The organism is Thermomonospora cellulosilytica (genome assembly GCF_014138835.1).
GTDB lineage: Bacteria > Actinomycetota > Actinomycetes > Streptosporangiales > Streptosporangiaceae > Thermomonospora > Thermomonospora amylolytica.
Genome location: NZ_JACJII010000001.1, coordinates 3,849,146 through 4,075,973, shown reverse-complemented (window position 1 = coordinate 4,075,973; position 226,828 = coordinate 3,849,146). Strand labels below are relative to the sequence as shown.

The following is a 226,828-nucleotide window of genomic DNA, read 5'->3' as shown; positions in this document are numbered from 1 at the left end:
GCGGGCGCGCGGCACGCTCCCGGCGGGCTGGCGGCGGTGGGCCGAGCAGGTGCTGGAGCCGGTGGTGGACTGGCGGCAGGTGCTGCGCGGCGCGATCCGTGAGGCGGTGGCGTGGGCGGGCGGCGCGGTGGACTACACCTACCGCCGCCCGTCGCGGCGGACCGCGGCGATGCGCGGGGTGGTGCTGCCCAGCCTGCGCCGCCCGCTGCCCCGGGTCGGCGTGGTGATCGACACCTCCGGGTCGATGGGCGACGCGCAACTGGCCGCGGCGCTGGCCGAGGTGACCGGGGTGCTGCGGGAGGTCGGCGTCCGCGGCAACCGGGTCGCGGTGCTGGCCTGCGACGCCGACGTGCAGGCGGTGACCCGGATCTGCTCGGCCGGGCAGGTCGGGCAGGTGGAGCTGGGCGGCGGCGGGGGCACCGACATGCGGGTGGCGATCACGGCGGCGCTGGCGATGCCGGAACGCCCGCAGATCCTGGTCGTGCTGACCGACGGGTACACGCCGTGGCCGGCCGAGTCACCGTCCTGCCGGATCGTCGCGGCGCTGATCGGGCAGGATCCGCCGGACCCGCCGTCCTGGATGGAGACGGTCCGCATCCCCACCGCGGACCTGTGACCGCGTTCAGACCACCAGCAGGGTCTTGCCGACGGTGGCGCGGGACTCGATCGCGGCGTGCGCGTCGGCGGCGCGTTCCAGCGGGAACCGCTGCCCGATCACCGGGCGCAGCCGGCCCGCCGCCGCCTCGGCCAGCGCGTGCTCGGTGCAGTCCCGCAGTTCCCGCGGGCCGGGCCGGGGCCGCAGCAGGGCGACGCCGCGTCCGGCGGCCTCGTCCTCGGGGATCTCGGCCCAGCCGCCGCCGGCCAGGCCGTAGCTGATCATCCGCCCGCCGCGGGCGAGGAGGCCGAACGCGGCCCGCGCGATGTCGCCGCCGACCCCGTCGAAGACGACGTCCACCTCCCCCGCCCGCCGCGTCCAGTCCGGCTCCCGGTAGTCCACCGTCACGTCGGCGCCCAGCTCGCGGGCCAGCGCGGTCTTGCGCGGGCCGCCCGCCGCGGCGACGACGTGCGCGCCCTCGGCCCGCGCGAGCTGCACCAGCAGGGTGCCGACCCCGCCCGCGGCGGCCTCGACCAGCACCCGGTCGCCGGGCCTGACCGCGGCGTGCCGCACCAGCATGGTCGCGGTGCGCCCGTCGGCCAGCAGCGCCACCGCCTCGTCCAGCGCCAGCCCCTCGGGCACCAGGAAGATCCCGGCGGCGTCCACGGCGACCCGCTGCGCGTATGCGCCGGAGCCCCCGGTGCCGGTGACGACCCGCGCGCCGACCAGCCCCGGGTCGACGCCGTCCCCCACCGCGGTGACCACGCCGCCGACGCCGTTGCCGGGGATCAGCGGCGGCTCCACCCGCCCGAACGGGCCGTTCCCGGAACGGATCTGGGTCTCCACGAACGTGATGTTCGCGAACACCACCTCGACCAGCACCTGTCCCGGCCCCGCCACCGGGTCGGGCGCGTCCCCGGCCACCAGCACCTCCGGGCCGCCGACCCCCGTCATCCACACCGCGCGCATCCGCGTTCCCCTCCGTCTCGGTCCGGGCACCAGCCTGCGACCTCGAGCATGGTCGAGGTCAACCGCGGCGCACGGCGGTAACCTCGCCGCGTGCGGACACTGACCACCCGCCGCCTGCTGCTGGAGCCGTGGCAGGAGCGGCACGCCCCCGACCTGCTCCGGCTGGCCACCGACATCCGGGTGATGCGCCACATCGGCACCGGCGTGTGGACCCCCGGCTACGCCGCCCGCCGCCACGTGCGGGCGCTGCGGCACTGGGCCGACCACGGGTTCGGGTGGCGCGCCGTCCACGACCGGGCGGACCGGTCGTTCCTCGGGCTGGTGTCGCTGATCCGCCCCGCCGGCCCGGTCGCCGGGGTCCCCGAGCCCGCGCTGGAGATCGGCTGGTGGGTGGCGCCGCACGCGTGGGGCCGCGGGATCGCCACCGAGGCGGCCTCCGCGGTGCTCGCCGAGGCGTTCGGCCGGCTGGGCGCCGCGGCCGTGGTGGCCCGCTTCCAGGTCGCCAACACCGGGTCCGCCCGGGTCACCGCCAAGCTCGGGCTGGTGCCGGTCGCCGAGGCCGCCGGGCCGGACGGCGAGCCGATGCGGATCTGCGCCTTGACCGGTGCCGAATACCGGCGTCATCGCCCGGCCGGGGACGATCCGGAAAATCCGGAATGATACGGCGGCATTTCAATGGAGTCACGAACATCGCCGGACTGTGACCGGTGATACATGGACGCGCCGCGATCGTCCTATGCTCGCACCCGGGGACGTGCTGCCCGGTGACCACCGGGAGGGCCGGAACGGCTGCGGACCGGGAGCCTGATGGATCAGACGATCTTCATCGTTGACGTCCAGGGGTTCAGTTCGCCCGAGCGCACCGCCGACGACCAGGAGGAGATCCGCCGGGGCCTGGAACGGGCGCTGCGGACGGCGTTCGCCGACTCCGGCCTGGACTGGGACGCCTGCCATTACGAGGACCGCGGCGACGGCTGCCTCATGGTGCTCCCGCACGAACACCGCGAGCGCCTGATCTCGCCCCTGCCCGGCCACCTGGCCAGGGAACTGCGCGAGCACAACGCCCGTCACCGGCCCGAGGCGCAGATCCGGTTGCGCGCGGCGGTGCACTTCGGCGACGTCCGCAGGGACGACCGGGGATACAGCGGCCAGGCCATCATCACCACCCGCCGGATGGTCGACGCCGAGGAACTGAAAACGGCGCTGGACGGCTCCTCCTCGCCGCTGGCGGTGATCGTGTCGGACTGGACGTTCGAGAACGTCGTCCGCAAGAGCCCGGACCACCATCACCACGACTACCGCTGGGTGACGGTCAGCCCCAAGAGCGGCGAGCCCATCGGCGCCTGGATCAGGCTGCCCGCGCCGCTGCGGCGCAGCGCCCCGCCGTCCACCCGGACGTTCGCCCGGATGCCCTCCGTCGGGACGTTCGCCCGGATGCCGTCCGCCCGGTCCGCCGCCGCCCTGGGCGCCGTGCTGTTCCTCGTCCTGACGCTCACCGCCGGGGGCGACGCGCTGCCCGGCGGCTGCCCGCGCCCGCCCGCCGAGATCCGGGTGCTGGCCTCGGCGGAGAAGGAACGCGTGATCCGCACGGTGGCCCGGGACTTCGAGCAGGTCTCCCGGGACGCCGGCGGCTGCCCGACCGTGCACGTGCGGGTGGCCTCGGTGCCGTTCGCCGGTGCGGTGGACGCCTCCCTCGACCAGGGCTGGCTGGACGGGGAGCAGGGCGAGGTGTCCGCCGAGGCCGACGTGTGGCTGCCCGACTCCGGCCTGGAGGTGGCCCGGCTGCGGCGGCTGCTGGAGGACGGCCGGGCACCGGGGATCTCGGTGCACTCCCTCGGCTCCGTCGCCCAGTCGGTGGTGGTGGCGGCGGTGCCCCGGCAGATGGCCGACGCGCTGGGCCTGGACGGCGGCGCCTACCGCTGGGAGGACATGCCGGACTGGCCGCAGCGGCATCCCGGCGGCGCGTTCTTCGCCCGCCCCTCACCCCGGTCCTCCAGCGTGGGACTGGCCGCCACGGTGGCCCTGTACCGCGCGACGCTCCACGTGGGAGCGCTGACCGCCGAGACGCTGGGCGAGGCGGGCGCGCCGGAGCGGCTGCACGCCGTCGAGCACATCATGACCCAGGGCGACGAGGACCCGATGCGGCTGCTGTGCGCGCTGCGGAACGCCCCGCCCGACAGCGAGCTGCGCCGCACCGCGTTCCTGATCTCCGAGAAGACGGTCCTGGACTACCGCAGCCAGGAGTCGCTGGCCGACCGGTGCGGGCCGTCGTCGATCGCCCCGGAGCTGGTGCCGCTGTACGCCGAGGGCGGGGCGCCGCTGCTGGACCACCCGTTCGTGGTGATCGACCGGACGGAGCTGCCGCGCAGCCCGGCGCGCAGCGTGGCCGTCGAGGAGTTCTACCGGTACCTGCTGGGCGACCAGGCGCAGCAGCGGCTGCGGCAGGCCGGATACCGCGACACGGCCGGCGTGGGCTCCGGCCAGGACCCGCTGGTGCCCTACCGGCCCGCCGTGCGCGAGCAGTACGGGCTGTTCGACGACCCGGCGCTGCTGGACGCCTGGGACCGGGTGCGCCGCTCGGCCCGGGTGCTGCTGGCGATCGACCAGTCCCGCACGATGTCCGAGCCGTTCCCCTACCACAAGGGGACCCGGCTGGCGGCGGCGGTGGACGCGCTGGGGCTGTCGCTGCGGCTGGTCGGCGCCCGCGACGAGATCGGGCTGCTGGGCTTCGCCGCCGGCCTGGACGGCGGCCGCGACCACCGGCTGCTGCTGCCGCTCGGCCGGCCGGCCGCCGGGCACCGCGGGGACATGGACCGCGCCCTGCGCGGGCTGCGCGTCCTGGACGCCGCCCCGGCGCTGCACGACGCGATCGGCGCCGCCGTGGACCGGCTGCGCGCCGACGACGGCGACCCCGACACCACGGACGCGGTCATCGCGATCGCCGACGGCACCGACCCGGACGGCCCCAGCACCGCCGCGCTGGCCGACCGGCTGGCCGCCGGGGACCCGGTGCGGGTGTTCGTGATCGCGTTCCGCGCGGGCGGCTGCACGGCCGGGCTGGACGAGGTGACCCGCGACAGCGGCGGCGAGTGCTACGAGGTCGACGGGATGACCGGGATGCGCCGCGCGCTGGACGGCATCGCGGCGGGACTGTGGGGGGTCCCGCGCCCATGACGATCCCGAGCAGGCCCGAGGAGGCAGGCGTGCGCGCCCTGCTCTGCGCGATCGCGGCGGTGGTGCTGGCGGCGGCCGGGTGCGCCCCGGCGGGCGGGGACGACCGGGGGATGATCGTGTTCGCCGACGGCCGGGACACCAGCCAGGGCGCGCAGATCAAGGCGCTGGTCAACCGGTGGAACGCCGACCATCCCGGCCAGTACGTGCGGATGGTGGAGCTGCCGGAGTCCACCGACGACCACCGCGCCCAGCTGGCCGCCCGCGCCCAGGACGCGATGGCCGCGCCGTCCGCCACGGGCGGCTGCGCCGACGTGATCACCCTGGACGTGGTGCGGACCGCCGAGTTCGCCCACTGGGGGTACATCGAGCCGCTGGACCCGGACGACTTCGACGGGGACGCGTTCCTGCCGACCACGCTGGAGACCGGCCGGTACCGGGGCCGGCAGTACGGCATCCCGCTGCGCGCCGACGTGGGGCTGCTGTACTACCGCAAGGACGTCCTGGACGCCGAGGGGATGCGGCCCCCGCGGACCTGGGAGGAGCTGCGCCACCAGGCGGTGACGGTGGCGCCCCGGCACGGGCTCGCCGGTTACGTCACCCAGCTCGACCGGTACGAGGGCTTCACCGTCAACGCCCTGGAGGCGATCTGGGCCGCCGGGGGCGCCGTGGTGGACGGCGAGGGCGACGCGGTCCTGGACCCCGCCGAGGCCGGCCGGGGCTTCCAGCGGATCCCGCAGGGACTGCGCGACCGGTGGATCCTGCCGGATTCGGTCGACTACAACGAGGAGGGGGCGCGGATCGCGTTCCAGGGCGGCCGGGCCCTGTTCATGCGGAACTGGACGTACGCGTACCGGCTGCTGGGCGCGCAGGGCTCGCCGCTGCTGGGCAGGTTCGGCGTGGCGCCGCTGCCGTGGTCCTCGGCGCTCGGCGGGTGGAACCTGGCGCTGTCGCGGTGCTCGCGCAACCGGGACACCGCGCGGGCCTTCATCCGCTATCTGACCAGCGAGTCCAGTGAGCGGACGCTGTTCACCGGGGCGGGGTTCGCGCCGGCGCGGCGCGCCCTGTACGAGGATCCGATCCTGACGCGGGCCTACCCGCACCTGCAGGAGATCCGCCGGACGGTGGAACGCGCCCGGTCCCGGCCGGTCACCCCGGACTACGACCGGCTGTCGGACACCCTGCAGGAGCACCTGCACCCCACCCTGACCGATCCGCCGGCGGTGGCGCACCGGATGTCGGACCTGGCCGAGGACCTGCGCGCCCTCACCGCCGCCGGATAGCCGGGGCACCGGCCGGGAGCCGGTCGGGAGCCGGTCAGGACTTGCGCGCCTTGGCGGTGCGCCTGCGGTTCTCCTTCTTGATCGCTTCCACCAGTTCGTCCTTGGACATCCGGGAGCGCCCCTGGATGCCCAGGCTCTTGGCCACCTCGTACAGGTGCTGCTTGCTGGCGTTGGCGTCGACGCCCTCGGCGCTGGGCTCCTTGCGGGACTGCGGGCGGGGCGTGGCCGACTGCTTGTCGGAGGGGCCCTTGGCCTTGCCCTCCTTGCCGCCCTTGGGCAGCCAGCGGTCGCCGATCTTCTCGAACGCGTGCTTCAGCGCGCCGAACGCGGTGCGGTGCGCGCGCTCGCCCTCGCCGTACTCCTCGACGGCCGAGTCGTGGGCCTTGATCCAGGTCCGCTGGGCCTTCTCCGGGGAGCGCCGCAACGTCGACGGAAGCTCCTCACGGCCGGGCATCTGCTTCTCCTTCCCTGCGATGACGCGCAGGGTCTACCCGGCCGCGGCCCCCTCATGCGCCGGTCGGCGCGACGCGTCGTAGGCGCGGACCTGTTCCAGCAGGTCGGCGGCCAGGACGGGGCTGCGGGCGGCGACGAACGACACCGGCCGCTCGTGCATGGACCGGCGCACCGCCAGCGGCCCGCCGTCCAGGCCGACCACATGGCCGCCGGACTCGGCGACCAGGAACATCCCGGCGCACACGTCGAGCAGGGCGGCGTCCCGGCACACCATCGCGTCCAGCGCCCCGCCCGCGACCAGCGCCAGGTCCAGCGCGGGCGCCCACATGTTGACCACCCGCTTGCAGCGCTCGCTCATCCACCCGGCGAACCCGTGGCCCCACGCGCGGCCGTCCTCGGCGTACCCGGTGACCAGGGACACCGTCGCCCGGTGCAGCGGCGTCCCGGCGTCGGGGACGGGCCGGGGGGTCAGCGGGCCGCCCCGCACGCAGTGCGCGGTCCGGCCGGTCAGCGGGTCGGCGACGACCGCCAGCACCACGTCCTCGTCATGGAACAGGGAGATCGCCAGGGCGCAGTGCGCGATGCCGTAGCCGAAGTTGTTGGTGCCGTCCAGCGGGTCGACCGCCCACAGGAACTCCTCGCCGCCCCACCGGTCGAACTCGTCCTCCTCGGCCACGATCCCGTAACCGGGGCAGGCCTCCCGGAGGGCGTCCACGATCACCTTCTGGGCGATGACGTCGGCGGTCAGCTGGACGTCGTGCGGCCCCTTGTAGGCGTTGACGAACCGCTGCCCGAACTGGTCGCGGATGGCGTCGGCCGCCGCCTCGGCGGCCTGCCGGGCGACCTGCAGCCGCGACGTCCAGGTGGTGACGGGATCCTTGACGGTCACGTTCATGGGGGGATCTCCCTGTCCCGGCCGGCCTGCCCCCGGCTGCGCCTGATCCGATATTCCTCCGCCAGGACGGCCGGCGCCAGCGCTCCGAGCACTGTGACCAGAACCGTGGTCGCTCCGGCGAGTATCTTGTCGCGTCCGGATGAGGACTGCAGTTGTTCCAATACCCCGAACTGGCCGAGAACCAGCAGCAGCACCGTCACCGTCAGCAGCGCCAGCCACACCGTCGTCATCCGGTTCCGCCAGGTGCGCCGCGGCTCGGGCGGCCGGGCGTGCCGGTCGACCAGCCCGCCCGACAGCCGGGCCAGGGCGCGCCGTTCGGCCTCGTGGTGGCGGCCCAGCACCAGCGGGGCCAGGTCGCGGACGCTGGAGTCCAGCACCGTGCGCAGCGCGAACACCGCGCCGTGCACCGCCCAGATGGGGGTCACGTCGGGGGCGGTGAGGGTGGACCGCCAGCCGCCGCCGGGCCGTTCCAGGTCCAGCAGTTGCAGCGTGGCCGACAGCACCACCGGATGGCTCAGGTCGTACCCGCACTCGCACAGCGCGGCCAGCGCCCACGGGGTGGCGAAGTGCCGGAAGTCCATGTGGACCGGCCGCTGCGGATCGACCGGCGTGGTGAACGAGGTCGGCTCCCACGGCTCGGGCTGGTCGGGCCGGAACGTCCGCAGCAGGTACTCGCATCCGGACTCGACGACGCGGTCGGTGGGCGGGAGCCCGGCCTGGCGCAGCGCCAGCAGGGCGGCGGCGGTGTAGGCGGGCGAGGACGACACGGTCTCGTCGCCGACCGCGCTGGTGGCGCCCCATCCGCCGTCCGGGCACTGGGCGGCCCGCAGCCACTGCACGCTCTGCCGCACCGCGTCGGCGCGGCCGTGACAGGCCAGCATCCGCACCGCCCACGCGGTCGGGAACACCAGCGGCCGCCCGCCGTCCAGGGCCGCCGACGCCCAGCCGCCGCCCTGGCGCTGCTGCCGTTCCAGCCACTTGAGCCCGCGGTCGACGGCCTCCTCGACGCCCGGGTCGCGGCGGGCCTCGCGGAACGCCCACAGGCAGGCGCAGGTGCTCTCGGTGATCGACACGTCCGCGGTGCCGCCCACCAGCGACCACTTGATCTGCCAGCCGCCGTCGTCGTTCTGCATCCCGCGCAGCGTGTCCAGGCCCCGCTCGACCTGCTCGCCGGTGCGGTCCCGGGCCCCGTGCAGGCTGATCAGCACGCCGTGCGCGGTGGACATGGTGCCGATCGAGCCGCGCCGCTGCATGTACTGCTCCCAGCCCCAGTGGCCGGACTCGGTGGTGCGGCGGCGCTCGGTGAACGCCACCGCCCGGTGCAGCGCGTCCTCGATCCGGCCGGCCAGCCCCGGCGCGCACCGGGCGGCGCGGTGCCAGTTCCGGGCGGCCTCGAAGTGCTCGGGACGCCGCAGGTCGCGGCGGCGCGACCGCAGGTCGGCGACCGGCAGCAGGCGCAGCCCCGCGGCCTCGGGCGGGGCGCCCCGCAGCACCGCGGCGACCGCCAGGTGCATCGCGTCGCCGGGCTGGTCGGGCCGCACGGCGACGTCCAGCAGCCCCAGCGGCTCGACGTCCAGGTCGAGCTGCCGGGCGGCCAGGCCGCGCACCAGCTCGCCCAGCTCGCGGTGGTCGTGCCCGGTCGGGTCGCCGGTCACCGTGAGGTGCGGGCAGCTCAGCCGGCCGCCGGAGTCGTGCACCAGCACGTGCTCGCCGGCGGCGTCCAGCAGGACCAGCTCGACCCGGACGGGGCGGGCGCCGGACCGCCCGGCGGGCGGGACGGGCCGCCGGGGCTCGGGAACGCTCATCGGCCGCCCGGTTCGTCGGCCGCGGCCCCGGCGGGCGCGGGCACCGGCAGGTCGTACAGGCCGTCGCGGGCCAGGAACTTCTCCCGGCTGATCCGCACCTGGGAAATGGCGCGGTGCACCCCGACCTTCAGGATCGGCTCGCTGTAGGTGTACCCGCGCGGGTCCACCGAGTCGAAGAACCGCCCGGCCGGGTCGACCGCGGCGTAACTGCCGGGCATCACGTCGTTGTCCTCGGGGATCAATCGTATTCCCACCGACTCCACACGGAGATTGCGGGAGACGAAGTCGGTGAACTGTCGGGGGGTGACCAACAACGATTCGACTTTACCCGAGTTCTGCCCGGCCACGGGCAGCACCTGGAACACCTTCCAGCGTTCCGGACGGGCCGCGATGACGAAGCCGGTCATGTCCTCGCGCCAATTGCGGGCGGTCACCACGGTGTTCACCTTGAGCCGGAAGCCCAGGCCCCGTACGCGGCGGCACAGCGCCAGGTACTCGTCGGGCTCCATGACGCGGCCGGCCGTGGCGCGGCCCAGCAGCCGCAGCGTTTCGGGGCGGGCGCTGTCGACGCTGACGGTGATCCAGTCCAGCACCCCGCGCAGCCGCTGCAGCATGGCCTCGTCGAGCAGGCTGCCGTTGGTCACCACGGAGGTGACCATGCCGAGCCGGTGCGCCAGCGCCACCAGGTCGGGGAGCCAGGGGCACAGCAGCGGCTCCCCGCCGGCGAAGGTGAGCTTGCGGAACCCGGCCTCGGCCAGCCGGGCCACGACCCGTTCGGCGTCGTGCCGCGGCAGATGGCCCTCGGGCAGCACGGTGCGCCGGACGTCCCGGAACGTGGCGAAGCAGAACCGGCAGCTCATGTTGCACGGCTGCCAGAGATGGAAGTTGACGGTCTCGACCGGTACCTGCGGGGAGTTGGTCACGAGCACCGGTGCGAGCCCCCTGGCTGGTGGCGGATTCGTCGCCGTCCGGCGACCGCGGCCTTGGCCACATGGTAAACACGCCGAACGCCCGGGAGCGAGACTTTATCCACGGAATGTCGGGTTGTGCGTAATGTTACCGGTTGGCCGGGCGGCGTTCCGGATTGGCCGCCACGCTCCGGCCGGAAAACCGCGTCACATGCCACCGAGTGCGTTTACCTGCGCCGCCCCGCCGGAGCCGGTGAATGGGAGCGGCGCACCCGGGAATGCCTCCCCGCATGATCGGTGCGCATGTGCTGGTCGGATACGTCCCCGACCAGCAGGCCGACGAGGCGCTGGCGCTGGCCCGCGCCATCGTCGCGCTGACCGGCGGCCGGCTCACCGTCGCCGCCGTCCACCCGCCCGGCCGGGCCGGCGCGGCCAGCGAGGCGGGCGACACGCTGCGCCGGGCCGCGGAGGTCCTCGGCGACGAGCCCGCCGACTTCGTCGCCCAGGAGAGCCGGGGCGTCGGCCGCGGGCTGAGCGTGCTGGCCGGGAAGGTGGGCGCGGACCTGATCGTCATCGGCTCGGCCGCCGGGGGCGCCCGCGGGCAGATCGCCGTCGGCGGCGCCGCCGACCACCTGCTGCACGCCTCCTCGGAGGCGGTGCTGCTCACCCCCTCCGGCTACCGGCCCCCGGAACGGGTGGAGCGCATCACCGTCGGCTACGTGCGCCGGCCGCAGTGCGACGAGGCGGTGGGCCGGGCCGCGGTCGCCGCCGAACGGCTGGACGTCCCGCTGCGGCTGCTGACCCTGGCGCTGGACGAGGCCGACGAGGGCGCGCTGCGCGACGACCTGGCGCTGGCGGTCCCGCTGGCCACCGGTGCCGCCGGGCTGGACCCCGGCGCGGTGCAGACCGAGCTGGCGGCGGGTCACGACGTGGCCGCCGCGCTGGCCGCCACCGACTGGCTGGACGGCGAGCTGCTGGTGTGCGCGAGCAGCGAGGACGCCGCCGTGCACCGGGTGTTCCTGGGCGAGATGGCGCTGAAGGTGCTGCGCGCCGCCCCCTGCCCCGTCGCCGTGCTGCCCCGCGGCCGCGACTAGGCCGCCTCCCGGGGCGGGCTAGCAGGAGCCGATGCCGGTCAGGGAGCGGACCGACAGCTCCGTGTGCCGGCCGGGGTCGGCCTTCTCCCGGCCGAGCAGCGTGCCCAGGACCGCGCACAGGAAGCCGAACGGGATCGACACCAGTCCCGGGTTCTCCAGCGGGAACCAGTGGAAGTCCACGCCCGCCGGGAACAGCGACAGGCTCTCGCCGGTGACCGGATCGGTCCTGCCGGAGACCACCGGGGAGAACGCCACCAGCAGCAGCGCCCCCGCCAGCCCGCCGTAGATCCCGCACACCGCGCCGGTGGTGGTGAACCGCCGCCAGCACAGCGCCAGCACCAGGGCGGGCAGGTGCGCCGAGGCCGCGATCGCGAACGCCAGCGCCACCAGGAACGCCACGTTCAGGTTCCGGGCGAACACGGCCGCCGCGACCGCCAGCGCCCCGATCAGCAGCGTCGCCGCCCGGGCCACCGCGACCTGCTGGGACTCGCGGGGACGGCCGTACATCAGCACGTGCCCGAAGAAGTCGTGCGCCAGCGACGTGGCCGAGGCGATCACCAGCCCGGACACCACCGCCAGGATGGTGGCGAACGCGACCGCCGAGACGAACGCCAGCAGCAGGTCCCCGCCGACCGGGCCGCCCACGTGCTCGCCCAGCGCCCGCGCCAACTGCGGCACCGCGGTGTTGCCCGACGGGTCCTCGGCGGCGATGGCCCGCGGGCCCACCAGGGCGGTCGCGCCGAACCCCAGCACCAGCGTCATCAGGTAGAACACGCCGACCAGGACGATCGTCCAGTGCACCGACCGGCGGGCGGCGCGGCCGTCGGGGACGGTGAAGAAGCGGGTGACGATGTGCGGGAGCCCGGCGGTGCCGAGCACCAGGGCCAGCGCCAGGCTGATGAAGTCCAGCTTGCTCAGCAGGGTGGCGACCGGGTCCCCGGCGACCTCCCGGCCGTACCGCAGGCCGGGGGCCAGGAAGTCGTCGCCGTGCCCGCTGGCCTCGGCCGCCGCGCTGAGCATCGCCCCGGGGGCGAAGCCGAACCGGGCCAGCACCAGTACCGTCAGCACCGCCGCGCCCGCCATCAGCAGGGCCGCCTTGACGATCTGCACCCAGGTGGTGCCCTTCATCCCGCCGTACATGACGAAGCAGATCATCAGCAGCCCGACCACGACGATGGTGGCCACGTGCGCGGTCTCGGCGGACACGCCGCCGAAGGTGCCGCCGGAGCGCACGCCGAGCACCAGGGACACCAGCGCGCCCGCCCCGACCATCTGCGCCAGCAGGTAGAACACCGACACGGTGACGGTGGAGACGGCGGCGGCGGTGCGGACCGGGGGCTGGCGCATCCGGTACGCCACCACGTCGGCCAGGGTGAACCGGCCGCTGTTGCGGATCGGCTGGACCAGCAGCAGGGTCAGCACCCAGGCCACCAGGAACCCGATCGAGTACAGGAACCCGTCGTAGCCGGACAGGGCGATGATCCCGGCGATGCCCAGGAACGAGGCGGCGGACATGTAGTCCCCGGCCAGCGCCAGCCCGTTCTGCGGCCCGGTGAAGGACCGGCCGCCGGCGAAGAAGTCCTCCGCGCCCCGGGTGTTCAGCCGGGCCCAGACGGTGATGCCCAGGGTGATCAGCACGAACGCCAGGAAGAGGCCGAAGGTCAGCACCCGCCCGCCGTCATCGGCGGCGGCCAGGGGGCTCATCGCGCCGTCCCCTTCACCCCGGGGCGGGCGGGGCTTCGGCCGAGGTCGGTCCACTCCCCCGAGACCTGGTCGCGGCGCAGGCCGGACACGGGCGAGGGCGGGCGGTGCCGCCGCGGGGCGGCGGGCGCGGGCACGGGGACCGGCTCGCGCACGGGCACGGGCACCGGCGGCACGGCCGGCAGGCGGGTGGTCGCGCCGCGCCCGGCGTCCGCGCGGAGCTCCTCCGCCAGAGGATCGAGGGCCAGCCGCGCGTACACCGCGTACAGCGCCGCCAGCAGCCAGGTGACGGCGAACTGCAGCAGCCCCAGCGTCAGCCCCGCGTTGAGATCCCCGAGCACCGGGCGTTCCAGCAGGTCCCTGGCGAACGCCGACAGCAGCACGTACGCCAGGTACCAGCCCAGGAACAGCACCGCCGTCACCAGTACGAGCGTCCGGTGCCGCACCCGCAGCGCCCGGAACCTGCCGTCTCGCGCGATGGCCGCGTAGTCGACCGGACGGTCGCCGCGGCCGCTGCCGCTCGCCATACGTCTTCCCCCCTCATGGCCTGCCCCCGGACCTGTCACTCCCCTATGAGATCAGACGATCACGGAGAGTACGACCGGTTCGCGGAAATGACCGGAAATCCCCAGGGGGGACGGCCGGGCCGAGGGGATCAGGACCAGGCGGGATGCCCGACTCCGGGCGGGCCGAGCGGCCGTGCGCCGGACTCCCCCTCCCGCACCGGCATCGCGTAGATCTGCGGGGTGGCGACCGGGCCGCGCACGAACGCCAGCCACTCGCCGTCCGGCGACCAGGTCGGGTCCATGTCGTGCGCCTGGTCGGTGGTGAGCTGCCGGAACCCCGAGCCGTCGTCCTTGACCACGGCGATGTCGTTGGTCCTGCCCTCGCCGTTCATGAGGGTGAAGGCCAGCTCGTCGCCGTCGGGGGACCACACCGGGTCGTTGGCCCCGTTGGGGGCGCTGGTCAGCTTGGTCCAGCCCTTGTCGGGCTCCTCGGGGTCCAGGCAGTAGATCTGCTGGGTGCCGTCCCGCCTGCTCCAGAACGCGATCTTGCCGTCCTCGGACCAGGTGGGGTCGTCCTTGGCGGCCTCGTCATGGGTGAGCTGGACGGTGTGCCCGGTGGCCACCTCGCCCACGTGGAGCTGCGCGACGCCGTCGACCTTCACCATCGCCGCCAGGTACCGGCCGTCCGGCGACCAGGCCACCCGGCTGCGGGGCACGATCCCCTGCCCGATCCGGCGAAGCCCGCTCCCGTCGGCGTTCATCACCCAGATCTCCGAGGTCTCGGCGCCCGCCCGCCACCGGGTGAAGGCGATCTGGTCCTTCTTCGGGGACCACTGCGGCAGCACGTCGCATCCCTCGCCCTGGAGGATCTGCCGGGCCTGGGCGACCTCCCGCCCCGGCACCAGGCGGCCCACCCGGGCGTGGCACTCCCTGGCCCAGCCGGGCTCGAAGTCGATCCGCACCAGCATCGGGTCGTCCGGCGGCCCCGAGGGGGCGGCGGTCCCGCCGGTCCCGGTCCGGTCGCCGTCCGGCAGCAGGTTGATCGCCGCCACCAGCCCGGCCGCCACGATCAGCACACCGGCGACGGCGCCCAGCACCGGGGCCCTGCGGCGCGGCGGCCGTCCCGCAGGGCCCATCCGCTCGGTGGGCGCGACGACCGGCGGCAGGGTGTCGGGAACCGGACGCGGCTCGGGGGCGGGCGACGGGGGCGGCGGCTGCGGGGTGCGGGCGGGCCGGGTGTCGGCGGCGGTCGCCGCGGGGTGCGGGTCGGTCGCGGTCTGCAGGGGCCCGGGGTCGGCGGTGGTCTCGTCCGCGTCCGCGGCGGGCGCGGGCTGCTCCTCCAGGGACAGGTCGTCGCCCCATGCCTCGGTCAGGGTGGTGGCCACCGCGGACTCGCCGCCTCCGCCGACCAGCGACAGCAGCAGTTCCTGCGCGGTGGGCCGGGCGGCCGGGTCCTTGTCCAGGGCGCGGCGCACCAGCGAGGCCAGCGGCTCGGGCAGCGGGCCCAGGTCGGGCTCGGCGTGCACCACGCGCGCCGCCATCACCTGGAACGTGCCGTGCCCGAACGGGTTGCGGCCGTTCCCGGCGAACGCCACCAGGCAGCCCCAGGCGAACACGTCCACCGCCGGGGTGACCGGCCGGTTGAGGATCATCTCCGGGGCGATCCACCCGGGGCTCCCGATCACCTGCCCGGTCTGGGTGTGGGCGCCGGCCACGTCCAGCGCCCGCGCGATGCCGAAGTCGATCACCCGGGGCCCGGAGATGGACAGCAGCACGTTGCTGGGCTTGAGGTCGCGGTGCACCAGGCCCGCCGAGTGGATCGCCAGCAGCGCCGCCGCCACCCCCACGGCGACGCCGTTCAGCAGGCCGGGCGACAGCGCCCCGTGCTCGGAGACGTGCTCCAGCAGCGACGGCCCCTGGATGTACTCGGTGACCATGTAGAGGCGGCCGCCGTCCTCGCCGTGGTCGAGCACCTGCGCGGTGCAGAACGACGCCACCCGCTTGGCGCTGCGCACCTCGTCGCGGAACCGCGCCAGGAACGCCCGGTCCCCGGCCAGCTCGGGCCGCACCACCTTGACCGCCACCGGCGGCCCGCCCTCGCGGCGGCCGAGGTACACCGCCCCCATGCCGCCCTCGCCGAGCTTGGCCTCCAGCGCGTACGCCCCGATGCGCCGCGGGTCGTCCGGGCCGAGCGCGCGCCCGGACGCCTCCGCTGACCCAGCCTGCCGCCCGCTGTCCATGGTCGACCCGCCTCTCCCGACCTCGGCCCCGAAACTACCCCTCGCCCGCCCGGAGCACAGCAGGCCGGACGGCCGATATCGGCAATGTCATCGAATCGGTAGATGTGCCGGGCCGGCCGTTGGTTCGCCTTTCGGCGATCTGGAGCCCCGGCGAACGACGGTCTCAGCGGTCGGCGGGGAACTCGGCGGGGATGGTGTCCAGGCGGCGCAGGATGACGCCCTCGCGCAGCGCCCACGGGCACAGTTCCAGTTCGGGGACGCCGAACAGGTCCATGGCGGCGTCGGCGACGACCGCACCGGCCGGCAGCAGCGGGGCGCGGCGCTCGGAGACCCCGGGCAGTTCGGAACGTTCCCGTACGGTCATCCGGGCCAGCTTCTCGCTCCACTCGATCAGGTCGGCGTGCCGCAGCACCCGCTTGACCAGGGGGCCCTCGGTGGAGGGGGCGGCGCCGGCGATCCGGGCGAGCTGCTTGAAGGTCTTGGAGGTGGCGACCGCGTGGTCGGGCGGGCCGTACCGGGCGACCTCGCCGACCCGGCGGGCGATCTCGGCGCGCACGTAGCGGCGCAGCTCGCGCAGCCGCTCGGGGTCCGGCGGGTCCCCGGCCAGCCGGTCGCGGGTCAGCCGGCCGGCCCCCAGCGGCAGCGAGATCGCCACGTCGGGGGCCTCGTCGATGCCGGAGGCGATCTCCAGCGAGCCGCCGCCGATGTCGATCACCAGCAGCCGGCCCGACGACCAGCCGAACCAGCGGCGCACCGCCAGGAACGTCAGCCGCGCCTCCTCCTCGCCGGGCAGCACCTGCAGCCCGGCCCCGGTGGCGGCGTTGACCTCGGCGAGCACCTCCTCGCCGTTGGCGGCCTCGCGCACCGCGGAGGTGGCGAACGCCAGCAGGTCCTCCACGCCCTTGTCCTCGGCGACCCGCAGCGCGTCGCGGACGAAGGCCAGCAGCCGCTGCCGGCCCTCCTTGCTGATCCGGTCGCCGTCCAGCAGGTCGGCCAGCCGCATCTCCTCCTTGTGGGAGTAGGCGGGCAGCGGCCGGGCGCCCCGGTGCGCGTCCACGACCAGAAGGTGCACGGTGTTCGAGCCCACGTCCAGCACGCCGAGTCGCATGACCTCGACGGTATCGGACCAGCACAGCCCGGTGATCCGCCGGAAGGTCGCAAAGCGGGCGCCCCGGGGTCACACGGTGGTGCCCAGGCCCCCGTCCACCGGGATCACCGCCCCGGTCACGTACGCGCCGGCGCGGCCGGACAGGTAGATCGCCACCCCGGCCATGTCGTCGGGCCGGCCGATGCGCCGCATCGGCGCCGCCGCGGCGATCTGCTCCCCGAAGGCGTCCAGCGTGGCGGCCATCATCTTGGACTCGAACGGGCCGGGCGCGACGGCGTTCACGGTGATGCGGCGGGGCCCCAGCTCGCGGGCCAGCACCCGGGTCATGTGGTGCAGGGCGGCCTTGCTGGCCGAGTACGAGTAGGTCGGCAGCGCCGGGACGTGCAGCCCGTCGATGCTGCCCACGTTGATCACGCGGGCCGGGTCGTCGGCGGTGGCGGCGGCCTCCAGCATCGGCAGGAACGCCCGGGTCAGGAAGAACGGGGACTTGAGGTTGAGGTTCAGCACCTTGTCCCACGCCGAGGCGGGGAACTCCTCCAGTGGCGCGCCCCAGGTCGCGCCCGCGTTGTTGACCAGGATGTGCAGGGCCTGCTCGCGCTCGCCGACCTCGCGGGCCAGCCGCAGGCACTCCTCCTCGGTGGACAGGTCCGCGGGGATGGCGTTGACCTCGCCGTACTGCGACAGCTCCTTGGCGGCCTCGGCGCAGGCGTCCGGCTTGCGGGAGCTGATGTGCACCCGGGCCCCGGCCTGCAGCAGTCCCCGGGCCATCATCATCCCGATCCCCCGGGTCCCCCCGGTGACGACGGCGACCTTCCCGGTCAGATCGAACAGGTCCACGGTTCCTCCCCTGGTCACGGACGGCACGTCCCCGGCATTGTGGACCACCGTCCCCCCGGCCGGGCATCTGGGGTCGTCCCCCGGCCGGCGGGTCAGGGCAGCTCGGCGGCCGTGGGGAACGAGGGCTGGGCGCCCTCGCGGCGGACGGCGGCGGCGCCGGCGCGGACGGCGAAGCGGGCGGCGGCGGCCAGGTCGTCGCCGCGGGCCAGCCGCAGGCACAGCGCGGCGGTGAACGCGTCCCCGGCGCCGGTGGTGTCGACGGCCCGGACCCGCGGGGCGGGGATCCGGGCGGTGCCGGTGGCGTCGGCGGTCACGGCCCCCGCCGCACCGAGGGTGATCACCGCCGAACGGGGGCCGAGGGCGCGCAGCGCGGCGGCGCCGGCGGCCGGGTCGCCGACCGCCCCGTCCAGCAGGTACGCCGCCTCGTGCTCGTTCACCACCAGCGGGTCGCACAGCGCCAGCACGGCGAGCGGCACCGGACCGGCCGGGGACGGGTTGAGCACCACCCGGGCCCCGGCCGCGGCGGCGGTCTCGGCGGCGCGCCGCACGGCGGGCATCGGGATCTCCAGTTGCAGCGAGACCACCCGCGCCGCGCCGACCACCCCGGCGGCCCGGTCGATGTCGTCCGGTGTCACCCGTCCGTTGGCGCCGGGCGAGACGATGATGGAGCTCTCCCCCTCCGGCCCGACGGTGATCAGCGCGGTGCCGCTCGGACCCGGCGTCGTCACGAGGGCGTCCAGGGCGACCCCGGCGCGTTCCAGCGAGCCGCGCAGCAGCGTCCCGTAGGGGTCGTCGCCGACCCGGCCGACGAACGCGACCCGCCCGCCGAGGCGGGCGGCGGCCACCGCCTGGTTGGCGCCCTTGCCGCCGGGGACGACCGCCAGGTCCGACCCCGGCACCGTGTGCCCGGGGGCGGGCCACCGCTCGACGCGGACCACCAGGTCGGCGTTGGCGGAGCCCACCACCACGACGTCGTGCTGTTCGGTCACACCCGCAGCCTAGGAGGCGACGGTGCTCGGCTCCTTCTCGTCCACGGCGTCCTGCGCGTGGCTGGTGGCCGGGACGCCGCGCAGCAGCACGGCGGTCAGCACGGCGGCGACCGCCACCAGCACCGCGGCGGCCGCGGCGGCCAGGTGCAGGCCGCCGGTGAACGCCTCGCGGGCGGTGGCCAGCAGCGCGTCGCCGAGGCCGCCGGGCAGCCGGCTCGCGGCCTCGGCCGCGCCGCCCAGGGTGTCGCGGGCCGCCTGCTCGGCCTCGGCCGGGACCCCGGCGGGGGCGTCCATCCCGGCGCGGTAGACGGCGGCGGCGATGCTGCCGAACACCGCCAGCCCCAGCGCGCCGCCGAACTCCTGGGCGGTCTCCGACAGCGCCGAGGCCGCGCCCGCCCGTTCCGGCGGGGCCGCCGCGATGATCATGTCGGTGCCCAGCACGATCATCGGGGAGGCGCCGACGAAGAACAGGGTCTGCCCGGCGATCAGCGGCAGCAGCCCGGAGTCGGCACCCGCCCGGGTCAGCAGGGCGACGCCGACGGCGGCGATCCCCAGTCCGACCGCGGCCACCGTGGCGGGACGGAACCGCTGGGCCAGCGCCGGGGCCGCCAGGAGCGCCACGACGATCGCCGCCGACTGCGGCAGCGCCCACAGCCCGGCCTCCAGCGGGCTCAGGCCCAGCACCAGCTGCAGGTACTGGGCGGTGAGCATGCCCATGCCCGGGCCGACCAGGATGACCAGGATGAGCACGCCCAGCGAGACGCTGAACCGGCGCTGGGCGAACAGCCGCAGGTCCAGCATCGGGTCGGCGATCCGGCGCTGCCGCCGCACGAACACCGCCAGGATCACCGCGCCCGCCGCCAGGGCGGCCAGCGGGCCGGCGCCGGCCCCGTAGGCGGCGATCTCCTTGAACCCGTAGATCACCGCGATCACGCCGGTCAGCGAGAGCAGCACGCTCGCCGGGTCGACGCGGCCCGGGGCGGGGTCGCGGGACTCCGGCAGCAGCAGCGGGCCGAGCACGGCCAGCACCGCCATCACCGGCACCGCGACCAGGAACACCGAGCCCCACCAGAAGTACTCCAGCAGGACCCCGCCCACCAGCGGGCCGAGGACCATGCCGCCGCTGAAGCCGATCATCCACAGGCTGATGGCCCGGGTGCGCTGGGCCGGATCCAGGAACATGTTGCGGATCAGCGACAACGTGGACGGCATCAGCGTGGCCCCGGCCACCCCCAGCAGCGCCCGCGCCAGGATCAGCAGCTCGGCGCTGGGCGCGTAGGCGGCCAGCACCGAGGCGATCCCGAACGCGGTGCCGCCGATCAGCAGCAGCCGGCGCCGCCCGATCCGGTCGCCGAGCGATCCCATGGTGATCAGGAACCCGGCGATCAGGAAGCCGTACACGTCGTTGATCCACAGCAGTTGCGAGCTGCTGGGCCGCAGGTCGGCGCTGAGCTCCGGCTGGGCCAGGTGCAGCACGCTCATGTCGATGGAGATGAGCAGGGTCGGCAGCACCAGGACGGCCAGGCCCGCCCACTCCCGGCGGCCCGCGCGGGCGGGGATCTCGGAGGTCATGCCCGCAACGCTAGGACCTCGACCATGGTTGAGATCAACTGGTTTTCCGCGGTGACGCCGGTCACCCCCGGGGATCCTGACGAAGTCGGGACCGGATCGTCATGGTCCGCCCCCTTGCCGTCCATGATCACCGACGATAGGACCGAAGGGACATTCCTGGAGGTCCCTGGTGAGAAGACATCTCGCATATCCCCTTGTCGGGGGCGCGCTGGCCGCGATCCTGGCCGTCCCCGCGGCGGTCCCCGCGGCGGCCGAGCCCGGGCCGCGCCGCTCCCCGGCGGTACGCGAGTTCGGCAACGGGCCGGAGCGCAACAACACCGCAGGCCCCGTGCTGAAGCAGCGGCTCGGCGCCGACCTGGACCGCTACCCGTGGGACCTGCAGCGCGGCTACCCGCGGCGGACCACGCTGGCCGAGCCGCCGGAGAACCCCTCCGACGCCTCCATCAGGCTCGGGCTGACCCCGTACCACGCCATCGCCCCGAAGCTGAACGAGCTGCAGCGGCGCAGCGACCGGATCAGCGTGGAGGTCATCGGCCGCAGCCACCAGGGCCGTGAGCTGTACCTGGTCACGGTGACCGCGCCGGAGAGCGGCGCGCAGGCCCGGGCGCAGGCCGCGATGCGCGCCGAGATCGAGAACGACCCGGCCAGGGCCGCCAGGGACCCGCGGATCAGGCGCGCCTACAAGGCCCCGGTCTTCATCAACAACAACATCCACGGCAACGAGTGGGAGGGCACCGACGCGGCGCTGCGCACCATCGAGCGGCTGGCCACCGCGAACGACGCGCAGACCCGCGACCTGCTGTCGCGGACCCGGCTGTACTTCAACGTCACCGCCAACCCCGACGGCCGGGTCGGCAACACCCGCGCCAACGGAGCCGGGTTCGACATGAACCGCGACTTCATCACCGCCTCGCAGCCCGAGGTGCGGTCGATGCGGCAGGTCATGATCGACACCCAGCCGGTGGTGATGCTGGACCTGCACGGCTACGTCAACGGCACGCTGGTGGAGCCGACCACCCCGCCGCACGGGCAGAACTACGAGTACGACCTGTTCATCAAGAACGCCTACGCCAACGGCCTCGGCATGGAGGCGGCGATCAAGGCGCTCGGGTACACGCCCGACAAGGACGGGGTCGACCCGCCGCAGATCCCGTTCCGGGACTGGCAGGAGGGCTGGGACGACTGGCCCCCGATCTTCACCCCGCAGTACGCCCCGTTCCACGGCGCGGTGGCCTCGCACACCATCGAGATCCCGCTGCGGGTCAACAACGCCGACTACACCGGCCTGCCGGTGGAGGAGCTGCGCCGCCGGTCGAGGATCAACACCGACATCGCGGCGGCGGCGATGGCCGCGACGCTGTCGTTCGTGCGCGAGCGGGGCCCGCAGCTGGTGGCCGACCAGATCGAGATGTTCCGCCGGGGCGCGGCCGGTGAGCCGTCCAAGCAGGTGCCGGAGGGCATCGTGCCGGGCTTCGGGCCCGAGGACGTCTACAACACCACGTTCCCGCGCGCGTACGTGATCCCCGCCGGGACCGGGCAGCGGTCGGCGCCGGCGGCGGCCCGGCTGGTGGACCACCTGATCGCCAACGACGTGCGGGTGCAGCGGGCGACGAAGGCGTTCCGGCTGGGCGGCAGGACCTATCCGGCCGGCTCGTACGTGGTGGACATGCACCAGCCCAAGCGCGGCATGGCCAACGTGCTGCTGGAGGCGGGCGCGGACATCAGCCCGCGGGTCGACTCGATGTACGACATCTCCGGGTGGAGCCTGTCGCACCTGTGGGGCGCGACGGTCGACCCGATCCAGAACGGTGACCTGAAGGGCGTGAAGGCCCGGCAGGTGTCGGCCGCCGGGCCGGCCGGGGCGGTGCCGTCGTCGGGCGACCTGGCGCTGCGGCTGGACGACCCCAAGGAGGTCAGCGCCCTCAACGACCTGCTCGGGCAGGGCGTCGAGGCGACGTGGTCGGGCGACGGCTCGGTGCGGATCCCGGCGTCGGCGCGGGCGGCCGCCGAGACGGTCGCCGACCGGTACGGCGTGCGGTTCGCCAGGGCCGCCGGCGCGGGCGGCGGCGAGCCGCTGCGGAAGCTGCGGGTCGCCGCGGCGGGCAGCGCCGACGACGTGTTCAGCCTGCAGGAGATGGGCTTCACGGTGACGCCGGTGTCGACGGCGACGCTGAACGCCGGGTTCGACTGGAGCGAGGTGGACGTGCTCTACGTCTCCAGCGGCCTGAACCACGGCCAGCTCAACGCGCAGGCCCGCCGGGCGCTGGACGCCTTCCTGGCCGAGGGCGGCGTGGTCGCCCGCGGCGCCACGGGCGCGTCGTTCAACGCGGCGGCCGGGCTGCTGACGGCGACGGCGGTCGCCGGGCGGAGCGACGCCAACGGCACGGTGTCGGTGGTGAACGGCAACGGGCCGATCACCGGCGGGTCGGCACCGTACTCGTTCGTCTACTCGCCGCGCTGGTTCACCGGCCTGGGCTCGGAGGTGACGGTCGAGCAGCGGTTCGCCGGGCAGGGCCCGCTGATCGCCGGGCACTGGCGGGCGAACGCCGACGGCACCGGCGGCCCGGAGGCCGCGCGCAACCAGGCGACGGTGGTGCGCGGGGTGGACGAGCGGGGCGCGGCGGTGGTGCTGTTCGGCACCGAGCCGCTGTTCCGCAACCACCCCAAGGGCCTGTTCCCGCAGGTGGCGCGGTCGCTGTTCTGGACGGCGACGACGGCGGACGACGACTGAGCTGTTTCGCCTGCTGCGGCCCGGTCCCCCGGCGGGGGCCGGGCCGCGGCCTTTCGCGTCAGAGCCCGGCCTCGGCGCGGTAGGTCTCCAGCCGTTCGACCAGTTCCTCGGGGTGGGCGAGGGCGGGCAGGTGGCCGCCGGGCATCTCGTCGGGCGTGATCCCCAGCCGTTCCCGTACCACCCGCCGCTGGAAGCCGGCCGGGAACATCCGGTCGTCGCGGCACAGCAGGAACCGGGTGGGCACGTCGGGCCAGCCGTCCAGCGGCCAGGGGTCCTGGAACGGCCTGGCGGACTGGTCCCGTCCGCCCTTCATGGCCTCGGCGGCGACGTCGGGCGGAACGTCGTGGAAGAACACCTCCATCGGGTCGAAGCCGTCGCCGAGCACGCGGCCCTGGCGTTCGGCCAGTTCCCGCATGGCCTGCTCCTGCCCGGTGCCGGCCCACCACTCGCCGGCGGACTCCCCCGGCCTGGGCGTCATCGCCGCCACCAGCACCACCAGGTCCACCGGCACCCGCCGGCACACCATCGGCGCGACGAACCCGCCCATCGACTGGGCCACCACGACCAGGTCGCGCCGGTCCCCGATCGCCTGCACCACCACGTCGGTGTACTCGGCGAACCCGGCCGTGTCGTCGTCGGCGGGCAGGTCGGGCGCCACCACGTCGTGGCCGCGTTCCCGCAGCAGCGGCATGACCCGGTGCCAGTACCAGGACTCGCCCCCCGCGCCGGGGATCAGCGCGTACGTCGCCATGGTCAGCTCCCCTGCACGGTCAGCGGCCTGGGCAGCCGGGTCCGGAAGTCCAGCACGCCCACCCAGGAGGGACGGACTGCGATCCGGGCCATCCGCAGGCCGGGCCGGTCGATCTCGGCGAGGACGGCGGCGGCCTGCTCCTCGCCCATGTAGTGGCGCTGTATCAGCGCGTACTCGGGGACGACGCCGTCCACGTCGGCGACCTCGGCGCGGCCCCGGATCAGCAGCACGTCCGGCGGCGGGCCGTAGGTGTCGATGGTGAGCGCCACGTCGGGCCTGGCCCGCAGCGCGGCGATCTTGGCGGCGCCGCCGAACGTGGCCATCACGATCTCCGCGCCGTTCCAGTGGAACATCATCGGGAACACCCGCGGGGTCCCGTCGGCGGCCACGTACGCCAGCCGGGCCAGCTCGGTGGAGGCCAGCAGCCGGCGGGCCAGGTCGGTCTCCAGCAGCCGTACGTCGCCCTGGGGCAGGTCCATCGGATTCATACTCCTAAACTAGGAGTGTCTGCTCCTGGAACACAAGTGCGAACGGGTAAACTGCCGGGCATGGCGGTGAGTCGCAGCTACGGCGATCCGTGCGGGATCGCCCGCGCGCTGGACGTGGTCGGGGAGCGCTGGGCGCTGCTGGTCGTGCGGGAACTGCTGCTCGGTCCCAAACGGTTCTCCGACCTGCACCGGGGCCTTCCGGGAGCCAGCCAGAACGTGCTGTCGCACCGGCTGCGGGAGCTGACCGACAAGGGCGTGATCCGCAGGCACCGGCTCGGCCCGCCCACCGGTGCGTGGGTGTACGAGCTGACCGAGTGGGGCCGCGGCCTGGAGCCGGTGCTGCTGGGCCTGGCCGCCTGGGGCGCCCGCGCACCGCTGGGGGCCGGGGGTGAGCTCAGCGTGGACTCCCTGGTCATCGCGCTGAAGACGGTGTTCGACGCCCGCGCCGCGCAGGACCTGGAGGCCGAGGTGGCGCTGCGGCTGGACGGCGACGCGTTCCGGATCCGCATCGCGCGGGGAGAGCTGGAGGTCGCCCGGGGCGTCCCCGACCGTCCCGACGCGGTGATCGGCACCGACGCCGCCACGCTGCGCTCGCTGGTGTTCATGGGCCGCCCGCTCGCCGAGGCGATCCGGACCGGCTCGATGCACGTCGAGGGCGACCGCCGGCTGGTGGAACGGTTCGTCACCCTGTTCCCCCGCCCCGAGCCCGCCCCCCGCTAGCGGCGGCCCCGCACGGCGGGGTGGCCCGTGGTCGGCTGATCGCCTGCATCCGACCGTTCCGCTCCCCCATACTTGGTACCGATCGGGCGCCGGGCGGGGCGTGCGCCGAGGCGGGGAACGGCGGGGGCGATGAGCACGACCTTGTTCCTGGTGCGGCACGGGGAGACCGTCTGGCACGCCGAGAACCGGTACGCCGGGGTCAGCGACGTGGCGCTCACCGAGCGGGGGCACCACCAGGCGGCCCGGCTGGCGGCGTGGGCGCAGAAGGCCGAGCTGGACGCGGTGTGGGCGTCGCCGCTGAGCCGGGCGCGGGCGACCGCCGCCCCGGCCGCGCAGGCCCTGGGCCTGCCGGTCGAGGTGGACCCCGGCCTGGCCGAGCTCGACTTCGGCTCCGCCGAGGGCCGCACGCTCGCCGAGCTGCCGCCCGGGCAGGCCGCCGCGTTCCGCGCCGACCCGGTGGGTGGAGCGTTCCCGGGCGCGGAGGACCCCCGGGCCGCCGCCGCCCGCGGATCCGCCGCGCTGCGCCGCATCGCCGACCGCCACCCCGGCGGCCGGGTCCTGGTCGTCGCCCACAACACGCTGCTCCGCCTGGTCCTGTGCGACCTGCTGGGCATCCCGCTGGCCCGCTACCGCACGGCGTTCCCGCTGCTGCGCAACTGCTCCCCGGCCGAGCTGGTGATGAACGAGGCCGGTCCCGGCCTGGTCGCGCTCAACGCTCCCCTGCCCTGACGCGCACGGCCGCATAGCCGCCCCGATCACGGGCAGGGGCAACAACATGACCGAGAAGAGCGAACAGCGCATCGACGACACCCCGGGCGCCGCCGGATCGGTGACCGAGTCCTCCGACGCCGCCGCCGAGGCCAACCCCGCCGAGCAGGCCGGCGGCGTGGCCGAGTCCCTGCCGGGGACGGACCCCGACCGCGCCCAGCGTTCGTCGTCCGCCGACGACCGGCCGCCACGGCACAGGACCGGCGAGCACTCCAGCATGTCCAGCGGCGCGGCCGTTCCCGAGGGCGGGGGCGGCGACTACGTCGACGAGTTCCGTCCCGAGCCCGTGCGGCAGGTCCCCTCCGAGGGACGCCAGGGCGCCCCCGAGGGCGAGACCGCACAGCCCACCTCCCCCGAGGAGGACTGACGACCTCCCGGCCGGAACGCGGCTAGGGGACGCGGCCTTCGTGGCGTAGCAGGAGGGAGTAGGCGGCCAGGGTGGAGTCGTCGGTGATGAGGCCCTGGTCGACCAGGGCCCAGAACTCCTTGCGGGAGATCCAGCGCTGACGCATGTCCTGTTCCTCGGGCTCGCGGGAGTGCGGGCCGGGGGTCAGGTCGGTGGCGAGGAAGACGTTGAAGCCCTGGCCGCTGGTGCCGTGGGAGCAGTGCAGGTAGCCCAGGTGCTCCAGGCGGCCGGCGCGCAGGCCGGTCTCCTCGGCCAGTTCGCGGCGGGCCAGTTCCTCGGGGACGCCGTCCGCGCCGTCGGGGAAGGAGCCCTGCGGGAAGTTCCAGGTGCGGCGGCCGATCGGGTAGCGGTACTCCTCCACCATGTGGAAGCCGTCGTTCTCGACCGGGATGACCAGGGCGAAGTCGGGCTTGTCGACGACGCCGTAGATGCCCTCCCCGCCGTCGGGACGCAGGATGCGGTCCTCGCGCACGGTCATCCACCGGTTGCGGTAGACGATCCGGGACTCCAGCCTCCGGATGCTCCGTTCGTCGCCGTCCCCCGTCATGCCGGCCCCTGTCCGTAGCGGTAGATGAGCTCGTGCCGGTCGCCGACCACCACCCGGTGGGTGACCTCCAGGATCCGTTCGTCCTGGTCGTACCCGCGCCGCCAGAGGGTGAGCACCGGCTGGTCGGCGCCGATCCGCAGGGTGTCCTGCTCGTCGGGGCGGGGCAGCCGGCAGGTCACGCTCTCCTCGAACCACACCCGGTAGCCCAGCTCCTCCAGCCGGGAGTAGATCCCGCCGGGCCCGGTGTCGATCTGCCGCAGCACCGGGACCTGCGCCACCACGTCCATGATCACCCAGGTGGTGGCGGTCTGGACGGGCGGCTCCCCCGCCACGCCCTGCACCCGGGCGCGGCGCAGCACGGTGGTGCCGACCGGGACCGCCAGCCAGCGGGCCAGCAGCGCGTCGGCGGCCACCTCCGCCACCGTGGTGCGGGTGAACGGCTCGCGCCCGGACCGCTGTGCGGACACGTGGAAGCCCCGCCACCGTCCCACCTGGCGGGTGATGTCGGCCGCCGAACGGCGCACCGGCCCGGTGGCGCGGACCTGGGTGCCGCTGCCGGGGTGCAGCACCACCAGGCCCTGGTCGGCCAGCATGCGCACGGCGCGGCGCACGGTGGAGCGGTCGGCGTCGAACTCGGCGGCCAGCCGGCGCTCGGACGGCAGCCAGGAGTCCGGGGCCAGCTCGCCCTCGATGATCCGGGCGGCCAGCGCATTGGTGATGGCCTGGGCCTTGGCGGGGGGTCTGGGCATGACGACCTTGCTCTCCCATGCCGGCGCATGGTGCGCGCTTTACCAGCAACCATAACCCGACCATGACCCGCTGCCGAGAACACCTTTTTTAGACCTCCAGGTCATATCCGGCGCCCCTTCGGATGGTGTTCCGTGGCGGTCCCGCCAGGGGCCCGCCGGCTCCGCACGAGCGCCCCGGCCCGCGGCGTCCCCCGTCGGCACCCGGTGTGAACTGCGGGAATCCGGGCACGGTCGGCCCGGAGAGGGGGGATCATGAAGCTGCACGACACCAAGCCCATCGAGGAGCTGCTGAACGACCTGGACTTCCCGGCGGGCAAGGAGGAGATCGTCGAGCACGCCCGGCGGCGGGGCGCCGCGCCGGACGCCGCGCAGGCGCTGTCGGCGCTGCCCCCGGCCGAGTACGACAGCATGGCGGAGGTGCTGCGGTCGGTGCCGCTGGATCCGGCCCCGGACCGCAGCGAGACCGAGCGCACCGCACAGCGGCAGCGCCCCAGGCAGGGCCTGGCCGAGCACGAACGCCCCGGCCGGACCCCGCCGATCGAGGAGGAACTGCGGCGCGACCGGCCCTGAGACGTTCTTCCGGAGGGCCGCCCCGGGCGGCTAGGCGAGCAGGTCCAGGGCGACGGCGGCGGTCCACGACTGGGGGCGGGCGCCCAGCGGCTCGCCGGTGAACGGGTGGTAGTACTCGGCGAACAGCCCGTCGGCGAGCTGGTCGAGGGCCGCCTCGCGCAGGGCGCGGGCCGTCTCCTGCTCTCCGGAGCGTTCCAGGCCCCAGATCAGCAGCCAGGTCACCGGCGGCCACTGCGGGCCCCGCCAGTACCGCACCGGGTCGAACGCCGGGGACGACGGGCTGGTGCTGGGCGGCAGGGCGTGCGCGAACCCCGGGTGCCCGCACCAGTCCGCCGAGGTCAGCGTCTCCACCAGGGCCTGCTGCCGGGCCGGGTCGAGCCCGCCGGACAGCAGCGGGGCGAACCCGGCGATCGTCGGAGTGCGGATCACCGCACCGGTGCGCAGGTCCACGTCGGCGGCGAAGCCGTGGTCGTCGGCGGTCTCCAGCACCCCGCGGCGGAACCGGTCGGCGTACCCGATCAGCTCGTCCACCCCGGGCAGGCCCAGCTCGTCGGCGACGGTGGCCAGCTCCTCGTTGGCGGCCACGAACAGCGCGCTGGTCAGCACGTCGGCCATCCGGAAGCTCAGCGTCCGGCAGGCGGTCGCGTCGTCGTAGCGGGCCCGCCGCAGCTCCTCCACCAGCCACTGGTACTTGACGTACTCGGCGTCGGAGGGACGCTGCGCGGCGGCCCCGCCGAGCGCGCCGAGCGCGTGCAGGTCGGCCCGGCGGAACGGGACGAACTCCGGCGCGGGCACCACGTCGGCGTAGGGGGCGTCCCAGCGGGGCGAGTCGTCCAGCCCGCTCTCCCAGCCGTGGTAGATCGTCAGCAGCCCCCGCCCCTCGGGGTCGCGCCGGTCGGCCAGGTAGCGGTGCCAGGCCAGCAGCCTCGGCCACATCGCCCGGATCCGCTCCACCGCGTCGTGCCGTTCGGCCGCCGACGCGCCGCGCGCCGCGTCCAGGATCCGGCGGACCGCCACCCCGTGCACCGGCGGCTGGATCAGCCCGCTGGTCGCCGGGCTCTGCGGCGCGTCCGGGCAGACCCGCCCGCACGCCCAGCGCTGCGGGCCGGGCTCGTACCCCGTCTCGCCCTCGGTGAAGACGATGTGCGGCACCATCCCGGTCCGCCACTGGGCGCCCAGCAGCGTCTCCAGCTCGGTGAGCGCCCGGCCGGTCGACACGCGGGCCAGCCCGATGGCGATGAACGCCGCGTCCCAGCTCCACATGTGCGGGTAGAGCTGGGGCGCGGCGACCGTCAGGCGACCGCGGTCGTTGCCGGCCAGGACGTAGGCGGCCCGGGCCGCGGTCTGGTTACGGGTCAACGTCGTGGCCCGTGCCCGGGCCGGTGGCGTCGCGCTCACAGGGGTCACTGTTCGTCCGAAGTCCTAGAAGGTATGCATCTGGACCTTATCGGGGAACACATTCCCCGCGGACCTCGTTCGGATGCAATCCGCCCCAGTAACCGCGACGGAACGAACACGTAACACCGGCCCCAGGCGCGGGTGGGGTCAGCCCGACCGGAACGTCCAGGTGCCCGATCCGACGGTGCGGACCTCGTCCGACCCCGGCACGTGCACCTCGGCGGTGCTGCCCGGCGGCACCGTCACGGTCAGGGTGACCTCGCCGTCCTCCTTCACCCACCCGGTGCGGACCTCGCCGTACGGGGTCATGCGGGTGCCCGAGGCGCTGGTCAGGTCGCCCACCACGGCCGGACGGATCACCAGCCTGCGCCAGGCCACCGAGTCGGGGGCCTGCTCGATCCCGGCCAGCCGCTCGGTGAACCAGGAGTCGATCGAGCCGAGCATGAAGTGGTTCTGCGACTGGCCGCTGCCGCCGTCCCACATCTCGCCGAGCGCGGTGTTGCCGTGCACGACCTGGTAGCCGTAGCTGGGGCTGTCGGTCTGCGTGGCGATCTCGTAGACCACGTCGTCCCGCCCGGCCCGCGACAGCACCCGGAACGCCGCCGGCAGCGAGATCTCGCCCAGCAGCAGGTGCCAGCCGGCCGCCTCGATGTCGGCGACCAGGCCGTCCAGGATCCGCCGCCGGTGCTCGGCGGGCACCGCGCCCATGTCCAGGGCCAGCGCCGTGGCGCCCATCCCGCCGCCGCCGAACTCGCCGGTCTCCGGCTTGTACTGGGCGTTCCACAGCGCCTGGGCGGACTGGGCGGCCTTGGCCCGGTACTGCGCGGCCTCGGCGTCCCTGCCGAGCGTGTCGGCGATCTTGGCGAGGGTGTCCAGCACCCGCCAGTACCCGTAGGTGCCCGACACCACCTTGGGGAACGTCCGGTCCGGGGTGATCCAGTCGCCCAGGGTGTAGTCGAGCAGACCGCCCTTGACGCGCGTCTCCAGGTGCGCCAGGTAGCGCCGCATCGCCGGGTAGTGGATCCGCATCGTCTCGGTGTCGCCGTAGGCGCGGTAGAGCTGCCACGGCACCACGACGAACGCGCCGCCCCAGTTGGCGTCGTCCCGGTAGGTGCCCGCCAGCGTCACGTAGTCGGGCACCGTGGAGGGGATCAGCCCGGTCTCGGTCTGTGCGTCGGCCATGTCCTGCACGACCTTGCGGAGCATGGCGTGCACGTCGTAGTTGGCCGCCAGCGCGTCCCCGACCAGGTGGGTCTGCTCCAGCCAGCCGAGCTTCTCGCGGCTGGGGCAGTCGGTGAACACGCTCATCATGTTGCCCTCGATGGCGCGGCGGACCAACCCGTGGATGCCGTTGATCAGCTCGTTGGAGGAGGTGAACGAGCCCGCCGGGGCGTTGTCGGCGTGCAGCACGTGGCCGCGCACCGAGATCGCGGCGCCCTCGGGCAGTCCGCGGACCTCCAGGTAGCGGAAGCCGTGGTAACTGAACCGCGGGTGCCAGGTCTCGGCCTCGCCGCTCCCGGTGGTGTACTCGTCCCAGATCGGCGCGCCGACGTTGCTCTTGAGCTGGTAGGGCCGCCCGTCCTTGAGGCTCTCGGCCGGGACGATCCGCACCGGGGTGCCCTCGGGCGCCCGGACGGTGATCTCGGGCCAGCCGGCGATGTTGCGGCCGACGTCGAAGACCTTGTAGCCGTCGCCCTCGCCGACCAGCCTCCCTTCGAGGGTGTCGATGATCCGGACGGGCTCGGCGACGCGCCCGGTGAGCGCGGCGGTGGGCGAGCCGACCGTGACGGCGTTCCGCCAGCCGGGACGCTCGGCGCCGGGCCTGTCCCAGCCGGGGGTCCGGCGGCGGGCGTCGAAGTCCTCGCCGCCGTACCAGTTGGAGAACGTGGTCGGCCCCAGCGTGGTCTGCCAGTCGGCGCCGCTGGTCACCCGTACCGTGCGGCCGTCCTCCAGCGTCACCTCCAGTTGCGCGGTGAGCATGGGGTCGCTGGTGGTGCGGGCGAACTTGCGGTACCGGTCGGCGGTGGAGATCACGTTGGCCGGGCCGTTGCCCAGCTCCAGGCCGATCGCGTTGGCGCCCTTGCGCAGCAGCTTCGTCACGTCGTACGTGGCGTACTGCACCCGGTCCTGGTAGTTGGTGTTGGCCGGTTCCAGCACCGCGTCGCCGACCCGGCGGCCGTTCAGCCCGACCTCGTAGACGCCCAGGCCGCTGACGTACAGGCGGGCCTGCCGCACGCCGCCCGGCAGCGTGAAGTCCTTGGCGAACTGCGGCATCGCCACCGGCACCGGCGACTGCGGCGACTCGTTGTCGGTGATCTCGGCGAGCCTGGTGTACGCGCCGTCGACCGTGTCGGAGGCCGACACGGTCAGGTCCGACGGGAAGTACGGGACCTGGCCGGTCTCGGCGGGCTGGTCGGTGCGCGGGTACAGCAGGATCTGGTCGAACGTCTTGGCGGACTTCAGGTCGATGGTGAGGGTGATCGGCTTGCCGGAGACGTCGGCGGAGTCGTACGCCGAGCTGGACCAGCCGGCGAACTCCTGGTTGCTGGTCTGCGTGCCGTCGGTGAGGTAGCGGGGCGCCCACTGCCGGTTGACGAACCCGCCGGTGTCGGACGGGGTGACGGTGGTGCCGGCGGCGTGGTTGGCGTCGGGGTTCGCCGAGTCGCGGACCTCGATCTCCGCCAGTTGCAGCCGGTGGGTCCGCCCGCCGAGCTGCTCGCGCAGCGGCAGGCCGAGCTCGGTGACGTCGATCCTGACGTACCGGGCGGTGGTCTTGGGGACCTTCACCACCAGCGGGGTCGGCTGCTTCTGCGAGAACCGCCAGTCGGGGTGGGTGATCCAGTCGGCCGACCAGTCGCCCGAGCCGGTCAGGCCGGTCTCGAACCAGGCGGGCCTGGACCAGCCGGAGGCGCGCCCGCCGGTCCACACCCGCACCCGCCAGTGCACCCGGGTACGGCTGCCGATCCTGCGTCCGGCGTAGTCGATGCGCTGGGCGGACGAGGCGACCCGGCCGGAGTCCCACAGGTCGGGCCGGCCGCCCTCGAGCCGGTCGAGGCTGGTGGCGGCCTGCACCTGGTAGGCGGTCTGCGCGACGTTCCGCCCGCCCGGTCCCAGCCGCCAGGTCAGCGGCGGGGTGGTGTCGTCGATGCCGAGCGCGGTGCGCAGGTCGGCGGTGCGCAGCCCGGTGGCCCGCACCGCCGCCTCGGCCAGCGAGACCGGTGCGGGGGCGGCCAGCGTCAGCGCCACCGCACCGGCGACGATCCCGCCGCCGCGGCGTGCGAAGGGGTGAAAGCGCATGGGGGCTCCTTAGCTCTGCGAGGCGTGCAGGTCCCGGATCGCGGCGGCGTCCAGGGCGTGGTCGTAGATCCGGAAGTCGCGGACCCGGCCGTGCAGGTAGGGGTGCCGCGAGTCCTGGGAGCGGCCGAGGAAGTTCTGCGAGGTGGCCCCGAGGACCAGCGGGCTCATGATCAGCCCGTCCTTGCGGCCGGCCTCGGCTCCGTCGAAGTACAGGACGGCGGAGTCCCCGCCGACCACGACGGCCACGTGCAGCCACTCCCCGACCGGCAGGGTGCCGGAGGCGTCGGCGAAGTCCTCGCCCTCCATGCCGTAGGTCCTCATGGAGAAGCGGGTGCGGCCCGAGCCGGTGCGGGAGTTGACGTAGAAGAACGTGCGCCGGTTGAAGCCCAGGTCGAACACCCGGGCGTTGTTGGTGAGGGTGTCGGCCCGCACCCGCACCGCCACGGTCAGCTCGTCCAGCCCGGTGATCAGGCCGCGCGGCAGCACGACGTGCGCGCCGGTGCCGTTGAGGGCCACTCCCCCGTCCTCGGCGAGGGCCGCTCCCCCGGCCAGCACCGCGTCGGCCCACGTTCCGGTGGCGTCCTTGAGGGTGCCGTCGAGGGCGTAGTGCGCCACCAGACGGGGACCCCGCCGTGGCGCGGGGGTCGCCCAGTAGACGGTGTAGCGCTGGTGGTGGACCTCGGCGAACGGCATCAGCGTCACCTCGGCGCCGTCCGCACGGGCGGTGTAGCGCAACGGCTCGCCGGTCTCCCGCAGCGACCGGGGGTCGATCGCGGGGAAGGTGTTGGGCTCCCGGTCCCCCAAGGCCCCGGCCAGCACGACGGGTCCGTGGGTGATGGCCTGGATGTGGGGGTTGTCGGGGGCCTTGCGCCACACCGGGGCCATCGGCATGGTCATCTCGACCACGTCGCCCTCGCGCCAGCGCCGTTCGATGGTGGCGTACCGGCCGGGATGCGCCTGTACCGGCACCGCGGCGCCGTTCACCCGGATCCTGGCGTGCTGTCCGCGCGCCCCCAGCCAGCCGGGGACGCGGAGTTTGAGGGCGAAGTCCCCCTCCCCCTCGGTGACGGTGATCCGGGTGGTCTCCGCCTTGGGGTAGGCGGTCTCCTGGCGGATGCGGACACCGTGCCGTTCCCAGGTGGCCTCGGAGGGGATGAACAGGTTGACGTACAGGGCGTCGCCGGACTGGAAGTAGATGCTGTCGGCGAACTTGGTGTGCGTCTCCATCCCCGTGCCGTGGTCGCACGAGAAGTTGTCGTAGTCGCTGCTGTAGCTGCCGGGGGCCGACACCAGGCCGCCCTTGCCCTGCCGCTGCGACCCCGGCCACAGGCCCGTGTAGTAGGTGCAGAACCCGTGCTCGGAGTCGGGGTCCTGCTCGCCGAGCATCTGGTTGTGCAGGGTCTGCTCGTAGTAGTCCATGTACGCCGCCCGGGACGGGTCGTGCATGAACAGCAGCCGCGAGAGCTTGAGCATGTTGTAGCTGTTGCAGTTCTCGCAGTTGGCGTCGCTGAGGCGGCTGACCAGTTCGCCGGGCGGGCCGAAGAACTCCTCGTTGCTGTTGCCGCCGATCACGTACATGTGGTGGTGGACGACCGTGTCCCAGAAGAACGCGGCGATCCGGTGGTAGCGGTCGATCCCGGTGGCCTCGTACTCGCGGACCGCGCCGACGATCTTGGGGATCTGGGTGTTGGCGTGCAGGCCGGCGAGGGCGTCGCGGCCCTCGGCCAGCGGCCCGAACACCTCCTCGTGGTCGAACCGCCGCGCCGTGCGCAGGTGCACCGGGTCCCCGGTGAGCAGGTACAGCTCGGCGAGCACGTCGTTCATGCCGCCGAACTCCACGTGCAGCAGCCGCTGCATGGTCGCCTCGTCCAGACGCGAGCAGCGGGTCTCCACCCAGGCGGCCATGCCCTTGAGCACGTCGAGGGCCTGCCGGTTCCCGCTGAGCCGGTACTGGTCGAGCAGCCCCGCCATGATCTTGTGAATCGTGTAGTAGGGCGCCCACGGGTTCCCGCCGGCCTCGAGCTGCACGAAGACCGACTCGGGGAACGCCGACAGGTAGCCGGGGGTGAATCCGGCGGCCGGTGCGGCGGCCTGGCACCTGGCCAGCTCCGCCACCAGGTGGCGGCCCTTGGCGGCGTGCTCCTCGTCGCCGGTGTTGGCGTGGGCCTGCGCCAGCGCGGTCAGCAGGTGCCCGGTGGAGTGGCCGCGGAGCTGGACGTTCGGGGCCTCCCAGCCGCCGCACGGCTGGGCGTCCGAGGGCAGTCCCACGTTCAGCCGGAACGTGTGCAGCAGCCGGTCGGGGTCGATGAACTTCAGGTAGGCGCAGGTGCGCGCCATGTTGTCGCGGAACGGGCCGTCCAGCAGGGTGACCGCCGACAGCGGCAGCGGCGACAGCTTCGGGGTGTGCGGGGCGGGGGTGCGGGCGGCGGCCGGGGCCGCGCCGGTCAGGCCGACGCCCAGCGCGGTCGCGGTGACGCCCGTCGTGCCCAGGAACGCGCGGCGGGTGAACGGGGCCGTCATCAGTCCCCCAGCCGGTCGGCGGTGACGGTGTGGCGACCGGCGGGCAGCCCGTCCAGGTAGACGTACTCGCCGTCGCTGCTTGCCCCGTACGCCTTGCCCTTGTGGCCGTTCCACACCAGGCGGCCGTCGACGAAGACCTTGATGCGGGCGCCGAGGGTGGGCACGCCGACGCGGCCGGTGGTGCCGCGCGGCGCGGTGAGGGTGGCGCGGTAGACGCCCGTGTCGCGGTCCAGCCGCCAGGACGCTTCGATGCGGCCCTGCGGGGTGGTGATGCGGCCCCGCGCGAACGTCAGGTCGGCCGGGTGCGGGACGAAGTCGTAGGTCCGGCCAGCGGGCGCGGTGGGCTTGAGGCCGAGGACACTGAACGTCAGCGCCGGGGTCGGCCCGGTCGCCCAGGCGTGCGCCAGGCTGACATAGGAGCTGCAGAAGACGCAGGAGTCCTCCAGGTTGCGGAACGACTCCCAGAAGGTGCTCTTGGTGCCCTGCGGGTGGTCGAGCATGTAGCCCCACTGGCGGCGGATGATGTCGACGCCCGCCTGGTCGGCCTTCTGGCCGCCCGCCACGAAGTGGGCGTTGACCTCCATCGAGCCGGAGAACACCCCGGGGTTGCCCTTGTTCTCGGGGGCGGTGGTGCCGATCGGGGACCAGTTGCCCTTGAGCTTCTCGCTGATGCGGCGGGCCTTGCCCTGGTCGGCCAGGCCGTACCAGACGGCCAGGGAGTTGCCGTCCTGGGCGTGGATGGTGGAGTCGGGGTAGAACTTGTACGCCCCGGCGGCCTCGTCCCACAGGTGGGTGTCGATGGCGGTGCGCAGCGCGTCGGCCCTTGCGGCGTAGTCGGCGGCCCGGCCGGCCTCGCCCTGGGCGGCGGCGAGCTGGGAGCCGGTGGTCAGGACCCGCCACAGCAGCACGTTGGCGATGAGGTTCTCGCCCTTGGCCAGGATCCGCACCGAGTCGGAGGTGCCGGTGATGGACAGCAGGCCCCGGGCGTTGACCTTGGCCAGGCTGTAGTCGACGGCCTGGGTGTAGTCGTCCCACACCTGCGCCAGCCATGCCCGGTCGGCGGTGTAGAGGTAGTAGTCCCAGGAGGCCGCCAGGGTCCACAGGTGGTAGGTGTCCGAGCCGTACTTGTTGAGCATCGGCCCGGCGTACGGCAGCTCGCCGGTGTCGCGCTGGTGCAGGTAGACGGTGGTGAGGGCGTTGCGGGCCGACTCGGTGTCGTTGAACGCGGCGTAGGCGGCGGGCACCTCGACGCCCAGGTCGCCCGGCCACACGGTGCGGTCGCGCTTGGCGCCGTCCACCAGGATCGTGTCGCCGACCCCGACGAGGCCGCTGTTGTCCCACGCGGTGGCCGGGGCCTCCCAGATGCGGCCGGTGCGCGGGTCGATGGTGTTGAGCTGGATCGTGTACGCGCCCGCGTACCAGATCCGGTTGAGCAGCTCGTCGCTGGAGTAGAAGTAGTTGGCGTAGTCGCGCAGGTCGTCCATCTCGGGGGCGGCGGTGAAGTGGGCCGACACGCCCTCCAGCTCCACCGACCCGGCCGACTCCATGAACAGCGTCAGGTAGCGGAACCCGCCGCGCAGGTACTTGGCGGGCATCGTGTAGGTGGTGGCGCCGTCCACGTCGGCGTGGATCGCGCCGTCACGGCTGCGGGGGCCGCCGGTGGACGCGTCGGTCTGGATCCCGACGTACTCCGACGACTCGCTGAACGCCAGGCCCACCCGCTGCGGGCCGTCCGATCCGGCGAACCGCAGCGTGACCAGGCCGGTGACGTCCTTGCCGAAGTCCAGGGTGAGGTACGAGCCCGCGCCGGACAGGCGGGTGCGTCCGCCGTCGAGGACGGCGGCGGGGTCGGTGACGGTCCCGTTGGTCCTGAACACCGCGGCGGGCTTCACCGTGCGGGAGGCCGGGGACAGGTTGTAGACCTGCCACGGGGCCTTGGCCGCGGGCGCCGACCGGGCGGCGGGGGCGCCGCCGAGGAACACCGGCAGGGTGAGCGCGGTCACGGCCAGCGCAGCCGTCGCGGTACGGCGGGCCGATACTCTTGAGGGCATGGATTCCTCGCATTCCTGCTGCTAGGGGGCGTGCGGAGGGATTCACCGAGGCGGGAGGGCGGGGCCGACGCCCTCCCGCCTCATGTATGCGCGGTCTCAGACGCGCACGGTCGTCTCCCCGTACGGGACGAGGCGGACCGGGCCGATCAGGCCGTAGCGCTGCCGGGTGGCGACGCCGTAGACGGCGGGGTCGCTGACCCGCAGGCGGTTGAAGAGTGTGGTCGCCACCTCCACTTCGATCGTGTTGGCTCCCGGACGCAGGTGGTCGCCGATGTCCAGGACCGGGTTGAGCTGGTCCACCGGCGGCAGGGCACGTCCGTTGACCTTGACCCGGCAGGTGTCGGTGACCTCGCCGAGCCGCAGGTACGCGCCGTGCGAGCGGGTCCAGCCCTCGTCGAGGTCCACCGTGGTGCGGTAGACGCCGACGCCGGAGACGTCCTCCAGGCCGGGGATCTCGGTCCACGGCTTGAGGGCGTCGAGGGTGACCTCGTGGGTCTGGGTGACCGTCTCGGTGGGCGTGGCGCCGGGCCGCCAGTCCTCGACCGTCAGCGTCCAGGAGGTCAGGTCCACCGGTGCGGGCACCGCCGCGATGGCGGCCTGGGCGGTGCGGCCGTCGGACAGCGTGACGGCGTACGTCCCGGCCTGGGCGGCGCGGACCGCCAGGCCGCGGTCGGAGTAGCGGACCTCGTCGGCCTGGGTGCTGACGGCGTGCACCCGCCGCCGGGCCCCGTCGCCGAAGTGGCCGGGGCGGGCCAGCACGACGATGGTGGACTCGCTGGGCTGCAGCGCCACCCGGACGGTGACGGTGCCGCCGTCCTCCTCGTAGACGGCGATCCGCTCGATCTCGCCGGTCCAGGCGTCCAGCCGGTACGGGACGGCGTCGCGGTCGCTGCGGGTGAGGGTGACCTTGTGGTCGATGGCGGCGACCGGCGGCCTGACGGTCTCGGCGTGCTTGCCGTTGACGAAGTAGTAGAAGTCGACCTCGTCCTCCACCCGGTGGGCGTACAGGAGGGTGGACCGCTGCGCGTACCGGACGTCGGGCCGCAGCCCGAGGGCCTCCAGGGCCTGCGGGGTGGACGGCCGGTCGGGGACGTTGCGGACCTTCGGCTGCCGGAACAGCTCGGCCAGGATCGCCCGGAGCCGCTCGTTCTCCCCCTCCTCGGCGATCCCGGGCACGGTGGCGGCCGACCAGTCGCCGATGAAGATCAGCGGCAGGCCCTGCCTGGTCCAGCGCAGCAGCCGTTCGGCGGTGGCGACGGGCAGGGTGCGCTCGTTGCCGCCGTGGATGTCGTGCTCGACGACCAGCACCTTGTAGGCCGGGCCCTCGGGGGCGAGCCGGCCGCCGGAGACCTCGGCCGGCGGCAGTTGCAGGACGGGGTCGCTGACGAGCTGGTGGGTCCAGCCGAGCGGGACGCCGTCGGAGGTGAACCAGCCGGCGCCCAGCCCGGTCTTGGTGCGGCCCTTCTGCCGGTAGACCGCCACGTCGATCTTGTTGACGCCCGCCTGGGTGACCTGGTGGACGCGGGCCAGGTAGCCCGCGACGTCCTCGACGTGCCGCCAGGTCGGGTGACGCGGCCCCCACGACTCGGAGAACCCGATGCCGCCGTTGTAGGGGGTGAACCCGGCGAACCCGGGCCAGTTCACGCCGGGCGCGGTGGCGTAGGAGAAGCCGTGCAGCACCGTCTGGTTGAGCCCGGCCGCGTACGCGCCGCCCATGGTGGACAGGAACCTGTCCCAGGTGACGCTGTAGGCGGCGCCCTGGTACGCCCCGGCCTCCGAGGACAGGATCTTGCGGCCGGCCAGGTCCCGGCCGCCGGCCAGCGCCCGGTAGTCGTCGAGGTTGCGGAAGCCCAGCGACTCGCCTTCGGGGATGTCGACGATGGCGGCGTGCTCGATGGCGTCGGTCTCCAGCCCGTACGGCTGGGAGCGGAACTGCAGTCCCAGCGAGTGCGCCCAGTCGGTCAGCGCCTCGAAGTGGTACTCGCTGAACAGGTCGGACACCGTCAGCCAGTAGTCGTGCCGGGCGTGCCGGGTCAGCTCGGCCTGGTAGGTGAACACCGGGTTCTCGTCGTACCGGACGATCACCGGCAGGTAGCGGTGCAGGGCGTAGCCGCGGCGGCGGGCGAACTCGGCGTCCAGGCCCGGGGTCCAGTTGAGGGCCTGGGTCTCCAGTTCGATGGAGTCCTCGAACAGCGCCCCGCCCGCCTGCTCGAGCAGCCTGCGGATCCGCGGGGTCAGCAGCCGCTCCTCCCAGAAGTCGATGACCGCCTGGGTGCCGGCCCTGCTGAAGTGGTCGACGACGTAGGACTCGGGGCTGGAGTGCGGGCCGGACTCCGGCTGCTGCCCGGAGCCGCGCTCCCAGTACGACAGCAGCACCCAGGTGCCGCCTTCTGGAGCGCTCCATTCGATGCGGCCGTCCTTGACCAGGCCCGTGAGGTCCTGCCAGGAGTCCAGGGCCAGGCCGGTCTCGTTGCGGGTGGACAGGGCCGGGTCGATCCGCACCGCGTGCACCCACAGCAGCTTCTGCCGCGTCACGCCGTGCTCGGCGGCGGCGCGGGCGGCCGGCACCGGGCCGCTGTAGGTGGTGCCGCCCGCCACGTCGGCCCGCCCGTAGGCCAGTTCCTTGACCGCCTCGGGACTGTCGGGGGTGATGGTGGGCACGGCGGCCGGCCAGGCGGGACCGATGGTCAGGTCGACGGTGATGCCGCGCTTGCGGGCCTGGTCGAGCGCGGCCTCGACCCCGGCGTTCCAGGCGGGGGTCCCCCACCCGTACTTCCCGGGGTCCAGCACCGACTTGTCGCGGATGCTGTGGTGCACCGCGACGATCTCGGCCCCGCCGAACCCGGCGTCGGCGATCTGGTCGATCTCCCGCCGGATCTCCGCCGGATCCACCTGCCCGTCCGGCCACCACCACCGGAACCTGGGCCGCACCGCCGCCGGAGGCCGGGCGAACCGGACGGCCGCCACCGGACGGGAGTCCGCCGCCGCGGCCGGGGGGCGCACCGCCCCGGGCAGCGCCGCGACGGCGCCCGCCGCCAGCCCGGCCTGCAGCACCCGTCGCCGGGTGAACGTGTATTCGTTCATGGGGTCCTCTGCTGTCGCTTCAAACGGTTGAACTGGAAGGTCGGGACCGTCGCGGACGACGTCACGTGGGGTGGAGGGGCCGTCCCTGGGCGCCGGACCCGGGGACGGCCACCGAAAGGGTCAGCGCGCGGTGAAGGTGAGGCGGCCGGAGCCGGCCTCATGGACGGCATGGCCGTCGCGGCACTCGATGAGACGGGCCTGGCCGGGGCCGGTGATACGGACGTCGTCGGCGGAGCGGGCCGGGACGCGCACGTTGACGGGGATGTCCACGGCCGGCCGGACACAGCCGGGGCCGGTGCGCCGATCGACGCGCACCTGGCCGCGCCGGACGGGCACGACGCCGTGGCACCTTCCAGTCCGGTGCGCGGCGGGCGGCCCCGCCTTCATGCCCAGGCTCGCGATGCAGGCGGTGACGCGTTCCCGGTCGGCTGGCGGGAACGGTCGCCGGTCGTCGGATCGGCGGGGGTCTCGGGGGCGTGCCCGGCGGCGGCCGGCGCCGGGGAGGACGCCGTGATCAGGGCGACGGTCGGGGCCTTTCGGGGCGCGTCAGGGCGCACGGGATCACCTCACGTGGTGGGGGGTGGGTGCGCGGCGGCGTCACCGCGCGGGAGAACGTCGTGGAGGTGTCGGTACGGGCGGTGGAAGGCGGCGGAACGAGATCCCCCGATCGGTCCCGCGACTGTCGGATCGGCTGGTGCGACGGGACCGGCGCGGCTCCTGCGCGACCGGCACCGGTCCCGTCGGGCTCTGGAGGCGAAACGGAAGGTGCGAACGGAAGGGCGTCAGCGGAGGAAGGCCGCGGCCACCCCCGCGTCCACCGGGACGTGCAGGCCGGTGGTGTGGGTCAGGTCCCCGCCGGTCAGGGCGAAGACGGCGCCTGCGACGTGCTCGGGCAGCACCTCGCGCTTGAGCAGGGTGCGCTGGGCGTAGAACTCGCCGAGCCGCTCCTCGGGCACCCCGTAGACGGCGGCGCGCTGGGCTCCCCACCCGCCGGCGAAGATGCCCGAGCCGCGCACCACCCCGTCGGGGTTGACGCCGTTGACCCGGATGCCGTGCTCGCCCAGCTCGGCGGCCAGCAGCCGCACCTGGTGGGCCTGGTCGGCCTTGGCGGCGCTGTAGGCGATGTTGTTGGGCCCGGCGAACACGCCGTTCTTGGAGACGATGTAGACGATGTCGCCGCCCATCCCCTGGTCGATCATGATCCGGGCGGTCTCCCGGGACACCAGGAACGAGCCGCGCGCCATCACGTCGTGCTGGACGTCCCAGTCCTGCGCGGTGGTCTCCAGCAGCGGCTTGGACAGCGACAGCCCGGCGTTGTTGACCACCAGGTCCACCCCGCCGAAGGCCAGCACCCCGGCCCGGACCGCGGCCTTGATCTGCTCCTCGTCGGTGACGTCCACGCCCACCGCGATCGCGACGTCGGCGCCGCCGATCTCGGCGGCGACCTTCTCGGCGGCGGCCAGGTCGCGGTCGGCGACGACCACGCAGGCGCCCTCGGCGGCCAGCCGCCGGGCGGTGGCCGCGCCGATGCCCGACCCACCGCCGGTGACCAGCGCGATCCGGGTGGCCAGCGGCTTGGGCTTGGGCCGGCGGCGGAGCTTGGCCTCCTCCAGCTCCCAGTACTCGATGCGGAACTTCTCGGCCTCGTCGATCGGCGCGTACGACGACAGGGCCTCCGCACCGCGCATCACGTTGATGGCGTTGACGTAGAACTCGCCGGCCACCCGCGCGGTCTGCTTGTCGGCGCCGAAGCTGAACATCCCGATGCCGGGCACCAGCACGATCGCCGGGTCGGCGCCCCGCATCGGCGGGGAGTCGGGGGTGGCGTGCCGCTCGTAGTAGGCGCGGTACTCCTCCCGGTACTCCTCGTGCAGCTCGGCGAGCCGTTCCCGGACGTCCTCCAGCGGCGCGGTCGGCGGCAGGTCCAGCACCAGCGGGGCGACCTTGGTGCGCAGGAAGTGGTCCGGGCAGGAGGTGCCGAGGGCGGCCAGCCGCCGGTGCTCGGCGCGGGACACGAAGTCCAGCACCACGTCGCTGTCGGTGTAGTGGCCCACCTGCGGCCGGTCGGTGGACACCAGCCCGCGGATCAGCGGGAACAGCTCGGCGGCGCGGGCGTGCCGCTCGGCGGTCGGCAGTGGCTCGAAGCCCTCGATCACCGGGCCGAACGGCTCGGGCCGGCCGTGCCGCTCGATGTACCGCTCGGCGGTGCGGATGATCTCCAGCGAGTTGGCCTGGCACTCGGCGCTGGTCTCGCCCCAGGCGGTGATCCCGTGCCCGCCCAGGATCACCCCGATGGCCTGCGGGTTGTCCTTCTTGATGGCGGCGATGTCCAGCCCGAGCTGGAACCCGGGCCGCCGCCAGGGCACCCACACCACCCGGTCGCCGAAGATCCGGCGGGTCAGCTCCTCCCCGTCGGCGGCGGTGGCGATGGCGATGCCGGAGTCGGGGTGCAGGTGGTCGACGTGCCTGGCGTCGACCAGCCCGTGCATGGCGGTGTCGATGGACGGCGCCGCCCCGCCCCTGCCGTGCAGGCAGTAGTCGAACGCGGCGACCATCTCGTCCTCGCGCTCGACGCCGGGGTAGACGTCCACCAGGGCGCGCAGCCGGTCCAGCCGCAGCACGGCCAGCCCCGCCTCGGTGAGGGTGCCCAGGTCCCCGCCCGAGCCCTTCACCCACATCAGTTCCACGTCCCGGGCGGTCACGGGGTCGGTGACGGTGCCCTTGGCCGAGGCGTTGCCCCCCGCGTAGTTGGTGTTGCGCGGGTCGGAGCCCAGGGTGCGGGCCCGTTCGAGCAACTGCTCCACCTCGGGTGGAGTGGCGGTCATCATCTGCTCCTTCGCGTGATCGGCGAGCTTGTCGGCGAGCGTGGGTCGTGGGCGGTCAGGCGCCCCAGCCGGCGGCGGTGCCGCCCCGGCGTTCGGCGACGACCTTCTCCAGGTAGCCGGAGCGCAGGTAGGCGGCGATCGGGTCGGGGTCCAGGCCCATCTCCTCGCGCAGTTCGGCCAGCAGCGGGCGCACGTCGGTGTTGTAGGCGTCCATCAGCACCGCGTTGGCGGCCAGCACGTCCCCGTCCTGCTGGGCCTTGCGCAGCGCGTCGGCGTCCACCAGCAGCGCCTTGGCGGTGGCCTCCTGCACGTTCATCACCGAACGGATCTGGCCCTGGATCTTGGGCTCGATGTTGTGGCACTGGTCGAGCATGAACGCCACCCCGGCCTCGGGCTCGTGGCCGCCGGCCCGCACCACCTCGTGCATGATCCGGAAGAGCTGGAACGGGTCGGCGGCGCCCACCATCAGGTCGTCGTCGGCGTAGAAGCGGGAGTTGAAGTCGAACCCGCCGAGCCTGCCCTCGCGCAGCAGGAACGCCACGATGAACTCGATGTTGGTGCCGGGGGCGTGGTGTCCGGTGTCCACCACCACCTGGGCCTTGGGGCCGAGCCGGACGCAGTGGGCGTAGGCGGTGCCCCAGTCCGGCACGTCGGTCACGTAGAAGGCCGGCTCGAACAGCTTGTACTCCAGCAGGAACCGCTGGTCGTCGCCGAGCCGCTCGTACACCGCCGACAGGGCCTCGGCGAGCCGGTCCTGGCGGGCCCGGATGTCGTCCTGGCCGGGGTAGTTGGTGCCGTCGGAGAACCACAGCTTCAGGTCCCGCGAGCCGGTGGCGTCCATGATGTCGACGCACTCCAGCAGGTGGTCCAGCGCCTTCCGGCGGACCCTGGGGTCCGGGTTGGTGACGCTGCCGAGCATGTAGTCCTCGTCCTGGAAGACGTTGGAGTTGATCGCCCCGATCCGCACCCCGCGCTCGCGGGCGTACTCGGCGAGCGCCGCGTAGTCGTCGACGGCGTCCCACGGGATGTGCAGCGCCACGCTCGGCGCGACCCCGGTGTACTTGTGCACCTGGGCCGCGTCGTCGATCTTCTCCTGCGGGGTGCGCGGCACGCCCCGCTGCGGGAAGACCTTGAAGCGGGTGCCCGAGTTGCCGTACGCCCACGACGGCGTCTCGATGTGCTGGCGGCGCAGGGCGTCCTTCACCGCGCGGATGTCGCTCATGGGTGCCTTTCTGGGAGCGTTCGGTCGAGCCTTCAGTCGAGATGGAAGACCTCGGTGAGGGGGGTCATGCCTTCGTCGGGACGGCCGTCGAGATCCTCGAAGAACGGCGCCATCTCGGCCTGCCAGCGGGCGTTGACCTCGGTGGCGGCCATCGCCTCCCTGGCCGCCTCGAAGTCCTCGGTCTCCAGGTAGCCGACCAGCAGGCCGTCGTCGCGCAGGAAGAGCGAGTAGTTGCGCCAGCCGGTCTCGCGCAGGGCGGCCTGCATCTCCGGCCACACCTGCCGGTGCCGCTCCTTGTACTCCTCGATCCGGTCCGGCCGGACCTTCAGCAGGAAGCAGACGCGTCGCATGCGGGTCCCTCCCGGGCGCCCGCCCCCGGCCGCCCGCGCAGGCCGGGGACGGGCGGGGCCGATCAGAAGTCGAACTGGTCGATGTTGGACGCCTCGAAGGTGAACGGCGGGCCGAGGACGATCTCGCCGTTGGCCCCGACGGTGCGCTCGCCGAGCCTGCCGGCCTTGAGGACCTCGCCCTGCTTGCCGGTGATCTGGCCGGAGACCAGCGCCGCGGCGGCGTAGGAGGCCAGGTAGCCCAGGTCGTTGGGGTTCCACAGCTGGAACTTCTCGACGGTGCCGTCCTTGACGAACTGGCGCATCTGGTTGGGCGTGCCGAGCCCGGTCACCACGACCTTGCCCTTGTACTGGGAGCCGGAGATGTAGCGGGCGGCGGCGGCGATGCCGACGGTGGTGGGAGCGATGATGCCCTTGAGGTTGGGGTACGCCTGCAGCAGGCCCTGGGTCTGCTGGAAGGACTTCTGGTCGTCGTCGTCCCCGTAGGCGATCTTGACCAGCTTCATCTTGGCGTACTCGGGCTTCTTCAGCTCCTCCTGCATGTACTTGATCCAGGTGTTCTGGTTGGTGGCGTTGGCGGTCGCCGACAGCACCGCGAACTCGCCCTCGCCGTCCATCAGCTCGGCCAGCAGCTTGACCTGGCTGCGGCCGATCTCCTCGGAGGCCGCCTGGTTGATGAACACGTCACGGCACTCGGGGGCGGTGTCGGAGTCGTAGGAGACCACCTTGATGCCGCGCTGGCGGGCCTGCTGCAGCGGGCCGCACACCGCGTTCGGGTCGTTGGCGGAGATCAGGATGGCGTCCTGCCGCTGCTGCACCAGCGTGTTGATGTAGGAGACCTGCGAGGAGGCCGACGCGTCCGACGGGCCGACTTCCTTGGCCTCGCCCTTGTACTCGCCGGCGGCGGAGATGCCGGCCTTGTCGACCAGGGTCAGGTACGGGTTGTTGATCTGCTTGGGCAGGAAGGCCAGCTTGATGCCCTCCTTGAGCGGCGCGTTCGGGTTCGCCGAGGCGGTCGAGGCCGCCCCGGCGCCCCCGCCGGAGTTCGCCGAGTCCTTGGTGGTGCCGCCGCAGGCGGTCAGCGCCAGCGCCATGATCCCGGCGGTGGCCACGGCCAGGAACGAGCGGGGCGCCCGCATCCGGCCCGAGGAACGCTCTTTCATGATCACTTGCCTTTCGGAGAAAACGCACCCGGGAGGGTGACGGGGGGTGGGGCGGAGATCAGGCGGGGGCGGCGGCGGGTCGCCGCCGGGCCCTCCGCTCGCGGACCACGCCGGCCAGGCGCGGGGTGAGCACCGAGACGATCAGCAGCAGCCCGGTGACGATCGACTGGATCTCGGTCGCCACGTCGTTGAGCATCAGCAGGTTGCGCAGCAGGCCGATGAGCAGCACCCCGGAGATCACGCCGCCGAGGGTGCCCTTGCCGCCGTCGAAGTCCACGCCGCCCAGCAGCACCGCGGCGATCACCGCGAGTTCCAGGCCCACGCCGTTGTCGGCGCGGGCGCTGCCGTACCGCAGCGTGTAGACGATCCCGGCGAACGCGGCCACCAGGCCGGACACCACGAACAGCACCAGCTTGATCCGCTTGACCCGGATGCCGGCGTGGAACGCGGCGTCCTCCTGGGCGCCGATGGCGAACAGCGCCCGGCCGACGCCGGTGGCGTGCAGCACCAGCGCGGTCACGACCGCCAGCAGGACGAACAGCGCGACCTGGTACGGGATCGGGGTGCCCGGCACGTTGGTGGTGGTCAGCTCGGCGTACTGGGCGGGGAACTGGGAGACGGCCTCGGTGCCGAGCACCACGTACGCCAGTCCCCGGTACAGCGACAGGGTGCCGATGGTGACGGCCAGCGACGGCAGCCCCAGCCTGGTCACCAGCAGCCCGTTGACCAGGCCGCACACCACGCCGACCACCAGCACGACCGGGACGATGGTCTCGAACGCCCAGCCGGCGTTCCACAGCCAGCCGGTCAGGGCGCCGGCCAGCCCCAGCACCGAGGCGACCGACAGGTCCACCTGGCCGCACACCACCAGCAGCGTCATCGGCAGCGCGATCAGCGCGATCTCGCCGAGGTCGCCGAGCGCGAACGACAGGTTGTCGGTGTTGCCGAAGTCCGGGGAGATCCCCACGCCGCCGAAGAACACCGCGACCAGCAGCGCGGTGACGACCACGTCCCAGCGGACGAACCGGCCCGCTCCGGCGCCCTTCCCACGCACGGTGCCCGTCGCCTCAGCCATGACGCACGTTCCTCTTCCTCAGCACCCGGGCCAGCCGCAGCGCCACCAGCCGGTCGGCGCTGATCGCCAGCAGCAGCAACAGGCCGACGATGGCCTCCTGCCAGAACGGGTTGATCTTCAGGACCACCAGCACGCTGCCGATGGTGGTGATCAGCAGGGCGCCCAGCGCCGCGCCGTACACGGTGCCGACCCCGCCGACGATGGCCACGCCGCCGACCACGACCGCGGCGACCACGTCCAGTTCCCAGCCGCGGGCCGGGTCGGCGACGACGGTGCCGAAGCGGGCCAGCCACAGCGTCCCGGCCAGCCCGGCCAGCACCCCGGCGGCCAGGTAGGCGGTCAGCACCCGGCGGCGGATCGGGATGCCGGCCAGCCGGGCCGCCTCGGGGCTGGAGCCGATGGCGTAGAACTCCCGGCCCGAGGAGTACGAGCGCAGGTAGTAGCCGACCGCCAGCATCACCGCGACGCTGATCAGCGGCAGGTACGGGATCCCCAGCAGGTCGCCGTTGCCCAGGCTCAGGATCGCGCCGGGGACCTCGGCGGCGCTGATCTGCTCGCCGTGGGCGATGTAGTGGTTCAGGCCCTGGATCACGTACAGCGTGCCGAGCGTGACGACCAGGGCGGGCACCCCGCAGAAGCTCACCAGCAGGCCGTTGACCAGCCCGCAGGCCGCGCCGATCGCCACCCCCAGCGCGACGGCGACGAGCACGCCGTGCTGGGTGCCGGAGACGAAGTCGCCGACGACGAACGCCACCAGCCCGACCACCGACCCGACCGACAGGTCGATGTTGCGGGTCACCACCACCAGGGTCTGCCCGACCGCCAGCAGCGCCAGGATGGAGGCGTTCAGGAAGATGTCCTCCACGCCCTGCGCGGACAGGAACCGCGGGTTGATCACGGTGGTCACCGCGACCAGCACGACCAGCGCCCCGAGGATCCCGGCCTCCCGGAACCGCAGCACCAGATCGATCAGCCCGCGCTCGCCGCCGCCCGCCTTCACCTTGGGCTGCGCCGGCGGCTGCTCCACGACGGCCGTCACGCCTGCCCCCCGCTCGCCTGCGGCGCGCCCGAAGGCACCGGCTCTCCTCGTCGCGTGCTCACTCGTTCCTCGCTCCGCGCGCTCCTCGTCGATCCGGCGCCGCGCGCCTTCGGCTCGCTCACGCCGCCTCCTTCCCGGCGCGCTGCCCCGTGGCGGCGGCCATCACGGACTCCTCGGTGGCCTCGGCCCGGGGGATCTCGGCGACCAGCCGGCCCTCGTGCATGACCAGCACCCGGTCGGCCATGCCGAGCACCTCGGGCAGGTCGGAGGAGATCATCAGCACCGCCATGTCCTGGGCGGCCAGTTCCGACAGCAGCCGGTGCACCTCGGCCTTGGTGCCGACGTCGATGCCGCGGGTGGGCTCGTCGACGATCAGCACGGACGGCTCGGTGGCCAGCCACTTGGCCAGCACGACCTTCTGCTGGTTGCCGCCGGACAGCACCCCGACCGGGTCCGACAGGCGGGAGAACTTCAGCTGCAGCCGCAGCGCCCAGTCGCGGGCGCGGTCGCGTTCGACCCTGCGGGAGATCAGCGGGCCGGGGCCGCTGGCCCGGCGCAGCGAGCGGAGCTGGGTCAGGCCCATGTTGCGCTCGATGGACATGTCCATGACCAGGCCCTGCTGGCGGCGGTCCTCGGGGACGAAGGCCAGCCCGGCGGCCATGGCGGCGGTGGGGCTGGCGGGCGGCAGGGCGCGGCCGTCCACCTCGACCTCGCCGGCGTCCCACCGGTCCACCCCGAAGATCGCCCGGGCGACCTCGCTGCGCCCGGCGCCGACCAGCCCGGCCAGCGCGACGATCTCGCCGCGCCGCACCTGGAAGGACACGTCGGTGAAGACGCCCTCGCGGGTCAGCCGGGAGACCTTGAGCGCCACCCGGCCCGGGGCGACCTCCTGCTTGGGGTACAGGTCGTCCAGTTCCCGGCCGACCATCCGCTGCACCAGGTCGTCGGTGGTCAGCCCGTCCAGCGTCTCGGTGCCGACCCAGGTGCCGTCGCGCAGCGTGGTGACCCGCTGGCACAGCTCGAAGATCTCCTCCAGCCGGTGCGAGATGAACAGGATCGCGCAGCCGGCCTCCCGCAGCGTGCGGGTGACCGCGAACAGCCGGGCGACCTCCTGGCCGGTGAGCGCGGCGGTGGGCTCGTCCATGATCAGGACCTTGGCGTCCCGGGAGATGGCCTTGGCGATCTCCACCACCTGCTGGTCGGCGATGGACAGCCCGCGGGCCGGCTGCGCCGGGTCCAGCGGCACGCCGAGCCGGGCGAACAGGTCGGCGGCGGCGGCGTGCATGGCCCTGCGGTCGATCCGGCCCAGCGAGGTGCGCGGCTGGCGGCCCATGAAGATGTTCTCGGCCACCGACAGGTCGGGGAACAGGGTGGGCTCCTGGTAGATCACCGCCACCCCCGCGGCCTGGGCGTCGGCCGGGCCGCCGAAGACCACCGGCTCGCCGTCCAGCCGTACCTCGCCGGAGTCGGGACGGTGCACCCCTGCGAACGTTTTTACGACCGTGGACTTGCCCGCGCCGTTCTCGCCGGCCAGCGCGTGCACCTCGCCGGCGTACAGCTCGACGGTGACGCCCCGCAGTGCCTGCACCGCGCCGAACGCCTTGCTGACGTCGACCAGCGCCAGTCTCGGCGGAGCCGGCGGAGCGGATGTGTTCACGCGCCACCCTCCTCATCCGGACCCCGATGACCGGGGTGTGAAAAACGTTTTAAGCTCACGTTGCGCAGGACGCTAGATGTGAGCCAACCCACTCGTCAAGTCCCGATCTGCGAAGATCCACCCTCTTCCGGCACGGAAGGCCCGGCGGCATCGGACCTTCCGACCGATCGGACCGAATCTCCGACCGGCAGGGGGTTGACACGTTTTAATGACTTGGCCACAGTTGGCGCAGCAAAGATCCGACGACCGGGGGGGCAGGCAGATGAGCACACCCAGCGGGGGCGGCACGCGCACGGCGCGCCCCCGGGCGGGCACGGTGGGCATCAAGGAGGTCGCCCGGCACGCGGGCGTCTCCCCCGGCACCGTGTCCAACGTGCTCAACCGGCCCGAGCGGGTCGCCCCCGCCACCCGGGCCCGGGTCGAACAGGCCATTCGCGAGCTGGGCTTCGTCCGCAACGCCTCGGCCTCCACGCTGCGCGCCGGGCAGAGCAGCACGATCGGGCTGATGATCCTCGACCTGGGCAACCCGTTCTTCACCGACGTGGCCCGCGGCGTCGAGGAGGTGGCCAGCGAACGCGGCTACGCGGTGATCCTGGCCAGCTCCGGCGGCTCGCACGACAAGGAGCGCCGCCATCTGACCGTGCTGGCCGAGCAGCGGGTCCGCGGGGTGCTGATCACCCCGGTCGACGAGCAGGACGACCACGTCGAGCTGCTGCGGCAGCGCGGGGTGGCGGTGGTGCTGCTGGACCATCCCACCCCCCGGGCCAACCAGTGCTCGGTCGCGGTCGACGACGTGGCCGGCGGCGAGCTGGCGGTGCGCCACCTGCTGGAGCAGGGCGCCCGCGACATCGCCCTGGTCACCGGCCCGTCGTCGCTGCGGCAGTGCGCCGACCGGCGCAAGGGGGCGCTGCGGGCGCTGCGCGCGGCCGGGCTGGGCCGCGAGGCGCTGCGGGAGATCACCGTCCCGGACATGAACGCCCGCGCCGGGGAGGGCGCCGCCCGCCGGCTGCTGGACGGCGACCTGCCGGACGCCGTGTTCTGCGCCAACGACCTGCTGGCCCTCGGGCTGCTGCGGGTGCTGCTGCAGGCCGGGGTGAAGGTCCCCAACGACGTGGCGGTGATCGGGTACGACGACATCGAGTTCACCGGCGCCGCCGCGGTGCCGCTCAGCTCGGTGCGCCAGCCGACGTTCCAGCTCGGCCGGATCGCCACCGAGCTGCTGCTGGACGAGTGCGAGGATCCGGCCGGGCACGCCCACCAGCAGGTGATGTTCCAGCCCGAGCTGGTCGTGCGGGAGTCCACCCGGCGGCTGGTCGCGCACCCGGAGGGATGAGCGGGCCATGCGGATCGCGCTGTTCGTGACCTGCCTGAACGACACGATGTTCCCCGGCACCGGGCGGGCGGTCGTGCGGCTGCTGCGGCGGCTGGGGCACGAGGTCGAGTTCCCCGCGGCGCAGACCTGCTGCGGCCAGATGCACTTCAACACCGGCTACCGCAGGCAGGTCACGCCCCTGGTGCGGAGCTTCGCTGAAACGTTCGCCCCCTACGACGCGGTGGTGACCCCGTCCGCGTCGTGCGCGGCGATGATCCGCGACTGGCACCCCCGCATCGACGCCGGCGCCGCGACCGCCGCGGCGAAGGTGTACGAGCTGGCCGAGTTCCTGGTGGACGTGCTCGGGGTCACCGACGTGGGCGCGTACTACCCGCACCGGGTGACCTACCACCCGACCTGCCACTCGCTGCGGATGCTCGGGCTGGGCGACCGGCCGCTGCGGCTGCTGCGCCAGGTGCGGGGCCTGGAACTGGTGGAGCTGCCCGACGCCGCCGAGTGCTGCGGCTTCGGCGGGACGTTCGCGCTGAAGAACTCCGCGGTGTCGGCGGCGATGGGCGCCGACAAGGCCGCCTGCGTCCGCGGCACCGGCGCCGACACCCTGTGCGCGGCCGACAACTCCTGCCTGATGCACATCGGCGGCATCCTGACCCGCACCACCGGCCCCGAGGTCCGCACCGTGCACCTGGCCGAGATCCTCGCCTCCACCGAGGAGGACCCCTCATGACGATGCCCACCTACCTCGGGATGCCGGCGTTCCCCCAGGCCGCCCGGGAGGCGGTCGCCGACGAGCGGCTGCGCGGCAACCTGGCCCACGCCACCGGCACCATCCGGGACCGGCGGCGCGCGGCGGTCGCCGAGCTGGACGACTGGGCGGCGCTGCGCGAGGCCGGCCGGCGGATCAAGGACCACACCCTGCGGTACCTCGACCACTACCTGCGCGAGCTGGAGGAGAGGGTCACCGCGGCGGGCGGCACCGTGCACTGGGCGCGGGACGCCGCCGAGGCCAACCGGATCGTCGCCGGCCTGGTGCGCGCCACCGGGCAGACCGAGGTGGTCAAGGTCAAGTCGATGGCCACCCAGGAGATCGGGCTGAACGAGGCGCTGGCCGAGGAGGGGATCACCGCCTACGAGACCGACCTGGCCGAGCTGATCGTGCAGCTCGGTGACGACCGGCCCTCGCACATCCTGGTCCCGGCGATCCACCGCAACCGGTCGGAGATCCGCGACATCTTCCGCCGCCGGATGCCCGGCGCGCCCGCCGACCTGTCCGACGAGCCCGCCGACCTGGCCGAGGCCGCCCGCCGGCACCTGCGCGCCAAGTTCCTGTCGGCGAAGGTGGCGGTGTCGGGGGTGAACTTCGCGGTCGCCGAGACCGGCACGCTGGTGGTGCTGGAGTCCGAGGGCAACGGGCGGATGTGCCTGACGCTGCCGGAGACGCTGATCTCGGTGATGGGCATCGAGAAGGTCGTGCCGACCTGGCGGGACCTGGAGGTGTTCCTGCAGCTGCTGCCCCGTTCCTCCACGGCCGAGCGGATGAACCCGTACACCAGCACGTGGACCGGCGTCACGCCCGGTGACGGGCCGCAGGACTTCCACCTGGTGCTGCTGGACAACGGCCGCACCGCGACCCTCGCCGACGAGGTGGGGCGGCAGGCGCTGCGCTGCATCCGCTGCTCGGCGTGCCTGAACGTGTGCCCGGTCTACGCCCGAGCGGGCGGCCACGCCTACGGGTCGCCGTATCCGGGGCCGATCGGGGCGATCCTGTCGCCGCAGATCCGTGGCATCGGCTCGGAGGTGGACGCCTCCCTGCCGTACGCGTCGTCGCTGTGCGGGGCGTGCTTCGAGGCGTGCCCGGTCGCGATCGACATCCCCGAGGTGCTGGTCCACCTGCGGGCCAAGGCCGTCGAGGAGGGGCCGAGGCATCCGCTGGTGGGGACCGCGATGGCCGCCGCGGGCTGGACGCTGCGCTCCCCGCGGCGGCTGGCGCTGGCCCAGCGCGCCGCGTCCGCGAGCCGCCGCCTCATCGGCCGGCGCGGCCGGATCCGCCGCCTGCCCGGCCCGCTGCGCGCGTGGACCGACTCCCGCGACGCGCCCGCCCCGCCGCCCGAGTCGTTCCGGGCCTGGTGGAAGCGCACGAACGGAGGCCGCTCATGAGCACCGCCAGGGACGACGTCCTGGGGCGCATCGCGGGCGCCCTCGGGCGGCGCGGGACGCCCGCCGCCGAGGCGTACGCCGCGATCGACCGGCCCTACCTGCGCCGCCACCACGAGGACGGGATCTTGGACCTGTTCGCCGAACGGGTCGCCCACTACCGCGCCACCGTCCACCGCGTCGATACCGCCGGACTGCCGGGCGCGGTGGCGCGGGTGCTGAGCCGGGGACGGTACGCGGTCCCCGCCGGGCTCCCGGCGGAGTGGATCGCCGAGGTCGACCCCGGCCTGCTGGTCCACGAGCCGCCGGTGGCCGAGTTGGACGCGCTGGACGGCGTGGTGACCGGCTGCGCGGTGGCCATCGCCGAGACCGGCACGATCGTGCTCGACCACGGCCCCGGCCAGGGCCGCCGCGCGTTCAGCCTGGTGCCCGACCACCACCTGATCGTGGTCACCGCCGGCCAGGTCGCCCCCGACGTGCCCGAGGCGCTGGAACGGCTCGACCCCGCCCGGCCCCTGACGTTCGTGTCCGGCCCGTCGGCGACCAGCGACATCGAGCTGAACCGGGTGGAGGGCGTGCACGGCCCCCGCACCCTCGACGTGATCCTGACCCGCTGACCCCCACCCCCCTCGTGAGGAGCCGATGAACACGTTCGCCGCCGTCGATCTGGGAGCCTCCAGCGGCCGGGTGATGGCCGCCCGGGTGGGCGATGGCGCGCTGGAGCTGACCGAGGTGCGGCGCTTCCCCAACCGGCCGGTGCGCGCCGCGGGCACCCTGCACTGGAACATCCTCGGCCTGTACGGCGAGATCCTGGACGGGCTGAAGGCCGCCGGGCCCGGGCTGACCTCGATCGGCATCGACTCGTGGGCGGTGGACTACGGCCTGCTGGACCGTTCCGGCGCGCTGCTGGGCAACCCGGTGCACTACCGCGACGGCCGCACCGACGGGGTGATGGAACGGGTCCGGGCCGAGCTGGGCGACGCCTATCTCTACGACGTGGCGGGCCTGCAGTTCCTGCCGTTCAACACGGTCTACCAGCTGGTGGCCGAGCGCGACGGGCTGGACCGGGCGCACACCCTGCTGATGATCCCCGACCTGCTGGCGTACTGGCTGACCGGCCGGACCGGCGCGGAGCTGACCAACGCCTCCACCACCGGCCTGCTGGACGTGCGGACCCGCACCTGGTCGGCGGCCCTGCTGGAACGGCTCGGGCTCCCCCGCCGGCTGCTGCCGGAGCTGCGCGAGCCCGGCGAGGTCATCGGGCCGCTGCGGCCGGATGTGGCCACCGAGACCGGCCTGCCCGGCGACGTCCCGGTCACCGCGGTCGCCTCCCACGACACCGCCTCCGCGGTCGCCGCCGTCCCCGCCCGGGGCGAGGACTTCGCCTACATCTCCTGCGGCACCTGGTCGCTGGTCGGGGTCGAGCTGCCCGGTCCGGTGCTCGGCGAGGAGGGGCGGACGGCCAACTTCACCAACGAGGCCGGGATCGACGGCACCGTCCGCTACCTGCGCAACGTCATGGGCCTGTGGCTGCTGCAGGAGTCGCAGCGGGCCTGGGGCCTGGGCCCGTCCGACCTGCCGGCGCTGCTGGAGGCGGCGGCCGGGGTGCCGGCGTTCCAGGCCGTGGTGGACCCCGACGCCCCCGAGTTCCTGCCGCCGGGCGACATGCCCGCCCGCATCGCCGAACGGTGCCGCGCCACCGGCCAGCGCCCGCCCGCCACCCCGCCCGAGGTGGTCCGTTGCATCATGGACAGCCTCGCGCTGGGTCACCGGGCCGCCGTCCGCGAGGCGGCGCGGCTGTCGGGGCGGCGGGTGGAGGTGGTGCACCTGGTCGGCGGCGGCTCCCGCAACGAGCTGCTGTGCCGGCTGACCGCCGACGCCTGCGGCCTGCCGGTGGTCGCCGGGCCGGTGGAGGCGACCGCGCTCGGCAACGTGCTGGTGCAGGCACGGGCGTTCGGGGTGGTCAAGGACCTGGCGGAGATGCGCGGGCTGGTCGCCGCGACCCAGCCGCTGCGCCGCTACGAGCCGGGCGGCGACCCGGCCGCCTGGGACGACGCCGCCGCCCGCGCCGGCCTGCGCTGACGCCGCCGCGCCCGCCCCGGACGAGGCCCGGGTGATCTGGAACACGACACGCCGGGTGATCCAGTGTCCACGCCGAGCGACCGCCCTGGCGGGGCGGGCGGCGGTAATGTGTCGATCGCGATCCTCGCCGATCGCTGACAGACGCATAATCATGGCGTACCGACCGCCTGTCGCATTGGGGTGTGGGCAGTGGAGGGTCGTACGGACCGCCGGGAGCGGGCCCCAGGCAGCGGGCCGCCCGGGAACCCGCCGTTGGTCGGACGGCGCGACGTGCTGGACGCCCTGGACCGTGCGCTGGACGCCACCGCGGCGGGCGCGTTCCGGTTCGTCGCGCTGGTCGGCGAGCCGGGGGCGGGCAAGACCCGGCTGCTGGGCGAGCTGCTGAACGCCGCCGCCGACCGCAAGCTCCCCGCGGTCGCCGGGCGGGCCGCCGAGTTCGAGCAGGACATGCCGTTCGGCGTGGTCATCGACGCGCTCGACGACCACCTGGAGGAGCACCGCCCCGATCTCGGCCCGGCCGCCGGCCGGCTGCTGGCCACCGTGTTCCCGTCCATGGCGGTCTCCGGGGACGCCCCGGCCGACGGGGCCGAGGACCCCGCCGACCTGACCGGGCTGGCCCGCTACCGGCTGTACCGGACGGTGCGCCGGCTGCTGGAGGAGCTGGCCGCACCGGCCGGGCTGGTGCTGGTGCTGGACGACGTGCACTGGGCCGACGACGCCTCCGTCGAGCTGCTGGAGCACCTGGTCCGGCACCCGCCGCGGGCCCGGGTCATGGTCGCCGTGGCGTACCGTCCCGCGCAGGCCGCGCCCCGGCTGGCCACCCTGGTCGACACCGCCGGCGCGCACGGCCTGCGGGTCCCGGTCGAGCCGCTGACCCGGGCCGAGGTCGCCGAGTTCCTCGGCCCCCAGGTGCCCGCCCCGCAGCGCGATGCGCTGTACGCGGCCAGCGGCGGCAACCCGTTCTACCTGGAGGCGCTGGCCCGGATGGGCGTCACGCAGGCGCCCGGCCGGATCGGCGAGGAGGGGGCCGGTGAGCTGCCCCCGGCGGTGGAGGCCGCGCTGCAGGCCGAGCTGAGCGGCCTGCCCGATCCGGCGCTGCTGGTGGCGCGGGCGGCGGCGGTGGCGGCCGACGAGTTCGAGCCGTCGCTGGCGGCGGCCGCCGCCGAGGTGCCCGAGAGCACCGCGCTGGCCGCGCTGGACGAGCTGGCCGCCCGCGACGTGGTGCGGCCCGCGTCCGGCGGCCGGTTCCGGTTCCGGCACCCGCTGGTCCGGCACGCCACCTACGGGTCGGCCGCCGCGGGCTGGCGGGTGGGCGTGCACGCCCGCGTCGCCGACCACCTGGCCCGGCTCGGGGTGCCGGCCACGGTGCGCGCCCGCCATGTGGAGCGGTCGGGCCGGTTCGGCGACACCGAGGCGATCGACACCCTGGTCGAGGCCGCCCGCACCGTCGCCCCGCACGCCCCGCAGACCGCCGCGCACTGGCTCAAGGCCGCCCTCAAGCTGATGCCCGACGCCGACGACCGGCGGCTGCCGCTGCTGGCCGAGCTGGCCAAGATGCAGGCCATCAGCGGGCAGCTCGCCGAGGGCCGGCGGACCGGCCGCGAGGTGCTGCGGCTGCTGCCGCCCGACGCGCACGCGCTGCGCGCCCGCGCCGCCCGGTTCTGCGCCATGATGGAACGGCTGCTGGGCGACCCGCACCAGGCCCGCGGGCTGCTGCTGGCGGAGCTGCGCCGGATGCCCGACCCCCGCTCGGCCGCCGCCGTCATGCTGCGGCTGCGGCTGGTCGCCGAGAGCCTGCTGCGGGTCGACTTCCGCGCCGCCCAGGCCGTGCTGGACATGGTCCCCGACAACGCCGACGGCTGGGAGCCCGGCCTGGTCGTCGCGGTCGCCGCGCTGCGCCCGATGCCCGCCTACGCCGGCGGCCGGGTCGAGGACGCGCTGCGGCACTGCACCGACGTCGACCGGCTGGTCGCCGCCTCCTCCGACGAGCACCTGGCCGAATGGCTGGACGCCATCACCTGGTCGTGCTGGACCGAGCTGTTCCTGGGCCGCTACGACGTCGCGGCGGGCCGGCTGGAACGGGTGCTGTCGGTCGCCCGCGCCACCGGCCAGAGCTACATCGTCCCCACCGCGCTGGCCGGGCAGGCCAACGCGTACGCGATGCTCGGCCGGCTGGCCGAGGCCGCCACCGCCGCCGAGGAGGCCGAGGCGGTCGCCCGGATGCTGGCCTCCGACCAGCTGCTGGTGTTCGCGCTCACCCAGCGGTGCCTGGTCGCGTCGTGGCTCGGGAACGACGAGGACGCGCTGGCCTACGGCCGGGAGGCGGTGCAGGCCTCCGGCGGCACCGGCGAGTGGTGGGGCCGCCAGGCCGCCTACGCGCTCGGGGTCGCGACCGTGCACGCCGGCGACACCGAGACCGGCGCGGCCATGCTGCGCGAGGTGTGCGCCGACAGCGACACCGCCGCCGCCCTCGACCCGAGCGCGCCGCGGGCCTGCGAGATCCTCGCCCAGCTCGCCGCGGCGGCCGGCGACGCCGCCGAGGCCGCCCGCTGGGCCGACCGCACCGCCGCCACCGCTCCCCCGGCGCTGCCCGGCAACCGGGCGCTGGTCGACCTGGCCCGCGCGCACGCGCTGCGCCCCGCCGACCCGGCGGCGGCCGCCCGGCGGGCCCGGCAGGCCGCCGCGACGCTGGAGGAGGCCGGGCACCGGCTGGACGCCGGGCGCGCCCGGCTGTACGCCGGGATCGCCGCCGCCGAGGCCGGCGACCGGGGGTTCGCCCGGGCCGAACTGCGCATCGCCGCGGAGATCTTCGAGGCGGCCGGGGCCCGCCCGCTGCACGCCCGCACCCAGCGCGAGCAGCGCCGGGTCGGGGTGCGGGTGCCCGCCCGCGGCGCCGGCACCGGCTCCGGCGGCGGGCCCGGCGCGCTGTCGCGCCGCGAGCTGCAGGTCGCCCGGCTGGTCGCCGAGGGCTGCACCAACCAGCAGATCGCCGAACGCCTCTACCTGAGCATCCGCACCGTCGAGACGCACCTGTCGCACATCTTTGCCAAGCTCGGCGTCAGCTCCCGCGTCGCGGTCGTCAACGCCCTCGGCCGGCTGGAGGAGTCCGGCGACGGCGGGTGACCCGGACCCGCTGACGTCCGCGTCGCATACCCGCCCATCCGTGTCGCGGTACGTGGATATCAGGGTTTGCCACGATGTCCTCCGTCACCGCTCGGCGGGATAGTCGTTCCCGTCGAGCCCGTTCCGTCTCCCACCGGGCGCGCACGCACTGGAGGACCGATGAGCGACCGCATCCCGCGGTTCACGCACGCCGGTGTCACGGACGCGGAGATCTCCGTGCATCCGTTCGCCACCGAGGACGGGCTGGGGCTGCAGCTGACCCGGTTCCGGCGTGCCGACTGCGACGACGTGGTGCTGCTCGTGCACGGGCTGACGATGTCCAGCGACATGTTCGTCATGCCCGAGCACCGCAACCTGGTGACCCACCTGCACGACGAGGGGTTCACCGACGTGTGGGCGGTCGACTTCCGGATGAGCAACCGCTACCCGTACGACATGGAGACCCACCGGTTCACGCTCGACCACTGCGCGCTGTACGACCACCCGGCCGCGCTGGCGGAGCTGCGCCGCCACGTCGGGGACCGGCGGGTGCACGTCATCGCGCACTGCCTGGGCGCGATGACGTTCATGATGAGCCTGTACGCGGGCGTGGCCACCGGGATCACCAGCGTGGTGTGCAACAGCGTGGCGCTGACCCCCCGGGTCCCCCGGTGGTCGCGGTACAAGCTGGCCTTCGGGCCGGCGCTGGCGGAGTACGTGCTGGGGTTCTCGTTCCTGGACCCCCGCTTCGGGGAGGCGCCGGCGATGACCCGCGGCTGGATGCTGTCGCGGCTGATCTCGGCGGTGCACCGCGAGTGCGACGTGCGGTCCTGCCACATGCTCAGCTTCATGTGGGGCAGCGGCCGGCCCGCGCTGTACGAGCACCACAACCTGGACGATGCCACCCACCTGCGCATCGCCGACATCTGCGGGGGCGTCGGCGTGCACTACTACCGGCACGTCCATGCGATGGTGAAGGCCGGCAGGGCGGTGAAGTACGACCGAGGGGACCGTCGTCTCACCGCCCTGCCGGACGACTACCTCGCCGGCGCCGGCGGGGTGCGCACCCCGACGCTGCTGCTGACCGGCGACCGCAACCGGGTCTTCGGCGACTCCAACCTGGTGTGCCACGCCCGGCTGCGGCAGGTCGCGCCGGGGCTGCACGAGCTGGGCGTGCTGCCCGGCTACGGGCACATGGACCCGTTCCTCGGCAGGGACGCGCACGCCGACGTGTTCCCGAAGATGGTCGACTTCATCAAGCGGAAGGCGGCCTGACCGTGGGCGAGCAGGTGCGCGAACACGTCGACGCGGTGGTCGTCGGCTCCGGGTTCGGGGGCTCGGTGGCCGCCTACCGGCTGGCGGAGGCGGGCCGGTCGGTGGTGGTGCTGGAGCGCGGGCGGGCGTTCCCGCCCGGCAGCTTCCCCCGCTCCCCCGCCGAGATGAGCCGGGCGTTCTGGGACCCGCGCGAGGGCCTGCACGGGATGTACGACGTGTGGCACTTCTCCGGCTGCGACTCGGTGGTGGCCAGCGGGCTGGGGGGCGGCTCGCTGATCTACGCCAACGTGCTGCTGCGCAAGGACGAGCGCTGGTTCGTCCACGAGCACCGCGCCCCGGACGGCGGGTACGAGCCGTGGCCGATCTCCCGCGCCGACCTGGACCCGCACTACGACGCCGTCGAGAAGATGCTGGGCGCCACGCCGTACCCGCTCGACGAGCCCGCCTACGCCGACACCCCCAAGACGCAGGCGCTGCAGGACGCCGCCGCCGAACTCGGCCTGGACTGGTTCCTGCCGCCGCTGGCGGTGAGCTTCGCCCCCGAGCCCGGCGCCGCGCCCGGCATCGGGCTGCCCATCCCCGAGCCCGGGTACGGCAACCTGCACGGCGTGCCCCGCCGCACCTGCCGGCTGTGCGCCGAGTGCGACATCGGCTGCAACGACGGCAGCAAGAACAGCCTGGACCACACCTACCTGTCGGCCGCCCGCCACCACGGCGCCGACCTGCGCACCTCCCACGAGGTCACCCGGATCCGGCCCCGGACCGGCGGCGGCTACGAGGTCGACTACGTCCGCCACGACCCCGCCCGCGAGTCCCGCGACCTGCCCGTCCGCACCATCGGCTGCGACCGGCTGATCCTGGCCGCCGGCACCTACGGCACCACCTACCTGCTGCTGCGCTCCCGCGGCGACCTGCCGGGCCTCGGCCCCGCGCTGGGCACCCGGTTCTGCGGCAACGGCGACCTGCTGACGTTCCTGCTGCGGGCCAGGGACCGCGACCGGGTCCGGCCCCTGAACGCCAGCCGGGGGCCCGTCATCACCAGCGCGATCCGGCTGCCCGACGAGGCCGACGCCGACCCGTTCGGCGGCAGCGGCCAGCGCGGCGCCTACATCCAGGACGGCGGCTATCCCGAGTTCGTGACCTGGATGGTCGAGGGCGCCGACGTGGCCGACCGGATCGGCCGCGCCCTGCGGTTCCTGTGGGACCGGGCGGTGGACCTGTTCTGCGACGCGCCCGACAGCAACCTGTCGGCCGAACTCAGCGAGCTGATCGGCGACGGGACCCTGTCGGTCAGCTCACTGCCGCTGCTCGGCATGGGCCGCGACACCCCCGACGGGGTGCTGCGGCTCGACGGCGACATGCTGCGGGCCGAATGGACCACCGCGACCAGCGAGGCGCACTTCGAACGGGTCCGCAAGATCATGCAGCGGATCGGCGACGTGCTCGGCGCCGACTACAAGGACAACCCGATCTGGTTCCGCAAGCGGATCGTCACCGTGCATCCGCTGGGCGGCGCCCCGATCGGGCGGCATCCGGACGAGGGGGTCTGCGACCCGTACGGGGAGGTCTTCGGGCACCCCGGCCTGTACATCGCCGACGGGGCGGCGATGCCCGGGCCGGTGGGCGCCAACCCCTCGCTGACCATCGCCGCGATGGCCGACCGGATGTGCTCCCGGCTTCTCGACACGGGGGCCGGGCCGACCGCGGGCGGGGCGCGGGGCCCTTCCGCGACCGGCCCGGCGCGCGGGAAGCCGGGAGCGAACCTCACCACGCTGGCGTTCACCGAGGAGATGAAGGGCCACTGGACGCCCGGCGTCGCCGACCCGCGCGCCGGAGAGGAGGCCGGCGCCCGCGAGCCCCTGGCGTTCGAGCTGACCATCACCGCCGACGACCTGGACCGGTTCCTGGACGATCCCGAGCACACCGCCCGCGCCGAGGGCTGGGTCGACGCGCCCTGGCTGGGCGGCCGCCGCACCGTGACCCGCGGCTGGTTCAACCTGTTCGCCCCCGCCGGGCACCCCGACCGGCGGGCCATGCGCTACCGGCTCCACCTCGCCGACGCCGACGGCCGCCCGGTCACCCTGGTCGGCCGCAAGGACGTCCAGGACGGCCCGCCCACCCGGATCTGGCCGGACACCTCCACCCTGTACGTCCGGCTGCTGGGCGGCCACGTCCACCCCGCCGCCGACGACGCCGCCCCCGTCATCGGCGCCGGCGTCCTGCACATCCACCTGGAGGACTTCATCACCCAGCTCACCACCTTCCGGGCCACCGGCCCCGGCGCGGCCGCCGCCCTCGCCCGCTTCGGCGCCTTCTTCGCCGGCCAGCTCTGGAGGGTCTACGGCCCGGACGACTGACCGGATCGCCCCGGTCATCTGAGACGTGGGACGCGGAGGAACTGCGGGGTGCCTCCGCGTCCCACCCGTTTGCGGAGGTCAGAGGACGGAGGCGCGGTGGCGGGCGAAGGGGAGTGGGGGGTGGCAGTCCTCTGGGAGGGGGTGGGCGGTGGTGAGGGCCGAGCGGAGTCTGTGGGCGGCGGTCTGCCGGGCCAGGGGTTGGACGGTGCAGAGTTCGGCCTGGACCGCCTTGCGGGCGTCGGCCATCAGGGCGGGGACGTCGCCCACGACGATGATCTCGGTGGGGATGCCGATGTCGGGGGTCAGGCGGACCGCCAGGGCGTGGTGGGGGCCCGCCTGATCGCCTGCCTCGGTCGGGGTGTAGCGGAACTCGCAGATGACGCGGTCGCCGTCCAGGGGGCCTTCCTGGAGCAGCCAGACGGGGCCCGGGGTGACCTTGCCCAGGGCGTCGGTCCAGGACGGCGTGGTGGTCCTCGTGAGGGCGGCGGCGGCCTTGGCGGCGGCTCGGCGGGACCACTCGGGACCCATGGCGGCGATGGCCAGGAGGAAGGTCCTGGTGGCGGGGGTGCGGGCCCGGTGCAGTTCGGCGATGAGGTCGCCCACGGCCATGCGGTGGCCGGCCTCGTGGGGGGCGGCCTTCTCGAGGGCGGCGAGCTGGGCGGAGGCCCATAGTTCGGCCTGGAGGGGACCCGGCATGGTCTCCAGTTCCGCGGCGGCCCTCACGTACGCCTGGTAGACCTCGCGCAGGGCGGGGAGCGCGAGGCCGGGGGCGGTGGAACTGCGGGCGTTGCGTTCTGGTCGCACCCGTACAGGCTAGTTGGCCCGGGAACGGCTCCTGGCAGGGGCCTTTACGTTGTAGATCGCTCCCTTAGCTGTGCACGGGGAGGACCAGCAGGGTGCGGTCGTCGTCGGTGCGGACCTCGAAGCGGTCGATCTGCTCGGGCCGTACGGCCACACCGCCCTCGATGGTCAGCGGGGCCGGCTGGTCCGAGACGCCGTAGCCCTTGGCGGGGACGGCCCAGCCGGTGACGGTGCGGGCCCGGCCGTCGGCGGTGACCGCGACCAGGCGGCACTCCAGGGGGCCGCGGACCCGGCCCAGGCGGAGGGCGACCCGGGCTCCCCAGGCCTTGGCCTCCCAGGCGATCTCGCCGGAGACCCCGGTGTCGGGGTCGGTGGCCGTGCGGCGTTCCCCGGACGCCAGGAGCTGCTGGGGCCCGGCCGGCTGGGACGCGGCCACCTGGCCGGCCGGCCGGGAATCGGGGTCGGCGGCGACGCCGAGGGCCGTTCCGGCCGCCACGAGGACGGCGGCAGCGGCGGCGGACAGCAGGGTGCGGGAGCGGCGCCGCCGCCGGGTGAGGGCGGCGCGGCGCTGGACCATGTCGGTGACGATCGCGGCGTCGGTGGCCGGGTCCTGCGGCAGCGCCTCGATGAGGGGCATGCCGTCCAGGCAGGCGGCGACGGCGCGCAGCTCGGCCAGCTCGGCGTGGCAGCGCACGCACGTCGCCAGATGGGCCTCGAACGACTGCCGGTCCGGCTCCTCGAGCAGCCCCAGCGCGTACGCGCCGACGTCGATGTGCGGGGTGGTGCTCACAGGGTCGCCCCTCTTTCCTCCAGGGCGACGCGCAGCGCCCGCAGCGCGTAGTACACCCGCGACTTGACCGTGCCCACCGGGATCCCCAGCGCCTTGGCCGCCTCGTTGACCGAACGGTCGCGGAAGAAGGTCTCGTTGAGGATCTCCCGGTGCGCCGGCGACAGCGAGCGCAGTGCCTCCGACACCACCACCGAACGCAGCATGTCCTCCAGTCCATCCGGGGCGTGCAGTCTCTCCAGCGGTCCCTCGCCCGCCTCCTGGGGGCGGGCGTTCTTGCGGCGCTGGTCGTCGATCACGATGCGGCGGGCCACCGTGGCCAGCCAGGGCAGCAGCGAGGCGGCGTTGGCGTCGAGCTGGTGGGCGCTGCGCCAGGCGCGGATCATGGTCTCCTGCACCACGTCCTCGGCCCAGTGCCGGTCGCCGCCGGTCAGCCGCAGCACCAGCGACAGCAGCGGACGGCCGTACACGCGGTACAGCTCGGTCACGATGACCTGGTCGTCCACCACCGCTCCGGGCCGGGCGCCGCGGAACCAGCTCCACCGGCCCCCGGAGGTGCGGTCGGGTTCGGGGTGCGCGGTGCGCGACGCGGCGGCGGAGGGGGCGGTGGGATATCGGTGCGCCATCAGGGCATCTCCGGCTGTACGAGGCGGGACGGTCGTCTGTGCCGTCCAGGCGAGACCGGGCCCGCTCGCCCGGACCGTCTCGTCCGGACCCCTCGGCACCCCCACTGGAGTCGCCGTCGCCGGTGTTCCCGCCGCCATTGTTACCACCCTTGCCGTCGGTTGTCTGCCCCTTGCCGTCACGGGGCGCGCTGAGCTGGGCGTCAGGAAGTACGCGGGAGCCGCCGCCGGGGTTCATCCCCGGAACCGGAACGGGACGCGAGGGCAGGGAGCGGGACGTGCGGCGGCCTGGTCGCCGAAAACCACCTGACTTGTTCGACACCCTTGCCTTACGGTGGCTCCGCCGGGCCCTCTCCCCCGTCCAATGAGCATCACGGCTCTCAGCGAAAGGACGGTGCCCGGCCCGCGCAATGGTGATCCGTCAGCACTCCGAACCCTCCTCCCCCACTTCGCCCGTGGCGCGGACGCGGGCCGCCCGCGTCCGCCGGCCTGACCGAGAAGGGGCCGAACAGTGAACGACCTGGCCATGCCCCACGAGCCGGCGGGGCACGAAGACCGGCTGGTGTACCGGCTTCTCCTGGCGGTGGACATCCAGGGGTACACCAGGCTCGACGTCCGCGAGCAGCTGCGCGTCCAGCGCGACCTGTCCGGTGCGCTGGACCGGGCGGCGGAGGGCGCCGGGCTGGACAGGCGCCGCTGGGAAAAGCAGGTCGGCGGCGACGGCGAGCTGGCGATGCCGCCGGAGGAGACCGCGGTGGCGGCGGCGGTCGGGGAGTTCCCGCTGCTGCTGGCGGCGGAGCTGCGCGAGCTGAACCGGTCCCGGTCCGGGCGTCCCCGGCTGCGGGTCCGGCTGGCGGTGCACTACGGAACGCTGACCGCGGGCCCGTTCGGGCCGGCCGGCCAGGCGCCGATCGTCGTCCAGCGGCTGCTGGACGCCGGGCCGCTGCGCGCGCTGCTGCGCGACGACCCGGACCGGGACCTGGCCTACGTGGTCTCCGACAAGGTCTACGAGGACGTGGTGCGGACCGGGTTCACCCGGATGGTCCCGGGGGACTTCCAGTCCATCCGGATCACCGCCAAGAACGCGACGTACCGCGGCCACATCCACGTCGGCGACCCGATGGTCTTCGCCGACCTGGGCGAGCTGCACAAGGTGCCGGTCCCCGCGCCGCGCGCGGCGGTCTGAACCGCCGGCCCGTCGCCGCGACCGGTCCCCGGCCGGGGACCGGTCGCGGCCCGGCGGGAAGGATCTTGGACCGGCCCGGGTTGCCATGGACGCGGAACACCGTCGATCCCGAGGAGGACGTCCATGGCCGATGACGCGCTGGCGCGGTTGCTGCGGGAGCGGGACCTGGGGGTGCTGGCCACCCTCAAGCGGGACGGGCGTCCCCAGCTGTCCAGCGTCAACTACCACTACGACCCCGGCCGTGCGCTGATCCGGATCTCGGTCACCGCCGACCGGGCCAAGACGCGGAACCTGGCCCGCGATCCGCGCGCCAGCCTCCATGTCAGCAGTGCGGACGGCTGGTCGTGGGTCGTGGCCGAGGGCACCGCCGACCTGTCCCCCGTCGCCGCCGACCTCCACGACGAGGCGGTGGAGGAGCTGATCGACGTCTACCGCGCGATCCGGGGCGAGCATCCCGACTGGGACGACTACCGCCGCGCGATGGTGGCCGACCGCCGCCAGGTGGTCCGCCTGAACGTGGAGCGCCTGTACGGCCAGCCGCCGCGGGCCTGATCCCGCGCGGGGTCAGCGCCGGGGGTTGGCGCGCCGGGTGGGCCGGGCGGTGAGCGGGTCCTCCGGCCACGGGTGGCGGGGGTAGCGCCCGCGCAGCTCGGCCCGTACGGCGCGGTAGCCGTCCCGCCAGAACGACGCGAGGTCGGCGGTGACGGCGGCGGGCCGCCCGGCCGGGGACAGCAGGTGCAGCACCAGCGGCACCCGGCCGGCGGCCAGCCGCGGCGCGGCCTGCCAGCCGAACGTCTCCTGCAGCTTGACCGCGAGGACCGGCTGCTCGCCGCGGTAGTCGACGCGGATCCGGGAGCCGGACGGCACCGTGATCCGTTCGGGCGCGACCTCGTCCAGCCGGGCGGCGCACTCCCACGGCAGCAGGCCCCGCAGCACCTCCGTCACGTCGAGCCGGGCCAGGTCGGCGCGGCCGCGCAGCCCGTCCGACCAGCCGTCGATCACCGCCTCCAGCAGCGCGTCGTCGGACACGTCGGGCCAGGGGTCGCCGAGCGCGCGACGGCAGAACGCCAGCCGGTCGCGCAGCGCCGACGCCTCCGGCGTCCAGGTCAGCAGGGACAGGCCCGCCCGGCGCAGGCCCTCGCGCAGCGCCCCGGTCACCAGGTCCGGGTCGGGGTCGGCGAGCGGGGCGGAGGCGAGCTCGACCGCGCCGAGCCGTTCGACGCGGCGGGCGACCACGTCGCCGTCCCGCCACCGCACCTCCTCGGTCTCGGCCAGCAGCGGTGCGGCGGCGAGCCGGGCGACCTCCTCGTCGATCGGGACGGCCTGCCGGATCCGGGCGGACGGGGATCCGGCGGGGCGGTCGGCGACGGCGATCGCCAGCCAGCGCGGCGCGGACGGCGCGAGGGCCGACCCTTCGGCGAGTTCGGCGCCGGTCCCGGAGGCCATCAGGTACCGGCGGCCGCCCCGGGCCCTGGCCACCCGTTCCGGGAACGCGAGCGCGACCACCGTGCCCACGGCGGCGTCGTCCACCTCGCCGGAACGTCCGGGCGGGTCCGGCAGGGCGCGCAGCAGCCGCCGGGTCTCCCGCCGCCAGCGGTCGGCGTGTGCGGGGTCCCGCCTGCCGGAGCGGACCGAACGCAGCACCGCGGCCAGGTCGTCGCCCGCGCCGCCGGGCGGCGGCTCGGACAGCAGCGCCACCACCTCGGCGGCGGCCCGCTCCCCCACCAGGGCGGATCCGTCGATGAGGGCGCGGGCCAGCCGGGGGTGCACGCCGACGCGGGCCATCCGCCGGCCGCGTTCGGTGGCGCGCCCGTCGGGGCCGACCGCGCCGATGGCCCGCAGGGTGTCGCGGGCGGCGCGCAGCGCGGCCTGCGGCGGGGCGTCCAGCAGCGCCAGGCCCTTGGCGTCGGGGTCTCCCCAGCAGGCGGCCTGCAGGGCGAACGCGGTGAGGTCGGCCAGCTCGATCTCGGGGCGGGGCCGTTCGGGGAGCCGTTCGTGCTCGGCGGCGGTCCAGCAGCGGTAGACGGTGCCCGGCCCCTGCCGTCCGGCCCGTCCGGCGCGCTGGTCGGCGGCGGCCCGCGAGGCGCGGACGGTGGTCAGCGCGCCGAGCCCGCGGGCGTGGTCGGTGCGGGGTTCGCGGGCCAGGCCGGAGTCCACCACGACGCGGACGCCGGGCACGGTGAGGCTGGACTCGGCGACGGCGGTCGCCAGCACCACCCGCCGCCGCGCGCCGGGGGACAGCACCGCGTCCTGCACGGCGGGCGCGGCGCGGCCGTGGACCTCCAGCAGGTCGGCGACCGGGCCGATGTCGGCGAGCATCGCCGCGACGCGGGCGATCTCCCCGACCCCGGGCAGGAAGCACAGCACGTCGCCGTCGCGTTCGGCCAGCGCGCGGCGGACGGTGGCGGCGACGTGCTCCAGGAACGCCGGGTCGACGCGCATCCCGTGCGGGGGCGGGATCGGCCGCGCCGGCGGCGCCCACACGATCTCGACGGGGTGCATCTCGGCGGCCGACTCCACCACCGGCCCGTCCAGCAGTTCGGCCCAGGGCCGGGTGTCGGCGGTGGCGGAGGCGGCGACCAGGCGCAGGTCGGGGCGCAGCGCGGCCCGCACGTCCAGCAGGAACGCCAGCGCGGTGTCGGCGTCCAGGTGGCGTTCGTGGCACTCGTCCAGCAGCACCGCGTCGACGCCGGCCAGTTCGGGGTCGTCCTGCAGGCGGCGCAGCAGCACGCCGGTGGTGACCACCTCGACCAGCGAGCCGGGCCGGTGCTCGCCGCGGACCGCGAAGCCGACCTGTTCCCCGACCCGTTCGCCCAGCAGCCAGGCCATCCGGCGGGCCGCCGCCCGCACCGCCGGGCGGCGCGGCTCGACGACCAGGACGCGGCGCGGCCCGTCCGGTCCGCCCGGCACGTCCGGCAGCGCCCCGGCCAGGGCGAGCGGGACGAGGGTGGTCTTGCCGGTGCCGGGCGGGGCGGCCAGCACCGCCGCCCCGGCCCGCGCCAGCGCCGCGTGCAGCGCGGGGATCGCCGGGCGTACGGGCAGGTCGGTGCGGTCTGCGGGCATGTCCCCCAGTGTGCCGGGGACCGGGCGCCGGCCCGTACCGGAGACCTTTGGAAAATGTTGCACTGAAAGTTGCACAGCCTATTTCGAATGCAGTTTCACAAGGGCACGTGGAACGTTCTCACGCGGATCCGCCCGGGGCGCGGGAGAAAATCCGCGACCGGCCGCGCCGGGACGCGAACTCTTCCGGCCGCACTTGCTTTTCCGGCTCACTTGCATTACCGAAGATACGGATAAGAAAGCAGCCGGGGTATGCCGGTAAAGGCGGCATCACCGCAGGTGTGACGGAGGTAACAGATGATCGGCGGCACCATCTACACGCGGGGCAGGGCCGCCTTCACCGGTGGTTCTCCACAGGCGGTGTTCGAAGAGCTGTGGCTGCGGGAACGCAAGTCCCGGCTGCGCACGCGGGCCATTATCGCGGGCATTGCGCTCATCGTCTGCGGATACGCCGTCTCACCGTTGTTCGGTGTGCTGGCGGGCGCCCTGGCCGGTGGGATCGACGCCGCCGTGCACTGGTGGCGGTACCGTTCGGCGGGCGTGTGGCGGCGCGGCCTGCGCGGCGAGGAGCGGATGGCCCGGATCCTGCGCTGGACCCTGGAACGCCGCGGCTACCGGGCGCTGCACCAGCGCGTCGTCCCCGGGTACGGCACCGTCGACACGCTGCTGGTCGGCCCGACCGGGATCTGGCTGATCGACAACCAGGCCTACCACCCCGACACCGAGATCACCGAGCACGGCGGCCGGCTGTTCATCGACGACCGCACCCAGTCGCAACTGGTCAAGCGGCTGAACGGGGCGGCACGGCAGGCGGCCGAGACGCTCACCGCCCGGCTGGTGGCCGGGGAGGTCACGGTGACCCCGATGCTGGCCGTGCACGGCGGCAAGGTGCGCCGCCGCCGGTTCGTCGCCGACGGCATCGTGGTGGGGACCCCGTGGCGGCTGCTGCGCTGGCCCGCGCACGACCCCACCGCCGAGCTGCCCCCCAAGCGGGTCGAGGAGATCTGGCGGGCCGCCGTCTACTCCCTGCCGATCGGCGGGCGCACCATGACCGACGCCTGAGCGGCCGTTCCCGCGCCGGGCCCGCGCCCCGGCCACGGAGCCCGCGGACTTCCGTTCTCGATCACGGGCAAGCCGACCCCCGCCGTGATCACGAGGCGGAGGTCCGCGTTCCGTTCTCCCCCGCCCGGCCGGACCGGCCGGTGCGCCACAGCCAGGCCAGCCCGACCACCGGCAGCACCAGCGGGACGAACCCGTAGCCGCGGCCGTAGGCCGACCAGACGGTCTCGTCGGGGAAGGACGCCGGGTCGGCCAGCGAGTAGGTCCCGATCAGCAGCACCCCGGCCAGCTCGACCGAGCAGGCCGCCACCGCGATCCGCCGGGACACCCGCCCGCCCAGCGCCAGCGCCACCGTCGCCAGCACGTACACCGCCGCGGCCAGCGCCGACAGCAGGTAGGCCACCGGCGCCTCGTGGAACCGCGCGGCGATCTGCACGCCCGCCCGCGCCCCCGCCGCCAGCGCGAACACCCCGTACACCGCGACCAGCAGCCGTCCCGGGCCCGTCCCGGTGGCGGCGGCCTCCACCCGCTCAGACACCGGTGCCGCTCCAGATCTGCCCCATCCGGACGATCATCACCGCGACCGCCAGCCCGGCGACCACGATCACCGCCGGTCCCCAGCGGGAGCGTTCCAGCACGCCCCAGGCGGCGCCCGCGGGCGGGATCAGCAGGATGCCCAGCAGGTAGCCGGCGAACGTGGCGCCGTCGGCCGGTCCCTGGTCGCCGGCCAGTTTCACCACTCCCAGCACCGCCTGGACCAGCAGCATCACCTCGACCACGGCCAGCCCTGCCAGGTGCAGCCGGTCCATCGGCCGGTCCCGCACCGCCGCCAGCAGCCCGTACGCGGCGACCACCAGGGCGGCGACGATGATCGCGGTTGCCAGAGGGTCGGTCATGGCCCCCGAGAGTACTACCGCGTGTAGTGCACCCTCTCCCGCTCCCGCGCCCCGCCCCGGACGCCCGCCCGGAACGCCCGGTTCACGGCCCGGACACGGCCGTGTGGGATCATGGGCCGCGTGCGGAACCTGGAGGCGCTGATCGCGACCCGGCACGGCGAGAGCACCGGGAACATCGCCCATGAGACGGCCCGGCAGACCCCCGGACCCAAGATCGAGCAGGTGGACATCGCCGACCGGGACGCCGACATCCCGCTGTCGGAGCTCGGCCGCGCCCAGGCCGCCGCGTTCGGCCGCCGGCTGGCCGCGCTGCCCGCCGCCGAGCGGCCCACCGTCGCGGTCTGCTCCCCGTACCTGCGGGCGCTGGACACCGCCGAGATCGCGCTGGCGGCCCTGGCCGACCCGCCCGAGCTGGTGGTGGACGAGCGGCTGCGGGACCGCGAGCAGGGCGTGCTGCACGGGCTGACCGAGCACGGCATCCGGGTCCGCCACCCCGAGGAGGCCGACCGCCGGGAACGGATCGGCAAGTTCTACTACCGGCCGCCCGGCGGGGAGTCGTGGGCCGACGTCATCCTGCGGCTGCGCGCCGCCTACAACGACATCGACCTGGACTTCCCCGGCGAGCGGGTGCTGGTGGTGGCGCACGACGCGGTGGTCGTGCTGACCCGCTACATCGCCGAACGGCTGACCGAGCCCCAGGTGATGGAGATCGAGTCCCACCCGGTGGCCAACTGCTCGTTCAGCCGCTGGATCCGCCGCGAGGGGCGGCTCCGCCCGGCCGAGTACAACGACACCGCCCATCTGGCCGAGCCGACCGCCGCTCCCGCGCGCACCGCGGCGCCCTCCTGACCGGGCGCGGTCAGGACCCGTCGTCCGACAGCACCCGGTGGATCCGGGAGCGCACCGCGGCGTGCCGGGGGTCGCCGGGCGGCAGCGCCCCGGCCAGCCGCTGCCAGATCTCCAGGTCGTCCTGCCCGGCCGGGGACTGCGCGTGGATCCACAGCGCCTCGGGGTCCCCGGCGTCCAGCAGCCGGCAGCGCAGCCGCACCGCCAGCTCGTCGCGTTCGGCGCGCAGCTCGGGCGACTCCGAACGGGGCAGCAGCTCGCCCTGGTAGAGCCGGGCGGCCTCGGCCAGGTCCTCGCGGCGGCCGCCCTCCAGCAGCCGCCGCACGATGAGGAAGTCGGCCTCCACGTCGCACTCCAGCCGGTACGGCTTGGCCGCCAGCAGCCCGCCGAGCTGGCCGCGCAGCCGGTGGATCTCGGCCCGGACGGTCGTCGGGTTGCCCTCGTCCCCGTACATCTGGGCCGACAGCCGCTCGGCGGACAGGCCGCGCGGGTTGAGCGCCAGCAGGGCGAGGATCTCGGCGTGCCGCAGCGACAGCGGCAGCGGCGTGCCGTCCAGCAGCGCGTGCGGCGGGTCCCCCAGCAGCGACAGGGTCAGCGACGGGCGGTCGCCGGCCGGCTCGCCCGGCTCGGGGATCCGCAGCAGGAACACCTCGCCGAGGGCCTCGGCCAGCGCGGTCCGCCCGTCCGGCAGCACCACCCGGGCGCCGTCGGCCGGGGTCGGCAGCCGCATCCCCCGCCAGCCCTCGGACTCGGCGGCCAGCACCCGGCCGGTGCCGGTGACCAGCGCCGCCGCCCCGCCCTCCAGCCCGCGCAGATGGCGCAGGTAGCGTTCGCGCAGCCGCTCGTCGCGGGCCTGCATCTCCAGTTCCAGCCGGGACTCGGCCAGCCGGGCGGCGGTGGCGACCAACCCCACCACGGCCGGATGCAGCGCGTCGGCGGTGGCGCTGATGTCGATGCAGCCGACCACCGCGCCGGTGTCCGGATCGCGCACCGGGGCGCCCGCGCACGACCAGTCGTGCAGCACGCGGGCCAGGTGCTCGGCGGCGTAGACGTACTCGGGCCGCCCGGTGGCCAGCGCCGTGCCGATGCCGTTGGTGCCCACCGAGCACTCCGACCAGCAGAACCCCTCGCGCAGCCCCACCGCGTCGGCGGCGCGGCGCAGCCGGGGCGGGGCCTCGCTCCACAGCGCGTGGCCCTCGGCGTCGGCGATCAGCATCAGGTGCTCGGACTCGTCGGCCACCCGGCGGAGCAGCCCGCGCAGCATGGGCAGGTGCCGGCCCAGCGGGTGGGCGGCCCTGGCCTCGGCGAGGACGCCGGTGTCGAGCACCAGGGGCGCCGCCCGGATCTCGGTGCCGACCCCGGCCCGGCGGCAGCGCAGCCACGAGGCGCGGATGGCCGGCCGGCGCCGGGCCGCGTCCGGCCCGGCCTCGGGATCGGGATCGGCTCCGGCGGCCCGGCCCCCCGCCGGGTCACGGGCCGGGTCGTGCGGATGTCGGCAGGTGTGCGGAACGGAAGGAATGGAAACCACGTCGGCCATGCCTCTCCTGCGCCCGACGACGCCGCCTGACGCGGCGTTCCCCTCCCATCGGGCGTGGTCGGTCCGAGCATCGGTCAACCGGTTACTCCGCGCAACCGATTCCGACAATCCGATCTACCTCGTCTTTGCCACGCTGTGTGCCGATGGCTGTGCAACGTGCATGCAACGTTGCGCCGCCTACGGTACGGGTGCCATCGGGGGGAACGGCCGCGTCCAGGCGCCCGCACCGGACGGGCCGCCGCCCCGCCGCCAGGGGTGTGGGAGCCGTCAGGCCCACAGGAGGGGGATGCCCGTGGCGGCGGGGACGCGGCCATCTTCCGGCTGCGTCCATGAGGGGGAGTTGCCAAGGTGTTGTGCCTGACCTGTCAACGTGTGCGGCCCGCACTGAATCCGGCGGAGTACACCGCCGGCCGGGCCCTGCTGATCACCCGCCACGGGCTGTGCTGCTGCGCCCACACGGTGCGGTCCGTCCCGCCGCGGACCCCCGCGGTCCCCGCGGCCCCCACGGCGGCCACGGCTCCCGCGGCGGCCGTGCGGTAGGCCGCCGGCCGGATGCGGCCGAGGTCACACGACCTCGACCGGAACGCCCGAAAGATCCCGGTCGTCTCACAGTCGTTCGCCTAGAGTGGAATTAACCCTCCGGCCGACTGCGGTTCACCCCTGAGACACCTGGAGCGCCCATGCCCCCGTTCCTGCCTGCTCTGGTCCGGCGCGCGGCCGGCGAGATCGAACGGCTGCTGTCGTCCGCCGTCGAGCAGGGACAGGACATGATCGCACAGGCGCAGCACCACCGGGCCGAGATCGACCGGCTGCGGGCCGAGGCCGCGGCCCAGCGCGAGCGCGCCGACCGGCTCGAGCGCGCGCTGGCCGAGCAGTCCGCCGGGCTGGAGGCGGTGCGCCGGCAGGTGGGGGCGCTGGTCTGCGATCTCAACGAGCGGCTGCTGCCGCAGCTGGACGCGCGGATCCACGAGTCCGAGCAGGACGTGACCCGGCTGGCCACCCGGATGCTGCGGGCCGGGCAGGAGGCCGAGCGGCAGCAGTCCCGGCTGGCCGCCGCCGAGCAGCGGCTGGCCGATCTGCGCGAGCGCACCGGCCGGCTGGAGCAGCGGACCGGGATCTGGCGGGAGCTGCAGGCCAACGTGGCCCGGCTCGGCGAGGACCTGGACCGGCTGCGGGCCGCCGGACGCCCGGTCGACCTGCCGGGCGCCGGTGGGCGGAACGGTCACGAAGTCCACCCATAACGGCGACACGCCACAAAATTTGCGTTCATAGCACCTCTAACCCGTAAGATCTCCGCATCTGATCACGGGTTGTGGAGGTGCTGCATGCGTGGCTTCGCCCGGGTGCTGTTCGACGAGGCGCATCGGGAGTCCTGGAGCATCCGCGGGGACGTCGTCGCCCGGATGAACCCCGCCCATCCCGCCGACAGCGGCTATCTGCGGGCCGCCGCGCTGCTGCGCGACCGCGGCCACCGGATCGTCCCGCACGCCGCCGGGCCGCTGGACCGTTCCGCGCTGGACGGTCACGACGTGCTGGTGATCGCCCATCCCGCCGAGGACCGCTGGGAGCGCACCACCGGGGTCGGCGAGCCGGTGCTGTCGGCGGCGGAGATCGACGCGATCGAGGACTTCGTGCGCGGCGGCGGCGGGCTGGTCGTGCTGGCCGAGTGCGAGCAGGGCAAGTACGGCAACAACCTGGCGGACCTGCTCGCCCGGTTCGGCGTCGGGGTGACCGACACGACGGTGGTCGACCCCTCGGCCGCGCACCGGGGCGTGGCGTCGTGGGTGCTCGCCGAGCCGGTCCGCGACCCGGACGCCCCCGAGGACCTGCTGGCCGGGGTCCGTTCCGCCTGCTGCTACCGGGCCGGCGCCCTCACCGTGGACGGCGGCACCGGGGACGAGGCGCGGGTGCTGCTGCGCTCCTCCCCCACCGCCGATCCCGCGGGCGCCCCGCTGGCGGTGGCGGTGCGCGCGGGCCGGGGCCGGGTGGTGGCGTTCGCCGACTCCGACCTGTTCGGCGACGACTCGATCGGCGACCTGGACCACGCCGTGCTGTGGGCGAACGTGGTGACCTGGGCCGCCGGGGAGCCGTCCGGCACCGCCGAGCCGCACCGTTCCCCCGCCGAGGCCCACCCGGCGTGGGCGGCGCTGAAGGCGGCGGTGGAGGAGCTGCGCCCGCTGCAGGCCGACGACGGATCGGTGGCCCCCGAGCACCGGCAGGCCGCCGCCGGGCTGGTGGAGCGGATCGCCGGGCACGTCGGGGAGTTGGCCCCGCTGTTCCCGCACGACGCCGCCTACCTGGAGGCGGTGCGGGCGGACCTGCGGCGGTGGGCCGGGGACGGGCTGGGCGTTCCGGACTTCCTGGACTCCCTGAACGCCTTCCAGCCGCAGCTGAACCGCCAGGACGGGCTGGAGCACCTGGTGGTGTTCCCGATGTACACCCAGAACGGCAACCCCGCCCGCAACCTGGAGGCGGTGCTGCTGCGGGTGGTGTGGCCGGACTGGCTGGCCGAACTGGAACGGTCCCGTTTCGACAACCCGATGTTCGTGCCGGTGGCCTTCGTGGACTTCACCGCCGGGTACGACACCGACTCGGCGGTGCTGTTCCCCGAGACCGTCGCGGTGCGGGAGACCCCGCCGCGGTTCACCTGGGGCGCGATCTTCTGCGACCGGGAGGCGGCGCGGTTCCGCCGGGTCGGCAGGGCCGCCGCCGAGGTGCTGCGGCTGTCGCTGCCGCCGGACGCGGCGCGGCTGGTGGCCGGGCAGGACCTGGCCCGCGACGCCTTCGTGCTGTGGGACCTGATCCACGACCGCACGCACAGCCACGGCGACCTGCCGTTCGACCCGTTCATGATCAAGCAGCGGATGCCGTACTGGCTGTACGCGCTGGAGGAGCTGCGCTGCGACCTGACCGCCTACCGGGAGACGCTGGCGCTGGACGCCGTCCCGCACGCGCCGCTGGTGCGGTACGCGATCCTGTTCGACCGGCTGTTCCGGTTCCCGATCACCGGGCGGCGGGTGCGCAACTACGACGGGCTGGGCGGCCAGCTGCTGTTCTCCTACCTGCACAAGAACGACGTGCTGCGGTGGCGGGACAACCGGCTGAGCATCGACTGGCCGCGGGTGGACGGCGCGGTGACCGACCTGGCCGAGGAGATCGACAAGCTGTACCGGGACGGCATCGACCGGCCCCGCCTCGCCCACTGGCTGGCCGCCCACGACCTGGTATCACGGTACGTGGAGCCGCATCCGGCCTCGGTGTGGGCCAAGGGGGTGGACGCCCTGCCGGTGGACGCGCCGCCGAAGGCGTGGACGGACGCCGTGCTGCCGGACGAGTTCCCGCTGAGCATGTTCTACGAGGCGCTCCGCAAGAAGCTCGGCGACGTGATCGCATCGACGAGGGGGATCCGCGGGTGAACGACAAGGTGATCGTGGTCGCGGGGGCGGCCGGGCCGGCCGGGCGGGCGACCGTGCGGCGGCTGGCCGAGGCGGGGGCCCGGGTGATCGCCGCCGACGTGCGGGCGGTGGTCTGGGACCTGCCGGGGGTGGAACCCGCGGTGGTGGACCTGCTGGACGCCGAGGGCACCCGGGCGTTCGCCCGCCGGGTGGTCGGCGAGCACGGCGGGGTGGACGGGCTGGTGCACCTGGTGGGCGGCTGGCGGGGCGGCAAGACGTTCGCCGACACCGACCTGGCCGACTGGGCGTTCCTGCACGACCTGCTGATCCGCACGCTGCAGCACAGCACGCTGGCGTTCTGCCGGGACCTGGCGCGCTCGCCGCACGGCCGGGCGGTGATCGTGTCGCAGCCCGCCGCCCGGCGGCCCGCCCAGGGCAACGCCGCGTACGCCGCCGCCAAGGCCGCCGCCGAGGCGTGGATGCTGGCGATGGCCGACTCGCTGACCGGCACGGACGCGGCGTCCACCATCCTGGTGGTCAAGGCGCTGCTCACCGACGAGATGCGCGAGCGGAGCCCGGACAAGGCGTTCACCGGCTTCACGCACGTCGACGAGCTGGCCGATGTCATCGCGGGCCTGTGGGACAGGCCCGCCGCCGAGCTGAACGGGAAAAGGCTTGATCTCACGGTTGCATGACCCCGCCGAACGCGGCTTCGCCAGCGACAACTACGCCGGCGTCCATCCGGAAGTCCTCACCGCGCTGACCGTCGCCAACGAGGGCCACCAGACGGCCTACGGCGACGACGTCTACACCGCCCGGCTGCGGGAGGTGATCCGCCGCCACTTCGGCGAGCAGGCCGAGGTGTATCCGGTGTTCAACGGCACCGGCGCGAACGTGGTGGGCCTGCAGGCGATGGCCGACCGCTGGTCGGCGGTGATCTGCGCGGCACAGGCGCACATCAACACCGACGAGTGCGGCGCCCCCGAGCACGTGGCGGGGCTGAAGCTGCTGCCGGTGCCGACCGAGGACGCCAAGCTCACCCCCGAGCTGATCGACCGGGAGGCGTGGGGCTGGGGCGACGAGCACCGGGCGCAGCCCCGGATCGTGTCCATCACCCAGTCGACGGAGCTGGGCACGGTCTACACGGCCGAGGAGGTCGCGGCGGTCTGCGCGCACGCCCACGACCGGGGGATGCTCGTGCACATGGACGGGGCGCGGCTGGCCAACGCCGCCGCCGCGCTGGGCCTGCCGCTGCGGGCGTTCACCACGGACGCGGGCGTGGACGTGCTGTCGTTCGGGGGCACCAAGAACGGCCTGCTGCTGGGCGAGGCGATCGTGGTGCTGAACCCGCGGGCGGCGCACGGGCCGGTGTTCCTGCGCAAGTCCTCGATGCAGCTGGCCTCGAAGATGCGGTTCGTGTCGGCGCAGTTCCTGGCCCTGCTGGAGGGCGATCTGTGGCTGCGCAACGCCTCCCACTCCAACGCGATGGCGCGCCGCCTGGCCGAGGCCGTGGGGAAGGTGCCCGGCGTGCGGATCACCCGGCCGGTCGAGGCGAACGCGGTGTTCGCGGTCATCCCCCGCGACGTGGCCGACCGGCTGCGCAAGCGGTTCCGCTTCTACACCTGGGACGAGCACACCGGCGAGGTCCGCTGGATGTGCTCGTTCGACACCACCGAGGAGGACGTGGACGCCTTCGCCGCCGCCCTGGCCGAGGAGATGACCGGCTGAGTTCCGGGCCTCCCGATCGTAGGTGTACGAGGTACGCTCATTGTAGGCGTACAACGCACACCTACCTTGGGAGGCCGCCATGTCCGCCATGCCCGTCATGCCCGCCCGTCCCCCGTCCCGCCGGATCGCGCCCGGCACCGTCGTGGCGGCCCGTGAGCTCGTCGCCGTCGGCGGCGAGCGGGTCCCCGTCCCCGATCCGGGCGGCCTGGTCCACCTGCAGTTCCGCCGGTTCGCCGGCTGCCCGGTCTGCAACCTGCACCTGCGCTCGATCGTGCGGCGGCACGCGGAGATCACCGCGGCGGGGGTGCGCGAGGTGGTGGTGTTCCACTCCTCCGCCGAGGAGCTGCGCCCCCATGTCGCCGATCTGCCGTTCGCGGTGATCGCCGATCCGGGCAAGCGGCTGTACGCCGAGTTCGGCGTGGAGGTCTCGAAGCGGTCGCTGCTGCATCCGCGCGCCTGGCGGCACATCGTGCGGGCGGTGGCGGCGGCGCTGCTGCGGCGCGACCGGACTCCCTCGTTGCGGCCGGAGGGCGGGCGGCTCGGGCTGCCCGCCGACTTCCTGATCGACCGGGACGGGCGGGTGCTGGCCGCCAAGTACGGCGAGCACGTCTACGACCAGTGGCCGGTGGAGGAGATCCTGCGGCTGGCGCGGGCCGCCGTCAGCCCGGGGACATCCCCCGCAGCACCAGCTCCAGACCCCGCCTGAACTCCTCGTCGGGCGTGATCGGCCGGGCGTGCCGGGCGGTGTCGGCCAGCAGGGGGAACTCCTCGTCCGGCAGCGCCGCCAGCGCGGCGGTGCCGGGGCCGCCCAGCGGGCCGAGCCGCATCAGCGCCAGCGACCCGAACAACTGGCCGAGCAGGGCGCGCAGGGCGATGGCCCGCCGCTCGCCGGTGAACCCGGCCTCGGCCAGCACCCCCAGCAGCGCCTCGGCGAACCGCATCGCGTTCGGGGCGGTGTGCCGGTGCACCAGGGTCAGCGGCACCGCCGCCGGATGCGCGTCGATCGCCGCGCGGGCCCGCTCGCACAGCGCCATGGCGCGCTCCCGCCATGTCGGCGCGGCGGGCGGCGTGACGTCCACCGCCGCCAGCATGTGGTCCACGACCAGGCTCTCCAGATGCTCCCGGTCCTCGACGTAGCGGTACAGCGCCATCGTGCTGACGCCGATCTCCTTGGCGACCGCCCGCATCGTCAGGCCGCCCAGTCCGTCCCGGTCGATGACGGCCAGGGCCGCCGCGGCGATCTGGGCCTCGGTGAGCGACCGTGGACGTGGCATGGCCCGTGAGCCTAGCGGGCCGGCCACGCGTCAAGGGCCCGCCGGGGCGCACGGGCCGGAGACACGCCCGCGTGGCCGTGAGCGAGGAGGCGGGGACGCCGGGGCCGGCGTCCCCGCCCGGTGGCGGTCAGCCGCTCTTGCGGCGGAACTGGCGCTGGCCCCTGGCCGGGCCGTGGGCGGAGCCGCGGACCTTGGCGGAGCCCTTGCCGCCGGAGCCGACCCCGCTGTCGGCCTGCGCGCCCTGTTTGCGTTGCAGGGCCTCGCGGAACTTGCGCTTGATGTCGTCTTCAGAGCCTTCCGGCTGCGTCGCGTTCTCGGCCATGGGGACCTCCCGATCGGTGGCGGACTCCTACAGCCTTGCACGCCGGGGGCGCGTTCACCCGGAGGCCGAAAGCACCCTCTCCTACCCTTAGCGACGGAACGAACATGTACGATCACCCTCTGTTCTACGGAAGGGGGCGACCATGACCGCGACGGGGCTGCGGGAGGTCATTCACCGGACGCTGGACGGCACCGTGGTCAGGCTGGCCGGGGACCTGGACCTGAGCGCTCCCTACTCGTCGGTGGTCCGGCTGGGCTTCGTGCGGCGGCTGCACGAGCTGACCTCGGTGGACCGGGCGTTCGTCGTGGACTGGGTGCGGACCCTGGGGGTGGACCGGCTGACCGAGGAGTACCGGATGCAGGGCGGCCGGCTGCGGATCGGGGCCGGCGCGGTCCGCGACGAGAGCCTGGCGGACTTCCCCGCGCGGCAGGAGCGCGCCGTGACCGAGCGGGTGCTGGCGGCGGTGTGGGAGGGCCGGCGGCACGCGGTGTGCGCGCACCTCTACCACGCCCGCCCGGCCGACGCGATCCGGCTGTTCGCGGCGGTGCAGATCACCGAGCACCCGGAGGGCGTCGCGCTGATCCCGCGGACCCGGCACGGCGCGGTGATCGCCGAGACCGCCTCGCTGGCCAAGGACATTCCGGGGATCGGCCTGCTGGAGATCAGCCCGCTGAACCGGGAGACCGCGCGCCTGCTGCCCGCCCACCGCGGCACCCGGCTGCGCACCGGGGAGCTGTACCGCGACACCCACGTGGACGGCGGCGTGTACTTCGTGATGGCCACCCCGACCGCGGTGGTCACCGTGCTGCCCGACGAGCGGGAGGCGCCGCACGCGCCGACCCGGCTGAGCCGGCTGGCGGTGTCCGCCGTCCCGGAGGAGACGCCGTGATCGCGGCGCTCGCCGGGGTGGCGGCGTGCACGGTGGCGGGCGTCCTGCTGCTGGGGTTCGCCGAGCACCTGCGCGCGCCGCGCGCGCTGCCGGGGGCGCTGGCCGCGCACGGCACGGTGCCGCTCCCGCTGGTGCGCCCGCTGGCGGTGATCGTCGTGGCGGTGGAGGGGCTGCTGGGGGCGGCGCTGACCGCCGGGCTGGCGACGGGCGCGGACCGGCTGCCGGGGCTGCTGGTGGCGGCGGGAGTGCTGCTGGCCGTGTACGCGACGTACGCGCACCGGCTGCGACGGGGCGCGCGGGGCCGGGCGGTGCCGTGCGGATGTTCGGGGGCCGACACCGCCGTGAACGGCTGGGTGGTGCTGCGGGCGGGCGTGCCGTCGGCGCTGGCGCTGGCCGCGGCGCCGGTCTCGGGGGCGGTCGTGGTCCCGGCCGCCTCCGCCGCCCGGTTCGCCGAGGCGGCGCTGGCCGGGGCGGTGTTCGCGGTGCTGTTGTGGGCGCTGCCGGAGGCGATGGCCCGCCCGGCGGCCGAAGGGGGCGGAGGAGGCCGGGGAGGCCGAGGAGGAACGTGATGGGCTTCGAGACCACCATCCTGTTGCTGACCTGGGCGGCGATCGCGCTGCTGGCGTTCGTGGTGGCCGGGCTGGTGCGGCGGGTGCACCTGCTGGCGAGCGGGGACCGCCCGGCCGATCCGGGACCGGCCCCGGGCACGCCGGCCCCGCACTTCGCGCGGCTGGCGCCGGACCCGGCGGCCGAGCGGACGCTGCTGCTGTTCCTGGACGCCGACTGCGGGGTGTGCCCGCAGGTGCTGGCCGAGCTGCGGGCGATCCGCGCCGGGCAGGACCGGCCGCCGCCGGCCGCCGCGCTGTACGCGGGCCGCGCGCCCGAGGAGCCGGCCGGGCACGTCACGGTGCACGCCGGGGAGGCGGGGCTGTTCGAGGACTACCGGATCCCGGCGGTGCCGTTCGCGGTGCTGGTCGACCGGTCCGGGCGGGTCCGCGCCGCCCGCCCGGTCGGTTCGCCCGGCGCGCTGCGGGACCTGCTCGCGGACTCCTCCGGATCCGGCCGCCCGGCGACGGCGCCGGGGAGGCCGTCGTGAACGGGCGGATCCCGGTGGAGGACGTCGTCCCGCTGCGCGGGCCGGTGCCGCGGGGGACGCCGCGCGCCCGGCGGCGGATCCCTAAGGCCGGGCGGCGGGCGACGCGGCGCTCGGTGCTGGGCGGGGTGGCCGCCGCCGGGTTCGGGCTGGGGATGACGGTGCTGGGGGTGTTCCCGGCGGCCCGCGAGGTCCCGGCCGACGAGTTCGACGAGTACTACGAGATCAAGCCGCTGCCCTGCCCGTCGTACGCCGCCGGCCACGACTGCTCGCCGGGCTGCGGCCCGAGCCGGGTCTGCGCCTCGTGCTGCCGCACCTCGGGCGGGCGGCGCGGCTACCACCACTCGAGCGTGTCCAAGCCGAACCACAAGCTGCGGCCCGACATGTGCCACGGCGGGTGGGCCGACGGGTGGCTGTGGAAGTTCAAGGGCAAGTGCGGCCCGTGCCCCGAGTACCGGACGTACCGCTGCCATGACGGCTGGCGGCGCAGCGGCCCGGACAGCCCGTACTACCGGACGATCTGCCGCTGGACGGTGGCGTGCGAGTAGCGTCCGGGAGCGCCGGGCCGGTGCGGCGGGCGGCCGCCGACCCGCTGGTCCCCGTCCTGCTGCTGGCGATGGCGGCGGTGGCGCTGGCCGCCCGCGACAGTATGGTGCTGGGCTGGGCGGCGGTGGGCGCGCTCGCCGGGTACTCGCTGTCCGGGTCGGTTTGAACGCACAACAGCAACGCCGTGCTGTTCTCGCCAGGTTGGCGGGCCTCGTTGGGGCAGGGCTCCGTCCTCGCCCTCTTCACCGCGGGGCTGCTCCTCGGGGGCGCCCTGTCGGGTCTGGTGGTGTGGCTGCTGTCGGGGCTGTCGGAGCCGATCCCCGAGACCGGCCGGGCCGCCGCCGTCGCCGCCGTCGCGGTGGCGGGGGTGCTGCGGGAGTTCGGCGTGCTGCGGCTGCCGCTGCCGCAGAACGCCCGGCAGATCCCGCAGGACGTGCTGCGGATGCGGCCGCGGCTGGGCCCGGTGCAGTTCGGGTTCGAGCTGGGCACCGGGGTGCGCACCTACGTGTCGTCGTCGGCCCCGTACGTCGCGGCGCTGGCGCTGCTGCTGAGCCATCCCGCCGCGCGGGTCGCGGCGGCGGCCGGGCTGGGGTTCGGGGTCGGCCGGGCGCTGACGGCGGCGACCGTGCTGTGGAGCCGTGACCCCGGGTGGAACGCCCGGGCCGCCGTCCGGATGCCGCTGCTGACCAGGCTCGCCGTCACGGCGCTCGCCCTGGCCCTGCTCCTCGCGGTGACCCGCTAGCCGGCGGTGCCCTCGGCGGGGGCGAACATCACGCAGATCACCAGGTCCTCGGTGACGTCGTGGAACCGGTGCTCCTCGTGGGCGGGCACGTACAACACGGTGCCGGGTCCCACGGGCACCGTCCGGTCACCGCCGGTGAAGCGGCCCCGCCCGCTCAGGACCACGTAGATCTCGTCCTCGGTGTGCGGTCCCTGCGGGTCGGCTCCGCCCGCGGGGATCGAGTAAGTGCCCACGCTCAGCGCGGGAACGCGCAGGTGCTCGACGTAATGGGCGGTGCCGTCGGGGGCGGCGAAGCGGTCCGCCGGGATGATCTCCATACCGGCCATCATGGCAAGAACCTCGCCTCGCGTTCGCCCGGCCGGAAACGTCCGGTCGTGCAACCTTCAACAGAACCCGGATCATGTGAGCCGTGGGATCCGTACTGCCCGCCGTGGCACCGACAGTCTCCTTCCGTTCCCGCCGCCCGGTGGTCGTGGCCCTCCTCGTGCTCGCCCTCGTCCTGGTCGTGGCGTGCACCGGGACCGCCGGGAAGGTGTGGGCGTGCTTCGCGGCGCTGGCGGACGTGCACTGGGCGTACCTGGTGGTGCTGGCGGTGCTGTCGGTGCTGCACTACGTGCTGGCGGCGATCACGCTGCGGGCGGCGGCCGGGGCCCGGACCCCGCTGGGCGAGACGGTGCTGGTGCAGTTCACCGCGGCGGCGGCCAACCGGGTCACCCCGGGCGGGCTGGGGGCCGCCGCCGTCAACGTGCGCTACCTGTCGCTGCACGGCATCCCGGCCGCCCGGGCGGTCACGCTGGTCGCGGTGATGCAGGTGGCGGGGGCGGTCGCCGACGCGCTGGTGCTGCTGGCGATCGCGGCGCTCAGCGCGGGCGGCGGCGCGGCGCTGGGCACGCTGGCCTCCCGGGCGGCACAGGCGGTGGGCTCCCTGCCGGTCGTTCCGGCGGTGCTGCTGGCCCTCGTTCCGGCCGGGATCGCCGTGCTGTACGGGCGGCGGGCGATGCGCTCCCCGGCGCTGCGGCACGCCGCCGCCGGATGCGTCGACCTGGTCCGCCGTCCCCGCGACCTGTGCCTCACGCTCACCGCGTCCGGGGCGACCACCCTGGTGATGGCGGTGGCGCTGGCGGTCAGCGCGCTGGCCGTGCCGGGCACCGGGGTGACGCCCGCCGACTTCTGGGTGGTGGTCGTGGCCTACCTGGTGGGGGCCGCCGCCGGGGCAGCGCTGCCCTCCCCCGGCGGGGTGGGCGGCACCGAGGCGGCGCTGACGGCGGCGCTGGCGGCGATCGGGGTGCCGGCCGCCCCGGCGCTGCAGGCCGTGCTGCTGTTCCGGGCGATCACCTACTGGGCCCCGGTGCCGGTCGGGCTGGCCGCCGCGCGGACGCTGGCAAAAAATCGGGAACACCCCGTCGGAGAACCGGCCCGCCGGACGATGGAGGGGTGTGAGCCGACCGGGACAGCTTGAGCCGGACCCGGGCGTGGCGCTTCTGGACCTTTACGACGAGGCGCTGCCCCAGGTCTACGGGTACCTGCTGTCGCGCTGCGGGCAGCGGTCCCTGGCCGAGGACCTGACCGCCGAGACCTTCCTGGCGGCGGTGGAGGCGGTGCGGCGGCGTCCGCCGCCGGCGCTGACCGTCGCCTGGCTGGTCGGGGTGGCCCGGCACAAGCTGGCCGACCACTGGCGGCGCACCGCCCGGGAGGAACGCGGGCTGCGGGTCGTGGGCGACGAGCCCGGCGACCAGGCCGACCCGTGGGACGACCGGCTGGACGCCATGCTGGCCCACCAGGTCCTGGCGGAACTGGCGCCGCACCACCGGGCGGCGCTGACGCTGCGCTACCTGGACGGCCTGCCGGTCCCCCAGGTGGCCGCGCACCTGCACCGCACCGTGCACGCCACCGAGGCGCTGCTGGTGCGGGCCCGCGGCGCGTTCCGCAAGGCCTACGCGAGGAGGGAGGGACGCGATGTCTGACCCGTCGGCCGATCCCTTCGAGGCCCTGCGGGAGCCGGTGCGCCCGGTCGACCCCGACCCGATCTTCGCCGAGCGGCTGCGCGAACGGCTGCGGCGCGCTCTGCTGGAACCCACAGGAGGCATCATGACCACCGGCACGATCATCGACAGGCCCGCCGGGGCCGCGACCGGCGAGGCCCGGCTGCACACCCTGAACGCCTACCTGACCGTGGACGACGCGCGGCGGGCGCTGGAGTGGTACCCGCGGGCGTTCGGCGCGCGGGTGCTGGGCGAGCCGACCGTGATGCCCGACGGCCGGATCGGGCACGCCGAGCTGGCCGTGGGCGACTCGGTGTTCATGCTCGCCGACGAGTGGCCCGAGCTGGCGCTGGCCGGGCCGCGGGCGCGCGGCGGGGCGAGCGTGTCGCTGTACCTGCGGGTGCCGGACGTGGACGCGGTGGTGGACCGCGCGGTCCGGGAGGGCGCGACGCTGGACCGGCCGGTCGCCGACGCCCCGTACGGCCGCAACGGGGTGGTGTACGACCCGTTCGGCCACCGCTGGATGATCATCACCCCGGCGCCCGAGGAGGCCGCGGCCGGGCCCCGGCTGCGCACCGGCGACATCGGCTATGTCTCGCTGTGGGTGCCCGACGTGGAACGGGCCGCCGCTTTCTACCAGGCCGTGCTGGGCTGGCGGTACCAGCCGGGCAGCTCCGAGCAGGGCCGCATGGTCGAGGGCCTGTCGCAGCCGATGGGCCTGTGGGGCGGCCGGGAGCACCGCACCCTGATGCCCTGCTTCGCGGTCGAGGACGTGCACGAGGCGGTCCGGCGGATCCGCGACGCGGGCGGGGAGGCCACCGAGCCGCGGACGGAGCCGTACGGGCGGGTGGCCGACTGCACCGACGACCAGGGGATGGCGTTCGCGGTGTTCGAGCCGGGCGAGGGCGGACGCGCCCCGGCGGACCGGCCCCGGCACGGGGAGATCTCCTACCTGACCTTCGAGGTGCCGGACTCGGCGCGGTTCCGGGCGTTCTTCGGTCACGTGCTGGGCTGGGAGTTCGTGCGCGGCCGGGTCGAGGACGGCTGGGAGGCCCGGATCGACGGGACCCCGGTGCGCTACATGGTCGGCCTGCAGGGCGGCCACGAGCGTCCCGCGGTGGTGCCGATGTACGCGGTCGACGACATCGACGTGGCGGTGCAGAACGTCCGCGCCGCCGGGGGCACCGCGACCGAGCCCTCCCGCGAGTCGTACGGGATGAGCTCGTACTGCTCCGACGACCAGGGGACGCGGTTCTACCTGGGACAGCACTGAGGCCCCGCCCGGGACGGCGCCGAGCCCGGACGATCTCCGTTGTGGCGGGGGTCACACCGGCGCTAGATTGAGCGGTGCCGACCGGCGGGCCAGCGGAGCGGGATGGCCGTGCCGGGCGGGTCTTCCGCACCCCCGTGTCCGGGTCCGCGTGCCCGGACGCCCAGGCCCTCGGAGAGACAGTCATGCCATCCCGCGCCCGCCACCGCGCCTGCGCTCCCCGGCACCGCCGTTCCGTGCGCCGCTCCCGCCGCCGTCATCGCCGTCGCCGCCGGATCAGCCGGCTCGGCGCCGTCATGACCACGGTCCTGGGCCTGACGACGGCGGCGGGGCTGCTGGTGGCGCTGGGGGCGGGCGCCTCGATGAGCCGCGAGATCGCCCACGTCGACAACCCGTCCCACATGCTGCGGGTGGTGGACCGGCCGGTCACCGGCCGCCCGCTGACCGTCGTCACCCCGGAGGGCGACCGGTACACGATGGCGGCGGTGCGGGGCGCGGTCGGGCGGGCGCCGGTGGCCGGGCTGCCCGCGCCGCCGCCGGGCAAGGGGTACGCGTTCATCGACTACGTGCTGACCAATCCGCACCGCCGCCCGATCCTGCTGGACTTCCCGCCGGACCTGCTGCTGCGGCGGACGGCGGTGCCGGCGGACTTCGCCGAACGCTGCGTGTTCCGGATCGGCGCCCCGGAGGAGCTGTGCGACCTGCCGAACCGCAGCCGGGTGATCGCCCGGCTGCGGGGGTCGCGGGGGCTGGTCCGCATCGACGCCGACACCTATCTGGCGCCCCGGTCGTCGTACCTGGTCCGGGTGGTGGCCGACGCCCCGGTGCTGGACACCCTGGGCCCCCCGGACATGGCCCTGTACGTGTGGCAGGTGCGGTTCACCGGCGACCGGATCGCCCGGCGGATCCCCTTCCCGGCGTGATCGAACGCCCGGCGGGCGGGACGCGTACCACCGGCATGAGCGATGACGCGGGCGTCCGCCGGGAGATCGAGGAGCTGCGCGCCGAGCTGGCCCGGACGCGGGCGCGGCTACAGGCCGCCGAGGAGGCGCTCGAAGCCCGGACGGAGCGGGCGGCGGACGGGACGCGGATCCCCGACTCCCCCGCCGGCCTGCACTGGCTGGTCCCGCCGGATCACCGGAGGCCGTCGGCGTGATCGCGGGCCCGCCCGGCGAACGCGCGGGCCGGGCGGCCGAGCGTGTCGGGGCGTCAGCGTCTCATGTCCGGGCGGCGCGGTTCAGGGCGGCGGAGGCCATGGCGCGCAGCAGTTCGCCCATGGCCGCCCGGTCGAGCGCGCCCGCGCTGTGCGGGGTCGAGTTGAGCAGCCCGAACGCGGCGTGGACGGCGGCGCGGGCCCGTTCGGCGGGCATGTCGTGCAGCCGGAGCAGCACGCCCACCCACTCCTCGACGTAGGCGCGCTGGGCGCGGCGGATCTCGTGCCGCTGCGGCTCGGGCACGTTGTCCAGTTCCCGTTCGTGCACGGTGATCAGCGCCGGGTTGCCGAGGGCGAAGTCGACGTGCCACTCCAGCAGGGCGTCCAGGGCCCGCGCCGGGTCGGCGATGGCGGCGCGGCGGGTCCCCTCCTCCAGCAGCCGCCGGCTGATGTCCAGCAGGATCTCCGCCAGCAGCGCGTCCTTGCCGCTGAAGTGCCGGTACAGCGCCGGCCCGGTCAGCCCGACCGCGCGGCCCAGGTCGGCGATCGACACGCCGTGGTAGCCGCGGCGGGCGAACAGGTCCGCGGCGGCGGCCAGGATCTCGGTGCGCCGGGTGGGAGCGGGGGCCTCGGTCATGGTCCGAGTCTAGACGGCACCTGTTAATGTTCATTAACATCACCGTTGTTAACGTTCGTTAACTCGCTGGGGGATGGGATGACCGGACCGGTGCTGCGCAGCCGGGCGGACGCCGGGGCGGCCGAGTTCGCCCGCAACGCCGAGGTCAACCGGGCGCTGGCGGCCGAGCTGCGCGAGCATGCCGCGCGCGCCGCGCTGGGCGGGCCGCAGCGGGCCCGCGAGCGCCACCTGGCGCGCGGCAAGCTGCTGCCCCGCGACCGGGTGGCCGGGCTGCTCGACCCGGGCTCGCCGTTCCTGGAGCTGTCGCCGCTGGCGGCGTTCGGGATGTACGACGACGAGGCCCCGGGCGCGGGCATCATCACCGGCATCGGCCGGGTGCGGGGCCGCGAGTGCGTGATCGTCGCCAACGACGCCACCGTCAAGGGCGGCACCTACTACCCGATGACGGTCAAGAAGCACCTGCGCGCCCAGGAGGTGGCGCTGCACAACCGGCTGCCGTGCATCTACCTGGTGGACTCCGGGGGCGCGTTCCTGCCCAGGCAGGACGAGGTGTTCCCGGACCGGGAGCACTTCGGCCGGATCTTCTACAACCAGGCCACCATGTCGCAGCGGGGCATCCCGCAGATCGCGGCGGTGCTCGGGTCGTGCACCGCCGGCGGGGCGTACGTGCCGGCGATGAGCGACGAGGCGGTCATCGTGCGCGGCCAGGGCACCATCTTCCTGGGCGGGCCGCCGCTGGTGAAGGCCGCGACCGGCGAGGTCGTCACGGCCGAGGAGCTGGGCGGCGGCGAGCTGCACGCCCGCACCTCCGGGGTCACCGACCACCTCGCCGAGGACGACGCGCACGCGCTGCGGATCGTCCGCGACATCGTCGGCACCCTCGGCCCGCGCGAGCCGTGCCCGTGGGAGGTGACCGACCCCGAGGAGCCCGCCGCCGACCCGTCGGAGCTGTACGGGATCGTGCCGCCGGACCCGCGCACTCCCTACGACGTGCGCGAGGTGATCGCCCGGATCGTGGACGGCAGCCGGTTCGCCGAGTTCAAGGCCGAGTACGGGCCGACGCTGGTGACCGGGTTCGCCCGGATCCACGGCCACCCGGTGGGGATCGTCGCCAACAACGGCATCCTGTTCGCCGAGTCGGCGCTCAAGGGGGCTCACTTCATCGAGCTGTGCGACCGGCGGCGGGTCCCGCTGGTGTTCCTGCAGAACATCACCGGGTTCATGGTGGGCCGCCAGTACGAGGCGGGGGGCATCGCCAAGCACGGGGCCAAGATGGTCACCGCGGTGTCCTGCGCCCGGGTGCCCAAGTTCACCGTGGTGATCGGCGGATCGTTCGGGGCGGGCAACTACGCGATGTGCGGGCGGGCCTATTCGCCGCGCTTCCTGTGGATGTGGCCGAACGCGCGGATCTCGGTGATGGGCGGCGAGCAGGCGGCCTCGGTGCTGGCGACGGTGCGCCGCGACCAGCTCGGCGACTCCTGGCCGGCGGAGGCCGAGGAGGAGTTCAAGAAGCCGATCCGCGAGCAGTACGAACGGCAGGGCAACCCGTACTACTCCACGGCGCGGCTGTGGGACGACGGCGTGATCGACCCGCTGGACACCCGGCGGGTGCTGGGGCTGGCGCTGTCGGTGGCCGCGAACGCGCCGCTGGAGCCGGTGGGCTACGGCGTGTTCCGGATGTGAGGGTCCGATGTTCCAGACAGTTCTGATCGCCAACCGGGGCGAGATCGCCGTCCGGATCGCCCGCACGCTGCGGCGGCTGGGCATCCGGTCGGTGGCCGTGCACAGCGACGCCGACGCCGGGGCCCGGCACGTCCGGGAGGCCGACGAGGCGGTGCGGGTCTCCGGCTACCTGGACATCGCGGCGGTCGTGGAGGCCGCGCGGCGGTCCGGGGCGCAGGCGGTGCACCCCGGCTACGGGTTCCTGGCCGAGAACACCGCGTTCGCCCGGGCCTGCGCCGAGGCGGGGCTGGTGTTCGTGGGGCCGCCGGCCGGCGCGATCGAGGCGATGGGCGACAAGATCCGCGCCAAGCGGACGGTGGCGGCGGCGGGCGTGCCGGTGGTGCCGGGCCGTGACGAGCCGGGCCTGTCGGACGCCGAGCTGGCCGAGGCCGCGCTCGAGGTCGGGCTGCCGGTGCTGCTCAAGCCGTCGGCGGGCGGCGGCGGCAAGGGCATGCGGCTGGTCCGCGACCCCGCCGAGCTGGCCGGGGCGATCGAGGCGGCCCGCCGGGAGGCGCGCGGCGCGTTCGGCGACGACACGCTGCTGGTGGAGCGGTTCGTCACCAACCCGCGGCACATCGAGATCCAGGTGTTCGCCGACTCCCACGGCAACGTGGTGCATCTGGGCGAACGCGAGTGCAGCCTGCAGCGCCGCCACCAGAAGATCGTCGAGGAGGCGCCGAGCCCGCTGCTGGACGCCGCCCGGCGGGAGCGGATGGGCGCCACCGCCTGCGCCGCCGCCCGCGCGGTCGGCTATGTGGGCGCGGGCACGGTGGAGTACATCGTGTCGGCGGACCGGCCCGACGAGTACTTCTTCATGGAGATGAACACCCGGCTGCAGGTCGAGCATCCGGTCACCGAGCTGGTCACCGGCCTGGACCTGGTGGAGCTGCAGCTGCGGATCGCCGCCGGGGAGCCGCTGCCGTTCGCCCAGGACGACGTGCGGATGAACGGCCACGCGATCGAGGCGCGCGTCTACGCCGAGGACCCGGCCCGCGGCTTCCTGCCCACCGGCGGGCGGGTGCTGGCGCTGGACGAGCCGGAGACGCGGGTGGACTCGGGGATCTCCGAGGGCGACGAGGTCGGCAGCTCCTACGACCCGATGCTGGCCAAGGTGATCGCCTGGGGCGAGGACCGGGGCGCCGCGCTGCGCCGCCTGGACCGGGCGCTGGCCTCGTACACGCTGCTGGGGGTGCCGTCCAACATCGCGTTCCTGCGGGCGCTGCTGGCCCACCCGGACGTGGTGTCGGGCCGCCTGGACACCGGGCTGGTGGAACGGTCGCTGGACGACCTGATCGCCGAGGACGTGCCCGCGGAGGTCCTGGCCGCCGCCGCGCTGGAACGCACCCTCGCGCTGGAGACCGGCGACACCGATCCGTGGGCGATCCCGGACGGCTGGCGGCTGGGCGGCGTCCCGGCCTGGACCTCCTGGATCATCACCCCCTCGGGCGGCAGGCCCGTCGAGGTCCGCGTCCGGGGCCGGGCGGCGAACGCCGAAGTCCTCATCGAGGGCGAGGAGACCTCCGGGAGCGCCACGGCGGACGGTGCCGCTCCCGTACCCGCGGCGTTGTCCCGGGACGGCGGGAGGTTGCGGCTGTCGTACGGGGGACGTACGACGTCGTTCGCGTACGCGCGGGACGGCGAGGTGCTGTGGCTGGGCCGTGACGGGCGCGTCTGGGCGCTGGCCGAGCACGTGCGCGGCGAGGAGGCCGGCGCGGGCGCGGGCGGCGCGGGCGACGGCGTGCTGCGCAGCCCGATGCCCGGCACCGTCATCGCCGTCAAGGCCGCCGAGGGCGACCGCGTCACCGAGGGCCAGCCGCTGGTCGTCGTGGAGGCCATGAAGATGGAGCACACCGTCACCGCCCCGATGGACGGGGTGGTCTCCCGGATCGCCGTCCGGCCGGGCGCCGGGGTGGCGCTGGACGCCGTGCTCGCCGAGATCACCCCACAGGAGGCCGGGTCATGAGCGCGTTCCCGCTGGAGGGGCTGCCGGAGCGGGTGACGATCCACGAGGTCGGGCCGCGCGACGGGCTGCAGAACGAGAAGGCGATCGTCCCGGTCGCCGACAAGGCCGAGTTCATCGCCCGGCTCGCCGACGCCGGGCTGCGCACCATCGAGGCGACCAGCTTCGTGCACCCCAAGTGGGTTCCGCAGCTGGCCGACGCCGAGGAACTGCTGGCGACCATGACCCGCGCCGAGGGCGTCCGCTACCCGGTGCTGGTGCCCAACGAGCGCGGCCTGGACCGGGCGCTGGCGTCGGGGATCACCGAGATCGCCGTGTTCGCCAGCGCGACGGAGAGCTTCGCCCGCCGCAACCTCAACCGCACGATCGACGAGTCCCTGGAGATGTTCGCGCCGGTCGTGGGCCGCGCCCGGGAGAACGGCCTGTGGGTGCGGGCGTACGTGTCGATGGCGTTCGGCGACCCGTGGGAGGGCGAGGTCCCCGTCGAGCAGGTCGTCTCGGTCGCCGTCCGGCTGATGGACCTGGGCTGCTCACAGCTGAGCCTGGGCGACACCATCGGCGTCGGCACCCCCGGCCACGTCACCGCGCTGATCGGGGCGCTGACCGAGGCCGGGGTCGGGGCGGACCGGCTGGCGGTGCACTTCCACGACACCTACGGGCAGGCGCTGGCGAACACGCTGGCCGCGCTGCGCTGCGGGGTCACCGTCGTGGACTCCTCGGCGGGCGGGATCGGCGGCTGCCCGTACGCCGAGAGCGCCACCGGCAACCTGGCCACCGAGGACCTGGTCTGGATGCTGCACGGGCTGGGCATCGAGACCGGCGTCGACCTGCCGAAGCTGGCCGCCACCAGCCGCTGGATGGCCGCCCGCCTGGGCCGCCCCAGCCCCTCCCGCGTCGTCCAGGCCCTGTCATCGAAGGATTGAGCGAGATGATCGACTTCACCCTGTCCGAGGAGCACGAGGAGCTGCGCCGGTCCGTCGAGCGGTTCGCCCGCGAGGTGGTGGCGCCGGTGATCGGCGACCTGTACGAGCGGGGCGAGTTCCCGTACGAGATCGTCGCCCAGATGGGCAAGATGGGCCTGTTCGGGCTGCCGTTCCCCGAGGAGTACGGCGGCATGGGCGGCGACTACTTCGCGCTGTGCCTGGCCCTGGAGGAGCTGGCCCGGGTGGACTCCTCGGTGGCGATCACCCTGGAGGCCGGGGTGTCGCTGGGCGCGATGCCGATCTACCGGTTCGGCACCGAGGAGCAGAAGCGGCGGTGGCTGCCGCGGCTGTGCGCGGGTGAGCGGCTGGCGGCGTTCGGGCTGACCGAGCCGGGCGGCGGGTCGGACGTGCCCGGCGGGATGCGCACCACGGCCCGGCTGGAGGACGGCCAGTGGGTGATCAACGGCTCCAAGGCGTTCATCACCAACTCCGGCACCGACATCACCGCGTTCGTCACGGTGACCGCGCTGACCGGCGAGAAGGAGATCTCGGCGATCATCGTGCCGAACGGCACCCCGGGCTTCACGGTGGGCCGCAAGTACTCCAAGGTCGGCTGGTCGGCCTCCGACACCCGGGAGCTGTCGTTCGACGACGTGCGGGTGCCCGAGGAGAACCTGGTCGGCGAGCGGGGCCGGGGCTACGCCCAGTTCCTGCGGATCCTCGACGAGGGCCGGATCGCCATCGCCGCCCTGTCGGTGGGCCTGGCGCAGGGCTGCATCGACGAGTGCCTGCGCTACGTCAGGGAGCGCGAGGCGTTCGGCCGGGCCATCGGGCGGTACCAGGCCATCCAGTTCAAGATCGCCGACATGGAGGCCCGCGCGCACACCGCCCGGCTGGCCTACTACGCCGCCGCGGCGAAGATGCTGGCCGGCGAGCCGTTCAAGAAGGAGGCCGCGATCGCCAAGCTGGTCGCCTCCAACGCGGCGATGGACAACGCCCGCGAGGCCACCCAGATCTTCGGCGGCTACGGCTTCATGAACGAGTACCCGGTCGGCCGGTTCTACCGGGACGCCAAGATCCTCGAAGTGGGCGAGGGCACCTCCGAGGTGCAGCGGATGCTGATCGCCCGGGCGCTGGGACTCAGCTCACACTGAAAACCGTTCGCGACGATCGTTGCGGGCCGGATAAGTTTGCGTTCGTGCAACCAAACCCCTCGGTGGAGGAACTCGCCGACGGGCTCGGGGGACTGATCACCTACCTGATGAAGAGCGCCGAGGGCGACATCTTCCGCGACTTCCTGCGGCTGGACCTGTCGCCCTCCCAGATCCGGGCGCTCTTCCTGGTGGAACGCGCCCCGAGCCCGCTGGCCGTCCACGAGCTCGCGGCCGAGCTCCAACTGTCCATGGCCGCCACGGGGCGCGCGGTGGACGCGCTGGTCCGGCACGGGCTCGCGGAACGGCACGAGGACTCCGGCGACCGCCGGGTCAAGCGCATCAGCGCCACCCCCGCGGGCCACGAGCTGGTCGCCCAGCTGTACGCGGCGCGCCGCGAGGACATGCGACGCTTCGCCGCGTCGCTGACCGAGGAGGAGCGCACGGGGCTGGTGAAGGCGCTGGCCCCCATCCTGGCGCGCCCGGAGATCCGGGCCCTGACGATTGGACCCTTCTGTTGAAGTCTTCCGCTCCCCCGGAGGTCGCCGCCTCCACCGGAGGCGGTGAGCCTGCGTCCGACCGCCTGGACCGGGCCGTCTGGGCCACCGCGGCGGTGGTGGTGCTGGGCGCGGTCATGTCGATCCTCGACGTGACCGTCGTCAACATCGCCATCCCCGCCCTGGTCCAGGAGTTCGAATCTCCGCTGTCGCAGATCCAGTGGGTGGCCACCGGCTACACGCTGGCGCTGGCCACAGTGATCCCGGTGACCGGCTGGGCGTGCGCCCGGTTCGGCACCAAGCGGCTGTTCATGATCTCGCTGGTGCTGTTCGTGGCCGGCTCGGCGCTGGCCGGAGCGGCCTGGTCGGCCGAGTCGCTGATCGCCTTCCGGGTGCTGCAGGGTCTGGGCGGCGGCATGATCATGCCGGCCGGTATGACCATCATGGCGCAGAAGGCCGGCCCGCAGCGGGTCGGCAAGGTGATGAGCGTGGTCGGCATCCCGATGCTGCTCGGCCCGATCGGCGGCCCCATCCTGGGCGGCTGGCTGGTCGACGACGTGTCGTGGCGCTGGATCTTCTACATCAACGTGCCGATCGGCGTGGTCACCCTGATCATGGCCTGGAAGATCCTGGACCGGGACGTCCCGCAGCCTGCCGAGCGGCTGGACCTGCTCGGGCTGCTGCTGCTGTCGCCGGGTCTGGCCGCGCTGATCTACGGCCTGGCCACCGGCGCGGAGAAGAGCTCGTTCTCCTCCACCACGGTGCTGGTCACCACCATCGGCGGCGCGCTGCTGGTGGCCGGGTTCGCGGTGCGCGCGACGATGGCCGCCAACCCGCTGATCGACCTGCGGCTGTTCAAGCGCCGTTCGGTGCTGACCGCGTCGCTGACGCTGACCACGTTCGGCGTCGCGTTCTTCGGCGCGATGCTGCTGCTGCCGCTGTACTTCCAGTCGGTGCAGATGGAGACCGCGCTGGGCACCGGCCTGCTGCTGATCCCGCAGGGCGTCGGCGCGATGATCACCATGCCGATCGGCGGCCTGCTCACCGACAGGATGGGCCCCGGCCGGGTGGTGCTGGTCGGGCTGCCGATCATCGTGGTCAGCATGTTCGGCCTGACCTTCATCGAGGCCGACACCTCCTACGTGCAGCTCGGCGCGATCTTCTTCGTGCTGGGCCTGGGCATGGGGCTGACCATGATGCCGACGATGTCGGCGGCCATGCAGAGCCTCGGCCACGACGAGGTGCCGCGGGCCAGCACGGCGCTCAACATCATCCAGCAGGTCGCCGGGTCGATCGGCACCGCCGCGTTCTCGGTGATCCTGACCAACGAGATGAAGGACCGGATCCCCGGCGCGGGCGGCGCGTTCGGCGGCGAGGGCGCGCAGAACCTCCCGCCGGAGGCGCTGGCCAAGCTGCCGCCGCTGATGGCCGAGTCGTACGCGGCGACGTTCTGGTGGGCGGTGATCCTGCTGGCGGTGGCGGTGCTGCCGGCGCTGTTCCTGCCGCGCACCAGGCCGGAGACGGGCGCGGCGCAGCCCACGGTGCCGATGCACTGATCCCTTCCGCGAAGGGCCCGTGAACGTGGCCGGCGGCACTGCCGCCGGCCACTTCGCGTTCGTAGGCTGGGATCATGACAGAGCCGCTGCAGGCCGTGCGCTGGACCGGGGACGCGCTCCGGCTGATCGACCAGACCGTGCTGCCGGGCCGGCTGGAGCATCTGGAGATCCGGGACGTGGACGCCCTGGTGGACGCCATCCGCCGGCTGGTCGTCCGGGGCGCCCCCGCGCTGGGCGTGGCGGGCGCGTACGGGGTCGCGGTGGCGATGCTGCAGGCCGAGCGGGAGGGCTGGGACCGGCCGGCGCTGGAGGCGGCGATCGACCGGATCCGCACCGCCCGGCCCACGGCGGTGAACCTGGCGGTCGGGGTGGACCGGGTGCGCCCGCTCGTCGACGCGGGCCCGGCGGCGGTCGCCGCCGAGGCCGAGCGGTTCCTGCGCGAGGATCTGGCGGCCAACCACGCGATCGGGGCGCACGGGGCGGACTGGATCCTGGCCCGGGTGTCCCGGCGGCCGGTGCGGGTCCTGACGCACTGCAACGCGGGGGCGCTGGCGACCTCCGGCTGGGGCACCGCCCTCGGCGTGGTCCGCGAGCTGCACGCCCGGGGCGCACTGGAGATCGTGTACGCCGACGAGACCCGTCCCCTGCTGCAGGGCTCCCGGCTGACCGCCTGGGAGCTGGCCCACGACGGCATCCCGCATCTGGTCCAGGCCGACGGGGCGGCCCCGAGCACCGTCCTGCGCGGGCTGGTGGACGTGGCGGTGATCGGCGCGGACCGGGTCGCCGCCAACGGCGACGTGGCCAACAAGATCGGGTCGGTCGGGGTGGCGCTGGCCTGCGCGCACGCCGGGATCCCGTTCGTCGTGGCGGCCCCCTGCAGCACCGTGGACCTGACGACCGCCACCGGGGCGGACATCCCCATCGAGCTGCGCGACGGCGAGGAGGTGCTCGCCTGGGAGGGCGTGCGGACCGCCCCGGCCGCCACGCGCGGCTTCAACCCCGCGTTCGACGTGACGCCCGCCGGGCTGGTCACCGCGCTGGTGACCGAGACCGGCGTGCTGGAGGTCTCGCGCGGCCAGACCCCCGGCGGCGACGCCCCGTCCGGGGCGTAGGGCGCGGTCCGGGCCGGCGGGCGGCCCGGTGTCACGCCGCCGGTGGGCGCGTCGCCCCGACGAACGGGGAGTGGGGGTGACGCGCCCGGCCGCGGCGGAGTGAGGATCGTCCGACGCGTCCTCCCGGGGTCGTCCCCCGGGCCAGCGGGTCAGGCGATCAGGTGGTCGAAGTCGCCGTCCTTGGCTCCGCCGACGAAGGCCTCCATCTCCTCCCTGGTGTAGACCAGCACCGGGCCCTGCGGGTACCGCGAGTTCCGGACGGCGATCTCGCCGGTCGGGAGCTGGGCCATCTCCACGCAGTTGCCGCTCGGGTTGCTCCGGCGGCTCTTCTGCCAGACGAGCTCCTGGTCGCTCAGGCCCGCCGCTGTGGCGTCGTACATGCTTCGCCCCCTTAGGACAGGTGCCCCACCCGAGCCCTACTGTACTGAATGCACGTGCATCCGTTCTTGCATACGCCCTTGCACCTGCACAACAAGCGGAGCAAGATAGCGAACACAGGCCACCGACAGCCCTGGGGTTTCGCGATGATCCTTGACCAGGCAGACGACGCCACCGACACGCCGGTACGGGAAGGAAGCCGGCACTGGTGGCTGTCCGCGCTGGACCAGTCCCCCCGGCCGCCCGGCTACTGGCCGGCGCCGGCCTCCTCCAGCCCGCGCACCGCGCGGCTCGTGCTGCGCACCGAGGCCGGCTCCCCCCGGGCCGCCCGCCGGTTCACCAGCCGCACGCTGGACGAATGGGGGCTGGGTGAGCCGGCCGAGGACGTCACCATGGTCGTCTCGGAGCTGGTCACCAACGCGGTGCGGTACGGCCTGGACGGCCTGCCGCCGGCCGCCCAGCTGTGCCCGGTGCAGCTGGCCCTGTTCTGCCACCCGCGCCGGCTGGTCGTGGTGGTCACCGACCCCAGCGACCACATCCCGCGGATCGCCGCGCCCGACGCCGACCGGCACGCCGAGAACGGCCGCGGCCTGCGGGTGGTCGAGGCCCTGTCGAGCGCCTGGGGATGGGCTCCGCTCACCAGCGGCGGCAAGGCGGTCTGGGCCGCCTTCGACCTGCGCCGCCGCACCCCCTGAGCCGTGATCGCCCGGCCCCCTGGACGGCGGGGCCGGGCGGTCGCGGCGCCCCGGTCAGCGGGCCGACGGCTGGTCGGGGTGGTGCGGGTTCTCCAGCGCGGTGAGGAACTCCCGCGCCCAGCGGTCCACGTCGTGCTCGATCACCCGGCGGCGCATCGGCCGCATCCGGCGGGACTGCTCGGCGGGCTCGGCCCGCAGCGCCTCCAGCAGCGTCGCCTTGAGGCCGTTGATGTCGTAGGGGTTGACCAGGAACGCCCGCTTGAGCTCGTCGGCGGCCCCGGCGAACTCGCTGAGCACCAGCGCCCCGCGGTGGTCGGTCCGGCAGGCCACGTACTCCTTGGCCACCAGGTTCATGCCGTCCCGCAGCGGCGTCACCACCATCACGTCCGCCGCCAGGTACAGCGCGGCCAGCTCGTCGCGGGTGTAGGAGGTGTGCAGGTAGTGGATCACCGGGAGGCCCAGCTCGGCGTACTCCCCGTTGATCCGGCCGACCTCCTGCTCGATCTGGTCGCGCAGCAGCCGGTACTGCTCGACCCGCTCCCGGCTGGGCGTGGCGATCTGCACGAACACCGCCTCGCCGGGCTTGAGGTCGCCGTCGCGGAACAGCTCACCGAACGCCTGCAGCCGCTGCGCGATGCCCTTGGTGTAGTCCAGCCGGTCCACCCCGAGCAGCACCTTGGCCCCGCCCAGGTCGGCCCGGATCTCCTCGGCCCGCCGCCGCACCGCCGGGTCGCCGATCAGCGCCTCCAGCTCGCGCACGTCCACCGAGATCGGGAACGCCGCGGCCCGCACCGCCCGGTCCCCGACGAAGGCCATCTGCCCGCTGGTCCGCCCGTCCAGCAGCCGGCGGGCCAGCCGCAGGAAGTTGGCCGCGGCCCCGGGCCGCTGGAAGCCCACCAGGTCGGCGCCCAGCAGCCCCTCGATGATCTGCCGCCGCCACGGCAGCTGCCAGAACAGCTCCATCGGCGGGAACGGGATGTGCAGGAAGAACCCGATCCGCAGATCGGGCCGCAGCTCCCGCAGCATCGCCGGGACCAGCTGCAGCTGGTAGTCCTGCACCCACACCACCGCCCGCTCGGCGGCGACCTCGGCGGCCTTCTCGGCGAACCGCCGGTTGACCTTGACGTAGGCGTCCCAGAGCTTGCGCTCGTACACCGGCGGGGCGATCACGTCGTGGTACAGCGGCCACAACGTGGCGTTGGAGAAGCCCTCGTAGTAACGCTCGACCTCCAGCGCCGACAGTCCCACCGGCACCAGGTGCATGCCGTCCTCGACGAACGGCTCCAGTTCCTCGTCCGGGGCCCCCGGCCATCCGATCCACGCCCCGTCCCTGGCCCGCATCACCGGCGCGATCGCGGTCACCAGCCCGCCGGGGCTGCGCCGCCACGAGGGCGCACCGTCCTCGCCGTTGACCCGGTCCACCGGGAGCCGGTTGGCCACCACAACGAACTCACTGCGGTCCGACACGCGTCCTCCCTGACAATCCATGATCAGATGCCCGGAAACCGGCGATCGAACCGCGTCGCGGTATGTGATCGATCACCCGTCCGAGGCGTGTTGCGGCAGGTCCGGGCCGTCGAGCGGGTCCCGGTGGCCGATCGCCCTCCCGGTCCTCAGGTCGTGGGCGCGGACCGGCACGAGGTCCGGGTGGACGAAGCGGTACGCCGGTTCGGTGGGATCCAGCCCCTCGGCGAGCAGCAGCGCCCGCACGGTGCGCAGGGCGTTGTCGCGGGCCGTGTGACGGGAGTCCGCCGAGTACCCCCACCCGCGCAGGCCGGACGGCAGATGGGTGACGCCGATGCGGTCGACGCCGTCCCGGGTGCAGAACCGGCTGATGCTCCAGTCGGCGGGGTCGCCCGGCAGCGCGGCGGGATCGACGGGCTCGCCGGAGTCGGGCAGCACCAGCACCCGTACCGTCTCGCCGGTCGCCGCGTCGCGGTGCAGGCCCGTCCGGTGCTTGAAGACGCTCCACGCGCCGGGGCCGTCCTCGCCCGCGCAGACCGCCAGGTCCACGGGCGGGGTCGGGCCGGTGAAGTGCTCGACGCGCCAGCCGCGCCGGCGTGCGCCGCGCTCGCAGGCCCGCAGCAGCCATGACGCCAGGGCGCCGCGGCCGTCGATGCGGATCACCACGTCGTACGGGTCGAAGCGGTCGCGGGCCCCGTCCGTTCCGTCGAAGCTCAGGGCCTCCAGGGCGGCCAGCTCGCGGCGGAGCCTGCGGGCCAGCCGGAAACGGCGCAGCACGGCGGGGTCGCGCAGCCGCTCCTCGATGTCGGCATACTCGGCCAGGGCCGTCTCGTAGCCCGAACCTGCCATGGATACATCATCCCGCAATGAGGAGATAACGGCATGTCCGGTGATTTCGGGGGGATTGTCCGGGTCACTCCGCGGGAGGTGCTCCGGCCCGGGTCGGCGGAGGAGGTCGCCGCCGCGCTGCGCGGTGCGAACGGAGCTGTGGTGCCCCGGGGCTGCGCCCACTCGGCCTACGGGCAGGCGCAGACGGACGGCGGCGTGCTGCTGGACATGCGGGGACTGTGCGCCGTTCACGAGGTGACGCCGGACCGGGTGACGGTGGACGCGGGCGCGACGTGGCGCGAGGTGCTGGAGGCGACGCTGCCGCACGGCCGCACTCCCCCGGTGCTGACCGACTACCTGGACGTGACCGTGGGCGGAACGCTGTCGGCGGGCGGGGTGGGCGGCGACTCGCACCGGCACGGCGTCCAGGCCGACCATGTGCTGTCCCTGGAGGTGGCGACTCCGCAGGGCGAGGTGGTGACCTGCTCGCCCGGCCGCCGCCGGGACCTGTTCGACGCCGTGCGCGGAGGGCTGGGACGGCACGGGGTGATCGTGCGGGCGTCCCTGCGGCTCGTTCCGGCCCCGGAACGGGTCCGCGTGCACAAGCTGCTGTACGCGACGGCAGGGGCACTCCTGGACGCGCTGCGCCGCGTTCCGGCCGACCACGTTCAGGGGCAGGCCAAGCTCGACCCGGCGTGGCGGTACGAGCTGACCGCGACCGTGTACGGGCCGGGGCCCGGCATCGAGGGCGCGGCCGAGGTCGTGGAGATGCCGTACGGGCGGTTCGCCGACCGGATGCGCCCGGACGTGGAGGAGCTGATCCGCCTGGGCGAGTGGGCGCGCCCGCACCCGTGGGGCATCGTCTTCCTGCCCGCCCGGCACGCCGCCGCCGTCATCGAGGCCACCCTCGCCGAGACCACCGCCGCCGACATCGGCCTCAGCGGCGTGATCCTGATCAGCCGGTTGAGCGTCCGGGGCGTCCCGGCGCTGCCCGTCCCGCCGGATCCGGTGATGCTGGCGATGCTGCGGACCGCCTCACCGGGCGCGGCCGGGCCGGACGCCATGCTGGAGGCCAACCGGCGTCTGCTGGAACGCGCCCGCGCGGTCGGCGGCACCCGCTACCCGATCGACGCCGTTCCTCAGGAGTCCAGATAGCGCAGGACGGCCAGGACCCGGCGGCTGAAGCCCGCGGCGTCGGTCAGCTCGAGCTTGTCGAAGATCTGGTTGACGTGCTTTTCCACCGCGCTCTGCGAGATGTGCAGGTGGGCGGCGATGCCGGCGTTGGTGCGGCCCTGCGCCATGTGGTCCAGCACGTCCCGCTCGCGCGGCGTCAGGCGGCTCAGCGGATCGGTGCGGGTGCTGCGGGCCAGCAGCCTCCGGACCACCTCCGGATCGAACGCCGCGCCCCCGGCCGCCACCCGCTCCAGGGCGTCCAGGAACTCGTCCACCTGCCCGACCCGGTCCTTGAGCAGATACCCGACTCCGCCGCCCTCGCCGGTGATCAGCTCGGTGGCGTACCGCTTCTCCACGTACTGCGACAGCACCAGCACCGCCACGTCCGGCCGGCGGCGGCGGATCTCCAGGGCGGCGCGGATGCCCTCGTCGGTGTGGGTGGGCGGCATCCGCACGTCGACCACCGCCACGTCCGGCGGGTCGGCGTCCACCGCCGCCAGCAGCGCGTCGGCGTCGCCGACCGCGGCGACCACCTCGTGCCCCTCCTCGGCCAGCAGCCGGACCAGGCCCTCGCGCAGCAGCGTGGAGTCCTCGGCCAGCGTCACCCGCACGGCAGCTCCGCGGTGATCACGGTGGGCCCGCCGGGCGGGCTGTCCACGGTCAGCCGGCCGTCCAGGGCGGCGGCGCGCCGGGCCAGGCCGGCCAGCCCGCCGCCCGCCGGGTCCGCCCCGCCGACGCCGTCGTCCTCGATCCGCACGCTCAGCATTGTCCCGTGCTCGCGGACCCGGACGGTCACCCGCCGGGCGCGGGCGTGCTTGGCGGCGTTGGTGACGGCCTCGCAGACCACGAAGTAGGCGGCGGTCTCCACCCGGCTCGGCAGCCGGCCCGCGGCGGCGTAGTCGATGACCACGGGCACCGCGGACCGTTCGGCGACCGTCTCCAGCGCGGCGCGCAGCCCGTCGGCGTCCAGCGCGGCCGGGTAGACCCGCCAGGACACCTCCCGCAGGTCCTCCAGCGCCCGCTGCGCCTCCTCGTGGGCCTGCCGGACCAGCTCGGCCGCGCGCTCGGGGTCGCGGGCGCGGCGGGCGCGGCCGATCAGCATCGACAGCCCCACCAGCCGCTGCTGCACCCCGTCGTGCAGGTCCCGTTCGATGCGGCGGCGCTCGTCGTCGACCGCGTCCACGACCTCGGCGCGGCTGGCCGACAGCTGGGCGATCCGCCGCTCGTAGAGCTCCAGCAGGCTCGGGCCCAGGCAGCGGCGGGCCAGCCGCCGTTCCAGCACCGCCGCCCCGGCCAGGCCCTGCAGGTCCAGGTAGAGCAGCACCGCTCCGACGAGCCCGACGCCCAGCACCCGCATCGGGGTGGGGCCGTAGTCGGGCGGGTGGGTGCCGAGGATCCACCAGCTCAGCAGGACGGCCGTGACGCCCAGCCCGTACACCAGCAGCAGCAGGACCGCGCCGCTCAGCAGCCCGACCGGCACCCGCAGCACCAGGTAGGCCAGCGCCTGCAGCGGCCCGTAGCCGCCGACGCTCTCGCCGCCCAGCAGGACCTTCAGCCGCCTGCGCTCGACCTCCACCAGCCACCGGGCGGCGCGGGCCACGGTCCGCGGCACCATGTCCTGGCCCCGCGAGAACACGAACGCGTACGCGACGCCCACGGCCGCCACGACCAGGAAGACGGCCTCCACCAGGGCGGTCGCCGCCCCGAGCGCCAGCCCCGCGATCCCCTTGACCCCGGCCCGCAGCCGCTGGGCGGCGCGCAGCCTCATCCGCGCACGCGCTCGGAGCCGGCCCGGCGCGACCCGGCCAGCCGTACGGCGACGAACCCGGCCGCGGCCAGCACGGCGACGGCCAGGACCCCCTTGGCGTAGGTGCCCACGAATCCCTCCACGGTGTGCCAGTTGTCCCCCAATGCATAACCGGCGAGGACGAACGTGGCGTTCCAGATGAGGCTGCCGAGCGCGGTGAGTCCCAGGAACGTGGGCACCGGCATCCGCTGCACGCCCGCCGGCACCGAGATCAGGCTCCGGAAGATCGGGATCATCCGGCCGACCAGCACCGCCTTGGTGCCGTGCCGGGCGAACCACTCCTCCGTGCGGTCCAGGTCCGACAGTTTGACCAGCGGCAGCCGGGCGGCCAGGCTCCGCACCCGGTCCCGGCCGATCAGCGCCCCCACCCAGTACAGGACCAGCGCGCCGGCGACCGAGCCGAGGGTGGTCCACACGATCGCGGCGAGCAGGCTCATCCGTCCCTGTCCGGCGGTGAACCCGGCCAGCGGCAGGATCACCTCGCTGGGCAGCGGCGGGAACAGGTTCTCCAGCGCCACCGCCAGTCCCGCGCCGGGCGCCCCCAGCCGTTCCATCAGGTCGACCGCGAACCCCGCCACACCGTCGGCCGCGACCTCGTCACCCGCATGTCCGATCATGCTTCGACGCTAGGAACCGGCGGCCTCGTCCGACATGAAGCCGGCCGCCGACCTCGCGGCGGCCTCCCGCACCGCCCGCCCTGTGGTTTTCCGCAGGGCGGGCGTGGATCAGCAGGTCGCGGGGGTCGTCTCGATCTCGGCGCGCCAGTTCGCCAGGTGCCGGGCGCGTTCGGTCTCGTCCTCGAACTCGATCACGGTGACCGGGCCGGCCCCGGCGGGACCGGCCGGGCCCCGCGGGCGCGGGCGGCCGTCGAGGATCAGGTACGGAACGCCCGCCGCCTCGGCCAGGTAGACGGTCCGGTCGCCGCTGCGGCCGCAGACCCGGACCCCGGGGAACCGCGCGAGGACGTCCGGCCCCGCGGTGAACGTCTCGATGCGCACGGCGTCATTTCCGCACGCGGCCGTGGCGCGCGGGTGTCGCGCCGGTTACGCCTCCCCCAACATCACCGGGGCTTCCAGTGGGTCGCCGTCCGGCGGGGTCGCACCGGCGCCGCCCGTCGGGCCGTCGGGCAGCCACAGCACGAACGTGCTGCCGACGTGCTCGGCGGAGATCAGCCGGACCTGCCCGCCGTGCGACTCGGTGATGTGCCGGACGATCGCCAGGCCCAGCCCGGTGCGGCGCTCCCTGGAGCGGTGCCGGTCGGTGCCGCGCCAGAACCGGTCGAAGACCCGTTCCTGGTCGTCGGGGCGGATGCCGGGACCGGCGTCCTTGACCGCCAGCCACAGCCATCCGCCGCGCCGTCCCGCCCCCACGGTGATCCGGGAGCCCTCCGGGGCCAGCCGCACCGCGTTGGACAGCAGGTTGCCCACGGCGCGGCGCAGCGCGTCGTGGTCGCCGATCATCCGCAGCCCGGTGCCGAGCCGCCGTTCGACGGTCAGGTCCCGGGCCGCCGCCAGCGAGTCGAACTCCTCGGCCGCCTCCCGCGCCACCGCCGCCAGGTCCACGTCGGCGTCGTCCAGCGCCGGCGCCGACCGGCGGGCGGTGGCCAGCAGGTCCTCCACCAGCCGGGTCATCCGGGTGGTGGCGCGGTCGATGATCTGGGCGGCCCGCTCGCGCTCGGCGGGGGTGGCGTCCGGGGAGGCCAGCACGGTGTCCAGGTTGGCCCGGATGATCGCCAGCGGGCTGCGCAGCTCGTGCGAGGCGTCGTCGATGAGCTGCCGCTGCGCGTCGAACGCGCCCTCCAGCCGGTCCAGCATCGAGTCGATGGTGTCGGCCAGCGACCGCAGCTCGTCCGGCGGCCCGGCCAGCCGGATCCGCCGGGACAGGTCGGTGGCCTGGATCTCGGCGGCGGTCCGGGTGATCGCGCTGACCGGCCGCAGCGCCCGCCCCGACAGCACCCAGCCGATGCCCAGGCTGGCCACGAACAGCCCGCCCAGCATCGCCAGCGAGTAGTGCTTCATCGTCTGCTGGGTCTCGTAGTTGACCGCGTCGGCGACCTGCTGGGCCTTGACGACCTCCAGCTCGCTGCCCAGCGGCTGCTGGGTGCCGTCGGGCAGCTCGACGTACTTCTGCGCCCGGAACGTCTTCTCGATCGGCCGGGCGTCGGTGGTGTAGGCGACCGCCGCGTACACGCCGCCCAGCACCACCGCGGTCAGCAGGAACAGCAGCGTGGAGTACATCACCGTCAGGCGGAACCGGACGGTGTGGGCGAACGCCGGCAGCCGCACGGCCGGGCGCCTCATCGCACGCCCTCGGGCAGCGCCTCGCGCAGCCGGTAGCCGCGCCGCACCAGCGTCTCGATCAGCTGCTCCTCGCCGTCCTCGGACAGCTTGCGGCGCAGCGTGCCGATGGTGACCCGGACGGTGTTGGTGAACGGGTCGGCGTTCTCGTCCCACACGTGCTCCAGCAGGTCCTCGCTGGAGACCACCTCGCCGGGCCGCGACATCAGGTACCGCAGCACCGCGAACTCCTTGGGGGTGAGCTGGAGCCGCCGCGAGCCGCGGAACGCCTCGTGCCGGGAGGTGTCCAGCCGCAGCTCGCCCACCGTCCACACCGCCGAGCCGCCCCCGCTGTCGCGGCGCAGCAGCGCCCGCACCCGGGCCAGCAGCTCGGCGAACGCGAACGGCTTGACCAGGTAGTCGTCGGCGCCCTCGTCGAGCCCGCGGACCCGGTCGGCCAGCCGGTCCCGCGCGGTCAGCATCAGGATCCGCAGGTCCGCCCCGGTCTGCCCGGCCAGCTCCCCGTCGCGGATGGCCCGGCAGAACTCCATCCCGTCCCCGTCGGGCAGGTTGAGGTCGAGCACCATCAGGTCGTAGCCGGTCGCGTACAGCTTGTCGGTCGCCTGCGCGATGTCGTACGCCACGTCCACCGCGTAGTCGGCCCGCACCAGCCCGAACCGCAACGCCTCGACCAGGTCCTCCTCGTCCTCGACGACCAGCACCCGCATCCGAGCCACCTCTCCCCTGGTCCTTCTCGGTCAGAGCCGCGCCGCGGTCGTCCGACCTGCCTCTTCTGGGGGCCGACCCCCAGACCCCCGAGAACGGGCCGGACGATCCTCGCTTCGCCGCGGTCGTCCGACCCGTTCAGCGTATGAGCCGGCGCGCCACCTCGACCGCCCGATCGGCCGGGATCGCGAACCCGATCCCGATCGACCCCGATCCGCCGCGGCTGAGCATGGCGGTGTTGACCCCGATCACCTCGCCGCGGGCGTTCACCAGCGGGCCGCCGGAGTTGCCGGGGTTGATCGAGGCGTCGGTCTGCAGCACCAGGGCGGTGGCGGAGCCCAGCCGCACCTGCCGGTCCAGGGCGCTGACGATGCCGCCGGTGACGGTGCCGGCCAGGCCCAGCGGAGAGCCGACCGCCAGCACCGGGTCGCCGACCCGCACGTCGGCGGACCGGCCGAGGGTGAGCGGCGGCGGGCTGTCGGCCGGCGGGACCGCCAGCACCGCGATGTCGGCGGCGGGATCGGTGCCCACCACCCGGGCCGCCAGCCGCCGCCGGTCGGCGAGCACCACGGCGACCTCGCCGCCGCCGTCCACCACGTGCGCGTTGGTCAGCACGTGACCGGCGCGGTCCAGCACGAACCCGGACCCGGACGCGCCGCCCGCCTCCACGGACACCACGCTGATCTGGATGCGCGCGGCCATGTCGCTGAGGTCTCCGGCGCCGTTCACCGGCCCGGCGTCGGACTGGCGCAGCACCGAGGCCGGCGCGCCGCCGCCCGCCGCATACCCTCCGGCCGCGCCCGCCACCGCCCCGGCGACCAGCGCGGCGGCGATGGTGACCGCCAGGGAGCGCGCGGGCCGGGACGACGGGGGCGGCGCGGAGGGCGCGGGCGGGTCCGGCGGCGGCACGGGCGGGATCTCGTGCGGGGGCGGGGCGACGAAGTCGGGGCCGCGGGGCGGGTCGCCGAGCCCCAGGTGCAGGTCGTGGGTCATGTCGGCTCCTTCACGGCAGGCGGGAGAACCACAGCAGCGATCCTGCGGCCGCGGCGCATCCGGCCAGCAGCGCCGCGCCGACGAACCACGCCCAGATCTCGCGTTGTTCGGTGCGGTGGCCGATGCTGCTGCCGATGTCGGCGTAGACCTGCCGCAGTTCCTCTCCGGTGGCGGCCTCGTAGAAGTGGCCGCCGGTGGTGCGGGCCAGGCGTTCCAGCGCGGGGCCGTCGACCGGGACGGGCACGCGGGCGCCCTCGCTCTCGATGAAGCCGTCCGGGGTGCCGTAGGCGATGGTGGACACCGGCACCCGCGCCTGGACGGCCTGCTGGGCGGCCTGCTCGGGGCTGCGGCCGGTGGTGTTGCTGCCGTCCGACAGCAGCACGATCCGGGCGGGCGGCGCGGACCGCCCCCACTGGGCGCCGAAGCCCGCGATGGCCTGCAGCGACGTGTGCACGGCCTCGCCGATGGCGGTGCGCGGCGCGAGGGCGAGCCCGTCCACCCCGGCCTGCACGGCCCGCCGGTCGGTGGTCGGCGGGACCACGACCTGGGCGCTGCCGGCGAACGACACCAGCCCGACGTTGAACCGTGCGGGCAGTGCGGCCAGGAACGAGCGGGCGGCGCGCTTGGCGGCGGTGAGCCGGTCCGGGGCGACGTCGACGGCCTGCATCGAGGAGGACACGTCCACCGCGATGACGATGGTGGCCTGCTCGCGCGGCACCCGCACGTCGGCGGCCGGCCGGGCGAACGCGGTCGTCAGCAGCCCCAGCATCAGCACGAACAGCGCCGCCGGGACGTGCCGCCGCCAGCCGGGCCGCACCGGCGCGACCTTCTCCAGCAGTTCCAGGTTGGTGAACCGCACCGCGTACCGGCCGCGCCGGCGCTGCATCACCACGTACACCACGACCAGCGCCGCCACCGCCGTCAGCAGCAGCAGTCTCGTCGGCGACAGGAACGTCATGCCGGCGCACCTCCCGGCGGCGGGGCGGCGGCCAGGCGGCGCTGCAGGTGGGCGTGGCGGGCGATGTCGCGCACCCAGTCGCCGTCGGTGCGCAGCCGCAGGTGGGCCGCGCCCGCGCGCACCACGGCGCGGGCGATGGCGGCGCGCTGGGCGGCGGCGGCCAGGGCGTAGCGTTCGCGGACGCGGGCGGAGGCGGTGGGGATCTCGCGGCGGCGGCCGGTCTCGGGGTCGACGACGGCGAGCACGCCCACGTCGGGAAGGGTCAGCTCGCGCGGGTCCAGCACCTCGACGGCCAGGACCTGGTGGCGGCGGGCCAGCAGCCGCAGCGGGCGTTCCCAGGTCCCGGGGGGTTCGAGGAAGTCGGACACGACGGCGACCAGGCCGCGGCGCAGGGTGGTGCGCCGCACCAGATCGATCCCCGCGCCGAGCCGGGCCGCGTCCCCGGCGGGGGCGCGGCCGGCCGCCAGCAGCGTCCGCAGCAGGGCCAGCAGGTGGGAACGGCCGGTGCGGGCGGGCACCCGGCGGGCCCCGTCGCCGCGCAGGACGTGCGCGCCGATCCGGTTGCCGGACCGTTCGGTGAGGAACCCGAGGGCGGCGACGGCGGCCACCGCCAGGTCGCGTTTCTCCACCCGGCCGGTGCCGAAGTCCATGCTGGCGGTGGCGTCCACCAGCGCCCAGGTCTCCAGCTCGCGGTCGGCGATCCGGTCGCGGACGTGGGGTTCGGCGGCGCGGGCGGTGAGGTTCCAGTCCATCGCCCGCACGTCGTCGCCGGGCGCGTACGGGCGGCCCTCGGCGGCCTCGGTGCCGGGACCGGGCACCAGCCCCAGGTGGTCGCCCTGCAGCAGCCCGTCCAGCCGCCGCAGCACGGTCAGCTCCAGCCGCCGCAACGCCTCCTCGGGCGCCAGCTCCCGGAGCGCGGGCGCCGTCATGCGCGCTCCCCGCCCACCTGTGGCGCGCCCGGAGGCACCGGCTCTCCTCGTCGCTCCGGCGCCGCGCGCCTCCGGCCCGCTCACGCGGCCTCCCGGCCGTCGTCGCGGGGCGCCACCCGCGGCGTCGGAACGGCCGCCAGCACCCGGTCGACCAGGGCGGACGGCTGAACGCCGTCGGCCAGCGCGTCGAACGACGGGACCAGCCGGTGGGCGATGACGTCGTGCGCCAGGTCACGGACGTCGGCCGGCAGCACGTAGTCGCGGCCCCGCAGCATCGCCAGCGCCCGTGCCGCCGCGACCAGCCCCAGTGTGGCGCGGGGGCCGGCCCCGTAGGCGATGTGACCGGCGATGTCGGGCAGCCCGTACGCCTGCGGGTCACGGGTGACGGCGACCAGCCGGACCGCGTAGCGGGCCACCGCGTCATGCACGAACACCTGCTGGGCGGCGCGCCGCAGCGCGGCCAGCCCTTCGGTGTCCAGCACCCGCTTCGGGCGCGGCGGGTCCACGCTCATCCGGTAGAGGATCGCCAGTTCCTCCGGCTCGTCCGGGTAACCGACGTCGATCTTGAGCAGGAACCGGTCGCGCTGGGCCTCGGGCAGCCGGTAGACGCCCTCGGACTCGATCGGGTTCTGGGTGGCCAGCACCAGGAACGGCCGCGGCACGGGAAAGGTCCGGCCCCCGATGCTGACCTTGCCCTCCGCCATCACCTCCAGCAGCGCCGACTGGACCTTGGCGGGCGCCCGGTTGATCTCGTCGGCCAGCACCACGTTGGCCATCACCGGGCCCGGCTCGACGTCGAACGCCTCCGCCGAGGGCCGGTAGATCCGGGTGCCGACGATGTCGGCGGGCACCAGGTCGGGGGTGAACTGCAGCCGGGCGAACGTCCCGCCGACCACCGTGGCCAGCGTCTCGGCGGCCAGCGTCTTGGCCACCCCCGGCGCGCCCTCCAGCAGGCAGTGCCCGCCGGCCAGCACCGCGACCAGCATCCGCTCGACCATCCGGTCCTGGCCGACGATGATCCGCTTGACCTCGAACAGCACCCGCTCGGCGGGCCCGCCCGGGCCGATCCCGGCCCGGGCTCCCTCCGGGACGCTCATCGGGTGTCCACCGGGGCGGCCGGGGACGGCGAGGCACCGCCGTCCTTGTCCGGGCAGTCCTCCGGATTCCCGTCCCAGGCCCCGGTGCCGACCGCCGGTCCGACCCGGCCGGGGTCGGCCCGCTCGACGATCCGCAGTTCGGTGCGGCCCGGGTCGCCGTCGGCGGCCAGCGCGGTGCCGGCCGCCGCGAGCACCCCCGCCGCGGCGACCCCGGCGCCGGCCAACGCGATCCTGATCTTTCCGCTGAGAGCCATCGCTGTGCTTCCTCCCGAGTGCGACTACGGGAGAAAGCACAACAAGCCGGGGCGAAAAACTCCTTAAGGACCCTCAGCCCCTCACAATGAGGCCCTCAGCCGGCTGAGCACAGGCCGACCGACGATCCGGCGGGGGTCTGGGGGCGGAGCCCCCAGAACTTCCACAGCAACCTCAGACCACCTGACCCTCAGTCGGCCGGAGCGGAGCCTCCAGGCGGAGCTTCGGACGGCTGAGCGCGGTCCGGGCACCGCAGCCGGCCACGGCGCAGCGAGCCGCCAGGCGAGCGGAGCCGGGGGCGGCGAGGATGCCCGGATCCGCGCGCGGGGGGTGTGGGGGGTCGCCCCCCACAAGTGACTAGCGCTCCTCGATGGGGACGTAGTGGCGCTCGGTGGGGCCGGTGTAGACCTGGCGGGGGCGGCCGATCTTGGTGGTGGGGTCGGACATCATCTCGCGCCACTGGGCGATCCAGCCCGGGAGCCGGCCGAGCGCGAACAGCACGGTGAAGGCGTTGGTCGGGAAGCCGAGGGCCTTGTAGATGACGCCGGTGTAGAAGTCGACGTTCGGGTAGAGCTTGCGCTCGACGAAGTAGTCGTCGGCGAGCGCGACCTCCTCCAGCCGCATCGCGATGTCCAGCAGCGGGTCGGCCTTGCCGAGCCGGTCCAGGACCTTGGTGGTGGCCTTCTTGACCACCGCGGCGCGCGGGTCGTAGTTGCGGTAGACGCGGTGCCCGAAGCCCATGAGCTTCAGCCCCGGCTCCTTGTTCTTGACCCGCTCGACGAACGCGTCCACGTCGCCGCCCTCGGCGTGGATGCGCTCCAGCATCTCCAGCACCGCCTGGTTGGCGCCGCCGTGCAGCGGCCCCCACAGCGCGTTGACGCCGGCGGAGATGGAGGAGAACAGGTTGGCGTGGCTGGAGCCGACCAGCCGGACCGTGGAGGTGGAGCAGTTCTGCTCGTGGTCGGCGTGCAGCACGAACAGCATGTCGAGGACCTTGACGATCTCCGGGTCCACCTCGTACGGGGTGGTCGGCACGCCGAACGACATGCGCAGGAAGTTCTCCACGTACCCCAGCGAGTTGTCCGGGTACAGCAGCGGCTGCCCGATGGAGGTCTTGTAGGCGTAGGCCGCGATGGTGGGCAGCTTGGAGATCAGCCGGATGCTGGAGATGTCGACCTGCTCGGGGTCGAACGGGTCCAGGCTGTCCTGGTAGAAGGTGGACAGCGCGCTCACCGCCGAGGCCAGCACCGCCATCGGGTGCGCGTCGCGGGGGAAGCCCGCGAAGAAGTTCTTGAAGTCCTCGTGCAGCATCGTGTGGTTCTTGATCTTCTCGGTGAAGTCCGCCAGCTGCGCGGCGGTCGGCAGCTCACCGTAGATCAGCAGGTAGGCCACCTCGAGGAAGGACGATTTGTCGGCCAGCTCCTCGATGGGGTAGCCGCGGTAGCGCAGGATCCCGGCGTCCCCGTCGATGTAGGTGATCGCGGAGACGGTGGAGGCGGTGTTGACGAAACCGGGGTCGAGGGTGACGTATCCGGTCTGCTTGAGGAGGTTCCCGACCTGCAGGCCCGCCGGTCCTTCGGACGCGGCGGTCACCTCCAGGGACACCCGCCCGCCGGGGTGGTGGAGTTCGACGTCGGCCATGCGTCCTCCTCGTTCATGCAGTGCGCGCGTTTCACGTTGAGCCGGGGTCGCCGGCGTCTCGGGGATCCGTTCGCCGCATGGTGTGGCGTGCATCCTCCCCATCCCGGACCTTAGCGACACCTGCCCTGCGGCCTGCACGGCGACCCCTGCTCAGACGGGACGCGCGCCGAGCCGGGTCGGGGCGTTGGCCACCACGAACGCCTCCAGCTCCTGCAGGGGCAGCCCGGTCGGCGGGATGGCCACCAGGCGGTGCACGCCCAGCTCGGCGTACGCCTCGACGACCTCGGGGGTCAGGCGGCGGGCGGCGCACACCGAGATCTCCAGCGGCGTCTCGCGCCCGTACTCGTCGGCGACCTCCCGCAGCGCCGCGATCTGCTCGGCGGCGGCCCGCAGCCCCAGCATGAACCCGAACCAGCCGTCGCCGTGCTCGACGGCGCGGCGGTGCGCGGGGGCGCTGTGCCCGCCGACGACCACCGGCAGCCGGCGCTGGACGGGCCGCGGGTGGGCGTCCACCCCGGAGAACGAGACGTACCGGCCGTGGAAGGCGGGCTTGTCGGCGTGCCACATCTGCCGCATCGCCTTCAGGTACTCGGTGGTGCGCGTCCCCCGGTCCTCCATCGGGACGCCCAGCGCCCGCAGTTCCGGCTCCAGGTAGCCGGCGGCGATCCCGGCGATGACCCGCCCCTCGCTCAGCACGTCCAGGCTGGCGAACTGCTTGGCCAGCACCAGCGGGTTGCGCTGCGGCAGCACCACGATCCCGGTCGCCAGCCGGATCCGTTCGGTGTGCGCGGCCAGGAAGCCCAGCGTCACCAGCGGGTCCAGCAGCGGCTCGTCGGGCTCCATCGGGGACGGCTCCACCCGCGGGCTGGGCAGCGCGGGATGGTCGCCGACCCACAGCGAGTCGTAGCCGAGGTCCTCGGCCAGCGCGGCGATCCGCGCGGCGCCGCGGCGGTCCGCGGCGGCGTGCATGTTGGCGGGGAACAAGCCGATCGTCGGTGTCATGACGATCACGCTACGACCGGGCGGGCGGGCCCCACCAACGCCGGTCCCGCATCTCCCGCATGCGCACGCCGCAGGACTCGCCGGGACCTAGGATGATCATCGCGTGGGCGCCTTCGGTCAGCGGCGGACGAGGAGACAGCATGGCGGGCAGCGGCTCCCGGCCGGTCGGGTTCGACCCGACCGTGCCCAACATCGCCCGGATGTACGACTACTACCTGGGCGGCAAGGACAACTACGAGGCCGACCGCAGGCGCGCCCAGGAGGCGATGCGGGCCGACCCGACCCTGCTGACCTGCATCCGGGAGAACCGCGCGTTCCTCGGGCGGGCGGTGCGGTACCTGGCCGGGCAGGGCGTCGACCAGTTCCTGGACATCGGCACCGGGCTGCCCACCCAGCAGAACGTGCACCAGATCGCGCAGTCGGTGAACCCGGGGGCGCGGGTGGTGTACGTGGACTACGACGAGCAGGTGGTCGCGCACGCGCGGGCGCTGCTGGCCGCCGACACCGGGACCACCACGATCGTGCAGGCGGACCTGCGGCGTCCCCGGGACATCCTGGAGCACTCCGAGACCCGGCGGCTGCTGGACTTCGACAGGCCGATCGCGGTGCTGGTGGTGGCGACGCTGCACTTCGTGCCCGACTCCGACGGCCCGGCGCAGATCATGGCGGAGCTGCGGGACGCGCTCGCCCCGGGCAGCCATCTGGCCCTCACGCACGCCTCCGCCGACGGGATGCCGGATCTGGTCGCCAGGGTCGTCGAGGTCTACCGGAAGACCAACGCCCCCGGCACCCCGCGGACCGCCGAGCAGATCACCGCCCTGTTCGGCGACTTCGAGCTGCTGGAGCCGGGGCTGGTGTGGGCGCCGCTGTGGCGGCCGGAACGCCCGGTGGACCCCGCGGAGGCGATCCGCACCTGGTTCTACGCCGGGGTCGCCCGCAAACCCTGAGCCAGGCGTATCGACAACGGCCCCGCTTTCGATGATCTTGGTGAGGGATCGAAGGCGAGGGAGAACGCGATGCGATCGACGACGATCGGGACGGTTCTGGCCGAGGCGGCCCGCGATGACCGGGTGTTCCTGCGCGACGGGGACCGGGAGATCACCTACTCCGGGTTCGACGCGCTGGCCGGGCGGGTGGCCGCCGGGCTGGCCGCGCGGGGGGTGCGCCGCGGCGACCGGATCGGGCTGATGGGCCTGAACACCCCGCAGTGGCTGGCGGCGTTCTTCGGCGCGGCCCGGATCGGCGCGGTGGTCGTCACGCTGAACGTGCGGTACCGCGAGCGGGAGCTGGCGTACATGCTGGGCCAGAGCGGCGCCCGCATGGTGATCGCCGCCGCCGAGGCGGGCGGCTTCGACTTCACCGGGTTCTTCGCCGGCTTCCGCGAGCAGGTGCCCGGCGTCACCGACTACGTGTTCTTCGGCGCGGCGCCGGACTGGGCGGTGTCGTTCGACGAGCTGGCCGCCTCCGACGGGCCGGCGCCGCGGGAGGCGGTGTCCCCGGACGATCCGCTGATGATCCTCTACACCTCCGGCACGACGGGCCGTCCCAAGGGCGCGGTCATCACGCACGGCGGCATCCTGGCCTCGGCGCGGGCGCAGGCCGCGCACTGCGGCATGACCTCCGACGACGTGCTGCTGGGGCATCTGCCGTTCAACCACGTCGGCGGGATCACCTGCACCGTGCTGGCGGCGATGGTGTCGGGCGCGTCGGTGGCGCTGCTGCCGGCGTTCAGCCCGGACGGGGCGCTGCGCGCGATCGAACGGCACCGGGTGACCTGGCTGAACGCGGTGCCGACCATGTACGTGATGATGCTGGGCCACGAGGGGTTCGCCGACCGGGACACCTCGTCGGTGCGGATCTGCACGGCGGGCGGGTCGAACGTGGAGCCGGCGCTGGCCGACGCGATCCGCCGCGGGTTCCCCCAGGCGCGGCTGTTCGGGCTGTACGGCCTGTCGGAGACGTCGGGGGCGTGCGTGCTGTCGCGGCCCGACGACGATCCCGAGACGGTGTCGCGCACGCTGGGCGTGGTGATCGGCGACTTCGAGGCCCGGGTGGTCGGCGCGGACGGCGCGCAACTGCCCGCCGGTCAGACCGGTGAGCTGCAGATCCGCGGCGGCTGCGTGGCGGCCGGCTACTGGGACATGCCCGCCGAGACGGCGGAGACGTTCGGCGCGGACGGCTGGCTGGCCACCGGGGACATGGTCGCGATGGAGCCGGACGGGCACCTGGTGCTGCGCGGCCGCAAGAAGGAGATGTACGTCTCCGGCGGCTTCAACGTCTACCCCGTGGAGATCGAGAACGTGCTGACGGCCCATCCCCGGGTCGCGATGGCGGCCGGGATCGGGGTGCCCGACCCGGTGCACGGCGAGGTGGGCCGGTTCTACGTGGTGCCGCGTCCCGGCGTCGAGCCGCCCACCGAGCGGGAGCTGACCGAGTACTGCCGGGAGCGGCTGGCCGACTACAAGGTGCCGCGCCAGTTCGTGATCACCGAGGAGGTGCCGCTGACCCCGGTCGGCAAGATCCACAAGGCCGCGCTGCGGGAGCGCGACCTGTCCGGCCCGCGGGGGTAGCGTTGCACCGTCCGGCCGCGGCACGGGAAGGTACCGGAGGCGGCCGCGGCGCCATGCGACCTTTGCGGCGATTCATTAGGCTGCTGGAGTGCCCCCGTTCGATCGAACGGGGGCGGACCCCTCGATTGGCTGGTGTCCGTTGCACGAGGAAGCGCTGATGCCCGCGTCCGCCTCCGCGGGTGAGGATCCTGCGATCGCGCAGGTCGTCGCGTACCCGAACCGGGGCGGTCCGACGGTGGTGCGGCTGCTGCTGGGCGGCCACCTGCGCGAGCTGCGGGAGAAGGCGGGCGTCTCGGTGGAGGCCGCCGCCTCGGCCATCCGCGGCTCGCACTCCAAGATCAGCCGGATGGAGAACGGCCGGGTCGGCTTCAAGCAGCGCGACGTGGCCGACCTGCTCACCCTGTACGGGGTGGTGGACGAGGCGCAGCGGGCCTCGGTCCTGGAGATGGCGCAGGCCGCCAACAGCCCCGGCTGGTGGCACCGGTACGGCGACGTGCTGCCGTCGTGGTTCGAGGCCTACCTGGGCCTGGAGGAGGCGGCCTCGCTGATCCGGGTGTACGAGGTGCACTTCGTCCCGGGGCTGCTGCAGACCGAGGACTACGCGCGGGCGGTGGTGCGGCTCGGGCATCCCGAGGCCGACGAGGAGGAGGTCGCGAGCCGGGTCGGGCTGCGGATGACCCGGCAGCGCAAGCTGTACGCCGACAACCCGCCGGTGGTGTGGGCGGTGGTCGACGAGACCGCGCTGCGCCGGGCGGTGGGCGGCCCGGAGGTGATGCGCGCGCAGATCCGGCACCTGATCGAGCTGGCCGCGCTGCCGAACATCACCCTGCAGATCGTGCCGCTGAACGTGGCGGGCAACGCGGCGGCCGGCGGGCCGTTCACGATCCTGCGGTTCGCCGAGCCGGCGCTGTCGGACGTGGTCTACATGGAGCACCTGACCAGCGCGCTGTACCTGGACAAGCCCAGCGACGTGGAGGCGTACCTGCGGGCGATCAACAGCCTGTGCGTCGCGGCGGGCCAGCCGCAGGACAGCGTGCGGCTGCTGGAGGAGATCCTGGCCGGGCTGTGACCGATTCCGCGGGCGGCTTCCGCTGAGCGGAAGGCTCGGGTCCGCGCGGGCGCCCTGAGGGGGCATCATGTGCGAACCCCGTTCTCCCACCCCGAGGAACCAGGCGATGACGCTTCTCGATCCCGCACTGTGGTCCGGCCGCATCTTCACCGGTCGGTGGAGCGCCGGAGCGGCCGGCGCGCTCGAGGTCACCGAGCCCGCCACCGGAGCGGTGCTGGGCTCCGTCGGCGCGGCCGGCGCCGAGGACGTGGCCAAGGCCGCGGCCGTCGCCGCGCAGGCCCAGCGGGACTGGGCGGCGCGCCCGCACGCCGAGCGGGCGGCGGTGCTGCGCCGGGCCGGCGCGCTGTTCGAGGAGCACGCCGAGGAGATCTCCGGCTGGATCGTGCGGGAGGCCGGCTCGATCCCGCCGAAGGCGTCGTTCGAACTGCAGGTGGCCGCCGGGGAGTGCTACGAGGCCGCCGCGCTGCCATCGCTGCCGCACGGGCAGGTGCTGCCGTCCGGCGAGCCGCGGTGGAGCCTGGCGCGCCGCCGTCCCGCCGGGGTGGTCGGGGTGATCTCCCCGTTCAACTTCCCGCTGATCCTGTCGATCCGGTCGGTGGCCCCGGCGCTGGCGCTGGGCAACGCGGTGCTGCTCAAGCCGGACCCGCGCACCGCGGTGTGCGGCGGTGTGGCGCTGGCCCGGATCTTCGAGGAGGCCGGGCTGCCGGAGGGCGTGCTGCACGTGCTGCCGGGCGGGCCGGAGGCCGGGCGGGCCGTGGTGTCCGCGCCGGAGGTGCGGGTGGTCTCGTTCACCGGCTCCACCGCCGCCGGGCGCAGGATCGGCGAGGAGTGCGGCCGGCTGCTCAAGCGCGCCCACCTGGAACTGGGCGGCAACAACGCGCTGATCGTGCTGCCGGGCGCGGACGTGGCCAGGGCCGCCTCGGCGGGGGCGTGGGGCGCGTTCCTGCACCAGGGGCAGATCTGCATGACCTCCGGGCGGCACCTGGTGCACGAGAGCCTGCACGACGAGTACGTGGCGGCGCTGGCCGACAAGGCCGAGCACCTGCCGGTCGGCGACCCGGCCACCGGGCGCGTGGCGCTGGGCCCGATCATCGACGAGCGCCAGCTCTCCCGGGTGCACTCCCTGGTCACCGGCAGCGTCGAGGCGGGCGCGCGGCTGGCCGCGGGCGGCACCTACGAGGGGCTGTTCTACCGTCCGACGGTGCTGGCCGAGGTGACCCCGCAGATGCCCGCGTACGCCGAGGAGGTGTTCGGGCCGGTCGCCCCGGTGGTGCCGTTCGCCACCGTGGAGGAGGCGATCGCGCTGGCCCGCGACACCGAGTACGGCCTGTCGCTGGGCATCCTCGGCGACGTGGGCGCGGCGATGCGGATCGCCGACGCGGTCCCGACCGGGCTGGTGCACATCAACGACCAGACCGTGAACGACGAGCCCAACATCCCGTTCGGCGGCATGGGCGCGTCGGGGACGGGTTCGCGGCTGGGCGGCCCGGAGGCCAACATCGAGGCCTTCACCGAGACCCAGTGGGTCACCGTCCGCCCGGAGATCGCCCCGCACCCGTTCTAGCCCCTCCCCGGAGACGCCCGGAAAGGACCCGTTTCGTCGGCCCACTCTGGCACCCTGTGCACCGTGGACTGGGTGGAACGGGTCCTGTCGATCCGGCAGTGGACGCGGGGCGAGGAGCGCGCCCCGCACAAGCCGCTGCTGCTGCTGTACGCGCTCGGCCGCTACCAGCGGGAGGGCGCCGCGCCCATCCGCTACTCGGCGGCCGAGCGGGAGCTGGAACGGCTGCTGCGCGAGTTCGGCCCGCCGCGCCGGTCCAGCATGGCCTACCCGTTCCACTATCTGACCGGCGACGACCTGCTGTGGCAGGTGGAGACCGACGACGGGCCGGGAAGCCCCGGCGCGAGCGTGGGGCGGCTGCGGTCCTCGGGTGCGCGGGGACGGCTGCATCCGGAGCTGGCGGCGGCGCTGGACGCCGATCCGGGGCTGGTGGGGCGGCTGGCGCGGGCGCTGCTGGTGGCCAACTTCCCGCCGTCGCTGCACGAGGACATCTGCGCCGAGACGGGGCTGGAGCCGGCGGACGCGGAGCTGCCCCCTGAGGTGGTGCGGCGGCTGCCGGCGCGCGATCCGGCGTTCCGGCCGCGGGTGCTGGAGGCGTACGGGTTCCGCTGCGCGTTCTGCGACTACGACGGGCTGCTCAGGGACCTGCCGGTGGGGCTGGACGCGGCGCACGTGCGGTGGCGGGCGTACGAGGGTCCCGACGATCCGGCCAACGGGCTGTCGTTGTGCGCGCTGCACCACCGGCTGTTCGACCGGGGCGTGCTGGGGTTGACCCGGGACCGCACGATCGTGGTGTCCTCGGCGTTCGAGGCCCGTTCCCGGGTGGCGGCGGAGATGGTGTGGGGGCTGGCCGGGCGGCCGGTCCGCCCGCCGGACGACGGCATCGAGTGCGACGCCGCCCACATCGACTGGCACGCCGCCCAGGTCTTCCGCGGACCGGCGGCGACCCGCGCGGCATGATCGCCGCCGGGTCGAACCGGAGATCGGCCACGGTATTGAATGGGACGTGACAGCGACCACGGACATTCTCGGGATCGGAAGGATCTGATATGGCTACGACCCGTACCGCCAACGCGCACTGGGAGGGGCCGCTGATGGGCGGCAAGGGGACGGTGTCCCTGGACTCCTCGGGCGTGGGCTCGTTCGAGGTGAACTGGCCGTCGCGGGCCGAGTCCCCGGAGGGCAAGACCAGCCCCGAGGAGCTGATCGCCGCGGCCCACTCCACCTGCTTCTCGATGGCCCTCTCGCACGCGCTGGCCGGGGCCGGCACCCCGCCGGAGACGGTCGACACCAAGGCCGACGTCACCTTCCAGCCGGGCGAGGGCATCACCGGGATCCACCTGACCGTCCGCGCCAAGGTGCCCGGCCTGTCGGCGGAGGACTTCCAGCAGGCGGCCGAGAAGGCCAAGGCCGGCTGCCCGGTCAGCAAGGCGCTGGCCGGCACCACCATCACCCTCGACGCCGCCCTGGTCTGACGTCCCGAGCCGGGTCCCGTCCCGCGCGGGACGGGACCCGGCTCACGTCCGGGGACAACCCTCCGCAACCCCACGGGCAGGGAACCCTGCCCCGTCCGCCACACATCGGGGCAAAGCCTCATCGGCGACGCATCGCATCACTAAGGTCACATCCCGTAGGCGCTTGATCGAGCTTCGTGATGCGGGGAGTCGGCCGATGCTCTTCTACGTGTTAGCCGCGGTGGCCGCGATCGGGGTGGTGCTCGTCGCCGCCCGGCTGATGCGGGGGACGCCCGATCCGCATCCGGACGGCCCGGCCGCAGGTCATTCCGGGGCGATGCTGGCGGCGCTGTTCCTGCTGGCGTTCGCGATCGCCGTCGTGGTGCCCTGGAGCACGAACGACGCCGCCCGCCAGAACACCCAGGACGAGGGCCGGGCCGTCGCGGAGGCGTACTGGACGGCCGCCCGGCTCCCCTCCCCCGCCCGCGAGCGGGTGCAGGCCGACCTGCGCCGTTACGTGGACCTGGTCCGCGGCGGGGAGTGGCGGCTGATGGCCGAGGGGCGGCTCAGCGCCGAGGGCTGGGCGTACCTGGAGCGGGTGCGGCGGGAGATCGCCGCGGCGCCCGCCGCCGACGACGACGCCCGCGAGGTCCGGTCGGCGGCGCTGGAACGGATCCGGGAGGTCTCGGCCGCCCGCCGCCAGCGGGCCGTGGACGCCGCCACCACCCCGCCTCCGGGACTGCTGGCGATCACGGTGCTGACCGGGCTGGCGGTGGTGTTCTTCCCGTTCCTGGCCGGGGCCCGGCCGCGCGGGGCGGCGCTGGTGCCGCTGGCGACGATGGCCGCGCTGCTGGCGGTGGGGCTGTACCTGGTCTTCGACATCTCCCGGGTCTTCACCGGGGCGCTGGCGGTGGAGCCCGACGCGTTCGACAACGTGGCGGCCGAGTTGCGGCGCGTCCCGGCGGCGGGAGGCTGACGTGCGCGCCCTGCCGCTGGTCGCCGCCGCCCTGCTGGTGTGGCCCCTGGCCTCGCCCGCCCAGGCTGCCGGGACCGTCCCCGCCGGGTCGGCGGCGGGGCCGGGGGTGTGCCTGCGGATCGACCTGATCATCGAGCTCGAGATCGCCCTCGGCGTGCAGCCGTGCCCCCCGCCGGGACCGAAGCCGCCGATACCGCCGAAACCCGAGGAGCCTCCGCCCGAGGAGCCGGAGCCTTCGAAGCCCCCGCCCAGGCCCGACCCGCCAGCGGCACGGCCTCCCACGGTCCGTCCGGAGCCGGTGCGCCCGTCCGCTCCGCGCCCGGCGGCGCGGCCCTCCCGCTCGAGGGCTCCGGCGATCGCGGCGCCGGCGCCCGAGACCCCGCCGAGCCCGTCCGCCCCGCGGACCTCCCGTGCGCCGCTCCGCCTGGAACCGGAGGCGCGGCAACAGCGCTCCGGCCCGCTGGACTCGGTCACGGTGATCGTGGTGCTGGTCGTCGCCGTCGCCTGCGGCACCGTGCTGGTCTTCGCCCGCTGATGAGGCCCCGCGACCCGTCCCGGCGGCCGGGGGACACAGGTCCCTGGTGTCCTCCGGCGCGGTACGGGAAAGTCATGCGCGCGGCCGGGTCGTCCTGCTCTCGGCGGCGCGGAGGGACATTCCCTGCGCGCCGAGGACGACCCGGCCGTGCCTTTGGCGAGCGCCCCCGGTGCCCGGCGCGCACGGCGGTCGCCGCGCCGTTCCGCACGGCGGGACGGGCGGCGTCGGGGAGGGTTCAGTGGCCGAGGCGGGCGAGCTGGTCGTAGCCGAAGACGGGCCCGTTCTTGCAGGCCAGCAGGGCGTGCTCGGTCCGCCGGTCGCCGACGTGGCAGCGGCCGCAGACGGCGTCGGTGCAGCGGATCAGGGAGTGCGCGGCCACCTGGATGCGGTGCGCGGCCACCCCGCGGGCGGCCAGCCGCCGGGCCGCCTCCAGGGTCATCGGCACCGGCCCGGCCAGCAGCGCCACCGTTCCGGGGGGCGGGTCGGGCTGGTCGTCGGCGGCGTCCGCCATGCTCAGGCCGGGTCCGGTGGCGATGGTGACGTCGATGCCGCGGGCCACCCACAGGTCCGCGTCGGAGTGCAGCGGCAGGGCCGAGGGCCGGCTCCCGCCGACCCAGATCCGCACGTCGGCGTACCGGTCGGTGCCCGCCAGCACCTCGTCCAGCACCGGCCGCAGCGTCGCCAGCCCCGCCTCCCAGGCGGCCAGCAGCAGGGGGCTCCCGGCGGCGGCGCGCAGTTCCCAGCCGGTGCCGAACGGGCCGCGCACGCCCAGGACCGTTCCAGGGTCGCCGAACGACTCGCCGCACGGCACCCGCAGCGTGGTCACCTCCAGTTCGGCGGAGGCGCCCCCGGTGACGGCGGCGACCCGCATGCCGGACTCGGTGTGCAGCACCCAGTACTGTCCAGGCAGCGCGTCGGGCACCGCGACGCCGGCCTCGCACGGGGTGAGAACGAGCGACACCATGCCCGCGGTGTGCGGGTACCGGGCCAGCACCCGGTATCGCCGGGTCCCCGGCGCCCACCCGCGGCCTCGTTCGTCACCCGGCATCTGGCCCTCCCCACGCTGCAGACGATCACATCCGACACCGCCTGCCCTTACCCGCCGCGTCGGCGCGAAATGTCCCCGGTTCGGCCGATGTCGCGGTCACGTCATGCCACGGTTCTGCCGGATGCCTGTTCAGGCAAGGGGCGACCCGCCGAATGTGACCCGTATCACGCCGGTGCGGCCCGGGCGCGGGCACGGTATCCGCCCAGGTGCTCGTCCGGCTCCCCGGCCACCGCCGCCGGCTCGCGGGCGAGCAGCACGGCGTCCGCCTCCGGGAGCCGCGGCGATGGCGTCCCGGTTCCCCGGGATCAACGGGTACGTCTCACTCACGCGAGCCCACCGGGGCCGGACGCCGATCGCCCCGCCGGCCGGTCGCCGGAGGGGACGATCTCGTGGCCGAGCGGGGTCAGGGAGACGGGGATCATCTTGATGTTGGCGACGCCGAACGGGATGCCGATGATCGTCAGGCACAGCAGCGCGCCGGTGACCAGATGGCCCAGCGCCAGCCACCAGCCGACGGCGACGATCCAGATGATGTTGCCGATGAGCGACAGCGCCCCGGCGGCGGGTTTGCGCACGATGCTGCGGCCGAACGGCCACAGCGCGTACGCCGCGATCCGGAACGAGGCGATGCCGAACGGGATCGTGATGATCAGGATGCAGCAGACCACCCCCGCCACGACGTATCCGACCGCCAGCCAGAAGCCCGCCAGCACCAGCCACAGCACGTTCAGGACCGTCCTCATACCGACAGTCTAGGAACGGCCCTTCCGGGGGCGGCGCCGATCAGGCGGCGGTGCCCTCCAGGCCCGGTTCCGGGGCGGGGCGCAGGGCGGCGAGGACGGCGCCGGGGTCGTCGGCGTAGAACCGGACGGTGCGGACCCGGACGCGGGCGCCCAACGGCCGGACGGCGGTGATCGGCTCGGCCAGTTCGACCACCACGGTCGTCTGCGAGGCGACCGCGAGGGCGAGCACGTCGCCGTCCACCGTGATCAGGCCGTTCTCGTCGAAGTTGCGGACGCGCCGTACGCCGGTGATCAGCGCACGCGGAATCCGCAGGTCGAAGAACGCGCCGTAACGGAGCCGCAGCTCGTCGGGCGAGACGACGTGCGGGCGGGTGATGCAGGCGGCGATGACGGCCAGCACGACCAGCACCGAGTAGGCGTCGATCACCAGGATCGCGGTGCGCAGGGCCACCGGGGCGTCCAGCGCCCGCAGCACGATCTCCAGGCCGACCAGCTCCACGACCATCGCGAACAGCCACATCGCCATGATGGCGGTCTGCGCTCCCGAGTAGGGCACCGCGGTCGCGCCGGGCGGCACCCCGTCGCGGCGCCGCAGCACCCACAGCGCGAGGCTCGCCATCCCCTTGGCGTCGAACTCCATGAGCCGCCGGGCCGTGTCCGTGAGCCGCGCCATCACATCCGCTCCTTGAGCATCGTCACCAGCAGCCGGAACACCTCGGCCTGCGCGGCCGACAGCTCGACCGACATCTCCCGCAGCCAGTCCCCCGTCTGCCGGTCGTCCAGGGTGGAGACCATCACCGCGACCATCTCCTCGGGCAGGTAGTCGGCCATGTCCCGGGCGACCTCGGCGACGCGGGGATCACGGGGATCGGCGTCGGCCAGCTCGTCCAGCCGGGCGTACAGCCGCTGCGCCTCGGCCAGCGCCGCCGGCTCGGCCAGCGGCCGGAACAGCTCCGCGACCTGCGCCCGGGTGGCGGGGTCGGCGCCGGTGTCCAGCAGCGTCAGCATCTCCCGGTCGAACCGGGCGAACGCCGACTCCGGGGCGGGCAGCCCGCGCAGCACCGCCGCCATGTCGGGCGAGATCGTGGAGTCCGGGTGCAGGTCCGCCTCGGCCAGCAGCGCCGCCAGCCGTTCCCGCCGCGCGGCGATCGCCTGCTGCTGCCGGGCCAGGTCGGCGTCGAGTTCCTCGAGGACCTCCCGCAGCTCGCGTCCCTGGTCGTCGGCCAGCACGTCGCGGATCTCGTCCAGCGACAGTCCCAGTTCCGCCAGCCGCCGCACCCGTGCCAGTGCCACCGCGTCCCGCAGCCGGTACTCGCGGTACCCGTTGGCCCGCCGTTCCGGCTCCGGAAGCAGCCCCAGATGGTGGTAGTGGCGCACGGTACGGGTGGACACCCCGACCAGCGCCGCGAGTTCGCCGATCCGCATGCCTCCAGTACAGACGTTGACGCCGCGTCAAGGTCAAGCGGGCGGCCTACCCTTGAGGGGCGCCGGCCCGGGGGAGCCCTCTTCCCCCGGGCCGGCGCGCTTCACCCGACTCGCTCAGGCCGGGGCCAGGCTGAACCGCTGCCGCTCGGGGTCGATCGCGAGGATCCGCACCGAGACGCGGCTGCCGACGGGCCACGACTGCTGGGGCGCGAGACCGACGCAGCCTTCGGACTCGACGAACGAACCGAACGGCGCCTCCTCGGTCACCACGCCCTCGATGACGTCACCGACCTGGTGGCGGGCGAGAAATTCCGGCCAGCTCACTTGCATTCACCTCCTTCCGTCACGAGTGGCTGTGCGCACTTCCCGTGACGGGGGCGGGCCTCGCGCCCGCGCGGCGATCAAGCGGCGGCCGGGTAACCCTTCTGTGCACGGCCCATGGCCGACCCGGCAGTCACGGCACAAAAATAACAAACCCGGCGGGTACCCAGAAAGGGGCCGCCGCATTCCGTATGTTCTTCCAATGGTGAACGCCGTGGTGAAGACCGCCTCGGGCGTGGTCCGCGGGGCCGGCGAAAACGGTGTGGCGTCCTTGCGGGGGATCCCGCCCGTCGCCCTGCAGGGAGAGGGGCGGTTGCGGCCGTCCGTGCCGCCGGAGCCCCGGGCCGGCCCCGCTTCCCCCGGACCCGCGTCCGGTACACCGGCCCGTGACCGGTCCGGTCACCGGCATGTGCGTTCATCGGGCGTTGTCCGGGCGGTTTCACGGCAATATGGTTGCGAAACCGAACGCGCGAACCCCCTGGGGGCTTCATGAGCGACGTCAGGTGGATGTCGGCCGCCGAGTTCGACACGGAGCTGCAGATGCTGGCCGAGCCGCTGCGCGAGCGGGTGCGGGAGCTGCGGCCGTACGTGCAGGGGCGGCGGTTCGACGCGGGCGTCACCGGAACCCTGCGGGATGCGTTCTATGCCGCGTACGCCGGAGACGAGGCCGCCGCCGCGGCGGAGGTGGGCCGCGCCGAGGCGCGGGTCGCGGAGCTGGTGGTGGTGGCGGCGCCGGGGGATGCAAGGCCGTCGTCGGTGAAGGCGCGGACGGTCCTGCGGCGGGGGCTGCGCGGCCGGGTCGCCGGGGGCGACGGCTCCGGGCGGCTGGTGGCGGCCACGGACGCCGCCGCCAAGCGGCGGCGGAGCCGCCGCAAAGGGGACGTCGTGGGCTGGGGGTACATCACCGGGCGCGGCGACTGGGGCTGTGGCGGGACGATCTTCGATGGCGTGCTCAACCCGCACCGGACCGGGCTGGGATCGCTGAGCGGCGAGTTGCGCGCCGTGCACATGCTGCTGGTGGACCTCTCCGCCGCCGGGCCGATGACGGTGCTGGTCGACAGCACGGGCGCGCTCGGCTACCTGCGGCGGTGGCAGGCCGGGGAGACCGGCGTCATGCCCGAGGGGTACAGCACGCGCCGGCGGACCGGCTCCGGCTCCACGAAGCGCAAGCCCACGCTGGTGCGGCTGGCCGAGATGGTCGCCGCCAGCCCCCACCTGCGGTTCGTGCACGTCGCCGGGCACAGCGGGCACCCGCTCAACGAGGCCGCCGACAGCCTGGCCTCGTTCGCGCGCAAATGCCTGGCCGGCGAGCGCAGGGGAGGCCCGGCCGCCTGGGAGGAGCACGCCTCCGACCTGGCCGACGCGTTCCTGCGGTCCTGGCGCGAGCAAGGCGGCCCCATACCCGAACCGAACGGTCACCGCAGCCCGTCGAGGTAGCGGCGGTACTGCTCGATGAGGGCCTCACGCGGCATCGGCGGCCACTGGGTGAGGCGGCCGGTACGGCGGTCGACGACCACGATGGGGCCGTTCAGCCCCGAGGCGGGGGTGAAGGCGCGGGCGGCGTAGCCGTCGCCGATGTCCTCGACGGCGACCAGGGCGGCGGGGCCGCCTCGCGCGTTGAAGTAGGCGTCGGCGCGGCGCCACGCCTCGGCCCGGTCGATCTCGGTGGAACGGGCGGCGTAGGCGTTCAGGACGTGCAGGATGCCGTTCACGGTGCGGCACTCGTGGCCGCCGCACTCGCGGCACACGCGCGGCGCGTCGGGCTCGGCGACCGGCTGGTGGACGTCCAGGACGGTCGACAGGGCGGCGGCGCAGGCCAGCACGAGGCGGCGGGCGTGGCGCAGGAAGTCGGCGGTGTGCGCGTCGAGCCCATCGGCGGACTCGACCAGGGTGTCGATCGCCGTGTTGTCGGCGCGCATCGCGGCGGTCAGCACGGAGCACACCCGGGCGCGCAACTCGGGGTGGCGGAAGCCGATCGACCCGGTCATGCCGCCCGCCTCACCGGGGCCGTGCCGGACCTGCGCCGTACCACCGAACGCACGGCACGACGGAGATCCCGGCCAGGCCGATCGCCGGGCGGAGAGGGGTGCTCGGGGCGGTCGTCGTGTCGGCCGGGCGTTCCGGCCCGGGGCTCCGTCGGGCGGTGACGCGTCGGCGGTCGGCGTTCCGCACGCCCAGCGGGCTGCGCGGTGGCGAGGCGACGGGCGGACGGCCGGGGCCGGGCGTATGCCATGGGGGTAAGTTCGTCCAGGCGGCCGGGACGAAGAGGACGCGGTACGGGAGGGCTCGGGTGTGTCATGCGGGCCACTCCCCCGCGAACACGGCGGTGACGGTACGGCCGGAGGAGTTGCCGTGCCATCCCCAGCTCGTGGCGGTGAGGGAGACGGTGCGCAGGCCGCGCCCGGACTCGGCGAGCGGGGCGGCGTCCCGCGCCACCGGCTCGTCCGGCCCGCCCTGGTCGGCGACCGAGACGGCGACCCCGCCGCCCCCGCACAGCACCTCGACGGTGAACGACCCGCCGGCCTGCCCGGACTTGGTGTGCCGGACGGCGTTGACGACCAGCTCGTCGGTCGCGAGGAGAACGTCGTCCAGGAACGGGCACCCGTCCAGCAGGCACGCCACGAACCGCCGCACGGCACGCGCCTGCATCGCGCCGCCGGGGAACGACCGCCGCCAGTACAGCGGCGCGGCCTCGACGGCGGGGGAACTCATCACGAGCACGGGACACCTCCGGAAAAACGATCAGCGCGTGATCCGCCGACCGGTCACGCATGGCATCTGCATGTTCACACCGAAACCGCAACCTGGTCGCCGGTTCGGCTTCCGATCATGCTTTTCGGCCGCAGTTATCACCGATCCACACCGGGGCTCGAGAAATCAGAACGTTCGAATTTCTGCCGTGCCCGTTCCGTCCTGACTCAGGGTTCACCCTTCCCCGAACACTTTTGTGGGTTATACGTACAGTGATCGTGTCAATACCCCTCAGGGTCGATCTTGGGAGTGAGGATGCCCAGCCCCTACATCTGCCGCCTGCGACTGGGCCGCGAGCTGCGGCGTCTTCGCGAAGAACACAACCTCACCGCAGGCGACGTCGCCCGGCTGACCTTCCAGTCCCGCTCGAAGATCTCAAAGATGGAGAACGCGCAGGTACGCCCTGATCTGGCGGACGTGCTGAAGATCCTGGAGGTCTTCGAGGTGACCGGCCGGGAATGGGACCGGCTCTTCCATCTGGCCCGTGACGCCGCCGAGAAGGGCTGGTGGGACCGGTACGGCATCTCCACCGGCCACCGCGAACGCCTCTTCGCCAGCCTGGAGGCCGGAGCCGCGTCGATCAGCGTCTACAGTCAGACCAACTTCCCGGCGATCCTGCAGACACCCGAGTTCACGTCCGCGCTCATCGACCTCGACCGCAACCAGGGTCCCCTCGGCTACCGACCCGAGCGCATGGCCAACGCTCGTGTGCAGAGGCAGGAGCACCTACTACGGCCGGATGGCCCGCGCTGTGAGACAGTCCTGGAGGACAGCATCCTCTACAGGCTCAACGTGCCGCCCGCAGTGATGATTGCTCAGATCCGCCACCTTCTCAAGGTGATGTCGGATCACCCACGAATCACGCTTCGGGTGCTCCCACACGACGTCCTGATCCCCGGAGGTCTTCTCCCGCAGGCATCGTTCTTCCTCTTCACCTTCCCCACCCCAGATGATCTTCCTGTGGCCGTAGTGGACACAGCCACCACCGACCTCGTGCTCACCGAGAGCCACGATGTAGACCGATATATGAAGCAGTACGATCGGCTGCGAGCAGCAGCGCTGTCTCCCCTCGACAGCACTGCCTTCTTGAAGCAGGTGCTCGCACGGCTTACCGAGCAGGCAGGATCCGGCAGATGACCAAGCGGTACGTTGGCTGGCGTAAGTCGCGCCACAGCAACCCCAACGGGGGATGTGTTGAGATCGGACGCGCCAGCGACGGCACCATTGGCGTACGCGACACCAAGGGTGACCCCGCCGTCATCCTGGAAGTGGCCCCGCGGGAGTGGGCTCGTCTCCTGGCCCGGGTGAGAGAGCGGGGTTTCTGAACGACGTCCGTGACCGGCGTCGTGAGAAGGCCGAGATCGGCACGATGCCGGCACCCGCACCTGCAACCGGCTGCTGCGCGCCACCCGAGCCCTGGGCGAACGCCGCCGTCCGCCTCGAGCAACGCCGACGCGCCCTCCGCCACGTCACCCTCGGCCCTGGCCGGATCGGCGTCATCGCCCAGGCCGCCCTGGCCCTCGACGACGCCCGGCGATGCCCATCACCGGAAAACCTCACTGGGCGGCCCTCGGCGGGCGGCCTTCGAATCGCCGCAGCATCGCTCTGGGGCAGGCGTGGGCGCCGCGGTGGAGTTCGCGGCGGCGGTGTTGGCCTTGATGGCCACGCTGATCAGCGAGATCAGCAGCTCCGCGTCGCTGTCACCGCCCAGCCGGAGGCGTATCCAGGGGCCGGGAGGTTCCGGCAGCACCGGGCCGCACCTCAGCAGTACCTCACGCATACGGTGGACGACCGGCCCGGTCAGATACACCTCGGCCTCGTTCTCGCTGGGAAAGTGCACGATCTGACGGGTGCCCACCGCCAGTGCCCGGCCCGTGCCGCACTCGGCCCGGCACACCCGCAGCGCGGGCCAGCCGCGCACCTGATCGAGCACGTGATCGGTGAGCGTTCTGGCCTGATGCCGGATCGGGCCCATGGTGTCATCGTTCAACAGCGGGTCACCCGTTCAACCCGCCGCCTCACAAATCGCCGCCAACTCCACCCATGCCGTGAGCCCCGGGCTCGCCCACGGGCCATGCCCGCCGCGTCTTCCATGCTCTCCCCAAGCCGTTGCAACGGAGCCGCCATGCGCCGCATAGGCCGGCATCGCGCGGGCAGCGGGATGTGATGCGTGCCCCCGCAGTCCAGGCGGCACGTGGGAAGACGGATGGAGCAGGCATGCCACTGCGTCGGTTGCTCGCAGCCACCGCACAGGCCGCCGGAGCGCTGCCGCTGTCCGCAGCCAGAAGGGTTCCGGTGCCCGGAGCCGCTCGCCGTCTCGTGGCCGAAGCGGTCACGCCTCGTGTGGTCCGGGTCTGCCCCGGCCGTCTCCATGTCAAGGTGCGGGGTCTGCACACCGCCGGGTCTGTGCCGATGGCGCAGGACCTGGAACGGGCGCTGCCGGGCGTGGAGGCGGTGCGCGCCGTCGAGGTGAACGCCGTGCTCGGCCGTGTCATCGTGAGCCACGACGAGAACGCGCCCGTCGCCGATCTCATCGCCGTCGTCGAGGAGATCGAGCGGCGGCACGGCTTCGACCGGGCCTCCTTCGCGCCCGCGATCGCGGGAGAGGCGTCCACGCTTGCGCGGGAGGCGGTGTTCCTCGGGGCGGCGGTCGCCGGTTGCGGTGTCGCCGTGGCCGGCAGGGCGGCGCGTGCGGTGCGCCTTCCGCCCGCGGTTCCCGCCTTGATGGCGATGGCCGATCTCACGCCGTGGATACGGGCGAGGCTGGAGCGCGGCGTGGGCGTGCCCGCCGCGGACCTGTTCTTCGGCGGCGGAGGTGTGCTCGCCCTGACACTGGCCCAGCAGGTGACGGGGCTCGCCGTCGAGGCCGTGCAGCGGACTGCACGGCTGGTCGAGCTGCGGGCCCACCGGAAGACGTGGAGCCGGTACGAGCACGACCGGGACGGCGTCACCGGCGTGCACCGGATCGATCCGCTGGACACGCCGCCGCGTCCGGTCCCACTGCCGCCGGGCCCGATCGAACGGGTCCTGCGGTTCGCTCCGCTGTCGCTGGGGGCGTCGCTGGGCACCCTCGCCGTGACCCGCGACGCGCGCCGGGCGCAGGGGGCGCTGGTCTCCGGGGTGCCACGAGCGGCCCGGCTGGGCCGTGAGATGTTCGCCGCCCGGTTCGGCCGAGTCGTCGCCGGCCGGGGGATCCTCGTCCGCGACGCCGACGCGCTGCGTCGGCTGGACCGCGTCGACGCGGTGGTCATCGACGCCTCCGTGCTGCGCACCGGAAGGCTGATGATCGACGAGGTCGTGCCCCTGTCGGACGCCGCCACCGCCGACGAGTGCCTCGAACGCGCCCACGAGCTGGCCGACCTGACCCGGCCAGGGCGCAGGCGCTCGAGCCGCGGCTGGGCGCTGGGCCCGCTGCGGTCCCGGCAGACCGACCGTCCGGAGCACGCGCGGGCCGAGGAGATGCGCCGCCACGGGGCGACGACCGTGCTCGCCCTGACCCGCGGTGAGGAATTGCTCGCCCTGGTCTCGCTCGTGCCCGAGCCCGATCCCCTCGCCGAGGCGCTGGTGGCGGCCGCGCGCAGGGCCGGTCTGGTCGTGGCGGCGGGGGTGGGCGCCCGGCCGGATCCGTGGCTGCGGGTCGACCGGCGGGTCGCCGGCGGACGACGGCTCCGAGCGTCGGTACGCCGACTCCAGGAGGAGGGCTTGGGCGTCACCGTCGTCTCGGCGCGCGAAGGGGCGGCGCTCGCGGCCGCGGACGTGGGCATCGGGCTCCTGAGGCCGCCCGACCCCCCGCCCTGGGGAGCCCACTTGCTGTGCGGGCCGGGCCTGGAAGGGGCGTGGACGATCGTCGACGCCATGGCGACGGCACGGCAGGTGAGCGCACGCAGCGCGCGGATCGCCGTCGTGGGGGCGACGGCGGGAGCGACGCTGGCGGCGGGCCCCGCCCCCCAGGCGGCCCGCAGGGCGCTGCTGGCGGTCAACACCGCGACGTTCCTGGCGCTGGTGACCGGAACCTACGCGGGACTGGCCCTGTCAGGGCGGTCGGCACCGGTGCCGGTGGACCGTACGCCCTGGCATGCCTGGCCCGCCCGGGCGGTGCTCGACCGCCTGGACTCCTCGCCGGCGGGAATCGCCGCGGACGAGGCGGCCCGGCGCCGTACCGGCGAAAGGCCCCCGGAACCGGCGGCCCCCGGCCTGGCCAGGGCCACGCTGGAAGAACTCGACAATCCGCTCACGCCGCCGCTGGCCGCGGGCGCGGGCATCTCGGCGATCGTCGGGTCCGTGATGGACGCCGCGCTGATCGGCGCGGTGCTCGGCGTCAACGCCCTGATGTCCGGGGTGCAGCGGATGGGCGCCGACCGGGCCCTGCGGCAACTGGTCGAACTGAGCACGGTGCGGATCCGGCTGCGGCGTCCCGACGCCGAGATCGAGGCCGCCGCGGACGAACTCGTCCGGGGCGACGTCATCGCGCTCACGGCCGGCGACGCCGTTCCCGCCGACTGCAGGCTGCTGACGGCCGACGGGCTGGAGGTCGACGAGTCCAGTCTGACCGGCGAGTCGCAACTGGTCGCCAAGGTGGCCCGGCCGAGCGCCGCCCGCGCCGTCGCCGACCGCCGCTGCATGCTCTACCAGGGCACGGTCGTCGCCGCGGGGACCGCGACCGCCGTGGTCGTCGCCACCGGGCCGCAGACCGAGATCGGACGCACCGCCCTGCCGGCGCCCGAAGACCGTCCCCCGGGAGGCGTGGAGAGCCGGCTGCTGGCCCTCACGCGGGCGACGCTGCCCGCCTCGCTCGCGGCCGGGGCGGTGCTCATGGTCGTGGACGTGCTGTCGGGGCGCGCGTTCGGGCGCGCGCTGGGCTCGGCGGTCAGCCTCGCCGTGGCGGCCGTGCCCGAAGGGCTGCCCTTCGTGGCGACCGCGGCCGAACTGGCCACGGCGCGCCGGCTGTCCCGCCGCGGCGCCCTGGTCCGCAACCCCTCCACGGTCGAGGCGCTGGGCCGGGTCGACGTGCTGTGCTTCGACAAGACCGGCACCCTGACCGAGGGCCGGCTGCGGCTGCGGCAGGTCAGCGACGGGGTACGGACGCTGCCCACCGAGCGGCCGGAGCCCTGGCTGCGCGAGGTCGTCGCCACCGCGCTGCGGGCCGGCCCCGACCAGGACGGCGGCCGGCAGAGCCTGCCGCACCCCACCGACCGGGCCGTCATGCACGCCGCCGAACAGCTCGGCATGGACCCGGCCGAAGGGCTCGGCTCATGGGAGCGTGTCGACGAGCTTCCCTTCGAGCCGAGCCGCGGCTACCACGCCGTGCTCGGGCGGCACCCCGGAGGGCAGCATCTCAGTGTCAAGGGGGCGCCGGAAATCGTCCTGGAGCGCTGTGACACCTGGCGTGGCCCCGGCGGGGCCCCGGCGGCGTTCGACGCAGCGGCCCGTGCCCTGGTGGAGCAGGAGGTGGAACGACTCGCGCGCAGCGGTTACCGGGTGCTCGCGGTGGCCGAGCGGGCCGCCTCGGGCCGGGTGGACCTGGCCGAGTCGCGCATCCGGGGACTGCGCTTCCGGGGACTGCTGGCCATCGCCGATCCGGTGCGCAAGACCGCCGCCGAGGCGGTGGACCGGCTGCGCGGGGCGGGCGTCCAGATCGTCATGATCACCGGTGACCATCCCAGCACCGCCGAGGCCATCGCCGCCGAACTGGGCGTGCTGGACGGGCGCGTCATGACCGGGAGCGAACTCGACGGCAAGGACGCGGCCGAGCTGGCCGCCGAACTGCCCGGCGTCGCCGTGTTCGCCCGGGTCAGCCCCGCGCAGAAGGCACGCGTCGTGCAGGCCCTGCAGGCCGGCGGGCGGGTGGTCGCCGTCACCGGCGACGGGGCCAACGACGCCCCCGCCATCCGGCTGGCCGACGTCGGGATCGCCCTGGGCGAGCGCGCCACCCCCGCCGCCCGCGAGACGGCCGACATGGTGGTGACCGACGACCGCATCGAAACCATCACCGACGCCATCGCCGACTCCCGGGCCATGTGGAAGTCCACCCGCGACGCCCTGGCCGTCCTGCTCGGCGGCAACCTGGGCGAGATCGCCTTCACGGTCGGCGGCGGGCTGCTGGGCGCGGGCAGCCCGCTGAACGTCCGCCAGCTGCTGCTGGTCAACCTGCTCACCGACATGCTTCCGGCCATCGCGCTCGCCGTCCGGCGGCCCGCCGGGCTGACCCGCGAGGACCTGCTGAAAGAGGGGCCGGAGAGCTCCCTGGGCGCCGTGCTCACCCGGGACATCGCCACCCGCGCGGCGACCACCGCGGGCGCCGCCCAGACCGCGTGGCTGCTGGCGCGGATGACCGGCACCCGCGGTCAGGCCGCCACCACGGGTCTGGTCGCGTTGGTGAGCACCCAGCTCCTGCAGACCATCGCCGCGGGCGGCCGCGACCCGCTCGTCCTGGGGTCCGGCCTCACCTCCCTGGCCGTGCTCGCGGCCATCGTGCAGCTGCCCGGCCTCAGCCATTTCTTCGGATCCAGCCCGCTGCCTCCGCACTGCTGGGCCATCGCCCTCGGCTCCGCCGTCGCCTTCACCATCGCCGCAGTCACGCTCACCCGGACGAGCGGCCGGAACGGCGGACCTCACCCAGCCACTCCGGCGCCCGGGTGACCCTTCACCACCCCACCCGCCCGCCGTTCCCAGAGCAGCCTGGGCGATGGCGCCGATCCGGCCTCTGCCGTGGCCCCTTGCCGGCACCGGCCGTCCGGCGACGTCCAGGACGCGCGGATCCGCGCGGGCGTCGGATCGTTCGCGCCGCCGGGTGAGCCGCCTTCCCGGGCCCCGGAAATCCCCGGCGGCCGGGGTAGCGTGGCGGCATTGCGTTGTTCAGGAGGAGCCATGTCGTCCCCCCTCGTGCCGGGTGGTGCCGTGACCGTGCGGCAGGTGCCGGAGGCGACGCGGCGGCGCAATCTCGGGGTGCTGCTGCGGCTGGTGCACCGGTACGGGGCGATGTCGCGGGCCGGGCTCGCCGATCGGATGGGGGTGAACCGCAGCACGATCCTGGCGCTGACCACGCAGCTCACGGCGGCGGGTCTGGTGCGCGAGGAGGCTTCCGGGGCGACGGGGCGGGCGGGCCGGCCGCCGCTGGTGGTGCGGCCCGCCGGCGACCGGTGGTACGTGCTGGCCTTCGATGTGGCGGTGGACCGGCTGGTCGCCGCCCGGGTCGGGCTCGGCGGCACGGTGCTGGAACGCAGGGAGGCGGCCCGGCGGCGCAGCAGGCACGCCGATCTGGACGAGGTGGTCGGTGTCCTGGCCGGGTTCGGCCGCGAACTCGTGGCGGCGGCGCCCCCGGCCGCGCGGTGCGTCGGGGTCGGCGCGTCGTACTGCGGCCTGGTCAGGGCCGCCGACGGGATGGTGCGCCTGGCCCCCAACATGGGCTGGACCGACCTGGACTTCGCGCCCGCGCTCAGCCGGCGGCTGGGGCTGGGGCTGCCCGTGGCCGTCGGCAACGAGGCCCATCTGGGCGCGCTGGCCGAGCATGAACGCGGTGCGGGCGTCGGCCATCGGAACCTCGTCTACCTGCACGGGGATGTCGGGGTGGGCGGCGGCATCATCGTCGGCGGCAGGCTGCTGGACGGCGATGACGGCTACGCCGCCGAGCTCGGGCACATGATCGTCAACCCTCATGACGGCCGTCCCTGCAACTGCGGCTCGCGCGGCTGCCTGGAGGCGGAGGTGGGCGAGGCGGCGCTGCTGGAGGCGTCCGGGCGCGCCGGCGGGCCGGTCGGGCGGGACGGCGTGCGGGCCGTCGTGGCGGCGGCGGACGGCGGTGACGCGGCCGCCCGCAGGGCTCTGGACCGGGTCGGCGACTGGCTCGGGATCGGCGTGGCCAATCTGATCAACCTCTTCAATCCCGGCGTCGTCGTCTTCGGCGGCACGCTCGGCGAGATCTACCGGGGCGCGGCGCCCCGCATCCACGCGCGCGTGGCGGCCGGCGTCCTGCCCGTCTCCCGCGACCGCGTCGAACTCCGCACCGCCGCCCTCGGATACGACTCCACCCTCACCGGCGCCGCCGAACTGGGCTTCGCCGCCCTCCTGGCCGATCCGCTGGGCGCCCTCGGCGAGGACGGCCCGGCCTCCTGACCATCGGCTTGCACCCACTGGCCGGGAACGCCTGTCTGCACGACCTCGCCGTCACCGGTCGACCACGGCCCCAGTCCGAAACCGGCCCTGCCACAAGACCGGTTATGTGACGGCCTTTTTCAGGCCCTCGATTTCCCGTCCTTGGCCTCGTCCGCGCTGATCGCGGGCCGTGCAGTCGACACACCGTGACCATCCGGCGACTTCGAGGACCGCTGGTGCGCGAATCGAACGCCGTTTGCGCTCTTTGCGTACCAGTCATCGCCTGGCATGATCCGTCGCGGAGACGCCCGTCGGCACTCCGCCGCTGAACGGTGTGAGGAGGCCCCACAGCTCATGGACGTGTGGTCGGTGGTGCGCTGGGCGCGGGCGGCGGGGTTCTCCGCCGGGTGCGTCCTGCTGGCCGCCGCCGGTCACGTGTTCGGCGGCGGACGGGTGGACGACGCCGCCCTGGCGGCCGGATTCGTGCTGCTGTTCGTGCCCGCGCTGGCGCTGACGGGGCGGGAACGGACGATGGGCACCATCCTGCCGGCGGTGGCCGCCTCCCAGGTCCTCATGCACGCGCTGCTGCCGGAGGACCAGGCGCGGGCCGGCGTCGCGGCGGCCGGATACGCGGAGCACGCGGGGCACGCGGCACTGCCCGGGCTGGACATGCTGTTGATGCATGTCGTGGCCGTACTGGCCACCGCGTGGTGGCTGGAGTGCGGTGAGGCCGCGCTCTGCGCGCTGGTGCGTCACCTGGCGGGCTGGGCGCTGCGGCCTTTGCGGCCGGTGCGCGTACCGCCGGCCGACGAGTTGCGGGCACCGGTGGTGGTGCACCGGGAGGAGCACGGCCTGCGGCTGGCGGTGCTGCGTCATGTGGTGGGCAGGCGAGGGCCGCCCGTCGGGCCGGTCGCCCTCGGATGATCCTCCGCGGTCGCTGAACTCCGCCTCCCGGGGGCGGCGCATGTCACCGGACGGCTTTCCGTGCGGGCTCGCCGATGCCTGGGAGCCGTCTGTGAACAGGTCCTTCATCCGTCCCATCTGATCGGCGTTCACGCCCGTACCCCGGCCGTGCCCGCTGCGGCCCGGCCGTCCCGAGCATGCCGCCGATCGATGGGCCCGAGATCCCGACCCCCATGCCGAGGTGGCGCGCGCCCTGAGACGCGCGTGCCGTGCAAACGGAGAAACGCCTGATGACTGCCCCCGTCATTGCCCGACCGGACGCGGAGACGACCGCTCCCCCCAGACGCGCGGGATGGGCGGCGCTGCGCCCGCTGGTGCTGCGCCTGCACTTCTACGCCGGAATACTCATCGCACCGTTCCTGCTGGCCGCCGCGCTCACCGGCCTGCTGTACGCCACGTCGTTCCAGGTGGAGAAGGTCGTCTACCGGCACGAGCTGACCGTTCCCGCCCGCACCGCCCAGGTGCCCCTGGCGCAACAGGTCGCCGCGGCGCGTGCCGAACATCCCGAAGGAACGGTCACCGCCGTACGGCCCTCCGCCGGACCCGGCCAGACCACCAGGATCCTGCTGAACGTCCCCGGCCTGGCCGAGAGCACCCAGCTCGCGGTGTTCGTCGACCCCCACACCGGGCGGGTGCGGGGAACGCTGGAGAGCTACGGCAGCTCAGGCGCGCTGCCGGTGCGGGCGTGGATCTCCTCCCTGCACCGCAACCTGCACCTGGGCGAGACCGGCCGCCTCTACAGCGAGCTGGCGGCGAGCTGGCTGTGGGTGGTCGCGCTCGGCGGCCTGCTGCTGTGGCTGGGCCGCCGCCGCTCCGACCGCAGGCCGCGTCGCCTGCTGGCGCCCGAACGCGGCACCCGGGGTCTGCGGCGCCTGGTGTCCTGGCACGGCGCCATCGGGCTGTGGGCGGTCACCGGGCTGCTCTTCCTGTCGGCCACCGGGCTGACCTGGTCCAAGTACGCCGGGGAGAACGTCGACGAACTGCGCACCGCGCTGGGCTGGTCGACCCCGGCCATCTCCGCCTCCTCCGGAGACCACGGCTCGCACGCGCACGGGGCCGGCGCCTCCGCCTCCACGGCGCGCGACGTCGGGGTGGACCAGGTCCTGCGGGCGGCCTCGGCCGAGGGGCTGTCCGGCCCGCTGGAGGTCGTGTGGCCCGGCGAGGACGGCACCTACGTCGTCAAGGAGATCGACAAGCAGTGGCCGCAGCGGCTGGACCAGGTGGCCGTCGACCCCGCCACCGGCCATGTGGTCGCCGAGCTGCGCTTCGCCGACTACCCGCTGGCGGCCAAGCTCACCCGCTGGGGCATCGACGGGCACATGGGCCTGCTGTTCGGCCTGGTCAACCAGCTCCTCCTGGCCGCGCTGGCGGCCGGCGTCATCACGCTGATCGTGCTGGGCTACCGGATGTGGTGGCGGCGCCGCCCGACACGCGGATTCGCCCGGCCGTACCAGCGGGGCGCCTGGCGGCAGGTGCACTGGGCCGTCCTCGTCCCCCTGGCCGCCGTCGCCCTCGGCGTCGGCTACTTCCTGCCCCTGATGGGCATCTCCCTCGCGGCGTTCCTCCTGATCGACGCCCTGCTCGGCCTCCGTTCCCGCAAGGCCGCAGCCGCCGCCCCCACCGTCCCGCAACCGGCCACCCCCTCCCACCTCGACGAGGAAAAGCCCCAGAACCCCGACACCCCGGAAAACAGCCACCCGCACAAAGAACAACACCCCCTGACCACCAAATAAGAACCCGACCACCGCCGGACTCCACATCGGTTTCCCGTGTCCGCAATCGGACGTACGCCGCGATGGCGACCCGGTCCGTCAGTGATCGTCGGTAGCCTGCTGCGCGTAAGGAGCTGCGGCCCGACGGGCTTCCGCTGACGGCCCCGCCGTCGGTCCAGGACATGCCCCCATACCGCACGAGTTTCGTGCTGCCTGGGGGTACGTGCTGTGACGGTCTTCCGTCGCACCGCCGCATCGCTGCTGTCGCCGGCCGAGCGCAGGTTCGCCGAGGTCATCGCCGAACAGATGTGGATGAGGGACGGCGTCCGCGTTTCGGAGTCCGAACGGCGGTCCTGGGAGCGCAGCCTTCCCGTGGTCGCGGAGGACCTGGTCGAGGCCGGTCTGGGCGACGTGGAGATGCTCATCGAGTACCGGCTCCCGCTGACCAGCAAACGCGCCGACGTCGTTCTGGCGGGGGTGGACCGGCGTACGGGCGGTGACGCCTACCTCGTCATCGAGCTGAAGCAGTGGAGCCGCGCGGAGGTGTGGGACGAGGATCCGAACCGGGTCCTCGTCCACACCATGGGCGACCGGCCCAAGCTGCACCCCGCGTTGCAGGCCAAGGGTTACTGCGACTACATCCTGGACTTCGCGACCGTGCTGGCCGACCATCCGGACGCCGTCCATGCGGCGGCCTACCTGCACAACGCCGAGCGCGGTGACGTGCTGGACCTGTACGACGCGGTGGTGGACGAACGCACGCGGCTCTTCACCAAGAGCACCCGGGGCGCGTTCGTGGAATACCTGCGCGACCGGTTCGCGCCCGAGCCGGGGGCGGGGGCGGCCGACCGGCTGCTGAACAGCAGCGTGCGGCCCTCCAAGCAACTGCTGAAGCTCGCGGCCGAAGAGATCAAGAACCAGGAGCAGTTCGTCCTGCTCGCCGAGCAGCGCCTGGCCTACGAGACGGTCCTGCACAAGGTGGGCAAGGCCCGCCAGGAGGACGTCAAGACGGTTGTGATCATCAAGGGCGGTCCCGGCAGCGGCAAGAGCGTCATCGCGCTGTCGCTGCTGGGCGAGCTGTCCCGGCAGGGTTTCGGCGTCCTGCACGCCACCGGCTCCAGGTCGTTCACGGAGACGATGCGCCGCCACGTGGCCAAGGGCTCGACCAAGACCAAGGAACTGTTCAAGTACTTCAACAACTTCATGGAGGCCGAGAAGAACCGGCTCGACGTGCTGATCTGCGACGAGGCGCACCGCATCCGTGAGGTGTCCGCCAACCGGTACACGCCCGCCCGCCTGCGCACCGGACGGCCGCAGGTCGACGAGCTGATCGACGCGGCCCGGGTGCCGGTGTTCCTGCTCGACGAGCACCAGGTCGTGCGGCCCGGGGAGATCGGCACGGTGCAGGAGATCCGCGAGCACGCGGAGGCCAAGGGGCTCGGGGTGATCGAGATATCCCTCGACGAGCAGTTCCGCTGCGGGGGAAGCCGCAAGTACGAGCAATGGGTGCTGCGCCTGCTCGGACTGGACGACGCCCCGCCCGAGCCCTGGGAGGGCGACGACGGCTTCGACGTCACGCTCGCCGACTCCCCGCACGAACTCGAGGCCCTGCTGCGCGACCGGCTGGAGAGCGGCGACTCCGCCCGGATGACCGCAGGGTTCTGCTGGCCGTGGAGCGACCCCCAGAACGGCACTCTCGTGTCCGACGTGGTGGTCGGCGACTGGGCGCGCCCATGGAACGTCAAGGGCGAGCGGGCTGTCGGCGACGCTCCGCCCAGTGCGCTGTGGGCGACCCAGAACGGCGGCTTCGAGCAGGTCGGCTGCGTCTACACCGCGCAGGGTTTCGAGTACGACTGGAACGGGGTCATCCTCGGCCCCGACATCGTCTACCGCGACGGACGTCTGGTGACCGTACGGGCGAAGAGCAAGGACCCGGCGCTCAAGCCACGGACCGTCAGCGACGAGCAGGCCGACCGGTTGATCCGCAACACCTACAAAGTCCTGCTCACGCGAGGCATGAAAGGCACCGTCCTCTATTCCGTCGACCCGCCCACCCAGGAGTTCCTCGCCCGCCTCATCCGCTGAGATCCGGCACGCCTCCTGTCCCGGTCATCCCGGTATGGGGCCGGGTGCGGTTCTCGCCCTGGGGCGCGCCCGCAGCCGTCCCTGATCGGCGGGTGTTTCCGGTTCGCGGTGCGTGCACGCCTGCGCCGGAATGGCTCACTGCGGCGGGTCGTCCGCGGCGGTCCTAGTCTGGCGGGGTGGGTGAGATCGGGGAGCTGGCGGGGCGGTTGCGGGAGTTCGCGGCGGTGCGGGAGTGGGAGCACTACCACACGCCGAAGAACCTGGTGATGGCGCTGGCCGGGGAGGTGGGCGAGCTGGTCGCCGAGTTCCAGTGGCTGACGGCCGAGGAGGCGGCGGCGGTCATGGACGATCCCGAGGCGGCGCGGCGGGTGCGGGCCGAGATCGGGGACGTGGTCAACTACCTGGTCCGGCTGGCGGACGTGCTGGGGATCGATCTGCTGGAGGCGGCGGAGGCGAAGCTGGCCGACAGCGAGCGCCGGTACGATCCGGCGCGCTACCGCGGCACCTACCGCAAGGCCCCGCCGCTGGAGTGACGGCGTACGCGGGCTCTGCGGGCGTCTGGAAGGGCGATGGTCCCCGTCGGCGCGCGGCCTGGTGGAGGAGGTTCTGTGGAGATCAGGCTCGCCGTTCCCGCCGATGACGCTCCGCTCGAGGAGCTGCGGGCGGTGCTGGACGAGGAATCGACGTTCATGCTCATGGAGCCGGGCGAGCGGGCCGTTCCGGACGAGGAACGACCGCGGCTCTCCTACCGGGTGGTCGCCGTCGAGGGCGGGTGGCCGGTGGGCTTCGTGAGCGTGTCGGTCATGCCGTACGCGCGGGTCCGGCATCGCGGACATGTGGTGATGGGGGTGCGCGCCTCGCACACGGGGCGGGGCGTGGGACGCGCCCTGCTGGAGGCGGCGGTCGCGGAGGCGCGGTCGCGCGGGCTGACCCGGCTGGAGCTGACCGTCATGACGCACAACCGCCGGGCGCTCGCCCTCTACACGCGCTGCGGGTTCCAGGTGGAGGGGCTGCGCCGCGCGTCCGCGATCGTCCGCGGCGACACGGTCGACGAGTACTACATGGGCCTTCTGCTATAGGCGGAGCGTTCTTTCATGGGGCGGGAATCCGCGCCTTTCCGTATCGCAAGAACGATCCATGGAACGATCATGCGGTACGCGGTCATCCCATATTTCCGATGCCGTCGTTCCGGCCCCCGGCAATGATATTTCCAAGGGTGTGATCCATTCCGCTCGGGCGGCATGGCGCGCTTAACGGCTGGCTATCTCTAGCCGTGCCCCGCACATCGCGGGCACCACAGCGCGCTTATCCCGCAATGAGCAAGGAGGCTCACATGATCAAGCGAATGGCCGGTGTCGGCGTCATGTCCGCCGCCCTCGGCGGTCTGCTGCTGACCGCTCCGGCCGCCTGGGCCGGCGACGACGACAATTACGTCACCGTCGACTACTACTCGTCCAACGGCGACGGGTACTACGAGCGCCACCACAAGTGCGACAAGCACGACGACAAGTGCGACTACGACAACGAACTCTACGGTTTCTACAAGGAAATCCTCAAGGAGTTCTACGAGGACGGCGACAAGGGCCACCACGACCACTACGACGACAACGGCTACCACGACGACGACAAGGACCACGACAAGGACTACGACGACAAGGGCCACCACGACGACAAGGGCCACCACGACGACAAGGGCCACCACGACGGCTACTACGACGACAAGAAGGACGACGGCCACCACGGCGACCCGTACGGCGACGGCCACGAGAAGGGCTATGGCCACGGGTACGAGGACGGCCACAAGAAGGGCTACGGCCACGGCTACGAAGATGGCCACAAGAAGGGCTACGGCCACGGGTACGAGGACGGCCACAAGAAGGGCTACGGCCACGGCTACGAGGACGCCCACAAGGACGGCCACAACGGCTACAACGGCCACCACGACGACCACGACGGCTACAAGGGTCACCACGGCGACCACGACGGCTACAAGGGTCACCACAACGGCCACCACGGCTACGGCGACCACAACGGTCACCACAACGGCTACGGCGACCACCACGGCCACGACGGCCACCACGGCGACCACGACAACGGCCACAAGGACGGCAAGGACCACCACCACTACGCCTGACCTCGAGGCGCCGCATCACCGCCCGTCGAGCGGGCGGACCTCGCGCAAGGCCGGCCGGGATCGAGACGACCCGGCCGGCCCCCTTGTGCCCGGATCTCGCGGCCGGATCGAGCCGGATCGACGGCGTCAGGCGACATGAGCGGCAGGCCACCGGCCCGGAAGCACCCCGAGACGATGGAGCCGCACCTGGACGGGCAGAGCGGGACCGACGGCGGCGGCGTCCCGCACTCGGCGCGAATCCGGAACCACCGGCCGGGCGGCGAGGACGACTTCGAGATCGACCGGATCGTCGGCGAGCAGGTGGCGCGGGAGTTCCAAGGACGGGCGGTGGAGGCCCGGGACCGGCGCCGTTCCGCATCACCTGCGCGGCATCGAGCGGCTCAAGGGCTCGAGCCGGTGGAGCCCGGCCTGTCCCGCCGCACCGCCGGCGTCCCGGGACGACGGTCGACGAGGATGACGGCCGGGTCCCGGGCATCGGGATCGCCGGAGCGGCCCGCAGGCCCCGAGCAGGATCCGGCCCGTTCACCCCGGTGACGCCAGGCGGGCGGCGCGGGCGTTGAGATAGCGCTGCTGCGGGAGGCTGTGGGTGCGGCGGGCCGCCTCCTGGTAGGCGGCCCGGGCACCGTCGATGTCACCGGCCATTTCCAGCAGGTGCGCACGGACCGCGTACAGGCGGTGGTCCTCCGCAAGGCGCGGACGCAAAGCGTCCACCAGGTCGAGCGCCGTACGGGGACCATCGGTCATGGCGACCGCGACGGCGTGGTTGAGGGCGACCACCGGATTGTCCGAACTCCGCATCAGCACCTCGTACAGGGCGCGGATCTGCGGCCAGTCGGTGGCCTCGGGGGTGGGGGCCTCGTCGTGGAGGGCGGCTATCGCGGCCTGGATCTGGTACGGGCCCGGTTCGCCCTTGGGGAGGGCCTCGGAGAGCAGGTCGACGCCCTCGGCGATGTAGGCGGCGTTCCACTTCGACCGGTCCTGCTCGTTCATCGGGATCAGCTCGCCGTGCGGGCCGGTGCGGGCGGGCCGGCGGGCGTCGGTGAGCAGCATCAGCGCCAGCAGGCCGGTCACCTCGGGGTCGCCGGGCAGCAGCCGGTGAACGAGACGGGTCAGCCGGATCGCCTCGGCGGACAGGTCGGCGCGGGTCAGCGACGGGCCCGAGGTGACCGCGTACCCCTCGTTGAAGATCAGGTAGAGGACGTGCAGCACCGCGGCCAGCCGCGCCGGGCGGTCCGCGGCGGCGGGCGGGGCGAACGGGATCCGGCTGTCCTTGATGCGCTGCTTGGCGCGGGTGATCCGCCGGGTCATCGTGGCCTCGGGGACCAGGAACGCGCGGGCGATCTCCGCCGTGCTCAGGCCGCCGACCGCGCGCAGCGTGAGGGCGATCTGGGAGGCCGGCGACAGCGCCGGATGGCAGCACAGGAACAGCAGGATCAGGGTGTCGTCGGCGTCCGCCGGGACACGGTCGGCGGGCGGCGCCGTCCGTTGCACCGCCCACTGCGCGACGGCGTCCTCCCTGCGGCGGCGGGCCTGCTCGGCGCGCAGCAGGTCGGTGAGCCTGCGGGCGGCGACCGTGATCAGCCAGGCGCGGGGGTCGCCGGGGACGCCCTGGTCCGGCCACTGCCGGGCGGCGGCCAGCAGCGCCTCCTGCACGGCGTCCTCGGCCAGGTCGAAATGGCCGTACCGGCGCACCACCGCGCCGAGGACCTGCGGCGCCAGCCCGCGCAGCAGGTCCTCGGGAACGGCGGTCCCGGTCACAGGTCGAAGTCGGCGGTGGTCTCGGCGATCGGGCGGATGTCCACGTGCCACTCGCCCTGCGTCGTCGTCCCCGCCGGGTGCGGGGTGTCGGCGAGGCGGGCGGCGATCTCGGTGGCCCGGTCGAAGCTGTCGCACTCCACGATCGTGTAACCGGCGAGCACCTCCTGGGTCTCGGCGTACGGGCCGTCCGTCACCACCGGCGCCCCGTCGCGGAGGCTGATGCGGCGGGCGTGGACGGGCGCGGTCAGGCCCTGCGCGTCGACGAACTCGCCGGACTCCACCAGCTCCCGGTTCCACTTCTCCATGAACGCGTGCATCGCGGCGACCTCCTCGACGGGCCAGGCGCCCTCGCCCTTGCCGGTGATCGCGTCGTAGTCCCGCTGCGAGCCGAACAGCATGATCATGTACTTCACGGTGTCCCCTTCCGGTCACGGCGCCCGTGCGGCGCCTCTCACCGGAGACGTCGGCGCCGCCCTCCTACCCCGGACATCGCCGCGCCATCTTTTCCGGCCCGGCCCGGACTTGTCAGCCGGGTGACAAACCGCGGACGGCGAAGTCGCGGCGGACCTCATGGTGGCCCGTTCCAACCGGCGGCATCCTTGCCGACGATCTTCACGCCTCGCGTCATCCTTCGTTCCGCCGGGAGCCCCCCATGTCCACAGCACTCACCCGTCGGCAGTTCGTCGGCCTGTCCGCCGGCGGCGCGCTCGCCGCCCTGACCGCCGCGACGATCGGCGCTCCGGGCGGCCGGGCGTACGCGCGGGAGACCGCCCGCCGCGACTACCAGGCGATCGTGATCGGCTCCGGGTTCGGCGGGTCGGTGGCCGCGCTGCGGCTCGGCCAGGCCGGGGTGGACACGCTGGTGCTGGAACGCGGGCGGGAGTGGCCCATCCCCAACGACACCGAGCAGGTCATCGGCAACCAGGCAGCGCCCAGCAACAAGATGTTCTGGATGCGGCCCGACGCGGACTACCCGGGCGTGCCCGCGGTGACGTTCCCGCCCGCGCCCGGCGTCATGGAGGTGTCGAACGAGAGCAACCTCGACATCGCCTGCGGGGCCGCGGTCGGCGGCGGGTCCATCGTCTACACCGGCGTGACGGTCGCGCCGCCCCGCCGCCACTTCGAGCGGATCTACAAGGACCTGTCGTACGACGAGTTCGCGCAGAAGTGGTACCCGCTGGTCCGGCGGATGCTGGGGGCGTCGCCCATGCCCCAGGACATCCACGCCTCCTCGCCGTTCACCCACTCCCGGGTCTGGGAGACCCACCTGACCCGCTCCGGGTACGCGCCGGCGCCGCTGGACTCCACGTTCGACTGGGACGTGATCCGGCGCGAGATGGCCGGGCAGGTGCGGGCCTCGGCCATCATCGGGGAGAGCGACTTCGGCAACAGCAACGGCGCCAAGAAGAGCCTGACCCGCAACTACCTGCCCGCCGCCCTGGCCACCGGCCGGGTCCGGCTGCAGCCGCTCACCGAGGTCGTCTCCCTGGGGCGCGCGCCGGGCGGCGGGTACGCGGTGAACGTGCGCCGTCTCGGCGAGGACGGCTCCGTCGTCGCGGAGGAGACGTTCACCTGCCGGCAGTTGTTCGTGTGCGCGGGGACCCTCAACACCAACCGGCTGCTGGTGGCGGCCCGGGACAGGGGGGACCTGCCGCAGCTCCCCGACGAGGTGGGCGCGGGCTTCGGCGACAACGGCGACCAGTACAACCTGTACGTGTACCGGGACGGCAGCCCCGTGGGGACGTCGCAGGGGTCGCCGTGCGCCAGCGGCGTGTTCGTCGAGGACGAGTTCGACGTGCCGATGCGGGCGGAGAACTGGTACCTGTTCGGGGCTCGGAACGCCCCGGTGTGCCACAGCTTCACCATGACCGTCGACCTGGACAACCGCGGCCGGTTCACCTACGACCGGGCCAGTGGGCAGGTACGGCTGTCGAACTGGACGCCCGACAAGGCCGAGCCGTCCCGTGCCGCCGCCGCCAAGCTCACCGAGAAGATCCTCGACTCCAACCCCGGCCTCTCGCCGTACCCGCTGTCGGCCCCCATCACCATGACCGCCCACCCCCTCGGCGGTGTGGTGCTGGGCGAGGCCACCGACCTGTACGGCCGTGTCAAGGGCAACCCCGGCCTGTACGTCCTGGACGGCTCCCTGCTGCCGGGCACGGTCGGCGGCGGCAACCCGTCCCTGTCCATCGCCGCCCTGGCCGAACGCTGCATCGCCGCCATCATCTCCGCCGGTCGCTGATCGTTCGTGGGGCCGCCGCCGGCCCCCACGAGGCCGGAAAATGCGTTGCGGGGCCCGGGCGGGGGTCGTCATCATCGGCGCATGATCGATGGGAAAGGCGGCTCCGCCGCCGGCCGGTGAGCCCGGCGCACGACCTGCCGCCGGCGCGGCAGGCGATCGATATCCGCGATGAGTGGCTCGCCCGCGGGCTGAGCACCGCCCCCGCCGAGCGGGAGGCGTTCGAGACGGCCGTTCGCGGGCTGTACGAGATGGTCGGCGCGGGACCTCCCCGGTTCGTGTGGGTGGACTCTCCCGCCGCGGCGGTGCCCGTACTGGCGGGGTTGGGGACGCAGGTCGTTCCGGCGGGGTCCCTGCTGCGGACGAGCGACCTGCCGCCGGTCGCGTCACGGCTGGCGAGCCTGATGACGGACCTGCGCGGGCACCTGGACGGACGGCTCCGGCGGCGGCCCGCCGGAAGGCTGCGGCCCGCGCTCGCGGTGCCGCTGGAGAGCCTTCCGCCGGAGGAGGCGCTGCGGCACGGGGTCCGTCCGGAGCGGCTGGTCGAGGTGACGGTGGCGGACTCGCTGCGCACCTCGCTGCGCGACTGTGTCGCGGCCCCGCTGCGGACGGCGTTCCACAAGGTGCGGGGGCAACGGCACTGGCTGACCTGGTACGGGCAGCACGACGCGCACTGGGTGGCGCGCCACGACGCCTGGCGGCGGCTCGGGCTGCTGCGCCTCGCCCGCCAGGACGCCCGGCAGCTCGACCTGTGGGCGGAGCTGGCGCGGCGCGGCGGCTGGTGGTGGCCCGGCGAGGGCGTCTGCGTCGTGTCCGAACGGCCGGCCGAGGTGCACTGGGAGCCGATGCCCGGCGGCCTGCACGGGCAGGTGCGGCTGCACCGGGACGACGGTCCGGCGGTCCGCTTCCGCGACGGGTGGGGCGTGCACGTGCTGCACGGCACCCACGTTCCCGGCTGGGTGATCGAGGATCCCGCCGTGGAGCGGATCCATGCCGAGCCCAACATCGAGGTGCGCCGCTCGGCCATCGAACGGATCGGCTGGGAGACCTACGTCTCCCGGGCGGGCCTCGCCCTCGTCGGCGCCGCCCCCGACCCCGGCAATCCCGGCTGCGAGCTGCGGCTCTACGACATGCCGGGCGCGCGGGTGCTGCTGGCCGTCAACGGGTCGGTGGAACGCGACGGCCACCGCCGCCGCTACGGGCTGACCGTTCCGACCGACATCGACGACCCGATCGAGGCCGCCGGCTGGTCCTACGGGCTGTCCGGCGAACTGTACGCGCAGCTCGTCCGCCGTACCTGAGTCCTTGTCGTCCGCGCCCCTCGTCTTGGGGGGCTCTGTCTTCACATGAAGGTGATGCGCCATGACCGTGACCCTTGCCGACCTCACCGCCCGCACCGGCCTCGACGTACTGGACCATCTGGAGCGCGAGGTCACCGTTCCCGTCATCGACGGGCTGCAGGCCCAGGGCGACCTGATCGTCATCCCGCGCGCGCTCGTTCCCGAGGTCACCGTCCGCGACACCGCCGACTGGCGGCGGGTGCCGCCCTCCGGGCTGGAACTGCTGCGCAGCGCCTCCGGCGGCAACCCGCACACCCTCGTCGCCGACGCGGGGACCTGCCGGTGGACCACCGACTTCTGGGACGTCGAACGCCTGGCGCTGGGCGTCCTGCAGACCTCCGCGCCCGCCTACCTCGTCCACCCCGAGCACGGCGGCACCGGCATCGCGCCGGGCGCCTACGTCGTCCGCCGCCAGCGCGAGGGCAGCGGCCCGTCCCGCCGCGGCTCCACCTTCCTCGGGGGCGTCCGCCTCGTCGTCGATTAACCCGTTGCCCGGGAACGCCTCCTGCTCCGCGCCGCCCGCCCGAAGGGGGCGGGCGGGCGGCGCGGTTTTGTCGGTGGTCGTCCGTAGGCTGCCGCGCATGTCCGAGATCGTCGACTACGGCCGCTTCGCCGAGCGGACGGCCGTAGTCGGAGGGACTTCACCGGACGCACACGGCCTTTCCCGACAAATCCGCAAAATACGGTGCACCGTGCGGTGACGGGCCGCTAGAGTTCCTCGACCTCTGTCACGACAACACCCCCTGGAAGAAACATGAACCTCGACTTCTCCGCCGACCCCACGTTCTCCTGGTACGTGGTGCTGCTGGCGCTTTCCAGCATCGTGATGCTCGCCCTGGGCGCCATCGGCGGCGGGATGAGCGTCGGTGAGCGGATCCTCAACGTCCTCTTCGGCGTCGGTTTCCTCGGGTACGCCGTATACCTCGGATTCATCTTCGAGGGCGGCGAGTACACGCTGTTCTTCTACGCGTTCATCCTGCCGGTGCTGATGGTCGGCAAGTTCGTCAAGACCCTGGTGGCCGGCCGCCAGCCCGCCTGACGCCCCGCCGGAAAGGACGGCGTCCAGGATCCTGTCCTGCGACGCCGTCCCGGGTGAACGGGCCCATGGGCCGAATGGCGGATTGCGGACGACCTCACCCCCGGAACGCACCGCCCGGTCCGGCCGCCGCCCGGAATCCGTGATGAATTCGCAGACGGCCGCGACCGGTCCCGGAATGGGCGGCGGATCAGGTGACGTCGCGGATGTTGGGGCCCGGGCCGTCGATGTTCCAGGCGACGATGCGGCGGGGGTGGATGCGCAGGACGTCCTTGGTGAAGCCCTCGAGCAACGGCCGTTCGACGGTCAGGAGTTCGCCACGGCCGCGGATCTCGATGCCCCGGCCGGTCTGGCCGCCGGGGCCCACCGGGTGGTCCGCCATGTCGTCGACCACGAACGAGATCCGCGGGTCGGCCCGGACGTTCCGGTACATCCGCCCGCCGGACAGGCCCGGGCCGCCGATCTCGATCACGTCGGCGCGGGTCCAGAAGGCCACCGGCTTGACCTGCGGCCATCCGGTGGGGCCGAGAGTGGCGAGCCGGCCCAGGGGCTGCTCGGTCAGGTACGCGCGTTCCGCTTCGGTGAACACCATGACCGCAGCCTGCAACCTCGATCATGGTCGAGGTCAACGGTCAGGACGGCAGCTTCTCGGCGGTCGCCCGCAGGAAGCCGGCGGCGTCCGCGGTGACCGGCTCCCCGTGGCCGAAGCAGGCGACCTCCACGTCCAGTTCCGCCAGGCGGCGGAACGAGGCGGCGGCCCGGGCGGTGTCGGTGTTGAAGACGCCCAGCATGACCGGGGCCCGCGGGTCGCGGGACTGCGGATCGCGGGCCACGAGGTCGCCGGTGAACAGCACCCGCGGCCCCGGCAGGTAGAGCGCGATGCTGCCCTCGGTGTGCCCCGGCACCGACACCACACGGGCCCCGCCGCCGAAGTCGACGACGTCCCCGTCCTCCACCTCGCGGTCGACGTTCACCGGGGCCGGGCGGCCCGGCGCGATCTGCGCGTTGGCCTGCTCGAAGATGGGCCGTTCCCAGTCGGCCAGGACGGGCGGCGCCTCCTCGGCGTCGCCCCTGATGACGGGCGCGTCGGCGCGATGGGCCAGAACGGTGACGTCCCCCCATCCGGCGATCTCGGCCGCCCCGCCGACATGGTCGACATGACTGTGCGTGAGGACCAGCCGCCGCACGTCGGAAGTGCGGCACCCCAGTGCGCCGATCGCCTCGGCGACGAACGGCGCGGACCCGGCGGCCCCGCTGTCGATCACGGTCAGCCCGTCCGGGTCGCGCCACACATAGACGTGCCCGACGGGAAACCGAAGAAAATGCAGGTCAGAAGTCAACGAAACGAGTTCCACACCCCCGAAGCTATAAGCGCCCTCTCCCCCGCTCCATACCTGTCCGCCCACAGCGATTCCGCCCATAGCGCAAACCCCGCCTTTCGGCATACGGATTCCACCCGACACCCCGCGGATGCGCCTCTTCTGGGATCTGCGTCCACCCTCCGTCGAGCACTTCTCGAACCTGTCGTTCCACATCACCATCGCCCGGGAACACGGCGGCCCGCGCGGTCCCGCCGTGCCGCAGCACGTTGGTCGGCGACTCCTGGAGAATGCGGTGGCCGGTCAGGTCGACCGCGGCGGACAGCGACGCGGAGACGTTCGACGTGGAACCGCGACCGCCACCGTCAGGCCAGGGGCCTGACGGTGGCGGCGAAGCCCTGTGTCGGGGCGGTACGGCCGTACCCCCGACACAGGGGTCAGGTGGCGGTGCCCACGATCGCCACGGCGGGGGGCGCCTCCCCGTCCCGGGCGTTGTGGCGGTCCGCCCAGTTGGTCAGGGCGATGCGGCAGGCGTGGTCGAGGTGCCGCAGGCCGGTCAGGTCGAGCTCGATGTGGCGGTCGCGCGGGAGCGCCTCCAGGGCGTCGAGCATCTTCGGCAGGCGCAGGAACGTGGCGTTCCCGGTGAGGGTCACCCGGATCGGGCCGTCGCCCTCGTCGTCGACCTTGACGCTGACGTGGGAGGTCTCCCAGGCGGTCTTCAGCACCGCCAGCAGCAGGCCCAGCAGGACGCCCTCGAACAGGTTGAGGGCGACCACGGCGATCGCCGTGCAGGCCAGGATGATCGCCTCGCCCCGGTGCTCGCGCCACAGCGGCGCCAGCCGGCCGAGCGGGACCAGCTTCCAGCCCGTGTGGACCAGCACGCCCGACAGCGCGGCCAGCGGGATGATCCCCAGCGCGGCCGGGAACAGCGCCGCGAACAGCAGCAGCCACACGCCGTGCAGCACCCGGGACGCCTTGGTGCGCGCGCCCGCGCTGACGTTGGCGGAGCTGCGGACGATGACGGCGGTCATCGGCAGCGCCCCGAGCGCGCCGCACACGGTGTTGCCCGCGCCCTGGGCCATCAGCTCCTTGTCGTAGTCGGTGCGCGGGCCGTCGTGCATGCGGTCCACCGCGGCGGCGCTGAACAGGCTCTCCGCCGAGGAGATCAGCGCGAACGCCAGCACGGTGCCGATCACGCCGATCTCGGCGAGCCGGGCCAGGTCCTCGGCGCCGGGCGGCCGGATCGCCGCCAGCAGCCCGTTGACCTCCAGCCGGGCCACCGGCAGGTCGAACACCGCGACCACGGCGGTGGCCAGGGCGACCGCCGCCAGCGGAGCGGGCACGACCCGCACCCGCGCGGGCAGGCGCGGCCAGGCCGCCAGCACCGCGATGGTGCCGACGCCGACGGCCAGCGCGGTGAGCGTGGCGGCCGACCCGAACCCCTCCGCGGCCAGGGCGGGCAGCCCGGCGAGCTTGCCCAGCCCCGAGCCGGGGGCGGTGACGTCGGCCATCGCGTACAGCTGCCCGGCGATGATGGTCAGGCCGATCCCGGCGAGCATGCCCTCCACGACGGCCACCGTGATCGCCCGGAACCAGCGGCCCAGCCGCAGCGCCCCGAGCAGGATCTGCAGCAGCCCGGCGGCCAGCACCAGCACGCCCAGGGTGGATATGCCGTGCTGCTGCACCGCGTCGTACACCAGCACGGTCAGGCCCGCGGCGGGCCCGCTGACCTGCAGGCTGCTGCCCGGCAGCAGGCCGGTGACCAGGCCCCCGACGATGCCGGTGACCAGGCCCAGCTCGGCCGGGACGCCGGAGGCGACGGCGATGCCCACGCACAGCGGCAGGGCGACCAGGAACACGACGAGCGAGGCGGCCAGATCGCGCCGCCAGGTCTGCGCGGTCATGACGCGTCCCCCGTTCACAGCGGCAGGAACAGGTCGTCGCCGGGCCGGTGGGCGAACACCAGGCCGGTGTGCACCTGGTAGAACCAGCCGTGCAGGGTGATCCGCCCGTCGTCCAGCCGCCGCCGGATCACCGGATAGCCGCGCAGCCGTTCCAGCTGGGCCAGCACGTGCTCGCGGACCGCGTGGTCGAGGTCGCGTTCGGACGGGCGTTCGGAGCGGACCGGCTCGGCGGCCTGGGCGAGCCAGCCGCTCATGGCCGGGACGGCGGTCAGGTCGTCGCCGCGGGCCAGCGCGGCGACGGCGGCGCACTGGGAGTGCCCGCACACCACGATGTCCGTGACGCCGAGGACCTCGACGGCGAACTCGATGGTGGCCGCCTCGCCGGTGGGCCGGTCCAGGCTGTAGCGGGGCACGATCTGGCCGGCGGTGCGCAGCTCGAACAGCTGGCCGGGCCGGGCGCCGGTGATCAGGGACGGGACGACGCGCGAGTCGGAGCAGGTGACGAAGAGCGCCTCGGGCTGCTGGCCGTCGGCCAGCGGGGCCAGCGACTCGCCGGCCGCGGCCACCCGGGCGGGGAAGGAACGGGCGTGTTCGATGAACGTGTGCATGCGGGGATTCCTCCAAGGGCGCCGCACATGCGTGGGCGGCACGTCGATGGAGCGGACATGAGGTGAGGTGGGGAACGCGCACGCGTGCCCCGCGCCCGGACGCTCCACGGCGTCGGGCCAGGGTGCGCGCGGCGGGCGTTCAGCAGCGCAGCACCTGTATCCGGGCGAGCCTCTCCCCGGTATCCGGCGGACCCGACCACCACGATCGGCCGCCGAACCCGTACAGCCGCAGTGTCCGGGCCGCCCGCCACTGGGCGATCCGGTGCCATGCCCTGCGTTCGTTGCGCGTTGCGGCCGGAGCCCTGTGGGCCTCCTCGGTGTCCCGGACGCGGGAGATCACGATCGCCCGTTTGAGCTTCTCGGACTCCTCGCGCTCGGTCGGCAGGGGGTCGGTGGACACGGCGGACCCGCCCCGGCGCTCGCCGTCGTCCCACGACGCGGCCACCGGCACCGCCGGCAGGCACATGCACAGGCAGAGCAGCCAGCAGAGCACTCTCACGGCGTCGCCGCGCATCCTGCCGTGCATATCACCGCCCGTCCCGCCTCCACCCGTCCGTTCCAGATGAACGCCAGGTGACGCACAATGAACGACACAGCACTTCCCGCGGAGTAAGGAAGCGCGACATCAAACGGTCAGAACCAAATATAACCATGTCGTGATTCACCGCCGCACCACCGCGAGGTTGTGAGTGTTGCAACAGCTCGCCGTGGAACCGGGCCGAATCACCGCAATTTCCCCTAAACCGAACGACGTGATTCGCACGTGCGGCGATCACCGCCGGCCGGATGACGGAGAAACCAGAGGCCCGCTGACAAAAGGCCAAAGAATATCGACGTCAACAATACGCCGCAGCCACTTGACAAGTGGCCCCCGTCGATGTCTCGAGGCGTTCTCGTCCGGGTGAGACGTCCTGCGGCGTTCGGCTCCTATGGACGTCAGCGTCCTGCGGAGTTGCGGGTGCGGTGGGCCCGGACCTTGTGACGGTTGCCGCAGTGCTCCATCGAGCACCAGCGGCGGCGGCCGGGACGCGAGGTGTCGACGTAGACGAGGTGGCAGTCCTCGGCCGAGCACGTACGGATGCGGTCGGCGAACGGGCCGGTGAACAGGTCGATGGCGTCGCGCGCCACGGTCGACAGCAGATGCGCGCCCGTGGCGCCGGCGGCCCAGTGGCGCGTTCCGTCCGGTCCGAGCACGGGGACCAGCGGCGGGCGGGCCGCGGCCTCGTTGACGGCGGCCAGATCCTCGTGAGCCGGGGCCTCGCCCCGGGTACGGGCGAGGACGGCCCGCCACAGGGCGTCGCGCAGCCGCCGGGCGTCCGCCACCTCGGCCTCGGCGATCTCCAGGGCGGGCGTCGGGGTCACCCGGGAACGCTCCGCCCATTCGGCGAGGTCGGCGGGCGCGTACAGCACCTCGTACCGCGAGAACGGGCCGGGCCCGCCGGTGGGCAGCAGTTCCAGGCACAGCGCGCCGGGGTCGAAGCGGTAGGCGGCCCCGGTGTGCGAGCGCAGCACCAGCCCCTGGCTTGCCGATGCGTCCATGTAACCAATATAACTGGTTACATGGCTCTGAACTGGAAACTGGTCGTCGACACCCGGAACGCCCCGGTGCTGGCGGACTTCTGGGCCGCCGCCCTGGGCTACGAGCCCGAGGACCAGACCGCCTTCATCGACCGCCTGCTGGCCGACGGTCACCTCACCGAGGACGCCGTGACCGAGCACGACGGCCGCCGCCTCTTCCGCGGCCTGGCCGCCATCCGGCACCCCGACGACCCCTTCGACCCGGCCACCGGGATCGGCCTGGGCCGCCGCATCCTCTTCCAGGACGTCCCCGAGCCCAAGACCGTCAAGAACCGCCTGCACATCGACGTCCACGCCGCCCCGGGCACCACCGACGACCTGGCCTCCCGCCTGGAGTCCCTCGGCGCCACCCGGGTCCGCGAGGTCGACCAGGGCCCGGCCGGCCGCTGGTGGGTCATGCAGGACCCCGAAGGCAACGAGTTCTGCGTCGCCTGACGCCCCATGGCGAGCACGGAGGGGACGTCGTCACCGGCGCCCGGCCTGGTTCATGCCGGATCGGAACGTCGCGCGGCGCGCAGGCCCCTACGATCTGGAGCATGGTCGGATCCTCTTCCACAGACGAGCAGCGCGCGCGGGCTCGGGAGTACGCCGAGAGCCTGGAACGTGACGCCGAGCGCTACTCGGAGGAGCGCGGGGAGATCCTGCTGGAGGCCGCCGGGCAGTGGGGGCTGGCGGGGGATCACGAACGGGCGCTGCGGATCTACGACGACCTGATGGCCACCGCGGAGCCGGAGGACGTCCAGTACGCCGCCGTCAGCAGGGTGGAGACGCTGGCGCGGCTCGGCCGGGAGGAGGAGGCCGAGGCGGGGATCGAGCGGCTGCGGGACGCGCGCGTGCTGCCGGGACCGGCGAGCATCATGGCGGAGTACCTGGAGTCCCGGGGGCGGCTGGAAGAGGCCCTGGACTGGTTCGACACGGCCTGCCGGGATCTGGGCGGAGACCTCGACCTCGACCCGGGCGAGCTGATGGGCCGTCCCGAACTGCAGGGCCGGGCGCGTGTGCGCAAGGCCCTCGGGCTGGCGCCCGACGATCTCGACCGGCGCACCGGTACGGCCCATGCCGAACTGATGGAGCTGCTCAGCGGCAGGCCCCGCCGGCGCAGGCGGACGGTCCCCGCGGACGAGCGGCCGAACGTGGACTCGTTCTTCGTGCGTTCCGATGTGCGGCGCGCGTTCGCCGAGGGTCTGGTGCAGGCCGACGACCTGCCGTCCGACGACGTGGACGCCTACCTGCGCCGGGTGGAGCTGGGGTGGCGCGCCGCCGTCGAGCAGACCGGCATCCCCACCTGGCGGGTGCTGCCGGTCACCGTCGACGACCTGCTGTCCTACGCCCGGGAGCAGGGCCGCGACCCCGGGGACCAGCAGGTCCGCGCGGACCATCTGGAGGCCCGGATCGCCGAGGGCGCGGCCACCGTCTCCTGGCCGCCGGGCCGCAACGACCCCTGCTGGTGCGGCTCGGGCCGCAAGTACAAGAAGTGCTGCGGCACCCCCGGCACCGGCTGAGCCCTCTCCCCCTCCACTGAACCGGCCGCGAACGCGGGCCGGTGATCCGTTCATGGAGCCGGACCGCGCAACGGTGACCGCGCCGCTCGCTGTGCGGCCTCGGGGCACGTGTTGAAAGGCCCACCGACGCCCCGGCCGTGATCGCCCGTTGAAACGGTCGGCTGCGTCCGATGCCGCTCGACGCCCCCAGGGTCAGGGGGCGGGCCGCTGGGTGTGGTGGGCGATAAGGGTCTGGGTGGGGAGGTCGGGCCACTGGGTCGTGGCGCCGGTGCGGCGGTCGATGACGAGAACCGGGTGGGAGAGGCTGGGCGGGATTGGCCGGGGGCGGGTGATGTAGGCGGTGGGGGTCTCCTCCACGGAGATCAGGGGCGGGGTCTTCAGGTGCCTGGTGTACCAGGCCTCGGCTCGGCGCCAGGCTTCGGCCCGGTCGACGGCGGTGGAGCGGCGGCCGTAGGCGGTGAGGGCGTCGGTGATGGCGCGTACGGTGCGGCAGTCCTGCGTGCCACAGCCGCCGCAGGACGCGGGGGTACGGGGGTCGGGGGTGTGGCGGTGGACGCACAGCACCGTGGTCAGGGCGGCGGACAGGGTCAGGGCCAGGGCGCGGGCCTCGGCGAGGAAGGCGCGGGTGTGGGCGTCCAGGTCGGCGGGGGCCGCGTCGAGGAGGGCGGTGATGGCGGTCTGGTCGGCGCGCATCGCGCAGGCCATGGCCGACATGATCTGCGCGGCGGTCTGGTGGTGCAGGTCGCGGGGGGTCATGCGGCCTCGCAGGGACCGGCGGGAACGAAGACGGCGGTGACGGTGCGGCCGGCCCGGTCGCCGGACCACGTCCAGTGGGAGGCGCAGGCCGACACGGTGTGCAGGCCGCGGCCGGACTCGGCGAGGGGACCGGCCTCGGTGATCGACGGCTCGGTGGGGCCGCCCTGGTCGGTGACCGCGACGGCGACCAGGGCGCCGTGGCGGCGGATCTCGACGGTGAAGCGCCCGCCGGGCCGCCCGGAACGCGTGTGCCGCAGCGCGTTGCCGGCCAGTTCGGCGACCACCAGCAGGACGTCGTCCAGGAACGGGCAGTCCGGCAGCAGGGCCGCGGCGAACCGGCGGGCCGCCGCGGCCTGGTCGGCCTCGCCGGGGAACGTGCGCCGCCAGCGCTGCGCGGCGGCGGGGTCCGCCGCGAGGAGCGTTGCCAGGGACATGGAACACCTCGGGTTCGGTGATGACGGATCATGCTCGGCCGGTACCGGGCCACCGTCATGGTCACAGTCCGTACCCCTCCGGAAACACGAAACCGCGGCGGAAAAGCCCTCCGGACGCGGATTGGCACGCGCCCCCGCCGGGCTCCTCCGCGAAGGGATCCCACCCCACGTGCGCACGCGAACCGAACACCCCCTCCGGCATCGCGCGAACCGAGGCGACGACGCTGCCGACCGCACCCGGGAACGCGTTGACCGGTACGTTTGCCACGACCAGGTGGTCATGACGCGCCGTGGAGCGACATGCGCGGCGGAAAGGCCCCCGCCCGCCGCGATCCCGCGCCGCGTGCGCACGCCGGACGAACGTTCGGACACGGAGAGTTCCGAATCACCACGGACGGTGGCCCGATCCGGCCATCCGCTTGCTCCCGGATCACGACCGCACGAGGCTCACCGTGTACGCACGGTAGTCACACGGGCGGCGATGGTGATCACCCCCGATCGGAGGTCAACGATGGCCAGTCCTTTCGTCCGCCGCAGGCGGCTGGGGATGGAGCTGCGCGCCATCCGGGAGGAGCGCGGCCTGACCGCCGACCAGCTCGCCAGGCGCATCCACTACTCCCGGATGCAGGTCAGCAGGCTGGAGAACGGGCAGGTCCGCCCGGACATCGCCGAACTCATCAAGATCCTCAAAGTGCTCGACGTGACCGGCGAGCGGCGGGCCGCCCTCATCGAGATCGCCTGCGACGGCGCCGAACGCGGCTGGTGGGACAGGCTCGGCAACGCGATGGGCGCTCGGCAGCGCCTCTACGCCAACATCGAGTCCGGAGCCGCCACCATCCGCGAATACAACCAGACCGCCATGCCAGGCATCTTCCAGACCCCGGAGTTCATTGAGGCCCTGATCGAGCTGACCAGGGCCGAGGGCGCTCTGGATTTTCAACCCCAGAAGATGATGGAGGGCAGACTGGAGCGCCAACGAGCCATACTCCGCCCCGGCGGACCCATGTACGAGGTCGTTCTAGACGAGATCGTCATCCGGCGTCTCACCGTACCGCCCAAGGTCATGGCCGCTCAGCTCCGCCACATGGTCACCATGCTGGACGAGCATCCCTCGCTCAGCGTCCGTGTCCTCCCCGTCGACGCCCGCCTCAACGGCACGCTGCTACCGAGGGCCACGTTCACGCTCTACACCTTTCCCGACCCCGCCGACCCGCCGCTTGCAGTAGTGGACACGATCAGCACGGACCACGTTCACATCGAGCCGCGCGAAGTGCAGAGGTATGCACGAAGATATGAGCATCTGAGTCAGGCGGCGCTCACTCCAGAGGACAGCAAGGTCGCCCTGATCGAGGCCGCCGACAGGGCCACCGACCAGACAGGATGCTCATGACCGCGCAGTACACCCCCTGGCGCACTCCCTGGCGCAAGTCACGCCACAGCGAACCCAACGGCACCTGCGTCGAACTGGCTCGCAGCAACCGGGGCACCATCGGCGTCCGCGACTCCAAAGCCGGAGACGGCAGTCCCGTCCTGGAGTTCTCCCCCGCCGGCTGGGCCGCGTTCGTCCACGGCATCCGGCGGGGCTGACGAAGGCGGAACGCACGGCGGGCCCGGCGTCACGGCCGCCGGGTAGGGGCGGGCTCGTCGTGCGGTGGCCTCGTTCGGTCGGTGTTCTGTCAGTCGGAGACGCCGATGTGGAGGAGGGCGCCCCAGTCGTCGGTGATCAGCAGGAGGTCGTTCCAGGCCAGGTCGTAGGCATAGGAGAGGGCGTCGGGCGTCCTGCCGTAGGCGTCGCCGTGGGAGTCGAACTCGTGGGCCTGGCGGATGGAGCCGAGGTGGGCTTCCAGGGTGTCAGCCAGGGCGTCGGTCCGGGAGATCGCCTGTTCGATCTCCTCGGCGGTGAGCGTGATCTCGCTTTCCTCCGGGCCGAAGCCGGGGCGGGTCGGCATGTAGGAGCGGATCAGCTCGTGCAGCCGACGCCTCCACGGATGCCCGACCAGGGGTGCCGATCGCGGGCGGAGACGGAGTTTCGCCGCCTTGTAGAGCGCGGTGGCCAGCGCCTCCGGCCTGCGGGGCGTCCGGCCGAGGTCGGCGACGCCGAGAACGTAGATCGACACGCCGTGGTCGTCTCCGGTGAGCAGTTCCTCCAGGGGACGCGCGGCCGCGGTGAGGGCGGAGACGACCGGGTGCTGCATTCTCACCATTCTGGTGCGGCGCTCCGGGCTGGACGTCGCCTTTTACCGATCGGACTGGAACGTGTTGATTGCGTTCACATGAGCGGGTGTGGTTGGCTGTCGGTCGGCGTCGGCGGGGGCGGCGCGCCCGTGGTCGTGCTCTTCCAGGGGGAACCGTGGCCGTCCAGCCCCTCACCTCACGTGACCCTGACCGGATCGGCGGATACGAGCTGAAGGGGCGGCTCGGCGCGGGCGGGCAGGGCGTGGTCTATCTGGGCGAGACCGCCGAAGGGCGGCGGGTGGCGGTGAAGCTGCTGCACGATCGGGCCCGGGTGGACGCGTTCCGCAAGGAGGTCGCGGCGGCGCGGCGGGTGTCGGCGTTCTGCACCGCGCGGGTGCTGGACGACGGGGAGGACGAGGGGACTCCGTTCGTCGTCAGCGAGTACATCGACGGCCCGTCACTGCGGGAGGTCGTCGAGGGCGGCGGGACGCTCGCGGGGACCGCGCTCTACCGGCTGGCGGTGGGGAGCGCGACGGCGCTGGCGGCGATCCACCAGGCGGGGATCGTGCACCGCGACTTCAAGCCCGGCAACGTCCTGCTCGGCCCGGACGGGCCACGGGTGATCGACTTCGGCATCGCGCGGGCGCTGGACGCCACCGTCACCGCCACCAGCACGGTGCTGGGCACCCCGTCGTACATGGCCCCCGAACAGCTCGCCGGCGACGTGGTCGGCCCGCCCGCCGACGTGTTCGCCTGGGGGGCCACGATCGCGTACGCGGCGAACGGGCGGCCCCCGTACGGCCAGGACACCATCCCCGCAGTGATGCACCGCATCATGACCGGCCGCCCCGACCTCGGCGCCCTCGACGGCCCGCTGCGCGACCTGATCACCCGCTGCCTGGCCCGCGATCCCGCCGAACGCCCCGACAGCCGCGAGATCCTGCTCCGCCTGCTCGACCACACCGAGGGCCCCATCGCCGCCGTCGAGGCCCTCGAACAGGGCCGCACCCTGGCCACCGCCGACGACACCGCCCTCGCCGACGCCCGCACCGCCCGCTGGACCACCCTCCGCCTCGACCGTCCCCCGGCCCCGTCCGGCCGTTCCCGCCGATCTCTCCTCATCACCATCACCGCCGCGGCGGCCGCCCTCCTCTTCACCACGGCCACGGCCCTCGCCCTCACCCAGGACCAGACCGGCGAACGCGGCCGCACCTTCTTCTGGGCCCAGCCGGATGAGCAGATATCCCGAACCGAGGAATCCCGCTCCGCACTGGGACCCGGCAGGGCGAGCACCCCGCAGGCGAGATCCGAACCGCGCACACCGGCCGGCATCGCCGCCACCATCGAACGGGCGATGTCCGCCCGTGGCACGGCGGCGTTCTCCGCCGAGGGGCTGCTCTCGCAGAGCCTCGATGCCTTCAAGGCCACCGGCAGGTTCGAGTACAAGCCCGGAGCGGCGACCGACTACGACATGACGGTGCACAACCCCAATGGCGACCTGTACGGGGCCGAACCGATGCGGGTGCTTCTCGTCGGCGATCTCGGATATCTGCCGGGACGCGGTGAGGGAATCCCGCTGGCCCCCGCAGATGCTCCTCAGGACGATGTCCATCTCGACCTGGCCGTGGAAGCCCGTCTGGTGAGTTCGCCGTACAACGTCGTCGCGCTGATGGAGAACGCCGCGAATCTCAAGCGAACCAGTGATGCCGGAACCCACACCTATCAGGCCGACGCCTCGCCCATTCGGCTCGCCTCCAGCGGCCCGGTCGCCCCGTTCTACCGGTTCTTCGCCGACAGCAGGGTGGAGATGGCCTTCACCCTGACCGTCACTCATGACCATCTGCCCATGCGACTCGATATCGAGGTGCGCGCACCCGTCGGTCAAGGAGACGTCATAGGCGCGAGCTATTGGGCCACCTACCGTGACTGGGGCCGCAGCGGCACCATCGTCAAGCCGTACTAGACACCTGAACGGGCCCCCGCACCGTGCCCGTCCTCAGTCATCGAACAAGACCCTGATGAGCTGGGGAAACGGGGAAGTTTGCGAAAAGCTCGGTGAATTGCGTTCACGTGTGTTCTACTGGGGGCTCCGTCACGTTGGACAGCTGGGAGTGCCATGGACCGGTGGGCCGCGCATCCGGGGCTGCGGGGGAACGCCGAGGTGTTGCGGGTCTCGGCGAGCATGCTGGACCGTACCGAGCGGGACTGTGCGGACTTCGCGGCGGCGAAGGCGCGGACGGGGCTGTGGCCGCGGGTGCACGAGCGGCGGCGGTACGCGCCCTGGGAGGACTTCCCGCTGGGGCTGGTGCAGCGGGCGCTGGACGCGGTGGAGTTCGACGGGGCCGATCCGGACGAGGCCGTCGACGAGGTCATCGCGCAGAACCGTTCGCCGGTGCATCCCGGGGCGGCGGTGTGGGTGCGGTACGCGTGCCGGGCGTTCCTGCAGGCGGCCGAGTGGATCGCCGACGAACTGGAGGCCGAGGGCGTCGAGCTGGTCCCGGAACGGCTGCCGCGGGTGGTGCAGTCGGCGTCCGGGACGGCGTCGGCGGTCGAGCTGCGGATGCTCACCGCGTGGGGTCGCTGGTACGGGTCGCGGGACGGCACGGTGCGGGAGTTCCGGCGGCTGCGGTTGAGCCGGACCCGTCAGGCGGCGGCTCCCTCCGACCAGGCGATCGCGTTCGTGGCGGCGGCCGGGCGGCGGGCGGTCGGGAACCTGTACCGGGACGCGCCGGTCGAGGTGACCGACGACGAGGACGCCCCCACCCGGATCCGGGTCGTCGAGGTCGCCCTGGTGGCGGACGTGCGGCCGCAGGTGCTGGTGGACGCCGCGCCCGACGAGGTCAGGCGCCGCTACCAGGAGGAGGTCCGGCCGCTGGCGCAGGCCGTCACCGTGGGCGGCGCGCACCGCCCCGGCTCGGACTGCGCCGAGTGCAAGCTGCGGGCGTCCTGCGAGGACCTTCCGAACGTTCCGGGGCTGCTGGGCCTGAACGACCGGGGCACGCACCGGCGGACCTGGTCGGTCACCACCGGCCGCCACTACGTGGTCTGCCCGGCCCGCGCCCACCTGCGCGACCTGCGGCTGCCGCCGGAGACGCTGCTGAACGAGGGTTCGTCGGTACGCCGCGGCGTGGTCGTCCACCACTGGCTGGAGGCCGCCCACGGCCGGGGCCGCCCGTGCTCCCCCGACGACCTGCCCGACCCCGGCTCCGGGGACATGGGGCCGGCGGCCGGGCTGATGTCGCCGGAGGAGTACGCGGAGGCCCGGCCGTACCTGCTGGCGCATCTGGCGGTGTGCCCGCTGGCGGGTCCCGGCCGGGTCACCGACGTGGCCGCCGAGCCGACCGTCGCCGTCTTCGACCCGGACGCCGACGTGCTGGTGGTCGCGCATCCCGACCTGCTGCGGCGGGTGGACGGGCGGCTGGTGTACCGCGAGCAGAAGACCACCGTCCGCGAGCTGCCCGCCGGCACGCCCGCCGAGCTGTTCGAGCAGATCCCCCAGCTCGCCCTGGCCGCCCTGCTGATCGCGCACGGCGTCTTCGGCGAGCCGGCCGGAACGGTGGAGCTGGAGGTCATGACCCCGCAGACCGCGGAGGTCCGCACGTTCGCCGCCGAGGACCCCGAGGTGCTCCGGGCCGCCCGCCGCCAGATCACCGAGATGGTGCGCCCCTGGCACCGCGACACCGAGTTCCCCGCCACCCCGGGCCCGTGGTGCGAACGCTGCCCCACCGCCCGCTGGTGCCCCGCCCCGCGCACCCCCGCCCCCCTGCGGGACGACTCCCCCATCGAGGTCGACGGCGTCCTCATCGACCCCCGCACCGGCGAGATCCTCGGCTCCCCCGGCGTCCTGACCCCCCGCGCCGCCGCCGTCTCCGCCTCCCTCGACTCCCCCGACCCCGACCCCGACGACGACCCCCCGTTCTGACCGCCCGGCACCGGTGAGAACGGCGATCACGTCCGCGATGACGCCGGAGGAACCGGTTCCGTCGCGCCCGGCGACCGGACGTTCATGCGTTCGCCGCCGTGCGCGGGTCACGGCACGGCGGGCCGGAGGCGGGTGATTTCACCGATTCCGGTGGGCGGAAAGTGGGTGATCCTTGCGGCGTGCCGTGCCCGTGGCGCCGTTCGGGGCGGCGGCTGGAGGGAGTCACCTGATGAGTCGATTGACCAGAACGTTGTCAGCGGTCGTGGTGGTGGCCGCCGGGCTGGTCGCCGTGCCGGTCCCGGCGGCCGGGGCCGATCCGGTGCCGGTCGACGTTCCCGCCGTGCAGGGGCCCGTTCCCGGGACGGTTCCGGGTGATCCCAAGGCCCCGGAGGTGGACGGCACCTATCCGTGGATGGCGACCGACGTCGACCTGGCCAAGGCCGGATACGTGGAGCAGGAGTTCTACGTGTCCGGCAAGGCGGACGGTTACAGCACGGCGGGGGCGCGGGTCGGCGAGGACGTGCCGTACCGGACCCGGATCATCGTCCGGCGGCCCGCCAACCCGGCCAGGTTCAACGGCACGGTGCTCGCCGAATGGCAGAACGTGACCGCGGGGTACGACCTCGACGCGCTGTGGAGCCCCGAGCAGATCATGCGCGAGGGCTATGCCTGGGTCGGGATCTCCGCGCAGCGCGTCGGCGTCAACCATCTGCGGACCTGGAGCCCCGCCCGGTACGGGGAGTTGGACGTGACGGGCGGCGGCCAGTTCAACGCCGACGAGCTGTCGTACGACATCTACGCGCAGGCCGCCAAGGCGCTGCGCAGCCCCTCCGGCGTCCGGCCGCTCGGGCCGCTCAAGGTCCGCACCCTGCTGGCGATCGGCGCCTCGCAGTCGGCGGGGCGGATGACCGTCTACTACGACCAGGTGCTGCCGCAGACCGAGGCGGTCTTCGACGGGTTCGCCAACCTCGTCGGCACCGCGCCCTCACGGAAGGGTTCCGAGCCGGTCTTCCACGTCCTGTCGGAGACCGACGTCCGCACCCCGGCCCGCCGCGCCGACGACGACCGGTACCGCCGCTGGGACGTGGCCGGGACCGCGCACTCGGGCTGGAACGGCCAGCAGTACCGCAAGTCGATCCTGGACCGCGACCTCGGCGCCGCCCCCACCTACGACTGCGATCAACCGCCGTTCAGCCGGGTTCCGCTGCACCACGTGATCACCGCGGCGTACGGGCATCTGACCAGGTGGATCCACCGCGGCGTGCAGCCGCCGACCGCGCCGCCGCTGGAGTTCAACGCCGACGGCACCAAGGCGCGCGACGAGCACGGCCTGGCCCGCGGCGGCATCCGCCTCTCCCAGGTCGAGGTCCCCACGGCCCTCAACACCGGGGACAACTCCGGTGAGACGTTCTGCAGGCTGTTCGGCACCCACGTGCCGTTCGACGAGGTCAAGCTCGACGCCCTCTACCCCTCGCACGGCCGGTACGTGAAGGCGGTCGCCGAGTCCGACGCCCGCAACGTCCGCAGCGGCTACCTGCTGCCCGGCGACGCCCGCCAGAACCTCCTGGACGCCGCCCGCTCCGACATAGGCAAGAACTAGCCCCCGCTCTGCGGCAAGCCCCGCGCACACGGAACCCCTCCCTCCGGAGCGGTGAGCCGTTCCGGCATCGGACCACCTCGCCGGTGCCGGAACGGCCCGCCGGACGGGACGGGCGGGGTTCCGGCGGCCCGCCGTGTCCGGTCACCTCGAAGGGAACCCGTCTCATGCCACGATTGCTCCGCCTGTCCGCGTTCCTGCCGGTGGTGGTCGCCGCCGGTCTCCTGGCCGCGCCGTCGCCCGCCACCGCCGAGCCCGTGCCCGTCGACGTCCCGGCGGTGCAGGGCCCGATCCCCGGGACGGTCCCGGGCGACCCCAAGGCCCCCGAGGTGGGCGACACCTACCCGTGGATGTCCACCGACGTCGACCTGGCCTCCGCCGGGTACGTCGAGCAGGAGTTCTACGTCTCCGGCAAGGCCGACGCCTACAGCCTGACCGGCGAGCAGATCGCCGCGGACGTGCCGTACCGGACCCGGATGATCGTCCGCAGGCCCGCCAATCCGCTGAAGTTCAACGGCACCGTGCTGGCCGAATGGCAGAACGTCAGCGCCGGCTACGACATCGACGCGCTGTGGAACCACGAGCAGCTCATGCGCGAGGGCTACGCCTGGGTGGGCATCTCGGCGCAGCGCGTCGGCGTCAACCATCTGCGGACCTGGAGCCCCGCCCGGTACGGGCAGCTCGACGTGACCGGCGGCGGCCAGTTCAACGCCGACGAACTGTCGTACGACATCTACGCGCAGGCCGCCAAGGCGCTGCGCGCCACCTCCGGTGTGCGCCCGCTGGGCCTGCTCAAGCCCCGCACCCTGCTGGGGATCGGCGCCTCCCAGTCCTCGGTGCGGATGACCGTCTACTACGACCGGATCCTGCCCAAGACCGAGGCGGTCTTCGACGGGTACGGCCACATCGTCGGCACCGCCCCCTCACGGAAGGGCGCCGAGCCGGTCTTCCACGTGCAGTCCGAGACCGACGTCCGCACCCCGACCCGCCGTCCCGACGACGACAGGTACCGCCGCTGGGAGGTCGCCGGCACCGCCCACTCGGGCTGGAACGGCCAGGCGTACCGCAAGTCGATCCTGGACCGCGACCTCGGCGCCGCCCCCACCTACAACTGTGCCCGGCCACCGTTCAGCCGAGCCCCGCTGCACCACGTCCTCGCCGCCGCGTACGGTCACCTGACCAAGTGGGTCCAGTACGGGGTGCAGCCGCCGTCCGCCCAGCCGCTGGAGTTCAACGCCGACGGCACCATAGCCCGCGACGAGCACGGACTGGCCCGCGGCGGCATCCGCCTCTCCCAGGTCGAGGTCCCCACCGCCCTGAACGACGGCATCAACTCCGGCGAGACGTTCTGCGTCCTGTTCGGCACCCACATCCCGTTCGACGAGGCCAAGCTCGACGCCCTCTACCCCTCGCACACCCGCTACGTCGCCTCGGTGGCCGCCGCCGACACCCGCAACGTCCGCAGCGGCTACCTGCTGTCCGGCGACGCCCGCCAGAACCTCCTGGACGCCTCCCGCTCCGACATCGGCAAGGACTGACATCCCGCCGGTCTGGGAGGACGACCCCAGAGTCCCGGAAGAAGGGACAGGCGATCCTCACTCCGCTGCGGTCCTCTGTCCCTCCGACGGCAAGCCCCAGGTCCACCGGGCCTGGGGCTTGTCCCTGCCCGCGCTGGGCGGGTCCGGTCAGGGGGTGAGGGCGGTGGCTTGGCGGAGGGCCCGGTAGAGGAGGCGGGCGTCGCCCAGGCGGTGGCGGAGGAGGCGTTCCAGGCCGCCGATGGGGACGAGGTTCTGGGGGGCGCGGGGGTCCTTGTAGTCGACGCCGGCCAGGGCGGGCAGGACGGTGGCGGTGAGGTCGGCCAGGGCGACGACCTCGGCGGGGGTGAGCTCGGCGCCCGCCTCACAGCGGGCGATGCCGGACCAGGGGGCGGTGGAACGGGTGGGCAGGCGCAGGTACCAGGAGTGGCGGGGCCAGCCGCTGCCCATGAGGAAGACGGGGGTGCGCTGGCCCGGGCGGAGTTCGGCCATGACGCCGGCCTGCCTGCCGGACAGGTAGGCGGTGTGGTGGGTCTTGACGTAGCCGACGGTGCGGGGCAGTTGGCTGCGGCCGCGGAGAGGGCCGTCGATGATGAGGAGGTCGTCGCCGGCGTCGTGCGAGCGGTGGCGGGTGGCCAGCGTGACCTCCAGGTCGCCGAGGTCGCGCTGGAGGGCGAGGGAGAGTTGTTCGGCGCTGGCGCCGGCGGCGGAGCGGACGGTGTACTCCCCGGCCCAGGTGTGCAGGTCCGCGGCGTGCTGGGACGGGGTGAACAGGGAACGGCGGACGCCGACGTCGACGAGTTCGGCGGGACGGCCGGTGGGGCCGCAACGGACCACCCCGGCGGCGTAGGAGGCGGCGATGCCGGGGGCGGGCATGGCGCCGCCGGGGTCGCTCACCCAGACCCGGGCCTCGATGCGGCGGACGCCGTCGGCGATCAGCACCGCGCTCGGCAGCGCGACGGCGGCGGGCGTGACCGGGCTCCAGCGGGCCGCCGGGACCTCCACGTCGAGATTGATCTCGGCGGTGGTGGCGTCCATCTCGGTGAGGGCGCCGGCGGTGACCGAGGTGGCGTACCCCGGATCCCACGGGTCGATGGTGATCGGGGCGGGCGGCGCTGGGGCGATGGTCATGTCGTCTTCTTCTCCACGTGCGATCCGGCGGAGTCGCGGGTGATCTCGTACCGCACCGGCACCCGTTCGGCCAGCGCGGGAACGTGCGTGACGATGCCGACCATCCGGTCGCCGGTGGCCGACAGGCGTTCCAGCGTGGTGGCGACGGTGTCCAGGGTGGCCGGGTCCAGCGTGCCGAACCCCTCGTCCAGGAAGATCGAGTCCAGGCTGCGGGCGGCCCCGGCGGCGAGCCCGGCGACCTGGTCCGACAACGCCAGCGCCAGCGCCAGCGACGCCTGGAACGTCTCCCCGCCGGACAGGGTGCGCACGTTGCGACGCATCCCGCCCTCGGCGTAGTCGATCACCTCGATGGTGTTGCGGGCGTCCAGCACCAGCTCGAACTGCCCGTCCGACAGCTCCCGCAGCGTCTGCGAGGCCGCGGCCACCAGCAGCCCCAGGGCCTCCCCGCACAGCCAGCTCTCGAAGTTGTTGGCCCGCAGCCGCAGCGCCAGCTCGTGCGCGACCTCGGCCTCCTCGCGGTGGACGCGGATCTGCTCGCGCAACCGTTCGGCCCGCCGGCGCTGGTCGCGGACGCGTTCCAGGTCGCCCTCGGCGCGGGTGCAGGCGGTGGCGGCGGCCCGGACGATCGCGTCGGGGTCGGGCGGGTGGGGAACGGGGACGCCCTTGTCCGCCAGCAGGGCGCACAGGGCGTCGCGTGCGGCGTCCCGTTCGCGGCGCGCACCGTCGAGGTGCCGTTCCAGGTCGTCGGCCGCCTGGCGGCGGCGTCCGCGTTCGCCGTGGCACCAGGTCAGCAGCGCGGTCCACGCGGCGTGCAGGTCGTCGCGGTCCAGCGGCGGGGCGCCCAGCGGAACGAGGGTGTCCCGTACGGCGTCCAGCTCGCGCAGCGCCCGGGCCGCCTCCTGCCGGAGCCGGGTCTGGTGCCGTTCGGCGTCGGCGGCGGCCGTGCGCGCCGCGCGGGCGGCCTGCCGCGCCTGCCGGAGCCCGTGCTCGGCCTCCTCGATGGCGGTCAGGGTCCGCCGCAGCTCGGCCGCGTCGGGGTGGACCTGGATCTGCTCCTCGCGGACCGCGAGCTGGGCCTGCAGGTTGGACAGCGACTGCTCGGCCTTGAGCAGCCGGGTCTCGGTCTCACGGTGCCGCCGGCGGGTCCGCTCCTCCTCGGCCCGGCAGTCCGCGACGTGACGTTCGGCCTGGTCGAAGGCGGCGGGCGCGGGGTGCGACGGCGGCTCGGCCACCGGGTGCCGGCACACCGGGCAGGGCTCGCCGACCTCCAGGCGCCGGGCCAGGTCGGCGGCGGCGTGCTGGTCGCGGGTCCGCTGGAGGTCCCGCTCGGCCTGCTCGCGGCGGGCGGTCGCCTCGTCCAGCTCCCTGCGGGCGCGTTCCTCGTCGGCGCGGGCGGCGTCCAGGCCGGTGCGGGTGGTGGCGATCTCCGAGGTGAGACGGCCGTGCTCGGTGTGGGCGCGCAGGGCCAGGGTCAGCGCGGCCTTGTCGCCGAGCGCCGACAGCTCCTCCTCGGCCTTCAGCTCCTCGGCCTCGCGGCGGGTCGCCTCCCCGGCCAGCCGCCCGGCCTCCTCGGCGGCGGCGCGCAGGTCGTCGGCGAGGGTCGGAACGTAGGGCGGCATGGCCACCGCGCCCAGCGCCTCGAGCGCGCCCCGGGCCTCCCGCAGCGCGGTCTCCAGCTCGGTGACCCGCCCGTCCAGGCCCCGGAGCGCGCCGATCTGGGCGTGCACCCGGTCGGCGAGGTCCTTCAGCTCCTCGACCCGGCGTACGGCGGCCCGCTCGGCGGCCTCGTCGGCGTCGGCGAGGGAGGCCAGCTGCCCCTCGGCGGCCTGCACCGCGGCGCGGGCCTGCTTCTCCTCGTCGGCGGCGCGCTGTTTGACCGCGTCGAAGACCTCGGCGTCCAGCAGCTGGATCAGCAGTTCCTGCCGCTTGCTCGGCATCGCGTGCAGGAAGTCGGCGAACCTGCCCTGCGGCAGGATCACACACTGGGTGAAGTACCGGTACTCCAGCCCGGTGAGCCGCTGGGTCTCCGCGGTGACGTGCTCGCCCTCGGCCAGGTTCCGCACCACGGCTCCGAGCAGCTCGGTGATGCCCAGCGCGGGATCGACGGCCGGGTCCAGCTCGTCCAGCCTGGCCTCGCGCGTGGTGACCGTCCCCCGGCCGCCGCGGACCAGCGAACGGACGATCCCGTACCGGCGGCCGCCCGACTCGAAGACCAGCCCGACCTTCCCGGAGGTGGCCGACGGGGCCAGCGCCAGGCCGGTCTTCTTCTCGTCGCCCCAGCGCGGCACCGTGCCGTAGAGGGCGAAGCAGATCGCGTCGATCACCGTGCTCTTGCCCGCGCCGGTCGGCCCGACCAGCACGAAGTAGTCCACGTCGTGGAAGTCCACCGAGGTCGGCGCCCGGAAGCTGCCGAAGTTCTCCAGGTGGAGCCGCAGCGGCCGCATCAGCCCTCCCCTCCCCCGGCCTCGGTGATCTCGTCGTACAGGCGGTCGAACAACGCGACGACCCGTTCGTCGGAACGGCCGCTCTGGGCGAGGTAGTCGCGGAAGAGGTCCCGGGGCGTGCGGGGCGCGCCCTCGGCGGTGGTGGCGCGGCGGGTGGCCGTGGTGGGGCGGAAGTCCTCGTCGATGTCCACGGTCAGGGCGTTCGGCAGGATCTCCCGCACCCGGTCGGCCAGCCCGGCGCGGGGCTTCTCGGCGACCACGACCCGCAGCCAGGCGTCGCCGAACTCCTCGGCGCGGGCCGCCAGCTCGTCCAGCGACCCCCGGACCGTCCGCAGCTCCCGGGCGCCGCCGAAGGCGACCTCGCGGACCTGGGCGGGGCGGCCGGGCTCGACGGTGACCAGCAGCGCGCCGGGGGTGTTGGCCTCCTCGCCGAAGTCGACCGCGATGGGGGCGCCGCTGTACCAGATCGGGCAGGGGCCGGGCATCTGCTGGCGGCGGTGCAGGTGGCCGAGCGCGGCGTACTGGGTGGTCGGCGGGAACGCGGTCGCCTCGAAGTAGTAGGAGAAGATCGTCTGCGCCTCGCGTTCGCCGCCGCCCATCTTCCCGCCGGGCAGGGTGCCGTGCGCGGCGACCAGGTTGACCGTGTCGTCGCCGAACCCGGCGGTCAGCGCCCGCGCCAGGTGCGCGAAGCGGTCGGCGTAGCTGCGGTTGTGCTGGTCGGGGGTGTCCGACAGCGCCTCGACCGCACGGACCACGTACCGGTGGGACAGGAACGGCATCGCCGCCAGCCGCACGTCCTCGCCCGCCCGGGTCGTCCACGACACCACCCCGCCGTCGGCCGGGCGGCGGAAGCGCCCGACCACGTGCACGCCGAGCGTGCCGAGCACCGGCCGGTACACGTCCAGCAGGCGGGGGTCGTCGTGGTTGCCGGCCAGCACCACCACCTCGCGGCCGCCCTCCCGCAGCGCCATCAGCGTCTGCATCACCAGCGCCTGCGACGGCGGCGTGGGGGCGGCGGTGTCGAACACGTCACCGGCGACGATCACCGCGTCGACGTCCTCGGCGCGGGCCAGTTCCACCAGCTCGCGCAGGACGGCGGCGTGCTCGTCGGCCCGCGACCGGCCCCGGAGCACCTTGCCGACATGCCAGTCGGCGGTGTGCAGGAACTTCATGTCGGCTCATCCACCTCAGAACGGGACCTCGTCGTCATCGTCGAGCCCGGCGAACGGGTCGGCGGCGCCCTCCGCCCCGGCGGCCGGCGCGGCCCCCTGGAACGAGGAGTCGGACTCGGCCGGGCGGGTCGCCCAGGCGGGGAACGGGAACTCCACCGCCAGCGGCACCGGGATCTCCGGCTGGCCGACGAACATGGTGCCGGGCCTGGCGATCGTCGCGCGGGCCCGCGCCGCCGGGGGCAGCCAGCCGTACTCGGCGCGGGAGGCCTCGGCGGCGTCCAGCCGGCCCGCCACCCGCACCGCGCAGTTGGCCACGATCCGCCGCTCGACCTCCGAGGCGGTCTGCTGGGCGCCGATCAGGATCACCCCGAGGGAGCGGCCCCGTTCGGCCACGTCCAGCAGGATCTCCTTGATCGGCGAGCCGCCCTCGCGGGGGGCGTACTTGTTCAGCTCGTCCAGCACCACGAACAGCAGGGGCCGGGCGCTGCCGGTGCTCTCCTTGCGGCCGAACTCGCCGCGCAGCACCACGCCGACCACGAACCGCTGCGCCCGTTCCGGCAGGTTGTGCAGGTCGACGATGGTGACCTGGGCGTCGGAGGTGGTGATGGAACGATCCTTGCGCGGCGGCAGGTCGCCCCGCACGATCGTCTCCAGCGGCCGCACCGAGGACCGCAGCCGGCGCAGGAACGCGTTGATGGTGCCGATCCCCACCAGGCCGCCGCCGGCCCACTCGGCGCGGGTGTCCTCGTCGGTCAGCTCGGTCTCGATCAGGTCGACCAGGTCCTTGTAGGTGCGGCAGACCGTGCCGAGCCCGCCGTCGGGCTTGCGGATCCGCACCGCGCCGCCGTCCTCGGCCTCCTGGGCGTCGCGCCGCAGCCGGGCGGCGACCTGCCCGATCAGCAGCGTGTACTGGGCGCGTTCGTCCTCGGTGTCGGCGAAGACGTAGCGCAGCAGCTCCTCGCGGCAGAACTCGGTGAGCGTCCAGTAGAACGGCCCGACGCCCTGGGTGCGCGAGGAGACGTTCGGGACGCCGTTGGGGTCGCCGGGCCGGGGCGGGGCGAACACGTGCACGCTGCCGAACGGCCCGGCGGGCAGCCCGAGCTTGGCGTAGGCGGCGCGGGCCCGCTCGTCCAGCCGGTTGTTGGCGTGGTCGATGAACAGCAGGTCCTCGCCCTTGACGGAGAAGATCAGCGCCTTGGTGTTGGCGGCCTCCGCGCCCAGCGCCCCCGAGTTGAAGATCGAGTACAGCAGGAACGTGGCGAACGAGGTCTTGGTCGCCACGCCCGACACCCCGGAGATCGACACGTGCGCGCCGCGGGTGCCGTCGAGGAAGTCCAGGTTCAGATGGATCGGCTCGCCGTCGCGGCCCAGCCCCACCGGGATCCGGCGCTGCATCACGTCGAAGTACAGCGCCAGCTCCCGGTCCTCGTCACCGGCCCGGTAGGCGACCGTGCCCGGCAGCGGCGGCACGTACATCTCCGGGTCGACCCGGGTCACGGTGACCTCGGCGGCCTCCACCACCGCCGCCGGCAGCACCCCGTCGGCGATCAGGAACACGTCCGAGTCGTAGGCGGCGCCCTCGTGCCGCGCCTGGATGTCGGTCACCACCCCCGCGATCAGCACCGACCCGCCGTCGGGCAGCTCCCGCCGAGTGGCCACGACCTCGTCGAGCTGCACCACCTGTCCCGGCTCCAGCCCGACCCAGAACGACAGCGGCGTCGCCGACTGCGTGCCGAGCACCCGCCCTATGGCCTGCCCGGCGACGGCCTTCGACGCCGCCTCACCGTCCGTTGTCCGTGCCACCATGCAGGCGCTCCCACCCCATTGACCTCGCCAGCCACATATTGCCCGGAAGGTTAATCGCAGGGGCGGACACTTTCGCGGTGAATCAGAGCAGGTCCTCCTCGAAGGTTCGCATGTACTCCCGTTCCGGCCCCTCCAGCACGTCCCGGCGGATCCGCCGCAGCGGCTCGATGTCCTGCCCCGTCACCAGCCCCGTCGCGATGTGCAGTGCGTGGATCGCGTGCAGCTGCGCCTTCCGGCAGGACGTCGCCCGTTCCACGGCGGCCATCGTCGCCAGCACGCGCGCCAGAGTCCGCACCTCGAACGGGTCGTAGGAGCCGAGCCGGTCGGTCACCCGGTCGGCCGCGTTACCCCGCAGTCCCGGATCGAAGGACGTGATCTCCCTGATCAGCACGGCCAGTTCGCAGTCTCCGACCGCCATCCTCCGTCTTTCCTCCTTCCGAGATCACATGTGCGCGCGATGCGGATTTTGGCAGAGTTGTCCCCGCGAAAAAGGGAGGTGAGCGGTGCCCGCGGCCGATGCGCTCGAGCCGGAGGACCCGCGGCGGGTGGGTCCCCACACGCTGCTCGGCCGGCTCGGCGCCGGCGGGATGGGACGGGTCTATCTCGGCCGTTCCCCGGGCGGCAGCCTGGTCGCCGTCAAGGTCGTGCACGAGCGGTACGCGGCCGACGAGCGGTTCCGGGCGCGGTTCGCCCGTGAGGTGACCGCGGCACGGGCGGTGAGCGGGGCGTTCACCGCGCCGGTGGTGGACGCCGATCCCGGTGCCCCCACCCCCTGGCTGGCCACCGCCTACCTGCCCGGGGTGTCGCTGCAGGAGGCGGTGCGCGAGCACGGGCCGTGGCCGGCGCCCTCGGTGCTGGCGCTGGGGGCGGCGCTCGCCGAGGCGCTGCTGTCGATCCACCGGGCCGGGATCGTGCACCGGGACCTCAAGCCGTCGAACGTGATGCTGTCGGCCGACGGGCCGCGGGTCATCGACTTCGGGATCGCCCGGGCCGCCGACGCCGCCGCGATCACCCGGACCGGGGCGGTGCTGGGCACCCCCGGATACCTGCCGCCCGAGCAGGCGCTCGGCGCGGAGGTGGGGCCGGCCGGGGACGTGTTCGCGCTGGGCGCGGTGCTGGTGTTCACGGCGACCGGGAACGGGCCGTTCGGTGCGGGCCCGATGGTGGAGATGCTGCGCCGCGTGGTGCACGAGCCGCCCCGGCTGGACGGCGTCGCCGATCCCCGGCTGCGCGAGGTGGCCGCCGCGTGCCTGCGCAAGGATCCCGCCGCCCGGCCCACGCCCGCCGACCTGCTGCGGGAGCTGGGCGGCGGGGGCGTCCCCCGGCCGCCGGACGCGGTGCTGGCGCAGATCGAGCACCAGGCGGCACTGCCCCTCCCCGGCCGGGGGATACGGCGCCGGGCGCTGGTGGCCGGTGCCGTATCCGGAGTGCTGGCGGTGACCGCCGGAGCGGCCTGGGCCGTGGGGCGGTCGGGTTCCCGCCCGGATCCCGCCGCGTCCGCCGCCGGGCCGGCGCCGCCGTCGCCCATCGGGAGGCCGGGCAGGCTGCTGTGGCAGCACGACGCGGGCCGACCGCTCCGGGTGGCGCCCGCCGCGGTCTCCGGACGGGTGGTCGCCGGCGACGACGGCGGGCGGCTGCACGCGGTCAACGCCTCGGACGGGTCGGCGGCCTGGCGGTATCCGGCCTCGGACAGGCCCGTCACCGCGGTGGCGGCGGCCGGGAGCACGGTGGTCGCCGGATGCCAGGACGGCACCGTCCACGCGGTGGACGTCCGGTCGGGGCGCCGGATCTGGCGGCGCGAGCTCGGCAGGTCGACGTTCTCCGTCCTGGTGTCCGGACGGACGGTGTACGCGGCGGCCGGAACGGAGGGTCTCTCCGGCGTCGTGGTCGCGCTGTCGCTCACCGACGGGACGCCGCGGTGGCGGCATGAGACGACGACGGCCGTGTCGGGGCCGTTCGGGGTGGCGGGCGGGCTGGTGGTCGTGCCCGACGAGACCCTGTACGCGCTCGACGCCAGGTCGGGCTCGGTGCGGTGGCGTTCCGACGTGGACCTGCCCGTCGGCGCGGCGGCGGCGGGCCCGTTCGTCTACTCCACCACCGAGGCGCCCGCGCTGCACGCGCGGGACCCGGCCACCGGCGAGCACCGGTGGGCGTACGAACCCGACGACGAGATCGTCGCACCGGTGACGCGGCACGGCTCGGCGGCGTACGCGGCCGACCGCACCGGGACCGTCTACGCGCTGGCGGACGACGGGCGGCGGCTGTGGCGCACCCAGCTCAGCGGCGAGGTGCACGGGGCCGTGGCCGGCGACGGCCGGCGCCTGTTCGCCGGGGCCGGAGACGGGCGGGTGTACGGCCTCGACCTCGCCGGCGGGTCGATCGTCTGGACGTATCAGACCCGTGCCGCCGTCACCGCGTCCCCGATCCCGGCCGGCCGCTCGTTGTTCGTCGCGAGCACGGACGGCTACCTGTACGCCCTCGACGCTGGAGCATGATGAGACCCCTGCTGCCCGACGACCCCGTGGCGTACGGCCCCCATGTCCTGCTGGCGCGGCTCGGCGCGGGCGGAACGGGCGTGGTGTACCTGGCGCGGTCGCCCGGCGGGCGGCTGGTCGCGGTCAAGGCGGTGCACTCCGAGCTGGCGGCCGACCCGGCGTTCCGGGAACGGTTCGCCCGGGAGCTGGCGGCGCTGCGGGCGGCGGGCGGGGCGTTCACCGCGTCGCTCGTCGACGCCGACCCCGACGCGTCCCGGCCGTGGCTGGCGACCGTCTACCTGCCCGGCGCCACCCTGGAGGAGGTGGTGCGGGCGACGGGGCCGCTGCCCGTTCCGGCCGTGAACGCGCTGGGCGCCGGGCTGGCGGAGGCGCTGGTGTCGATCCACCGGGCCGGGGTCGCGCACCGTGACGTCAAGCCGTCGAACGTGATGATCACCCCGTACGGTCCCCGGCTGATCGACCTGGGCATGGCCCGGCCGCCGGGCACGACGGAGCTGCCGGAGACGATGCCCGGGACGCCCGGCTACCTGCCGCCGGAGCAGGCCTCCGGAGGCGAGGGCGGGCCTGCGGGAGATGTGTTCTCGCTGGCGGCGGCGCTGGTGTTCGCGGCCACGGGGGCGGGGCCGTTCGATGCGGACACGGTGCCGGCGGTGCTGTACCGGGTGCTGCATGCGGCGCCCTCCCTGGACGGCGTGACCGATGCCCCGCTGCGGGCGTTCCTGGGCTCCTGCCTGAGCCGGGATCCGCAGGAACGGCCCACCGCGGCCCAGGTGATGGAGTTCTTCGCCGGGCGGGCAGGGGCCGGGCTGCCCTTCGCTGCGGCGGCCGTGGTCCACCAGGCGGCGGGCCGGGTGCCTCCGCCCGGAGCGCCACCGTGGCGCATGGCGCCGTCCGTCAAAAGGCGGCGGATGGTCAAAGGGCTGGTCATCGGCGGGGCGGTGGCGCTGGCCGGTGGGACGGCGGGGGCCGCGGGACTGCTCGTGTCGCGTGCGCCGGACAGCCCGGAGGAGTGGCGGCGCCGGTTGCCGGAGAACGCGTCCGAGGTGTTCCCGGCGGGGGCGATGGTGCTGGCGATGGGCTACGACCTGGGGTGCTACGCCCTGGACGGGCGGACCGGGAAACGGCGCTGGCACCGGTCCGATCTGTCGGTGTCGCCCAACCTGGGAGGGCTGCTGCTCGCCGGGGACGTTCCCGTGGGCTACGACTCCCGCGCGGTGTACGCCCTGAACCCCTCCACCGGCGAGGAACTGTGGCGGCACAGCGCGGAGTCGCGCTGGCATCCGCCCGCGTGCGACCGGAACATCGTCTGCATCCCCACCTCGGAAGGGGTGGGGGAAGGTCTCCTCATCGGCCGCGACGCACGGACGGGGGCGGAACGGTGGCGCAGGGCGGTGGGCACCCACGTCCGCGACACCGGTGTCGCCCTCGGAGGCGGAGTGGCGTACTTCAGCGCCGAGGGAGGCGCCCTGGAGGCGGTGGAGGCCGCCACCGGCCGGTCCCGCTGGCGGGTCGTCCTGGGCAGGGGAACGCTGTACCGGATGGACACGCCGGTCGTGGCGGGCGGCACCGTGTACGTGTTCGACAACGCGGGCGTCCTGCACGCGCGAGCGGCCGGGGACGGCGCCCGCAGATGGACGGCCGAGGTGGGCGGCGTCCCCGGGGATCTGGAGACCGAGCAGGTCATGGTGGTCGGCGACGCCGTCCACGCGATGACCACGGACGGCACGATCCGGTCGTTCGACGCCGCGACCGGGCGGGCGCGGTGGCGGCTGCCCACCGGTGTGCGGGCGCGCCGCCGGCTCGCCGGGCAGATGACGCCGGCGGGGGACGTGCTGCTGGTGATGGCGCACGAGACGCTGCTGGGGGTGGGCGCGGCGGACGGCCGGGTCCGCTGGCGGCAGGAGATCGGCATCCAGGAGTCGGCGCCGGTCCTGGCCGGCGGCCTGGCGCACCTGCGCACGCTGCACGGGATCCGGTCGTACGACCCCGCCGACGGACGCCCCGTGCGCCTGCTGGCCAGCAGCCGGTACTCCACCCCGAGCACCCTGCGCGCGCACCGGGACCTGGTGCTGTGCTCGGTCTATCCGGCCGACGTGGTCGCCCTGCGACCGCGCTAGAGGCATCGCGCCCGGGCCGTCCTCACCCCCGATAGTGGGCGAGGCAGCTGGTGAACCCCGGATTGGCCTGTTCGACGAGGACCCGGCCGCCCACGCTGACGCGGCAGCGGATCACTTGGAGGGTGTGGGTCATCTCGATCCCGCCCGTCAGGCTGAACGGTATGGTCTTGGCCTCCTGGGGGTCGAAGGGGAGCTCCAGGCGCCACGGCAGTTTCACCTTGGTGCGCTGAACGTACCGGTGGGCCTCGCTGTCCCAGTAGCCGATCTGCCTGGCCGTGCCCTTGCCGAGCAGTTCGTAGACGACGGTCGGGGTCTGCGCGGGGTCCTGCGTGCCGACGTTCGGCAGCCGTTCCAGGACCCGCTGCGCCAGGCCCGCGAGCGTGGTCTTGGGATCCTGCCCCTTGCGCTTGTCGTTCACGGTCATGGTGATGGAGACCAGCAGGCTCCCCCGGCGTGCCTGGATCTCGTACTCGACGAACTCCGAGCCGTCGATCCCCAGCGTCGCGTAGTCGAACCAGCTCGCGTCCGCTCCCCGCACCAGGTCGGCGACCAGGATCGTCTGCCGCCGGTCCGACAGCATCCGTTCCTTGTGCCGCCGCAGCGTCTGCTCGTATTCGAGTTCCGCCGTCTTGGCGCTCGGCCGCAGCGCCACCTGGAACGTGGAGCCCAGAATCCGCCGACACACCACCCGGTCGGGCTGGTCCGCGCTGATCTCCTTGGACTCGTAAGGCATCTGGGGGTGTCCGTACTGGGCATAGTCAGCCGACGTCAGCAGGTCGCACATGTCCTCGGTGACCTGCCCGTTCACCGGCTGCGGCCATCCCCCCGGCGGCGCCGTCACACGGTTGGCCGCCGTTTGTCCCCCACCGCCGCCGCCGTCATCACCGCCGTTGCACGCGGCCACCGACACCAGCATCGCCGCCGCAATTCCAACCGACCATCGACGCCGCATTATCCCGCTCCCTTACTTCCGGCACCCCGTCCGGCACGACGGTAACCGGACCATCCTCCGATATCAGCGGAATCGGCATCCAACCGGTCACATCCCGATCACGGCCCCCAAAACCTGATCAGCCGTTGACCCCGGTGGAGCGTGCGCACGTGAAGGACTCGAGAACGAAATTTGTCGGCTGCGGATGGGGAATGAACTCCTGGAAAGACCCGCCTGACCAACGGGAAGATCCTCGATGCCGGCCGGCGTGGACGCCTGGGGCGAGTTCCCCGAACTTCTACGCACCGTCACCGGACTGGAGATCCACCGGGTGCGGGGACCGGTCACCTCTGAACGGCGCTTCCTGGGAGGCGGTCGTCTGATCGCCGGAGGGCCACGGGTCGGCGACCGCGTGCAGCAGCCGATCGACGACCGACAGATCTCCCACGACGGCCACACTGCCGTCGGCGCATGCGGTTGCGAGTTCGGCCGGATCGGCCAGCAGGGCGCTGAGCGTCTTGGGCTCCGTACGGAGCGAGACGGCCGCCGTCGCAGGTTCACCGGGCCGCACCTGAACCCGTCCGGACTCCAGGCGGACCGTCCACACCCGGCCGTCGAGCTCGAGACGGCACGTCGTCGGCGGCGCCGCGGGGTCGGGGCGAGCGGCGCGTTGCAGAAAGAGCAGCACGGAGGTGGCGCTGAGCGCGGTCGGCGGCGGGGGTTGCGGGGCGTCGACGCCCCAGTCGCCCAGAGCCAGCAGGATCGGTTCCAGCTTCCGGCCCCATTCGGTCAGTTCGTAGACCCGCGGGCCTTCCCCCGACGCCGGTCCACGGCGGATCACCCCGTTGTGCTCGAGTTCTCGGAGCCGGTCCGCGAGCAGGTTCGAGCTGACGCGGGGAAGAGCATGCCGCAGCTCTGAGAAGCGTTGAGGCGCCAGGAGCAGCTCGCGGACGACCAGCAGGGCCCATCGCTCCCCGACGACGTCGAGGGCCCGGGCGATCCCACATGAGTCCCGATAGCTACGGCTGGTCGGCATGACCGCCCTCCTCCTCCAACTGATCCGAAACTACCACAGCCCTTGATTGTTAATTGCAACCAAGCATAGTTGACTTTTACAACCAAACGCGGTTACCGTCGCTCGACCAGCCGTCCCGGACCCAGGACGGCGATGAGGGCGCTCGACGCGGGCCGCCCGGCGCACGGGGAGGACGGATCATGGGGCGGCCACATGTCCACGCCGAGATCACCGGACCCATCCGGCGACCCTCGGCGGCCCGATCATTGCGGTGATCTCCATCCCGGTCGCCTGGACCGCCGGCTTCCCGAAGCCTCCGGTGATCGCGGACGCGACAGAGCCCGCAGCGGCGACGGACGTGCCCCCCGAGCCTGCGTAACCAAAGAAAATCAATCACCTGGAGGACGCACATGAGCGGCTTGCTGCTGGAGAACAGGAACGCTGTGATCTATGGGGGCGGGGGTGCCCTCGGCGGAGCCATCGCACGGGTGTTCGCCCGGGAAGGCGCGAAGGTCTTCATCGCCGGGCGGACGCAGGCGAAGCTCGACGCCGTGGCGCGCGACATCGCCGCCGCGGGCGGAACGGCCGAGACCGCGCAGGTCGACGTTCTCGATCAACAGGCGGTCGAAAAGCACGCCGATGCGATCGCGGCGACGGCCGGCGGCATCGACATCGCCCTCAACGCCGTGAGCGTCATGCACGACCAGGGGACTTTGCTGGCGGACCTCTCGCTGGAGGAGTTCATGCGGCCGATCGACGGTTTTCTGCGGGCGCTGTTCATCACGAGCAAGGCCGTGGCGCGGCACATGGGCCGCGAGCGTCCCGGCGTCATCCTGACGCTGTCCGAGCCGGGCGCCAAACTGGCCGTGGGCGGCATCTTGGGGCACGGCGTGAGCTCGGCCGGCAAGGAGGCGTTCTCGCGCCTTCTGGCCGCGGAGCTGGCACCCGGCAACATCCGGGTCGTCGACATCCGTCCACACGCCGTCATCGATGCGCCGGCGGCCGGTTCCTACACCAAGGACCTCTTCGAACAGTCCGCGGCAGCGGCCGGGCAGTCGGTCCAGGAATTCCTCGAGGCCGGGGGGATGGTGCAGGGGACGCTTCTGAAAAGGCTGCCCACGCTCTCCGAGATAGCGGAGACGGCCGCGTTCCTGGCTTCGGATCGCGCCGGAGCCATGACCGGAACAGTTGTCAACCTGTCCGGCGGCGCGCTTGTGGACTGAGTTTCGTCCGAGGCGCGAACGCAGTTGAAAGGAGATCACCAACGCCGCCGGGCCATTCCGAGTGACGCGGGGTGACGGTGTGCGGCCGAGCCGGGGCGGGGTCTGCGGCACGCCGTATCGATTGCGGTGAAACGAGAAGACGCAGAACCCGCATGAAGGTGGTCCTTCCACAGATCAGCTTCATGTGGCGGTCGCCCACGGCCCGACCGGGTCGGGGCGGTCAGGCGGACGGGTGGAGGCTGGCGTCCACCAGGCCGTCGGTGATGAGGGCGGCCAGGGCGGTGCCCTGGTGGAAGGCGCGGTGCAGGGTGGTGCGGAACTCCTCCAAGCGGCGGAAGACCTCGCCGTAGCGGTGCTGGTCGGAGAGGGGGAGCAGGGGGAGTTCGGCGCGGCGGGCGTCGATGCGGTAGGTGGAGGACAGCACCGAGTAGTGCTTGTGGTTGCGGGCGCCGCGGATCATCCCGGCCAGGAAGTGGGGATCGAGGCGGTCGGGGTCCGGGCGCAGCAGGATGAGGTGGCGGCCCAGCAGGGCGCCGTCCTCGGTGATCACGCGGGCCACGGGTTCGCGGGCGGTGGTGGGCACCACCACGTCGCCCGCGCGCACGGGGATGTGCTCGGTGAGGTCCGTCGCGTCCCCGCTCGGCGGGGCGCCGTTCGTCACGTCCCCGGTCGTGAGGACGGTCCGCCCGCCGGAGTCCGCGGGCCGTTCCGTCGCGGTGGGCGGGGCGGAGGGCTGCGCTGTCGCGGTGGCCGGCGGCCCCAGGATCTCGAGCATGCCCATGCGGGCCATCTCGGCGACCGTGACCAGGGGGCTGCCGAAGCCGTCCTGCGCCGGTCGCACCTCGGGCAGCAGGCCGCCCAGCTCCTCCAGGGCCCGTACGACCTCCGTGCGCAGCCCGGTGACCTGCTCGATCGCGGGCACCGCCGGGGGCCGGGTGACATGGCGGGCCGGCAGCAGGTCGACCTCCTCGTCGAGCAGGTCGATGATGCGGACGGCGCGGCCCAGACCGGGCCGGTCGAGGTCGGCCTCGGGGTCGGCGGAGAACCTGCGCCACAGCTCGGCGGCCGGTGCGGCGAAGTCCTCCTTGGCCTCGGAGGTGTCGATCATGAGGATCTGGCCGGGCGTCCGCTCGTCCGGCAGGGGACGGCGCAGCACCCAGACGGTGAGGGCGACCGCCATGTTGGGGACCGCCCCCTGGGGCAGGGAGATGACCGCGCGCAGGGCGCCGCGGCGCAGCAGCTGGGCGCGGATGCGGCGGCCGGCGCGGCGGCCCGCGGCGGCGGGCGGCATCACGACCAGCGCCAGGCCCCCGGGCCGGCAGTGCGCCAGCGCGTGCTGGACCCAGGCGAGCTCGGACTCGGTGCGCGGGGGCAGCCCGTACTGCCAGCGCGGGTCGGCCGACAGCTCGTCGTAGCCCCAGTTGCGGTCGTTGAACGGCGGGTTGACGACGACCAGGTCGGCCTGCACGTCCGCGAACCGGTCGTCGCGCAGCGAGTCGCCCTCCTCGATCCGCGCGTCCGCGCCGCGCAGGGCCAGCCGCAGGGCGGTCAGCCGGGCCACCGTCTCGTCGCAGTCCTGCCCGAGCACGCCGGCCGGCGGCCGGCGGCGCTCCAGCATGCCGATCAGCAGCGCCCCCGAACCGCAGGCCGGGTCGAAGACAGTGCGCACGTCGGGTCCGGCCAGCTTCTCCAGCAGGGCGACCACCTCGGCGGGGGTCTCGTACATCCGCCGTTTGTGCAGGTCCAGATAGCGTTCGCGGAGGAACTCGAACGCGCCGAGGGCGCCGCGCCGGTCCGCCAGCGTGGCCAGGCGCCGGATCAGGGACGCGTACTCGGCGGACACGACCGCCGGGAACACCATGCCGCCGGGCAGCCCCGCGACCGCCTCGTTCACCGCGCACGGCAGCCGTTCGACCAGCTCGGCGTCGGTGCCCGCGGCCAGCTCCCGCCAGGTGCCGTGATCGCGCCGCAGGAACAGCAGGAACGCGCCGACATGGCCGAGCGCGTCGGCGAGCTTGACGTCGTCGACGGTCTGCCGGAGCTCCTGCCAGATGTGCTCGTCGTCGGCGGACTCCTTCAGCTTGCCCTGCGCCGCCAGCCAGTCGCGCACCTGCCGCAACGAGAACGCCGGGCTGGTGGCGGTGCCGCCCACCGGCTCGGGGAAGTCGTCGTGCCGCTTGCGCCAGTTGCTCACCGCGGCCCGGCCCACCCCGGCGAGCCGGGCGATGTCGGCGGCGGTGATCGTCGCGTCCTGCGGCATGGCGAGCTCCCCGAAGTCATGCGTCATCGCCGGAAGTGACGGCGCTGAGGCCATTGAGCCTACTGGAGTGGGCCCTTCAACCGGACAACGACCCCGTTGTTGATGCACTTCACAATACGAACGATTCCACCGGCAGGCTCAACTCCGCCGGCACACTCTTCCGAAGATGAGCCGAGGGAGGAGTTTGTTAATGGAAGAGCACCATGCCGCCCCGGCCGATGATTCTTCAACCACTTCCCCTACATCCTTCCTCGGACCACCCCAAGTCATCGACAAGACCAACGCGCCCCGCCGAAACCGAGGAACATCCGCCCCACCGCTCCCGGGTCATGTGGGGGGTGCGGTGCCCGCGGCGGTGAGGCGGGAGCGGGCGGCGGTGTGGGCTCGGAGGGCGCGGGAGAGTTCGGCGGTGTCGGGTGGGGCGGCGGTGGGGGTGTTCAGGTAGTCGGTGCAGTCGCGCAGCCAGTGGCGGATGGTCTGTTCGGTGCGGGCGGCCTCGCGGCGGTCGGCCTCCTGGGCCAGGCGCTCCCGCTCGGCGGCCACGGCGGCCAGCAGGTCCTCGTCGCCGGCGAGGGCGCGCACGTCGGCGAGCGGGTAACGGCCGAGCTGGTCGATCGGCAGGTCGCGCTGCCCGGCGATGCGGGTGAAGACCTCCTTGGTCCAGCCCAGGAGGGCGGCCGCGCCCTTGGCGCTGACGGTGTCGAAGCAGGGGCCCTTGCGCGCGGCGCCGATCTCGGTGACCCGGTCGGGGTCGAGGGCGTCGATGTCGTGGAGGGCGTACAGCGGACGGCCCTGGTAGCGGCCGGTCACCGGCAGTTCCCCGGAGACGACGAGGACTTCCACGTCGGCGGGCTCCACGTCGAGGCCGACGCGGACGGCGAGGCGTTCGGCGGCCTTGACGGCTCCGATCGGCGGGTCCTCGCCGAGGACGGAACGGATGTGCGCGGCGCGGGGCGGCAGGTCCGCGGCCGCGGCGGCCGACCAGCGGCCGTCCTCGCCGTCGGGCGGCGGGACCAGTCCCCGTTCGACCGCCAGGCGCAACTGCCAGCGGGCCAGCTGCATCCTGGCCGCCAACTGCGCGAAGCCGTAGCCGGTGCGGGATGCGGTCTCGGTCATGGTGCTCGGTCCTTTCCGTGCGGGATTCACCGACCATCGTGGGCCCCTCGCGCCGGCACCAAAAGTGGAATGCCATTCTGTGGACAAGCGTCCGGCAACCGCGAAACGCCCCGCCGCGCGAGGCCGTCGCGGGCATCGGCATCCGGCCGCCGTTCCCGCCTCGCAGAGGCCGCCTGCAAGGTCAATTCCCCTGGACGACACAGTCGCCTCACCGGCGTCGCCGCGACCGCTCGCCCTGGTCGCCTCACCGGTCGCAGGTCATGCCACCTGCCGGCGCCGTGCCCGGCATCGTGCCCGCAAGGCGGCGGTCTCGCCTTGCCGCGACGGGCCGTGCACATCCAGCGTTAAATGACGTTGAGGCCCCACCGAAAACCGTACAGCCCGTTCCCCCAAAGGTGCGGAGAAAGCGAACGAAGCCGGTTTCAGACACCACCGGGGAGTTGACCCGCAGGAATATGGGACAGCAAAAGGGAGAACGGCAACATGCGGGTCATCGAGCGTTCATCAGGTGGGCGGCGGGGCGTTCGCCGTGCCTTCTTACAGTCGGCGGAGCCGCGGCACCGGATCGTTCTCGCACCCCCAGGAGACATCTCGATGGAACGCCGTACCTTCCTGCGCGCCTCGATCGCCGGGGCCGGAGCCGTCGCCTTCTCCGGAAGCCTGTGGCAGGGCGCCGCGCTCGCCGCCCCCGCCCAGAACGCCCCCAGCCCCTACGGCCCCCTGCAGCCCGCGGACGCCAACGGGATCCAGTTGCCGGCCGGGTTCACCAGCCAGGTCGTGGCACGGTCCGGGCAGGTCGTCCCCGGAACGTCGTACACCTGGCACAGCGCCCCTGACGGCGGGGCCTGCTTCGCCGACGGCACCGGCTGGATCTACGTGTCCAACTCGGAGATGGGCAGCGGGGCCGGAGGCGCGTCGGCCATCCGGTTCAACTCCAGCGGCGCCGTCACCTCGGCGTACCGGATCCTGGGCGGCACCAACCGCAACTGCGCCGGCGGCGCCACCCCGTGGAACACCTGGCTGTCGTGCGAGGAGGTCAACGACGGGCGGGTGTGGGAGACCTATCCGTTCGGCGGGACGGCGGTGGTCCGCCCGGCGATGGGGCGGTTCAACCACGAGGCGGCGGCCGCGGACCCGGTGCGGCGCGTCATCTACATGACCGAGGACGTCAGCGACGGCTGCTTCTACCGGTTCGTGCCCACCACCTGGGGCGACCTGTCCTCGGGGACCCTGCAGGTGCTGCGCGCCGGAACGGGGACCTCGGGGTCGTTCACCTGGGCGACGGTGCCGGACCCGGACGGGTCGCCGACCGCCACGCGCAACCAGGTGTCGGGGGCCAAGCGGTTCAACGGGGGCGAGGGCTGCTACTACGCCAACGACACGGTGTGGTTCACCACCAAGGGCGACAACCGGGTCTGGCAGGTGAACCTCGCCTCCGGCACCTACGAGCTGGCCTACGACGACAGCCTGGTCAGCCCGGGGACGCCGCCGCTGACCGGGGTGGACAACGTGACCGGCTCCCGCTCCGGGGACCTGTACGTGGCCGAGGACGGCGGGAACATGGAGATCTGCATGATCACCCCGGACGACAGGATCTCGGTGTTCCTGCGGATCAACGGGCAGAGCGGGTCGGAGATCTGCGGCCCGGCGTTCAACCCCGCGGGCAACCGGCTGTACTTCTCCTCCCAGCGCGGCACCACGGGCTCCTCGTCCGGGGGCATCACCTACTGCGTCACCGGGCCGTTCCGTACCTGAGCGGTCGCCGGGTGACGGCGCCGTCATGAACGCGGTCTCCCGGCGACAGGCGTACGGCCGCGCGCACCGGTCCGGGCGCGCGGCCGTCCCCCGCACGCGGATCTAGACTGCAGGGCATGCGACGGCTGTCCAGCACCGTGGTCGTCATCGCCGGTGAGGGCGCGAAGGACGTGATCTCCGGGCTCGACGGCCTGCACAACGTACGGGCCCTGGCACGCGGGGAGCGCACGCCGGCCGAGTTCACCGACCACATCACCCGGACGACCGCGACGTACGTGGTGCACGACGCGGATCCGCTGGCCGACGTCGGCGAGGCGTGGGCGGACTTCTTCGACGGCGCCGGAGTCACCGGGACGCTGGAGACGGTCATCGAGCAGACCCTGGCGGACCTGCGCGCCGAACGCCTGCTGCTCCCCGACTACTACGTGGTCCTCGATCCGGAGAACATGCCCCCGACCCGCCGCCACTGGTGGCTCGGTGTGCTGGCCGGCGCCGCCCCCGCCCGCGTGGTCCCCGCCCACGCCTCCATCGCCCAGGTGGCCGGCACCCTCGCCCATCTGTCGGCCGGCCGCTGGTGGCCGGCCGACCTGGAAGGCTGGCTCCGCGCCCTTCCCCGGGTGGTCCCCGACCGCGCAGGGCTTCCCGCCTGACCCGCCGTTTCCACGTCCAAGGCTCGCGTCCCGCCCCACGCTCACCGGCGTGGAGGCCGGACTTTGTGGGGCGCGGCACCCGAAGAGGGTGCGGCGTGGCGGGGTGGTCGCTGGGAGTAATCCAAGTGAGGGTTCCGAGCGTCTCATGGTGTGTACGATCAGCGCTCTCACGGTTACTTGTCGCCACCACAGGGAATGATGAACCGTCTCATCGCAGATGCCACAGGCACCGGGTGGATCCGCCGCGCCCTCGGGTGGGGATGCGGGTCGCTGGTGTTCGCGGTGCTGGCCGCCGCCCTTGTGCTCGTCCACGTCCGGCCCGCCCATGCCGATCCCCGTCAGGAACGGGAGCACCGGCCGCACAGGTGCGAGGAGTTCGGGCGGATGTTCGGCCCCCGGGCCGAGGAGGCGTGCCTGGAGGTCTGGCGTTCGCCGCAGCGCGACTCGTGGGACGACCGGCGTTACGGGCCCGACTACCGGCGCCGGGGACGGCTCCCGCGCGAGTGGTGGCCGCCGCAGCGCGGGATGCCGCAGCCCGGCGACGTTCCGCAGGACCGTGACGAGGGCGCCGTGACCGTACCGGCCGCACCGGCCGCACCGGCCGCGCCGGAGCCGCCCCGGACCCAGCGGCCGAAGCGGATCCCGCGGCCTGCGCCGTCGCACACCGTCCCGCCGCCGAGACCGCAGGGCACGCCGAGCGTTCCGGCGCCGCCCCGGGCGATCGTCGAGAAGGCGCCGCTGACGCTTCCGCCGATGCCGCTGCTGGGTCTGCTGATGCTGCTGCTCCCGGTGGCGGCGATCGGGCTGACGGTCCGGCAGCGGACGCTGGCCGCGGCGTCCGGGAGCGGGACGCTGACGCTTCCGCCGCTGCCCGCGCCGGTCGCCCCGGTCTCCTACACGAAGGTGCCCGACCCGTTCGCCGTCCCGGTGCTGGCGCTCAGCGGGCAGGGGGTCACCGGCGCCGTCCGGATGATCACGTTGGCGACTTTGGAACGGGCCAGCGAACCGGTGCTGGTCGTGCTGCCCCGGGCCGACGCGACGGTGCTGTTCGGGCTGGCCGAGGACGAACTGCTGGACGAGCCCCTCGACCGGCTCTTCCTGCCCGGCACGCTGGACGCCGCGCTCGCCTACCTGGAGACCGAGCTGAGCATCCGTGACAACTCCGCGCCGACGGGACGGGAGCCCCGGCTGCTGCTGGTCGCCGACTGCGAGCGGGAGACCGGCCGCGTCAAGGCGCTGCTCGCCCGCCATCCGGGGGCGTTCTCTGCGATCCTGCTCGGCGACTGGCCGGACGACCAGGTCACCGTGGCCGAGGACGGCACCGTCCGGATGCCGCCCGCGCTGGCGGGCCGGCTGCCCGTCCGGTTCCCCACCATGTCCCGGGCGCAGGCCCGGCACCGTCTCGACGCGCTGGTCAGGCAGGCCCGCCGCAAGTCCCGGGCCGTCCGGCACAGGCGCCGCCCGCGCCGCTGAACCGGACGCGAACGTCCCCTCCGGTGGCTAGCGTGGGGCCATGAACAGTGTCGGCAGGGTGCGCGGGTCGCTGGGCCGGGCGCTGACGGAGGTCGCCGCCGAATGCGCCGCGCAGGACGAGACCCGGGGCGTGCAGGACCTCCCGGACGGCACCGGGGACGCCTGGCGGCGGCAGGCCGAAACGGCCCGGCGGGACCGTGCGGCCGCGGCCTCCGAGGGCGGGCCGACCTGGCGGCACGTCCTGCTCGAGGCGGTCTTCGCGGCGCTCGCCGAGCGGGACCCGCAGCGGCTGCGGGCCGAGCTGGTCCAGGTCGCCGCGGTCGCCGCGCAGTGGATGCAGGCGCTGGAACGGCGCGGCGGGACGGTGCCCGGGTCCCGGTCACGGCGCGGCGGGCCGATGGAGAAGCTGGTCCGGGACCGGATCCCGGAGATCATCGAGTCCGCCGGGGGCCGTCCGGACGTACGGGTCGCCGCGGACGGCGAGTACCGGGCGTTCCTGCGGGCCAAGCTGCTGGAGGAGACCGGCGAGTACGCGGCGGCCGACGACCCGGAGGAGCTCGCCGACGTCCTGGAGGTCGTGTACGCGCTGGCCGCCGCGCACGGCGTGCCGGCCGGCGAGCTGGACCGGATGCGCCGGGCCAAGGCCGCCGAACGGGGCGGGTTCGACCGCCGGCTGGTGCTGCGCCGGCCGCGGCCGCGGGACGAGGAGCCCGTGCACCCGCAGCGGCACGCGGTACGCGCGCTGATCCTCGACGAGAACGACGACCTGGTGCTGTTCCGCCGGACCAAGCCGGGCCGGGAGCCCTACTTCTCGACGCCGGGCGGCAAGGTCGAGCCGGAGGACTCCGATCCCGAGGCGGCCCTGCGCCGTGAGCTGGACGAGGAGCTCGGGGCCACGGCGGGCCCGCTCCGCCAGGTCTTCTCCTACTTCGAGCAGGGCCTGGGCCTGCACTACCTGAGCACGTTCTACGTCTGCCGCCTGATCTCGCTGGACCTGTCGCGACGCCACGGCCCCGAGTTCGACGACCCCGCCAAGGGCGGCTACGACGTCGTCCGCGTCCCCTGCACTCCCGAGGCGCTGGCGGCCATCGACCTCTTCCCCGCCCCGCTGGCCGCCTACCTGCAGGCCCACGCCCAGGACCTGCCCTCCCTCCTCCCGCGCTGACGCGCCCCACGACCCGGCGGGTGCGGGACGCGGGTCGGACGCGGGTCAGCGGAGGCCGGCGAAGAGGTCGGTCTCGGGGGTGGGCGGCTGGACGCGGGAGGTGGGGTGGCGGATGAAGTGCTCGGTGCCGAAGACCAGGAGCTGCACCTCCTCGGGCAGGCGCAGCAGGAAGATGCTGTCGCCCTGGCTGGCGTGGGCCTGCAGGGCCTTGCGCTTGCGGTCGGCGTAGGCGCCGACGTCGACGGTGGTGGTGATCTGGTCGGCGGGGACGCCGAAGTCGTCGGGGAGCTCCTCGTCGCCGCCGAGGTCGATGCCCAGCTCGCGGGCCTGGGCGAACATCTCCCGGACGCCCTCGCGGGGGACGGCGGTGTAGTACAGCTTGTCGGGGATGCCGGTCAGCTCGGCCGCCGCCATCGTGATGCGGTGGGCCTGGATGTGGTCGGGGTGGCCGTAGCCGCCGCGCTCGTCGTAGGTGACGACGACCTGCGGGCGGTACCGCTCCATGAGTCCGGCCAGGCGGCGGGCGGCCTCGTCGACCGGGACGTTGGCGAACGCGTCGGGGGCGTGGTTGGCCTCCCAGCCCTCCATCCCCGAGTCGCGGTAGCCGAGCAGCTCGACGTGCCCGATGTCCAGATGGACGGCCGAGTCGCGCAGCTCGGCGAGCCGGCGGCGGCGCACCGCCTCCTCGTCGTGGCCGGGCTCGCCGGGCTTGACCCCGCCCGGCCCGTCCCCCTGCTCGCCGTTGGTGCAGGTCACCAGGACGGTGCGGATCCCCTCCTCGGCGTGGCGGGCCAGCACGCCGCCGGTGCCGAGCACCTCGTCGTCCGGATGGGCGTGCACCGCCATCAAGGTCAGCTCGCGTTCCATGGCTCCCCGATCTACGAGACGTCGACCCGACACTATCCGGCGGAGGTGACATTTCCCGGGAGACCGGTCAGACCGCGTGCTCCTGGGAGGCGGCCTCGGCGGCGGTCAGGTCGGCCTCGGTGAGCTGGTGGCGCGGCCGGTCGAACGGGAACAGCGACTCCTCCTTGAGCCCGTCGATGACCAGCAGCTCCCCCGGCTCCAGCAGCCGCCAGCCCGGGTCGTCGTCCATCGGCTCGCTGGCGACGACGTACGCCGGCACCGACGGGCCGCCCACCGTGCTCAGATCGACCGACCCGGGCTCGTGCGGCGAGGCCAGGTGGCGTACGGCGCCGTGCGATCCGCCCACGTCCGCGCCCTTGGGCGGCAGCGCCCACAGCTCGTTGGACTCCGGGTAGCGCAGCGCCCAGATCTTGTTGGCCTCGGCCAGCAGGAGGTTGACCGAGTACAGGGGCAGCGAGTCGGCGATGCGGCGGATCGCCTCGATCAGCCCGGTGGTGGTGTCGCCGTGCCGGCGGATCTCGGCGGTGATGTAGGCGAAGACCCGTTCGGAGTCGGTCTGCCCCTCGATCAGCGCCCGGTCCACGTCGGTCAGCCAGGTGTCCAGCACATCCAGGCCCTTGACCACGCCGTTGTGCGCGAACAGCCGGTCGTACATGTCGAACGGGTGGCAGTTGTGCACGTTGACCGCGCCGGTGGAGGCGTACCGGATGTGCGACACGAACGTGTGCGACACGATGTGCCGGGCGGCGCGGGCGAAGTCGGTGTTCTCGTAGGCGGGCAGCGGCGCCCGGTCGCGCACCGGCTCGTCGCCCAGCGAGAACCAGCCCAGCCCGACGCCGTGCGGCATCCGGCGGCTCTGCTCGGCCAGGCTCTGCGGCGCGTCCAGCAGCCAGAACGCCGCCTCGACCCGCGGCCCTCCGGTGGTCATCCCGAACAGTCGGCACATGTTCTCACCCTGCCATCCGCACCGTGATGCTCGTACCCCGCCGGGAGGAACCACCGATGTGACGTCGATCGGCGATCGATCAGGACGAACCCCTCCTTCCAGACGCCTGTCCCAGCAACATGCCCAGGAGGGCGGCGCGCAAAAGTGATATCACTTTGCTAGTCTGGTGCCATACATCAGAGGAGGACCCCGATGACGGTGACCGACACCCCCATCCCCGCCCCGCCGATCGCCGAGCGCCCCGCCCGGGACCGCAACGGCTGGACCATGCTGGTGATCTCGCTGCTGCTGATCGTCGGCGGCGCGGCGGCGGCCGCCGCCGCGCTCCCCCTGCTCGGCACGGCGGGCGTTCCGCTGCTGGTGGCCGCCTGCCTGGTGGTCGTCGCCGGGCTGTTCCTGGGCGCCGGGCTGACGTTCGTGGCCCCGAACGAGGCCCGGGTGCTGCAGCTGCTCGGCGCCTCCTACAGCGGCACGGTCCGCAACGACGGGCTGCGCTGGGTCAACCCGCTGACCGAACGGCGCCGCATCTCCACCCGGATCCGCAACCACGAGACCGGCCTGGCCAAGGTCAACGACCTGGACGGCAACCCGATCGAGATCTCCGCGGTGGTGGTCTGGCAGGTCGAGGACACCGCCCGGGCCTGCTTCGCGGTGGACGACTACGTGGAGTTCGTGGCCTTCCAGGCCGAGGCCGCGGTCCGGCACATCGCCGGCAGCTTCCCCTACGACTCGGCCGAGACGCTGTCGCTGCGGGAGAACGCCGACGAGATCACCGCCAAGCTGTCGGAGGAGATCGAGGCCCGGGTCGCCTCCGCCGGGGTGCGGATCATCGAGTCGCGGATCAACCGGCTGGCCTACGCTCCGGAGATCGCCCAGGCGATGCTGCGCCGCCAGCAGGCCGGCGCGGTGGTGGCCGCCCGCCAGCGCATCGTGGAGGGGGCGGTCGGCATGGTGGAGCTGGCGCTCGCCAGACTGGAGGAGGACGACGTCGTGGACCTCGACGAGGAGCGCAAGGCGGCGATGGTGAGCAACCTGCTGGTCGTGCTGTGCGCCGACCGCGACGCCCAGCCGGTGGTCAACACCGGAACCCTCTACCAGTGACGCGGACCATTGCCCAGGGAACGCAAGAAGCTCCTGCTGCGGCTGGATCCGGCCGTGCACGACGCGCTGGCGCGCTGGGCCGGGGACGAGCTGCGCAGCACCAACGCGCAGATCGAGTTCCTGCTGCGCAAGGCCCTGCAGGAGGCCGGGCGGATGCCCCGGGACGCCGGCCGGATGCGGCGGCCGGGCCGCCCGGCCAGGAACGAGACCGACGACGGGGACGTCCCCGGGGGCGAGGACGAGGAGTAGCGATGGTCAAGGTGCCCGACTCGCTGCCGTGCAGGGTCTACCTGCTGGCCTACGACATCAAGCGCGGCCGGCTGACGGCCCGCGGCCGGCTGGGCCCGCTGCTGCGCGCCGCCGCGCTGACCGAGCTCTACCTGGACGGCAGGCTGGTCGGCGAGCGGCGGCCGCAGCTCGGCACCCCCGGCGACGACCCGTACGGGCTGCTGGCGCAGATCGGCGCCTCCCGCCCCCGCCGCTGGCAGTACTGGGTGGGCAAGGACAAGCGGGCGATGGTCCGCGCGGTGCAGGCCGAACTGGAGGCCGAGGGCTACATCCGGGTGCGCTCCCGCCGCCTGCTGGGGCTGATCCCCGTCCAACAGGTGGAGATCCGCGACCCGCGGGTGGTCAAGGACCTGTGGGGGCGCGCGTCGTCGGCGCTGCGGGGCAGGCCGGTGGCGCACGTCAACAGCTACGACGCGGCGACGCTGGCGCTGGCGGCGGCGGGCGGGCTGCACACCGTGATCACCCGCGGCGAGCGGCGCCGCCACCGCAAGCGCATCGCCGCCCTCACCGCCCGTTCCGGCCCGGCCGTGCCCGCGCTGCGCAAGGCCCTGGACGCCGAGGCGGCGGCCGCCGCGGGGTGAGGGTCGTCCCGGACCGACGGGTCAGAAGATCCGCGGCGGCTCGTCGGGCAGCAGCCCGGCGCGCCGCCAGATCCGCCGGGCCGGGCCGTCCAGCAGCCCCACATCGTCGAAGAAGCGGGCGCAGCGGCGCATCGACCAGGCCCAGACGGCGCGGCGGTGCGGACTGGCGGCGGCGGCCCGGCGGGCCTCCCCGGGATCCAGCCCGACCGCCGCGTACGCCGACGGGTGGACGACCATGCGGGGGATCCACGAGGTGAACCGGGCGACGCCCGCCGCGGCGAGCCTGCGCCGGGTCGCCGAGGAGGCGGCGACGGCGCGCTTGAGCTCCTCGCGGGCGTACCTGATGTGCCGGGCCTCCTCGATCACGTGGATCCGGGAGACCTGCCGGACCAGCGGCTGGATCTCCTCGTCGGCCATGCTGACCCGCTGCAGCGAGTCGGTGAACTCCTCCACCACCAGCGTTCCGGCGAACATCTGCACCGGCAGGTACGGCGCCCCGGAGGCGATCTTGCCGAGGTGGTAGGCGACCGGGACCGGGCGGTGGGTGCGCAGCCCGAAGGCGCGGACCATCCGGCCGAACATCACCGAGTGCCGGCACTCGTCGGCCAGTTCGGTGAGCGCGTAGGCGGTGTGCCGGCTGTCGTAGGGGAACCGGTAGGCGGTCTTGAGCAGGATGTTCATCAGCAGCAGCTCGGACCAGACGCCGAACGAGGCGATCTCGGCGACCTCCCGCTTGGACAGCTCGACCCGCTGCCGGTGGGTCATCCGGTCCCACAGCGGCGTCTCGTACAGCGACACCATCGGCGGCGGCATGTAGAACACGTCCGGGTCCTGGGGGGCGTCCCAGTCCACGTCCACGTCCGGGTCGAACGAGTGCTTACGGGAGATCTCGATCAGCCGTTCGGCGACCGGTTCCCGTTCGGTGAGCGCGATGGTGTGGTCGCCGTCCCGGCAGCGGACCACCGCGGTCCGGTGCGCGCGGCCGGTTCCGGGCGCCGCCTGGATGCTCATGACCCTCCTTCGCTTACGCCGTAAGTCGCTTGTGCGCCAGCATGACACTTACGCCGTAAGCAAGGCAAGGGGTCGCTTACGGCCCGGGACGGGGCGGACGGCGGCGCGGCACGGCGTACGGTGTGGAGACATCCCCGACGGCGGTGCGGTGGCAGGAAAGGCGGCAGGTGGCGAAGCAGACCCGTGGTGACACGCTCCCGACCGAGGCTCCCGGCGCCCCGGCCCGGGCACCGCTGACCCACGACCGGATCATCGCGACGGCCATCGAGCTGATCGAACGGGAGGGCGCGCAGGCGCTGTCGATGCGCCGGATCGGCGCCGAGCTGGGCGTCGCGGCGATGTCGCTCTACAACCACGTGCCCGGCAAGGAGGCCGTGCTCGACGGGGTGGCCGACCGGATCCTGGGCGAGCTGGAGCTGGACCCCGTCCCGCAGGCCGACTGGCGGGACCGGGCGCGGCGGCTGGCGCACGCGTTCCGCGCCGCGGCGCACCGCTACCCCCGGTCGATGTCGGTGGTGCTGTCGCGGTCGATGATCTGGACCCGGCGGCTGCCGGTGATGGAGCAGATGCTGACCATCGCCGAGCAGGGCGGCTTCGAGGGCCGCACCGCCGTGCAGGTGGTGCGGACGTTCATGGCGTACGTGATCGGCACGCTGATGAGCGAGGCGAACACCGCCGCCACGCTGCGGCAGATCGCCGAGGACCGCGAGCGGGCCGCCGAGGTGGTCGACCCGGGCTCGTTCCCCCACGTGGTGGAGGCGGCCCGGGAGCTGCTGCACCCCGACTTCGACGCCGACTTCGACTTCGGCCTGGACCTGCTGATCACCGCCATCGAGGGCCTGCCCCGCACCGCGGGCTAGGGCTCGGCCGCGGCGGCGTCCCCCGTCCGGCTCCGCTCGGGAAAACCCGTGGCCGGCGGGACGTCCCGGTCGTTAGCGTGCCCGGCATGGAACCGTACGGGCGTTATCTCAACGTCGTCGACGTCGAGGCCACCTGCTGGGCGGGCGAGGCCCCGGCCGGGCAGGTCAGCGAGATCATCGAGATCGGGCTGTGCGTGGTCGACCTGGTGGCGCGCGAGCGGGTGGAACGGCGCCGGATCATGGTGCGGCCCGCGCGGTCGGCGGTGAGCGAGTTCTGCACCGAGCTGACCGGGATCACCCGGCAGGAGGCGGACGGCGGGGTCTCCTTCGCGGAGGCGTGCCGGACGCTGGAGCGCGAGCACCTGGCGTCCTACCGGGCGTGGGCGAGCTGGGGCGACTACGACCGCAAGCAGTTCGAGCGGCAGTGCGCGGCGACCGGGGTGCGGTATCCGTTCGGGCGGCGGCACACCAACGCCAAGGCGGTGTTCGCCGAGGCGCACGGGCTGCGGCGCAGGCCCGGCATGGCGCAGGCGCTCGAGCACGCCGGGCTGCCGCTGGAGGGCCGCCACCACCGCGGCGTGGACGACGCCTGGAACATCGCCGCGCTGATCCTGGGCCTGGCCGGGCGCGGGGAGTGGCCGGACGCCCCGGGGGCACCGTGAGGACATGAACGAACCGGATCCGGAGCTCGAGGAGTTCGCCACCAGGATCTTCGGCATGGCCAGGACGGGCGCCACCGAGGAGCCGGCCGCCTACGTCGACGCGGGCCTGCCGGTGAACCTGGCCAACCAGAACGGCGACACGCTGCTGATGCTGGCGGCCTACCACGGCCACGCCGGCACCGTGCGGGCGCTGCTGGAACGCGGCGCCGACCCGGACCGGCCCAACGACCGGGGGCAGCGCCCGCTGGCCGGCGCGGTGTTCAAGAAGGAGCCCGAGGTGGTGCGGGCGCTGCTGGACGGCGGCGCGGACCCGTACGCCGGGCGCCCGTCGGCCGTGGAGACCGCCCGGATGTTCCAGATGACCGAGTTCCTGAGCTGGTTCGAGGAGATCCGGCCGTCCGGGTGAGGGGCCGCCCCCGAAGGTCAGCCGATGGTGCGGTCGCGGGCGGCGGCCAGGCCCGGGAACAGGTGGGCGACGACGACCGCCAGCACGAACAGGATCGGAACGTTCCAGCCCCCGGTCAGGTCGTACAGCAGCCCGACGACGAACGGGCCGGCGGCGGCGATCAGGTAGCCGGTGCCCTGGGCCATCGCCGACAGCCGGGCGGCGATCGCCGGGGTGCCGGCGCGCAGCCCCAGGAACGACAGGGCCAGCGCGAACACCGCCCCCTGCCCGAGCCCGAGCACCACCGCGACCGCCCAGACCAGCCCGAGCGGCGCCCACACCAGGCCGCAGAACCCGGCGAAGGTCAGCGCCGCCACCACCGCCACCTGGGCGCGCTGGTCCGGCAGCCGCCGGTCGGCCAGCGGGACCAGCAGCGAGCCCACCGCCTGCACGATCGAGGTGACCGCCAGCAGCAGCCCGGCGTCGGCCTCGCTCATCCCCCGGTCCTGGGCCAGCGTCGGCAGCCAGCCGAACACCACGTACGCCAGCAGCGACTGCAGGCCCATGAAGGCGCTGACCTGCCAGGCCAGCCGGTCGCGCCACAGCCCGGGCGCGGGACCGGCGGGCGCGGGGCCGCCGTCCGGGCCGCCGCGCCGCCGGGTGCGCGGCAGCCAGCACAGCAGCGCCGCGCCCGCGGCCAGGGCGGGCAGCGCCAGCGGCACCCGCCACCCGCCGGCGACGGCCTGGTCGATCGGCACCATGACCGCCGCCGACACCGCCGCCCCGACCGTCAGCGCGGTCGAGTACAGCGAGGTCACCAGGGTGATCGAGGCGGGGTGGTCGCGTTTGATGAGGGCGGGCATCGCCACGTTCCCGATCCCGATGGCCAGCCCCACGACCAGCGACCCGGCGAACAGGGTGGCCGGGGCCGGGCCCGCGCGCAGCAGCAGCCCGGCCGCCAGCAGGCCCATGCTCGCCGCCAGCAGCGGCTCCTCGCGGATCCGGCCGCGCAGCGCCGGGGCGGCCAGGCCGACCGCGCCGAAGCACAGCACCGGCAGGGTGGTCAGCGCGCCCGCCGCGGCGCCCGACAGGTCCAGGTCGGCCTGGATCGCGGTGAGCAGCGGGCCGACCGTGGTGACCGCCGGACGCAGGTTCAGCGCGGCCAGGACGATCAGCGCGACCGACCAGAACGCGGTGCGGGACGGGGGCATCGGTCAGGGCATCCGCTGCGCCGGGAGCGGCATCGGCTGCCCGTCGGCCAGGACGATGGTGCGGGTGGGCAGCGGGATCTGGATGCCCTCGACGCGGAACCGGGCGTGCAGCCGCTTGACGAACTCGTGCTTGACCAGGAACTGGGCGTCGTAGTCGCGGACCCGCAGGATGACGGTGAAGTCGATGCTGTGCTCGCCGAACGTGTGGAACCGCACCAGCGGCCGGTAGTCCGGCACTCCCCCGTCGACCTCGGTCATCACCTCGCGGCCGACCTCGACGACGACCTTCTCCACGTGGTCCAGGTCGCTGCCGTAGGCGACCTTGGCCGGGATCAGGATGCTCATCTCCGGGCCCGGGCCGTGGAAGTTGGTGAGGATGGCGTCGGCGAACCGGGCGTTGGGCACCACCACCAGGTTGTCGGACTGGGTCTTGATGGTGGTCTTGCGCCAGTTGATGTCGACGATGTTGCCCTCCTCGCCGCTGGTCAGCCGCACGTAGTCGCCGGGCACCACGGTCTTGGAGGCCAGGATGTGCACCCCGGCGAACAGGTTGGCCAGGGTGTCCTGCAGGGCCAGCGCGACCGCCAGGCCGCCCACGCCGAGGGCGGTGAGCATCGGGGTGATCGACACGCCCATGCTCTGCAGCAGCACCAGCAGGCCCACCACCAGCACCACCGCGCGGGTGATGTTGGCGAAGATGGTCACCGACTGGGAGACGCCGGACCGGGCCAGGGCGATCTGGCCGACCACTCCGGCCGCCAGCCGGGCGGCGGCCAGCGTCACCGCCATGATGATCACCGCGACCAGCACCGAGGCGATCACCTCGCGGACCCCGGGCTGGAACCGGACGGTCAGCGCCGCCGCCCACAGCCCGGCCACCACGGTGAGCACCACGGCCAGGTCGCGCAGCAGCCGGATCATCAGGTCGTCCCAGGCCCACCGGGTGTCCTCGGCCCGCTTGGACAGCCGGTTCAGCACCATCCGCAGCGCCACGCCGACCACCAGCGCGGCGAGCACGATGACGCCGCCGACCAGGACCCGTCCCCATTCCACCGGATCAGGCACGTTCATCCGTTCTGTCGGGAAGATCTGGTTGCGAACGGCATCGATCGTAGCGACGACCGGGCGCACGGGCGGGCCACTTGCCCGGGACCCGGCGGCGGGGGGCAATAGCCTGGAGGCGATGGACGGCATGGCACTGATGCGCCGTTTGGGCGCGACCGCGCTGCGGCTGCCGCACGATCCCCACCGCGTGGTGGTGCGGCGCGACCTGCCGGTTCCCACCCATGACGGGGTGTCGCTGCTGGCCGACCACTACGTCCCGGTGGGGCTGGAGCGGCCCCCGACGGTCCTGGTCCGCTCCCCGTACGGGCGGCGCGGGCCGTACGGGCTGATGTGCGGGTACGCGTTCGCCACCCACGGGTTCCAGACGGTGGTGCAGAGCGTGCGCGGCGGGTTCGGGTCCGGCGGGGTGTTCGAGCCGCTCGACGAGCGCGAGGACGGGCTGGCGACGGTGGCGTGGCTGAAGTCCCGGCCGTGGTTCGGCGGCTCGTTCGCCATGCACGGCCCCAGCTACCTCGGGTACGTGCAGTGGGCGGTGGCGGCCGACGCGGGCCCGGAGCTGAAGGCGCTGTCGATGCAGGTGACCGCCTCGCAGTTCCGTGACGCGATCCACCTGGGCGGCGCCTTCGCCCTGGAGTCCACGCTGACCTGGGTGGATCTGACCGCCCGGATGAAGAGCCCGCTGTCGGGGCTGGCCGCCGGGGTGATCTCGCCGCGCCGGGCCCGCCGGGCGGCGCTGTCGGGCCGGCCGCTGGCGGAGCTGGACGCCCTGTCGACCGGCGCCCCGGTGCGGTTCTTCCAGGACCTGCTGGCGAACGGGCCGGACACGCCGTTCTGGAGCAAGCGGGACTTCAGTCACACGGTCGGCCGGGTGGCGGCGCCGGTGAACATGACCGGCGGCTGGTACGACGTGTTCCTGCCGTGGCAGCTGGAGGACTACGCGGCGCTGCGGGCGGCCGGGCACAGGCCGCACCTGACGATCGGCCCATGGTGGCACTCGGAGCCCAGGCTGTCGCGCGACTCGATCCGCGAGTCGCTGAAGTGGTTCCGCGCCCACCTCCTCGGCGACACCTCCGAGCTGCGCGAGGAGCCGGTGCGTCTCCACGTCACCGGCGCCGGCGAGTGGCGCGACTACCCGGACTGGCCGGTGCCGGGCGTCCGCGAGCAGCGGTGGAACCTCCAGCCGGAGGGCGGCCTGTCCCCCAGCGCTCCCCCGCACGGCGAGCCGGACGTCTACCGGTACGACCCGACGCATCCGACGCCGTGCATCAGCGGCCCGGCGCTGCTGGGCGACTGCGCCCCGGCCGACCAGCGCCGCCTGGAGCGCCGCCGGGACGTGCTGACGTTCACCTCGCCGGTGCTGCCGGACGGGATGGAGATCATCGGCCCGGTCCGGGCGGAGATCTTCCTGCGGTCCGACCGGGCGCACACCGACGTGGTGGTGCGGCTGTGCGACGTGGCGCCGGACGGGGTGTCGCTGAACGTGTGCGAGGGGATGCGGCGGCTGCGGCCGGGCGCGGCCGAGCCGGACGGCGAGGGGGTGCGCAGGGTCGCGGTGGACCTGTGGCCCGCCGGGCACCGGTTCCGGCCGGGGCACCGGCTGCGCGTCCACGTGTGCAGCGGCGCCTACCCGCGGGTGGCGCGCAACCCGGGGACGGGCGAGCCGCTGGGGGCGGAGACGGCCTGGCTGGCCGCCCGGCAGGAGATCTTCCACGCCCCGGACCGCCCCTCGGCGATCATCCTGCCGGTGACGGCCTGAGTCCCTAGCGGCGGCGCAGGGCGGCCAGGGCCTTGTCGGCGTGGACGCTCATCCGGATCTCGCTCTTCACGATCTCCAGGATCCGCCGGTCGGTGTCGATCACGAACGTCTGCCGCCTGGTGGGTGCGAGCGCGAACCCCCGCCGGACGCCGAAGCGCCGGGCGACCTCGCCGTCGGCGTCCGACAGCAGCGGATAGCCGAGGTCGTGCTTGGCGCTGAACTCGGCCTGTTTGCCGACCGGGTCGGCGCTGATCCCCACCGGCCGCGCGCCCACCGCGGCGAACTCGGCGGCGAGGTCGCGGAAGTGGCAGGCCTCGGCGGTGCAGCCCGGGGTCATCGCCGCCGGGTAGAAGAACAGCACCACCGGGCCGTCGGCCAGCAGCTCGGTGAGCCTGCGGGGCTTGCCCCGCTCGTCGGGGAGTTCGAAGTCCTCCACCACGTCGCCGACGTTCATGGGGGCAGTATGACCCACGGTCCCGGGCGTGTCGCCGCCGGGGCGGGCCCCGCGGCGGTGCAGCGCCAGCATCAGGGCGCCGGCCAGCAGTCCCCAGAACGCCGAGCCGATCCCGGCGATGCCCACTCCGGAGGCGGTGACGACGAAGGTGACGACGGCCGCGTCGCGGCGTTCGGCGTCGGCGACCGCCGTGGTCAGCGCGTTGCCCAGGGCGCCCAGCAGCGCCAGCCCGGCGACCCCCTCGACCAGCACCGGCGGGGAGGCCAGCACCAGCGCGGTGGCCACGCCCGAGCCCAGGGCCAGCACGATCATGGTGGCGCCCGCGCCGGCCGAGGCGATCCAGCGGCGGTCCGGGTCGGGGTGGGCGTCGGGACCGGCGACCAGCGCGGCGGTGATGGCGGCCAGGTTGATCGAGTGCCCGCCCAGCGGGGCGATCGCGGTGGTGCCGAGCCCGGTGCCGGCCAGGATCGGCGGCAGCCGCGGCGTGTAGCCGTAGCCGGTCAGCAGCGCCGCGCCGGGCACGTTCTGCGCGGCCATGGTGACCAGGTAGAGCGGGAACGCGATGCTGATCATGGCGGGCAGCGTCCAGGCCGGGGCGGTGGGCTCGACCACCGGGACCAGGGACGCGCCGTCCAGGCCGCGGGGCCCGTCGATCGCGATGGCCACCGCCGCGACGGCCAGCGCCACCGGCACCGCCCACGAGCGGGCGAACCGCAGCAGCAGCGCCCAGGTCAGCACGACCGGCGCGGCCAGCAGCGGGACCTCGGCCAGCGCGCGGGCCGGGGCCACGCACAGGTCCAGCAGCACCCCGGCGAGCATGGCGGCGGCCAGCGGCGGCGGGATCGCCGCGATCCAGCGGCCCAGCGGGGAGAACAGCCCGGTGGCCGCGATCAGCAGCCCGCAGACCGCGAACGCGCCGACCGCGGCGGGGAAGCCGCCCTCCACAGTGCCGGTGGAGGCCAGCAGCGCCGCGCCGGGGGTGGACCAGGCGATGCTGATCGGCATGCGCCGCCGGACGCTGAGCCAGATCGCGGCCAGGCCCCCGCCCGCGCCGACCGCCAGCAGCCCGGAGGCGGCCTGCTCGGGGGTGGCCCCGACGCCGCGCAGCCCCGCCAGCACGACCGCGAACGAGCTGGCGAACGCGACCAGCCCGGCCACGATCCCGGCCAGCACCGGCTGCGCCGTCCGCCCCATCACCGCCGCCTTCCACCCCACTTCGTTCCATATACGGAACGTTCCGGATATGGAACGATAGCGCACATGGAATCCGGCGCCACCACGACCCGCCCGGCGATGGACACCGGCCCGGCGGACCTGGCCGACGTGGGCCGGCGGCTGCGCGCGCTGCGCGAGGAGCGCGGCATCTCGCTGTCGGAGCTGGCCCGCCGCGCCGGGGTCGGCAAGGCCACGCTGTCGGGCCTGGAGGCGGGCACCCGCAACCCGACGCTGGAGACGCTGTGGGCGGTCACCGCCGAGCTGGCCGTGCCGATCACCGCGCTGCTGGCCCCGCGGTCCGGGCACGTCATGCACGGCGCCTCCGTGCAGGCCACCCTGCTGGAGGTCTTCGACGACGAGTCGGTGACGTACGAGCTGTACCGGCTGACCTTCCCGGCGGGCACCGAGCAGACCTCGCCGCCGCACCCGCCGGGGACGACCGAGCACCTGACCGTGTTCGCCGGGACGCTGCGGGCCGGGCCGGCCGACGCGCCGCGGGAGGTGGGGCCGGGCGGGCATCTGTCCTGGCGGTCGGACGTCCCGCACGGCTACCGCGTCGTCGGGCCGGACGACGTGCACGCGAGCCTGCTGATGCGCTACCCGCGCAGCAGCCCCGCGACGGCCTCCGGCGTCCAGCCGTCCCGCGCGCCGGGGCACGAGGCCAGATAGCGGGCGGCGCGCTCGGCCGGCCAGCCGTGCGACTCGCGCAGGCCGCGGCCGAGCATCCGCAGGTACGGCGCGGACGGGGCGTTCAGCTCGGCGTCGGCGGCGCCGTGCGGGGCGGTGAAGGTGAGCATCGGGACGCCGCCGTCCTCCCCCACCTTGACGATCGTCTCGTACCGGCCGGGCCCGAGCCGCTGCCGCCCGGTGCGGACCGCCTCCGACAGGTCCAGGTCCGTTCCGACCGCACGGCGCATCTCCTGGCTGATCACGTCGGCGAACTGGCCGGCGCTCAGCAGGTAGGCGCGGGCGGCGGCCCGGCCCGGCAGTTCGGGGTCGTAGAAGGCCATCCCGCCGCCCCAGGTCAGCGAGGTGTGCGCGAAGTACACCCCGCCGGGCAGCGTCATCGGCCGCTCGGCCCGCGCGGGGGTGGCGTCCCGGCAGCCGGTGTAGTGGCGGGCGCCGCCGTCCGGCCGCCCGCCGGCCAGGTAGCACCGGAACCGCTCGGCGGCCAGGTTCGACCCGTACGCCACGTACCAGACCTCGCCCCGCATCCCTCCAGTATCGGCGGTCCTCCCACGTCGGCGGCCCGTGCCCGGCCGTGAGATCCAGATCACCTCACGTGGGTGAAAAGTTCCGGGTTCGTAGGTTTGGCGGAGAAGACGGGCGGAAAGAACGATCACCGTGGGTGTCTAAGACGCAGATACCTCCTGGTTCCCCTTTCCTGTGCGAATCCGGAGGCCGCGTCATGCCCTCTTCTTCCCTGAACATCGCGCTCGTCACCCTGGCCGACCTGTCGAACGAGCCCGCCGCGGGCGTTCACGCCGTCCATGTCACGGAGCTGGCCCGCGCCCTCGGCCAGCAGGGGCACCGGGTGACCGTCTACACCCGGCGCACCGACGAGAGCGCACGACCCAGGGTCCGGCTGGGCGCCGGCGCGACCGTGGAGCACCTGGACGTCGGCCCGGCCCTGCCGCTGGACGAGGCGGGCGTCCTCCCCCACGTGAAGGCCTTCACCGAGGAGCTGGCCCGGCGGCTGTCCCAGGGCCGCCAGCGCCCCGACCTGGTGCACGCCCACGGCTGGCTCGGCGGGCTGGCCGCCTACGCCGCCGTGCAGGACACCGGCATCCCGCTGGTGCAGTCGTTCCACGGCCTCGGGGTCGTGGAGAACCGCCGCCCCGGCGGGCGGCGCACCGTCCACCCGGCCCGGATCCGGATCGAGCGGGCGCTCGGCCGCGGCGTCACCCGGGTGCTGGCCGGATGCGACCACGAGGCCGACGAGCTGGTCCGGATGGGCGTGGCCCGGCCGCAGATCACCGTGGTGCCCTACGGCGTGGACGGCGAGCGGTTCCGGCAGACCGGCCCGACGATGCCGCGCGGCCGCCGCCCCCGCCTGGTGATGGTCTGCGGCGACCTGGAGAACGGCGGGGTGGCCACCGCGATCCGCGCCCTGGTGCACGTCCCCGACGCCGAGCTGGTGGTGGCCGGCGGCCCGTCCCGCGAGAACCTCGAGACCGACCCGGTCGTGCAGCGGCTGACCACCCTGGCCAAGGAGCTGCACGTCTCCGACCGCACCCTGTTCCTGGGCCGGCTGCCCCGCAAGGACGTGCCCAAGCTGCTGCGCACCGCCCGGCTGGCGCTGTGCCTGGCCCCGCACCAGCCGTCCGGGATGACCCCGCTGGAGGCCATGGCCTGCGGCGTCCCGGTGGTGACGGTGCCCGCCGGGGCCAGCGCCGACAGCGTGCTGGACGGCGTCACCGGCCTGCACGTCCCGGCCGGCCAGCCGGTCGCCATCGGCCGCGCGCTGCGCCGCCTGCTGGGCGAGGAGACCACCCTGTCGGCATGGGCCATCGCCGCCGCCGACCGCGCCCACTCCCGGTACGCCTGGGAGCGGATCGGCGCCGAGACCGTCCGCGCCTACGCCGGGCTGCTGCCCGAGCCGGAGCCCGAGCCGGTCGCCGAGGAGCACCAGGACGAGGAGGAGCCGGTCGGCGCCGGCGTCTGACACCCTCCCTCCCCCTCCCCACCGCGACGGCGGCCCGGTGACCACCGGGCCGCCGTTTCGCTGTGCGCGTGCGGGGCCTGGGACGGCCCGTCCGCCGGTACGCTCACAGCGGCGGACCGGCACGGAACGGACGGAGGCGACCGGTGGTGCAGGACGGCCTGATCGGCCGGCGCCGTGAGCTGGAGGTCCTGGTCGGCGCGCTGGACCGGGCGCAGGCCGGGCAGTCCGCGGTGGTGCTGGTGGGCGGGGACGCCGGGGTCGGCAAGTCCCGCCTGGTGGCCGAGCTGTGCGCGACCGCCCGGGAGCGGGGCGGGCTGGTGCTGGTGGGCCAGTGCGCCGAGCTCGGCGAGAGCATGCCGTACCTGCCGCTGGCCGACGCGCTGTGGACGGCCGCCCGCGACCCGAACGTCCCCGCCGAGGCCCGCGCGGCGCTGCGGGCGGCGGTGGAGGCCCGGCCGGTGCTGGCGGGGCTGCTGCCGGACGGTCCCGGCGCGGCCGGCGGGGACGCCGCCGACCTGGCCCAGCAGCGGCTGTTCGGGGCGGCGCTGGGGCTGCTGGGCGAGCTGTCGGACGCCCGCCCGGTGGTGCTGGTGCTGGAGGACCTGCACTGGGCGGACCGCTCCACCCGGGACCTGCTGACCTTCCTGTGCCGGGTGCTGCAGCGCGAACGGGTCTGCCTGGTCGGCACCTACCGCACCGACGACCTGCACCGGCGCCATCCGCTGCGGCCGGTGGTGGCCGAGCTGCTGCGGCTGCCTGCGGTGTCGGCGGTGGAGCTGGCCCCGTTCGGGCCCGCCGAGACCGCCGCCTACCTGGCCGCGCTGGAGGGCGCCGAACCGTCCGCCGACCTGGTGGACCGGGTGCACGCCCGGTCGGAGGGCAACCCGTTCTACGCGGCCGAGCTGCTGGCCGCCGCCCGGTCCGGGCAGGAGCTGCCGCAGGTCCTGGCGGACCTGCTGCTGGCCCGGCTGGAACGGCTCAGCGAACCCGCCCAGCGGGTGGTCCGGGTGGCCGCCGTCGCCGGGCGGCGGGTCGGCGACCGGCTGCTGCGCCGGGTGTCCGGACTGGACGAGACGGCCTGCGAGGAGGCGCTGCGGGAGATCGTCTCGCATCGGCTGCTGCTGCCCGACGGGCCGGACGGATACGTGTTCCGGCACGCCCTGCTGCGCGAGGCGGTGTACGGGGACCTGCTGCCCGGGGAGCGGACCCGGCTGCACGCGGCGTTCGCGGCGCTGCTGGCCACCGACGGCGGGTCGGCCGCCGAGCTGGCCCACCACAGCATGGCCGCGCACGACCTGCCCGCCGCGTTCGCCGCGTCGGTGCAGGCGGCCCGGCAGGCCGAACGGGTCGGCGCGCCCGCCGAGGCGCACGAGCACTACGACCGGGCACTGTCGCTGTGGGACGCGGTGCCCGAGCCGGAACGGACCGCCGGGACGGACCGGGCGCGGCTGTCGCTGCGGGCCGCGGCGGCGTCGGCGGCGGCCGGGGACCTGCGCCGGGCCCGGCTGCGGGTGCAGCGGCTGCTGGAGGTCGTCGATCCCGGCGACCGGCCGCTGCGCAGCGAGATCCACGAACGGCTGGCCTACTACCTGGCGGACCTGGACCGGATCGAGGAGTCGATCGCCGCCGCCCGCACCGCCATCGACCTGCTGCCCGCCGAGCCGCCGACCCCGCAGCGCGCCCGGGCGCTGGCGACGCTGGCGCGGTCGCTGATCTGGCACGGCGAGTACGCCGGGTTCCGCAAGGTGGCCGACCAGGCGCTGGCGGCGGCCCGTGCGACCGGAGCGACCGACGCGGAGGCCAGCGCGCTGATCTCGCTGGGGTTGCGGGAGGAGCCGATACGGCCCGACTCCGGCGCCGAGGAGATGTTCGCGGCGGCCTGGCGGCTGGGCGAGGGCTCCGGGGACCTGCAGGTGGCGCTGCGGGCCGGGTTCCACCGGGCGCGGGCGATGTTCGAGCGGGGCGACCTGGCCGGTGCCCGGGAGGCGATCGACGAGGGGGTCCGGCTCACCTTCGACGCCGGGCTGGCCTGGAGCACCTACGGCACCAACATGCGGTTCCTGCAGTACCTGGTGGCCTACACGGTCGGCGACTGGGCGGAGACGGCACGGCTCGCCGAGGGCTTCCCGGTGCGGGCCACCACCCAGCCCGAGGGGCTGCTGTCGGCGTACGCGCTGTTCACCGATGTCGCCCAGGGCTCCCCCGTCGTCGGGGAACGGCTGGAATGGCTGTCCAGGCTGTGGGACACCGACGACTTCGTCATGCTCATGGCGCGGGGGCTGGCCGCCGAGCACGCGCTGTGGCGGGGCGAGGAGGGGACCGCCATCGAGCACGTCGACGCCGTGCTGGCCGCCCTCCCCAGCAACGACCCCGCCGTGATCCGGCTGGCCGCGACCGCGCTGTGGGCGCACGCGGACCGGGCCGTACGCGCCCGCGCCGCCGGTGACGACGCCGCCGTGGAGCAGGCCGTGCACGCCGCCGACGCGATGGTCGCACGCGCCCGGCAGGCGGCCACCCGCACCATCGACGGGCACAAGCGCGGCTGGCTGGGCGAGGAGGGCAGGGCGTGGCTGGCGCGGGCCGAGGCCGAGTGGCACCGGGCCCGCGGCGACGACGCCCCCGAGCACTGGCGGGCGGTGGTGGACGCCTTCGACTACGGCTTCGTGTACGAGGTGGCGCGGTCCCGCTGGCGGCTGGCCGAGTCGCTGGCCGCCCACGGCGACCGCGAGGCCGCGACCGCCGAGTGGCGGCGGGCCGTCGAGGCCGCCGACCGCCTCGGCGCCCGGCCGCTCCGCCGCGCCCTGGCCGACCTGGGCCGCCGCGCCCGCCTCACCGCCGAGCCCGCCCCCGAGGCGGGTCCGCTGGCCGCCCTGACCGCCCGCGAACGCGAGGTGCTGAAGCTGGTCGCCAAGGGCCTGGGCAACCGGGAGATCGCCGCCGAGCTCTACATCTCCCCCAAGACCGCCAGCGTCCACGTGTCCAACATCCTGGCCAAGCTCGGCGTCGCCACCCGCACCCAGGCCGCCGCCATCGCCCTCCGCGAGCCCCCGCCCGCCTGACCCGGCCGCCTCACCCCGGCGGAAGGGTCACTGGACGTTCAGGGTGCGCTGGATCTCGCGGAGGAGCTCGGACTGGCGCGGGACCAGGTAGAAGTGGTCGCCCTCGAAGACCTTGAGGGCGAAGGTGCCCTCGGTGGCGTCGGCCCACTCGCGGGCGCGTTCTTCGTTCACGTGCGGGTCGTGGTCGCCGATGACGGCGGTGACGGGGACGGAGGGGTTGGGGCCGGGGCGGCGCTCGTAGTTCTCGATCAGGCGGAAGTCGTTGCGGACGTAGGGCAGCACGAAGTCGCGCAGCTCGGGGTCGGCCAGCACCTCGGCGTCGCTGCCGCCGAGGTGGGTGAGGGCCTCCACCAGGGTGTCGTCGTCGGCGTCGCCGACCCGGCCCTCCTCGTCCACGTCGCGGCGGTGCGGCGGGCGGGCCCCGGAGGCGAACAGATGCAGCGGCGGGGCGCCGCGCTCCTCCAGCAGGCGGGCGGTCTCGTAGGCGACGATCGCTCCCATGCTGTGCCCGAACAGGGCGGTGGGGCGGTCCATCATGGGGGCCAGCGCCCCGGCGATGAGCCGGGCGAGCCGGTGCAGGTCGTCGATCAGGGGTTCGGTGAGCCGGTCGGCGCGGCCGGGGTACTGCACCGCGTGCACCTCGATCGCGGGGGCGATCTCCTTGGCCCAGGACCGGTAGGCGACCGCCGAGCCGCCCGCGTGCGGGAAGCAGAACAGCCGCAGCGACGCCCACGGCCTACTGTCGGCGCAGCGGAACCAGCTCATCTCGCAGGACTCCTCGTCGGGGGTTTCGGGAGGCTACGGGCATGGTAGCCACGGCGCGTCCCGGCCCTTCGGGCGGCCGGGACGCACCGTCCCCCGTCAGGGCGAGGCCAGCGCCTCGGTCGGCGGCAGCCGCGCCGCCCGGATCGCCGGGTACAGGCCCGCGACCGCGCCGATCAGCAGGGTCGCCGCCACCCCGCCGCCCATCACCCACACCGGCACCACGGTGGGCCAGTCCCGGGTGAGCGCGTACACGGCGGTGACCACGGTGCCCAGGGCCACGCCCCCGACGCCGCCGAGCCCGGCCAGCAGTTGCGACTCGGTGAGGAACTGCAGGCGGATGTGGCCGCGGGTGGCGCCCAGCGAGCGGCGCAACCCGATCTCGGCGCGCCGCTCCAGCACCGAGATGACCATCGTGTTGGCCACCCCGACCCCGCCGACCAGCAGCGCCACCCCGCCCAGCCCGAGCAGCAGCCCGGTGAACGCCTGGTCGGTGGCGGCCTTGGCGGCCAGCGCGTCGGAGGGGCGGCTGACCTCGACCTCGTTGGGCGCCTCCGGGTTGGCGGTGGCGGCCAGCAGGTCCCGGACGGCCTCGACCCGGTCCTCGGCGACGCGGGTGTAGACGGTCGTGGGATGCCCCTCGAAGCCGAACCGCCGCTTGGCGGCCTCCCAGCCGACCAGCGCGGAGTCGTTCAGCTCGGGGGCCAGCTCCACCGGGTCGAGGACGCCGACCACGGTGAACCAGCGCCCGCCCAGGTACACCCGCACGTCGGGACCGGCGGCGCCGATGCCGAGCCGGTCGGCGGCACCGGATCCGAGCACCACCGCCGGGTGCCGGGCGGTCGCGGCGTTCAGCCAGGCGCCGTGCCCGACCCGCGCCCGGACGGTGTCGAGCAGTCCCAAGTGGGCGGCCCGGACGGCGATGCCGCCGCTCTCCTCCTCCGGGATGCGGTCGTTGCGGTAGACCTTGACGTCGTCGAGCAGCGCGGTGCCCGACGCCGACTCCACGTCGGGGATCCGGGCGATCATCCCGATCGCCGCCTCCGGCATCGCGGCCTGATCGCCGAACAGGGTGTCGCCCGGGGCGACGGTGAGCAGGTTGGTGCCCAGCCGGTCCAGCGTGGCGGCCAGGTCGGCGCGGCTGGAGGTGGAGATGCCGACCACCGCGACCATGGCGGCGATGCCGATCGCGATGCCCAGCGCCGACAGGAACACCCGCATCGGCCGGGCCCGCAGCCCGGCGGCGCCGACCCGCAGCACGTCCCCCGGCGCCAGCCGGCCGGGCCGCCGCGCCCCGCTCACGGGGTCGCTCCGACGGGCCGCGGCCCCTGCCGCACGTCGTCGACGACCCGGCCGTCGCGCAGTTCGACGCGGCGCGGCAGGGACGCGGCGATGTCCCGGTCGTGGGTGATCACCGCGACCGTGGTGCCGGACTCGGCCAGCCCCCGCAGCAGCGCCAGCACCCCGGCGCCGGAGGCCGAGTCCAGCGCCCCGGTCGGCTCGTCGGCCAGCAGCAGCGCCGGCTCCCCCACCACCGCGCGGGCGATGGCGGTGCGCTGGCGCTCGCCGCCGGACAACTGGTGCGGGCGGTGCCCGAGCCGGTGGCCGAGACCGACCCGTTCCAGCGCGGCCTCGGCCCGGCGGCGGCGTTCCCGCAGCGGCACCCCGCTGTACAGCAGCCCGTCCGCCACGTTGTCCAGCGCCGGCACCCCGGGCGCCAGGTGGAACTGCTGGAACACGAACCCGATGCGCTCGCCGCGCAGCCGGGACAGTTGCCGGTCCGACATGCGGGACACGTCCCGGCCCTCCACCCGCACGGTGCCCGACGTGGGCCGGTCGAGGGTGCCGAGCAGGTGCAGCATGGTGGACTTGCCGGATCCGGAGGGGCCGACGATCGCCAGCAGTTCGCCGGGGCCGACGGCCAGGCTGACGTGGTCCAGCGCGGTGACGCCGCCCGGGTAGGTGCGGGTCACGTCGTCCAGTTCGACCACCGGGGTCACGAGGGGACCCCCACCTTCATGCCCTCGGCCAGACCGGAGCCGGAGACCTCCACCTTGCCGTCGGCGAACATCCCGACCTCCACCTCGACGGTGCGGGTGGTGCCGCCCTGCACGACCTGCACCCCGTACCCGCCGTTCGACAGCGCCAGCAGCGCCGACACCGGGACGGCGAGGACGTCGCGGCGCTCCTCGGAGGTCAGCAGCACGTCGACGGGGGCCTGGTCGAGGTTGCCGAGATCCTCGTCGTCGGGGACGGAGACGAGCACCTCGATGGTGGCCTCCGAGTCGCCGCCCTCCTCCTCTCCCTCGGGCTCGGTGGCGACGGCGCCGACCTTGGTGATCCTGCCCTTGACCGAGCCGCCGCCGGGGACCTCGACGGTGACCTCGGCGCCCTTCTTGACGAGGGACTGCAGATCGACCTCCAGGTCGATGGTGACGACCCGGGTGGTGCCGGTGTAGGTGAACACCTCTCCGGTGGCCGGGTCGCCGACCGCCTTCTTGTGTTCGGCGACCCGGATCCTGCCGCCGGCGACGACCACCGAGCCGGGCTCGATCCGGCCGGTCTCCTCGACGCCGAGGTCCTCCTGCCATTCCCTGACGGCGGCGGCGGTGCCGGAGCTGAAGGTCTTGTCGACGGTGAAGCCGGTGTAGCCCAGCTTCCGCAGGTTGCGTTCCAGTTGGAGCACGTCGGAGCCCTTGGTGCCGCTCCGCATCGTCCGGTACAGGGGCAGTTTCCCGTACAGCAGCGGCACCGGCCTGGTGTCGACCCTGTAGACGGGCTCGCCGCGTTCCACGGTGGCGCCCTGGGCGGGCAGCCAGGTCAGCGTGCCCCTGCCGCCGGAGGCGGTGAGGGGGCGGGCGTCGCCGTATCCGAGCGACCCGGAGACCTCCTCGGTCTCCCGCAGCGTGGTCCGCTCGACGTCGGCGGTGGCGGGCGGCAGGGTGTCGTGCGCCACCGGGACGTTGCCGCCCCCTCCGCCGAGGCCGGTCGCCGCCAGGCCGACGCCGCCGATCACCGCCGCTCCGCCGGCGACGACGGCCAGCGTCCGGGGACGGGGGCGGTTCACCTACGCCCTCCAGGCGGGGACGGCATGTGCTTCCGGCAGGCGCGCTGGGCGTCCTCCATCTCCTTCTTGCTGACGCCGTCGCCCTCTCTGCGCTCTATCAGGATCCTTCCGTCCGGACCCGGGTCGGGCATGTCGATGCCGTGGGCGCGCATGCACTTGGCGAACTCGCGCAACTTGGCGACGTCCGCGGCGGAGGGCTTGGGGGGCTCACCGCCGTCGGGCAGCAGGTGCCGGCACTTCTTCATCGCCTCGTCGGACTCGCTGTCGGACGGCCCCTCGTCGCCGCCCGTCCTCGACTTCTCGCGCTTGGTCAGCATGCCGCCGTCCGGCTTCACCTCGACCTGGACGCCGTTGTCCCGCATGCACTTGGCCCATTTGAGGCGTTTGTCCTGGTCGCTCATCGCCGACTTGCTGGGGCCGGCGCCGGCGCCGCCGTTCTCCCCGCACGCCGCCAGACTCAACGCCAGGACCGGAACGGCGGCGAGCACGACGGCCCTGCGCCGCAACTGCAGTCTCATTCGCGTTCTCCCGAATGCCGCGCCGGGCCGTTCCCGGCGTCGCACCGGGATTCCATCCACCGGCCGATAACCCGGGCGTAACCGATTCGGGTTATGGCGGCGTTATGCGCGATGCGCCAGGCTTGCCCGGGTGCGGGTGCTCATCGCTGAGGACGAACGGATGCTCGCCGACTCCATCGCCGAGGGCCTGCGCGCCGAGGCGCTGGCGGTCGACGTGGCCTACGACGGGGACGCGGCGCTGGAACGGCTGGGCGTCAACGACTACGACGTGCTGGTGCTGGACCGGGATCTGCCGGTGGTGCACGGCGACGACGTGTGCCGCGCGGTGGTCGAGTCCGGCGGGTCGGTGCGGGTGCTGATGCTGACCGCCGCCGCCGACGTGCCGGCCCGGGTGCAGGGGCTGTCCCTGGGCGCCGACGACTACCTGGTCAAGCCGTTCGCGTTCGAGGAGCTGGTGGCGCGGGTGCACGCGCTGGGCCGGCGGGCCCGCCCGGCGGACCCGCCGATGCTGGCGCGCGCCGGGATCCGGCTGGACCCGGCCCGCCGCGAGGTCTACCGGGACGGCCGCTACGTGCCGCTGACCCGCAAGGAGTTCGGGGTGCTGGCCGAGCTGCTGCGGGCGGACGGGGCGGTGGTGTCGGCCGAGGAGCTGCTGGAGAAGGTGTGGGACGAGCACATCGATCCGTTCACCAACACGGTCCGGGTCACGATGATGAAGCTGCGCCGCAAGCTGGGCCCGCCGGGGGTCATCGAGACCGTTCCCGGCACCGGCTACCGGATCCGGTGAGGCCGCGATGAGCGGCTGGTGGCGGCCCACGATCAGGGTCCGGCTCACCCTGTTGTACGGCGGGCTGTTCCTGGTGGCCGGGGTCGTGCTGCTGGGCGTCACGTACGTGCTGGTGGCGAACAACCTGCAGGAGCGGCAGCCGGTGGTGTCGTCCATGAAGCCCCAGGACGGCGGCAAGCTGGTGTACGGCGGCTCCGTCCCCATGGCCCCGCCCCCCGAGGACGCGGAGATACTGCAGGAACGGCTGGACGAGGTGGAGCGCGACGTCCACCAGGCCACCCTGAACTCCCTGCTCACCCAAGGCGGGATCGCGCTCGGCGCGGTGGGCGCGGCGGCGGTCGGGCTGGGCTGGCTGATGGCCGACCGGGCGCTGCGGCCGGTGCACCAGGTGACCGAGACCGCCCGCCGGGTCGCGCACAGCCACAACCTGACCGAGCGGATCGGCTACGACGGCCCCCGCGACGACGTCAAGGAACTGGCCGACACCTTCGACGACATGCTGTCGCGGCTGGCGCGGTCGTTCGACGCCCAGCGCCGGTTCGTCGCCAACGCCTCCCACGAGCTGCGCACTCCCCTGGCGATCAACCGCACGCTGGTGGACGTGGCGGTGCGGCGGGCCGACGCCACCGAGGACGTGCGCCGGCTGGGCGAGTCGCTGCTGGTGGTCAACGCCCGGCACGAGCGGCTGATCGACGGGCTGCTCACCCTGGCGGGCAGCGAGAACGCGGTGGTCGAGCGGACCCCGGTGGACCTGGCGGACGTGGCCGCGCACGTGCTGGACCTGGCCGGGACCGAGGCCGGGGAACGCGGCGTGACCGTGCGCCGCACGCTGGGCCGCGCGGTCACGGCGGGCGACCCGGTGCTGATGGAACGGCTCGTGCAGAACCTGGTGGAGAACGCGATCCGGCACAACGTCGCCCGGGACGGGGTGATCGAGGTGGCCACCCGGTGGTGGCCGGGCTTCGCCGAGCTGACGGTGCGCAACACCGGGCCGGTGGTGCCGCCGTACGAGATCGAAACGATCTTCGAGCCGTTCCGGCGGCTGCGCGGCGACCGGGTGGGGTCGGAACGGGGGGCGGGCCTGGGACTGTCGATCGTGCGGGCCATCGCGACCGCGCACGGCGGCGAGGTGACCGCGGCGCCCCGGGACGGCGGCGGGCTGGTGGTGACGGTCCGGCTGCCGGGCCTGCGACACGTCTAGATCCGCCCGCAGCGGGCACCCTGCGGCCATGCGGGACGAACGAGCGGACGTCCAGGGGCTGACCGACCTGGAGCTGTACGTGTACGACGCGGTCGCCAGCGCCGACACCGGCGGCCGGGCGCTCGGCGAGACGGACATCACGGAGATCGCCGCCGAGACCGGGCGCGGCGAGGACGAGGTTCGGCGGGCGCTGGAGCATCTGGTGGAGCTGAACCATCTCCGGTCCCGTTCGGCGGGATACACGCTGGGGCCGCACGACTGGGCGCCCTAACGTGAGCGGCCGGGCACACGCCGGCAGGGAGGGGCTCGGGCATGCGGCTGGCCGTCACCGAGGAGCAGCGGGAACTGCGTGCGGTGCTGCGGCGGTTCTTCGCCGACAGGTCCCCCTCCGGCGAGGTGCGCCGGCTGATGGCCACCGCCGAGGGCCACGACCCGGCGGTGTGGCGGCAGATGGCCGACCAGCTCGGGCTGCAGGGCCTGGCGGTCCCCGAGGAGTACGGCGGGGCCGGGTGCGGGCTGCGGGAGCTGGTGGTCGTGCTGGAGGAGATGGGCCGCGCCCTGGTCTGCGCCCCGTTCCTGGCCAGCGCCGTGCTGGCCGCCCACGCGGTGCTGGCCTCGGGTGACGAGGAGGCCAGGCGGGACCTGCTGCCGGGCCTGGCGGACGGGACCGTGATCGGGACGCTGGCCCACACCGCGGACGGCGACGCCGGCGGGACCGCCATGACGGCCGAGGCGGACCGGCTGACCGGGACCGTGTCGTTCGTGCTCGACGGGCACGTCGCCGGTCTGATCCTCGTGGTGGCGCGGACCCCGCGGGGCCCGTCGCTGTTCGCGGTCGACGGGGACGCCCCCGGCCTGACCCGGACCCTGCTGTCCACCCTGGACCAGACCCGGCGGCTCGCCCGGCTGGAATGCGCCGGCACACCGGCCCGGCCAGTCGGCCCGGCGGGCGCGGGAGCCCGGATCCTGGCGCGGACCCTGGACGTCGCGGCGGTGGCGCTGGCGGCCGAGCAGCTCGGCGGCGCGCAGCGGGTGCTGGAGATGAGCGTCGAGTACGCCAAGGTCCGGCACCAGTTCGGGCGGCCGATCGGCAGTTTCCAGGCCGTCAAGCACAAGTGCGCCGACATGCTGGTGGAGGTCGAGTCGGCCCGTTCGGCGGTGCTGTACGCGGCGACCGTGGCCGACGAGGACCCGGCGGAGCTGCCGATGGCGGCGGCGCTGGCCCAGGCGTACGCGTCGGAGGCGTTCTTCCACGCGGCCGGGGAGAACATCCAGATCCATGGGGGCATCGGGTTCACCTGGGAGCATGACGCGCACCTGTACTTCAAGCGGGCCAAGTCCTCCCAGCTGCTGTTCGGCTCCCCCGCCTTGCACAGGGAACGGGTCGCGAAACTGATCGGACTGTAGGGTCGGCGATATGCCCCCCATCGCACGTGCCGCCAGTGGTTGCCTGTTCGGGCTCGCCTACGGGGACGCCCTCGGTGCGCCGACCGAGTTCATGTCCATGGAGCAGATCCGCCGCCATTACGGGGACATGGGGCCGGACGATCTGCCGGGCACGCCCGCGCGGGTCACCGACGACACGCAGATGACGATCGCGGTGGCCGAGGGGCTGCTGAGCGCGCTGGAGCATCCGCCGTTCACCCCCGATCTGGTGCTGCCGCGCTGGCGGCGGCACTTCATCGACTGGTTCCACGACCCGGAGAACACCCGGGCTCCCGGCAACACCTGCCTGCGGGCCTGCCGGAACCTGGACGACGGCGTCCCGTGGGTGAAGGCGACGGTGCACGGGTCCAAGGGCTGCGGGGCCAACATGCGGGTCGCGCCGGTGGGCCTGGCGCCGGGGCTCACCGACGAGCAGCGGGCGGGCGCGGCCCAGTTGCAGGCGGCGCTGACGCACGGCCACCCGACGGGGCTGGTGGCCAGCGAGCTGACCGCGTTCGCCGTGTGGTGGCTGCGGGAGGGGATGGACCCGGCCGACCTGCCCGGGGCGCTGCGGGAGCGGTGCCACGAGCAGCGGACCGTCTACCACTCCCGCTGGCTGCAGGACCTCTGGCAGCAGCCCGCCGTGCCCGACCCGCAGACCTTCATCTCCCGGGGCTGGGACGAGTGCCTGGCCGTGCTGGACCGGCTGGACGCGGCGCTGGCGCGGGCCGACCGGGACGCCGACCCGTGCGAGATCACCGGCGCGGGCTGGGTGGCCGAGGAGGCGATGGCGACCGGGCTGCTGTGCTTCCTGCTGTTCCCCGACGACCCGGTGGCGGCGATCCGGCGGGGCGCGGCCGGCTCCGGCGACTCGGACTCGATCGCCTGCCTGGCCGGGGCGTTCGCGGGCGCCCACCTGGGCATGGACGCGTGGCCCGCCGAGTGGGCCGGGCGCATCGAGTACGCCGGCGACCTGGCCCGGTTCGCCCGCGCCTGGGACTGAGGTGCCGCACTTCATCCGGTACTGCGCGCCGGGCGCCGGGGACGACGCCGCCGCGCGGCTGGAACGGGCGCTGACCCGGGCCGGGCGCACGGTCCTGGAACGCCGCCCGCTGCCCGCCGGGGAGCCGCATCCGCCGCCCGAGCCCGGCACGCTGCGCTGGCAGGTGCGGCGGCTGCCCGCCGATCCGGTGTTCGACGAGGACTTCAACGTCCTGAACGCCGAGGATCCCGACCCGGCGTTCCTGTACGTCGAGGAGACCCTGCCCGAGGACGCGCGGCCGGGCCCCGACGGCTGGGACCTGACGCTGTGCCGGGAGCTGTCGGCCGAGGCCGACGCGTTCGTCTGCGCGCTGGACGACTGGGAGTACGTCTGCCGGCAGGGCGTGGCGGTGTTCCTGGCCGGGCGGAGCATCGACGTCCGGGAGCGGACCGCCGGCGACGTGCTCGACCTCGGCGGCCCGCCGCCGCAGGGCGACAGGTGGCTGCCGGTGTGGTCGCTGCACGGCCGGCACGCCGAGGCCCTGCTGGGGGAAAGCCATTACTGGCTGAGCGGGGTGGTGGCGCACGCCGAGGAGTGGCGCGTCACGCCCGCCGGGCCGTTCCGCCCCGAGTCGCGGTCGCCCACCTGTCGGGTCGTCCTGCCGGGGGTGGCGGACGTGCCGGGGATGCGGGCCCGTTCCGTCCGGGTGGAGTCCGTGCCGTTCGCGGTGCTCGCCCACGAGGGCCGTCTGGCCGACCTGGACCTGGCGGCACTGTCGGCAGGTCCAGGTCGGCCACTGTCGTGGGGCTGGAGATTCCGGGCGCGGGCGAGCCGTTCACCTGGGTCCACGCCCGGAGTGGGACGGTGATCGCGGACGGCCGGGGGCAGGGGGCGGACGCTTTGCTGGAGGCGTTGCGCCCTCTCGGCGAGGCCCCGGGACTGCTGTTCGGGGCCTGCCGTCATGTGGGGGACGACCCCGCATCCCCCGCATCGTGAGCGGACCGTCCTCGCCCGGCCGACGCCTCGCTGCGGTGGCCCGCTCACACCTCCGGAAGGGGCTTGAGGCGCAGGCCGCGTTCGGTGACCTGGCGGAGCTGCTCGTCGGTCAGGACGCGGGGCTCGCCGATGGAGCGGGCTCGGACGTAGACGCCGCACAGCCACTCCAGGAGGCGGGCGTTCTCGAAGGCGTCCTCCAGGTCGGTGCCGATGGTGACGCCGCCGTGGTTGGCCATGAGGGCGGCGCGCATGCCGCCCGCCATGGCCTTGCGGACGTTGGCGGCCAGCTCCGGCGTGCCGTAGGTGGCGTACTCGGCGACCCGCACCACCCCGCCCAGCAGCAGGGTGTTGTAGTGGATCGGCGGCAGCTCGGTCATCGTGGTCGCCACGACCGCGCCGTAGGTGGAGTGGGTGTGCACGATGGCCGGGGCCCCGGTCGCCTCGTAGATCGCCAGGTGCATGGGGGTCTCGGAGGACGGCTCGCGGGTTCCCTCCACGACGGTCCCGGTCAGGTCGATCACCGGCAGGTCCCGCGGGGTCATCCGCTCCAGCCGCATCCCGGCCGGGGAGACCGCCACCAGGTCGCCGCGGCGGACGCTGATGTTGCCCGACGCGCCGAGGACCAGGCCGGTCTCCACCATCCGGCGGCCGATCTCGCACAGTTCCCGGCGTTCGTCCGCCAGCAGCATCTTCGGGCGCCCTTCCCGTTCAGGAGTGTCCGCAGCGAGGCTACTGTCCGGGATCGCGGACCGGAAATGGCCCTTGGTACGGCCGCGCCGCCGCACCAAGGGCCATGTCGAGAATGTAGACGTCCGAAGCTCCCCGGCGGTTTCCTCCCCGTTACGTCATTTCGCTCCGCAGGATCCCGTTCAGCCGCCGTTCCCGGCGACCGCGGGATCGGCCGGCTCCGCCATCGCCCGCAGCCTGGCCCCCAGCACCGCCTCGGCGGCGCCGACCAGCTGGGCCAGCCGGAGCACCTCGGTGCGGTGGAACGGCGGCGCCCCGGTCCGCGCCACCAGCAGCGCCAGCTCCCCGCCGCCGATCGGCACCACCGCGTACCGGGTGCCGTCCTCGGCGGTGAACCCGCGCGGCCGCAGCGGCTCCAGCGGCGGCACGTCGATCCCGCCGAGCACCCCGAGGCTGGTGTGCACCAGCACGGCGTCGTCCTCGCCCTCGACCCGCAGCAGCCCCGCCCAGTCGGCGCTCAGCATGGCCGGCACCGCGTCGGTCAGGATCGCCAGGCCGTCGCTCTCCCGGGCGGCGGCCAGCTGGCCGATCAGCGCGGCGTCCTGGTTGGTCCCCGGCGGCTCCACGGTCGGCCAGATGCCGACGATGTCCACCCCCGGCACCGAGGACAGCCCCTCGCACAGCCGGTCGATGCCGGCGCCGGCCGGCCAGGCCACCGTGAAGTCGTCCATGGCCCGGCCGCTGTCACGTTCCAAGACGGCCATCTGGACCACGTCGGCGCCCGCCGCCCCCAGAATCCGGGCCACCTTCCCCAGTGAGCCCGGCCGGTCCGGCAGCCGCACCCTGATCCGCAACAACATCGGCACCTCCTTGCCCCCAGCCTGCGCATGCCCGGTTTCCATCGTGTTACCTCGCCGTTTCCGTGTCGAGAAGCATCGGGTGAAATCGAATTCACCGTCCCATCCCCGCCTCCCGCCCACGGATCGGCGGCACGCCCGGGCGCACGGCATGCCGCCGGCACCCTCCCGGTCAACGTTTCCCCAGGAAAAGGGCCGCCTTCGGAGTGAGAACGCAAACCGCGGGTCTATCGCCGCAAGTAACGGCTCGTTAATGTTGCTGCACGTGTCGAGTGCCCAGGACCATCCCGCCGGTTCCGCCGGCGACGACCGCGTCGCGCCCGGCCGGAACACGAGCCCCGAGCCGCCCCAGCCGCCCCCCGAGGGCAGGCCGCGCGGCGAGCCCGCCGTGCCGCCCGCCGAGGCGGATCCGGACCGGCAGGCGCCCGCGCGGGTGGCCGCCGAGCTGGCCCGGCTGGCGGCGGCGGTCGAGCGCGAGCACGAGCGCGCCGCGCACCGGGAGGCCGTGATCGACCGCCTCCACCAGGACGTCCAGACGCTGCGGCGCGGCGAGTTGCACGCGATGTTCGACCCGGTGCGGGCGGTGCTGTTCCGGCTGCACGACCTGACCGCCCGCGAGGCGCGCCGGTGGGCCGAGGACCCGCCCGACCCGGCGCACGCCGCCGCGCTGCTGGCCGCGGTCAGCGACGAGATCGCCGAGGCGCTGGCCCGCACCGGGGCCGAGCGCTTCGCCACCCGGCCCGGCGACCGCTACGACCCGGCCCGGCACCGGCCGGTCGGCACCGAGCCGGTCGCCGACCCCGCGCTGGACGGCACGGTCGTCGGCGTGTGCGCGGACGGCTTCGAACGGGCCGGCCGGGTGGTCCGCAAGGCCGAGGTGCGGGTGGGCCGGCACCGCGCCCCGGACGCCGACGGCGACGGCGACGGCGGCGACGACCCCGCGGCCCGCTCCGTCCCGCTTCCCCGATCAAGCAGTTCGAACAGGTGAGCTGAACATGGCTGTGTATGGGATCGACCTGGGAACCACCTACTCCTGCATCGCGTCCATCGACGAGGTCGGGCGTCCCACGGTCCTGCGCAACATCGAGGGCACCGACACCACCCCCTCGGTGGTCTACTTCGAGACCAGCGACAACGTGATCGTCGGCCAGACCGCCAAGGACACCGCGGTGCTGGAGCCCGACAACGTGGTGAGCCTGATCAAGCGGGACATGGGCCGTGACATCACCTACCCGATCCACGAGTTCGGCTACACGCCCGAGGAGCTGAGCGCGTTCATCCTGCTCAAGCTGGCCACCGACGCGCGCACCACCACCGGGGAGGACGCCCGGGACGTGGTGATCACGGTGCCGGCCTACTTCGGCGCGGCCGAGCGGGACGCCACCCGCAAGGCGGGCCGGATCGCCGGGCTGAACGTGATCGACATCATCTCCGAGCCGATCGCCGCGGCCATCACCTACGGGGTGCTCAACCCCGAGAACGACCGCACGATCCTGGTGTACGACCTGGGCGGCGGCACGTTCGACACCACGGTGATCGCGCTGCGCGGCGGGCACATCGAGGTGGTGTGCACCGACGGCGACCACGAGCTGGGCGGGGCGGACTGGGACGCGCGGATCGTGGAGTACCTGGCCGAGCGGTTCCGCGAGGAGCACCCCGACGCCGGGGACCCGCTGGACGACAAGCAGACCGAGCAGCAGCTGCGCCGCGACGCCGAGGACGCCAAGAAGGCGCTGACCACCCGCACCAGCCACACCGTGCGGGTGATGCACGGCGGGCGGGCGGCGGCGGTCGAGCTGACCCGGGAGAAGTTCGAGGAGATCACCAAGGACCTGCTGGACCGCACCATCGAGATCACCGGCCGGACCCTGGCCACCGCCGCCGACAAGGGCGTGACCGACTACGACGACCTGGTGCTGGTGGGCGGGTCCACCAAGATGCCCGCGGTGGCCGCCCGGCTGCAGACCGAGCTGGGGCTGACCCCCCGGCTGCAGGACCCGGATCTGGCGGTGGCCAAGGGCGCGGCGCTGTACGCGTTCGAGGAGACCTACCGGCGGCTGCTGGCGGCCGGGGCCACCGAGCAGGCCGAGGAGATGGCGGCCAGGGCGGGCCTGTCGGCCGAGCAGCAGCGGCAGATCGCCGGCCGGCAGATCAAGACGGTGGCCTCGCACGCCTTCGGGATCGTGGTGATGGACCGGGAGAGCGAGACCGAGCACGTGGCGCATCTGGTGCACGCCAACGACGAGCTGCCGGCCTCGCACACCGAGGACTTCTTCACCGTCTACGACGACCAGACCGCCGCCGACGTGCGGGTGATGGAGCAGGCCGGCAGCGTGGAGTCGCCGGACCTGATGGACAACACCGAGATCGCCACCGGGGTGATCAAGATCCCGCCGGGCAAGAAGGCCGGCTGGCCGGTCGAGGTGACCTTCGAGCTGGACGCCTCCGGGCTGCTGCACGTGACCGCGGTGGAGAAGGAGACCGGCGAGCGGCTGGAGCTGAAGGTCGACGTCGGCGGCATGTCCGAGGAGGAGGTCGAGCGTTCCCGCGCCGCCCTGTCCCGGGTGCAGGTGAGCTGAGCGAACCCGGGCCATGAGCACCTCGTTCGACGAGGAGTACAAGCGGGACGTGCTGGAGCCGGCCCGGGCGGCCGGCGACCAGCCGCCCGAGGACCTGCGGCTGCGCTACCGGCTGGAGGACCCGCTGGCGCCCGCTCGGGTGGCCGAGCGGGTCCGGCAGGTGCGGCAGTGCTGGCGGCGGTGCCGGGGGCAGCTGAAGTACCGCAAGCTGATCGACCGGCTGGAGGCCGAGCACCGGGAGCTGGCGCCGCTGTTCGCCGCCGCCGAGCGGGGCGACCTGGGGCCGCTGAACGAGCGGCTGCGCGGCGGGGCCGAGCGGGACGCCCGGCGGCTGGCCGACGCGCGGGCACGGCTGGCCGACGCGGCGGGCGCCCTGCGGGCGGTGACGCCGGGCGAGCTGGAGGAGCTGGCGCGGGCCGCCGGGGTCGGCCGGGCGGAGCTGGAGCGGGCGGCCGCCGCCGAGCGGATCACGGTCCGCGAACCGGACCGGCTGCCGTCCTCCCCGCCGTACGCCGGGTACCGCAAGGTCCGCGAGGCGCTGGACGTGCTGGGGCACCGGCATCTGGCGGAGTTCCTGTTCGGGGAGGCGCCGGCCGGTCCGATGCGGGTGCTCGGCGGGTTCGCCGCGCCCGGGGTGCCCGCCGGGCCGCGGACGCTGCCGGAGGCGGTGCGGGCGGCCTCGCAGCGCTGGGCCCGGCGCACCCGTGACAGCAGCACCACCCACGCGGGCACGGTGCTGGCGGCCCTGCGGTCCGCCCCGCCGGACGACCTGATCTGCTACGACGTGGTGGCCCGGCTGCGGGAACGGCATCGGCAGCGGGCGTCGGAGCAGGCGCTGCTGCGGCACGCGGTCGAGGAGCTGGGGATCGATCCGGCCGACGCGCGCCGGCTGGTGTTCGCGGTGCTGCGCGAGGGCGGCCCCGGCGGCGGCCCGGCCGACCGGCTGCGGGCGCTGCTGGACGCGGGCGAGGTGTACGCGGCGGCGGTGCTGGCCGACGCCCTCGACGAGGCGGGCGAGGAGGACGACGAGGCGGAGCTGCTGGCCGACGAGGCGCGGCGGCGGGTCGCGGCGGCGGTCCGGCTGCGCGACGCCGCCGCCGGGCAGACCGACCCCGACCGGGCCTGGGTGATGCTGGCCGACGCGCTGGAGCTGGTCCGCGACCTGCCGGGGGCGCCGGACCTGCAGCGGCGGCTGCCGCCCCATCCGGTGCCCCGGGTGACCGCCGCCGCCGAGGACACCGGGGTGCGGATCTCCTGGGCGCCCAGCCCGTCCACGGTCGGCGAGATCGGCTACGAGGTGGTGCGGCAGCGGGGCCGGGCGCCCGAGGGCCCCGGCGACGGCGACCCGATCCCGGCCGGGGAGAGCGGCGCGGTGGACCCGCGGCCCCCGGTGAACGTGCCGCTGTACTACGGCGTGGCCGCCCGGCGCGGGAACGCCGCCGCGCCGATCGCCTGCTGCGGGCCGGTGGTGGTGCGGCCCGAGCCGCAGGCGGTGGAGCTGGTGGCCGGGGACGGCGCGGTGACCGGCCGCTGGCAGGTCCCGCCGGGCGCGGCGCGGGTCCAGGTCACCCGCGACGGGAGCCTCGTTCCGGCGGAACGGGACGGCTTCCGGGAGGAGGTGCCCAACGGGGTCGCCCACCACTACCTGATCTCCGCCGTCTACGTGGACGCCGAGGGCCGGGAGGTGGTCACGCCGGGGGTCGCGGTGACGGTGACGCCGCAGGCCCCGCCGCAGCCGGTGCACGACCTGGCGATCGAGACCGACCCGGCCGACCCGCATCGGGTGCTGGCCTCCTTCGGCCAGCCCGCCACCGGCACCGTCGAGTTCGTGCTGCTGGAGGAGCCGCCGCCGTGGCCGCCGGGGACGCTGCTGCCGGTCGCGGAGGTCCGCACGGCCGCCCGCCGGGTGCCGGACACCCCCACCTCCCGGGGCCTGGCGCTGCGGCCGGGCGGCGGGGGCTGGCTGCTGGCCGTCACGGTGGCCGGGCAGACCGCGGCGATCGGCGCGTGCCACCGCCATGTGAACCTGCCTCCCCCGGCCGGTCTGGTGGCCGAACGCCGGGGCGGGGAGCTGCACGTCGGGTTCGACTGGCCGGAGGGGGTGACGGAGGTGGAGGTCACCGTGCGGGACGGCACGGACGAACGGCGCACGGTCCTCAGCCGCGCCGCCTACGAGGCGGGCGGCGGCGTCCGCCTGCCCGTACCGCCGGACCGGGCGGTCACGGTGGCGGTGGCGGCGGCCGGGATGCGGCAGGGGCGGCGGCTGGTCGGCCCCGCCGTGGAGACGGCCGTCGCGGCCCGCGCCCGCGTCCGCTACGACCTGGAGCGCTCGGGGCCGCCGTGGCGGCGTTCGCTGACGGTCCGGCTGACCGCGCCGCAGCCGGTACGGGTGGCGCGGCTGGCGCTGGTCCGCCGTCCCGGGACGGTGATGCCGCAGCGCCCCGGCGACGGAGAGGAGCTCGGATCATGGGAGGCGGTGCCGGTGCCCGGAGAGGTGTCGGTGCCCGCGCCCGCCGGGACGGGGCCATACTGGCTTCGCTGTTTCGCCGACGACGACGCCATCGAGCTGGTCGACCCCCCGGTCCGCCGCCTCGAGCACAAGAGGTGACCCACGTGGGCAGCCAGTCACGCATCTCCGCCAGGATCGCCCTGCCCGGGCTGCGGGCCGACGACGAGGTCTGCTGCCCGTACTGCTTCGAGCGGGTGCCGCGCCAGCGGATCGCGTTCCGCTGCATGGGGCGGGCCGGGCGCGGGCAGGGCTGCGATCCGGTGCTGGACGAGGAGCTGGCCGCCTACACCGGGTCGGCGGCGGGCGCGTCGCTGCCGCCGGTGTTCGAGGCCCCGGGACGCGGCGGCCGGGCCGACTGCCCGCGCTGCGGGCGGACCACCGGCCGGCGGGTGTGCCCGCACTGCCACAATCCGCTGCCTCCGGCCTACTGCGAGTCCCCCGGCCGGATCGTGGCGCTGGTGGGGGCCAAGAACGCCGGCAAGAGCACCTACATCGCGGTGCTGCTGCACGAGCTGATGAACCGGGTCGGCACCGAGCTGGACGCCTCCCTGGTGGCCTGCGACGACCGCACCATCGACCGGTACAAGCGGGACTTCGCCCGGCCGCTGTACGACGAGCACCGGCTGCTGCCGACCACGGCCAGCGCCGCCACCGCCCCCCGCGAGCCGCTGGTGTACCTGCTGACCCGGACCCGGCCGGCACGGCGGGCGGGGCGGCGGCTGGGGGCGCGGCTGCCGCTGGGCCGGGAGCGGACCGAGTCGCTGGCGCTGGTGCTGTTCGACACCGCGGGCGAGGACCTGCGCAGCCGGGACGTGCGGGACCTGCATCTGCGGTATCTGGAGGCGGCCGACGCGATCGTCTTCCTGGTGGATCCGCTGGAGCTGCCCGGCGCCCGGGCGATGGTCCGCGACGAGGCGCCGCCGCCCCCGCGGACCGATCCGGACAGCGAGCCGATCAACGTGATCGCCCGGGTCACCGAGGCGCTGCGGCAGCGCCGCGGGCTGCGGCCGGGCGAGCGGCTGCCGGTGCCGGTGGCGGTGGCGCTGACCAAGATCGACGCCCTGCTGCCCGCCCCGGCCGGGCAGTCGCCGCTGCACCGTTCCCGGCCGTCGCGGGGGGCGCTGGACCTGGACGACCGGGAGGCGGTGGACGCGCAGGTGCGGGGCCTGCTGCACGACTGGGAGGCGGGGCAGCTCGACGTGTACCTGCGCCAGCAGTACGCCGAGTACGCCCTGTTCGGGGTGTCGGCGCTGGGCGGGATGCCCAGCCGGGGCCGGGTCGGCGCCGGCGGGGTGCGGCCGCACCGGGTGGAGGACCCGCTGCTGTGGCTGCTGTACCGGTTCGGGATGCTGGACGGAACGCGCGGGAACGAGGTCTGAGGCGTGGCCTGGCAGCTGCACTACACGTCGGCGGCGAGCGGGCCGACCGGGCGTTCGGGGTTCCAGTTCGTGGCCGAGACCCCCGGCCTGCCGCCGCAGGCCCGGTCGGCGGTCACCCCGCTGCTGGCGTACCGGCCGCCGCCGGACGCGCCGCTGTCGCCGGACGACGAGGAGCTGGCGGCGTTCCCGGTGGCGCTGGCCTACGAGCGGGCGGGCGGCCGGGCGGTGCTGGTGCGGTCCCGCTACCTGGGGCAGGACTACTCGGGCCGGTACGGCAACTTCTTCGCGCACGCGGTGGTGGCCGAGGCCGACGAGCTGGAGGGCCTGCGGCCGATCGAGCTGTGGGGGGCGGGTTTCTGGGCGGACCGGCCCGCCGAGGGGGACCTGGCGGAGCTGGAGGAGCTGGATCCGGGCGAGGGCGTCTCCCCCGAGGCGCTGGCGGACCGGCTGGCCGGGGAGGGCTCCTACCGGCTGCTGGTCGCCCTGGTGGACGCGGCGGTGGCGGCGCTGGACCGGGGGCACGGCCGGGTGGTGCTGGTCGGCGCGGACGTCGAGCCGATCGTGCGGTGGATCGCGGTGCTGTCGTACTCGCTGCCGGTGGCCGCCGCGGCCCGGCTGTCGTTCACCACCTACAGCGCCGACCCCGGCGGGGCGCCGCAGCGGGTGGTGGGGACGACCCCGGACGTGTGGGCGGCGGCGCACCGCGACGAGCCCGCCTTCTTCGTCGACAAGGCCGACAAGGCCAGTGACGACGGCGAGGGCAGCCGGTTCGCCCGGACGGTGGCGGCGTGCTGGCGGGACCACGACTTCGCCGGGCTGGACGCGCTCGGCGAGCTGGTGGCCGTGCAACTGGCCGACGACGACCGGCTCGCCGGGACGGAGGACCTGCCGCTGGCGCGGGTGCTGGACCGGGCGGCGGCGCTGCTGGCGCTGTGCCGGGGCGCCGACCCGGTCCCGGCGGAGGAGGAGGCCGCCGCGGCGGACCTGCTCACCCGGTTCGGGGCTCAGGTGCCCGAATGGGTGTGGGCGGAGCTGGTCCCGGCGCTGCCGGGCGTGGGTTTCGACCTGGCGCTGGCGATGCACCGGTGGGCGCGGCGGGTGGCGGCGGCCGAGGTCGCCGACCGGTGCGCGGCCCGCTGCGTCATCCTGGCGCTGGAGGACCCGTCCCTCGGCGACCGGCTGCACGAGGTCAGGCCCTCCCCCGACGCCGCGCGGCGGCTGGCCCCCGAGGTGGCCGGAGCGCTGGACCGGGCGGCGACCCTGACCGTGGCCGGGCGGCTGGTGGCGCTGGCGGCGCGGACGGGCGTGGACCTGCCCGCCGAGACGGTCCGCTCCGTGGCGGCCCGCTGCGCCCGCACCGCGGTGGACGATCTGCCTGGCGCGCTGGACGGCGTCCCAGCCCAGTGGCGCGAACGCATCGTCGAGGGCGCCGTCGCCGGGCTGGCCGAAGCCGGGCCGGACGAGCTGCCGCGGCTGCTGACCGACGAGGTCTGCGACCTGCTGCAGGCCCGGGACTGGTCGGCGGCGCCCGCCGTGGGGCTGCGCGTGCTGGGGTCGGTGGGCCGCCGCCACCGGGACCGCCGCGTGGACGTCACCGGGGCGCTGCTGCGGCTGGAAGGGGTGGAGCCCGGCGACGTGGACCGGGTGCTCGGCGAGGTGTGGGCGGTGCAGGCGAGCGCCGCCGAGTGCGCGGCGCTGCTGGAGGCGTTCGACGAGGCGGTGCCGTCCCGTCCGGCGCTGGCGGCCCTGCCGTCGCGGGCGTTCCGGCAGGCGGCGCTGGAGGGCGACGCCGCGCTGGAGGACCCGGCGCTGCTGCGGATGGCCGGGCAGGTGCTGGCGGCGTTCCCCGAGGACCATGCGGCGTTCTGCGACGCCTCGGTGCTGCTGGAGTACAACAGGGCCGTCGGGGCGATGCAGGCCGACGCGGCGGCGGCCGGGCTGGACGCCGTGCACGCGGCGGAGGGGGCGACGGCGGAGGTGCGGGACGGCGTGTTCACCGAGGCGGCCGACCGGCTGGCCCGGCGGGACGCGCGGTTCCGCGCGGCGCTGCTGGCCGCGGCGTCCGCCCCGGTGCGCGCCCGGCTGGCGGAACGCTGGACCCGTCCCCGCGCCCGGGGCCTGCTGGGCCGGTCCGGGCTGGGCGCGGGCCGCCGGCACGAACTGGTCGAGGTGGTGCTGCGGATGCGGCTGGCCGGGGTGCGCGAGCCCCGGCTGGAGTCGTGGGCGCGGGCGGCGGCCGGCGGCCGGCTGGCGACCCGG

At 74.1% G+C, this 226,828-nt stretch carries 205 protein-coding genes (2 of these 205 cut by a window edge); 107 read left to right on the top strand and 98 right to left on the bottom strand.

Annotated elements, in window-relative coordinates:
• Positions 1 to 616, top strand: partial view of a vWA domain-containing protein gene (locus tag HNR21_RS19120; RefSeq protein WP_182706271.1) — the 3' portion only. Its footprint begins 572 nt before the window's first position; only the last 616 of its 1,188 coding nucleotides appear in the window; its start codon lies beyond the left edge, outside the window; the stop codon is at positions 614 to 616.
• A 6-nt stretch (positions 617 to 622) separates the two neighbouring features.
• On the opposite strand, the gene HNR21_RS19115 is transcribed toward HNR21_RS19120, so the two are convergent.
• Positions 623 to 1,564, bottom strand: coding sequence for a zinc-binding dehydrogenase (locus HNR21_RS19115; RefSeq protein ID WP_182706270.1), 942 nt, complete (start codon positions 1,562 to 1,564; stop codon positions 623 to 625).
• A 90-nt stretch (positions 1,565 to 1,654) separates the two neighbouring features.
• On the opposite strand from HNR21_RS19115, the gene HNR21_RS19110 reads away from it, so the two are divergent.
• The 3 genes from HNR21_RS19110 to HNR21_RS19100 all read left to right on the top strand — a co-directional run bounded on the left by HNR21_RS19110 (position 1,655) and on the right by HNR21_RS19100 (position 6,018).
• On the top strand, positions 1,655 to 2,224 hold the full coding sequence (locus HNR21_RS19110; RefSeq protein WP_182706269.1) for a GNAT family N-acetyltransferase: 570 nt from the start codon (positions 1,655 to 1,657) through the stop codon (positions 2,222 to 2,224).
• Between the two features lie 147 nt (positions 2,225 to 2,371).
• Positions 2,372 to 4,738 (top strand): vWA domain-containing protein, encoded by a 2,367-nt coding sequence (locus HNR21_RS19105; protein ID WP_182706268.1) that lies wholly within the window; start codon positions 2,372 to 2,374, stop codon positions 4,736 to 4,738.
• A gap of 29 nt (positions 4,739 to 4,767) precedes the next feature.
• Positions 4,768 to 6,018, top strand: coding sequence for an ABC transporter substrate-binding protein (locus HNR21_RS19100; RefSeq protein ID WP_157996064.1), 1,251 nt, complete (start codon positions 4,768 to 4,770; stop codon positions 6,016 to 6,018).
• A gap of 34 nt (positions 6,019 to 6,052) precedes the next feature.
• Here the strand turns inward: HNR21_RS19100 and HNR21_RS19095 are convergent, their stop codons facing one another.
• The 4 genes from HNR21_RS19095 to HNR21_RS19080 are packed head-to-tail and all read right to left on the bottom strand — an operon-like array spanning position 6,053 to position 10,100.
• Complete coding sequence (locus tag HNR21_RS19095; protein ID WP_182706267.1) at positions 6,053 to 6,472, bottom strand: ChaB family protein; 420 nt, start codon at positions 6,470 to 6,472, stop codon at positions 6,053 to 6,055.
• A gap of 33 nt (positions 6,473 to 6,505) precedes the next feature.
• Positions 6,506 to 7,366 carry an inositol monophosphatase family protein gene (locus HNR21_RS19090; RefSeq protein ID WP_182706266.1) on the bottom strand — a complete coding sequence of 287 codons (861 nt, stop codon included), beginning with the start codon at positions 7,364 to 7,366 and terminating at the stop codon, positions 6,506 to 6,508.
• On the bottom strand, positions 7,363 to 9,171 hold the full coding sequence (locus tag HNR21_RS19085) for a prenyltransferase/squalene oxidase repeat-containing protein (RefSeq protein ID WP_182706265.1): 1,809 nt from the start codon (positions 9,169 to 9,171) through the stop codon (positions 7,363 to 7,365). Before HNR21_RS19085 ends, HNR21_RS19090 begins: the two co-directional genes overlap by 4 nt.
• Entirely contained in the window at positions 9,168 to 10,100 is a 933-nt protein-coding gene (locus tag HNR21_RS19080) for a viperin family antiviral radical SAM protein (RefSeq protein WP_182706264.1), read from the bottom strand. The genes HNR21_RS19085 and HNR21_RS19080 overlap by 4 nt, the downstream gene beginning before the upstream one ends.
• A gap of 269 nt (positions 10,101 to 10,369) precedes the next feature.
• Between HNR21_RS19080 and HNR21_RS19075 the strand changes: the two genes are divergently transcribed.
• Positions 10,370 to 11,173 carry a universal stress protein gene (locus tag HNR21_RS19075; protein WP_182706263.1) on the top strand — a complete coding sequence of 268 codons (804 nt, stop codon included), beginning with the start codon at positions 10,370 to 10,372 and terminating at the stop codon, positions 11,171 to 11,173.
• A gap of 18 nt (positions 11,174 to 11,191) precedes the next feature.
• On the opposite strand, the gene HNR21_RS19070 is transcribed toward HNR21_RS19075, so the two are convergent.
• The 7 genes from HNR21_RS19070 to HNR21_RS19040 all read right to left on the bottom strand — a co-directional run bounded on the left by HNR21_RS19070 (position 11,192) and on the right by HNR21_RS19040 (position 20,126).
• Positions 11,192 to 12,877, bottom strand: a complete 1,686-nt coding sequence (locus tag HNR21_RS19070) for a monocarboxylic acid transporter (protein WP_182706262.1) — start codon at positions 12,875 to 12,877, stop codon at positions 11,192 to 11,194.
• Positions 12,874 to 13,401 (bottom strand): DUF485 domain-containing protein, encoded by a 528-nt coding sequence (locus HNR21_RS19065; RefSeq protein WP_182706261.1) that lies wholly within the window; start codon positions 13,399 to 13,401, stop codon positions 12,874 to 12,876. The genes HNR21_RS19070 and HNR21_RS19065 overlap by 4 nt, the downstream gene beginning before the upstream one ends.
• 128 nt (positions 13,402 to 13,529) lie before the next feature.
• Positions 13,530 to 15,620: a protein kinase domain-containing protein gene (locus HNR21_RS19060; protein WP_182706260.1), complete on the bottom strand. Its 2,091-nt coding sequence runs from the start codon at positions 15,618 to 15,620 to the stop codon at positions 13,530 to 13,532.
• A gap of 163 nt (positions 15,621 to 15,783) precedes the next feature.
• A complete protein-coding gene (locus HNR21_RS19055; protein WP_119732143.1) occupies positions 15,784 to 16,728 on the bottom strand; it encodes a Ppx/GppA family phosphatase in 945 nt (314 codons plus the stop codon).
• Between the two features lie 69 nt (positions 16,729 to 16,797).
• Entirely contained in the window at positions 16,798 to 17,565 is a 768-nt protein-coding gene (locus HNR21_RS19050; protein ID WP_119730903.1) for an SDR family oxidoreductase, read from the bottom strand.
• 92 nt (positions 17,566 to 17,657) lie between these two features.
• Positions 17,658 to 18,554: a ribokinase gene (locus tag HNR21_RS19045; RefSeq protein ID WP_182706259.1), complete on the bottom strand. Its 897-nt coding sequence runs from the start codon at positions 18,552 to 18,554 to the stop codon at positions 17,658 to 17,660.
• A gap of 9 nt (positions 18,555 to 18,563) precedes the next feature.
• The gene (locus HNR21_RS19040) at positions 18,564 to 20,126 is read right to left on the bottom strand and encodes an MFS transporter (protein ID WP_182706258.1); all 1,563 of its coding nucleotides are present in this window, start codon (positions 20,124 to 20,126) and stop codon (positions 18,564 to 18,566) included.
• 169 nt (positions 20,127 to 20,295) lie between these two features.
• Here HNR21_RS19040 and HNR21_RS19035 point away from each other — a divergent pair, with 169 nt between their 5' ends.
• On the top strand, positions 20,296 to 22,857 hold the full coding sequence (locus tag HNR21_RS19035) for a M14 family zinc carboxypeptidase (protein WP_312881104.1): 2,562 nt from the start codon (positions 20,296 to 20,298) through the stop codon (positions 22,855 to 22,857).
• Positions 22,858 to 22,915: 58 nt separating this feature from the next.
• On the opposite strand, the gene HNR21_RS19030 is transcribed toward HNR21_RS19035, so the two are convergent.
• Positions 22,916 to 23,608, bottom strand: a complete 693-nt coding sequence (locus tag HNR21_RS19030) for an alpha/beta hydrolase (RefSeq protein ID WP_182706257.1) — start codon at positions 23,606 to 23,608, stop codon at positions 22,916 to 22,918.
• A 2-nt stretch (positions 23,609 to 23,610) separates the two neighbouring features.
• Positions 23,611 to 24,087 carry a pyridoxamine 5'-phosphate oxidase family protein gene (locus HNR21_RS19025; RefSeq protein ID WP_246442246.1) on the bottom strand — a complete coding sequence of 159 codons (477 nt, stop codon included), beginning with the start codon at positions 24,085 to 24,087 and terminating at the stop codon, positions 23,611 to 23,613.
• A gap of 69 nt (positions 24,088 to 24,156) precedes the next feature.
• Between HNR21_RS19025 and HNR21_RS19020 the strand changes: the two genes are divergently transcribed.
• The 3 genes from HNR21_RS19020 to HNR21_RS19010 all read left to right on the top strand — a co-directional run bounded on the left by HNR21_RS19020 (position 24,157) and on the right by HNR21_RS19010 (position 25,951).
• On the top strand, positions 24,157 to 24,816 hold the full coding sequence (locus tag HNR21_RS19020; protein WP_182706255.1) for a winged helix-turn-helix transcriptional regulator: 660 nt from the start codon (positions 24,157 to 24,159) through the stop codon (positions 24,814 to 24,816).
• Positions 24,817 to 24,945: 129 nt separating this feature from the next.
• The gene (locus HNR21_RS19015; RefSeq protein WP_182706254.1) at positions 24,946 to 25,545 is read left to right on the top strand and encodes a histidine phosphatase family protein; all 600 of its coding nucleotides are present in this window, start codon (positions 24,946 to 24,948) and stop codon (positions 25,543 to 25,545) included.
• 46 nt (positions 25,546 to 25,591) lie between these two features.
• A complete protein-coding gene (locus HNR21_RS19010) occupies positions 25,592 to 25,951 on the top strand; it encodes a hypothetical protein (RefSeq protein ID WP_182706253.1) in 360 nt (119 codons plus the stop codon).
• Between the two features lie 22 nt (positions 25,952 to 25,973).
• Here the strand turns inward: HNR21_RS19010 and HNR21_RS19005 are convergent, their stop codons facing one another.
• Positions 25,974 to 26,537, bottom strand: coding sequence for an NUDIX domain-containing protein (locus HNR21_RS19005; protein ID WP_182706252.1), 564 nt, complete (start codon positions 26,535 to 26,537; stop codon positions 25,974 to 25,976).
• Positions 26,534 to 27,286, bottom strand: coding sequence for a GntR family transcriptional regulator (locus HNR21_RS19000; protein ID WP_119730913.1), 753 nt, complete (start codon positions 27,284 to 27,286; stop codon positions 26,534 to 26,536). Before HNR21_RS19000 ends, HNR21_RS19005 begins: the two co-directional genes overlap by 4 nt.
• Before the next feature lie 252 nt (positions 27,287 to 27,538).
• Between HNR21_RS19000 and HNR21_RS18995 the strand changes: the two genes are divergently transcribed.
• Positions 27,539 to 27,856, top strand: a complete 318-nt coding sequence (locus HNR21_RS18995) for a DUF2795 domain-containing protein (RefSeq protein ID WP_182706251.1) — start codon at positions 27,539 to 27,541, stop codon at positions 27,854 to 27,856.
• A gap of 30 nt (positions 27,857 to 27,886) precedes the next feature.
• On the opposite strand, the gene ggh is transcribed toward HNR21_RS18995, so the two are convergent.
• The 13 genes from ggh to HNR21_RS18930 form a co-directional block, all read right to left on the bottom strand.
• Positions 27,887 to 29,254, bottom strand: coding sequence for a glucosylglycerate hydrolase (gene ggh, locus HNR21_RS18990; protein ID WP_312881103.1), 1,368 nt, complete (start codon positions 29,252 to 29,254; stop codon positions 27,887 to 27,889).
• A gap of 147 nt (positions 29,255 to 29,401) precedes the next feature.
• The gene (locus tag HNR21_RS18985) at positions 29,402 to 32,551 is read right to left on the bottom strand and encodes a family 78 glycoside hydrolase catalytic domain (protein ID WP_182706250.1); all 3,150 of its coding nucleotides are present in this window, start codon (positions 32,549 to 32,551) and stop codon (positions 29,402 to 29,404) included.
• 9 nt (positions 32,552 to 32,560) lie between these two features.
• On the bottom strand, positions 32,561 to 35,071 hold the full coding sequence (locus HNR21_RS18980) for a glycoside hydrolase family 127 protein (protein ID WP_182706249.1): 2,511 nt from the start codon (positions 35,069 to 35,071) through the stop codon (positions 32,561 to 32,563).
• The gene (locus tag HNR21_RS18975) at positions 35,071 to 37,122 is read right to left on the bottom strand and encodes an alpha-L-rhamnosidase-related protein (RefSeq protein ID WP_182706248.1); all 2,052 of its coding nucleotides are present in this window, start codon (positions 37,120 to 37,122) and stop codon (positions 35,071 to 35,073) included. The genes HNR21_RS18980 and HNR21_RS18975 overlap by 1 nt, the downstream gene beginning before the upstream one ends.
• 96 nt (positions 37,123 to 37,218) lie before the next feature.
• Positions 37,219 to 40,206, bottom strand: a complete 2,988-nt coding sequence (locus HNR21_RS18970) for a glycosyl hydrolase (RefSeq protein ID WP_182706247.1) — start codon at positions 40,204 to 40,206, stop codon at positions 37,219 to 37,221.
• 120 nt (positions 40,207 to 40,326) lie between these two features.
• Positions 40,327 to 40,542 carry a hypothetical protein gene (locus tag HNR21_RS18965; protein ID WP_182706246.1) on the bottom strand — a complete coding sequence of 72 codons (216 nt, stop codon included), beginning with the start codon at positions 40,540 to 40,542 and terminating at the stop codon, positions 40,327 to 40,329.
• 446 nt (positions 40,543 to 40,988) lie between these two features.
• Positions 40,989 to 43,031, bottom strand: coding sequence for a bifunctional aldolase/short-chain dehydrogenase (locus tag HNR21_RS18960; RefSeq protein ID WP_182706245.1), 2,043 nt, complete (start codon positions 43,029 to 43,031; stop codon positions 40,989 to 40,991).
• Between the two features lie 55 nt (positions 43,032 to 43,086).
• Positions 43,087 to 44,253 carry an L-rhamnose isomerase gene (gene rhaI, locus HNR21_RS18955; protein WP_182706244.1) on the bottom strand — a complete coding sequence of 389 codons (1,167 nt, stop codon included), beginning with the start codon at positions 44,251 to 44,253 and terminating at the stop codon, positions 43,087 to 43,089.
• Between the two features lie 32 nt (positions 44,254 to 44,285).
• Positions 44,286 to 44,603 (bottom strand): L-rhamnose mutarotase, encoded by a 318-nt coding sequence (locus HNR21_RS18950; protein ID WP_119730919.1) that lies wholly within the window; start codon positions 44,601 to 44,603, stop codon positions 44,286 to 44,288.
• Between the two features lie 62 nt (positions 44,604 to 44,665).
• On the bottom strand, positions 44,666 to 45,763 hold the full coding sequence (gene rhaS / locus HNR21_RS18945; protein WP_182706243.1) for a rhamnose ABC transporter substrate-binding protein: 1,098 nt from the start codon (positions 45,761 to 45,763) through the stop codon (positions 44,666 to 44,668).
• Between the two features lie 58 nt (positions 45,764 to 45,821).
• Entirely contained in the window at positions 45,822 to 46,838 is a 1,017-nt protein-coding gene (locus HNR21_RS18940) for an ABC transporter permease (protein ID WP_182706242.1), read from the bottom strand.
• Positions 46,831 to 47,877 (bottom strand): ABC transporter permease, encoded by a 1,047-nt coding sequence (locus tag HNR21_RS18935; RefSeq protein ID WP_182706241.1) that lies wholly within the window; start codon positions 47,875 to 47,877, stop codon positions 46,831 to 46,833. The genes HNR21_RS18940 and HNR21_RS18935 overlap by 8 nt, the downstream gene beginning before the upstream one ends.
• 118 nt (positions 47,878 to 47,995) lie before the next feature.
• Positions 47,996 to 49,534, bottom strand: a complete 1,539-nt coding sequence (locus HNR21_RS18930; RefSeq protein WP_182706240.1) for a sugar ABC transporter ATP-binding protein — start codon at positions 49,532 to 49,534, stop codon at positions 47,996 to 47,998.
• A gap of 262 nt (positions 49,535 to 49,796) precedes the next feature.
• On the opposite strand from HNR21_RS18930, the gene HNR21_RS18925 reads away from it, so the two are divergent.
• From HNR21_RS18925 to HNR21_RS18890, 8 genes are all read left to right on the top strand, one after another.
• Positions 49,797 to 50,867 (top strand): LacI family DNA-binding transcriptional regulator, encoded by a 1,071-nt coding sequence (locus tag HNR21_RS18925; RefSeq protein WP_182706239.1) that lies wholly within the window; start codon positions 49,797 to 49,799, stop codon positions 50,865 to 50,867.
• A 7-nt stretch (positions 50,868 to 50,874) separates the two neighbouring features.
• Positions 50,875 to 51,591, top strand: a complete 717-nt coding sequence (locus HNR21_RS18920) for a (Fe-S)-binding protein (RefSeq protein ID WP_182706238.1) — start codon at positions 50,875 to 50,877, stop codon at positions 51,589 to 51,591.
• A complete protein-coding gene (locus HNR21_RS18915; RefSeq protein WP_182706237.1) occupies positions 51,588 to 53,021 on the top strand; it encodes a lactate utilization protein B in 1,434 nt (477 codons plus the stop codon). The genes HNR21_RS18920 and HNR21_RS18915 overlap by 4 nt, the downstream gene beginning before the upstream one ends.
• Complete coding sequence (locus HNR21_RS18910) at positions 53,018 to 53,635, top strand: LutC/YkgG family protein (protein WP_182706236.1); 618 nt, start codon at positions 53,018 to 53,020, stop codon at positions 53,633 to 53,635. The genes HNR21_RS18915 and HNR21_RS18910 overlap by 4 nt, the downstream gene beginning before the upstream one ends.
• A gap of 25 nt (positions 53,636 to 53,660) precedes the next feature.
• Entirely contained in the window at positions 53,661 to 55,100 is a 1,440-nt protein-coding gene (locus HNR21_RS18905; protein WP_182706235.1) for a rhamnulokinase, read from the top strand.
• A 252-nt stretch (positions 55,101 to 55,352) separates the two neighbouring features.
• Positions 55,353 to 58,223, top strand: a complete 2,871-nt coding sequence (locus HNR21_RS18900; RefSeq protein ID WP_220500212.1) for an ATP-binding protein — start codon at positions 55,353 to 55,355, stop codon at positions 58,221 to 58,223.
• A gap of 159 nt (positions 58,224 to 58,382) precedes the next feature.
• On the top strand, positions 58,383 to 59,477 hold the full coding sequence (locus tag HNR21_RS18895; protein ID WP_182706233.1) for an alpha/beta fold hydrolase: 1,095 nt from the start codon (positions 58,383 to 58,385) through the stop codon (positions 59,475 to 59,477).
• A 2-nt stretch (positions 59,478 to 59,479) separates the two neighbouring features.
• Entirely contained in the window at positions 59,480 to 61,834 is a 2,355-nt protein-coding gene (locus tag HNR21_RS18890) for a GMC oxidoreductase (protein WP_182706232.1), read from the top strand.
• 78 nt (positions 61,835 to 61,912) lie between these two features.
• On the opposite strand, the gene HNR21_RS18885 is transcribed toward HNR21_RS18890, so the two are convergent.
• From HNR21_RS18885 to HNR21_RS18875, 3 genes are all read right to left on the bottom strand, one after another.
• A complete protein-coding gene (locus HNR21_RS18885) occupies positions 61,913 to 62,638 on the bottom strand; it encodes a hypothetical protein (protein ID WP_182706231.1) in 726 nt (241 codons plus the stop codon).
• 64 nt (positions 62,639 to 62,702) lie between these two features.
• Positions 62,703 to 63,425 (bottom strand): zf-HC2 domain-containing protein, encoded by a 723-nt coding sequence (locus HNR21_RS35395; protein WP_182706230.1) that lies wholly within the window; start codon positions 63,423 to 63,425, stop codon positions 62,703 to 62,705.
• Positions 63,422 to 64,048 carry a sigma-70 family RNA polymerase sigma factor gene (locus tag HNR21_RS18875; protein ID WP_182706229.1) on the bottom strand — a complete coding sequence of 209 codons (627 nt, stop codon included), beginning with the start codon at positions 64,046 to 64,048 and terminating at the stop codon, positions 63,422 to 63,424. Before HNR21_RS18875 ends, HNR21_RS35395 begins: the two co-directional genes overlap by 4 nt.
• 508 nt (positions 64,049 to 64,556) lie before the next feature.
• On the opposite strand from HNR21_RS18875, the gene HNR21_RS18870 reads away from it, so the two are divergent.
• Complete coding sequence (locus HNR21_RS18870) at positions 64,557 to 65,231, top strand: hypothetical protein (protein WP_233358764.1); 675 nt, start codon at positions 64,557 to 64,559, stop codon at positions 65,229 to 65,231.
• A gap of 123 nt (positions 65,232 to 65,354) precedes the next feature.
• The gene (locus tag HNR21_RS18865; protein ID WP_119730934.1) at positions 65,355 to 65,783 is read left to right on the top strand and encodes a PPOX class F420-dependent oxidoreductase; all 429 of its coding nucleotides are present in this window, start codon (positions 65,355 to 65,357) and stop codon (positions 65,781 to 65,783) included.
• Between the two features lie 12 nt (positions 65,784 to 65,795).
• Here HNR21_RS18865 and hrpB read toward each other — a convergent pair whose 3' ends face one another.
• Positions 65,796 to 68,294, bottom strand: a complete 2,499-nt coding sequence (hrpB, locus tag HNR21_RS18860) for an ATP-dependent helicase HrpB (RefSeq protein WP_182706228.1) — start codon at positions 68,292 to 68,294, stop codon at positions 65,796 to 65,798.
• Between the two features lie 294 nt (positions 68,295 to 68,588).
• Here hrpB and HNR21_RS18855 point away from each other — a divergent pair, with 294 nt between their 5' ends.
• Positions 68,589 to 69,353, top strand: a complete 765-nt coding sequence (locus HNR21_RS18855) for a nuclease-related domain-containing protein (RefSeq protein ID WP_182706227.1) — start codon at positions 68,589 to 68,591, stop codon at positions 69,351 to 69,353.
• 88 nt (positions 69,354 to 69,441) lie between these two features.
• On the opposite strand, the gene HNR21_RS18850 is transcribed toward HNR21_RS18855, so the two are convergent.
• Complete coding sequence (locus HNR21_RS18850) at positions 69,442 to 69,888, bottom strand: hypothetical protein (RefSeq protein ID WP_312881100.1); 447 nt, start codon at positions 69,886 to 69,888, stop codon at positions 69,442 to 69,444.
• Entirely contained in the window at positions 69,881 to 70,246 is a 366-nt protein-coding gene (locus tag HNR21_RS18845) for a hypothetical protein (RefSeq protein WP_119730938.1), read from the bottom strand. The genes HNR21_RS18850 and HNR21_RS18845 overlap by 8 nt, the downstream gene beginning before the upstream one ends.
• Positions 70,247 to 70,357: 111 nt before the next feature.
• Between HNR21_RS18845 and HNR21_RS18840 the strand changes: the two genes are divergently transcribed.
• Positions 70,358 to 71,095 (top strand): histidine phosphatase family protein, encoded by a 738-nt coding sequence (locus HNR21_RS18840; protein WP_182706226.1) that lies wholly within the window; start codon positions 70,358 to 70,360, stop codon positions 71,093 to 71,095.
• A gap of 10 nt (positions 71,096 to 71,105) precedes the next feature.
• On the opposite strand, the gene HNR21_RS18835 is transcribed toward HNR21_RS18840, so the two are convergent.
• On the bottom strand, positions 71,106 to 72,629 hold the full coding sequence (locus HNR21_RS18835) for a GAF domain-containing protein (RefSeq protein ID WP_182706225.1): 1,524 nt from the start codon (positions 72,627 to 72,629) through the stop codon (positions 71,106 to 71,108).
• A gap of 680 nt (positions 72,630 to 73,309) precedes the next feature.
• On the opposite strand from HNR21_RS18835, the gene HNR21_RS18830 reads away from it, so the two are divergent.
• The 5 genes from HNR21_RS18830 to HNR21_RS18810 all read left to right on the top strand — a co-directional run bounded on the left by HNR21_RS18830 (position 73,310) and on the right by HNR21_RS18810 (position 78,458).
• A complete protein-coding gene (locus HNR21_RS18830) occupies positions 73,310 to 73,870 on the top strand; it encodes a hypothetical protein (RefSeq protein WP_182706224.1) in 561 nt (186 codons plus the stop codon).
• An 84-nt stretch (positions 73,871 to 73,954) separates the two neighbouring features.
• Positions 73,955 to 76,045, top strand: a complete 2,091-nt coding sequence (locus HNR21_RS18825; RefSeq protein ID WP_182706223.1) for a DUF6421 family protein — start codon at positions 73,955 to 73,957, stop codon at positions 76,043 to 76,045.
• A complete protein-coding gene (locus HNR21_RS18820; protein ID WP_312881099.1) occupies positions 76,042 to 76,719 on the top strand; it encodes an SDR family NAD(P)-dependent oxidoreductase in 678 nt (225 codons plus the stop codon). Before HNR21_RS18825 ends, HNR21_RS18820 begins: the two co-directional genes overlap by 4 nt.
• Positions 76,700 to 77,752 carry a threonine aldolase family protein gene (locus HNR21_RS18815; RefSeq protein ID WP_182706222.1) on the top strand — a complete coding sequence of 351 codons (1,053 nt, stop codon included), beginning with the start codon at positions 76,700 to 76,702 and terminating at the stop codon, positions 77,750 to 77,752. Before HNR21_RS18820 ends, HNR21_RS18815 begins: the two co-directional genes overlap by 20 nt.
• A 79-nt stretch (positions 77,753 to 77,831) precedes the next feature.
• A complete protein-coding gene (locus tag HNR21_RS18810) occupies positions 77,832 to 78,458 on the top strand; it encodes a peroxiredoxin-like family protein (RefSeq protein ID WP_246442243.1) in 627 nt (208 codons plus the stop codon).
• Here the strand turns inward: HNR21_RS18810 and HNR21_RS18805 are convergent.
• Positions 78,412 to 79,026 (bottom strand): TetR/AcrR family transcriptional regulator C-terminal domain-containing protein, encoded by a 615-nt coding sequence (locus HNR21_RS18805; RefSeq protein ID WP_119730946.1) that lies wholly within the window; start codon positions 79,024 to 79,026, stop codon positions 78,412 to 78,414. The genes HNR21_RS18810 and HNR21_RS18805 overlap by 47 nt on opposite strands.
• 127 nt (positions 79,027 to 79,153) lie before the next feature.
• On the bottom strand, positions 79,154 to 79,348 hold the full coding sequence (locus HNR21_RS18800; protein WP_119730947.1) for a DUF5302 domain-containing protein: 195 nt from the start codon (positions 79,346 to 79,348) through the stop codon (positions 79,154 to 79,156).
• A gap of 142 nt (positions 79,349 to 79,490) precedes the next feature.
• Here HNR21_RS18800 and HNR21_RS18795 point away from each other — a divergent pair, with 142 nt between their 5' ends.
• Genes HNR21_RS18795 through HNR21_RS18770 form a run of 6 tightly spaced genes read left to right on the top strand, consistent with a single transcriptional unit; the run spans position 79,491 to position 82,618 of the window.
• Complete coding sequence (locus HNR21_RS18795; protein WP_182706221.1) at positions 79,491 to 80,237, top strand: hypothetical protein; 747 nt, start codon at positions 79,491 to 79,493, stop codon at positions 80,235 to 80,237.
• Complete coding sequence (locus tag HNR21_RS18790) at positions 80,234 to 80,806, top strand: MauE/DoxX family redox-associated membrane protein (protein ID WP_182706220.1); 573 nt, start codon at positions 80,234 to 80,236, stop codon at positions 80,804 to 80,806. Before HNR21_RS18795 ends, HNR21_RS18790 begins: the two co-directional genes overlap by 4 nt.
• Entirely contained in the window at positions 80,806 to 81,333 is a 528-nt protein-coding gene (locus tag HNR21_RS18785) for a thioredoxin domain-containing protein (RefSeq protein ID WP_119730950.1), read from the top strand. Before HNR21_RS18790 ends, HNR21_RS18785 begins: the two co-directional genes overlap by 1 nt.
• Positions 81,330 to 81,878 (top strand): hypothetical protein, encoded by a 549-nt coding sequence (locus HNR21_RS18780; protein ID WP_182706219.1) that lies wholly within the window; start codon positions 81,330 to 81,332, stop codon positions 81,876 to 81,878. The genes HNR21_RS18785 and HNR21_RS18780 overlap by 4 nt, the downstream gene beginning before the upstream one ends.
• Positions 81,869 to 82,042 carry a hypothetical protein gene (locus HNR21_RS18775; protein WP_182706218.1) on the top strand — a complete coding sequence of 58 codons (174 nt, stop codon included), beginning with the start codon at positions 81,869 to 81,871 and terminating at the stop codon, positions 82,040 to 82,042. Before HNR21_RS18780 ends, HNR21_RS18775 begins: the two co-directional genes overlap by 10 nt.
• Before the next feature lie 48 nt (positions 82,043 to 82,090).
• Positions 82,091 to 82,618 (top strand): hypothetical protein, encoded by a 528-nt coding sequence (locus HNR21_RS18770; RefSeq protein ID WP_182706217.1) that lies wholly within the window; start codon positions 82,091 to 82,093, stop codon positions 82,616 to 82,618.
• Here the strand turns inward: HNR21_RS18770 and HNR21_RS18765 are convergent.
• Positions 82,615 to 82,935: a cupin domain-containing protein gene (locus HNR21_RS18765; RefSeq protein WP_182706216.1), complete on the bottom strand. Its 321-nt coding sequence runs from the start codon at positions 82,933 to 82,935 to the stop codon at positions 82,615 to 82,617. The genes HNR21_RS18770 and HNR21_RS18765 overlap by 4 nt on opposite strands.
• A 92-nt stretch (positions 82,936 to 83,027) precedes the next feature.
• On the opposite strand from HNR21_RS18765, the gene HNR21_RS18760 reads away from it, so the two are divergent.
• From HNR21_RS18760 to HNR21_RS18740, 5 genes are all read left to right on the top strand, one after another.
• Positions 83,028 to 84,077 carry a lysylphosphatidylglycerol synthase transmembrane domain-containing protein gene (locus tag HNR21_RS18760; RefSeq protein WP_182706215.1) on the top strand — a complete coding sequence of 350 codons (1,050 nt, stop codon included), beginning with the start codon at positions 83,028 to 83,030 and terminating at the stop codon, positions 84,075 to 84,077.
• Positions 84,078 to 84,090: 13 nt separating this feature from the next.
• Positions 84,091 to 84,582, top strand: coding sequence for an RNA polymerase sigma factor (locus tag HNR21_RS18755; RefSeq protein ID WP_220500211.1), 492 nt, complete (start codon positions 84,091 to 84,093; stop codon positions 84,580 to 84,582).
• Positions 84,575 to 85,873, top strand: a complete 1,299-nt coding sequence (locus HNR21_RS18750) for a VOC family protein (protein WP_182706213.1) — start codon at positions 84,575 to 84,577, stop codon at positions 85,871 to 85,873. Before HNR21_RS18755 ends, HNR21_RS18750 begins: the two co-directional genes overlap by 8 nt.
• 182 nt (positions 85,874 to 86,055) lie before the next feature.
• Positions 86,056 to 86,793, top strand: coding sequence for a hypothetical protein (locus HNR21_RS18745; RefSeq protein ID WP_182706212.1), 738 nt, complete (start codon positions 86,056 to 86,058; stop codon positions 86,791 to 86,793).
• Between the two features lie 35 nt (positions 86,794 to 86,828).
• Complete coding sequence (locus HNR21_RS18740) at positions 86,829 to 87,026, top strand: hypothetical protein (RefSeq protein WP_220500210.1); 198 nt, start codon at positions 86,829 to 86,831, stop codon at positions 87,024 to 87,026.
• 61 nt (positions 87,027 to 87,087) lie between these two features.
• Here HNR21_RS18740 and HNR21_RS18735 read toward each other — a convergent pair whose 3' ends face one another.
• Positions 87,088 to 87,660 carry an SACE_7040 family transcriptional regulator gene (locus HNR21_RS18735; RefSeq protein ID WP_182706210.1) on the bottom strand — a complete coding sequence of 191 codons (573 nt, stop codon included), beginning with the start codon at positions 87,658 to 87,660 and terminating at the stop codon, positions 87,088 to 87,090.
• Between the two features lie 78 nt (positions 87,661 to 87,738).
• Between HNR21_RS18735 and HNR21_RS18730 the strand changes: the two genes are divergently transcribed.
• From HNR21_RS18730 to mtnA, 7 genes are all read left to right on the top strand, one after another.
• A complete protein-coding gene (locus HNR21_RS18730; protein WP_182706209.1) occupies positions 87,739 to 89,343 on the top strand; it encodes a carboxyl transferase domain-containing protein in 1,605 nt (534 codons plus the stop codon).
• A gap of 7 nt (positions 89,344 to 89,350) precedes the next feature.
• Positions 89,351 to 91,345, top strand: a complete 1,995-nt coding sequence (locus HNR21_RS18725; RefSeq protein WP_182706208.1) for an acetyl/propionyl/methylcrotonyl-CoA carboxylase subunit alpha — start codon at positions 89,351 to 89,353, stop codon at positions 91,343 to 91,345.
• Positions 91,342 to 92,265 (top strand): hydroxymethylglutaryl-CoA lyase, encoded by a 924-nt coding sequence (locus HNR21_RS18720; RefSeq protein WP_182706207.1) that lies wholly within the window; start codon positions 91,342 to 91,344, stop codon positions 92,263 to 92,265. The genes HNR21_RS18725 and HNR21_RS18720 overlap by 4 nt, the downstream gene beginning before the upstream one ends.
• A gap of 5 nt (positions 92,266 to 92,270) precedes the next feature.
• Positions 92,271 to 93,419 (top strand): acyl-CoA dehydrogenase family protein, encoded by a 1,149-nt coding sequence (locus tag HNR21_RS18715; RefSeq protein WP_182706206.1) that lies wholly within the window; start codon positions 92,271 to 92,273, stop codon positions 93,417 to 93,419.
• A 44-nt stretch (positions 93,420 to 93,463) separates the two neighbouring features.
• Entirely contained in the window at positions 93,464 to 93,937 is a 474-nt protein-coding gene (locus HNR21_RS18710; protein ID WP_157996068.1) for a MarR family winged helix-turn-helix transcriptional regulator, read from the top strand.
• Positions 93,934 to 95,469, top strand: coding sequence for a DHA2 family efflux MFS transporter permease subunit (locus tag HNR21_RS18705; RefSeq protein WP_182706205.1), 1,536 nt, complete (start codon positions 93,934 to 93,936; stop codon positions 95,467 to 95,469). The genes HNR21_RS18710 and HNR21_RS18705 overlap by 4 nt, the downstream gene beginning before the upstream one ends.
• A gap of 74 nt (positions 95,470 to 95,543) precedes the next feature.
• The gene (gene mtnA / locus HNR21_RS18700) at positions 95,544 to 96,581 is read left to right on the top strand and encodes an S-methyl-5-thioribose-1-phosphate isomerase (protein ID WP_182706204.1); all 1,038 of its coding nucleotides are present in this window, start codon (positions 95,544 to 95,546) and stop codon (positions 96,579 to 96,581) included.
• Positions 96,582 to 96,730: 149 nt separating this feature from the next.
• Here the strand turns inward: mtnA and HNR21_RS18695 are convergent, their stop codons facing one another.
• The gene (locus HNR21_RS18695; RefSeq protein WP_119730967.1) at positions 96,731 to 96,961 is read right to left on the bottom strand and encodes a DUF397 domain-containing protein; all 231 of its coding nucleotides are present in this window, start codon (positions 96,959 to 96,961) and stop codon (positions 96,731 to 96,733) included.
• A 144-nt stretch (positions 96,962 to 97,105) separates the two neighbouring features.
• Here HNR21_RS18695 and HNR21_RS18690 point away from each other — a divergent pair, with 144 nt between their 5' ends.
• Positions 97,106 to 97,654: an ATP-binding protein gene (locus tag HNR21_RS18690; protein ID WP_182706203.1), complete on the top strand. Its 549-nt coding sequence runs from the start codon at positions 97,106 to 97,108 to the stop codon at positions 97,652 to 97,654.
• A gap of 54 nt (positions 97,655 to 97,708) precedes the next feature.
• Here HNR21_RS18690 and HNR21_RS18685 read toward each other — a convergent pair whose 3' ends face one another.
• Positions 97,709 to 99,121, bottom strand: coding sequence for an alpha,alpha-trehalose-phosphate synthase (UDP-forming) (locus HNR21_RS18685; protein ID WP_312881097.1), 1,413 nt, complete (start codon positions 99,119 to 99,121; stop codon positions 97,709 to 97,711).
• Positions 99,122 to 99,193: 72 nt separating this feature from the next.
• On the bottom strand, positions 99,194 to 99,967 hold the full coding sequence (locus tag HNR21_RS18680) for a hypothetical protein (protein ID WP_182706201.1): 774 nt from the start codon (positions 99,965 to 99,967) through the stop codon (positions 99,194 to 99,196).
• A gap of 33 nt (positions 99,968 to 100,000) precedes the next feature.
• Between HNR21_RS18680 and HNR21_RS18675 the strand changes: the two genes are divergently transcribed.
• Complete coding sequence (locus HNR21_RS18675; RefSeq protein ID WP_182706200.1) at positions 100,001 to 101,101, top strand: FAD-binding protein; 1,101 nt, start codon at positions 100,001 to 100,003, stop codon at positions 101,099 to 101,101.
• On the opposite strand, the gene HNR21_RS18670 is transcribed toward HNR21_RS18675, so the two are convergent.
• From HNR21_RS18670 to HNR21_RS18610, 13 genes are all read right to left on the bottom strand, one after another.
• Positions 101,086 to 101,730 (bottom strand): response regulator transcription factor, encoded by a 645-nt coding sequence (locus HNR21_RS18670; protein ID WP_182706199.1) that lies wholly within the window; start codon positions 101,728 to 101,730, stop codon positions 101,086 to 101,088. The two genes, HNR21_RS18675 and HNR21_RS18670, sit on opposite strands and share 16 nt — an antisense overlap.
• On the bottom strand, positions 101,721 to 102,887 hold the full coding sequence (locus tag HNR21_RS18665; protein ID WP_182706198.1) for a sensor histidine kinase: 1,167 nt from the start codon (positions 102,885 to 102,887) through the stop codon (positions 101,721 to 101,723). The genes HNR21_RS18670 and HNR21_RS18665 overlap by 10 nt, the downstream gene beginning before the upstream one ends.
• A complete protein-coding gene (locus tag HNR21_RS18660) occupies positions 102,884 to 103,543 on the bottom strand; it encodes a DedA family protein (protein WP_182706197.1) in 660 nt (219 codons plus the stop codon). Before HNR21_RS18660 ends, HNR21_RS18665 begins: the two co-directional genes overlap by 4 nt.
• A 108-nt stretch (positions 103,544 to 103,651) precedes the next feature.
• The gene (locus HNR21_RS18655; RefSeq protein WP_182706196.1) at positions 103,652 to 103,924 is read right to left on the bottom strand and encodes a hypothetical protein; all 273 of its coding nucleotides are present in this window, start codon (positions 103,922 to 103,924) and stop codon (positions 103,652 to 103,654) included.
• A gap of 45 nt (positions 103,925 to 103,969) precedes the next feature.
• Positions 103,970 to 105,226 carry a sensor histidine kinase gene (locus tag HNR21_RS18650; protein WP_182706195.1) on the bottom strand — a complete coding sequence of 419 codons (1,257 nt, stop codon included), beginning with the start codon at positions 105,224 to 105,226 and terminating at the stop codon, positions 103,970 to 103,972.
• Complete coding sequence (locus HNR21_RS18645; protein ID WP_182706194.1) at positions 105,223 to 105,930, bottom strand: response regulator transcription factor; 708 nt, start codon at positions 105,928 to 105,930, stop codon at positions 105,223 to 105,225. Before HNR21_RS18645 ends, HNR21_RS18650 begins: the two co-directional genes overlap by 4 nt.
• A 136-nt stretch (positions 105,931 to 106,066) precedes the next feature.
• Positions 106,067 to 106,921, bottom strand: a complete 855-nt coding sequence (locus HNR21_RS18640; RefSeq protein ID WP_182706193.1) for a S1C family serine protease — start codon at positions 106,919 to 106,921, stop codon at positions 106,067 to 106,069.
• 10 nt (positions 106,922 to 106,931) lie between these two features.
• Positions 106,932 to 107,879 (bottom strand): VWA domain-containing protein, encoded by a 948-nt coding sequence (locus HNR21_RS18635; protein WP_182706192.1) that lies wholly within the window; start codon positions 107,877 to 107,879, stop codon positions 106,932 to 106,934.
• Positions 107,876 to 108,808, bottom strand: a complete 933-nt coding sequence (locus HNR21_RS18630) for a DUF58 domain-containing protein (protein WP_182706191.1) — start codon at positions 108,806 to 108,808, stop codon at positions 107,876 to 107,878. The genes HNR21_RS18635 and HNR21_RS18630 overlap by 4 nt, the downstream gene beginning before the upstream one ends.
• 80 nt (positions 108,809 to 108,888) lie before the next feature.
• Positions 108,889 to 109,905: an AAA family ATPase gene (locus tag HNR21_RS18625; RefSeq protein ID WP_182706190.1), complete on the bottom strand. Its 1,017-nt coding sequence runs from the start codon at positions 109,903 to 109,905 to the stop codon at positions 108,889 to 108,891.
• The gene (locus tag HNR21_RS18620) at positions 109,902 to 110,159 is read right to left on the bottom strand and encodes a hypothetical protein (protein ID WP_182706189.1); all 258 of its coding nucleotides are present in this window, start codon (positions 110,157 to 110,159) and stop codon (positions 109,902 to 109,904) included. The genes HNR21_RS18625 and HNR21_RS18620 overlap by 4 nt, the downstream gene beginning before the upstream one ends.
• A gap of 355 nt (positions 110,160 to 110,514) precedes the next feature.
• The gene (locus HNR21_RS18615) at positions 110,515 to 111,798 is read right to left on the bottom strand and encodes a citrate synthase (protein ID WP_182706188.1); all 1,284 of its coding nucleotides are present in this window, start codon (positions 111,796 to 111,798) and stop codon (positions 110,515 to 110,517) included.
• Positions 111,799 to 111,948: 150 nt separating this feature from the next.
• Positions 111,949 to 112,800 (bottom strand): LLM class F420-dependent oxidoreductase, encoded by an 852-nt coding sequence (locus HNR21_RS18610; protein ID WP_220500209.1) that lies wholly within the window; start codon positions 112,798 to 112,800, stop codon positions 111,949 to 111,951.
• A gap of 140 nt (positions 112,801 to 112,940) precedes the next feature.
• Between HNR21_RS18610 and HNR21_RS18605 the strand changes: the two genes are divergently transcribed.
• From HNR21_RS18605 to HNR21_RS18570, 8 genes are all read left to right on the top strand, one after another.
• Complete coding sequence (locus HNR21_RS18605) at positions 112,941 to 113,747, top strand: SAM-dependent methyltransferase (protein WP_182706187.1); 807 nt, start codon at positions 112,941 to 112,943, stop codon at positions 113,745 to 113,747.
• Between the two features lie 69 nt (positions 113,748 to 113,816).
• Positions 113,817 to 115,370 (top strand): class I adenylate-forming enzyme family protein, encoded by a 1,554-nt coding sequence (locus tag HNR21_RS18600; RefSeq protein ID WP_182706186.1) that lies wholly within the window; start codon positions 113,817 to 113,819, stop codon positions 115,368 to 115,370.
• A gap of 157 nt (positions 115,371 to 115,527) precedes the next feature.
• Positions 115,528 to 116,439: a Sco1979 family transcriptional regulator gene (locus HNR21_RS18595; RefSeq protein WP_182706185.1), complete on the top strand. Its 912-nt coding sequence runs from the start codon at positions 115,528 to 115,530 to the stop codon at positions 116,437 to 116,439.
• 106 nt (positions 116,440 to 116,545) lie between these two features.
• Positions 116,546 to 118,003: a benzaldehyde dehydrogenase gene (locus HNR21_RS18590; protein WP_182706184.1), complete on the top strand. Its 1,458-nt coding sequence runs from the start codon at positions 116,546 to 116,548 to the stop codon at positions 118,001 to 118,003.
• A 63-nt stretch (positions 118,004 to 118,066) separates the two neighbouring features.
• Positions 118,067 to 118,960: a phosphorothioated DNA-binding restriction endonuclease gene (locus HNR21_RS18585; RefSeq protein WP_182706183.1), complete on the top strand. Its 894-nt coding sequence runs from the start codon at positions 118,067 to 118,069 to the stop codon at positions 118,958 to 118,960.
• An 89-nt stretch (positions 118,961 to 119,049) separates the two neighbouring features.
• A complete protein-coding gene (locus HNR21_RS18580) occupies positions 119,050 to 119,475 on the top strand; it encodes an OsmC family protein (protein WP_182706182.1) in 426 nt (141 codons plus the stop codon).
• Positions 119,476 to 119,671: 196 nt separating this feature from the next.
• A complete protein-coding gene (locus HNR21_RS18575) occupies positions 119,672 to 120,430 on the top strand; it encodes a bestrophin-like domain (protein ID WP_182706181.1) in 759 nt (252 codons plus the stop codon).
• Between the two features lies 1 nt (position 120,431).
• Positions 120,432 to 120,965, top strand: a complete 534-nt coding sequence (locus HNR21_RS18570; RefSeq protein WP_182706180.1) for a hypothetical protein — start codon at positions 120,432 to 120,434, stop codon at positions 120,963 to 120,965.
• 235 nt (positions 120,966 to 121,200) lie between these two features.
• On the opposite strand, the gene HNR21_RS18565 is transcribed toward HNR21_RS18570, so the two are convergent.
• The 5 genes from HNR21_RS18565 to HNR21_RS18545 all read right to left on the bottom strand — a co-directional run bounded on the left by HNR21_RS18565 (position 121,201) and on the right by HNR21_RS18545 (position 124,505).
• Positions 121,201 to 122,013: a ferredoxin reductase domain-containing protein gene (locus HNR21_RS18565; protein ID WP_182706179.1), complete on the bottom strand. Its 813-nt coding sequence runs from the start codon at positions 122,011 to 122,013 to the stop codon at positions 121,201 to 121,203.
• A gap of 323 nt (positions 122,014 to 122,336) precedes the next feature.
• Entirely contained in the window at positions 122,337 to 122,756 is a 420-nt protein-coding gene (locus tag HNR21_RS18560) for a YccF domain-containing protein (protein ID WP_182706178.1), read from the bottom strand.
• A gap of 40 nt (positions 122,757 to 122,796) precedes the next feature.
• Positions 122,797 to 123,429, bottom strand: coding sequence for a hypothetical protein (locus tag HNR21_RS18555; protein WP_182706177.1), 633 nt, complete (start codon positions 123,427 to 123,429; stop codon positions 122,797 to 122,799).
• Positions 123,429 to 124,181, bottom strand: coding sequence for a MerR family transcriptional regulator (locus HNR21_RS18550; protein WP_119730994.1), 753 nt, complete (start codon positions 124,179 to 124,181; stop codon positions 123,429 to 123,431). Before HNR21_RS18550 ends, HNR21_RS18555 begins: the two co-directional genes overlap by 1 nt.
• A 114-nt stretch (positions 124,182 to 124,295) precedes the next feature.
• Positions 124,296 to 124,505 carry a hypothetical protein gene (locus HNR21_RS18545; protein WP_220500208.1) on the bottom strand — a complete coding sequence of 70 codons (210 nt, stop codon included), beginning with the start codon at positions 124,503 to 124,505 and terminating at the stop codon, positions 124,296 to 124,298.
• Between the two features lie 486 nt (positions 124,506 to 124,991).
• On the opposite strand from HNR21_RS18545, the gene HNR21_RS18540 reads away from it, so the two are divergent.
• Positions 124,992 to 125,939: a ribonuclease HI gene (locus HNR21_RS18540; RefSeq protein ID WP_182706175.1), complete on the top strand. Its 948-nt coding sequence runs from the start codon at positions 124,992 to 124,994 to the stop codon at positions 125,937 to 125,939.
• On the opposite strand, the gene HNR21_RS18535 is transcribed toward HNR21_RS18540, so the two are convergent.
• Positions 125,918 to 126,490 carry an SUKH-4 family immunity protein gene (locus tag HNR21_RS18535; RefSeq protein WP_182706174.1) on the bottom strand — a complete coding sequence of 191 codons (573 nt, stop codon included), beginning with the start codon at positions 126,488 to 126,490 and terminating at the stop codon, positions 125,918 to 125,920. The two genes, HNR21_RS18540 and HNR21_RS18535, sit on opposite strands and share 22 nt — an antisense overlap.
• A gap of 307 nt (positions 126,491 to 126,797) precedes the next feature.
• Entirely contained in the window at positions 126,798 to 127,214 is a 417-nt protein-coding gene (locus HNR21_RS18530; protein WP_220500207.1) for an ATP-binding protein, read from the bottom strand.
• A gap of 294 nt (positions 127,215 to 127,508) precedes the next feature.
• Between HNR21_RS18530 and HNR21_RS18525 the strand changes: the two genes are divergently transcribed.
• Both HNR21_RS18525 and HNR21_RS18520 read left to right on the top strand, forming a co-directional pair.
• Entirely contained in the window at positions 127,509 to 128,390 is an 882-nt protein-coding gene (locus HNR21_RS18525) for a helix-turn-helix domain-containing protein (protein WP_182706172.1), read from the top strand.
• A complete protein-coding gene (locus HNR21_RS18520; RefSeq protein WP_182706171.1) occupies positions 128,387 to 128,578 on the top strand; it encodes a DUF397 domain-containing protein in 192 nt (63 codons plus the stop codon). The genes HNR21_RS18525 and HNR21_RS18520 overlap by 4 nt, the downstream gene beginning before the upstream one ends.
• 218 nt (positions 128,579 to 128,796) lie before the next feature.
• On the opposite strand, the gene HNR21_RS18515 is transcribed toward HNR21_RS18520, so the two are convergent.
• On the bottom strand, positions 128,797 to 129,243 hold the full coding sequence (locus HNR21_RS18515; protein WP_182706170.1) for a luciferase domain-containing protein: 447 nt from the start codon (positions 129,241 to 129,243) through the stop codon (positions 128,797 to 128,799).
• Between the two features lie 422 nt (positions 129,244 to 129,665).
• Here HNR21_RS18515 and HNR21_RS18510 point away from each other — a divergent pair, with 422 nt between their 5' ends.
• The 9 genes from HNR21_RS18510 to HNR21_RS18470 all read left to right on the top strand — a co-directional run bounded on the left by HNR21_RS18510 (position 129,666) and on the right by HNR21_RS18470 (position 142,772).
• Entirely contained in the window at positions 129,666 to 133,892 is a 4,227-nt protein-coding gene (locus HNR21_RS18510; RefSeq protein WP_246442240.1) for a cation-translocating P-type ATPase, read from the top strand.
• A 228-nt stretch (positions 133,893 to 134,120) separates the two neighbouring features.
• Positions 134,121 to 135,365 carry an ROK family transcriptional regulator gene (locus HNR21_RS18505; RefSeq protein ID WP_182706168.1) on the top strand — a complete coding sequence of 415 codons (1,245 nt, stop codon included), beginning with the start codon at positions 134,121 to 134,123 and terminating at the stop codon, positions 135,363 to 135,365.
• A 333-nt stretch (positions 135,366 to 135,698) separates the two neighbouring features.
• On the top strand, positions 135,699 to 136,268 hold the full coding sequence (locus HNR21_RS18500; RefSeq protein ID WP_182706167.1) for a hypothetical protein: 570 nt from the start codon (positions 135,699 to 135,701) through the stop codon (positions 136,266 to 136,268).
• A gap of 269 nt (positions 136,269 to 136,537) precedes the next feature.
• A complete protein-coding gene (locus HNR21_RS18495) occupies positions 136,538 to 138,040 on the top strand; it encodes a PepSY-associated TM helix domain-containing protein (protein WP_182706166.1) in 1,503 nt (500 codons plus the stop codon).
• 207 nt (positions 138,041 to 138,247) lie between these two features.
• Positions 138,248 to 140,104, top strand: a complete 1,857-nt coding sequence (locus tag HNR21_RS18490; protein ID WP_312881093.1) for a DNA/RNA helicase domain-containing protein — start codon at positions 138,248 to 138,250, stop codon at positions 140,102 to 140,104.
• Between the two features lie 176 nt (positions 140,105 to 140,280).
• Positions 140,281 to 140,637, top strand: coding sequence for a nucleotide pyrophosphohydrolase (locus HNR21_RS18485; protein WP_182706165.1), 357 nt, complete (start codon positions 140,281 to 140,283; stop codon positions 140,635 to 140,637).
• Between the two features lie 75 nt (positions 140,638 to 140,712).
• Complete coding sequence (locus tag HNR21_RS18480) at positions 140,713 to 141,183, top strand: GNAT family N-acetyltransferase (RefSeq protein WP_182706164.1); 471 nt, start codon at positions 140,713 to 140,715, stop codon at positions 141,181 to 141,183.
• Between the two features lie 254 nt (positions 141,184 to 141,437).
• On the top strand, positions 141,438 to 142,238 hold the full coding sequence (locus HNR21_RS18475) for a FliH/SctL family protein (protein ID WP_182706163.1): 801 nt from the start codon (positions 141,438 to 141,440) through the stop codon (positions 142,236 to 142,238).
• 135 nt (positions 142,239 to 142,373) lie between these two features.
• Entirely contained in the window at positions 142,374 to 142,772 is a 399-nt protein-coding gene (locus tag HNR21_RS18470; protein WP_182706162.1) for an SAM-dependent methyltransferase, read from the top strand.
• Here the strand turns inward: HNR21_RS18470 and HNR21_RS18465 are convergent.
• Positions 142,761 to 143,996, bottom strand: coding sequence for an RNA polymerase sigma factor (locus HNR21_RS18465; protein ID WP_182706161.1), 1,236 nt, complete (start codon positions 143,994 to 143,996; stop codon positions 142,761 to 142,763). The genes HNR21_RS18470 and HNR21_RS18465 overlap by 12 nt on opposite strands.
• A complete protein-coding gene (locus tag HNR21_RS18460) occupies positions 143,993 to 144,400 on the bottom strand; it encodes a YciI family protein (RefSeq protein WP_220500867.1) in 408 nt (135 codons plus the stop codon). Before HNR21_RS18460 ends, HNR21_RS18465 begins: the two co-directional genes overlap by 4 nt.
• Positions 144,401 to 144,648: 248 nt before the next feature.
• Between HNR21_RS18460 and HNR21_RS18455 the strand changes: the two genes are divergently transcribed.
• From HNR21_RS18455 to HNR21_RS18440, 4 genes are all read left to right on the top strand, one after another.
• Entirely contained in the window at positions 144,649 to 146,238 is a 1,590-nt protein-coding gene (locus HNR21_RS18455; RefSeq protein WP_182706159.1) for a GMC oxidoreductase, read from the top strand.
• Between the two features lie 116 nt (positions 146,239 to 146,354).
• Complete coding sequence (locus HNR21_RS18450) at positions 146,355 to 147,536, top strand: DUF6745 domain-containing protein (protein WP_182706158.1); 1,182 nt, start codon at positions 146,355 to 146,357, stop codon at positions 147,534 to 147,536.
• A gap of 61 nt (positions 147,537 to 147,597) precedes the next feature.
• Positions 147,598 to 148,059: a DUF8820 family protein gene (locus tag HNR21_RS18445; protein WP_182706157.1), complete on the top strand. Its 462-nt coding sequence runs from the start codon at positions 147,598 to 147,600 to the stop codon at positions 148,057 to 148,059.
• Between the two features lie 270 nt (positions 148,060 to 148,329).
• Positions 148,330 to 148,614 carry a hypothetical protein gene (locus HNR21_RS18440; RefSeq protein WP_119731014.1) on the top strand — a complete coding sequence of 95 codons (285 nt, stop codon included), beginning with the start codon at positions 148,330 to 148,332 and terminating at the stop codon, positions 148,612 to 148,614.
• A gap of 187 nt (positions 148,615 to 148,801) precedes the next feature.
• Here HNR21_RS18440 and HNR21_RS18435 read toward each other — a convergent pair whose 3' ends face one another.
• The 6 genes from HNR21_RS18435 to HNR21_RS18410 all read right to left on the bottom strand — a co-directional run bounded on the left by HNR21_RS18435 (position 148,802) and on the right by HNR21_RS18410 (position 153,981).
• The gene (locus HNR21_RS18435) at positions 148,802 to 149,203 is read right to left on the bottom strand and encodes a PPOX class F420-dependent oxidoreductase (protein ID WP_182706156.1); all 402 of its coding nucleotides are present in this window, start codon (positions 149,201 to 149,203) and stop codon (positions 148,802 to 148,804) included.
• 40 nt (positions 149,204 to 149,243) lie between these two features.
• Positions 149,244 to 149,951: an MBL fold metallo-hydrolase gene (locus tag HNR21_RS18430; RefSeq protein WP_246442237.1), complete on the bottom strand. Its 708-nt coding sequence runs from the start codon at positions 149,949 to 149,951 to the stop codon at positions 149,244 to 149,246.
• Positions 149,952 to 150,367: 416 nt separating this feature from the next.
• Positions 150,368 to 151,834: a SulP family inorganic anion transporter gene (locus HNR21_RS18425; RefSeq protein ID WP_182706154.1), complete on the bottom strand. Its 1,467-nt coding sequence runs from the start codon at positions 151,832 to 151,834 to the stop codon at positions 150,368 to 150,370.
• A 14-nt stretch (positions 151,835 to 151,848) separates the two neighbouring features.
• Positions 151,849 to 152,442 carry a carbonic anhydrase gene (locus HNR21_RS18420; RefSeq protein ID WP_182706153.1) on the bottom strand — a complete coding sequence of 198 codons (594 nt, stop codon included), beginning with the start codon at positions 152,440 to 152,442 and terminating at the stop codon, positions 151,849 to 151,851.
• A gap of 139 nt (positions 152,443 to 152,581) precedes the next feature.
• Positions 152,582 to 152,956, bottom strand: coding sequence for a hypothetical protein (locus tag HNR21_RS18415; protein ID WP_182706152.1), 375 nt, complete (start codon positions 152,954 to 152,956; stop codon positions 152,582 to 152,584).
• 422 nt (positions 152,957 to 153,378) lie between these two features.
• A complete protein-coding gene (locus HNR21_RS18410) occupies positions 153,379 to 153,981 on the bottom strand; it encodes a CGNR zinc finger domain-containing protein (protein WP_182706151.1) in 603 nt (200 codons plus the stop codon).
• A gap of 21 nt (positions 153,982 to 154,002) precedes the next feature.
• Here HNR21_RS18410 and HNR21_RS18405 point away from each other — a divergent pair, with 21 nt between their 5' ends.
• Both HNR21_RS18405 and HNR21_RS18400 read left to right on the top strand, forming a co-directional pair.
• Positions 154,003 to 154,455, top strand: coding sequence for a VOC family protein (locus HNR21_RS18405; RefSeq protein ID WP_182706150.1), 453 nt, complete (start codon positions 154,003 to 154,005; stop codon positions 154,453 to 154,455).
• A gap of 101 nt (positions 154,456 to 154,556) precedes the next feature.
• Positions 154,557 to 155,522, top strand: coding sequence for an SEC-C metal-binding domain-containing protein (locus HNR21_RS18400; RefSeq protein ID WP_182706149.1), 966 nt, complete (start codon positions 154,557 to 154,559; stop codon positions 155,520 to 155,522).
• Between the two features lie 192 nt (positions 155,523 to 155,714).
• On the opposite strand, the gene HNR21_RS18395 is transcribed toward HNR21_RS18400, so the two are convergent.
• Together HNR21_RS18395 and HNR21_RS18390 are read right to left on the bottom strand one after the other, a co-directional pair.
• Positions 155,715 to 156,278, bottom strand: a complete 564-nt coding sequence (locus HNR21_RS18395) for an SUKH-4 family immunity protein (protein ID WP_182706148.1) — start codon at positions 156,276 to 156,278, stop codon at positions 155,715 to 155,717.
• Complete coding sequence (locus HNR21_RS18390) at positions 156,275 to 156,712, bottom strand: ATP-binding protein (protein ID WP_182706147.1); 438 nt, start codon at positions 156,710 to 156,712, stop codon at positions 156,275 to 156,277. The genes HNR21_RS18395 and HNR21_RS18390 overlap by 4 nt, the downstream gene beginning before the upstream one ends.
• 511 nt (positions 156,713 to 157,223) lie before the next feature.
• On the opposite strand from HNR21_RS18390, the gene HNR21_RS18385 reads away from it, so the two are divergent.
• Both HNR21_RS18385 and HNR21_RS18380 read left to right on the top strand, forming a co-directional pair.
• Complete coding sequence (locus HNR21_RS18385) at positions 157,224 to 158,102, top strand: helix-turn-helix domain-containing protein (protein ID WP_182706146.1); 879 nt, start codon at positions 157,224 to 157,226, stop codon at positions 158,100 to 158,102.
• Positions 158,099 to 158,299: a DUF397 domain-containing protein gene (locus HNR21_RS18380; RefSeq protein WP_182706145.1), complete on the top strand. Its 201-nt coding sequence runs from the start codon at positions 158,099 to 158,101 to the stop codon at positions 158,297 to 158,299. The genes HNR21_RS18385 and HNR21_RS18380 overlap by 4 nt, the downstream gene beginning before the upstream one ends.
• Before the next feature lie 89 nt (positions 158,300 to 158,388).
• Here the strand turns inward: HNR21_RS18380 and HNR21_RS18375 are convergent, their stop codons facing one another.
• Positions 158,389 to 158,907 (bottom strand): hypothetical protein, encoded by a 519-nt coding sequence (locus HNR21_RS18375; RefSeq protein ID WP_182706144.1) that lies wholly within the window; start codon positions 158,905 to 158,907, stop codon positions 158,389 to 158,391.
• A gap of 155 nt (positions 158,908 to 159,062) precedes the next feature.
• Between HNR21_RS18375 and HNR21_RS34740 the strand changes: the two genes are divergently transcribed.
• The 4 genes from HNR21_RS34740 to HNR21_RS18355 all read left to right on the top strand — a co-directional run bounded on the left by HNR21_RS34740 (position 159,063) and on the right by HNR21_RS18355 (position 165,944).
• Entirely contained in the window at positions 159,063 to 160,850 is a 1,788-nt protein-coding gene (locus HNR21_RS34740; protein WP_312881092.1) for a serine/threonine-protein kinase, read from the top strand.
• Between the two features lie 153 nt (positions 160,851 to 161,003).
• A complete protein-coding gene (locus HNR21_RS36050) occupies positions 161,004 to 162,809 on the top strand; it encodes a PD-(D/E)XK nuclease family protein (protein WP_182706143.1) in 1,806 nt (601 codons plus the stop codon).
• A gap of 229 nt (positions 162,810 to 163,038) precedes the next feature.
• Positions 163,039 to 164,409 carry an alpha/beta hydrolase domain-containing protein gene (locus HNR21_RS18360; RefSeq protein ID WP_220500205.1) on the top strand — a complete coding sequence of 457 codons (1,371 nt, stop codon included), beginning with the start codon at positions 163,039 to 163,041 and terminating at the stop codon, positions 164,407 to 164,409.
• 164 nt (positions 164,410 to 164,573) lie between these two features.
• Positions 164,574 to 165,944 (top strand): alpha/beta hydrolase domain-containing protein, encoded by a 1,371-nt coding sequence (locus HNR21_RS18355; RefSeq protein WP_220500204.1) that lies wholly within the window; start codon positions 164,574 to 164,576, stop codon positions 165,942 to 165,944.
• Positions 165,945 to 166,091: 147 nt separating this feature from the next.
• Here HNR21_RS18355 and HNR21_RS18350 read toward each other — a convergent pair whose 3' ends face one another.
• The 5 genes from HNR21_RS18350 to HNR21_RS18330 form a co-directional block, all read right to left on the bottom strand.
• Entirely contained in the window at positions 166,092 to 167,072 is a 981-nt protein-coding gene (locus HNR21_RS18350; RefSeq protein ID WP_119732153.1) for a hypothetical protein, read from the bottom strand.
• Positions 167,069 to 169,516, bottom strand: a complete 2,448-nt coding sequence (locus tag HNR21_RS18345; protein WP_182706142.1) for an AAA family ATPase — start codon at positions 169,514 to 169,516, stop codon at positions 167,069 to 167,071. The genes HNR21_RS18350 and HNR21_RS18345 overlap by 4 nt, the downstream gene beginning before the upstream one ends.
• Positions 169,516 to 170,688: an exonuclease SbcCD subunit D gene (locus HNR21_RS18340; RefSeq protein ID WP_182706141.1), complete on the bottom strand. Its 1,173-nt coding sequence runs from the start codon at positions 170,686 to 170,688 to the stop codon at positions 169,516 to 169,518. The genes HNR21_RS18345 and HNR21_RS18340 overlap by 1 nt, the downstream gene beginning before the upstream one ends.
• Before the next feature lie 15 nt (positions 170,689 to 170,703).
• The gene (locus HNR21_RS18335; RefSeq protein ID WP_182706140.1) at positions 170,704 to 172,494 is read right to left on the bottom strand and encodes an ATP-binding protein; all 1,791 of its coding nucleotides are present in this window, start codon (positions 172,492 to 172,494) and stop codon (positions 170,704 to 170,706) included.
• A gap of 82 nt (positions 172,495 to 172,576) precedes the next feature.
• Entirely contained in the window at positions 172,577 to 172,912 is a 336-nt protein-coding gene (locus HNR21_RS18330) for a hypothetical protein (protein WP_182706139.1), read from the bottom strand.
• Between the two features lie 85 nt (positions 172,913 to 172,997).
• Here HNR21_RS18330 and HNR21_RS18325 point away from each other — a divergent pair, with 85 nt between their 5' ends.
• The gene (locus tag HNR21_RS18325) at positions 172,998 to 174,989 is read left to right on the top strand and encodes a serine/threonine-protein kinase (RefSeq protein WP_182706138.1); all 1,992 of its coding nucleotides are present in this window, start codon (positions 172,998 to 173,000) and stop codon (positions 174,987 to 174,989) included.
• Positions 174,989 to 177,106, top strand: a complete 2,118-nt coding sequence (locus HNR21_RS18320) for a serine/threonine-protein kinase (RefSeq protein WP_220500203.1) — start codon at positions 174,989 to 174,991, stop codon at positions 177,104 to 177,106. The genes HNR21_RS18325 and HNR21_RS18320 overlap by 1 nt, the downstream gene beginning before the upstream one ends.
• A gap of 22 nt (positions 177,107 to 177,128) precedes the next feature.
• On the opposite strand, the gene HNR21_RS18315 is transcribed toward HNR21_RS18320, so the two are convergent.
• Positions 177,129 to 177,914, bottom strand: coding sequence for an MmpS family transport accessory protein (locus HNR21_RS18315; RefSeq protein WP_182706136.1), 786 nt, complete (start codon positions 177,912 to 177,914; stop codon positions 177,129 to 177,131).
• A 421-nt stretch (positions 177,915 to 178,335) separates the two neighbouring features.
• Complete coding sequence (locus HNR21_RS18310) at positions 178,336 to 179,073, bottom strand: winged helix-turn-helix transcriptional regulator (RefSeq protein WP_182706135.1); 738 nt, start codon at positions 179,071 to 179,073, stop codon at positions 178,336 to 178,338.
• 389 nt (positions 179,074 to 179,462) lie between these two features.
• Between HNR21_RS18310 and HNR21_RS18305 the strand changes: the two genes are divergently transcribed.
• Positions 179,463 to 180,275, top strand: a complete 813-nt coding sequence (locus tag HNR21_RS18305; protein ID WP_182706134.1) for an SDR family NAD(P)-dependent oxidoreductase — start codon at positions 179,463 to 179,465, stop codon at positions 180,273 to 180,275.
• 220 nt (positions 180,276 to 180,495) lie between these two features.
• On the opposite strand, the gene HNR21_RS18300 is transcribed toward HNR21_RS18305, so the two are convergent.
• Both HNR21_RS18300 and HNR21_RS18295 read right to left on the bottom strand, forming a co-directional pair.
• Complete coding sequence (locus HNR21_RS18300; protein WP_246442234.1) at positions 180,496 to 182,562, bottom strand: N-6 DNA methylase; 2,067 nt, start codon at positions 182,560 to 182,562, stop codon at positions 180,496 to 180,498.
• A 300-nt stretch (positions 182,563 to 182,862) separates the two neighbouring features.
• A complete protein-coding gene (locus HNR21_RS18295) occupies positions 182,863 to 183,651 on the bottom strand; it encodes a hypothetical protein (protein ID WP_182706133.1) in 789 nt (262 codons plus the stop codon).
• 594 nt (positions 183,652 to 184,245) lie between these two features.
• Here HNR21_RS18295 and HNR21_RS18290 point away from each other — a divergent pair.
• The 4 genes from HNR21_RS18290 to HNR21_RS18275 all read left to right on the top strand — a co-directional run bounded on the left by HNR21_RS18290 (position 184,246) and on the right by HNR21_RS18275 (position 188,694).
• Positions 184,246 to 185,406, top strand: a complete 1,161-nt coding sequence (locus tag HNR21_RS18290) for an alkaline phosphatase PhoX (RefSeq protein ID WP_119731032.1) — start codon at positions 184,246 to 184,248, stop codon at positions 185,404 to 185,406.
• A gap of 116 nt (positions 185,407 to 185,522) precedes the next feature.
• Complete coding sequence (locus HNR21_RS18285; RefSeq protein ID WP_119731033.1) at positions 185,523 to 186,056, top strand: hypothetical protein; 534 nt, start codon at positions 185,523 to 185,525, stop codon at positions 186,054 to 186,056.
• Between the two features lie 198 nt (positions 186,057 to 186,254).
• Positions 186,255 to 187,529: a hypothetical protein gene (locus HNR21_RS18280; protein ID WP_182706132.1), complete on the top strand. Its 1,275-nt coding sequence runs from the start codon at positions 186,255 to 186,257 to the stop codon at positions 187,527 to 187,529.
• A 40-nt stretch (positions 187,530 to 187,569) separates the two neighbouring features.
• Entirely contained in the window at positions 187,570 to 188,694 is a 1,125-nt protein-coding gene (locus HNR21_RS18275) for an NUDIX domain-containing protein (protein WP_182706131.1), read from the top strand.
• A gap of 45 nt (positions 188,695 to 188,739) precedes the next feature.
• On the opposite strand, the gene HNR21_RS18270 is transcribed toward HNR21_RS18275, so the two are convergent.
• Both HNR21_RS18270 and HNR21_RS18265 read right to left on the bottom strand, forming a co-directional pair.
• Positions 188,740 to 189,561, bottom strand: coding sequence for a PIG-L family deacetylase (locus tag HNR21_RS18270; protein ID WP_182706130.1), 822 nt, complete (start codon positions 189,559 to 189,561; stop codon positions 188,740 to 188,742).
• A 67-nt stretch (positions 189,562 to 189,628) separates the two neighbouring features.
• Positions 189,629 to 190,507 carry a class II glutamine amidotransferase gene (locus HNR21_RS18265; RefSeq protein WP_119731037.1) on the bottom strand — a complete coding sequence of 293 codons (879 nt, stop codon included), beginning with the start codon at positions 190,505 to 190,507 and terminating at the stop codon, positions 189,629 to 189,631.
• 192 nt (positions 190,508 to 190,699) lie between these two features.
• Here HNR21_RS18265 and HNR21_RS18260 point away from each other — a divergent pair, with 192 nt between their 5' ends.
• The 3 genes from HNR21_RS18260 to HNR21_RS18250 are packed head-to-tail and all read left to right on the top strand — an operon-like array spanning position 190,700 to position 192,477.
• Entirely contained in the window at positions 190,700 to 191,608 is a 909-nt protein-coding gene (locus tag HNR21_RS18260; RefSeq protein ID WP_182706129.1) for an SPFH domain-containing protein, read from the top strand.
• Between the two features lie 9 nt (positions 191,609 to 191,617).
• Positions 191,618 to 191,857, top strand: coding sequence for a type II toxin-antitoxin system antitoxin (locus HNR21_RS18255; protein ID WP_119731039.1), 240 nt, complete (start codon positions 191,618 to 191,620; stop codon positions 191,855 to 191,857).
• A 2-nt stretch (positions 191,858 to 191,859) separates the two neighbouring features.
• On the top strand, positions 191,860 to 192,477 hold the full coding sequence (locus HNR21_RS18250; protein WP_119731040.1) for a GOLPH3/VPS74 family protein: 618 nt from the start codon (positions 191,860 to 191,862) through the stop codon (positions 192,475 to 192,477).
• 21 nt (positions 192,478 to 192,498) lie between these two features.
• On the opposite strand, the gene HNR21_RS18245 is transcribed toward HNR21_RS18250, so the two are convergent.
• Positions 192,499 to 193,488 carry an AurF N-oxygenase family protein gene (locus tag HNR21_RS18245; protein WP_182706128.1) on the bottom strand — a complete coding sequence of 330 codons (990 nt, stop codon included), beginning with the start codon at positions 193,486 to 193,488 and terminating at the stop codon, positions 192,499 to 192,501.
• A 167-nt stretch (positions 193,489 to 193,655) separates the two neighbouring features.
• On the opposite strand from HNR21_RS18245, the gene HNR21_RS18240 reads away from it, so the two are divergent.
• From HNR21_RS18240 to HNR21_RS18230, 3 genes are all read left to right on the top strand, one after another.
• Positions 193,656 to 194,348 carry a TetR/AcrR family transcriptional regulator gene (locus HNR21_RS18240; RefSeq protein WP_233358777.1) on the top strand — a complete coding sequence of 231 codons (693 nt, stop codon included), beginning with the start codon at positions 193,656 to 193,658 and terminating at the stop codon, positions 194,346 to 194,348.
• An 86-nt stretch (positions 194,349 to 194,434) separates the two neighbouring features.
• Entirely contained in the window at positions 194,435 to 195,010 is a 576-nt protein-coding gene (locus HNR21_RS18235; RefSeq protein ID WP_182706127.1) for a 3'-5' exonuclease, read from the top strand.
• Between the two features lie 4 nt (positions 195,011 to 195,014).
• Positions 195,015 to 195,416, top strand: coding sequence for an ankyrin repeat domain-containing protein (locus tag HNR21_RS18230; protein ID WP_182706126.1), 402 nt, complete (start codon positions 195,015 to 195,017; stop codon positions 195,414 to 195,416).
• Positions 195,417 to 195,433: 17 nt separating this feature from the next.
• On the opposite strand, the gene HNR21_RS18225 is transcribed toward HNR21_RS18230, so the two are convergent.
• Both HNR21_RS18225 and HNR21_RS18220 read right to left on the bottom strand, forming a co-directional pair.
• A complete protein-coding gene (locus tag HNR21_RS18225) occupies positions 195,434 to 196,606 on the bottom strand; it encodes a CynX/NimT family MFS transporter (protein WP_182706125.1) in 1,173 nt (390 codons plus the stop codon).
• A gap of 3 nt (positions 196,607 to 196,609) precedes the next feature.
• Positions 196,610 to 197,671 (bottom strand): mechanosensitive ion channel family protein, encoded by a 1,062-nt coding sequence (locus HNR21_RS18220; RefSeq protein ID WP_312881090.1) that lies wholly within the window; start codon positions 197,669 to 197,671, stop codon positions 196,610 to 196,612.
• A gap of 118 nt (positions 197,672 to 197,789) precedes the next feature.
• Between HNR21_RS18220 and HNR21_RS18215 the strand changes: the two genes are divergently transcribed.
• On the top strand, positions 197,790 to 199,427 hold the full coding sequence (locus HNR21_RS18215) for a CocE/NonD family hydrolase (protein WP_246442229.1): 1,638 nt from the start codon (positions 197,790 to 197,792) through the stop codon (positions 199,425 to 199,427).
• Between the two features lie 4 nt (positions 199,428 to 199,431).
• Here the strand turns inward: HNR21_RS18215 and HNR21_RS18205 are convergent, their stop codons facing one another.
• Positions 199,432 to 201,075, bottom strand: coding sequence for a benzoate/H(+) symporter BenE family transporter (locus HNR21_RS18205; RefSeq protein WP_157996076.1), 1,644 nt, complete (start codon positions 201,073 to 201,075; stop codon positions 199,432 to 199,434).
• Between the two features lie 66 nt (positions 201,076 to 201,141).
• On the opposite strand from HNR21_RS18205, the gene HNR21_RS18200 reads away from it, so the two are divergent.
• Positions 201,142 to 201,765, top strand: a complete 624-nt coding sequence (locus tag HNR21_RS18200) for a helix-turn-helix domain-containing protein (RefSeq protein ID WP_182706123.1) — start codon at positions 201,142 to 201,144, stop codon at positions 201,763 to 201,765.
• Here HNR21_RS18200 and HNR21_RS18195 read toward each other — a convergent pair.
• On the bottom strand, positions 201,693 to 202,310 hold the full coding sequence (locus HNR21_RS18195; RefSeq protein ID WP_182706122.1) for a histone deacetylase: 618 nt from the start codon (positions 202,308 to 202,310) through the stop codon (positions 201,693 to 201,695). The genes HNR21_RS18200 and HNR21_RS18195 overlap by 73 nt on opposite strands.
• Before the next feature lie 194 nt (positions 202,311 to 202,504).
• Here HNR21_RS18195 and HNR21_RS18190 point away from each other — a divergent pair, with 194 nt between their 5' ends.
• Together HNR21_RS18190 and HNR21_RS36045 are read left to right on the top strand one after the other, a co-directional pair.
• The gene (locus tag HNR21_RS18190; RefSeq protein WP_119731047.1) at positions 202,505 to 203,761 is read left to right on the top strand and encodes a glycosyltransferase; all 1,257 of its coding nucleotides are present in this window, start codon (positions 202,505 to 202,507) and stop codon (positions 203,759 to 203,761) included.
• A 143-nt stretch (positions 203,762 to 203,904) separates the two neighbouring features.
• Positions 203,905 to 206,820, top strand: coding sequence for a helix-turn-helix transcriptional regulator (locus HNR21_RS36045; RefSeq protein ID WP_182706121.1), 2,916 nt, complete (start codon positions 203,905 to 203,907; stop codon positions 206,818 to 206,820).
• 27 nt (positions 206,821 to 206,847) lie between these two features.
• Here the strand turns inward: HNR21_RS36045 and HNR21_RS18180 are convergent, their stop codons facing one another.
• From HNR21_RS18180 to HNR21_RS18165, 5 genes are all read right to left on the bottom strand, one after another.
• The gene (locus tag HNR21_RS18180; RefSeq protein ID WP_119731049.1) at positions 206,848 to 207,585 is read right to left on the bottom strand and encodes a thioesterase II family protein; all 738 of its coding nucleotides are present in this window, start codon (positions 207,583 to 207,585) and stop codon (positions 206,848 to 206,850) included.
• A 96-nt stretch (positions 207,586 to 207,681) separates the two neighbouring features.
• Complete coding sequence (locus HNR21_RS18175; protein ID WP_312881089.1) at positions 207,682 to 208,884, bottom strand: ABC transporter permease; 1,203 nt, start codon at positions 208,882 to 208,884, stop codon at positions 207,682 to 207,684.
• Complete coding sequence (locus HNR21_RS35370; protein WP_376766594.1) at positions 208,881 to 209,582, bottom strand: ABC transporter ATP-binding protein; 702 nt, start codon at positions 209,580 to 209,582, stop codon at positions 208,881 to 208,883. Before HNR21_RS35370 ends, HNR21_RS18175 begins: the two co-directional genes overlap by 4 nt.
• Positions 209,579 to 210,649 carry a peptidoglycan-binding protein gene (locus HNR21_RS35365; RefSeq protein ID WP_312881088.1) on the bottom strand — a complete coding sequence of 357 codons (1,071 nt, stop codon included), beginning with the start codon at positions 210,647 to 210,649 and terminating at the stop codon, positions 209,579 to 209,581. Before HNR21_RS35365 ends, HNR21_RS35370 begins: the two co-directional genes overlap by 4 nt.
• On the bottom strand, positions 210,646 to 211,167 hold the full coding sequence (locus tag HNR21_RS18165) for a hypothetical protein (RefSeq protein WP_119731051.1): 522 nt from the start codon (positions 211,165 to 211,167) through the stop codon (positions 210,646 to 210,648). Before HNR21_RS18165 ends, HNR21_RS35365 begins: the two co-directional genes overlap by 4 nt.
• A 130-nt stretch (positions 211,168 to 211,297) precedes the next feature.
• On the opposite strand from HNR21_RS18165, the gene HNR21_RS18160 reads away from it, so the two are divergent.
• From HNR21_RS18160 to HNR21_RS18135, 6 genes are read left to right on the top strand one after another with little or no spacing between them, the layout of a single operon-like run.
• Entirely contained in the window at positions 211,298 to 211,954 is a 657-nt protein-coding gene (locus HNR21_RS18160; protein ID WP_182706120.1) for a response regulator transcription factor, read from the top strand.
• Between the two features lie 7 nt (positions 211,955 to 211,961).
• Positions 211,962 to 213,155 (top strand): sensor histidine kinase, encoded by a 1,194-nt coding sequence (locus tag HNR21_RS18155; protein WP_182706119.1) that lies wholly within the window; start codon positions 211,962 to 211,964, stop codon positions 213,153 to 213,155.
• Positions 213,156 to 213,183: 28 nt separating this feature from the next.
• Positions 213,184 to 213,426 carry a helix-turn-helix domain-containing protein gene (locus HNR21_RS18150; protein WP_119731052.1) on the top strand — a complete coding sequence of 81 codons (243 nt, stop codon included), beginning with the start codon at positions 213,184 to 213,186 and terminating at the stop codon, positions 213,424 to 213,426.
• A gap of 41 nt (positions 213,427 to 213,467) precedes the next feature.
• Positions 213,468 to 214,562: an acyl-CoA dehydrogenase family protein gene (locus tag HNR21_RS18145; RefSeq protein ID WP_182706118.1), complete on the top strand. Its 1,095-nt coding sequence runs from the start codon at positions 213,468 to 213,470 to the stop codon at positions 214,560 to 214,562.
• A gap of 10 nt (positions 214,563 to 214,572) precedes the next feature.
• Positions 214,573 to 215,583, top strand: coding sequence for an ADP-ribosylglycohydrolase family protein (locus tag HNR21_RS18140; protein ID WP_182706117.1), 1,011 nt, complete (start codon positions 214,573 to 214,575; stop codon positions 215,581 to 215,583).
• A 1-nt stretch (position 215,584) separates the two neighbouring features.
• A complete protein-coding gene (locus HNR21_RS18135) occupies positions 215,585 to 216,430 on the top strand; it encodes a hypothetical protein (RefSeq protein WP_182706116.1) in 846 nt (281 codons plus the stop codon).
• Between the two features lie 172 nt (positions 216,431 to 216,602).
• Here HNR21_RS18135 and HNR21_RS18130 read toward each other — a convergent pair whose 3' ends face one another.
• Positions 216,603 to 217,247, bottom strand: coding sequence for a class II aldolase/adducin family protein (locus HNR21_RS18130; RefSeq protein ID WP_182706115.1), 645 nt, complete (start codon positions 217,245 to 217,247; stop codon positions 216,603 to 216,605).
• Between the two features lie 180 nt (positions 217,248 to 217,427).
• Positions 217,428 to 218,105 carry an ACT domain-containing protein gene (locus HNR21_RS18125; RefSeq protein WP_182706114.1) on the bottom strand — a complete coding sequence of 226 codons (678 nt, stop codon included), beginning with the start codon at positions 218,103 to 218,105 and terminating at the stop codon, positions 217,428 to 217,430.
• Positions 218,106 to 218,367: 262 nt separating this feature from the next.
• Here HNR21_RS18125 and HNR21_RS18120 point away from each other — a divergent pair, with 262 nt between their 5' ends.
• The 5 genes in view from HNR21_RS18120 to HNR21_RS18100 are tightly spaced (at most 13 nt apart) and all read left to right on the top strand, a layout consistent with a single transcriptional unit that may run on beyond the window.
• Positions 218,368 to 219,090 carry a nucleotide exchange factor GrpE gene (locus tag HNR21_RS18120; RefSeq protein WP_312881087.1) on the top strand — a complete coding sequence of 241 codons (723 nt, stop codon included), beginning with the start codon at positions 218,368 to 218,370 and terminating at the stop codon, positions 219,088 to 219,090.
• Positions 219,091 to 219,097: 7 nt separating this feature from the next.
• Complete coding sequence (locus HNR21_RS18115) at positions 219,098 to 220,681, top strand: Hsp70 family protein (RefSeq protein ID WP_119731059.1); 1,584 nt, start codon at positions 219,098 to 219,100, stop codon at positions 220,679 to 220,681.
• 13 nt (positions 220,682 to 220,694) lie between these two features.
• Positions 220,695 to 223,289: a SaeA-related protein gene (locus tag HNR21_RS18110; RefSeq protein ID WP_119731060.1), complete on the top strand. Its 2,595-nt coding sequence runs from the start codon at positions 220,695 to 220,697 to the stop codon at positions 223,287 to 223,289.
• 5 nt (positions 223,290 to 223,294) lie between these two features.
• Positions 223,295 to 224,569 carry a GTPase gene (locus HNR21_RS18105; RefSeq protein WP_312881086.1) on the top strand — a complete coding sequence of 425 codons (1,275 nt, stop codon included), beginning with the start codon at positions 223,295 to 223,297 and terminating at the stop codon, positions 224,567 to 224,569.
• 3 nt (positions 224,570 to 224,572) lie between these two features.
• A protein-coding gene (locus HNR21_RS18100; protein WP_182706112.1) for a GAP1-N2 domain-containing protein crosses the window boundary here: on the top strand, positions 224,573 to 226,828 show its 5' portion. It continues 87 nt past the right edge of the window; only the first 2,256 of its 2,343 coding nucleotides appear in the window; it begins with the start codon at positions 224,573 to 224,575; its stop codon lies beyond the right edge, outside the window.

Bases quoted from the DNA above. Each gene is read 5' to 3' on its own strand.
- HNR21_RS19115 (WP_182706270.1), bottom strand. From the start codon at position 1,564: ATGCGCGCGGTGTGGATGACGGGGGTCGGCGGCCCGGAGGTGCTGGTG.
- HNR21_RS19105 (WP_182706268.1), top strand. From the start codon at position 2,372: ATGGATCAGACGATCTTCATCGTTGACGTCCAGGGGTTCAGTTCGCCC.
- HNR21_RS19095 (WP_182706267.1), bottom strand. From the start codon at position 6,472: ATGCCCGGCCGTGAGGAGCTTCCGTCGACGTTGCGGCGCTCCCCGGAG.
- HNR21_RS19090 (WP_182706266.1), bottom strand. From the start codon at position 7,366: ATGAACGTGACCGTCAAGGATCCCGTCACCACCTGGACGTCGCGGCTG.
- HNR21_RS19085 (WP_182706265.1), bottom strand. From the start codon at position 9,171: ATGAGCGTTCCCGAGCCCCGGCGGCCCGTCCCGCCCGCCGGGCGGTCC.
- HNR21_RS19075 (WP_182706263.1), top strand. From the start codon at position 10,370: ATGATCGGTGCGCATGTGCTGGTCGGATACGTCCCCGACCAGCAGGCC.
- HNR21_RS19070 (WP_182706262.1), bottom strand. From the start codon at position 12,877: ATGAGCCCCCTGGCCGCCGCCGATGACGGCGGGCGGGTGCTGACCTTC.
- HNR21_RS19065 (WP_182706261.1), bottom strand. From the start codon at position 13,401: ATGGCGAGCGGCAGCGGCCGCGGCGACCGTCCGGTCGACTACGCGGCC.
- HNR21_RS19060 (WP_182706260.1), bottom strand. From the start codon at position 15,620: ATGGACAGCGGGCGGCAGGCTGGGTCAGCGGAGGCGTCCGGGCGCGCG.
- HNR21_RS19055 (WP_119732143.1), bottom strand. From the start codon at position 16,728: ATGCGACTCGGCGTGCTGGACGTGGGCTCGAACACCGTGCACCTTCTG.
- HNR21_RS19040 (WP_182706258.1), bottom strand. From the start codon at position 20,126: ATGACCTCCGAGATCCCCGCCCGCGCGGGCCGCCGGGAGTGGGCGGGC.
- HNR21_RS19030 (WP_182706257.1), bottom strand. From the start codon at position 23,608: ATGGCGACGTACGCGCTGATCCCCGGCGCGGGGGGCGAGTCCTGGTAC.
- HNR21_RS19025 (WP_246442246.1), bottom strand. From the start codon at position 24,087: ATGGACCTGCCCCAGGGCGACGTACGGCTGCTGGAGACCGACCTGGCC.
- HNR21_RS19020 (WP_182706255.1), top strand. From the start codon at position 24,157: ATGGCGGTGAGTCGCAGCTACGGCGATCCGTGCGGGATCGCCCGCGCG.
- HNR21_RS19015 (WP_182706254.1), top strand. From the start codon at position 24,946: ATGAGCACGACCTTGTTCCTGGTGCGGCACGGGGAGACCGTCTGGCAC.
- HNR21_RS19010 (WP_182706253.1), top strand. From the start codon at position 25,592: ATGACCGAGAAGAGCGAACAGCGCATCGACGACACCCCGGGCGCCGCC.
- HNR21_RS19005 (WP_182706252.1), bottom strand. From the start codon at position 26,537: ATGACGGGGGACGGCGACGAACGGAGCATCCGGAGGCTGGAGTCCCGG.
- HNR21_RS19000 (WP_119730913.1), bottom strand. From the start codon at position 27,286: ATGCCCAGACCCCCCGCCAAGGCCCAGGCCATCACCAATGCGCTGGCC.
- HNR21_RS18995 (WP_182706251.1), top strand. From the start codon at position 27,539: ATGAAGCTGCACGACACCAAGCCCATCGAGGAGCTGCTGAACGACCTG.
- HNR21_RS18985 (WP_182706250.1), bottom strand. From the start codon at position 32,551: ATGCGCTTTCACCCCTTCGCACGCCGCGGCGGCGGGATCGTCGCCGGT.
- HNR21_RS18980 (WP_182706249.1), bottom strand. From the start codon at position 35,071: ATGACGGCCCCGTTCACCCGCCGCGCGTTCCTGGGCACGACGGGCGTC.
- HNR21_RS18975 (WP_182706248.1), bottom strand. From the start codon at position 37,122: ATGCCCTCAAGAGTATCGGCCCGCCGTACCGCGACGGCTGCGCTGGCC.
- HNR21_RS18970 (WP_182706247.1), bottom strand. From the start codon at position 40,206: ATGAACGAATACACGTTCACCCGGCGACGGGTGCTGCAGGCCGGGCTG.
- HNR21_RS18960 (WP_182706245.1), bottom strand. From the start codon at position 43,031: ATGACCGCCACTCCACCCGAGGTGGAGCAGTTGCTCGAACGGGCCCGC.
- rhaI (WP_182706244.1), bottom strand. From the start codon at position 44,253: ATGAGCGACATCCGCGCGGTGAAGGACGCCCTGCGCCGCCAGCACATC.
- HNR21_RS18950 (WP_119730919.1), bottom strand. From the start codon at position 44,603: ATGCGACGCGTCTGCTTCCTGCTGAAGGTCCGGCCGGACCGGATCGAG.
- rhaS (WP_182706243.1), bottom strand. From the start codon at position 45,763: ATGAAAGAGCGTTCCTCGGGCCGGATGCGGGCGCCCCGCTCGTTCCTG.
- HNR21_RS18940 (WP_182706242.1), bottom strand. From the start codon at position 46,838: ATGGCTGAGGCGACGGGCACCGTGCGTGGGAAGGGCGCCGGAGCGGGC.
- HNR21_RS18925 (WP_182706239.1), top strand. From the start codon at position 49,797: ATGAGCACACCCAGCGGGGGCGGCACGCGCACGGCGCGCCCCCGGGCG.
- HNR21_RS18920 (WP_182706238.1), top strand. From the start codon at position 50,875: ATGCGGATCGCGCTGTTCGTGACCTGCCTGAACGACACGATGTTCCCC.
- HNR21_RS18915 (WP_182706237.1), top strand. From the start codon at position 51,588: ATGACGATGCCCACCTACCTCGGGATGCCGGCGTTCCCCCAGGCCGCC.
- HNR21_RS18910 (WP_182706236.1), top strand. From the start codon at position 53,018: ATGAGCACCGCCAGGGACGACGTCCTGGGGCGCATCGCGGGCGCCCTC.
- HNR21_RS18905 (WP_182706235.1), top strand. From the start codon at position 53,661: ATGAACACGTTCGCCGCCGTCGATCTGGGAGCCTCCAGCGGCCGGGTG.
- HNR21_RS18895 (WP_182706233.1), top strand. From the start codon at position 58,383: ATGAGCGACCGCATCCCGCGGTTCACGCACGCCGGTGTCACGGACGCG.
- HNR21_RS18875 (WP_182706229.1), bottom strand. From the start codon at position 64,048: ATGGCGCACCGATATCCCACCGCCCCCTCCGCCGCCGCGTCGCGCACC.
- HNR21_RS18865 (WP_119730934.1), top strand. From the start codon at position 65,355: ATGGCCGATGACGCGCTGGCGCGGTTGCTGCGGGAGCGGGACCTGGGG.
- hrpB (WP_182706228.1), bottom strand. From the start codon at position 68,294: ATGCCCGCAGACCGCACCGACCTGCCCGTACGCCCGGCGATCCCCGCG.
- HNR21_RS18855 (WP_182706227.1), top strand. From the start codon at position 68,589: ATGATCGGCGGCACCATCTACACGCGGGGCAGGGCCGCCTTCACCGGT.
- HNR21_RS18845 (WP_119730938.1), bottom strand. From the start codon at position 70,246: ATGACCGACCCTCTGGCAACCGCGATCATCGTCGCCGCCCTGGTGGTC.
- HNR21_RS18840 (WP_182706226.1), top strand. From the start codon at position 70,358: ATGGGCCGCGTGCGGAACCTGGAGGCGCTGATCGCGACCCGGCACGGC.
- HNR21_RS18835 (WP_182706225.1), bottom strand. From the start codon at position 72,629: ATGGCCGACGTGGTTTCCATTCCTTCCGTTCCGCACACCTGCCGACAT.
- HNR21_RS18830 (WP_182706224.1), top strand. From the start codon at position 73,310: ATGCCCCCGTTCCTGCCTGCTCTGGTCCGGCGCGCGGCCGGCGAGATC.
- HNR21_RS18825 (WP_182706223.1), top strand. From the start codon at position 73,955: ATGCGTGGCTTCGCCCGGGTGCTGTTCGACGAGGCGCATCGGGAGTCC.
- HNR21_RS18810 (WP_246442243.1), top strand. From the start codon at position 77,832: ATGTCCGCCATGCCCGTCATGCCCGCCCGTCCCCCGTCCCGCCGGATC.
- HNR21_RS18805 (WP_119730946.1), bottom strand. From the start codon at position 79,026: ATGCCACGTCCACGGTCGCTCACCGAGGCCCAGATCGCCGCGGCGGCC.
- HNR21_RS18800 (WP_119730947.1), bottom strand. From the start codon at position 79,348: ATGGCCGAGAACGCGACGCAGCCGGAAGGCTCTGAAGACGACATCAAG.
- HNR21_RS18795 (WP_182706221.1), top strand. From the start codon at position 79,491: ATGACCGCGACGGGGCTGCGGGAGGTCATTCACCGGACGCTGGACGGC.
- HNR21_RS18785 (WP_119730950.1), top strand. From the start codon at position 80,806: ATGGGCTTCGAGACCACCATCCTGTTGCTGACCTGGGCGGCGATCGCG.
- HNR21_RS18765 (WP_182706216.1), bottom strand. From the start codon at position 82,935: ATGGAGATCATCCCGGCGGACCGCTTCGCCGCCCCCGACGGCACCGCC.
- HNR21_RS18750 (WP_182706213.1), top strand. From the start codon at position 84,575: ATGTCTGACCCGTCGGCCGATCCCTTCGAGGCCCTGCGGGAGCCGGTG.
- HNR21_RS18745 (WP_182706212.1), top strand. From the start codon at position 86,056: ATGCCATCCCGCGCCCGCCACCGCGCCTGCGCTCCCCGGCACCGCCGT.
- HNR21_RS18740 (WP_220500210.1), top strand. From the start codon at position 86,829: ATGAGCGATGACGCGGGCGTCCGCCGGGAGATCGAGGAGCTGCGCGCC.
- HNR21_RS18735 (WP_182706210.1), bottom strand. From the start codon at position 87,660: ATGACCGAGGCCCCCGCTCCCACCCGGCGCACCGAGATCCTGGCCGCC.
- HNR21_RS18730 (WP_182706209.1), top strand. From the start codon at position 87,739: ATGACCGGACCGGTGCTGCGCAGCCGGGCGGACGCCGGGGCGGCCGAG.
- HNR21_RS18725 (WP_182706208.1), top strand. From the start codon at position 89,351: ATGTTCCAGACAGTTCTGATCGCCAACCGGGGCGAGATCGCCGTCCGG.
- HNR21_RS18720 (WP_182706207.1), top strand. From the start codon at position 91,342: ATGAGCGCGTTCCCGCTGGAGGGGCTGCCGGAGCGGGTGACGATCCAC.
- HNR21_RS18715 (WP_182706206.1), top strand. From the start codon at position 92,271: ATGATCGACTTCACCCTGTCCGAGGAGCACGAGGAGCTGCGCCGGTCC.
- mtnA (WP_182706204.1), top strand. From the start codon at position 95,544: ATGACAGAGCCGCTGCAGGCCGTGCGCTGGACCGGGGACGCGCTCCGG.
- HNR21_RS18695 (WP_119730967.1), bottom strand. From the start codon at position 96,961: ATGTACGACGCCACAGCGGCGGGCCTGAGCGACCAGGAGCTCGTCTGG.
- HNR21_RS18690 (WP_182706203.1), top strand. From the start codon at position 97,106: ATGATCCTTGACCAGGCAGACGACGCCACCGACACGCCGGTACGGGAA.
- HNR21_RS18680 (WP_182706201.1), bottom strand. From the start codon at position 99,967: ATGGCAGGTTCGGGCTACGAGACGGCCCTGGCCGAGTATGCCGACATC.
- HNR21_RS18675 (WP_182706200.1), top strand. From the start codon at position 100,001: ATGTCCGGTGATTTCGGGGGGATTGTCCGGGTCACTCCGCGGGAGGTG.
- HNR21_RS18665 (WP_182706198.1), bottom strand. From the start codon at position 102,887: ATGAGGCTGCGCGCCGCCCAGCGGCTGCGGGCCGGGGTCAAGGGGATC.
- HNR21_RS18660 (WP_182706197.1), bottom strand. From the start codon at position 103,543: ATGATCGGACATGCGGGTGACGAGGTCGCGGCCGACGGTGTGGCGGGG.
- HNR21_RS18650 (WP_182706195.1), bottom strand. From the start codon at position 105,226: ATGAGGCGCCCGGCCGTGCGGCTGCCGGCGTTCGCCCACACCGTCCGG.
- HNR21_RS18645 (WP_182706194.1), bottom strand. From the start codon at position 105,930: ATGCGGGTGCTGGTCGTCGAGGACGAGGAGGACCTGGTCGAGGCGTTG.
- HNR21_RS18640 (WP_182706193.1), bottom strand. From the start codon at position 106,921: ATGACCCACGACCTGCACCTGGGGCTCGGCGACCCGCCCCGCGGCCCC.
- HNR21_RS18635 (WP_182706192.1), bottom strand. From the start codon at position 107,879: ATGACGTTCCTGTCGCCGACGAGACTGCTGCTGCTGACGGCGGTGGCG.
- HNR21_RS18630 (WP_182706191.1), bottom strand. From the start codon at position 108,808: ATGACGGCGCCCGCGCTCCGGGAGCTGGCGCCCGAGGAGGCGTTGCGG.
- HNR21_RS18625 (WP_182706190.1), bottom strand. From the start codon at position 109,905: ATGAGCGTCCCGGAGGGAGCCCGGGCCGGGATCGGCCCGGGCGGGCCC.
- HNR21_RS18620 (WP_182706189.1), bottom strand. From the start codon at position 110,159: ATGGCTCTCAGCGGAAAGATCAGGATCGCGTTGGCCGGCGCCGGGGTC.
- HNR21_RS18615 (WP_182706188.1), bottom strand. From the start codon at position 111,798: ATGGCCGACGTCGAACTCCACCACCCCGGCGGGCGGGTGTCCCTGGAG.
- HNR21_RS18610 (WP_220500209.1), bottom strand. From the start codon at position 112,800: ATGACACCGACGATCGGCTTGTTCCCCGCCAACATGCACGCCGCCGCG.
- HNR21_RS18605 (WP_182706187.1), top strand. From the start codon at position 112,941: ATGGCGGGCAGCGGCTCCCGGCCGGTCGGGTTCGACCCGACCGTGCCC.
- HNR21_RS18600 (WP_182706186.1), top strand. From the start codon at position 113,817: ATGCGATCGACGACGATCGGGACGGTTCTGGCCGAGGCGGCCCGCGAT.
- HNR21_RS18595 (WP_182706185.1), top strand. From the start codon at position 115,528: ATGCCCGCGTCCGCCTCCGCGGGTGAGGATCCTGCGATCGCGCAGGTC.
- HNR21_RS18590 (WP_182706184.1), top strand. From the start codon at position 116,546: ATGACGCTTCTCGATCCCGCACTGTGGTCCGGCCGCATCTTCACCGGT.
- HNR21_RS18580 (WP_182706182.1), top strand. From the start codon at position 119,050: ATGGCTACGACCCGTACCGCCAACGCGCACTGGGAGGGGCCGCTGATG.
- HNR21_RS18575 (WP_182706181.1), top strand. From the start codon at position 119,672: ATGCTCTTCTACGTGTTAGCCGCGGTGGCCGCGATCGGGGTGGTGCTC.
- HNR21_RS18565 (WP_182706179.1), bottom strand. From the start codon at position 122,013: ATGCCGGGTGACGAACGAGGCCGCGGGTGGGCGCCGGGGACCCGGCGA.
- HNR21_RS18560 (WP_182706178.1), bottom strand. From the start codon at position 122,756: ATGAGGACGGTCCTGAACGTGCTGTGGCTGGTGCTGGCGGGCTTCTGG.
- HNR21_RS18555 (WP_182706177.1), bottom strand. From the start codon at position 123,429: ATGGCGCGGCTCACGGACACGGCCCGGCGGCTCATGGAGTTCGACGCC.
- HNR21_RS18550 (WP_119730994.1), bottom strand. From the start codon at position 124,181: ATGCGGATCGGCGAACTCGCGGCGCTGGTCGGGGTGTCCACCCGTACC.
- HNR21_RS18540 (WP_182706175.1), top strand. From the start codon at position 124,992: ATGAGCGACGTCAGGTGGATGTCGGCCGCCGAGTTCGACACGGAGCTG.
- HNR21_RS18535 (WP_182706174.1), bottom strand. From the start codon at position 126,490: ATGACCGGGTCGATCGGCTTCCGCCACCCCGAGTTGCGCGCCCGGGTG.
- HNR21_RS18530 (WP_220500207.1), bottom strand. From the start codon at position 127,214: ATGAGTTCCCCCGCCGTCGAGGCCGCGCCGCTGTACTGGCGGCGGTCG.
- HNR21_RS18525 (WP_182706172.1), top strand. From the start codon at position 127,509: ATGCCCAGCCCCTACATCTGCCGCCTGCGACTGGGCCGCGAGCTGCGG.
- HNR21_RS18520 (WP_182706171.1), top strand. From the start codon at position 128,387: ATGACCAAGCGGTACGTTGGCTGGCGTAAGTCGCGCCACAGCAACCCC.
- HNR21_RS18510 (WP_246442240.1), top strand. From the start codon at position 129,666: ATGGCGCAGGACCTGGAACGGGCGCTGCCGGGCGTGGAGGCGGTGCGC.
- HNR21_RS18505 (WP_182706168.1), top strand. From the start codon at position 134,121: ATGTCGTCCCCCCTCGTGCCGGGTGGTGCCGTGACCGTGCGGCAGGTG.
- HNR21_RS18500 (WP_182706167.1), top strand. From the start codon at position 135,699: ATGGACGTGTGGTCGGTGGTGCGCTGGGCGCGGGCGGCGGGGTTCTCC.
- HNR21_RS18495 (WP_182706166.1), top strand. From the start codon at position 136,538: ATGACTGCCCCCGTCATTGCCCGACCGGACGCGGAGACGACCGCTCCC.
- HNR21_RS18475 (WP_182706163.1), top strand. From the start codon at position 141,438: ATGATCAAGCGAATGGCCGGTGTCGGCGTCATGTCCGCCGCCCTCGGC.
- HNR21_RS18470 (WP_182706162.1), top strand. From the start codon at position 142,374: ATGAGCGGCAGGCCACCGGCCCGGAAGCACCCCGAGACGATGGAGCCG.
- HNR21_RS18460 (WP_220500867.1), bottom strand. From the start codon at position 144,400: ATGATCATGCTGTTCGGCTCGCAGCGGGACTACGACGCGATCACCGGC.
- HNR21_RS18455 (WP_182706159.1), top strand. From the start codon at position 144,649: ATGTCCACAGCACTCACCCGTCGGCAGTTCGTCGGCCTGTCCGCCGGC.
- HNR21_RS18445 (WP_182706157.1), top strand. From the start codon at position 147,598: ATGACCGTGACCCTTGCCGACCTCACCGCCCGCACCGGCCTCGACGTA.
- HNR21_RS18440 (WP_119731014.1), top strand. From the start codon at position 148,330: ATGAACCTCGACTTCTCCGCCGACCCCACGTTCTCCTGGTACGTGGTG.
- HNR21_RS18435 (WP_182706156.1), bottom strand. From the start codon at position 149,203: ATGGTGTTCACCGAAGCGGAACGCGCGTACCTGACCGAGCAGCCCCTG.
- HNR21_RS18425 (WP_182706154.1), bottom strand. From the start codon at position 151,834: ATGACCGCGCAGACCTGGCGGCGCGATCTGGCCGCCTCGCTCGTCGTG.
- HNR21_RS18420 (WP_182706153.1), bottom strand. From the start codon at position 152,442: ATGCACACGTTCATCGAACACGCCCGTTCCTTCCCCGCCCGGGTGGCC.
- HNR21_RS18415 (WP_182706152.1), bottom strand. From the start codon at position 152,956: ATGCGCGGCGACGCCGTGAGAGTGCTCTGCTGGCTGCTCTGCCTGTGC.
- HNR21_RS18410 (WP_182706151.1), bottom strand. From the start codon at position 153,981: ATGGACGCATCGGCAAGCCAGGGGCTGGTGCTGCGCTCGCACACCGGG.
- HNR21_RS18405 (WP_182706150.1), top strand. From the start codon at position 154,003: ATGGCTCTGAACTGGAAACTGGTCGTCGACACCCGGAACGCCCCGGTG.
- HNR21_RS18400 (WP_182706149.1), top strand. From the start codon at position 154,557: ATGGTCGGATCCTCTTCCACAGACGAGCAGCGCGCGCGGGCTCGGGAG.
- HNR21_RS18395 (WP_182706148.1), bottom strand. From the start codon at position 156,278: ATGACCCCCCGCGACCTGCACCACCAGACCGCCGCGCAGATCATGTCG.
- HNR21_RS18390 (WP_182706147.1), bottom strand. From the start codon at position 156,712: ATGTCCCTGGCAACGCTCCTCGCGGCGGACCCCGCCGCCGCGCAGCGC.
- HNR21_RS18385 (WP_182706146.1), top strand. From the start codon at position 157,224: ATGGCCAGTCCTTTCGTCCGCCGCAGGCGGCTGGGGATGGAGCTGCGC.
- HNR21_RS18380 (WP_182706145.1), top strand. From the start codon at position 158,099: ATGACCGCGCAGTACACCCCCTGGCGCACTCCCTGGCGCAAGTCACGC.
- HNR21_RS18375 (WP_182706144.1), bottom strand. From the start codon at position 158,907: ATGCAGCACCCGGTCGTCTCCGCCCTCACCGCGGCCGCGCGTCCCCTG.
- HNR21_RS36050 (WP_182706143.1), top strand. From the start codon at position 161,004: ATGGACCGGTGGGCCGCGCATCCGGGGCTGCGGGGGAACGCCGAGGTG.
- HNR21_RS18360 (WP_220500205.1), top strand. From the start codon at position 163,039: ATGAGTCGATTGACCAGAACGTTGTCAGCGGTCGTGGTGGTGGCCGCC.
- HNR21_RS18355 (WP_220500204.1), top strand. From the start codon at position 164,574: ATGCCACGATTGCTCCGCCTGTCCGCGTTCCTGCCGGTGGTGGTCGCC.
- HNR21_RS18350 (WP_119732153.1), bottom strand. From the start codon at position 167,072: ATGACCATCGCCCCAGCGCCGCCCGCCCCGATCACCATCGACCCGTGG.
- HNR21_RS18345 (WP_182706142.1), bottom strand. From the start codon at position 169,516: ATGCGGCCGCTGCGGCTCCACCTGGAGAACTTCGGCAGCTTCCGGGCG.
- HNR21_RS18340 (WP_182706141.1), bottom strand. From the start codon at position 170,688: ATGAAGTTCCTGCACACCGCCGACTGGCATGTCGGCAAGGTGCTCCGG.
- HNR21_RS18335 (WP_182706140.1), bottom strand. From the start codon at position 172,494: ATGGTGGCACGGACAACGGACGGTGAGGCGGCGTCGAAGGCCGTCGCC.
- HNR21_RS18330 (WP_182706139.1), bottom strand. From the start codon at position 172,912: ATGGCGGTCGGAGACTGCGAACTGGCCGTGCTGATCAGGGAGATCACG.
- HNR21_RS18320 (WP_220500203.1), top strand. From the start codon at position 174,989: ATGAGACCCCTGCTGCCCGACGACCCCGTGGCGTACGGCCCCCATGTC.
- HNR21_RS18310 (WP_182706135.1), bottom strand. From the start codon at position 179,073: ATGCCGACCAGCCGTAGCTATCGGGACTCATGTGGGATCGCCCGGGCC.
- HNR21_RS18305 (WP_182706134.1), top strand. From the start codon at position 179,463: ATGAGCGGCTTGCTGCTGGAGAACAGGAACGCTGTGATCTATGGGGGC.
- HNR21_RS18300 (WP_246442234.1), bottom strand. From the start codon at position 182,562: ATGACGCATGACTTCGGGGAGCTCGCCATGCCGCAGGACGCGACGATC.
- HNR21_RS18295 (WP_182706133.1), bottom strand. From the start codon at position 183,651: ATGACCGAGACCGCATCCCGCACCGGCTACGGCTTCGCGCAGTTGGCG.
- HNR21_RS18290 (WP_119731032.1), top strand. From the start codon at position 184,246: ATGGAACGCCGTACCTTCCTGCGCGCCTCGATCGCCGGGGCCGGAGCC.
- HNR21_RS18285 (WP_119731033.1), top strand. From the start codon at position 185,523: ATGCGACGGCTGTCCAGCACCGTGGTCGTCATCGCCGGTGAGGGCGCG.
- HNR21_RS18280 (WP_182706132.1), top strand. From the start codon at position 186,255: ATGAACCGTCTCATCGCAGATGCCACAGGCACCGGGTGGATCCGCCGC.
- HNR21_RS18275 (WP_182706131.1), top strand. From the start codon at position 187,570: ATGAACAGTGTCGGCAGGGTGCGCGGGTCGCTGGGCCGGGCGCTGACG.
- HNR21_RS18270 (WP_182706130.1), bottom strand. From the start codon at position 189,561: ATGGAACGCGAGCTGACCTTGATGGCGGTGCACGCCCATCCGGACGAC.
- HNR21_RS18265 (WP_119731037.1), bottom strand. From the start codon at position 190,507: ATGTGCCGACTGTTCGGGATGACCACCGGAGGGCCGCGGGTCGAGGCG.
- HNR21_RS18260 (WP_182706129.1), top strand. From the start codon at position 190,700: ATGACGGTGACCGACACCCCCATCCCCGCCCCGCCGATCGCCGAGCGC.
- HNR21_RS18250 (WP_119731040.1), top strand. From the start codon at position 191,860: ATGGTCAAGGTGCCCGACTCGCTGCCGTGCAGGGTCTACCTGCTGGCC.
- HNR21_RS18245 (WP_182706128.1), bottom strand. From the start codon at position 193,488: ATGAGCATCCAGGCGGCGCCCGGAACCGGCCGCGCGCACCGGACCGCG.
- HNR21_RS18235 (WP_182706127.1), top strand. From the start codon at position 194,435: ATGGAACCGTACGGGCGTTATCTCAACGTCGTCGACGTCGAGGCCACC.
- HNR21_RS18230 (WP_182706126.1), top strand. From the start codon at position 195,015: ATGAACGAACCGGATCCGGAGCTCGAGGAGTTCGCCACCAGGATCTTC.
- HNR21_RS18225 (WP_182706125.1), bottom strand. From the start codon at position 196,606: ATGCCCCCGTCCCGCACCGCGTTCTGGTCGGTCGCGCTGATCGTCCTG.
- HNR21_RS18215 (WP_246442229.1), top strand. From the start codon at position 197,790: ATGGACGGCATGGCACTGATGCGCCGTTTGGGCGCGACCGCGCTGCGG.
- HNR21_RS18205 (WP_157996076.1), bottom strand. From the start codon at position 201,075: ATGGGGCGGACGGCGCAGCCGGTGCTGGCCGGGATCGTGGCCGGGCTG.
- HNR21_RS18200 (WP_182706123.1), top strand. From the start codon at position 201,142: ATGGAATCCGGCGCCACCACGACCCGCCCGGCGATGGACACCGGCCCG.
- HNR21_RS18195 (WP_182706122.1), bottom strand. From the start codon at position 202,310: ATGCGGGGCGAGGTCTGGTACGTGGCGTACGGGTCGAACCTGGCCGCC.
- HNR21_RS18190 (WP_119731047.1), top strand. From the start codon at position 202,505: ATGCCCTCTTCTTCCCTGAACATCGCGCTCGTCACCCTGGCCGACCTG.
- HNR21_RS18180 (WP_119731049.1), bottom strand. From the start codon at position 207,585: ATGAGCTGGTTCCGCTGCGCCGACAGTAGGCCGTGGGCGTCGCTGCGG.
- HNR21_RS18165 (WP_119731051.1), bottom strand. From the start codon at position 211,167: ATGAGACTGCAGTTGCGGCGCAGGGCCGTCGTGCTCGCCGCCGTTCCG.
- HNR21_RS18155 (WP_182706119.1), top strand. From the start codon at position 211,962: ATGAGCGGCTGGTGGCGGCCCACGATCAGGGTCCGGCTCACCCTGTTG.
- HNR21_RS18150 (WP_119731052.1), top strand. From the start codon at position 213,184: ATGCGGGACGAACGAGCGGACGTCCAGGGGCTGACCGACCTGGAGCTG.
- HNR21_RS18145 (WP_182706118.1), top strand. From the start codon at position 213,468: ATGCGGCTGGCCGTCACCGAGGAGCAGCGGGAACTGCGTGCGGTGCTG.
- HNR21_RS18140 (WP_182706117.1), top strand. From the start codon at position 214,573: ATGCCCCCCATCGCACGTGCCGCCAGTGGTTGCCTGTTCGGGCTCGCC.
- HNR21_RS18130 (WP_182706115.1), bottom strand. From the start codon at position 217,247: ATGCTGCTGGCGGACGAACGCCGGGAACTGTGCGAGATCGGCCGCCGG.
- HNR21_RS18125 (WP_182706114.1), bottom strand. From the start codon at position 218,105: ATGTTGTTGCGGATCAGGGTGCGGCTGCCGGACCGGCCGGGCTCACTG.
- HNR21_RS18115 (WP_119731059.1), top strand. From the start codon at position 219,098: ATGGCTGTGTATGGGATCGACCTGGGAACCACCTACTCCTGCATCGCG.
- HNR21_RS18110 (WP_119731060.1), top strand. From the start codon at position 220,695: ATGAGCACCTCGTTCGACGAGGAGTACAAGCGGGACGTGCTGGAGCCG.